General features: G+C 58.4%; 182 protein-coding genes, 1 tRNA gene and 5 pseudogenes (1 of these 188 only partly in view). 118 read left to right on the top strand and 70 right to left on the bottom strand.

The genetic code is table 11. The features are described 5' to 3' along the window. On the top strand, positions 1-2520 hold a 2520-nt coding region (locus JTJ32_RS14790), incomplete at its 5' end, for an RHS repeat-associated core domain-containing protein (protein WP_210042494.1). 102 nt (positions 2521-2622) lie between these two features. On the opposite strand, the gene JTJ32_RS14785 is transcribed toward JTJ32_RS14790, so the two are convergent. Beyond that, positions 2623-2877, bottom strand: coding sequence for a helix-turn-helix domain-containing protein (locus JTJ32_RS14785; protein WP_210042493.1), 255 nt, complete (start codon positions 2875-2877; stop codon positions 2623-2625). Positions 2878-3108: 231 nt separating this feature from the next. On the opposite strand from JTJ32_RS14785, the gene kdpF reads away from it, so the two are divergent. From kdpF to JTJ32_RS14755, 6 genes are all read left to right on the top strand, one after another. Next, positions 3109-3198 (top strand): K(+)-transporting ATPase subunit F, encoded by a 90-nt coding sequence (gene kdpF / locus JTJ32_RS14780; protein WP_004882540.1) that lies wholly within the window; start codon positions 3109-3111, stop codon positions 3196-3198. Positions 3199-3206: 8 nt separating this feature from the next. Then, entirely contained in the window at positions 3207-4901 is a 1695-nt protein-coding gene (gene kdpA / locus JTJ32_RS14775) for a potassium-transporting ATPase subunit KdpA (RefSeq protein ID WP_210042492.1), read from the top strand. A gap of 10 nt (positions 4902-4911) precedes the next feature. Beyond that, positions 4912-6978 (top strand): potassium-transporting ATPase subunit KdpB, encoded by a 2067-nt coding sequence (gene kdpB, locus JTJ32_RS14770; protein WP_099227321.1) that lies wholly within the window; start codon positions 4912-4914, stop codon positions 6976-6978. Between the two features lie 59 nt (positions 6979-7037). Beyond that, a complete protein-coding gene (gene kdpC, locus JTJ32_RS14765) occupies positions 7038-7610 on the top strand; it encodes a potassium-transporting ATPase subunit KdpC (protein ID WP_210042491.1) in 573 nt (190 codons plus the stop codon). 224 nt (positions 7611-7834) lie between these two features. Then, entirely contained in the window at positions 7835-10498 is a 2664-nt protein-coding gene (locus JTJ32_RS14760) for a DUF4118 domain-containing protein (RefSeq protein ID WP_210042490.1), read from the top strand. A 55-nt stretch (positions 10499-10553) separates the two neighbouring features. After that, positions 10554-11246 (top strand): response regulator, encoded by a 693-nt coding sequence (locus JTJ32_RS14755; protein WP_210042489.1) that lies wholly within the window; start codon positions 10554-10556, stop codon positions 11244-11246. An 8-nt stretch (positions 11247-11254) separates the two neighbouring features. Here JTJ32_RS14755 and JTJ32_RS14750 read toward each other — a convergent pair whose 3' ends face one another. Beyond that, a complete protein-coding gene (locus JTJ32_RS14750) occupies positions 11255-12307 on the bottom strand; it encodes a patatin-like phospholipase family protein (protein WP_184323145.1) in 1053 nt (350 codons plus the stop codon). Positions 12308-12465: 158 nt separating this feature from the next. Here JTJ32_RS14750 and JTJ32_RS14745 point away from each other — a divergent pair, with 158 nt between their 5' ends. From JTJ32_RS14745 to JTJ32_RS14710, 8 genes are all read left to right on the top strand, one after another. Then, positions 12466-12744, top strand: coding sequence for a hypothetical protein (locus tag JTJ32_RS14745; protein ID WP_024687857.1), 279 nt, complete (start codon positions 12466-12468; stop codon positions 12742-12744). A gap of 199 nt (positions 12745-12943) precedes the next feature. Then, positions 12944-13861: an AAA family ATPase gene (locus JTJ32_RS14740; RefSeq protein ID WP_210042488.1), complete on the top strand. Its 918-nt coding sequence runs from the start codon at positions 12944-12946 to the stop codon at positions 13859-13861. Further along, the gene (locus JTJ32_RS14735) at positions 13858-14814 is read left to right on the top strand and encodes a DUF58 domain-containing protein (RefSeq protein ID WP_210042487.1); all 957 of its coding nucleotides are present in this window, start codon (positions 13858-13860) and stop codon (positions 14812-14814) included. Before JTJ32_RS14740 ends, JTJ32_RS14735 begins: the two co-directional genes overlap by 4 nt. Next, a complete protein-coding gene (locus JTJ32_RS14730) occupies positions 14811-16814 on the top strand; it encodes a transglutaminase TgpA family protein (protein ID WP_210042486.1) in 2004 nt (667 codons plus the stop codon). The genes JTJ32_RS14735 and JTJ32_RS14730 overlap by 4 nt, the downstream gene beginning before the upstream one ends. Positions 16815-16834: 20 nt before the next feature. Beyond that, positions 16835-17596, top strand: coding sequence for a CHAD domain-containing protein (locus tag JTJ32_RS14725; RefSeq protein ID WP_210042485.1), 762 nt, complete (start codon positions 16835-16837; stop codon positions 17594-17596). Positions 17597-17731: 135 nt separating this feature from the next. Next, positions 17732-18529, top strand: a complete 798-nt coding sequence (locus tag JTJ32_RS14720) for an acyl-CoA thioesterase (protein WP_210042484.1) — start codon at positions 17732-17734, stop codon at positions 18527-18529. Between the two features lie 92 nt (positions 18530-18621). Continuing rightward, positions 18622-18831 carry a TIM-barrel domain-containing protein gene (locus JTJ32_RS26775; RefSeq protein ID WP_408004597.1) on the top strand — a complete coding sequence of 70 codons (210 nt, stop codon included), beginning with the start codon at positions 18622-18624 and terminating at the stop codon, positions 18829-18831. Continuing rightward, positions 18821-19243, top strand: a complete 423-nt coding sequence (locus JTJ32_RS14710; protein WP_210042482.1) for a glycoside hydrolase family 31 family protein — start codon at positions 18821-18823, stop codon at positions 19241-19243. The genes JTJ32_RS26775 and JTJ32_RS14710 overlap by 11 nt, the downstream gene beginning before the upstream one ends. A 41-nt stretch (positions 19244-19284) precedes the next feature. On the opposite strand, the gene JTJ32_RS14705 is transcribed toward JTJ32_RS14710, so the two are convergent. The 3 genes from JTJ32_RS14705 to JTJ32_RS14695 all read right to left on the bottom strand — a co-directional run bounded on the left by JTJ32_RS14705 (position 19285) and on the right by JTJ32_RS14695 (position 21855). Then, positions 19285-19512: a hypothetical protein gene (locus JTJ32_RS14705; RefSeq protein ID WP_210042481.1), complete on the bottom strand. Its 228-nt coding sequence runs from the start codon at positions 19510-19512 to the stop codon at positions 19285-19287. A 117-nt stretch (positions 19513-19629) separates the two neighbouring features. Further along, positions 19630-20934 (bottom strand): methyl-accepting chemotaxis protein, encoded by a 1305-nt coding sequence (locus JTJ32_RS14700; protein WP_210042479.1) that lies wholly within the window; start codon positions 20932-20934, stop codon positions 19630-19632. Between the two features lie 84 nt (positions 20935-21018). Continuing rightward, on the bottom strand, positions 21019-21855 hold the full coding sequence (locus JTJ32_RS14695) for a TatD family hydrolase (RefSeq protein WP_184323136.1): 837 nt from the start codon (positions 21853-21855) through the stop codon (positions 21019-21021). Between the two features lie 174 nt (positions 21856-22029). Here JTJ32_RS14695 and JTJ32_RS14690 point away from each other — a divergent pair, with 174 nt between their 5' ends. The 6 genes and pseudogenes from JTJ32_RS14690 (at position 22030) to JTJ32_RS26435 (ending at position 26485) form a co-directional block, all read left to right on the top strand. Continuing rightward, a complete protein-coding gene (locus tag JTJ32_RS14690) occupies positions 22030-23475 on the top strand; it encodes an MltF family protein (RefSeq protein ID WP_210042477.1) in 1446 nt (481 codons plus the stop codon). A 102-nt stretch (positions 23476-23577) separates the two neighbouring features. After that, entirely contained in the window at positions 23578-24012 is a 435-nt protein-coding gene (locus JTJ32_RS14685) for a DoxX family protein (protein ID WP_099227335.1), read from the top strand. 245 nt (positions 24013-24257) lie between these two features. Further along, positions 24258-24566: a hypothetical protein gene (locus tag JTJ32_RS14680; protein ID WP_099227336.1), complete on the top strand. Its 309-nt coding sequence runs from the start codon at positions 24258-24260 to the stop codon at positions 24564-24566. A gap of 80 nt (positions 24567-24646) precedes the next feature. Further along, positions 24647-24976 (top strand): hypothetical protein, encoded by a 330-nt coding sequence (locus JTJ32_RS14675; protein ID WP_099227337.1) that lies wholly within the window; start codon positions 24647-24649, stop codon positions 24974-24976. Between the two features lie 47 nt (positions 24977-25023). Continuing rightward, positions 25024-25230, top strand: a complete 207-nt coding sequence (locus JTJ32_RS14670) for a transcription elongation factor GreAB (RefSeq protein ID WP_210042476.1) — start codon at positions 25024-25026, stop codon at positions 25228-25230. Between the two features lie 619 nt (positions 25231-25849). Next, positions 25850-26485 (top strand): annotated as a pseudogene (locus tag JTJ32_RS26435) (TIGR04141 family sporadically distributed protein). A gap of 26 nt (positions 26486-26511) precedes the next feature. On the opposite strand, the gene ribH reads toward JTJ32_RS26435, so the two are convergent. From ribH to JTJ32_RS14600, 12 genes are all read right to left on the bottom strand, one after another. After that, the gene (gene ribH / locus JTJ32_RS14655; protein ID WP_210042473.1) at positions 26512-26985 is read right to left on the bottom strand and encodes a 6,7-dimethyl-8-ribityllumazine synthase; all 474 of its coding nucleotides are present in this window, start codon (positions 26983-26985) and stop codon (positions 26512-26514) included. A gap of 94 nt (positions 26986-27079) precedes the next feature. Continuing rightward, entirely contained in the window at positions 27080-28243 is a 1164-nt protein-coding gene (locus JTJ32_RS14650; RefSeq protein WP_210042472.1) for a mandelate racemase/muconate lactonizing enzyme family protein, read from the bottom strand. Between the two features lie 56 nt (positions 28244-28299). Then, on the bottom strand, positions 28300-29550 hold the full coding sequence (locus tag JTJ32_RS14645) for a serine hydroxymethyltransferase (RefSeq protein WP_210042471.1): 1251 nt from the start codon (positions 29548-29550) through the stop codon (positions 28300-28302). A 45-nt stretch (positions 29551-29595) separates the two neighbouring features. Further along, positions 29596-30090 (bottom strand): flavin reductase family protein, encoded by a 495-nt coding sequence (locus JTJ32_RS14640; protein WP_210042470.1) that lies wholly within the window; start codon positions 30088-30090, stop codon positions 29596-29598. A 58-nt stretch (positions 30091-30148) separates the two neighbouring features. Next, on the bottom strand, positions 30149-31585 hold the full coding sequence (locus JTJ32_RS14635; protein WP_210042469.1) for an NAD-dependent succinate-semialdehyde dehydrogenase: 1437 nt from the start codon (positions 31583-31585) through the stop codon (positions 30149-30151). A 159-nt stretch (positions 31586-31744) separates the two neighbouring features. Further along, a complete protein-coding gene (locus JTJ32_RS14630) occupies positions 31745-32911 on the bottom strand; it encodes an MFS transporter (RefSeq protein ID WP_210042468.1) in 1167 nt (388 codons plus the stop codon). Between the two features lie 32 nt (positions 32912-32943). After that, positions 32944-34371 (bottom strand): NAD(P)/FAD-dependent oxidoreductase, encoded by a 1428-nt coding sequence (locus tag JTJ32_RS14625; protein WP_210042467.1) that lies wholly within the window; start codon positions 34369-34371, stop codon positions 32944-32946. A gap of 1 nt (position 34372) precedes the next feature. Further along, positions 34373-36046 (bottom strand): GMC family oxidoreductase, encoded by a 1674-nt coding sequence (locus JTJ32_RS14620; RefSeq protein ID WP_210042466.1) that lies wholly within the window; start codon positions 36044-36046, stop codon positions 34373-34375. A gap of 61 nt (positions 36047-36107) precedes the next feature. After that, on the bottom strand, positions 36108-37187 hold the full coding sequence (locus JTJ32_RS14615; protein ID WP_210042465.1) for an ABC transporter ATP-binding protein: 1080 nt from the start codon (positions 37185-37187) through the stop codon (positions 36108-36110). Beyond that, complete coding sequence (locus JTJ32_RS14610; RefSeq protein WP_210042464.1) at positions 37120-37986, bottom strand: ABC transporter permease; 867 nt, start codon at positions 37984-37986, stop codon at positions 37120-37122. Before JTJ32_RS14610 ends, JTJ32_RS14615 begins: the two co-directional genes overlap by 68 nt. A gap of 16 nt (positions 37987-38002) precedes the next feature. Beyond that, positions 38003-38881 (bottom strand): ABC transporter permease, encoded by an 879-nt coding sequence (locus tag JTJ32_RS14605; protein ID WP_210042463.1) that lies wholly within the window; start codon positions 38879-38881, stop codon positions 38003-38005. A gap of 216 nt (positions 38882-39097) precedes the next feature. Further along, positions 39098-40204, bottom strand: a complete 1107-nt coding sequence (locus tag JTJ32_RS14600) for an LLM class flavin-dependent oxidoreductase (RefSeq protein ID WP_210042462.1) — start codon at positions 40202-40204, stop codon at positions 39098-39100. Between the two features lie 656 nt (positions 40205-40860). On the opposite strand from JTJ32_RS14600, the gene JTJ32_RS14595 reads away from it, so the two are divergent. The 12 genes from JTJ32_RS14595 to JTJ32_RS14540 all read left to right on the top strand — a co-directional run bounded on the left by JTJ32_RS14595 (position 40861) and on the right by JTJ32_RS14540 (position 57178). Beyond that, positions 40861-42903 (top strand): sigma-54-dependent Fis family transcriptional regulator, encoded by a 2043-nt coding sequence (locus JTJ32_RS14595; RefSeq protein WP_210042461.1) that lies wholly within the window; start codon positions 40861-40863, stop codon positions 42901-42903. A gap of 243 nt (positions 42904-43146) precedes the next feature. Beyond that, the gene (locus JTJ32_RS14590; protein ID WP_210042460.1) at positions 43147-44070 is read left to right on the top strand and encodes a D-2-hydroxyacid dehydrogenase; all 924 of its coding nucleotides are present in this window, start codon (positions 43147-43149) and stop codon (positions 44068-44070) included. A 102-nt stretch (positions 44071-44172) separates the two neighbouring features. Then, positions 44173-44859 carry a 3,4-dihydroxy-2-butanone-4-phosphate synthase gene (gene ribB / locus JTJ32_RS14585; RefSeq protein WP_210042459.1) on the top strand — a complete coding sequence of 229 codons (687 nt, stop codon included), beginning with the start codon at positions 44173-44175 and terminating at the stop codon, positions 44857-44859. A 453-nt stretch (positions 44860-45312) separates the two neighbouring features. After that, on the top strand, positions 45313-45690 hold the full coding sequence (gcvH, locus tag JTJ32_RS14580) for a glycine cleavage system protein GcvH (protein WP_210042514.1): 378 nt from the start codon (positions 45313-45315) through the stop codon (positions 45688-45690). A 9-nt stretch (positions 45691-45699) separates the two neighbouring features. Continuing rightward, positions 45700-48567, top strand: coding sequence for an aminomethyl-transferring glycine dehydrogenase (gene gcvP / locus JTJ32_RS14575; RefSeq protein WP_210042458.1), 2868 nt, complete (start codon positions 45700-45702; stop codon positions 48565-48567). 61 nt (positions 48568-48628) lie between these two features. Further along, positions 48629-49882 carry a serine hydroxymethyltransferase gene (glyA, locus tag JTJ32_RS14570; RefSeq protein WP_210042457.1) on the top strand — a complete coding sequence of 418 codons (1254 nt, stop codon included), beginning with the start codon at positions 48629-48631 and terminating at the stop codon, positions 49880-49882. A gap of 29 nt (positions 49883-49911) precedes the next feature. Then, the gene (locus tag JTJ32_RS14565) at positions 49912-51288 is read left to right on the top strand and encodes an L-serine ammonia-lyase (RefSeq protein WP_210042456.1); all 1377 of its coding nucleotides are present in this window, start codon (positions 49912-49914) and stop codon (positions 51286-51288) included. A gap of 34 nt (positions 51289-51322) precedes the next feature. Beyond that, entirely contained in the window at positions 51323-52444 is a 1122-nt protein-coding gene (gene gcvT, locus JTJ32_RS14560; RefSeq protein ID WP_210042455.1) for a glycine cleavage system aminomethyltransferase GcvT, read from the top strand. A 13-nt stretch (positions 52445-52457) separates the two neighbouring features. Further along, positions 52458-53426, top strand: coding sequence for a lipoyl synthase (lipA, locus tag JTJ32_RS14555; protein WP_210042454.1), 969 nt, complete (start codon positions 52458-52460; stop codon positions 53424-53426). A 443-nt stretch (positions 53427-53869) separates the two neighbouring features. Further along, entirely contained in the window at positions 53870-55030 is a 1161-nt protein-coding gene (locus JTJ32_RS14550) for an ABC transporter substrate-binding protein (RefSeq protein ID WP_236059299.1), read from the top strand. Between the two features lie 108 nt (positions 55031-55138). Continuing rightward, the gene (locus tag JTJ32_RS14545; protein ID WP_210042453.1) at positions 55139-55357 is read left to right on the top strand and encodes a twin-arginine translocase TatA/TatE family subunit; all 219 of its coding nucleotides are present in this window, start codon (positions 55139-55141) and stop codon (positions 55355-55357) included. Between the two features lie 225 nt (positions 55358-55582). Beyond that, positions 55583-57178, top strand: coding sequence for an APC family permease (locus tag JTJ32_RS14540; RefSeq protein ID WP_210042452.1), 1596 nt, complete (start codon positions 55583-55585; stop codon positions 57176-57178). Positions 57179-57462: 284 nt separating this feature from the next. On the opposite strand, the gene greB is transcribed toward JTJ32_RS14540, so the two are convergent. The 4 genes and pseudogenes from greB to JTJ32_RS14520 all read right to left on the bottom strand — a co-directional run bounded on the left by greB (position 57463) and on the right by JTJ32_RS14520 (position 63037). After that, positions 57463-57936: a transcription elongation factor GreB gene (gene greB, locus JTJ32_RS14535; protein WP_210042451.1), complete on the bottom strand. Its 474-nt coding sequence runs from the start codon at positions 57934-57936 to the stop codon at positions 57463-57465. Between the two features lie 401 nt (positions 57937-58337). After that, positions 58338-59498 (bottom strand): annotated as a pseudogene (locus JTJ32_RS14530) (IS3 family transposase). Between the two features lie 339 nt (positions 59499-59837). After that, positions 59838-62354, bottom strand: coding sequence for an ABC transporter permease (locus tag JTJ32_RS14525; RefSeq protein WP_210042449.1), 2517 nt, complete (start codon positions 62352-62354; stop codon positions 59838-59840). Continuing rightward, the gene (locus tag JTJ32_RS14520; RefSeq protein WP_004887741.1) at positions 62354-63037 is read right to left on the bottom strand and encodes an ABC transporter ATP-binding protein; all 684 of its coding nucleotides are present in this window, start codon (positions 63035-63037) and stop codon (positions 62354-62356) included. The genes JTJ32_RS14525 and JTJ32_RS14520 overlap by 1 nt, the downstream gene beginning before the upstream one ends. 10 nt (positions 63038-63047) lie before the next feature. Here JTJ32_RS14520 and JTJ32_RS14515 point away from each other — a divergent pair, with 10 nt between their 5' ends. The 3 genes from JTJ32_RS14515 to JTJ32_RS14505 all read left to right on the top strand — a co-directional run bounded on the left by JTJ32_RS14515 (position 63048) and on the right by JTJ32_RS14505 (position 65058). Beyond that, positions 63048-63653, top strand: a complete 606-nt coding sequence (locus JTJ32_RS14515; RefSeq protein ID WP_099227341.1) for an arylesterase — start codon at positions 63048-63050, stop codon at positions 63651-63653. 56 nt (positions 63654-63709) lie between these two features. Continuing rightward, positions 63710-63991, top strand: coding sequence for a hypothetical protein (locus JTJ32_RS14510; protein ID WP_099227342.1), 282 nt, complete (start codon positions 63710-63712; stop codon positions 63989-63991). 101 nt (positions 63992-64092) lie between these two features. Continuing rightward, positions 64093-65058, top strand: a complete 966-nt coding sequence (locus tag JTJ32_RS14505; protein ID WP_004887746.1) for a L,D-transpeptidase family protein — start codon at positions 64093-64095, stop codon at positions 65056-65058. A 156-nt stretch (positions 65059-65214) separates the two neighbouring features. Here JTJ32_RS14505 and oprI read toward each other — a convergent pair whose 3' ends face one another. Together oprI and JTJ32_RS14495 are read right to left on the bottom strand one after the other, a co-directional pair. Next, on the bottom strand, positions 65215-65466 hold the full coding sequence (oprI, locus tag JTJ32_RS14500) for an outer membrane lipoprotei OprI (RefSeq protein ID WP_002553018.1): 252 nt from the start codon (positions 65464-65466) through the stop codon (positions 65215-65217). A gap of 154 nt (positions 65467-65620) precedes the next feature. Then, positions 65621-65932 (bottom strand): hypothetical protein, encoded by a 312-nt coding sequence (locus tag JTJ32_RS14495; RefSeq protein WP_210042447.1) that lies wholly within the window; start codon positions 65930-65932, stop codon positions 65621-65623. Positions 65933-66080: 148 nt separating this feature from the next. On the opposite strand from JTJ32_RS14495, the gene JTJ32_RS14490 reads away from it, so the two are divergent. Then, the gene (locus JTJ32_RS14490) at positions 66081-66362 is read left to right on the top strand and encodes a GNAT family N-acetyltransferase (RefSeq protein WP_004887702.1); all 282 of its coding nucleotides are present in this window, start codon (positions 66081-66083) and stop codon (positions 66360-66362) included. Positions 66363-66433: 71 nt separating this feature from the next. Here the strand turns inward: JTJ32_RS14490 and JTJ32_RS14485 are convergent, their stop codons facing one another. Beyond that, on the bottom strand, positions 66434-67510 hold the full coding sequence (locus tag JTJ32_RS14485) for a 3-deoxy-7-phosphoheptulonate synthase (protein ID WP_180274283.1): 1077 nt from the start codon (positions 67508-67510) through the stop codon (positions 66434-66436). A gap of 233 nt (positions 67511-67743) precedes the next feature. On the opposite strand from JTJ32_RS14485, the gene JTJ32_RS14480 reads away from it, so the two are divergent. The 5 genes from JTJ32_RS14480 (at position 67744) to cysB (ending at position 71707) form a co-directional block, all read left to right on the top strand. Next, positions 67744-68079, top strand: a complete 336-nt coding sequence (locus JTJ32_RS14480; protein ID WP_210042512.1) for a YbbN family protein — start codon at positions 67744-67746, stop codon at positions 68077-68079. 26 nt (positions 68080-68105) lie between these two features. Then, a complete protein-coding gene (locus JTJ32_RS14475) occupies positions 68106-69062 on the top strand; it encodes a putative 2-dehydropantoate 2-reductase (protein WP_210042445.1) in 957 nt (318 codons plus the stop codon). Between the two features lie 18 nt (positions 69063-69080). After that, entirely contained in the window at positions 69081-69986 is a 906-nt protein-coding gene (locus JTJ32_RS14470) for a 5'-nucleotidase (protein WP_099227345.1), read from the top strand. 91 nt (positions 69987-70077) lie between these two features. Next, positions 70078-70572 carry a universal stress protein gene (locus tag JTJ32_RS14465; protein WP_099227346.1) on the top strand — a complete coding sequence of 165 codons (495 nt, stop codon included), beginning with the start codon at positions 70078-70080 and terminating at the stop codon, positions 70570-70572. A 160-nt stretch (positions 70573-70732) separates the two neighbouring features. After that, complete coding sequence (cysB, locus tag JTJ32_RS14460; RefSeq protein WP_004887691.1) at positions 70733-71707, top strand: HTH-type transcriptional regulator CysB; 975 nt, start codon at positions 70733-70735, stop codon at positions 71705-71707. A 69-nt stretch (positions 71708-71776) separates the two neighbouring features. Here cysB and JTJ32_RS14455 read toward each other — a convergent pair whose 3' ends face one another. Then, positions 71777-72511: a phosphoadenylyl-sulfate reductase gene (locus tag JTJ32_RS14455; protein WP_210042443.1), complete on the bottom strand. Its 735-nt coding sequence runs from the start codon at positions 72509-72511 to the stop codon at positions 71777-71779. Between the two features lie 143 nt (positions 72512-72654). Between JTJ32_RS14455 and thrH the strand changes: the two genes are divergently transcribed. Continuing rightward, on the top strand, positions 72655-73272 hold the full coding sequence (gene thrH / locus JTJ32_RS14450) for a bifunctional phosphoserine phosphatase/homoserine phosphotransferase ThrH (RefSeq protein WP_184323130.1): 618 nt from the start codon (positions 72655-72657) through the stop codon (positions 73270-73272). Positions 73273-73398: 126 nt separating this feature from the next. On the opposite strand, the gene pabB is transcribed toward thrH, so the two are convergent. The 4 genes from pabB to rloA all read right to left on the bottom strand — a co-directional run bounded on the left by pabB (position 73399) and on the right by rloA (position 77898). Beyond that, a complete protein-coding gene (gene pabB, locus JTJ32_RS14445) occupies positions 73399-74745 on the bottom strand; it encodes an aminodeoxychorismate synthase component I (protein WP_210042441.1) in 1347 nt (448 codons plus the stop codon). A 96-nt stretch (positions 74746-74841) separates the two neighbouring features. Further along, a complete protein-coding gene (locus JTJ32_RS14440; protein ID WP_210042511.1) occupies positions 74842-75819 on the bottom strand; it encodes an alpha-L-glutamate ligase-like protein in 978 nt (325 codons plus the stop codon). After that, positions 75819-77357 (bottom strand): osmotic stress tolerance membrane protein RloB, encoded by a 1539-nt coding sequence (rloB, locus tag JTJ32_RS14435; protein WP_099227351.1) that lies wholly within the window; start codon positions 77355-77357, stop codon positions 75819-75821. The genes JTJ32_RS14440 and rloB overlap by 1 nt, the downstream gene beginning before the upstream one ends. 4 nt (positions 77358-77361) lie before the next feature. After that, positions 77362-77898: a retropepsin-like aspartic peptidase RloA gene (gene rloA / locus JTJ32_RS14430; protein WP_210042439.1), complete on the bottom strand. Its 537-nt coding sequence runs from the start codon at positions 77896-77898 to the stop codon at positions 77362-77364. Between the two features lie 294 nt (positions 77899-78192). Between rloA and JTJ32_RS14425 the strand changes: the two genes are divergently transcribed. The 5 genes from JTJ32_RS14425 to prpF all read left to right on the top strand — a co-directional run bounded on the left by JTJ32_RS14425 (position 78193) and on the right by prpF (position 85066). Further along, a complete protein-coding gene (locus JTJ32_RS14425; protein WP_210042510.1) occupies positions 78193-78900 on the top strand; it encodes a GntR family transcriptional regulator in 708 nt (235 codons plus the stop codon). Then, positions 78897-79790, top strand: a complete 894-nt coding sequence (prpB, locus tag JTJ32_RS14420) for a methylisocitrate lyase (protein WP_210042438.1) — start codon at positions 78897-78899, stop codon at positions 79788-79790. Before JTJ32_RS14425 ends, prpB begins: the two co-directional genes overlap by 4 nt. 116 nt (positions 79791-79906) lie before the next feature. After that, positions 79907-81034 (top strand): bifunctional 2-methylcitrate synthase/citrate synthase, encoded by a 1128-nt coding sequence (gene prpC / locus JTJ32_RS14415; protein ID WP_210042437.1) that lies wholly within the window; start codon positions 79907-79909, stop codon positions 81032-81034. Positions 81035-81121: 87 nt separating this feature from the next. After that, positions 81122-83710: a Fe/S-dependent 2-methylisocitrate dehydratase AcnD gene (gene acnD / locus JTJ32_RS14410; RefSeq protein ID WP_210042436.1), complete on the top strand. Its 2589-nt coding sequence runs from the start codon at positions 81122-81124 to the stop codon at positions 83708-83710. A gap of 165 nt (positions 83711-83875) precedes the next feature. Beyond that, positions 83876-85066 carry a 2-methylaconitate cis-trans isomerase PrpF gene (gene prpF, locus JTJ32_RS14405; RefSeq protein WP_210042435.1) on the top strand — a complete coding sequence of 397 codons (1191 nt, stop codon included), beginning with the start codon at positions 83876-83878 and terminating at the stop codon, positions 85064-85066. Between the two features lie 213 nt (positions 85067-85279). On the opposite strand, the gene ppsR is transcribed toward prpF, so the two are convergent. Beyond that, positions 85280-86098 (bottom strand): posphoenolpyruvate synthetase regulatory kinase/phosphorylase PpsR, encoded by an 819-nt coding sequence (gene ppsR / locus JTJ32_RS14400; protein WP_099227358.1) that lies wholly within the window; start codon positions 86096-86098, stop codon positions 85280-85282. A gap of 192 nt (positions 86099-86290) precedes the next feature. Between ppsR and ppsA the strand changes: the two genes are divergently transcribed. The 8 genes from ppsA (at position 86291) to JTJ32_RS14360 (ending at position 94384) form a co-directional block, all read left to right on the top strand. Then, the gene (gene ppsA, locus JTJ32_RS14395) at positions 86291-88666 is read left to right on the top strand and encodes a phosphoenolpyruvate synthase (RefSeq protein ID WP_210042434.1); all 2376 of its coding nucleotides are present in this window, start codon (positions 86291-86293) and stop codon (positions 88664-88666) included. Positions 88667-88832: 166 nt separating this feature from the next. Further along, positions 88833-89819 (top strand): alpha/beta fold hydrolase, encoded by a 987-nt coding sequence (locus tag JTJ32_RS14390; protein ID WP_210042433.1) that lies wholly within the window; start codon positions 88833-88835, stop codon positions 89817-89819. Between the two features lie 91 nt (positions 89820-89910). Continuing rightward, positions 89911-90399 carry a ribonuclease E activity regulator RraA gene (rraA, locus tag JTJ32_RS14385; protein WP_210042431.1) on the top strand — a complete coding sequence of 163 codons (489 nt, stop codon included), beginning with the start codon at positions 89911-89913 and terminating at the stop codon, positions 90397-90399. A gap of 11 nt (positions 90400-90410) precedes the next feature. Further along, a complete protein-coding gene (locus tag JTJ32_RS14380) occupies positions 90411-91406 on the top strand; it encodes a divalent cation transporter CmaX (RefSeq protein WP_099227362.1) in 996 nt (331 codons plus the stop codon). A gap of 87 nt (positions 91407-91493) precedes the next feature. Further along, the gene (locus JTJ32_RS14375) at positions 91494-91742 is read left to right on the top strand and encodes a CrfX protein (RefSeq protein WP_099227363.1); all 249 of its coding nucleotides are present in this window, start codon (positions 91494-91496) and stop codon (positions 91740-91742) included. Positions 91743-91744: 2 nt separating this feature from the next. Then, on the top strand, positions 91745-92569 hold the full coding sequence (locus tag JTJ32_RS14370; RefSeq protein WP_004885692.1) for a mechanosensitive ion channel family protein: 825 nt from the start codon (positions 91745-91747) through the stop codon (positions 92567-92569). A gap of 82 nt (positions 92570-92651) precedes the next feature. Further along, on the top strand, positions 92652-93242 hold the full coding sequence (sigX, locus tag JTJ32_RS14365; RefSeq protein WP_004885689.1) for an RNA polymerase sigma factor SigX: 591 nt from the start codon (positions 92652-92654) through the stop codon (positions 93240-93242). 107 nt (positions 93243-93349) lie between these two features. Then, the gene (locus JTJ32_RS14360; protein WP_099227364.1) at positions 93350-94384 is read left to right on the top strand and encodes an OmpA family protein; all 1035 of its coding nucleotides are present in this window, start codon (positions 93350-93352) and stop codon (positions 94382-94384) included. Between the two features lie 100 nt (positions 94385-94484). Here JTJ32_RS14360 and cobA read toward each other — a convergent pair whose 3' ends face one another. The 5 genes and pseudogenes from cobA to JTJ32_RS14335 all read right to left on the bottom strand — a co-directional run bounded on the left by cobA (position 94485) and on the right by JTJ32_RS14335 (position 102382). Continuing rightward, positions 94485-95246 (bottom strand): uroporphyrinogen-III C-methyltransferase, encoded by a 762-nt coding sequence (cobA, locus tag JTJ32_RS14355; RefSeq protein WP_210042429.1) that lies wholly within the window; start codon positions 95244-95246, stop codon positions 94485-94487. A gap of 10 nt (positions 95247-95256) precedes the next feature. Continuing rightward, complete coding sequence (locus JTJ32_RS14350) at positions 95257-97977, bottom strand: nitrate reductase (RefSeq protein ID WP_210042428.1); 2721 nt, start codon at positions 97975-97977, stop codon at positions 95257-95259. Positions 97978-97997: 20 nt separating this feature from the next. Continuing rightward, positions 97998-99203, bottom strand: a pseudogene (locus JTJ32_RS14345) (NAD(P)/FAD-dependent oxidoreductase); the annotation flags it as partial. Positions 99204-99501: 298 nt separating this feature from the next. Then, a complete protein-coding gene (locus tag JTJ32_RS14340; RefSeq protein ID WP_210042426.1) occupies positions 99502-101163 on the bottom strand; it encodes a bifunctional protein-serine/threonine kinase/phosphatase in 1662 nt (553 codons plus the stop codon). 7 nt (positions 101164-101170) lie between these two features. Then, on the bottom strand, positions 101171-102382 hold the full coding sequence (locus JTJ32_RS14335) for a nitrate/nitrite transporter (RefSeq protein WP_099227369.1): 1212 nt from the start codon (positions 102380-102382) through the stop codon (positions 101171-101173). Between the two features lie 958 nt (positions 102383-103340). On the opposite strand from JTJ32_RS14335, the gene JTJ32_RS14330 reads away from it, so the two are divergent. Further along, positions 103341-104591, top strand: a complete 1251-nt coding sequence (locus JTJ32_RS14330; protein ID WP_099227370.1) for a glycoside hydrolase family 68 protein — start codon at positions 103341-103343, stop codon at positions 104589-104591. A 190-nt stretch (positions 104592-104781) separates the two neighbouring features. Here the strand turns inward: JTJ32_RS14330 and JTJ32_RS14325 are convergent, their stop codons facing one another. Both JTJ32_RS14325 and JTJ32_RS14320 read right to left on the bottom strand, forming a co-directional pair. Further along, the gene (locus tag JTJ32_RS14325) at positions 104782-105357 is read right to left on the bottom strand and encodes an ANTAR domain-containing response regulator (protein WP_184323116.1); all 576 of its coding nucleotides are present in this window, start codon (positions 105355-105357) and stop codon (positions 104782-104784) included. 14 nt (positions 105358-105371) lie between these two features. Then, complete coding sequence (locus JTJ32_RS14320) at positions 105372-106583, bottom strand: CmpA/NrtA family ABC transporter substrate-binding protein (protein WP_210042509.1); 1212 nt, start codon at positions 106581-106583, stop codon at positions 105372-105374. A 251-nt stretch (positions 106584-106834) separates the two neighbouring features. On the opposite strand from JTJ32_RS14320, the gene JTJ32_RS14315 reads away from it, so the two are divergent. Further along, positions 106835-107866: a quinone-dependent dihydroorotate dehydrogenase gene (locus JTJ32_RS14315; RefSeq protein WP_210042425.1), complete on the top strand. Its 1032-nt coding sequence runs from the start codon at positions 106835-106837 to the stop codon at positions 107864-107866. 141 nt (positions 107867-108007) lie between these two features. Here JTJ32_RS14315 and rmf read toward each other — a convergent pair whose 3' ends face one another. Further along, positions 108008-108223: a ribosome modulation factor gene (gene rmf / locus JTJ32_RS14310; protein ID WP_002553055.1), complete on the bottom strand. Its 216-nt coding sequence runs from the start codon at positions 108221-108223 to the stop codon at positions 108008-108010. A 589-nt stretch (positions 108224-108812) separates the two neighbouring features. On the opposite strand from rmf, the gene rlmKL reads away from it, so the two are divergent. Together rlmKL and JTJ32_RS14300 are read left to right on the top strand one after the other, a co-directional pair. Further along, a complete protein-coding gene (rlmKL, locus tag JTJ32_RS14305; protein ID WP_099227373.1) occupies positions 108813-111068 on the top strand; it encodes a bifunctional 23S rRNA (guanine(2069)-N(7))-methyltransferase RlmK/23S rRNA (guanine(2445)-N(2))-methyltransferase RlmL in 2256 nt (751 codons plus the stop codon). A gap of 138 nt (positions 111069-111206) precedes the next feature. Then, positions 111207-113579 carry a sensor domain-containing diguanylate cyclase gene (locus JTJ32_RS14300; RefSeq protein ID WP_210042424.1) on the top strand — a complete coding sequence of 791 codons (2373 nt, stop codon included), beginning with the start codon at positions 111207-111209 and terminating at the stop codon, positions 113577-113579. A 37-nt stretch (positions 113580-113616) separates the two neighbouring features. Here the strand turns inward: JTJ32_RS14300 and dacB are convergent, their stop codons facing one another. Beyond that, positions 113617-115086 carry a D-alanyl-D-alanine carboxypeptidase/D-alanyl-D-alanine endopeptidase gene (gene dacB, locus JTJ32_RS14295; protein ID WP_069143673.1) on the bottom strand — a complete coding sequence of 490 codons (1470 nt, stop codon included), beginning with the start codon at positions 115084-115086 and terminating at the stop codon, positions 113617-113619. Between the two features lie 359 nt (positions 115087-115445). Between dacB and JTJ32_RS14290 the strand changes: the two genes are divergently transcribed. Then, complete coding sequence (locus JTJ32_RS14290) at positions 115446-115790, top strand: YggL family protein (RefSeq protein WP_184323112.1); 345 nt, start codon at positions 115446-115448, stop codon at positions 115788-115790. Between the two features lie 94 nt (positions 115791-115884). On the opposite strand, the gene JTJ32_RS14285 is transcribed toward JTJ32_RS14290, so the two are convergent. The 8 genes from JTJ32_RS14285 to JTJ32_RS14250 all read right to left on the bottom strand — a co-directional run bounded on the left by JTJ32_RS14285 (position 115885) and on the right by JTJ32_RS14250 (position 124880). Further along, positions 115885-119523 (bottom strand): transporter substrate-binding domain-containing protein, encoded by a 3639-nt coding sequence (locus tag JTJ32_RS14285; protein ID WP_210042423.1) that lies wholly within the window; start codon positions 119521-119523, stop codon positions 115885-115887. Between the two features lie 8 nt (positions 119524-119531). Continuing rightward, positions 119532-120158, bottom strand: coding sequence for a response regulator transcription factor (locus JTJ32_RS14280; RefSeq protein ID WP_057411237.1), 627 nt, complete (start codon positions 120156-120158; stop codon positions 119532-119534). A gap of 327 nt (positions 120159-120485) precedes the next feature. Further along, complete coding sequence (locus tag JTJ32_RS14275) at positions 120486-120884, bottom strand: response regulator (RefSeq protein WP_099227498.1); 399 nt, start codon at positions 120882-120884, stop codon at positions 120486-120488. A 259-nt stretch (positions 120885-121143) separates the two neighbouring features. Beyond that, positions 121144-122475: a deoxyguanosinetriphosphate triphosphohydrolase gene (locus JTJ32_RS14270; RefSeq protein ID WP_099227497.1), complete on the bottom strand. Its 1332-nt coding sequence runs from the start codon at positions 122473-122475 to the stop codon at positions 121144-121146. Positions 122476-122538: 63 nt separating this feature from the next. Then, positions 122539-123702, bottom strand: a complete 1164-nt coding sequence (locus JTJ32_RS14265) for an EAL domain-containing protein (protein WP_210042421.1) — start codon at positions 123700-123702, stop codon at positions 122539-122541. A 128-nt stretch (positions 123703-123830) separates the two neighbouring features. After that, positions 123831-124172 carry a hypothetical protein gene (locus JTJ32_RS14260; protein ID WP_099227495.1) on the bottom strand — a complete coding sequence of 114 codons (342 nt, stop codon included), beginning with the start codon at positions 124170-124172 and terminating at the stop codon, positions 123831-123833. Further along, the gene (locus tag JTJ32_RS14255; RefSeq protein WP_004885620.1) at positions 124169-124561 is read right to left on the bottom strand and encodes a phage holin family protein; all 393 of its coding nucleotides are present in this window, start codon (positions 124559-124561) and stop codon (positions 124169-124171) included. The genes JTJ32_RS14260 and JTJ32_RS14255 overlap by 4 nt, the downstream gene beginning before the upstream one ends. A gap of 4 nt (positions 124562-124565) precedes the next feature. Beyond that, positions 124566-124880, bottom strand: a complete 315-nt coding sequence (locus tag JTJ32_RS14250; RefSeq protein ID WP_025994956.1) for an ElaB/YgaM/YqjD family protein — start codon at positions 124878-124880, stop codon at positions 124566-124568. 413 nt (positions 124881-125293) lie between these two features. Here JTJ32_RS14250 and JTJ32_RS14245 point away from each other — a divergent pair, with 413 nt between their 5' ends. From JTJ32_RS14245 to pcaC, 9 genes are all read left to right on the top strand, one after another. Continuing rightward, positions 125294-126379 (top strand): acyltransferase family protein, encoded by a 1086-nt coding sequence (locus tag JTJ32_RS14245; RefSeq protein ID WP_210042419.1) that lies wholly within the window; start codon positions 125294-125296, stop codon positions 126377-126379. An 80-nt stretch (positions 126380-126459) separates the two neighbouring features. Then, complete coding sequence (locus JTJ32_RS14240) at positions 126460-127080, top strand: hypothetical protein (protein WP_210042417.1); 621 nt, start codon at positions 126460-126462, stop codon at positions 127078-127080. A 90-nt stretch (positions 127081-127170) separates the two neighbouring features. After that, positions 127171-127413 (top strand): glutaredoxin family protein, encoded by a 243-nt coding sequence (locus JTJ32_RS14235; RefSeq protein ID WP_099227492.1) that lies wholly within the window; start codon positions 127171-127173, stop codon positions 127411-127413. Between the two features lie 33 nt (positions 127414-127446). Beyond that, a complete protein-coding gene (gene pcaQ, locus JTJ32_RS14230) occupies positions 127447-128376 on the top strand; it encodes a pca operon transcription factor PcaQ (RefSeq protein ID WP_210042415.1) in 930 nt (309 codons plus the stop codon). 135 nt (positions 128377-128511) lie between these two features. Continuing rightward, on the top strand, positions 128512-129231 hold the full coding sequence (gene pcaH / locus JTJ32_RS14225; protein WP_099227490.1) for a protocatechuate 3,4-dioxygenase subunit beta: 720 nt from the start codon (positions 128512-128514) through the stop codon (positions 129229-129231). 10 nt (positions 129232-129241) lie between these two features. Next, on the top strand, positions 129242-129844 hold the full coding sequence (gene pcaG / locus JTJ32_RS14220) for a protocatechuate 3,4-dioxygenase subunit alpha (RefSeq protein WP_210042413.1): 603 nt from the start codon (positions 129242-129244) through the stop codon (positions 129842-129844). A gap of 67 nt (positions 129845-129911) precedes the next feature. Then, positions 129912-131261 (top strand): 4-hydroxybenzoate transporter PcaK, encoded by a 1350-nt coding sequence (locus JTJ32_RS14215; RefSeq protein WP_099227488.1) that lies wholly within the window; start codon positions 129912-129914, stop codon positions 131259-131261. Between the two features lie 25 nt (positions 131262-131286). Beyond that, complete coding sequence (locus JTJ32_RS14210) at positions 131287-132648, top strand: 3-carboxy-cis,cis-muconate cycloisomerase (protein ID WP_210042411.1); 1362 nt, start codon at positions 131287-131289, stop codon at positions 132646-132648. Continuing rightward, the gene (gene pcaC, locus JTJ32_RS14205; RefSeq protein ID WP_210042409.1) at positions 132645-133043 is read left to right on the top strand and encodes a 4-carboxymuconolactone decarboxylase; all 399 of its coding nucleotides are present in this window, start codon (positions 132645-132647) and stop codon (positions 133041-133043) included. Before JTJ32_RS14210 ends, pcaC begins: the two co-directional genes overlap by 4 nt. 66 nt (positions 133044-133109) lie before the next feature. Here pcaC and JTJ32_RS14200 read toward each other — a convergent pair whose 3' ends face one another. After that, positions 133110-134366: an OprD family porin gene (locus JTJ32_RS14200; protein WP_210042408.1), complete on the bottom strand. Its 1257-nt coding sequence runs from the start codon at positions 134364-134366 to the stop codon at positions 133110-133112. 222 nt (positions 134367-134588) lie between these two features. On the opposite strand from JTJ32_RS14200, the gene JTJ32_RS14195 reads away from it, so the two are divergent. Continuing rightward, a complete protein-coding gene (locus tag JTJ32_RS14195) occupies positions 134589-135476 on the top strand; it encodes a DMT family transporter (RefSeq protein WP_099227484.1) in 888 nt (295 codons plus the stop codon). A gap of 227 nt (positions 135477-135703) precedes the next feature. Here the strand turns inward: JTJ32_RS14195 and JTJ32_RS14190 are convergent, their stop codons facing one another. After that, the gene (locus JTJ32_RS14190) at positions 135704-137032 is read right to left on the bottom strand and encodes an MFS transporter (protein WP_210042407.1); all 1329 of its coding nucleotides are present in this window, start codon (positions 137030-137032) and stop codon (positions 135704-135706) included. 594 nt (positions 137033-137626) lie between these two features. Between JTJ32_RS14190 and quiC the strand changes: the two genes are divergently transcribed. After that, positions 137627-139534 carry a 3-dehydroshikimate dehydratase QuiC gene (gene quiC / locus JTJ32_RS14185; RefSeq protein WP_184323103.1) on the top strand — a complete coding sequence of 636 codons (1908 nt, stop codon included), beginning with the start codon at positions 137627-137629 and terminating at the stop codon, positions 139532-139534. Between the two features lie 110 nt (positions 139535-139644). Then, the gene (locus JTJ32_RS14180) at positions 139645-140316 is read left to right on the top strand and encodes a TetR/AcrR family transcriptional regulator (RefSeq protein ID WP_099227481.1); all 672 of its coding nucleotides are present in this window, start codon (positions 139645-139647) and stop codon (positions 140314-140316) included. A 3-nt stretch (positions 140317-140319) separates the two neighbouring features. Here JTJ32_RS14180 and JTJ32_RS14175 read toward each other — a convergent pair whose 3' ends face one another. After that, entirely contained in the window at positions 140320-141174 is an 855-nt protein-coding gene (locus JTJ32_RS14175; RefSeq protein WP_099227480.1) for a shikimate dehydrogenase, read from the bottom strand. 190 nt (positions 141175-141364) lie between these two features. On the opposite strand from JTJ32_RS14175, the gene JTJ32_RS14170 reads away from it, so the two are divergent. Then, positions 141365-142255 carry a pseudouridine synthase gene (locus JTJ32_RS14170; protein ID WP_210042406.1) on the top strand — a complete coding sequence of 297 codons (891 nt, stop codon included), beginning with the start codon at positions 141365-141367 and terminating at the stop codon, positions 142253-142255. Between the two features lie 70 nt (positions 142256-142325). Here JTJ32_RS14170 and JTJ32_RS14165 read toward each other — a convergent pair whose 3' ends face one another. Both JTJ32_RS14165 and mobA read right to left on the bottom strand, forming a co-directional pair. Then, complete coding sequence (locus JTJ32_RS14165) at positions 142326-142550, bottom strand: YgdI/YgdR family lipoprotein (RefSeq protein WP_024687986.1); 225 nt, start codon at positions 142548-142550, stop codon at positions 142326-142328. A gap of 73 nt (positions 142551-142623) precedes the next feature. Further along, the gene (mobA, locus tag JTJ32_RS14160) at positions 142624-143229 is read right to left on the bottom strand and encodes a molybdenum cofactor guanylyltransferase MobA (protein WP_210042405.1); all 606 of its coding nucleotides are present in this window, start codon (positions 143227-143229) and stop codon (positions 142624-142626) included. A 76-nt stretch (positions 143230-143305) separates the two neighbouring features. On the opposite strand from mobA, the gene moaB reads away from it, so the two are divergent. The 6 genes from moaB to JTJ32_RS14130 all read left to right on the top strand — a co-directional run bounded on the left by moaB (position 143306) and on the right by JTJ32_RS14130 (position 150310). Further along, entirely contained in the window at positions 143306-143845 is a 540-nt protein-coding gene (gene moaB / locus JTJ32_RS14155; RefSeq protein WP_099227477.1) for a molybdenum cofactor biosynthesis protein B, read from the top strand. A 6-nt stretch (positions 143846-143851) separates the two neighbouring features. Then, a complete protein-coding gene (locus JTJ32_RS14150) occupies positions 143852-145063 on the top strand; it encodes a molybdopterin molybdotransferase MoeA (protein WP_210042404.1) in 1212 nt (403 codons plus the stop codon). Between the two features lie 83 nt (positions 145064-145146). Next, on the top strand, positions 145147-146073 hold the full coding sequence (locus tag JTJ32_RS14145) for a glycosyltransferase family 2 protein (protein ID WP_210042403.1): 927 nt from the start codon (positions 145147-145149) through the stop codon (positions 146071-146073). Positions 146074-146276: 203 nt separating this feature from the next. Beyond that, the gene (locus JTJ32_RS14140; protein WP_210042402.1) at positions 146277-147821 is read left to right on the top strand and encodes an MFS transporter; all 1545 of its coding nucleotides are present in this window, start codon (positions 146277-146279) and stop codon (positions 147819-147821) included. 21 nt (positions 147822-147842) lie between these two features. After that, entirely contained in the window at positions 147843-148898 is a 1056-nt protein-coding gene (locus tag JTJ32_RS14135; protein ID WP_184323095.1) for an HlyD family secretion protein, read from the top strand. Further along, complete coding sequence (locus JTJ32_RS14130; RefSeq protein ID WP_210042399.1) at positions 148895-150310, top strand: efflux transporter outer membrane subunit; 1416 nt, start codon at positions 148895-148897, stop codon at positions 150308-150310. The genes JTJ32_RS14135 and JTJ32_RS14130 overlap by 4 nt, the downstream gene beginning before the upstream one ends. Before the next feature lies 1 nt (position 150311). On the opposite strand, the gene JTJ32_RS14125 is transcribed toward JTJ32_RS14130, so the two are convergent. Beyond that, positions 150312-152123 (bottom strand): monovalent cation:proton antiporter-2 (CPA2) family protein, encoded by a 1812-nt coding sequence (locus tag JTJ32_RS14125; RefSeq protein WP_210042397.1) that lies wholly within the window; start codon positions 152121-152123, stop codon positions 150312-150314. A 255-nt stretch (positions 152124-152378) separates the two neighbouring features. Between JTJ32_RS14125 and JTJ32_RS14120 the strand changes: the two genes are divergently transcribed. Then, the gene (locus JTJ32_RS14120; RefSeq protein WP_004886913.1) at positions 152379-152567 is read left to right on the top strand and encodes a hypothetical protein; all 189 of its coding nucleotides are present in this window, start codon (positions 152379-152381) and stop codon (positions 152565-152567) included. A 17-nt stretch (positions 152568-152584) separates the two neighbouring features. Here JTJ32_RS14120 and JTJ32_RS14115 read toward each other — a convergent pair whose 3' ends face one another. Both JTJ32_RS14115 and JTJ32_RS14110 read right to left on the bottom strand, forming a co-directional pair. Continuing rightward, positions 152585-152965 carry a Fe2+/Zn2+ uptake regulation protein gene (locus tag JTJ32_RS14115; protein WP_210042396.1) on the bottom strand — a complete coding sequence of 127 codons (381 nt, stop codon included), beginning with the start codon at positions 152963-152965 and terminating at the stop codon, positions 152585-152587. 218 nt (positions 152966-153183) lie between these two features. Further along, positions 153184-154215: a FecR family protein gene (locus JTJ32_RS14110; RefSeq protein ID WP_210042395.1), complete on the bottom strand. Its 1032-nt coding sequence runs from the start codon at positions 154213-154215 to the stop codon at positions 153184-153186. A gap of 217 nt (positions 154216-154432) precedes the next feature. Here JTJ32_RS14110 and JTJ32_RS14105 point away from each other — a divergent pair, with 217 nt between their 5' ends. The 4 genes from JTJ32_RS14105 to map all read left to right on the top strand — a co-directional run bounded on the left by JTJ32_RS14105 (position 154433) and on the right by map (position 156864). After that, positions 154433-155494, top strand: coding sequence for an Ldh family oxidoreductase (locus JTJ32_RS14105; RefSeq protein WP_210042507.1), 1062 nt, complete (start codon positions 154433-154435; stop codon positions 155492-155494). Between the two features lie 67 nt (positions 155495-155561). Continuing rightward, positions 155562-155753 carry a hypothetical protein gene (locus tag JTJ32_RS14100; RefSeq protein ID WP_210042394.1) on the top strand — a complete coding sequence of 64 codons (192 nt, stop codon included), beginning with the start codon at positions 155562-155564 and terminating at the stop codon, positions 155751-155753. 80 nt (positions 155754-155833) lie between these two features. Then, positions 155834-156076 (top strand): ParD-like family protein, encoded by a 243-nt coding sequence (locus JTJ32_RS14095; protein ID WP_099227466.1) that lies wholly within the window; start codon positions 155834-155836, stop codon positions 156074-156076. Next, positions 156073-156864, top strand: a complete 792-nt coding sequence (gene map / locus JTJ32_RS14090; protein ID WP_184323090.1) for a type I methionyl aminopeptidase — start codon at positions 156073-156075, stop codon at positions 156862-156864. Before JTJ32_RS14095 ends, map begins: the two co-directional genes overlap by 4 nt. A gap of 75 nt (positions 156865-156939) precedes the next feature. Here map and JTJ32_RS14085 read toward each other — a convergent pair whose 3' ends face one another. The 3 genes from JTJ32_RS14085 to JTJ32_RS14075 form a co-directional block, all read right to left on the bottom strand. Further along, positions 156940-157179 (bottom strand): DUF6555 family protein, encoded by a 240-nt coding sequence (locus tag JTJ32_RS14085; RefSeq protein ID WP_184323089.1) that lies wholly within the window; start codon positions 157177-157179, stop codon positions 156940-156942. Between the two features lie 377 nt (positions 157180-157556). Continuing rightward, positions 157557-157835, bottom strand: coding sequence for a hypothetical protein (locus tag JTJ32_RS14080; protein ID WP_236059296.1), 279 nt, complete (start codon positions 157833-157835; stop codon positions 157557-157559). Positions 157836-157847: 12 nt separating this feature from the next. Continuing rightward, complete coding sequence (locus tag JTJ32_RS14075; RefSeq protein WP_180274290.1) at positions 157848-158048, bottom strand: DUF1654 domain-containing protein; 201 nt, start codon at positions 158046-158048, stop codon at positions 157848-157850. Positions 158049-158241: 193 nt separating this feature from the next. On the opposite strand from JTJ32_RS14075, the gene JTJ32_RS14070 reads away from it, so the two are divergent. The 8 genes from JTJ32_RS14070 (at position 158242) to JTJ32_RS14035 (ending at position 165624) form a co-directional block, all read left to right on the top strand. Beyond that, a complete protein-coding gene (locus JTJ32_RS14070) occupies positions 158242-158466 on the top strand; it encodes a YgdI/YgdR family lipoprotein (protein WP_184323088.1) in 225 nt (74 codons plus the stop codon). 204 nt (positions 158467-158670) lie between these two features. Beyond that, positions 158671-159591: a sugar ABC transporter substrate-binding protein gene (locus JTJ32_RS14065; protein ID WP_371321820.1), complete on the top strand. Its 921-nt coding sequence runs from the start codon at positions 158671-158673 to the stop codon at positions 159589-159591. 54 nt (positions 159592-159645) lie between these two features. After that, positions 159646-161199 carry a sugar ABC transporter ATP-binding protein gene (locus JTJ32_RS14060; protein WP_210042393.1) on the top strand — a complete coding sequence of 518 codons (1554 nt, stop codon included), beginning with the start codon at positions 159646-159648 and terminating at the stop codon, positions 161197-161199. Next, positions 161196-162188 carry an ABC transporter permease gene (locus JTJ32_RS14055; RefSeq protein WP_184323086.1) on the top strand — a complete coding sequence of 331 codons (993 nt, stop codon included), beginning with the start codon at positions 161196-161198 and terminating at the stop codon, positions 162186-162188. Before JTJ32_RS14060 ends, JTJ32_RS14055 begins: the two co-directional genes overlap by 4 nt. Before the next feature lies 1 nt (position 162189). Further along, positions 162190-163206, top strand: a complete 1017-nt coding sequence (locus tag JTJ32_RS14050; RefSeq protein WP_099227457.1) for a LacI family DNA-binding transcriptional regulator — start codon at positions 162190-162192, stop codon at positions 163204-163206. Between the two features lie 30 nt (positions 163207-163236). Next, positions 163237-164157, top strand: coding sequence for a ribokinase (rbsK, locus tag JTJ32_RS14045; protein ID WP_210042392.1), 921 nt, complete (start codon positions 163237-163239; stop codon positions 164155-164157). After that, positions 164154-164558, top strand: a complete 405-nt coding sequence (gene rbsD / locus JTJ32_RS14040) for a D-ribose pyranase (RefSeq protein ID WP_099227455.1) — start codon at positions 164154-164156, stop codon at positions 164556-164558. The genes rbsK and rbsD overlap by 4 nt, the downstream gene beginning before the upstream one ends. 40 nt (positions 164559-164598) lie before the next feature. Continuing rightward, positions 164599-165624, top strand: coding sequence for a nucleoside hydrolase (locus JTJ32_RS14035; protein WP_210042391.1), 1026 nt, complete (start codon positions 164599-164601; stop codon positions 165622-165624). Positions 165625-165646: 22 nt separating this feature from the next. On the opposite strand, the gene JTJ32_RS14030 is transcribed toward JTJ32_RS14035, so the two are convergent. Further along, the gene (locus JTJ32_RS14030) at positions 165647-165841 is read right to left on the bottom strand and encodes a hypothetical protein (RefSeq protein ID WP_184323083.1); all 195 of its coding nucleotides are present in this window, start codon (positions 165839-165841) and stop codon (positions 165647-165649) included. A gap of 311 nt (positions 165842-166152) precedes the next feature. Here JTJ32_RS14030 and JTJ32_RS14025 point away from each other — a divergent pair, with 311 nt between their 5' ends. Continuing rightward, positions 166153-166488, top strand: coding sequence for an I78 family peptidase inhibitor (locus JTJ32_RS14025; protein WP_099227453.1), 336 nt, complete (start codon positions 166153-166155; stop codon positions 166486-166488). 65 nt (positions 166489-166553) lie between these two features. Here the strand turns inward: JTJ32_RS14025 and JTJ32_RS14020 are convergent, their stop codons facing one another. Together JTJ32_RS14020 and JTJ32_RS14015 are read right to left on the bottom strand one after the other, a co-directional pair. Continuing rightward, positions 166554-166766 (bottom strand): cold-shock protein, encoded by a 213-nt coding sequence (locus JTJ32_RS14020; RefSeq protein WP_004886948.1) that lies wholly within the window; start codon positions 166764-166766, stop codon positions 166554-166556. A gap of 293 nt (positions 166767-167059) precedes the next feature. Next, positions 167060-167368, bottom strand: a complete 309-nt coding sequence (locus tag JTJ32_RS14015; protein ID WP_099227452.1) for a hypothetical protein — start codon at positions 167366-167368, stop codon at positions 167060-167062. A 344-nt stretch (positions 167369-167712) separates the two neighbouring features. Here JTJ32_RS14015 and thrS point away from each other — a divergent pair, with 344 nt between their 5' ends. The 9 genes from thrS to JTJ32_RS13970 all read left to right on the top strand — a co-directional run bounded on the left by thrS (position 167713) and on the right by JTJ32_RS13970 (position 175167). Continuing rightward, positions 167713-169635, top strand: coding sequence for a threonine--tRNA ligase (gene thrS, locus JTJ32_RS14010; protein WP_099227451.1), 1923 nt, complete (start codon positions 167713-167715; stop codon positions 169633-169635). Next, the gene (gene infC / locus JTJ32_RS14005) at positions 169635-170186 is read left to right on the top strand and encodes a translation initiation factor IF-3 (RefSeq protein ID WP_177429407.1); all 552 of its coding nucleotides are present in this window, start codon (positions 169635-169637) and stop codon (positions 170184-170186) included. The genes thrS and infC overlap by 1 nt, the downstream gene beginning before the upstream one ends. Before the next feature lie 60 nt (positions 170187-170246). Continuing rightward, entirely contained in the window at positions 170247-170441 is a 195-nt protein-coding gene (gene rpmI / locus JTJ32_RS14000) for a 50S ribosomal protein L35 (RefSeq protein WP_002553160.1), read from the top strand. A 29-nt stretch (positions 170442-170470) separates the two neighbouring features. Next, positions 170471-170827 carry a 50S ribosomal protein L20 gene (gene rplT, locus JTJ32_RS13995; RefSeq protein ID WP_002553161.1) on the top strand — a complete coding sequence of 119 codons (357 nt, stop codon included), beginning with the start codon at positions 170471-170473 and terminating at the stop codon, positions 170825-170827. Between the two features lie 104 nt (positions 170828-170931). Continuing rightward, positions 170932-171948 (top strand): phenylalanine--tRNA ligase subunit alpha, encoded by a 1017-nt coding sequence (gene pheS, locus JTJ32_RS13990; protein WP_024685429.1) that lies wholly within the window; start codon positions 170932-170934, stop codon positions 171946-171948. Positions 171949-171980: 32 nt separating this feature from the next. Further along, entirely contained in the window at positions 171981-174359 is a 2379-nt protein-coding gene (pheT, locus tag JTJ32_RS13985; protein WP_184323082.1) for a phenylalanine--tRNA ligase subunit beta, read from the top strand. Between the two features lie 3 nt (positions 174360-174362). Next, positions 174363-174665, top strand: a complete 303-nt coding sequence (gene ihfA / locus JTJ32_RS13980) for an integration host factor subunit alpha (RefSeq protein WP_002553164.1) — start codon at positions 174363-174365, stop codon at positions 174663-174665. Beyond that, positions 174646-175002, top strand: a complete 357-nt coding sequence (locus JTJ32_RS13975; RefSeq protein WP_099227449.1) for a MerR family transcriptional regulator — start codon at positions 174646-174648, stop codon at positions 175000-175002. Before ihfA ends, JTJ32_RS13975 begins: the two co-directional genes overlap by 20 nt. Positions 175003-175090: 88 nt before the next feature. Beyond that, positions 175091-175167 (top strand) — tRNA-Pro (locus tag JTJ32_RS13970). Between the two features lie 79 nt (positions 175168-175246). Here the strand turns inward: JTJ32_RS13970 and JTJ32_RS13965 are convergent. Next, positions 175247-176443 (bottom strand): annotated as a pseudogene (locus JTJ32_RS13965) (tyrosine-type recombinase/integrase). 467 nt (positions 176444-176910) lie between these two features. Between JTJ32_RS13965 and JTJ32_RS26770 the strand changes: the two are divergent. From JTJ32_RS26770 to JTJ32_RS13920, 10 genes and pseudogenes are all read left to right on the top strand, one after another. After that, positions 176911-177456, top strand: a pseudogene (locus JTJ32_RS26770) (MCP four helix bundle domain-containing protein); the annotation flags it as partial. Positions 177457-177525: 69 nt separating this feature from the next. Next, positions 177526-178539 carry a methyl-accepting chemotaxis protein gene (locus tag JTJ32_RS26765; RefSeq protein WP_371682144.1) on the top strand — a complete coding sequence of 338 codons (1014 nt, stop codon included), beginning with the start codon at positions 177526-177528 and terminating at the stop codon, positions 178537-178539. 66 nt (positions 178540-178605) lie between these two features. Beyond that, on the top strand, positions 178606-178758 hold the full coding sequence (locus JTJ32_RS13955) for a hypothetical protein (RefSeq protein ID WP_180274289.1): 153 nt from the start codon (positions 178606-178608) through the stop codon (positions 178756-178758). 146 nt (positions 178759-178904) lie between these two features. Then, positions 178905-179129: a hypothetical protein gene (locus JTJ32_RS13950; RefSeq protein ID WP_210042390.1), complete on the top strand. Its 225-nt coding sequence runs from the start codon at positions 178905-178907 to the stop codon at positions 179127-179129. Between the two features lie 529 nt (positions 179130-179658). Further along, positions 179659-180512, top strand: a protein-coding gene (locus JTJ32_RS13945; protein ID WP_210042389.1) for an IS5 family transposase whose coding sequence is annotated in 2 segments (ribosomal slippage) — positions 179659-180000 and positions 180003-180512 — 852 coding nt in all. Because the reading frame shifts where the segments join, the coding sequence is not laid out codon by codon here. 760 nt (positions 180513-181272) lie between these two features. After that, positions 181273-182796, top strand: a complete 1524-nt coding sequence (locus JTJ32_RS13940; RefSeq protein WP_210042388.1) for an AAA family ATPase — start codon at positions 181273-181275, stop codon at positions 182794-182796. Then, the gene (locus tag JTJ32_RS13935) at positions 182793-183779 is read left to right on the top strand and encodes a hypothetical protein (protein WP_210042387.1); all 987 of its coding nucleotides are present in this window, start codon (positions 182793-182795) and stop codon (positions 183777-183779) included. The genes JTJ32_RS13940 and JTJ32_RS13935 overlap by 4 nt, the downstream gene beginning before the upstream one ends. Before the next feature lie 183 nt (positions 183780-183962). Next, positions 183963-184751 carry a DUF6615 family protein gene (locus JTJ32_RS13930; RefSeq protein ID WP_210042386.1) on the top strand — a complete coding sequence of 263 codons (789 nt, stop codon included), beginning with the start codon at positions 183963-183965 and terminating at the stop codon, positions 184749-184751. A 556-nt stretch (positions 184752-185307) separates the two neighbouring features. Continuing rightward, a complete protein-coding gene (locus JTJ32_RS13925; protein ID WP_210042385.1) occupies positions 185308-186363 on the top strand; it encodes an AAA family ATPase in 1056 nt (351 codons plus the stop codon). Further along, a complete protein-coding gene (locus JTJ32_RS13920; RefSeq protein ID WP_210042384.1) occupies positions 186360-187703 on the top strand; it encodes a DUF58 domain-containing protein in 1344 nt (447 codons plus the stop codon). The genes JTJ32_RS13925 and JTJ32_RS13920 overlap by 4 nt, the downstream gene beginning before the upstream one ends. Before the next feature lie 24 nt (positions 187704-187727). On the opposite strand, the gene JTJ32_RS13915 is transcribed toward JTJ32_RS13920, so the two are convergent. Continuing rightward, a complete protein-coding gene (locus JTJ32_RS13915) occupies positions 187728-188087 on the bottom strand; it encodes a PilZ domain-containing protein (protein WP_184321066.1) in 360 nt (119 codons plus the stop codon). A 192-nt stretch (positions 188088-188279) separates the two neighbouring features. Next, positions 188280-188654, bottom strand: coding sequence for a tetratricopeptide repeat protein (locus tag JTJ32_RS13910; RefSeq protein WP_099226237.1), 375 nt, complete (start codon positions 188652-188654; stop codon positions 188280-188282). A 176-nt stretch (positions 188655-188830) separates the two neighbouring features. Between JTJ32_RS13910 and pyk the strand changes: the two genes are divergently transcribed. Further along, positions 188831-190282, top strand: coding sequence for a pyruvate kinase (gene pyk, locus JTJ32_RS13905; protein ID WP_099226238.1), 1452 nt, complete (start codon positions 188831-188833; stop codon positions 190280-190282). A gap of 146 nt (positions 190283-190428) precedes the next feature. Here the strand turns inward: pyk and JTJ32_RS13900 are convergent, their stop codons facing one another. After that, entirely contained in the window at positions 190429-191367 is a 939-nt protein-coding gene (locus JTJ32_RS13900; RefSeq protein WP_210042383.1) for an iron-sulfur-binding ferredoxin reductase, read from the bottom strand. Positions 191368-191546: 179 nt separating this feature from the next. On the opposite strand from JTJ32_RS13900, the gene JTJ32_RS13895 reads away from it, so the two are divergent. Beyond that, positions 191547-193070: a fumarate hydratase gene (locus JTJ32_RS13895; RefSeq protein WP_210042381.1), complete on the top strand. Its 1524-nt coding sequence runs from the start codon at positions 191547-191549 to the stop codon at positions 193068-193070. A 445-nt stretch (positions 193071-193515) separates the two neighbouring features. Here JTJ32_RS13895 and JTJ32_RS13890 read toward each other — a convergent pair whose 3' ends face one another. Further along, the gene (locus tag JTJ32_RS13890; protein WP_210042379.1) at positions 193516-194994 is read right to left on the bottom strand and encodes a calcium-binding protein; all 1479 of its coding nucleotides are present in this window, start codon (positions 194992-194994) and stop codon (positions 193516-193518) included. A gap of 129 nt (positions 194995-195123) precedes the next feature. Then, positions 195124-195996, bottom strand: a complete 873-nt coding sequence (locus tag JTJ32_RS13885) for a LysR family transcriptional regulator (protein ID WP_099226242.1) — start codon at positions 195994-195996, stop codon at positions 195124-195126. A 118-nt stretch (positions 195997-196114) separates the two neighbouring features. Here JTJ32_RS13885 and JTJ32_RS13880 point away from each other — a divergent pair, with 118 nt between their 5' ends. Continuing rightward, on the top strand, positions 196115-197212 hold the full coding sequence (locus JTJ32_RS13880) for an oxidoreductase (protein ID WP_210042378.1): 1098 nt from the start codon (positions 196115-196117) through the stop codon (positions 197210-197212). A gap of 317 nt (positions 197213-197529) precedes the next feature. Here the strand turns inward: JTJ32_RS13880 and JTJ32_RS13875 are convergent, their stop codons facing one another. Beyond that, entirely contained in the window at positions 197530-198507 is a 978-nt protein-coding gene (locus JTJ32_RS13875; RefSeq protein WP_210042377.1) for a LysR family transcriptional regulator, read from the bottom strand. Between the two features lie 117 nt (positions 198508-198624). On the opposite strand from JTJ32_RS13875, the gene JTJ32_RS13870 reads away from it, so the two are divergent. Together JTJ32_RS13870 and JTJ32_RS13865 are read left to right on the top strand one after the other, a co-directional pair. Further along, on the top strand, positions 198625-199377 hold the full coding sequence (locus JTJ32_RS13870; RefSeq protein WP_210042376.1) for an SDR family NAD(P)-dependent oxidoreductase: 753 nt from the start codon (positions 198625-198627) through the stop codon (positions 199375-199377). Positions 199378-199953: 576 nt separating this feature from the next. Continuing rightward, on the top strand, positions 199954-200196 hold the full coding sequence (locus JTJ32_RS13865) for a DUF6124 family protein (RefSeq protein WP_210042375.1): 243 nt from the start codon (positions 199954-199956) through the stop codon (positions 200194-200196). A gap of 33 nt (positions 200197-200229) precedes the next feature. Here JTJ32_RS13865 and JTJ32_RS13860 read toward each other — a convergent pair whose 3' ends face one another. Continuing rightward, the gene (locus JTJ32_RS13860; RefSeq protein WP_210042374.1) at positions 200230-201387 is read right to left on the bottom strand and encodes a phospholipase D-like domain-containing protein; all 1158 of its coding nucleotides are present in this window, start codon (positions 201385-201387) and stop codon (positions 200230-200232) included. 1 nt (position 201388) lies between these two features. Beyond that, positions 201389-201725, bottom strand: partial view of a YceI family protein gene (locus JTJ32_RS13855; protein ID WP_184321097.1) — the 3' portion only. The gene runs 245 nt beyond the window's last position; 337 of the gene's 582 nt are visible here — the last part of the coding sequence; its start codon lies beyond the right edge, outside the window; it ends in the stop codon at positions 201389-201391.

The raw sequence follows: 201725 nt of genomic DNA, 5'->3' as shown, positions 1-201725 counted from the left end.
CTGACGCGCCATTTCGGCTACGACGACTGGGGCCAGCAGATCAGTGAAACCGGACCGGATGGAGTGGTCAGTTTCAAGGAAACAGACCAGATTTTCAGCCCGGATGGGCCGGTGACACGTGAATGGCTGCAGCACTCAATTGACGCAACCGAAAAATACAACCTGACCGTGACACAGATGAACCTGTTCGGTGAGCCGGTCAGTGTTGAGCGATTTGACCACCTGGGACAGTCCGGTGGCATCCACGTCTCTCATTACGACGGATTGGGCCGTGTGGCCGAGGAAGTCGACGCACTGAATCACGTCACCGGTTACCAATACGACGCCTTTGACCGCCATGTGCAACACATCCTTCCCGACAAGGCCGTGGTCAAGCGGACCTATGCCCCGCACAGTATCGAAGACTTGCCCATCCTGATTTCCGTCAACGACAAGGTGCTCGGTGAGCAGGCGTTCGACAGTCTGGATCGTCGCCGGCGCACGGTAACCGGGGGGCGTGAACAGACCTACAGGTTCAAATCGAGCCAGTTCCGGCCCTGCTCTGTGAGAAACGCCAGAGATCAGACCATTGAATATGTTTACAACCCCGCACTGGGTGAGGAGCCGCTGCAACGCAATATCGTCGACAACCCCGCACTGGGTGAGGAGTCGCAGCAGCACGCTGGCGTCGAAGGCCCCATCCGCGCCATCAGCGCCACTTACCAGTACGACTTCAAGAACGCGCGATTGACAGAATGCGAGGAGCAGGACCAGAAGCTGGTCCGTGAGTATTTCAGCAATGGAGAACTCAAGAGCGAAACGCGCACTGGCGGAACCGACGTGCATACGATGCACTACCTGTACAGCCTGGAGGGACGCCTGCTTGAGTACAAGGATGTGCTTGGTCAGGTTCAGACATGCGAGTACGACCAATATGGGCGTATCGAAAAAACACAGCTCCAAGACGCCGTCAGCGCTACCTTTTCCTATGATCCATTGGGCCAGGTCAAGTGCATTGAAACGGTCAGTGGTGCGCAGAAGGTGAGCACCACTCTGGACTACGATGACTTCGGTCGCGAGACACAGCGCAGTTTCGATCTTGATGGCGTGCTTCAAGTCATGACTCAGGTCTGGGACAACACCGACCAGCTCAAGCAACGGACGCTCAAGCAGGGTGACACCCTCTTGCGTGATGAAGGGTATACCTACGACGCGCGCGGTCGGCTGACCGGCTACACCTGCACAGGCAGCCAACCTCCTGTGGATGCTTACGGCAAGGTCATCGAGTCGCAGTTGTTCCGATTCGACACCGTCGACAACATTACCCAAGTGCGTACGGTATTCGATGGCGGCAGCAATGTTGCCACCTACCATTTCGACAATGATAAGGACCCCACACAGTTAAGCGGAGTGACCAACACTCATGCAGATTATGGTGAGATCGAGTTGCTGTATGACGGCGATGGAAACCTGCTGCGGGACGAAGCAAAAAGGACGTTGACTTACGATGCGCTCAACCGTCTGACCTCTGTCAGCGCCCCTGACGGTGGACCTGTCGATACCGGAGACTATCGTTATGACCCGACGGATACACTCAGTGGCCACGGCGATGATCGGCGCTTTTATAACGCCGGACAACTGTCTACCCGACTGACAGGGGATACGCCCTGTTCTTACTTGCGGGGAGGCTCCCACTTATTGGCTGACACCGATAAGGGGATAGTGGCCAATGATCATAACAACACGGTGCTGTATGCGATGAACAACGACGCGGTTAAACCCTGCGCCTACACCGCATATGGTTATCGAACCGCCTCTGGATCGAAGCCGGGAGGCGCCGGTTTCAACGGCGAGTACGGTGAACCTGGCACCGACTGGCAACTGCTGGGCAATGGATATCGAGCTTATAACCCCGTGCTGATGAAGTTTCATAGCCCGGACAGCCTGAGTCCGTTCGAGGAAGGCGGTGTGAACGCTTACGCGTATTGCGAGGGGGATCCGGTCAACGGTGTCGATCCGTCCGGGCATGGTTTCTGGTCAGGTCTGGCGCGCGCCGTGGGCATCAAACCGACGCTCAAGGCAGGCAAGGCGGGTGTCCAGGGTATACCTGGTGTGTTTACTGCTATTGAGGAAGGAGCAGAACAAAGCCTTCTGAGAACCGTAAAATCAACGGATATCGATAACTTCAATGTGATTTATCAACACAGGAAAAAGATTGCGGAAGAGGCCGAAGCAGCGTTTTTCAACAGTGAAAAGTCCGGGAAGATACCGACCAAAAGGATGGGGGCCAAAGAGTTGGCCCAGTCTGATGCCTCGCAGGCAATGGACGATCTGAACGCGCTCAAGAGGCGCAAAGGCAGGCCTGGAATCACAAAACAATCAAGAATGAATATGATCAAAGAAATTCAGAGGATAAATACTGCTGAACCGACGAGTGCCACACGTAAACTCGCCAACCCTGGCGGAACTGCGCAAAATCTGAGGGACAGGAACGCTTACCTGGTCAAGAGTGAAAACAAAAGGGCCCGAAAGGATTCATGATTGAAGCACGTGCATAGAATGACTGATCTTCCGGTCGTTCGTTTCTGGAAAGGTGGCTTTCATGCCACCTTTCCAGGCGCTTGCGCGTTCCGTGTGGTGGCCTCAATCCAACTGCACAACCCCTTGCTCAATCGCTTTGACCACCGCCGCCCGCATATTGCAAACCCCGAACTTGCGGCGAATGTTGCATAAATGAAAGTTAATCGCTGCCTCGCTGCAATCCTGGATTCTTGAGGTCTCCCATGCGGTCTTGCCGAGCATGGACCAATGCAGGGCTTCCCGTTCCTTGGGGGTCAGGTGTACATGGGGTTCGCGGGTGGGTGAGATGAGAGGGGGGGCTTTGTCGCTGCGGTTCATTGCAGGTTCCTCGTCCATGAAAACCGTCCCCTACCTTAGCGCGCCGGCGCTCGCCTGAAACCTGTCAGAAATGACATCGCCTTACGTTCCACGTCGCCATAAAAGCGAATTTTACGGTTTCTTTATACCTCCCGCGCTGCCTCGCCCTCGTTCCTTTACGCCCTGGATCACGACAATGCCATTACGCGGCTATCGCGGTAATCGACGTGGCCTGATCATGGGGAAATTGCAATGAGCGTTATGGATGGTATCTCTCTGTTGATGGGAGTCGGGCTGTTCATCTATCTGTTGGTGGCGCTGCTGCGCGCCGACCAGAACTAGGAGCGGCCATGCACAGTTATGACTATCTGTTGATCCTGGCCTTTCTGGTGCTGCTGCTATTGCCTGCACCCTGGCTCGGGCGTTTCTATTATCGGGTGATGGAAGGCGAGCGAACCTGGCTCAGCCCGGTATTGGGGCCTGTGGAACGGGCCTGCTACCGGATATCCGGCGTCGATCCGCAGGTGGAACAGTCCTGGAAACAGTACGCCTGGGCCTTGCTGGCGTTCAATCTGGCAGGCTTTGTGGTGCTGTTCGCGATCCTGCTGTTGCAGGGCGTGCTGCCGCTCAACCCGCAGCAGTTGCCGGGCATGGAGTGGTCGCTGGCGTTCAACACCACCATGAGTTTTGTGACCAACACCAACTGGCAGGCCTACAGTGGCGAAGCATCGCTCAGCTACCTGAGCCAGATGGTCGGCCTGACCGTGCAGAACTTTGTCAGCGCCGCGACTGGCCTTGCCGTGCTGGTCGCGTTGTGCCGAGGCATCAGCCGTCGATCCTCCAACAGCCTGGGCAATTTCTGGGCCGACATGACCCGCGCAACGCTGTACGGCCTGCTGCCGGTCAGCATCGTGCTGGCCGTATTTCTGGTCTGGCAGGGCGTGCCGCAAAGCTTCGCGCATTACATCGACGCGCTCACGTTGCAAGGCACCGACCAGAGCTTGCCGATGGGGCCTGCCGCGAGTCAGATCGCAATCAAACAGCTGGGTACTAATGGCGGCGGCTTCTTTGGTGTCAACTCGGCGCACCCGTTCGAGAACCCGACGGCCTGGAGCAACCTGTTCGAACTGGTCTCGATCCTGCTGATCCCGGCGGCGCTGGTGTTCACCTTTGGTCATTACGTCAAGGACATGCGCCAGAGCCGCGCAATTCTCGGCTGCATGCTCGCGTTGTTGCTGATGGGCGGTGCGGTGTCGCTGTGGGCGGAGTACCAGCCCAACCCGATGTTGAATCTGGCGGGCGTCGAGCAGACCGCACCGCTGGAAGGCAAGGAAACCCGATTCGGCACCACCGGCACAGTGCTCTGGTCGGTGGCAACAACCGCGGCTTCCAACGGCTCGGTCAATGGCATGCATGACAGCCTCAATCCGCTGACGGGCATGGTGGCGCTGGTCAACATGATGGTCGGCGAAGTGATCTTCGGCGGCGTCGGTGTCGGCCTCAACGGCATGCTGCTGAACGTGCTGATCGCCGTGTTTCTGGCAGGCCTGATGATTGGTCGTACGCCGGAATACCTGGGCAAGAAGCTGCAGGCCCAGGAAGTCCGGTTGCTGGTTGCGACGCTGCTGGTGATGCCGGTCGGCGTGCTGGTGCTGGGCGCCATCGCGGCGAGCCTGCCGGGCCCGGCGGGTGCGATCAGCAACCCCGGCCCGCACGGCTTCAGTCAGTTGCTTTACGCCTACACCTCGGCCACGGCCAACAACGGCTCGGCGTTCGGTGGTTTCAGCGCTAACACCACGTTCCATAACCTGATGCTTAGCGTGGCGCTCTTTATCGGTCGGTTCGGCTACATCCTGCCGGTCCTTGCCCTGGCGGGCAGCCTGGCGATGAAGAAAAGCCTGCCGCAGGGTCAGGACAGTTTCCCGACCCACGGGCTGCTGTTTGTCACGTTGCTGACTGTGACCATTCTGCTGGTCGGCGGGCTGACCTTTTTGCCGACGCTGGCACTGGGTCCGATTGCCGAACACTTGAGCCTGGGTTTCTGAGGAGCCGACCATGAATATGCCTATTTCTTCTGTCAAACAGGCTGAATCCCAAGCCGCTCAGACCTCTGCCAGGACCGGTATGTCGGCCCTGTGGCGTCCGGCACTGGTGCAAGCCTTCGTCAAGCTGGACCCGCGTCTGCTCAAGCGTTCGCCGGTGATGCTGGTGGTGGAACTGACGGCCATCCTGACCACCGTGTTGTGTTTCATTCCCGATCCGCAGGTGTCGACCTCGGTAGCGTTGCAGATCGCGCTGTGGCTGTGGTTTACCGTGCTGTTCGCCAACTTCGCCGAAGCGCTGGCAGAAGGCCGTGGCAAGGCCCGGGCCGACAGCCTCAAGGCGGGCAGTGAAGGGCTTAAGGCCCGTATCCGTGACGAGAACGGCAGCCTGCGCACCGTCAACGCCAGCGAACTGCGCAAGGGCGATGTGGTGCGCGTCGAAGCCGGGGAGATGATTCCCGGCGACGGCGAGGTCATCGAAGGCATTGCGGCAGTCAACGAAGCTGCGATTACCGGTGAGTCCGCCCCCGTGATCCGCGAGTCCGGCGGCGACCGCTCGGCCGTGACCGGCAACACGCGACTGGTCTCCGACTGGTTGCTGGTGCGTATCAGTGCCAACCCCGGTGAGTCGACGCTGGACCGCATGATCGCGCTGGTAGAGGGCGCCAAGCGTCAGAAAACACCCAACGAAGTGGCGCTGGACATCCTGCTGATCGGTTTGACCCTGATCTTTTTGCTGGTGGTCATCACCCTGCAGCCGTTTGCCCACTTCGCCGGTGGCAGCCTGCCGCTGGTGTTTCTGGTCGCATTATTGGTAACGCTGATTCCGACCACGATTGGCGGCCTGCTGTCGGCCATCGGTATCGCCGGAATGGACCGGCTGGTGCGCCTCAACGTGATCGCCAAGTCCGGTCGCGCCGTGGAGGCTGCGGGTGACGTTCATGTGCTGCTACTCGACAAGACCGGCACCATCACTTTCGGCAATCGTCGTTGTGCTGCTGTTTACGCAGCACCCGGCGTAACGCCGAAAGAGTTGGGTGAGGGTGCCTTGCTCGCTTCGCTGGCCGATGAAACCGCTGAAGGCAAATCCATCGTCGAGTTTCTGCGCAACCTGCATCCCATGAATGAGCCGACACTGAGTTCGGTGACTGCGGTGCCGTTCAGCGCTGACACGCGGTTGTCCGGCGTGGATTATCAGGGCCATGTGTATCGCAAGGGCGCGGTGGATTCACTGCTGGCGTTCATCAACCTGCAACGTAGCGACCTGCCTGCACCGCTGGCACGTGAAGTCGACAAGATCGCCAAGACAGGCGGTACGCCACTGCTGGTGTGCGCCAACGGTCGTCTGTTGGGCGCGATTCACCTTAAAGACGTGGTGAAGCCGGGTATCCGCGAGCGCTTCGAAGAGTTGCGCAAGCTGGGCATCCGCACCGTGATGGTGACCGGCGACAACCCGCTGACCGCCGCGGCGATTGCGGCAGAAGCGGGGGTCGATGATGTGCTGGCCGAAGCCACTCCGGAGAAGAAGCTGGAACGGATTCGTCAGGAGCAGGGCGAAGGTCGTCTGGTCGCCATGTGCGGCGACGGCGCCAACGACGCTCCGGCGCTTGCGCAGGCTGACGTCGGCATGGCCATGAACGACGGCACGCAGGCGGCTCGTGAAGCGGCCAACATGGTCGATCTGGACAGCGACCCCACCAAGCTGCTGGACGTGGTGCACATCGGCAAGCAATTGCTGGTGACGCGCGGCGCGCTGACCACGTTCTCCATCGCCAACGACGTGGCCAAGTACTTCGCCGTGCTGCCCGCGCTGTTCGCTGCGATCTACCCGCAACTGGGCGTGCTCAACGTGATGCAACTGGCCAGCCCGCAGAGCGCGATTCTGTCGGCGATCATCTTCAACGCGTTGATCATCGTCGTGCTGATTCCCCTGGCCCTGCGTGGCGTGCGGGTTCAGGCCGCCAGCGCTGCGCACCTGCTGCGTCGAAACCTGCTGATCTACGGCGTGGGTGGCATCTTCGTGCCGTTCGTGGGGATCAAGCTGATCGACATGCTGCTGGTGGCACTGGGTCTGGTTTGAATGGTTGCCTTGGCTGCGCGCCGGTCGGTGTGCAGCTTCACCTGATTGAGGATGTAGAGATGGCGAGTGTAGTGCGTCCGGCCCTGAGCCTGATTGTATTGATGAGTCTGATGACCGGCGTGGCCTATCCGCTGGTGGTGACCGGCGTCGCGCAAGTGGCGTTCCCGGCGCAGGCCAATGGCAGCCTGCTTTATGACCAGGACGGCAAGGTGCGCGGTTCCGAGTTGATCGCCCAGGCGTTCACCGGCGATGAGTGGTTCCAGCCGCGTCCTTCGGCCGGTGCCTTCGCAACGGTCGCCAGCGGTGCCAGCAACTTTGCACCGAGCAACCCGGCACTGGCGACCCGTGTCACCGAAGACGCCGCCAAACTGGCTGTGCCCGGTCAGGGCCCGGTGCCGCTGGCCTTGCTGACCACATCCGGCAGCGGGCTTGATCCGCACCTGTCGCCAGAGGCCGCACGCTGGCAGGCCGAACGCGTGGCCAGCGCCCGGGAACTGCCTCTGGACAGGGTTCAGGCGTTGATTGAAGCCAACACCCGCCGCCCATTGATCGGCCCGCCAGTGGTCAACGTATTGACCTTGAATATGAGCCTGAATCAGATAACGTCTGCACAACGCAACGCGCAACTGTAACATTCGCTGACATAATGCGCGCCGCGTGCTGTGGGAGGCGGCTTGCCAGCGATGAACGATGACACGGTTCGTCTGACTCACCACGCCGGCTTTATCGCCGGCAGGCCGCCTCCCACGGTCAGGTGTCTACTGTCAGGCAGCGGTGTCAGAGAGAACGGCGTTTTTCCCGACAGTGCTGATATTCAACGGCTCCCTGGCCATACCGAAAGAGAGTGATACCCAACGTGAGTGATTCCGGTCGAGCAGACGCATTACTGGCTCAATTGCCCCGCGACGGCCGAGGGCGGCTGAAGGTTTTTCTGGGAGCAGCGCCGGGTGTGGGCAAGACCTACGCCATGCTGCAGGCCGCTCACAAACAGCTGCGTCAGGGCGTGAACGTCATGGCAGGCGTGGTGGAAACTCACGGACGGGCGGAAACCGAAGCCCTGCTCAATGGCCTTCCACAGCAGCCGCTATTGCGCAGCGAGTACCGCGGCATGACGCTGGAGGAAATGGACCTCGACGCGCTGCTCAAGGCCGCGCCGAATCTGGTGCTGGTCGATGAACTGGCGCACAGCAACGCGCCTGGCAGTCGTCACGCCAAGCGCTGGCAGGACATTCAGGAACTGCTGGCTGCGGGCATCGACGTGTACACCACCGTCAACGTTCAGCATCTGGAAAGCCTGAATGATCAGGTGCGTGGCATCACCGGTGTGCAGGTCCGAGAAACGCTGCCGGACTGGGTATTGCAGGAAGCCTTCGACCTGATCCTCATCGACCTGCCGCCCCGCGAGCTGCTGGAGCGGTTGCGCGAAGGGAAGGTCTATGTGCCGGAACAGGCGCGTGCCGCCATCGACGCCTTCTTCACTCCGACCAACCTCAGCGCCCTGCGCGAACTGGCCATGCAGACGGCCGCTACTCAGGTCGACAACGATCTGGCGCAGGGCTATCGGCAACTGGGTCAGGCCGCTCCGGCGGTACGCGGGCGTCTGCTGGTGGGGATTGACGGCGACGTGCAGGCCGAACGTCTGGTGCGGCATGCCAGCCGGGTCGCCCAGCGTCGTCATTTGCCGTGGAGTGCGGTGCATGTGGACGACGGACAGACGCTGGATGAACAGTCCCGGGCGCGTCTGCAGGGCGCCCAGCAACTGGCCGAGCGGCTGGGCGGCGAAGTGGTGTCCCTGCGCGCCGGAGAAGTCGCCAGAACCCTGATTCAGCATGCGGTGGAGCGTCGTGCCAATGTGGTGTTGGTCGGCCAGTCGCATCGACACTGGCACCGTCGTATTTTCGGCGGCGGTGTCGCTGCACGGCTGCTGCGCGAAGGGCACGGTCTGGAAGTCTGTGTGCTGGACGACAGCGAGCAGCAACCCGACCAGCCGCCACGTGCCCGACCGCTGCGCGATGTGGTGTGGTTCGACTATGGTCTGGCGCTGTTTGCGACGGTGTTGGCCAGTCTGGTGGCATGGGGCGTTGCGGGCGTGCTGGCACTGCCCAACATCTCGCTGATCTTTCTCGCAGCCGTGCTACTGGTGGCGGTGCGCAGCAGCATGGGGCCGGCACTGGCCTGTGCCGGACTGTCGTTTCTGGCTTACGACTTTCTGTTCATTCCGCCCAGTTTCTCGCTGAGCATTCAGCGCAATGAAGACGTGTTGACCCTGATGTTTTTTCTGCTGATGTCGGCACTGACCGGCAAACTGGCGGCACGTCAGCGTCGACAATTGCAGGCATTGCGCGATACGCAGGAACAGACCAGCGAGTTGCTGGACCTGTCACGCAAGATGACCGCCGCGGCCGACAGCAAGGCAGTGTTTCAGGCCGCCGAACAGCACTTCAGTGGCTGGAAGGAATTGAAGCTATGCCTGTTGGATCGTGACAGGCAGGGCGGCTGGACCGTCGAGAGTGGCGGACCGCTGACCTTCACCGAGGCCGAGCGCGCTGCCGCCGACTGGGCCTGGCAGCATGAACAGCCTGCCGGCAGCGGCACCGGCACCTTGCCCTCGGGGCAATGGTGGTGGTGGCCGATTACCGCCGAAGAGGGGCCGTTGGCACTGCTCGGCGTCACCGCTCGTAAAGGTCAGTCGTTCACGGCGCAGCATCGCCGTCTGCTGGCGGCGCTGACCCAACCCTTGGCTCAAGCCCTGGCGCGTGCGCAGTTGGCCGAAGAACTGGAAGCCGCGCGCTTGCACGGCGAAACCGAACAATTGCGCAGTGCGTTGCTGGCCTCGGTTTCCCATGACCTGCGCACACCGCTGACTTCAATGCGCGGCAGCATCGACAGCCTGCTGGCGTTGGGCGAGGCCATTGCGCTGGAGGATCGCCGCGAGCTGCTCGAAGGCACGCGCGATGAAGCCGAGCGCCTGGACCGCTATATCCAGAACCTGCTGGACATGACCCGGCTCGGCCACGGCGCATTGAAACTGGCCCGCGACTGGGTCTCGCCCGCTGATATTGTCGGCAGCGCGCTCAACCGGCTGCGTGCGGTCATGACGCCCTTGCAGGTCAGCACCGAGGTGGCCGACGCACTGCCACTGCTGTACGTGCATGCCGCGCTGATCGAGCAGGCGCTGGTGAACGTACTGGAAAACGCTGCACGCTTCTCACCGCCGCAAGGACGTCTGCACGTGGTGGCGGGCGTGGTGGACAGCGAACTGTTTTTCTCGGTCAGTGATGAGGGGCCGGGAATTCCCGAAGAGGAGCGCGCAAAGATCTTTGACATGTTCTACACCGCTGCACGCGGTGACCGGGGCGGGCAGGGTACGGGTCTGGGGCTTGCGATCTGCCAGGGCATGGTCGGCGCGCATGGCGGGCGCTTGAGCGTCGGCGAAGGCATCGATGGTCTGGGTACGCGCATCACCCTGTTTCTGCCATTGCAGGCTCAGCCCGACGCTGAAACGGAGGAGCCGGCTTGAGTGGATACCGGGTTAAGCTTGTGGGCCATCACCGTATTGCAACGGCCGCGCACTCATGAGTCAGACAGCAACCATTCTGGTGATCGACGATGAGCCGCAGATACGCAAATTCCTGCGTATCAGCCTCGTGTCCCAGGGTTACAAGGTTCTGGAAGCGGCCACCGGAGCGGAGGGGCTGACTCAGGCGGCGCTGAACAAACCTGATCTGTTGGTGCTCGATCTGGGGCTTCCGGACATGGATGGTCAGCAGGTGCTGAGCGAGTTTCGTGAATGGTCGACGGTGCCGGTTCTGGTGCTTTCGGTGCGTGCGAGCGAAGCGCAGAAGGTCCAGGCGCTGGACGCCGGTGCCAACGATTACGTGACCAAACCCTTCGGGATTCAGGAGTTTCTGGCCCGGATCAGGTCACTGTTGCGCCAGTCGTGCGGCAGTGAAAAGCCCGACGCCGCATTGACCTTCGGCCCGCTGACGGTGGACCTGGCGTACCGCCGCGTATCGCTGGACGGCAATGAAGTGGCATTGACCCGCAAGGAGTACGCGGTCCTCGCACAACTGGCGCGCCATCCCGGACGCGTCATCACCCAGCAGCAACTGCTCAAGGACATCTGGGGCCCGACCCACACTGAAGACAGCCACTACCTGCGTATTGTGGTGGGGCACCTGCGTCAGAAACTGGGCGATGACCCGACCGCGCCGAGGTTCATCCTGACTGAGGCAGGGGTGGGGTATCGGTTGCTGTCCAGAGATTGAACCGACGTCTAACGCTGACTCTCGTACCGATCCAGCGTATCGCGGGCAATTTCACGGCCCAGGGCGATGAGCTCCGGGGCCTTGTAGAACTCGAAGAACCGGCACACGCGTTTTGGCACGTTGATCAGGATGTCCGGCGGATACCCGGCGATCTTGTACTGCGCCAGCGACGTCTGCATCACCTCGAAGCTCTGGTTGATCAAGTCCAGCAGCGAAGCAGGCCCGACGTTGTCGACAATGACCGAGCCGCTTGCCGATTTCGGCGCGCCCTCAGCCTGTGGCGCGGCAGAGGGTTGCTGGCCCTGTGGATCGGCACTGACCTCGCCCAGCCAAGGGTTGGGTACACGGGCGGCGGCGGATTTCAGGCTGTTGGTCTCAGCCGTTAGTGATGCAACGCCCGTGGTTTCCAGCTTGCGGCGGAACGGCAGGCGCGAGCCAAGCGAGTTGATCAGCAGGTCGAAGCGTTTTTTTACCGCGGGCGGACGTTCGATGATCGGCAACTGATAGTGCTGCTGGTGGGTCGAGTTGAGGTTCACCGCAACGATCAGATCGCAATGGCTGGACACCACCGGCACGATGGGCAGGGGATTCAACAGACCGCCATCGACCAGCATCCGGCCTCCCTGCATGACCGGCGTGAACAGGCTCGGAATGGCGGCCGAGGCGCGCATCGCCTGATGCAGACAGCCTTCCTGAAACCAGATTTCCTGCTGATTGGTCAGGTCGGTCGCCACCGCTGTGTAAGGAATTCTCAGGTCTTCGATGTTGATCTCGCCGACGATGTCGCGGATCTGGCCGAACACTTTTTCGCCGCGTATTGCACCCAGCCGGAAACTCACATCCACCAGACGCAATACGTCCAGATAATCCAGGCTCTCGATCCACTCGCTGTACCGGTCGAGTTTGCCCGCTGCGTAGATCCCGCCTACCACAGCCCCCATCGAGCAGCCTGCGATGCAGGCAATCTCGTAACCTCGTCGTTCCAGTTCCTGAATCACGCCGATGTGCGCGTAACCGCGGGCGCCCCCGGAACCCAGAACCAGTGCGATGCGTTTTTTCATCCGTGCGCTCCTGAGCATTGACTTAACTTATCTGTCATGTACGACGCCCCCACGCAAGCTGACGAAAACAGTTACCCTTGGGCCCGCGCATGACGGCACTTTCAGCCAATATTGCCGTCAAAGCCGCACAATTCAATTTCTACTTGAGGTAACACCCCATGAAAGCCTGGATCTGTCTGCCATTGTTCATCGTGGTTCTTGCAGGTTGTGCTGGCAAGACCGGGTATCGGGACAGCTGTGCCACGCAACTCGATGCGGCCTGGCATGAGCTTGATCTGGCCAAGGCCGAAGGCTTTGCCGGAACCGTCAGTTACTCCAAGGCCCTCTCGCTGCTGACAGGTGCCAAGACCCAGCAGCAGTTCGAAGCGTTCGAAGGCTGCACCGAGAAGTCCGAAAAGGCCCGTTTCTACATTCGTGAGTCGCGCGCCGGTCGTTGATCGTTCTCTAGCGGGCAGGCGCATACCTTGTGCTTGCCCGTCGTCGTTTTAACGCTTTCTCAACAAATCCCTGATCCCGCTTCAGCAAATCCCTACTCCCTCTGGTGAAACGACCTACGCTAACCGTAAAGTGATCATACGTTTGGCATCCTTGGTCGTGCGTGACCAGTCATAAAGCAGTTGCCGGGGAGGCGTATCAATGGGCAAAAGACTCGAAGCATGCCTGAGCGCCATCAATGAGGTGGTGCTGGGCAAGGAAGCACAGGTGCGTCTGGCGATGACCTGCCTCATCGGTGGTGGACATCTGCTGATCGAAGACTTGCCCGGCATGGGCAAAACCACACTCAGTCACGCGCTGGCGAAGATTCTGGGCCTGAGCTATCAGCGCATCCAGTTCACCTCCGACCTGTTGCCGGGCGACATCCTCGGCACGTCGGTGTTTGATCGCGATACGGGGCAATTCACCTTTCATCCGGGGCCTATCTTTGCCGAACTGGTGCTGGCGGATGAAATCAATCGTGCCACGCCCAAGAGCCAGAGCGCGCTATTGGAGGCGATGGAGGAAGGGCAGGTGTCCATCGAGGGGGCGACCCGCCTGCTGCCGGATCCTTTTTTCGTGATCGCCACCCAGAACCCGTTCAGCTCTGGCGGCACTTTCGCCTTGCCCGAGTCGCAACTGGACCGGTTCCTAATGCGTATTTCCATGGGCTATCCGGCCCGGGCTGCCGAGAAAGCGCTGCTGCTGGGCGAGTCGCGCCGTGAGTTGTTGCCACGCCTGCAGCCGATTCTGGATCACGCCATACTCGGCCAGTTACAGGCCGAAGCGCGTCAGGTGCGGGCCAGCGATGCGCTGGTCGATTATGTGCTGCGTCTGGTGGATGCGACCCGCAGCCAGCCGCAATTCGCTTACGGACTGTCGCCGCGTGCCAGTCTGGCGATTCTGGCGGCGGCGCGAGCCTGGGCCATGCTGGCTGGCCGTGATTATGTGATCCCGGAAGACGTGCAGTCAGTGCTGCCGTCGGTGGTGGGACATCGTCTGCGCGAACGCACCGATCCGACCGGCCATGGCGGCGGGGCACTGGTGCAATGGCTGCTGCGTGAGGTGCCGGTGCTTTGATTCCGCCGCTCAAACCGTTCTGGCAACGCTGGCTGGCAAGACGCATCCCTGCGGCGTCGCGCATCGTGCTCGATCATCGACGCATCTTCATTCTGCCGACGCGCACGGGCGTGACCTTCATGGTCGTGCTGGTCCTGATGCTGCTGGTCGCGATCAACTATCAGAACAGCCTTGCCTATGGCCTGACCTTCCTGCTGTTGTCGGTCGGGGTGCTGGCGATTTTGCATACGTACCGCAACCTGAGCGGGCTGATCCTTAGTGCCGGACCGGCGCGCTCCGTTTTCGTCGGCGAGGCCGTGCAGTTGCGTCTGCGCCTTGAAAGCGCACGCCATGCACATCAGGCGCTCGGGCTGGGTTGGGAGGCGGGCAGCCTGCAGCATGGCGACGTCAGCGCCCAGGGACTGACCGAGGTCGAGCTGACGCTGCCGGCTGAGCGTCGAGGCTGGCTGCGCGCGCCTCGACTGCGTGTGGAGAGCGTGTTTCCGCTAGGCGTTTTTCGGGCCTGGACCTGGCTGGATCTCGAGCAGACTGCGCTGATCTATCCGCGGCCGTTGGTCGGTACGATGCCACTGCTCACCGGCGTGCAACCCCACGCCGAAGATGAAGGCCACGCCACTCAGGGCGCCGGTGTGGATGACTATCAGGGATTGCGTGTCTACCAGCCGGGGGACAACCGCGGGCGACTGCACTGGAAGGCCTATTCGCGGGGGCAGGGACTGCTGGTCAAGGCGTTCACTGATCTGAGCGGGCATGAGCTGTGTCTGGATTTTCTGGCGTTGGGCGGCACTATCGAAGAGCGCCTCTCGCGTCTGTGCTACTGGGTGCTGGAGCTGTCCGAGCGTCGCCAGCCATTTGCGTTGCGCTTGCCGGGCTTTCTGTCCAGCGTGGACGTCGGCGATGCGCATCGGGAAGCCTGCCTGCGCGCGTTGGCCTTGTATGGGCAGCGGCCATGACGACCAACGCTGCGGTAAGCCAGCCGATTCCCCGGGTCAGCCTGACCTGGCTGTTGCTGGCGCAGGCACTGGTGGTGGCGCCGTTTGCGTTACACGTACCGGCCTCGATCATGGCGCTCTGGCTGGGTTGCAGCCTGTGGCGTGTCCAGGCGTTTCGCATGCGTGTGCGTTTGCCCGGCACCTGGGTCAAGTCCGGATTGCTGGTCGGCACGGCCGCAGGGGTCTATCTGGCGCGAGGCAGTCTGGTGGGACTGGATGCAGGCGCGGCGCTGCTGGTGGCGGCATTTGTGCTGAAGATGCTGGAAATGAATACGCACCGCGATGCGCGGGTGCTGATCTTTCTCGGCTTTTTCTGCGTGGCGGTCGGCTATCTGTTCGAGGATAACCTGCTGTGGGCGCTGTTCAGCCTGCTGCCGATCGCGGCTCTGCTGGCGGCTTTGATCGGCCTGCAGCAGTCGGATCTGGCCAGCAAGCCTTCGGGAACCCTGAAGCTGGCGTTCAAACTGATGGCGCAAGCCGTGCCGCTGATGATTCTGCTGTTTCTGTTCTTTCCGCGTCTGGAGCCGCTCTGGTCGCTGCCCCAGCCCAGCAATAAAGGGGTAACCGGGCTTTCCGACAACATGGCACCCGGGGACATGGCCGAACTGAGCCGCTCGCCTGCGCTGGTGTTTCGTGCCAGTTTCGAAGGGCCTGTACCGGCGCGCAATCAACTGTACTGGCGCGGCCTGACGCTGGAGCAGTTTGACGGCCGGCGCTGGTCGCAGTCGGCACGCGCCCAGGCCGTGCAGGTGCCTCAATGGCTCAAGCGCGGTCAGCCGGTGGTCTACAGCATCGTCATGGAAGCCAGCGGCCGACCCTGGCTGCCGAGTCTGGACATTGGCGAAACCCCTTTGTCTGACGTGCGTCAGATGAGCGATTTTCGTTTGCAGCGCAGGCGTCCGGTCGAGCAGTCGTTGCTGTACAGCGTCACGTCGTGGCCTGACAGCGTGCGCGATTCGCAACTCAGCGAGCAGATTCAACGTCAGGACCTGCAACTGCCCGCCAAAGGTAACCCGCAGGCCAGGCAATGGGCCGATGAGCTGCGACGTCGTTACGCCCGGCCCGATGACTTGGCGCAAGCCATGCTGGATTACTTCGCCAGTCAGCCGTTTCATTACACGCTCAAGCCCGATTCGCTGGGCAACGACAGCATCGACGAATTCCTGTTTTCCAGCCGCCGAGGTTTTTGCGCCCATTACGCCGGGGCGATGACTTTCGTGCTGCGTTCAGCCGGGATTCCCGCACGCGTGGTGGCCGGATATCAGGGCGGGGAACTCAACCCCGAGGGTCAGTACCTCACCGTGCGCCAGTTCGATGCCCATGCCTGGGTCGAATACTGGCAGCCGGACGTTGGCTGGCGCAGTGTCGATCCGACCGCAGCCGTCGCGCCCCAGCGTATCGAGCAGGGGCTGGAGCAGGCATTGGCCGCAGATGAGGACTTTCTTCAGGACTCGCCCATGTCTGCCTTGCGCTATCGGCACGTGCCCTGGATCAACGCCATGCGCCTGAGCTGGGATAACCTCAATTACGGCTGGCAACGCTGGGTGCTGGGCTATCAGGGCCAGCAGCAATTACAGGTATTGAGCCGCTGGTTCTCGGGGTTTCAGGCGCCGGTGTTCGTCGCAGGGATCGCACTTTCTCTGGGGCTGGTTGCCTTGTGGCTGTTCAAGCCGTGGCAGCGGGAGAGCGATTCGCAGCTGCGATTGTTCAATGCCTTTGAACGCTTGCTGGCTCGCCATGGTCTGCGTCGTATGCCGGGCGAAGGTGCCGAAGCGTTTGGTGCTCGTGCGGTGCTGTTGCTGCCGCAGCATGCCGAAGCCATCCGCGCCTTCATCGATGAGTTTCAGGCGCAGCGTTATGCCGGACATCCGGGCTCTGTGAGTCTGTTGCGAACTCGTCTCAAAGCGCTGCGTCGTCGTTTGCCATGGCGGCTCTCGTCGTCCCGAAACAGTCATTCTTGAGTTTTTTAAGGGGGAATTGCATGTCTTCAATGGTGGATCATCTGGTCGCTGAAATCCTGGCGCTGGACGTCAAACTGCTTGCCTGTCAGGCACGCCTGGCCGTCTCGACCGACAGTGAAGCGCTGCATGATCTGCGCACCACCGTACGCCGTCTGCGTAGCGTACTGAGGCCGCTGCGCGAATTTTCCGGTGCCGCGCAACTGGAAGAAGCCGCCAAGGCAGTGGGTCAGCTGACCACGCCATTGCGTGACATGCAGGTATTGGCTGCGTTTCTCGACGAACAAGGCCTGACCGAAGCTGCTCGCAAACGTCATGACCACCTGAGCAGCGCCTGTCCTCGCGTGGCGAAGTCCAGCGAGCTGACCCGACTGCTGACGTTGATCGACCAGTTCCCGACGATGCTGCGCATGCAGCAGCGCCAGGGCTTGCTGCGTGGGTTGCGCAAGACGATCGAGAAGCGCATGGACAAACAGTGGCGCAAATTGCGCACCGCGATTGCCGAGCCCGGTCACGATCGCCATGACCTGCGCCTGTTGATCAAGCGTGTGCGTTACGCCGCCGAGGCTTATCCGGAACTGAGCCATCAGCCGAAGAACATGCAGGCTCGCCTCAAGTCGGCGCAGAGCGAACTGGGTGACTGGCATGACCACCTGCAATGGTTGGCGCAGGCCGGTGAACAACCTGATCTGGCGCCGTGCATTGCCGGTTGGCAGATCGGGATCGTGCGTGCCGAGCGCAAGGCCGAGGCCTCGTTGAAGCGGCTGGCGAAGGCCTGTTTCTGAACGCAGGCTCTATGAAGTCTCTTCCTACAACAAACAGGTCATTCAGGCCGCACTAATGGCCGATATGTAGCATGCCAGTAAGGGAAGGGATGAGTACCATCATCCCTATTCATATTGAACCTTGCAGGGATGCCCATGACCTTCTCCGAATTGATTGCCGCGGTACGTGACAACCCCGGCTCTGTCATCATTCCTGCCGAATGGTCTCAAGGTCGGGCCTGCTTTGGCGGGCTGATGGCGGCTTTGAACTACGAGGCCATGCGCGCCCAGGTGCCTGAAGGACGACCAGTGCGTTCACTGGCAATCACCTTTGTCGGGCCTGCAGAACCGGGTGTACCGATCTCGTTCGAAGTCGACATTCTGCGGCATGGCAAGGCGGTGAGCCAGGTGCTTGGCCGCGCTGTGCAGAACGGTCAGGTCATGACGCTGATGCAAGGCAGTTTCGGCGCCTCAAGGGAGTCGATGATCTCGGTCAAGGCAGACGCTGCACCCGCCCTCAAACCCGTCGACGCATGTCCCGAGTTGCCCTTCGTCAGCGGCATCATGCCGGAGTATCTGCGCTTCATGGAGATTCGCTGGGCGCTGGGTGGCCTGCCGTTCAGCAACACGCCGTCACCCGCCGTCGGCGGTTACGCCCGCTTCAGGGATACCTCGCAATCGCAGCCGATGACCGAGGCGCATATTCTGGCCCTGGTCGATACCTGGCCGCCCGCGGTGCTGCCGCACCTGAACAGACCTGCCCCCGGCAGTTCGCTGACCTGGACCATCGAGTTCGTGCAGCCACAGCCAGTGCTCGATACCCTGAAGTGGTGCAGTTATCGCGCGGTGATCGAGCATGCGCGTGACGGTTATGGACATACCGCTGCGGCGATGTGGACGCCTGAGGGGGAATTGATTGCGATCAGCCGTCAGACCGTGACGGTGTTTGGTTAAAAGCCGGTGACGCATTCCTAGAACGTGCGTATTTGACAACCTGAACCGGGCTGCTATACCCAGATGCGTGCCAATGGCACATAGCCACGCCGATGTTTCCACCCAGCGTTCGAGTCTCTGATTTCCGGGCACCAGTGTCATGTCTTGCCATGGCGGCAAAGGCACGCGGCGGCCATGCCGGACTGCAACGCTATTCGGTACTCTGGACGGGAGACTCTGCCTCAAGCTGGGATTTTCTGCGGATCAACCTGCCACAGGTGCTGAATCTCGGGTTGTCGCCCCCCTGTCAGGGTGCGACATAGGCGGCTTTGGACCTGGCGAAGGCAGCGTTGGATAGAGCATGGTGACAAACTACGAGTTGTCCACTCGCATCTGGATGATCAGTTTTTTGTAGGGCGGGATATTCTGGTCGCGCCGATTATGACTGCCCATGCCACGGCCAGTCCACCCACCACGCCCAGCCGGGACATCTACTTGCCCAATGGCTCGCAATGGTATGCATTTGTGGATGATGACGATGCCTCGGGCGCGCCTGTTGAAGGCGGGACTCTGGTGACGGGCTATTATGCCTATCTGGATCGGGTCCCCGTCACACCGGAGGCGTTGCAACAGTCGGGAGTCGATGCCCATTACTACAACAGCATCATAAAACAGGCGTTTGCCAAGCTGCTGGACACCCGTGCGGACGTCACTCTGCAGATGCTGTTCCCTTGATGGCCTGAAGGTAGCCATCGATGGGCGCGATGCAGATCCCGTCAGCTGGGCTTATTGCGGCGCTGGAATACCCGCGCCGCGACCAGTCCGATGACGCCTATGGCAAACGATGGGACGCTTGACGAAAAGAGTCCGTCAGCGATCAGCAGGGCCGCCAGAACGAACAGGGACAAGGCAATCAGCTGCAACGCCAGATTGGTCGGATGCCGATGATTGTCTGCGTAACCGCGCCACTGCCATGTGTGGGGATTGGGGATTCGCTTGTCCATACTGCTGTCCTCTTCAATGCATTCGACGCGTGTTTCAATGCTTGAAGAATAGGTCCAACCCGGACAGGCCGCGAGTCAAGCCTGACTATCGGTGTGATAGTGTTTACAGACAGCCGTTTACAGTTTGAGCTGGCCGATGGCGGTGTTCAGCTCGCCCGCCAGTACCGCGAGTTCGCCACTGGTCGTGGCCGAGTCCACGGTCTGGACCACGGTGCGTTCTGTCACATCGCGAATGCTCACCACAGCCCGGTTCATCTCTTCCGCGACCTGGCTCTGTTGTTGAGCGGCCACGGCGATCTGCGTATTGCTTTCACGCATCTGCGCCACGGCGCTGGCAATAGCCGCCAGGGCTTCGCCTGCTTCACGGGCCTGCTGCACGCATTCATCGGCCTTGTACGAGCTGTCCTGCATGAAATCCACGGCATCGCGTGTACCGCTCTGCAGGGCGGAAACCATGGTGGTGATTTCGTCAGTGGACGTCTGCACGCGCTTGGCAAGGTTGCGTACTTCGTCGGCGACGACGGCAAAGCCGCGTCCCATCTCGCCAGCCCGCGCCGCCTCGATAGCGGCATTGAGCGCCAGCAGATTGGTCTGTTCGGCAATGCTGTGAATCACGTTGACCACACCGTTGATCTTCTGGCTGTCGGCGGCCATGCGTTGAATCATCCCGGCCGTCTGCTGCACGCCGCTGGACAGTCCGGCAATGGACACCTGCACGCGGTCTACCACGGCCTTGCCGCTGCCTGCGAGCGCATCGGCGGTCTGTGACTGATCGCGTGTGGTGGTGGCGTGCTGGGCGATGTGGTGCACGGTGGCGGTCATCTCGTTGATAGCAGTGGCGACCTGATCGGTTTCGCTCTGCTGGCCGAGCATGCCATGTCGAACCTCGGTCATGCCGGACGCCAGGTGCGCGGCACCCTGATCAAGCCGGATGGCGGTCTGCGATACCGTCGCAACCACCCGCTGATACCCGGCCTGCAACGCATTGAACGCCTTGGCCATCTGCCCGACTTCATCGTCACTGCGGTTTGGCACACGGGCTGAAAGGTCACCGCTCCGTTCAACATGCAACATGACGTCCTTCAGCGTGTTGAGCTGGCTGAGCAGAAAGCGGATCAGCAATTGCGAAGCGCCGAGCATGACAATCATCAGGACAAAAACGGCCAGCGCGTAGTGGGCGAAATGCTGTTCGAGCACATCGGTGAAGGCTGGTGCCTGGATGAGCGCCGCGCTGTTGGCTGGCAGTGGCTGAGTGGTGGGCCATTGGGCGATCAGTTGTGCCACGCCGTGCGCCGATTCCTCACGCGACTGTTGCTCCAGATGAACGGCGTAGAGCACCAGCAGCAGGGTGGTGATGAACGCGACTGCATTCACCGCCCAGAATTTGTACTTGAGTGACAGGTTGCCAAGCCATGAGCGCATGAGGGGTCTTCTTCGGTAAACGGTGAAAATAGCAGCAAGGTGCCACTACTGTATGCCGGTCCTCGAAGCGACCTTTGACGCGGATCAAGAAAACCGTGGATTTTCCTGGACGGTCCGTTCCACGACAGGCAAGCCGAAAAACTCGCGGGCACACGCTGTGCTGTGGCGCGCCAGATCTTCCTGTGATTCGCCTCGATGCAGCGCCACCTCGCGCAGCACTTCGGGCAGATAGGCCGGTTCGTTGCGACCGTTCTTCGGCTTGGGCCGCAGGCTGCGTGGCAGCAGATAAGGCGCGTCGCTTTCCAGCATCAGTCGGCCGCGGGGAATGTTGCCGACCAGTGGGTGCAGATGCGTGCCACGGCGTTCGTCGCAGATCCAGCCGGTGATGCCGATGTGCAGGTCCAGGTCCAGATAGCTGAACAGCGCAGCCCGCTCGCCAGTGAAGCAATGCACCACTGCGGCAGGCAAGCGGTCGCGGTAATCGCGCAGGATTTCCATCATTCGCTGGTTGGCGTCGCGCTCGTGCAGGAACACAGGAAGTTGCAGTTCCACAGCCATGGCCAGGTGCGCTTCCAGCACTTTCTCCTGTTGTGGGCGAGGGGAGAAGTCGCGATTGAAATCCAGCCCGCATTCTCCGACGGCACGCACGCGATTTTCCTTGAGCAAAGCATGCAACTGTTTCTCGGTGTCGCCGGTCCAATCGCTCGCCGAGTGAGGGTGTATACCCGCCGTGCAGAACAGTCGCTGCGCGCTGTCGTCCAGTTCGTGACACAGCTGCAAGGCTTCTTCGCTGCCTTCTACGCTGGTGCCTGTGATGACGAGTTGATCGACGCCTGCGGCGTAGGCACGGTCGAGTACCGCCTGTCGCTGCGAAGCGAAGCTGGCGTTAGTCAGATTGACGCCAATGTCGATGAGTTGCATGGTGCTACCTCCAGCACAAGGCTGCCGAGCATATCAGAGCTTCGGTAAAAACAAGAAAACGCTGGCTATTCAAACGGTTGAGCTCAAGGACTCGATGCTTTTCTTCAATGTTGATGCTGCTGCGTGACTTCCAGAGTTCCTTTTTCCTGTAACGGCGATGCCACTGGGGAATGAATGATCCGATCCGCGCTCGTGTCCATTGTCTGTCTTGTGCCGCTTCTGACGACCTTTCCGGGTGAAGTATTCGCACGTCCGCTCACGTCTGCCGGACCTGTGGTCGCCACATCGCATTTGCCTCCCGTGCGTGATCTGGCCGCGATTCGCAGCAGCAAGGTGCTGCGCGTGCTGGTCAATCAGAGCCGCAACAGTTCCGGAGACGTCAAGGGGCAGGAAATCGGTGTCGAGTACCACCGTCTGGAAGCGTTCGAGCGCTACCTCAACAGTCATGCCCGCGACGGGCAGAAAGTCACGTTCAAGATCATTCCCAAGGCCAAGAACCAGCTGCTCAGCGCTCTGCAGCGCGGCGAAGGTGATCTGATCGCCCCCGGCGAGCTGCTTGATGTGAGCGACGCCAGGGGCGTTCAGGCCAGCAGTCCGATCATTCATGATGTGCCGCTGGTGCTGGTCGGTCTGCGCGGCGACCGTAGCCTGCGGCGCGTTGAGCAATTGTCCGGCAGGACCCTGAGTCTGGCCACCGGCAGTGCCGCACACGAAGCGCTGCATCAGGTCAATCGGCAGCTGGAGCTGCGCAAGCTGCCGCCGGTGAAGATCGAATGGGTTGATCCCAGCCTCGCCGTCGAAGACGTGCTGGAGATGGTCCAGGCCGGCATCTACCCGATGACGCTGGTCGAGCAACCTATTGCCGAGCGTTGGGCCGGCGTCATGCCGAAACTGCGTCTGGATCGCGGGCTTTCGCTGAAAACCCACGGCGATGTGAGCTGGTTCGTACGCGACAACGCCACCGTTCTGCGTGCCACCATCGATGATTTCCTCAAGGATTACAAACCGTCCAACCGCCAGGACGTGGCCTTCGAAAAGGCTTACAAAAACATGTACCGGGTCAACAATCCGCTGGTGCGCGGAAACATTCAGCGGCTGGAACAGTTGCGACCCATGCTGCAGCGCCATGCCGATGCGCAGGGCATGGACTGGCTCGACCTGGCAGCGCTGGCGTTCAAGGAATCCAAACTCGATCCTTCTGCGAAGGGCAGTGGTGGTGCGACAGGGCTGTTGCAGATCACGCCTTCGGCAGCCAGAAGCGTCGGTGTCTCGAATATCCAGAATGCCGATGACAATATCCGCGCCGGATCACGCTACATGGCGTCGATCAAGCGCAAATATTTCTCGAGTCCCAGCGTCAACGAGCGTGAGCGTATGGCGTTCACCATGGCGGCCTACAACATGGGGCCGGAACGCGTGCAAAGCATGCGTGACGAGGCGCGAAAGCGCGGGCTCAATCCCAATCAGTGGTTTTTTCAGACCGAGCGGATCGCGATGGAGCAGGGCGGGGCCAACGTTGTGACCTTCGTCAACAGCGTCAACAAGTACTACCTGGCCTTCGACCGTCAGCGTGACGCGCTCGAAAAAGCTGGCTCCGGAAAAACGACGGTTAAACGCTGATCAAACAATTCGATAGGTATGTGCCAATTATTGGTATTTTCACATGAGTCATTTTGATTATGATGGCGCCACTCCCACTTAATCGACCCTGGAACACACCGCATGAACAGCCTGATCAAATCCGTACTCACCACCCGCGCCGGTTATGGCCTGACCATCCTGCGCGTCATTGTCGGGATCGCCTTCATCGCCCACGGCAGTCAGAAGCTGTTTGGCGCCTTTGGCGGCTATGGTCTGGAAGGCACCGCGCAGTACATGGAAAGCCTCGGCCTGACGCCGGGCTACCTGATGGCGATGCTGTCCGGCGGTGCCGAGTTCTTTGGCGGTCTGGGTCTGCTGGTTGGGCTGCTGGCCCGTCCGGCTGCGGCATTGGTGACGGTGTTGCTGCTGGTGGCTATCTTTACCGTGCACATCGGCAACGGCTTCTTCATGGCCAACAATGGTTTTGAATACGCACTGGCCCTGCTGGGTGGTGCGCTCGCGGTCTTGATTGAAGGCGCGGGCAAGCTGTCGCTGGACCGCGTCATCGCGCGATAACCTCTGCTGCTCCCTGACTGAAGGCCCACGTGAATGTGGGCCTTTTGCGTTTTGGCAGGATTGTAGGGCAAGGTAATTGACAATGAAGTACGTGCTTCTCTAGGATGCGTGCTCAAGCGCCGATTTAACAACTACTTGCGGGGCGCCTGACAAGGCTCGAACCTTGTTGAAATACCGCTAAAACGTTGGTTCGGTGTTGCCTCTCACCGCTGCCCAGCGGAGCTTTTGAGGCAGAGACAAAACCCATGAACAATCTGCGCCCGCTTCTTCGTCTGTCCCCGATCAGCACCGTGCTGACGCGCAAGAATCCTAAAATCCTCCTCGCCGGTTCCCATCAGCCGACACTGTTGCGCTATCTGGACGGCTGGCCGCGTCGCCGTGGCGGCTCCTGCGCCTTCCTCATCCAGTTTGTCGACGCCCACCAGCCGCTCAGCCATTTCGCCAACGATCAGTTTGATCTGGCTGTGATCCAGTCACCTGGCGCTGAGCAGGTCGAGCAGGTGATTCGCGACCTCACGCGGGTGGCCCGGCAGGGTTTGATCACCTTCGGCTGAGAAGGCATTATGCTGGCCCCCGCCGCATCGCCTCACAGGCAGAATCGCCGCCTTATCAAAGGATTAGGTGTGGTGTCTGCATGCGATTGGTTTATTGTGCTCTGGCTTGCCTGACGCTGTCGGGCGTTGCACTGTCTGCCCAGGCCCGGAATGCTACTGAAAGTGAACGCTACCTTTGCCGCTGGGGCTCGACCATCGCGGGTAGCGCGCAAGCGTCGAAGCTTTCGGGTGTAACCCGCTATGGTGCGCGGCAAAAGCTTCAGGCGCGCAAGTTCACCAAGCAGTGGATGCGCCCGATGGCGCTGGGTATTACCGAACAGACCTACGACAGCGACTCGCGTCTCAAGCCCGACAGCGTCCGACAGATTTATTACGACGGCTGCATCCGCCACGAAGTGGCGCGTCGATAGCGGTTCGACCCCTGTCGAGTTGATGTTTGTGTTGATGGAGGAATGTCTTGAGTACAAGGATCATCACTAAACAGGGGCACGATGCCCTTAAAAAGGAACTCGACTACCTCTGGCGCGAGCATCGTCCGGACATCACCCAGAAGGTCGCCTGGGCGGCCTCTCTGGGGGATCGCAGCGAGAATGCGGATTACGCGCAGGCACCCCAAAGGAACTACTATTTCGAGCGCACTCCTTGCCCCAGTAGGCCCGCATAAATAGTAGGCCTACTATTTCAGGCCTACTCTTTCGAGTAGCAAATTGAGCTGATGGAGGGGCTTGTTCAGACGCCGAAGGCCCATTTCCCCGCAATCTTCCCAACATCCATGCCGGCACAACTGATAAGTCCACCCAAAATCCAACCCGATTCCCCCCCGTCCTACCCCCAAGCCTCACGCCCGACCAGCCTGGAATGGATTATGCACTCCCTCATTCACCCTGACGCCGATACCTACAAACGCCCACCCATCTCCCTGGAAACACCGAACGATCAGTAACCTCCGCATCGCCAATAAACCGTCAATCCCCGCACCACCCTGATACACGTCCATCACTCAACACCCCTCTAAGATGTCCACGCGAGCCAATTCCTCATTTGGGAAAAACACGTTTTCTGGCCCATAGTCATGCTGGCCAAATGCTGGTTGTGCCCGTGCCAAGCGAACAACCCAGGCCATGAAAAAAACCAAGCCAAACGAACAAACACACAGGGCCAAAACCCAAGCCCAGATCATCAGCATGTCTAGGGAGTGCTGCCTTGGCCAATCCGGAGAAAGTCAGGACGCTTTCCGTACGGTTACTGCGTAGTGACTACGAGGCTGACGAGGCCCTAGTAACATATCAGGGGCTCGTCGCAATCGACTCACGCGAACCGACTGGTCAAAGGGCGAAGGTGCGCCGTTATTGGTCGGCCAGATCTTCACCAGCAGGCCCGGCTGGATTTCCTTCGTCGAGGAGCAGGTGGGCGCACAGCCCGACAACCTGATTGCCAGCGTCGCCGGTGCCGCGATGTTCCTGCCCGTCGATGACCGGATTTTCGCGATCTGCTTTGGGCACATCCACAGGCGTTGGAGAAAGAGGCATTCGAACGCCAGTTCGGCCTGAAAGTCACGCTGAACTCGGTGCTACGTGATGAGTTGCGCACGCACGCGGGATCTGGCGACCCCAAACGCCGTGACGTTCCAGAAGCGTTTGCAGGCCAGCAAATACAGCGACGTCCAAGACTTCGGGGTCGACGCGCTGCGGGATCTTGCGCGCATCGCTGGCGGCACTGCGAGCGAAGCGAGTTTTGCAAAATTCGTTGCTGGTCGTGACAGCCTCTCCATCACCTGCAAGCTGGCGTCTGATGATCTGCTGGGCAAATGCGAGCAGATCATGCAGGTCTATCGCAGCAACACCTACAAGCAGCGCTTTCCCTGGATCGAGTTTGCAAGGTGTCTAGAGAATCCGGGGCGATTCAGAAGGCTGGTCTGATTTTATTATTGTGGTCACGCAAGCGATCAGTTGTTCAGGGCTCTAAGCAGACTCACCATCTCAATGGCACTCAGTGCAGCTTCAGCCCCTTTGTTACCCGCCTTGGTGCCGGAGCGCTCGATAGCCTGCTCGATTGAATCGACAGTCAGGACGCCAAAGGCAACGGGTAAGTCGTACTCCATACCAACCTGGGAAAGGCCTTTGGCACATTCCCCAGCGACGTACTCAAAATGCGGTGTACCTCCACGAATCACCGCACCCAGCGCGATGATTGCGTCATACGATCGGGTTCGGACTATTGCCTGTGCGATTAATGGCAACTCGAATGCTCCTGGCGCTCGGACGATGGTGATGTTCTGTTCACTTACACCGTGCCTTTTCAGCGTATCGATCGCGCCGCTCGCGAGGTGCTCAACGACAAAGCTGTTGAAACGGCCGACCAAAATGGCGTAATTGCCGTCGGCCGAATTGAAGCTACCTTCGATGACTCGAATACTCATGGACGATCCTGCAAAAAAGACCGCTGGCAGCGGTCTAAAGGGAGTGTGTTTGGTTGCGGGTTCAGCCCGGCGGAGCCGGGCTGTGGTAGCGCGATCAGTCGCCTTTGCATTCAGCCCAAAGAAACGGCGCAATGGCTTTCTGATCGAGCGTAACGCCCAAGCCTGCTTCATTGGTGACTGCTAATCGGCCATTGGTGATGCGGTCTTCCGGCGAGTTCTGCAGGATCTGAACATATTTCGGCGAGTCGCTGAAATATGGATAGATTTCCATCGTCATGAAGTTAGGCATGGTGACGCCAACCTGCATGGTCGCCGCTGTGCAAAGGGAGCTCGCACAGTTGTGTGGTGCAACCAGCATGTTATAGGCCTCGGCCATCGCGGCGATTTTCTTGGTTTCCGAAAGCCCCCCGGTGTTGCCAACGTCGGGTTGGACGATGTCGACGATCTGCTTCTCGATCAGGCGTCGGAAGCCCTGGCGGGTGTAGAGGCGTTCGCCAGCAGCCAGCGACGCATTGGTCGCCTTTGAAATTTTCTCCATGGCGCCTACATCGAACGCGTCGCACGGCTCTTCAATCCAGGTGACGCCCAAGTCTTCATAGCGCTTGCACAGGCGGATGGTTTCGGCTGTGGTCATGCCGCCACTGAGATCGATGTACACCTCTGTGCTGCTACCAGCGACATCCACCAGTTTTTTCACTCGCTGGTAAGCGAGCTCCATAAAATCGCGGTCATGTGCACGGCGTTGAACATGCTGAAGGCGGCCTTTCTCATCCTGGGTTGCGAGCGGGTAGCATTTCAGCGCCTTGAAACCATCGGCCATTGGGCGCTCTGCGGCGTGTGCCCAAGAGTCAGCGTCGTAGCAGTGGTAGTTCCAGCCGTTCGCGTAGACAGGGACATCGTCGAATACCTTGCCACCAAAGAATTCAAACACTGGCAGATTTGCGGCTTTGCCCTTGATGTCCCAGAGAGCAGTTTCAATTGCGCTGATCCCGGCGAAGACGATGGCACCACCGCCTTTGGCCCAGAAAGAATTGTCGTACATTTTGGTAAACAACGTTTCTACGCGGAACGGATCGGCACCGATGACCAAACGATCGCAGAAGTCCTTGATCATACCGGCCGCTGCCGTAGCCCCCAGGCCGTAAGCGATTGCGGCTTCGCCAATGCCGGTGATGCCTTCATCGGTGGTCAGTTCAACAATGATCGGTTTAACGTAACCGCTTTCTACCAGGAATACTTTGGCTGAAACGATCTTCATATAAGCTCCATTATTGCGTGGGAATGCGTAGCGATGCTTACGCGTTGGTCAGGACTTCAGAAAAGTGCGTGTCCGATGTAGTCCGGATACTTGGGGTAATCAGCACTCAAGGAACTGATCGATTTGGCAGCGTTGGATACCGTTTTCAGGTCGTTCGGCTGACGTAATACTGCGGCGATCACAGCCGCAAGCTCAGTACAAGAGTCCGCTGTGAATCCTCGATGAGTGATTGCGCTGGTCGCTATCTGAAGAAACGGGGATGCGAAAGGTGATTCGGGAGTACGGTGATGCTCACCGCTCTCCACTGCTATCCCGACCCTTAAAAGGGCATTACATGCTTCATGGGCATCTAGGTTCCGAGCGCCGAGGTCAAGCAACAGCATGTGGCTGTCAGTACCGCCGGTGACAACATCCATTCCTTGTCGCACCAGCTCCTGTGCCATGGCACGTGCGTTCGTCACCACCTGTTTCTGGTGGGCCTGAAAGCGCAACGAAGTGGCCGCCTGAAAACACTGAGCTTTTGCAGCAATCATTCGATTCAGGGGAGCGTGTCGGTGCAGTCGAGATACTGAAGCATCCAGAGCCGCCGCCAGGCCCAACTCCTCGAACAGAATTAGTCCGCCTTTCGGGCCTCTCAGAGATTTTTGGGTGGAGGAGGTGACGACGTGTGCAAACTCGATCGGACTTGGATAAAGCCCGGCGGCTACCAGACCGGCTACGTGCGACATGTCGACAAGGAGGCGAGCACCAACTGAGTCCGCGATTTCACGAAACTTTCTGAAATCGAGAAATCTTGAGTAGTTGGAAAACCCCGCCACGATGAGCTTGGGATTGTGTTCCTGCGCCAGCTGTTCCAAGTGTACGTAGTCAACCAAGCCGCTCGGTGTTAGCCCGTAGTGAACAGCGCGATAGGTGTGCGCGCCCATCTTGGGATGAGGTGTATTTGATAGATGCCCTCCCTGTGCAGTGCTCATGCCCAGAATTGTGTCCCCGGGCTTTAGCAACGCTTGATACACGGCGGCATTTGCCTGCGCCCCCGATTGGGGTTGAACGTTCGCGTAGCTGGCACGAAATAGGCATTTTGCGAGTTCGATTGCCTGCAGCTCAGCCTTGATCAAACTCGTGCGCACGATGTGATGGGAGCCATTTTCCTGACTCACTATGAAGCCGGATGCCAAACCTTGGCTTGTGCTGCGATCCTCAGAGGCTGTTAGCTCCAACAGACCGCCGTTGCCCTGCATGCCGCGAAATAGCGCTGACATGAAGTCGGCGCGATATCCTTTCATTCTCTCGCTGATGTTCAACATAACTAACTCCACCACGCGCCGAGTGCGCACTGCCTAAAGCTGTTCTCAATGAGCCGCGACGTACTCGACGGCTTGATGCAGGCCGCGCCCTTTCCAGAGCAAGCAGTGGTTATGTTCCGGATCACACAGAGTGATGGCTTCAATGACACCCACGAAAATCGTGTGCGAGAACCCGTCAAAGCAGTTGGCGACTTTGCAGACCATGCCAACAGGGGCATCGAGAAGAATTGGGGCCTTAGCGTTTTGCAGATCCCACTCGTCTTCGGCGAAGCGGTCGGAGCCCTTACGCTCAGTAAATCGAGAAACGATACCCGCCTGGGCAGGGGACAGAAGGCTCAGACCAAAGTAACCATGGTTGAGCATTGCATTGTGGGCCGAGGCTGATTTGTTCACGCACACGATGACGGACGGCGGCTCTGCCGAAAGGCTGCACACTGCAGTTGCAATCAGGCCGACAGGCATGTCGTCTTCAAAGGTGGTGATTGCGTTAACTGCCCCTGCAAATCGACCCATGGCTTCACGAAACTGTTTGTCTAACATGATCATTACCTCACGATTGTTGTAATGCGCCTGGCTTGAGAAAACCGGGCGTTCCGCCTTATGCGTTCAAGCACGACAGGAATTTTGTGTTCAGGTAGGCATCAAGCGCCTCGGTGCCGCCTTCCGATCCGTGACCGGAATCTTTGATACCACCGTAGGGCGTCTCTGGTAGCGCGAGGCCGAGATGGTTGATGGTCAACATGCCTGCCTGGACGCCGCGGTTGAGCGCTGCGATGTTCGACTGCTGACGAGTCCAGGCGTACGAAGCCAGACCAAATGGAAGACGGTTGGCTTCTGCGATCGCTTCGTCCAAGTGCTTGAACGACATGAACAGGGCGACGGGGCCGAACGGCTCTTCGTTCATGATTTCCATATCGGGAGTTACATCGCTCAGAACGGTTGGCTGGAAATAGCAGCCTTGCTTATCGATCCGGGAGCCCCCTGTGGCCAGGTTGGCGCCTTTGGACACAGCTTCATTCACCAGACGCTCGACTGCTTGAAGGCGCCGCTCGTTGATGAGGGGGCCCATTTGAGTGCCCTCTAACCCGCCGTCGCCAACCTTCAGAGCGCTAGCTGCCAGTGCGAACATTTCAACGAAACGGTCGTAAACGCCGTCCTGCACGATGAATCGCGTAGGGGAGATACAGACCTGGCCAGCGTTGCGATACTTGAACGAAACCAGCGCTGCGCATGTAGCCTCAAGATCTGCATCGTTGCAGATGATGACCGGGGCATGACCGCCGAGCTCCATCGTGGCGCGCTTCATGTGTTTGCCAGCCAACGCCGCAAGGTGCTTGCCCACGGGTACTGACCCGGTGAAGGACACTTTGCGGATGGATGGATGAGGAATGCAGTGTTCAGAGATGACCGCAGGAACGCCGTATACAAGCGCCAGCGTGCCGTCCGGGACGCCAGCATCCTGGAAGCAGCGAAACAAGGCAGCAGGTGCCGCAGGAGTTTCCTCAGGGCCTTTGATGATCATTGAGCAGCCAGCGGCAAGTGCTGGCCCCAGCTTGCGCAGGATTTGACTGACCGGGAAGTTCCATGGAGTGAAACCGATTGCTGGGCCCACAGCCTCTTTGACTGCGTGTTGGGTCACGTTGGGAAGCCTGGCTGGGATGATGCGGCCGTAAGTACGACGAGCTTCATCTGCGAACCAGTCAATCAGGTCGGCGCCGCCGTTGACCTCCATACGCGCTTCGGCGAGAGGCTTACCTTCCTCGATAGTGATGAGAGCAGCAATTTCCTCAACTCGCGAGCGCATCAGGGTAGCGGCGCCTCGCATGATCTTGCTGCGTTCAAACACCGAGATAGCCTGCCAAGCCTTGATGCCCGCCTCAGCGGCTCGGATAGCCTCGTCCAGATCTGCAGTGGTAGCGTGAGCGAAAGACCCGATCACCTCACCAGTTGCCGGGTTGATAACATTTTCCCTGATACCGTCGCTGCCTTCACGCCACTTGCCATTGATGAACAGGTTCACTGAGGGATAAGTCATGGAAACTCCTGAATGTCAGTTTCGCCGATTAATCCAAGCTAATCGGATCGGCCTATTCAAGAGTTAGCAAGCCCTATGCCAAAAATAAATACGTTATTAATCAGTTAGTTATACAATCAAGGATCAAGTTTCTCATTATTGAGAAGCCAGTCTCATGATTTATGCATCCTGATTCAGTGACTGATTACTTCTGGTGGCAACCGTTGCCGACAGCAGGACTACTCCAGGCAGAGCAGCCAGACCTATGAAAGCGGTTTTCAGGGAGGACGCGTGCGAAGCGAAACCAATCAGTGCAGGGCCAAGCAAAATGCCGAGGTAACCCAGGGTGGCAACTGCGGACAGTGCTTGCGCGCTTGGCACATCATCCTGGTTCAACGCTGCGCGGAACAGTATCGGGATCAGATTGGCCAGTCCCAGTCCGATCATCATGAAGCCCACCAGTGCAAAATTGAGACTGAGCACCAGCACCATGGCAAAGCCTGCGATCGCGAGCAGGACACCGTACTGCAACAACCTCCGATCCCCGAACCTGGCACTTGCCCAGTCCCCGCTCAGGCGTCCGATAGACATCGCTAAAGTGAATACTGAGTATCCGATGCCGCCTGCTGCTGGTGGAACGTTTTGCAATTCACCGAGCAGAAGTGCGCCCCAGTCGAGCATGGCTCCTTCCTGGAGGAGACAGATAAAGGTCAGCAAAGCCAACAAGCTGACGATGCCGCGAGGGCGAGCGAAGAAGTCCGAACCTGAGTCGGACATCGTTGGAATTAGCCTCGGTGAAAAGAGAAGGGTAAGTAACCCACAAAGAGCCGCGGCGGACAGCGTTACGGTGATGGGTGTAATACCAGCCGTAAGGAGTGCAGTACCACTGCTCACCCCTGCAAATGTTCCGATACTGAAGAAGCCATGAAAGCCCGACATCAATGGCATCTTCGCTGCGCGTTCCACTGCAGCCGCTTGGAAATTGATGCATATGTCCATTAGGCCAAGTGAGGCACCGAAAATGAGTAGCAGCACTGCCATGGCCGCAACATTCGAACAGATCGCAAGTCCTGGCAGGATCGAACAGAACACCAGGCTGCTGCCAATGATCATCCTTCTCAAACCTAATCGCTGTGCCAGACTGCCAGCCATTGGCATGCACACGAGTGATCCAATACCTACGCACAGCAGCAGAAGTCCCAAGGTTGCCTCATTGAGCCCCAGGCGGGTCTTCGCATAGGTGATCAGAGGCGCCCACGACGCCATGAGAAAGCCTGTGACAAAAAAGGCAATACGCGTCGCGAGTCGGTACGAAATCGTACCGACTGAAGGGGATGATGTGTTCATAGGATCCTTTGAACGCAGCACACAAAGGGGTGTCAGCGCACCCCGATACGCAAGCCTAGAAGTGAGGGGAGGGCGGCGAGTGCACGGGCTTGTGGCCAAGCGAAGCGTGAGGCTTGTTCGGCCTCTTCACACGACAGCACCCCCCAACGGACAGCATTGGCCCCGACGTATTTGAATGGCTCAGGGGGCAGTCGTGGCAGATTGCGTTGGCAGAAAGGTGAGGTAGACCACTCATCTTTGCTGTTCAAAACCAGCGATGCGAGGCACTGGCCACCGATCCATGTACCTTGAACCCCGTGACCTGAATAACCACCCCCGTAGTGAATGCGCTGCTTGAGTGTCTTAAAGAACGGCAGACGATCAGATGAAACATCGATTGGCCAGCCCCAGCTTTTGGCAAATCCCGCGCAAGATACAGCTGGGAGAAGATGAGCCATACCGCGGCGTGCTCTCTCGAAACTCTGCTCATCATTTCGCAACACCAAGCTTTGAATGTTGTTGCCCCAACCGATCGGGCCGGAACCCGATCCAATGAGGACGCGATGATCATTTGTGCGCCGGAAATAGTGAAGGAACATCCTCGCATCACTGACTCCAACGGGGGCTGACCACTTGGATTTGTGCAGTCCTTCTTCCGCAAGATTGGACATGGTCGCGTAGCTAGAAAAAATGCTAAATCGTGGCGCAAGCGATGGGATACCTGCCAATGCCACATTCGTCGCCAATACGACATCGGATGCGACCACCACTCCTTTGTCGCATCGAACGCGGTGAGGGAATCCCTGCTCGACCCGGGTCACGGGTGAGTTTTCAAATACCTGAACCCCCGCTGCAAGAACTGCTTTTTTGAGCTCGATGATCAGCTTGCCAGGATGCACATTTCCGGCCTCTGGAAAATAGATGCCTTTGCCAAACACCGGCGCGTCGATCAGCTCTCGTACCTGCTTCTGATCCAAAGGTTGAATGAACTTATCAACGCCAAGGCCACGAGTCTTCTCAAGGAACCTGTCGAGCACGCGCTCCTGAGCTCGACACGTCGCGACTCGCAGATTTCCTGCTTCTTGCCACCACACATCGCGCCCAGGCTGGGTCACGAAAGATCTGAAACCCTCTTGGGCCTTGCTTCCCAATAGGGCAATGTCCAAAGCGCTTTCAAGGCCCAGCGATTTGATATTCGCTGGCAGCGACGCCCAATATCCGTGAACCATCCCCCCATTTTTACTGCTAGCCCCATCGCCAAGGCGATTCGCTTCCACGATGGCCACACTCAAGTGAGGCGCTCGTTCGCGCAGAGCGAGTGCCGTCCACATCCCGGTGAAGCCTCCACCCACGATGACGACATCAACATTGATGCCGCCTCTGAGGGTATTAAGAGGTTGGCCATGCAGTGGCTGAATATCTTCCCGCCACCAAGACCAACTGTGACGTTCGATACCTGATAGCGCGGGAAGAAGATTCATCTCAGCTCTCAGTCAGTCGGTCGGCAGTGGCGGTCAACTTCAGATCGGCCAGGGGCATTGACGCCGGAGCGCTGAGAGACGAGGTCTCCTTCAGACTTCGCCCACGGATAAAGTCCGCCAGCCGCTCACCCATCATCATGGAAGGCGCGCTGGTGTTCCCGGATACCAATTTTGGCATAGCTGAGGTATCACAGACTCGCAGACCCTTCAGCCCATGCACGCGAAATTGAGGATCGACCACAGCCATTGGATCGGTGCCCATCTTGCAAGCACCTGACGGGTGCAATGCGCCTTGGGCTGTTTCCCGCACAAACTGCATGCGCTCATCTTTTGTCATCAAACGTTTCGATGGACGATGCGGATGCGCCACGTATTTGCTCAAAGCGGACTTCTCCATGATTTCCTGGCCAATACGAACGCCTTCGGCAAGTACCTCGACATCGTATGGGTCGGCCAGATAGTTCGGATCTACCAGTGGCTCGCTGTGAGGGTTGGCATCACGCAGCCGCACTGTGCCTCTGGAGCGTGGGCGGGTCTGATAGACGTTTACGGTGCAACCGTTACCGCTCGGGGTCGATTCCGCGCCTTCCTCCACTCCTGCACCTGGAAGGAAGTGGTACTGCAGGTTTGGCAGAGGATCTTTTTCATCGCCGTACCAGAACATCCCGCCTTCGCAGATGTTGGATGTGATTGGCCCGTTCCGGAACAACAGGTACTGGAGCCCGGCCCAAGCCTGCCAACGCAGCTTTTTGTACTTGTCGTAGCTATGCTGACCTGTGAGTTCGTAGATCAGAAACATGTCGACGTGATCCTGAAGGTTTTCACCTACACCAGGAAGATCATGGACGACCGGTACGCCAACAGAGCGCAGATGCTCGGCCGGCCCTATCCCGGAGCGAAGCAGTAGAGTAGGGGAGCCAATTGCGCCTGCGCTGACGATGACTTCCTTCTCCGCTCGCAGGGTTTTGACTTGGCCTCCTTCCTGATACTCCACGCCCACGGCACGGCCGTTTTCAACCAGTACGCGCAGCACTTTGCACTTCGTGCGAATTTTCAGGTTGGAGCGGCTACGGGCTGGATTTAGGTAGGCCACGGCGGCGCTGCAGCGCAGGCCATTGCGCATTTTGACCTGGAACAGGCCTACGCCGGCTTGCTTACCTGAGTTGAAGTCGGGGTTGTAGTTGACACCCGCCTGCTGCGCCGCCTTGATCCAGCTTTTGGTCAGGTAATGAGTATGGCGCTGGTCAGAAACGCCAAGAGGCCCACCCTGGCCATGAGCCTCACCAGCGAAGCGCTCATTGTCTTCACTACGTTTAAAATACGGCAGCACATCCTTGTATGACCAACCTTCGCAACCCAACGCCTCCCAGTTGTCGTAGTCCTCTGGGCAACCGCGCATATAGACCATCGCATTCACTGAGCTGCCACCGCCGAGAACGCGGCCCTGAACCATCACGGGTGTCTGGTCATTCTGATGCTTCTGTGGCTGAAGAGTGTAGCGGCTCAGCAGATTACCCTTTGCCGTTTTGAAGTAGGTAACCGGCATATGGATGTACGGGTTCCAGTCGCGGGAACCCTGTTCAAACAGGGTGACCGTGGTGTTTGAATCCTCGGTCAAACGAGAGGCAGCTGCACACGCGGCCGGGCCGCCACCTACAACAATATAATCGACCACTTTAACTCCTTAACGCTTTGGTTGCATTGAAGGGAAACGCCCTTCGAATTGTTCATTTGGATCAGTGTGTGAGCACCACGACAGCTTCATCAGGCCAGTTCAAGTTCACCTGCGAGCCGGGCGCGTATTGGATGCCTGCGACAGGCCGCGTTTCCTGACAACTGAGAAGACTGTCACCGTGCCTCACCTGGTAAACGACCCTGTTACCGATAAAGACGATATCTTCGACGGTACCGCTCAGCCTGTTCAGCCCAGCGAGGGTTGGGGCATCTGAGATACTCAATTTCATGGCTTCGGGGCGGATCGAGATCGAGATCGAATCTCCCTCCTGAGCCTTGCGAGCTGCGCCTTTCGCCGAGAACAATGATGTTGAAATCTCGGCCTGCCCACCGGCCACTTTCGTGACCTTGCCTTCGAGGATGTTGGTTTCGCCGAAAAACTTCGCGCAGAACAGCGACTCAGGCGCGGCGTACAGATCCTGGGGAGAACCCAGCTGCTCGATCTCACCCTTGTTCATCAGTACCACGCGATCCGACAGAATCATGGCTTCGTCTTGGTCGTGGGTGACGTAAACGAAAGTCGTGCCCGTTTCTTCGTGGATTCTCTTCAACTCGCGCAACATGTGATGCCGAATCTTTAGATCAAGCGCCGCCAGCGGCTCATCCAGCAGCAAGACGTCCGGTTGATTGACCAGTGCCCGGGCCAGCGCTACACGCTGACACTGACCCCCACTGAGCTCGTGGATCCATCGACTTGCGAAGCTGTCCAGCTGCACAAGATGAAGCATAGCCTTCACCTTCCTGTTGACCTCGTCCTTTGGCAGCTTGCGCAGTCGCAAGCCAAAAGCGACGTTGTCGAAAACGTCCAGGTGGGGAAACAGTGCATACCGTTGGAAAACCATGTTGACGCTGCGTTTCTCCGGTGGGAGAGAGGTAGCGTCTACCCCGCTGATCTTGAGGGAGCCACCCGTAGGCTCCTCGAATCCTGCAATGATCCTCATCAGCGTGGTTTTTCCGCAGCCGCTTGGGCCAAGCAGTGTGAGAATTTCACCTTTGCGGATTTCGAGGTTGATGTCATTCAAAGCTTTGAACGGGCCGAACGCTTTGTGGACGTTGCTGAGTTGCACTATCGACTTGCTCATTGGCTTCATCCTCAAAATCAGAAGTTCTGGACGATATGGATACGCGACGCTGGAGCCAGAAGATGGCACCGGCGATGGTGATGACAATCAGTGACAGGCCGAATGCGACCATGGATGCAGCGTTGATGGTCGGGTCAACGGTGCGCCTCATCATCGACCAGATCATCATGGGCAACGTCGACTCGTTGCCGCTCACAAATACGGTAATGATCAACTCATCGAACGACAGCGCGAACACGAGAATCGCAGCCCCTACAATGCTTGGGCGAAGGATGGGCAACGTGATCAGATGAAACGATTGCCAAGTCGTGGCGCCTAGATCACGTGCAGCTTCTTCAAGCGAGGTGTCGAAGTAATCGATGCGCGAGCGAAGAGTGGCCACGAAAAACGGTAGTGCGTAAAGCACGTGAGCGATGGTCACTGTAACCAGGGAGCGACTCATACCCACTTGGGCAAATCCGCTCACCAGTGCGATCCCGAGGAAAAGGCCGGGGAGGGCAATGGGTGCGGCGCAGATGGTTGCAATAATCTCCCTCGGACGACCTTTGATTCGGATCAGCGCCAGTGCGACTGTGGCGCCTAGCAGCGTGGTTGCAACTGCTGCACCGGTCGCAACGATGATGCTGTTCCAGAGAGCGTCCCGGAACGTCTGGCTGGCGAAGATCTGCTCGTACCAACGAAGGCTCCAGCCGTCGAACGGGAACACCAGTGAAGGGCTGCTATGGAAGCTGAACATGCCGATGATCACGATCGGTGCGTACAGGAACAGCACATAGAGCCAGAGGTACATTCTCAACATGTTAATGCCCTCTCAGTTAGTCGTGATAGCGACGGCCAGGTGATAAGCGAAAGGCTTTCATCAGCTGGGTGAGGGTCAGATACACAGCGACGAACAGCGCCAGCGTGATAAACGCCATGGCTGCACCAAGCGGCCAATTGCCGGCGCTGCGAAACTGGTTGGCGATCAACAATCCGTTTGTCACCCCATCACGTCCCCCCAACAGTTGCGGGGTGATGTAGTCACCGGCGGCGAGGATGAATGTGAACATGAAGGCGGAGACGATGCCCTTGTAGGACATCGGAATGATGACTTTGGTGAGCACCTGAAACTTCGATGCGCCCATGTCCCGAGCAGCTTCCAGATAGTCCGTTTTGACATCCCGCAACGCCGATACCAGCAGCAGTAAGGCGAAAGGGAACATGATGTGGACGAGCGTGATGACGGACGCGAAGGGGCTGAATAGCAAAAACTCCAGTGGTTCTTTGATCAGCCCGAACTGCATCAGCGTCGTGTTGATCAGCCCGTTGGTGCCCAGAATGGTTCGCCATGCATAAACTCGAACCAGGTAGCTTGAAAACCAGGAAAGCAAAATCAGGTAGAACGCATTGTTGTTGATGCTGCGATACACGATGTAGTACGCCGCTGGGAAGCTGAGCACCACCGAGGCGATGGCTGTCCAGATGCCATTTGAAAGTCCAGTGACTCCCGTTCTCCAGAAGCCTGCTGCGGACAACGTGCGAACGTAGTTGTCGACGTTGAACGTAGGATCGATCACAAACGACCGCGCTGACCAGAAGCTGTAAAGCAGGAGCAGTAGCGACGGCAAGATGAAGAAGAACAGCATGAACGACATTGAGGGTGCAGCGAGTGCACCGCTGAGCAACCTCTGTCGTTGATTTACGCTCAAACTCATGGCAATCCCCTTGGTGGTGGGTGATAGCAGTCGTCGGCCCCAGTAGGAGTCGAATTGATCGCAACCTCGTTTTTATTCGCCCAGTCGCTTTTGAATTGCCCTGGCTTTAAGCCAAGCTCGCGAACGAGCAGTTTTTTGTTCTCGGCAGTAAAGGTGAACTCGATCAGGCGGCTGCTCCGGTCGCCTTGAGTTGGGCCCTTGCGGGCCCAGCGCGTGTTAGGACGCCTTCTTCATTGCTTCACAGTAATTGCGCAGCTTTGGCATCACTTCTTGAGCGAGCAGTCGCAGCGATTTCTGGTGCAATGCAGGATTCTCCCAGTCTTTCTGAGTGGTCAGCAGAGTGCCGAAAGGCCCACCGACGTAGTCGACAAAGGCTACGAGTTTGTCCAGCACAGTCTTCGGCGAACCTGACATCACCATCCAGTCCAGGCAGTTCTGGCGGGTAACTTCACTGTCTGGAATGTCCGCGCTTGGTTTGAGAATGCGCTGCATATTGAACGCCTTCATGTCTTCGACGATGTAGTCGTAGTACCAGCCGTACGTGGAGTCAGGGCGTGCCAGATAGTCTGCGGCTTCCTGGTCAGTGTCAGTCACCAGGATCGAGCGGGCGATGCGCCAATTGTCGCGGTCAGCCGGCCGGCCGGCGTTGGCGCAGCCAATGGCATACTGCTCCCAGTGAGACTTGGCGTGAACAGGCGGGATAAAGTTGGCGCTGACGATGCTCCATCCTTTTTCACCAGCCTGGCGAGCACTGCTGGACGAAGGACTCATGACAGAGATCGCCAAAGGCGGGTGAGGCTGCTGAAAGGGTTTGAGCATCGGGCCGAAGCCAAGGGTCGGAATGATGTTCTTTTCGAGAACAACGTTCCAGTATTTACCCTGGATATTGTAAGGCGGGTTGGATGCCCAGATTTTGTGGATCATCTCAACCGACTCAACGGTCATCTCTGCACGGTTCAGCTCTTGGGTGCCAAACAGCTCCATGTCGCTCACCAGCCCGCCAGGGCCGACGCCCATGATGAAACGGCCACCGCTCAGATGGTCGAACTGCGCCACATCGCCTGCAACGGTCGCCGGATGATGCTGAGGCAGGTTCAAAACGCCAGTTGCGAACTTGATGTTCTTGGTGGCATCCAGAAGCGTTGCGAAAAACTGGAGCGGGTTTGCAACAGGTTCGGAGCTGCAGCTGTAATGCTCGCCTACCCAGACCTCGGAGTAGCCCAGCTGATCAGCAAGGATTGCAGCTTGGCGATCTTGCTGCAGCATTTCAGTGTAGTTACGCCGCGGATCGTGCAGCGGCATCATGAAAAGACCAAGTTCCATATGTACTCCTAGACTGTGCAGAGACTCTCGGGCGTCGATCGGTGATTGAGACGCCCGTTAATTGTGGACTTTGGGACGATGGCGAGCATTGCGTGGATGCCCGAAAAGTCCGTCAGTGCCTAGGAGAAAGCAACAACGGTGCCATGTGCATTTTGTTGTTGTATCTTATTGTTCTATATCATTTTTTATTTTTTAAATCTGCTATTTTGCAAGTGTCATCTTCGAGAAAACCGGCTGAGAAAAGAGTCATTTTTGAGAATGAGCCCTGTCCTAGGAGGACGCCTTCAAGGATTCGCCAAGATCGAAAGTGGTGGAGATCTGAAAGCTCATTTTGAGAAAGCCGTCATGCCGATGGTTGGTATCATTGCCGCACATACTGGGTATTCGACCAGTTGTATGAGCATCCACTGGTGTTTCCAAATGGTGCATTTCTCGGGCGTAACGTCTGACTTGGCTGCTGACTGTGGATGATCGTTGCAGTGCGTCAACCCTTATAACTTGATGAATTTAAAGGTTATTTATATTTCTTTATGAGGCCGCTGGCTATTTTGGTCTTCTTAGGCGCAGTCTTTGCAATATGGCAGTCTTTGCAATATGACGGTCATGGACAGGCGTCGCGTTTCCTGTCGTAACCTCTGCTTCACGAAGGTGCTGATATGAGTCCTCAACAACATCTATCTAGAATTCGTTCACTCTTGAATGTCGAGCTGCCCCATGGCGAAACGCTGGGTGATTCAAATTTCATTTTGCGTGATAGTTGTGAGGAGTCTTGGCGCAGGTGTTTCGATAGCGGGCTCAGTCCCGACAACAAGCCTGAAGTACCTCAGATAGAGGGCAGCCTGCTCACTCGTATGCAGGACGAGTTCGGACAGCAGGCTTTCAGCTATGCACTTACTGAACTCAACGGACTCATGAACATGGTCAGTGAGGTTGGCTACAGCGCGAGCTTGGCCAACGCTCAAGGAGTGATCATTGCTGAGAGCGTCAAGCCGCAGCAGGCATTCTACTGTGAGAGCGACAAGCTGGGGTCGGTGTGGAGCGAGGCGGTAGGAGGAACCAACGGCATCGGAACCTGCATTGTTGAACAGCGCCCCGTGGCAATTTTTCGAGATGATCACTTTTATTTCGATCTGTCTTCCCAGGCTTGCGTGGCGGCTCCGTTCTACAACCCACTCGGCGAGCTGCAGGGGGTCTTGAATCTGACCACGTGCAATCCCAGCGTCGATATCAACGCCCACCATATCGTATACAACCTAGCCACTAAGAGCTCCGTTCTGCTGGAAGAGCGTTTATTCATTGAGCACTTTCGGGACTATGCCATCTTGCAGCTTTGTGATTCGAGCCGAGCGGCTCAGGTTATAGCTGTTGATGAGCTCGGTATCGTACGAGGCGCGAGCCATGCCGCGCGCCGTCGGCTAGGTCTGTCTTCAACCCAGGTAGGCCGAATCAGGTTATGGGAGGTCATTGACTGCCCGCAGTCGACCATCTCGCTTGAATGCTTCAAAGCTCCAATGCGTGCGCGAACCTTGTTGCGAGATGAACAAGTAGACATGGTGCTGCTTCGTGCAAATCGCCAGGAAGCTTTGTCACCGCTCACCGAAGCACGTGCCCGCACTGTTCGATCCAATGTAAGGCCAAAAGAAGTGTCGAGTTCGCTCGCGCGTTGTGCTGGTCAGGATTCGACAATGCAGCAGAACGTGAAATTGATCCGCAAGGTCATGAACAAGAAACTGCCAATCCTGCTGTTGGGCGAGACAGGAGTGGGTAAAGATACATTGGCTAAGGCTATCCACGACGAAAGCGACCGTTGTAAGGGCCCCTACGTAGCTTTCAACTGCGCTGCCGTCCCTGAGTCGCTGATCGACAGCGAGCTATTCGGATACAGTAAGGGCGCCTTCACCGGGGCTAGCAAAGAAGGTAGTCAGGGCCGACTGCTTGAGGCAGACGGTGGAACGTTGTTTCTCGATGAGATAGGTGACATGCCTTTGAGCCTTCAAACGCGCTTGTTGCGGGTTTTGGAGTCAGGCGAGGTGTCGCCGCTGGGCGCTGGAAAGGCAGTGCAGGTCAACCTTCAAATCATCGCCGCAACCAACCAGCGACTCCATGAAAAGGTCACTGATGGCAGTTTTCGAGAAGACCTGTTTTTCAGGCTTGCCGGGATGATCGTCAATATCCCGCCCCTACGGGAACGAGATGATCGGGGTCAGCTAATCGAAACGGTTCTGGAAACGGTAGTGGGGGATGACCCTACTCCAACGATGAAACCAGCTGCATGGAAAAAACTGTTGGATTACTCCTGGCCTGGCAACGTCCGCGAACTCAAGCATGTCTTGCATCGAGCATCACTGTTCGCTGAGGAGGGGGTGATTTCCGCGTCCGACATCACATTGCCTTTTGAAAATCGCATCAAATCTATCGCTGAACGACTAGGAACGCCTCCGGCGTCATCCTTCGCATTACCCCCCGCGCCAGTGGTCATTTCCGGCCCATCTCAGAATGATGCGGACAGCAGCGAGATAGGAGTGGATGCCGTCCTTAACCTGGACGCACGGCAGGCCTTGGCCGAGCTTGAGGGCCAGACCATTCAAGCGGCAATGGCAGCTCATGGGAACAATGTCGATAAGGCCGCCAGATCGTTGGGCATGAGCAAGGCAACCCTGTACCGCAAAATCAAACGATATGGAATTCGCAACGAGTAGTCTTAGCGAGATCTGATCGCCAGACCCGAATGTGGTCTGGCTTTTTTTTTGTGTTGCAAAAATGATTTTGAAGTCTCAACCGTGAGTCTCAAGCTTCATAGCATTCCTATCTCCCTGATTTTAATGATTATTTTAGATGGCATGCCATTTGCCTTATTGTAATCAGGCTCTCGCACAACGCGGGGCTCCAATTCAGGGATTGCGACGATGGCGCGTGTCAATTCTCGGCTAGGCGGATCCAGCGTGCTGCTGTTGGACGATGATCCGGCATACGGCTATCTGTCGCTAATTGGCCGCAGGGCCCCTGAGCTAAAAATTGTTACGTTCAGCGAGTCTGACGCCGTTGCGCGAGGCGATTGCCCTATATGGCTTGGGGCCCCGGACAAGGCAGCGTCGTTGTTGATGGACGGCGAGAAGCCCGATTGGCTTCAGCTGACTTGGGCAGGTTTTGCTCCGCTGATGAGGCCGGCTCTTCCCAAAGACTATTTGCTTACCCGAGCGGTCGATGTGTTTGGCCAGCCGATGCTTGAATACGTTTTGGCTCACATCCTGGCGCACTCCAAGTCCAACGCGTCTTACCTTGAAAAGCAAAATAGGTTCATCTGGTCACCGGTTCAATCCAACAGCCTTTTAGGCCGCCGCGTGATGATAGTTGGAGCTGGGAATATCGGACAGTACATCGCGAAGCGACTCAAGTGTCTCGGGATGGATATCGTGGGTGTTCAGCGAGTTCCTACGCTGAGCGGGGAGATGCAGGCGACGTTTGATCTGTCGACGTTCGCGAGCCATCTGGGAAATGTGGATTATGTTGTTAATATCCTTCCGGATACACCCAAGACCCGGAATATTTTCAATCTTGAAACCTTCCGTAAAATGAAGCCCGGTGCAATGTTTATGAATATCGGTCGAGGTACGGCCGTGGTGGATGCCGACTTGGTTCAGGCCTTGGAAGAGGGGCACTTGTCCTCAGCCGTGCTCGATGTTTTTCGTCAAGAGCCTTTGCCGCCATCTCATCAGTTTTGGGTAACTCCCAACATAGTTATCACACCCCACATCGCGGGGCCGATCGACCCGGTGAGTATGGCCAATAGTTTTCTGGAGAATCTGGATCGATTTGAATCGAGACTGCCCCTCAACGGTGAAGTGGATTTGGGGCGAGGTTACTAACCAAGCCGCTTTCATATCATTTGCGCAGACGCTGTCCCAATAAGTGCGACTTGCCAGTCGCCTAGTGCCCGGCTATGAGGTCGGTTTGCCTGGAGAAAAATAATGTACGAATCCATTCTTGCAAAGTTTCCTAACGTGCTTTCGGCTGTTGAAGCGTATAAGCAAGGGCGTCCAGTAGTTCTGATGGATGACCATGATCGTGAAAACGAGGCAGACCTCGTTGTTGCCGCCGAAAATATGTCAGTCCAGAGCATGGCGATGATGATTCGCGATGGTAGCGGAATCGTCTGCCTTTGCCTGGATGAGCACACTGTCGAGACGCTTGGGCTGAAACCTATGGTACCTATGAATGAATCTAGATTCGCCACAGGGTTCACCGTCAGCATTGAGGCCGCTGAAGGTATCACCACGGGGGTCAGTGCTGTTGACCGCTTGACCACGGTGCGAGCTGCGTTGTCGTCGGACGCCTTCAATCGACGCATTGTAAGTCCCGGACATATGTTTCCCCTCCGAGCCCGTTCTGGAGGTGTCCTGGAGCGCCGCGGCCATACTGAAGGGAGCGTGGAAATCGCAGTCATCGCTGGCATGCGTCCAGCGGCTGTCCTGTGCGAGCTGATGAATCCCGACGGAACTATGACCCGGGGCGAGCAGATACGTATTTATGCCGAACATCATGGTTTGCCGATACTCACTATTGCCGAACTTGTCGATTTCAGGCTGGCGTGTGAAGAGCTGCGTCCTTCGATTTCAGCTAGGCATTCCGTTTATGGCAGTGCAGTTGCTGTTTAAGGTGGGCGACTCCGGCTTGGTGGTCGATCGATATGTATTGCCAGAGCCATAGGGCAGGCGCACAAAAAAACGGTCAAGGAATGATTGACAGATCACGGCTGTGCAAAGGTTTCACTGGAGTAGGCGAGTGGCAAGAAGTGGCCATAATTTGCATGCTCGTGCGGCGGCTGATTTTATTTCTCAATTATGAGAAAAACTTATCCGTTGTTGCTCTGGGATGTTCGCTGCGGGGCAAATGTCTTTAAGTAACGGCCATTCGACCTTCTTGGTTAGGCAGGTTGTTATCTTGAGAATCCCAGGGCGCGTTGCTACGAGGCTGCGTCCAAGGTTTAGTTTTAGTTTTAGTGTGGTGTACCTGATTGATTTTCGGAAATTTCTCAATTGGCACCTCGTTTGCTTTCAATTAATACATCTGGCCTAGCGGCCGGACTCCTTAACTAGTATCAAGGATTCATCATGAAACTGCGTTTCACCACTGATCACGAATGGCTGCGTTTGGAAGAATCTGGCGAGTTGACCGTCGGCATTACCAGCTTCGCCCAAGAAGCCTTGGGCGACGTTGTTTATGTGCAACTGCCCGACTTGGTTTCCTTTGATGCTGGCGCAGAAGTTGTTGTTCTTGAGTCCGTGAAGGCGGCAAGTAACATCACCATGCCGTTAGCGGGAGAAGTCGTAGCGGTCAATCCGGCCGTTGCTGAAGAACCAGAATTGGTGAACGCATCTCCGATGGATGCCGGATGGTTCTTCCGCATTCGGCCTGTCGATGGCTCCGCTTTTGATGGCCTGCTGGACGAAGCCGGTTATGAACAATATCTCGCAGATAACGCTTGAGGAGTTTTCATGACGACGTCAATTTCTCTCGATACGCGTGACGAGTTCGTCGCACGACACATCGGGCCGCGCGACAGCGACATTAGCGAAATGCTCAACACCATTGGCTACGACTCTCTTCAAAGTCTGATTGCAAGCGTAGTGCCTGACACGATCAAGGACAGCAACGTTCTTGAGCTCACAAACGGGCAAGGAGAGGCTCAAGCACTGGCTGATCTCAAGGTGATCGCGTCACACAACAAGCTCTTCCATTCCTACATTGGGCAGGGATATTACCCCTGCCATACGCCGGCACCGATCCTGCGCAACCTGCTGGAAAACCCAGCTTGGTACACCGCCTATACACCTTACCAGCCGGAAATCTCCCAAGGCCGTCTTGAAGCACTCCTGAACTTTCAGACCTTGGTAAGTGATCTGACTGGAATGGACATTGCGAACGCTTCGTTGCTTGACGAGGCGACGGCCGCTGCTGAAGCCATGACCTTCTGCAAGCGCCTAGGGAAAAGCAAGGCATCTGCTTTCTTTGCATCCAGGAATTGCCATCCGCAGACGCTGGAGGTTCTTCGAACTCGTGCTGAACCCCTCGGTATCGACGTTGTAGTAGGCGATGAGAATGAGTTGCTGGAGGAGGGCATGGATGGCTACTTCGGTTTGCTGCTCCAGTACCCTGCCAGCACGGGGGGCATCAATGATTATCGTGAATTGGTCGCCAAGGCTCATGAGCTAGGCACTATGGTCGCGGTATCGGCTGACCTGCTGGCACTGACGCTCTTGGTTCCGCCTGGTGAATTCGGAGCCGATGTCGTGATAGGCAGTGCTCAACGTTTCGGTGTGCCGCTCGGTTTTGGCGGGCCTCATGCGGCTTATTTTGCGACAAAGGATTCATTCAAGCGCGATATGCCGGGCCGCCTGGTCGGCATATCGATTGATCGACACAAGCAGCCTGCTCTGCGTTTAGCGATGCAGACTCGCGAGCAGCATATTCGTCGCGAGAAGGCCACCAGTAACATCTGCACCGCGCAGGTTTTGCTTGCAAACATTGCGAGCATGTACGCGGTCTACCATGGCCCCGTGGGTTTGAAGAACATTGCTCGCCGGGTTCACCGCCTGACTGCGATTCTTGGCAAGGGGTTAGAGGATCTTGGGCATCAGGTTGATCAACACTATTTCTTCGACACCCTGAGCATCGCGACCGCAGTGCCCGCATTTAACGTCGTGGAAGCTGCCAGAGCTGCAGGAATCAACCTGCGGCTGATCAGCGATGTGCGTGTCGGTATCTCGTTGGATGAAACCACCACTGCGGCGCATGTCTGTGCGCTCTGGTCTGTGTTCGCTTCAGCCAGCCAATCAGTGCCTGCCTTCGACGATATGGCCGATCTGGCCGGTGACCGGATTCCCGAAGCCATGCGTCGTGAATCCGGTTTCCTCACGCATGAGGTGTTCAATCGCTATCACTCAGAGACTGAGTTGATGCGTTATTTGCGCAGGCTCGCGGATAAGGATCTGGCCCTTGATCGCACGATGATCCCGTTAGGGTCGTGCACGATGAAGCTCAATGCTGCGAGTGAAATGATCCCGGTGACGTGGCCCGAGTTCGGGGCGCTTCATCCATTTGCGCCACTTGAGCAGACATTGGGGTACCAGGAGCTCACGCGTGAGCTTGAGGAAATGCTTTGCGCTGCTACTGGGTATGACGCAGTTTCTCTGCAACCTAACGCGGGCTCACAAGGCGAGTACGCCGGGTTGCTTGCCATCCGCGCGTATCACAAGAGCCGCGGTGAAGGGCGGCGTGATGTATGCCTGATCCCTTCTTCGGCTCATGGTACCAACCCGGCGACCGCGCAGATGGCGGGTATGCGTGTGGTTGTGGTCGGCTGCGACACACGCGGTAACGTCGACGTGGATGACTTGCGGACGAAAGCTGAACAGCATCGTGCCCAACTGGCAGCGTTGATGATCACCTATCCATCGACTCATGGTGTTTTCGAAAAACGCATCCGTGAAATCTGCGACATCGTTCACGAGAATGGTGGTCAGGTTTACATCGATGGCGCCAACATGAACGCGATGGTGGGGCTCTGTGCACCTGGGCAGTTTGGCGGGGATGTTTCTCATCTCAACCTGCACAAAACGTTCTGCATTCCTCACGGAGGCGGCGGCCCTGGCGTAGGCCCGATCGGTGTGAAATCTCACTTGGCTCCGTTTCTTCCTGGGCATAGCCATATGAAGAACTCCAAGGGTGCAGTCAGTGCAGCTCCGTTCGGCAGCGCGAGCATTTTGCCGATCACGTGGATGTACATCCGGATGATGGGCGGGGCAGGTCTCAAGCGTGCGTCCGAGCTGGCTATTCTAAGTGCCAACTACATCGCGCGACGCCTTGAAGAGCATTATCCAGTTCTCTACACCGGCGAGAACAGCTTGGTGGCGCATGAGTGCATTCTTGATGTTCGCCAGATCAAAGAGAGCAGTGGGATCAGTGTCGAGGACGTCGCCAAGCGGCTCATCGACTTTGGTTTCCATGCTCCTACGATGTCATTCCCGGTCGCTGGCACCCTCATGGTTGAGCCAACAGAAAGCGAATCCAAGGAGGAACTGGATCGATTCTGTGACGCGATGATTCGTATCCGCGAGGAGATTCGCGCGGTCGAGCGGGGTGAGCTTCATAAGGACGATAACCCACTAAAAAATGCGCCTCATACGGCATTTGAGCTCGTTGGCGAATGGAATCATTCCTACAGCCGTGAGCAGGCGGCATATCCAGACGATGCTTTGACGGACAGCAAGTATTGGCCGCCGGTTGGGCGAGTCGACAACGTCTATGGCGACCGGAACCTTACCTGCGCCTGCCCTCCAATTTCCGCCTACCAAGACGCCTGACCTTCAGGTTGAATCAGGGTGGCGTGAAGACCTCGCGCCACCTCGTTATCGAGGAATAGCCATGTTTCATAAAAGCTTGACGCTGTCAGATTTCGATCCTGCTCTGAGCGCCGCAATGACCGCTGAGGCGAGCCGTCAGGAAGATCATGTTGAGTTGATCGCGTCCGAAAACTATACCAGCCCTCAGGTGATGGAAGCGCAAGGCTCTGAGCTGACAAACAAGTACGCCGAGGGGTATCCGGGCAAGCGTTACTATGGGGGCTGTGAGTTTGTCGACGTGGTCGAGGGGCTGGCGATCGAGCGCGCCAAGCAGCTGTTTGGGGCCAGCTACGCCAACGTACAGCCTCACTCCGGTTCTCAGGCAAATGCCGCAGTTTATCTTGCGTTGTTGAATCCAGGAGACACTCTTCTGGGGATGAGTCTTGCGCATGGCGGGCACCTCACTCACGGCGCAAAAGTTAGCTCCTCTGGCAAGCTTTACAACGCGATCCAATACGGTATCGACACCAATGGCTTGATCAACTATGACGAGGTCGAGCGGCTGGCGCTGGAACACAAGCCCAAGATGATCGTCGCTGGGTTCTCTGCGTATTCCAAGACCCTGGACTTCGCAAGATTCCGCGAAATTGCGGACAAAGTTGGGGCTCTACTGTTTGTCGACATGGCGCACGTCGCAGGTTTGGTGGCGGCCGGGCTTTACCCGAATCCTCTCCCATATGCAGATGTCGTTACGACCACAACTCACAAGACGCTGAGGGGCCCGCGCGGCGGTTTGATCCTGGCCAATACAAGTCCGGAAATCGAGAAAAAACTCAATTCAGCGGTTTTCCCGGGCGGCCAAGGTGGCCCGTTGATGCACGTCATCGCCGCTAAGGCAGTCTGCTTCAAAGAAGCGCTTGATCCGTCTTTCAAGGAATATCAGGCGCAGGTTATCGGCAACGCTCAAGCGATGGCAGGTGTGTTTCTGGCGCGCGGTTACGATGTGATTTCCGGTGGTACGGATAACCATCTATTTCTGGTCAGCCTGATTCGCCAGGGCCTCACCGGCAAAGATGCAGATGCCGCCTTGGGGCGTGCTCGGATCACCGTTAACAAGAATGCCGTACCGAATGACCCACAGTCGCCCTTTGTCACTTCAGGGCTTCGCATCGGGACGCCTGCGGTCACTACGAGGGGTTTCCAGGTTCCTGAGTGCGAAGCGCTTGCAGACTGGATTTGCGACATCCTGGATCACCTGGGCGATGCCGATGTGGAAGCTCACGTTGCCAAGCAAGTCGCGTCCCTCTGTGAACGCTTCCCTGTCTACGGCAAATAAAGCTGTCCGCACGCTCTCTGGAGTCTTTCATGTCACTCAGCGTTTTTGACTTGTTCAAGGTGGGAATCGGCCCGTCGAGCTCCCACACGGTGGGGCCCATGCGTGCGGCAGCAACGTTTGTCGAGGGGTTGGAAAAAGATGGCCTTCTGAGCTCTGTGGATGCAATCAAAGTCGAGCTTTACGGGTCGCTTGGGGCAACAGGAAAGGGGCATGGCAGCGATAAGGCAGTTTTGCTCGGCCTGGAGGGGGACTACCCCGATACGGTTGATACTTCAACTGTCGACGGGCGCCTCATCGAAATCCGCGCTCAAGGCAGTCTGAACTTGCTGGGCAAGCGGCGAGTACGGTTCGCCGAGAAGGAGCACTTGGCAATGATCCGAAAGCCTTTGCCCTACCACCCCAACGGGATGATCTTTCGAGCGTTTGACTCGGCTGGGTTGCAACTTCGTGGGCGCGAATACTACTCGGTGGGAGGCGGCTTTGTGGTTGACGAGGACGCCGCTGGCCATGATCGCATCGTCGAAGACAAGACGCCGTTGCGCTACCCATTTCGAAGCGGCAACCAACTCCTGGCGCTCTGCGAGGAGCACGGCCTTTCGATCAGTCAGATCATGATCTGTAACGAGGAAGCTTGGCGCTCAGGTGAGGAAACGTCTCGTGGGCTGATGCACATATGGGGGGTCATGCAGGACTGCGTTCAGGCGGGCTGCAGCAACGAAGGCGTAATGCCGGGTGGGCTCAAGGTAAAGAGGCGTGCTGCAAACTTGTATCGCCAACTTCGCCTAAGTCCGGAGGCAGGACTACGGGACAATCTCTCGGTATTGGACTGGGTGAACCTCTATGCGCTGGCCGTTAACGAAGAAAATGCAAGCGGAGGAAGGGTGGTCACAGCACCTACAAATGGTGCGGCGGGCATCATCCCAGCTGTTCTGCACTACTACGTCAATTTCATCGGTAGCGCAAATGATGACGGCGTCCAAAGGTTCCTCCTTACGGCTGCCGCAATCGGGATCCTCTACAAGGAAAATGCCTCGATCTCTGGCGCAGAGGTCGGGTGCCAAGGCGAGGTCGGCGTGGCTTGCTCCATGGCTGCCGGCGCGCTCTGCGAGGTGCTGGGCGGAACCCCACGCCAGGTTGAGAACGCCGCAGAAATAGGTATGGAGCACAACCTTGGGCTCACATGCGATCCCATAGGAGGGTTGGTGCAGGTGCCTTGCATCGAACGCAACGCTATGGGGTCAGTGAAGGCCATCAACGCCGCCCGCATGGCTTTGCGAGGCGACGGAGATCACTACGTGTCTTTGGACAAAGTTATCCGCACCATGCGTCAGACCGGCGCAGACATGAAGACCAAATACAAAGAGACAGCACGCGGCGGATTGGCCGTGAACATTATTGAATGCTGAGGCTGAGTCTCCGGCCATTTTTTGAGGTTTACCCATGACTACAGAATCTTTGAAGCGTACGCCGTTACATGATCTTCATCTGGCACTCGGCGCCAGAATGGTGCCCTTTGCCGGCTACGAGATGCCAGTGCAGTATCCGCTGGGCGTGATGAAAGAACACCTGCATACCCGAGACCAGGCCGGATTGTTTGACGTAAGCCACATGGGTCAAATCCGACTGCACGGCAAGAACGCTGCCGCGGCACTCGAATCCCTGGTTCCGGTGGATATCGTGGATCTACCAATCGGCATGCAACGTTACGCGCTGTTCACGAACGAGACGGGGGGCATTCTCGATGACCTGATGGTGGCCAATGCGGGCGACTACCTTTTCGTGGTCGTCAATGCTGCGTGCAAGGAGCAAGATCTAGCCCACCTGAAAGCCCATCTGGAAGGCCAGTGTCAGGTTGAGGAGCTGTTCGATAGCCGGGCCTTGATCGCTTTGCAAGGCCCGCTTGCGGCTCAGGCACTTGGACGCATTGCACCACAGGTGAAGGATATGACCTTCATGCAGTTCCAGGCGTTGGATATCAACGGCGTGTCTTGTTACGTCAGCCGGTCAGGTTACACAGGAGAGGATGGTTACGAGATATCCGTGCCGGTCGAGAGTGCTGTAGAGCTTGCTCAGGCCATTCTGGCGCAACCTGAAGTCAAGGCGATCGGCCTGGGTGCAAGAGATTCGCTTCGACTGGAGGCTGGGTTATGCCTGTACGGACACGACATGGATGACACGCTCACGCCGGTTGAGGCGAGTCTCTCCTGGGCAATCTCCAAAGCTCGTCGAGCTGATGGTGCGCGCGCTGGCGGTTTCCCTGGGGCTTCACTCATTTTTACACAGCAAGCTCAAGGCGTAGGCAAAAAGCGCGTCGGGCTACTGCCCTTGGAGCGTGTGCCCGTGCGCGAGGGCGTAGTGATCCATTCGGAGGAGGGCGCTGTGATCGGGCAGGTCACCAGTGGCGGTTTTGGGCCGACGCTGGGCGCCCCACTCGCTATGGGTTATGTGGAGTCGGCGTACATTGGAGTAGACACAATCGTCTATGCCGAGGTGCGTGGGAAACGTGTGCCAATGCGTGTGACCAAGACCCCATTCGTGCCTCAACGCTACTACCGCGGTTGAAGGATTTGCTGCCATGAGCGAACTCTCATCCTTGTCGAATCGCCCTCCGCCGCTGCAGGCGGGAGTAAAGCTGCGCGGTGCTGAAAAGGTCGCGCGTATTCCGGTGAAAATTCTTCCGACAGAAGATTTTCCTCGCAAGCCAGACTGGATTCGCGTAGAGATCGCGGCCTCGCCGGAGGTGAGTCGCATCAAAGCACTGTTGCGAAAACATAAGCTGCATAGCGTCTGCGAAGAAGCGTCATGCCCGAACTTGGGTGAGTGTTTTTCCGGAGGTACGGCTACATTCATGATCATGGGCGACATCTGCACTCGACGTTGTCCTTTCTGCGATGTCGGCCATGGACGACCCAAACCTCTTGATCTTGATGAGCCTCGCAATCTTGCGACCGCTATCGCAGACCTGCGCCTAAAGTATGTAGTTATTACATCGGTTGATCGGGATGACCTGCGCGACGGTGGCGCCAGCCACTTCGTCGAATGCTTACGAGAAATACGCAGGATGTCGCCAGGGGTGAAATTGGAGACATTAGTCCCGGATTACCGTGGGCGAATGGACATTGCCCTCGCGATAACTGAACAGGAACCGCCAGACGTCTTCAACCACAACCTGGAAACGGTACCTCGGCTTTACCGCGCTGTTCGTCCAGGGTCTGATTTTGAATGGTCGTTGGATCTGTTGGAAGGCTTCAAACAGCGCATACCTCATGTGCCCACCAAGTCCGGGCTGATGCTTGGACTGGGTGAAACTGACGACGAAGTCATTGAGGTGATGAAGCGGATGAGAGAGCACCGAGTGGATATGCTAACGCTCGGTCAATATCTTCAGCCTTCACGCAACCATCTTCCGGTTCAACGATTCGTGCATCCCGACATTTTTGCCAAGCTCGCTGTATTGGGCGAGGAAATGGGATTTCTCAACGTCGCATCCGGCCCTTTGGTTCGCTCCTCCTACCACGCGGATCAGCAGGCAGCCAGGAAGTGATGGCTAGCCATTAACCTTGTTTGTGCACGCCATGGGAGGTCGCCCGTCGCCTCCCAATAAGGCGACCCTCCCCACGCACTCACTCCACACTCATTTGAATCGGCTCCAAAACGCGAGGCACTTTACGGCTGCCTTGTCCGTATTCTGAAATGAAATCCTTTCGCTTACCTCTGGTTGTCGCACCACGGCAAATCAGTTTCTCAGGGCTGCAAAACCGTAGATCTCACCGATGAGATTGTGCTTCTCCAGTATTAGCCTCTCGCTACAAAAATCATAGTTGTATCAGTTACTTAGATTGTTTAAATGGTTCTGGCATCACTCTTGCTCTACTAACAATGTCCGGGAGGCTCCCATAGAGGAATACCACCAGATGAAGCGCGAAGAGTTCCTAGTGTCATCCTGCCAATTTCAAAAACAATCGCCTCAGGATAGGAATGCATCACATGTCAGACGAAAAAGATCTACGTGGTGAAAATTCTCTAAGTCAGCTGCTCAATCCAAGCATCAGCCGACGGATGCTGATGCTGGGAACAGCGGCGGTAGCTGCCGGAGCGACTCTGGGTCGGTGGATTCCCAATGCTGAAGCCGCTGTCGGCGGCAATCTCGACATCATGACGTGGGAGGGGTACTCCCTTCAGACTGAAGCCGCCGAATGGATCAAGGCTCAGGGCATCCGCGTGAACGCGAGCATCATGGGCAACCAGGATGACGTGACCGCCAAGCTGATGGGCGGTGGCGTACGGCTTGATCTGGCCGAATACTCGAACGGTTACAACGAACTGTACAAGGGTCTTAATCAGCTCAAGCCGATTGATGTTTCCAAAATTCCTAACTACAACTCCTCTGACATCATTAGCAAGTTTCATGATGGCAGCATGTGGTTTTGGGATGGCAAACGATTCGGAATCCCTTGGACATGGGGGGTGGACACCATCGTTTACAACCCTAAAGGTCTCACAGCTCCGATCACCAGTTTTACCGACCTATTGCGTCCAGAGTTCAAAGGCAAGCTCACCTTCCTCGACAACCCTTTGACCGTCTGGCCATTGGCAGCTCGCGTCACCGGTTTCGATGACAAATTTCCAAATGTCACTAAGGAAGAACTCGGCCAAATCTGGGAAAAAATGCAACCGTATCGGGATCAGTGCCGTACGTTTGCTTCCAGTAACGGGGACGTGGTCTCGCTGTTTGTTGCTGGCGAGATTTCCGCCTGCTTCTGTACCTGGACGGCGGCCACTTTGGAGACGGCCAAGCAAGGTGTGAAAACTGAATACGTCTTCCCTAAAGAAGGGGGAGCAGTCTGGGCGGATGCTTGGTTCATTCCAGCGACAGCAGAAAATATCGACACTTCCCTCGCGTTCATCAATCAAGCGCTTGATCCTCGGACTCAAGCGGCGATGAGCAAATCAGTCAGTTCAGCCGTGGTGAATAAAAAGGCCGTCCAGTACATGGATGCCGCGACCAAGTCGCTGTTCGACTACGACAACATTGACCAATTCCTAGCGACTGCGCCTATCAAAGGGCAGCCTCCACGCCAATCAGATCAGTACGCAACTTACGACGATTGGCTACAGGCCTGGGCTTCTTTCAGAGCCGGGTTCTGATTCAAGCCCGCACTGGGCTGAAAAGTGATGCCTTCAAGTTCATTCGACTTCTTTGAGTTGACGAGATTGCTGTCGCTCGGGAGGTAGGCACCTCATGAGGTATTTCCGATGGGCGCTATGGATTGGAAACACTGGCTGGTGGTTTTACTCATCATGGTCTTGGTCTTCGGCTCCAGAAAACTCAGGGGCTTGGGTGAGGGTTTGGCGTCGTCCATCAAAGGCTTTCGCGACGTGATGCGTGATGAACCCGGTCGCGAACCCGGCTCCCCGCCACCGCCAATTTTAGTGGAGGACGAGCATGGAAAATTTCAAAGGGACAGCTACTGAAACGTTGCGTTGTCACTTAGCAAACCGGGGTGAAACACCGCCAGTCGTAGGCCTAAGTTTGTAAGTACGACGGATGAAAACCTGCCCGATACTGCTATTGAAAAATGGCACATGGGCGGGGCGGCCTTCGCTTCTGGCAGGGCTGCGCTTAGACGCACGCCGAACCAAATTTGGCGATTCTTGAAATACCTATAAGCAAGTTTATAAAGCTTCAAGGAGTATGCTGTGCCGAACGTGTCTGATCGCTCTGACTCCGAATTTCTGGAGTCACTTGGCTATGAACAAAAATTCGAACGTAGCATGTCGTTATGGGCGAACCTTGCTCTCGGTTTCCTATACCTATCACCCCTGGTCAGTGTCGTGGCCATCTTGGCGCAAGGACTTTCGACGGCTGGGCCACCCTCCATGTTCTGGATTCTGATTGTGGGTGCGGGCCAGCTGTTGGTGGCGCTGATTTTTGGCGAAATTGTTGCGCAATACCCCATCGCAGGTGGTTTGTATCAATGGGCACGACGGCTGTGGAATGGTCAGTATGCGTGGCTGCTGTCATGGATCTACCTGGCATGCGTCATTGTTGCGATCGCTACAACGGCTATGTTTGGCGCTAATTTTGTCGCCAACCTTTTCGTAGGTACCCGGGAACATCCAGTCGTGGCAATCACTCCTGGGATGACTGCAGGTATTGCAGCCGCGATGCTATTCGTAGGTGTCCTGCTTAACCTGACCGGCACCAAAACGCTGGCACGGATTGCTGGTGCGGGATTGGCCGCCGAGCTAGTGGGTGTCATCGGGGTAGGTCTCTACCTTCTCATTTTTGAGCGCAAGAACTCCTTCAGTGTTTTTTTCGACACGATGGGCTCGGGACATGACGGGGCTTACTTCAGCGCGTTTATTGGAGCTGCCCTGGTGGGTATCTTCATGGTCTATGGGTTTGAAGCTTGCGGAGAGGTTGCTGAAGAAGTCCCTAATCCAGGGAAACAAGTTCCCCGGGCGATGATCCTGACCGTCGTTGTAGGCTGCAGCTCCGCGATTCTCTCTTTCGCAGGATACGTGCTCGCAGCGCCTAATCTGGCTGACATCGTGGCAGGGAATGTTCTTGATCCTGTACCGGAGATTCTGAACGGTACCATCGGGTTTTGGGGCACCAAGGCATTTCTGGTTATTGCGTTGACGTCATTCTTGGCGTGTGTGATGGGTCAGCAAGCGTCCGCCAGTCGACTGATTTACTCCTTCGCTCGTGACAAGATGTTCCCAGGCGCAGCGATCTTCGCGAAGCTCACCAAAGTTCGTCACGCACCGTTGTGGGCGATCGTAGGGGTCAATCTTCTTTCTGGGGTGCTTCTGCTGTTCGTTTACTTGTTCCCAGGGGCGCTGTTCCGCATTGCTGGTATGCAAATGCTTGCTGGTTACATTGCATTCCAGATGGTGGTTTTCGCTGCGCTTCGCGCCAGGTTCAAAGGCTGGAAGCCTGCAGGCTCTTTCTCGCTCGGCGCATGGGGATGGCCGGTCAACCTTGCCGCTCTGGGATACGGCATCTTTGCTTGCGTAGCATTAGCCACGCCGTCAAGTGATATGAGTCTGTCTGTACTGGATCGCTGGATTGCCCTCGTGGGGGTATTGGTTGTGATTGCTGTGGGCTGGTTGTACATGGTTATCGCTAAGCCACACCGCAATTCGACTGCACCGGAAGGTGATGCGATAGAAATGGCGAACCTTATGCGCAAGAATGCCGCGCAGCGGCATATATCCAAGGCAGGTCGTATTGATTCAGTCTCTGTAGAACTGGTGAGAGGTGGACGGTCTGTAGCCTCTAAAGCCTGATTGGACTGATCAGCGCCGTCCTAACCGATGGCGCTGACAGGCAATCCGAATGCCATGGATGGTCTGCAGTTAGACTGCTAGAGCGTGAAAAACTGGCACATCCTTCCGCGTAACCTCACCAATTCTTCGGGATAACGTGGGTTGCTCATGGCACCTCCTGATTGGCCTCAGTTTAAGGCATGGAGGTGCCTACGAAACCCAGGGCGATTCATTCCGTAATAATATTGCGAGCCTCTGAGTAATTAGGGTATGTACCCGTCCGTATAGCGTTTACGATGATCAATCTACTGCTCATAAGAGATTTTATTCACGTACCAAGTTGCCTCCCCGTCGGGAATTCTCACTACGCACTCATCTCCTTCCTCCTTTTTTAAAAGTGCCCTCGCCATTGGGGAGTCGATCGAAATGTAATCGTTCCGCTCATATATCTCGTCGTACCCAACGATGCGAAATCTTTTCTGCTCGCCATCATCGCTTTCAACTTCCACCCATGCGCCGAAGTATACTTTCCCTTCTTGCTCGGGAGAGTAATCAACGACCTTGACGTCTTCGAGGCGTTTGCGCAAATACCTCACTCGACGATCTATCTCGCGCAGAAGTTTTTTATTGTATTGATAGTCTGCGTTCTCGCTCCTATCCCCCAATGACGCGGCCCAAGCAACCTTCTGGGTGATCTCCGGGCGGTAGACGCGCCATAGGTGATCCAGCTCGCTTTTGAGCTTCTCATGACCAGCTCGGGTGATGATGTTTGTGGCCAAACGATGGGGCTCCTGGATGACGGGCTTTCGGGGCACAGCACGCAATCCATGCGGCAGTGAGAGATGGAGATGCTCTAAGGATAACTGCTCAGTGATTGCATGTCTTGCCACTCAATACCGTTCGAGCCGCCTTATGGTGTCAGTCTTGGAGCATGGCTTGATAAGAGGGCGGCGCTTGCGTTCTCGGTCTGTGGTGAAGATTTGAGATCGACGAGGGCTGAGTGAGCGGTGGTAGTAGAAGACCAGAAGGTGAACCTGTTTCGAGAGAAGGGTCGCGAGATAGTAGGTATAGGGGGAGTAGGTCTACTATCGACCAAGGCCAGTAAAAACGGGATGCTTAGGTTAGATAGTAGGAATACCTCGGATCCTGCTCGTAGTCTGCGTTCTCGCTTCTGTAGTGGTCAACTAATCCCGGACACGACGTTAGTTTTTCCTCGGCCCGCGCTGGTGCCAACCCATCGTTGAATTGATGAGGCCGAATCCAGTTGTACCGATGCATCAAAAAATGGCTGATATCGCGCCGTGCTTCCTGCGCAGTTCGATAGCCCACGGTCGGTATCCATTCTGTTTTCAAGCTGCGAAATACGCGCTCCATCGGTGCGTTATCCCAGCAGTTTCCTCGTCGACTCATGCTTGGGCGCATGCGGTATCGCCATAACCGCTGGCGAAAGAGTCGGCTTGCATATTGCGAGCCCTGGTCAGAGTGGAATAGCAGATCCGAAGGCCTGCCACGCTGCTCGTAAGCCATATCCAGCGCTTTGATCACCAGTTCAGCGTCTGGCTTTTCCGACAGCGCCCAGCCCACGATCCGACGCGTACAAAGATCCAGGACGACAGCCAGGTAATGCCACTTTCCTTGCGCCCAAACGTAGGTGATATCGCCGCACCAGACTTGATTGGGCGCAGGCACGCCAAACTCGCGGTTCAATGTGTTCGGGATATCCAGTCTTTCTACTGTTGCTCGTTTGTAGGCATGGGAGCCGGGTTGTTTGCTGACTAAATCAAGCTCGCGCATCAAGCTACGCACTTTGAATCGACCGAGTTGCTCACCGTCTTCACGCATCAGTGACAGGATGTTGCGACTGCCCGCAGAGCTGCGACTTTGCGAGAACAGCTCACTGACGCGACTCCGCAATCGAAGCCGTTCAACATCCGGCGTGCGGCGCCGCAGGCGCTGGGCGTAGTAACACGAGCGAGTGACGTCAAACACTTTGCACAGCCAATCAACCGGCTCATATACCTTCAACTGGTCAATCAGCGCGAACGCTCGTGATCTTCCGACATCAAGAGCGCGGTAGCCTTTTTAGTATTGATTTCTCTCGCTCAAGCCGAGCAATCCGGGCTTCCAGCTCCTGAATTTTCTGCTGTTCCGGAGTCAGTGCCTTGCTCTGCGGGGTGACGCCTTTATGTTCTTTCTGAATCTGGTCAACCCAGCGGCGCAATGCCGACTCACCAATGCCGAGCGAACGGCTGGCTTCGATGTAGCTGTAGTTTTGTTTGAGCACAAGGTCGGCAGCCTCGCGCTTGAATTCAGGAGTAAAGGAGCGGCGTTGTTTGGTCATCTGACACCTCGATCTGGCGAGCATTCTCGCCTAAATGAGTGTCCGGTTTCATTAGACCTCTACAGGGTGACAAAGTGATCGTCAACACGCCCGAGGGCGAGAAGGTGTGGTTTGTGAAAAGCATTGTTTATGAGCAGTGATGGCGCTGAACCCGGTTCGTGAAGTTACCGCGTAGATCACTTCAAGCAACACATGTCTTTCTGAAGCACTGCGATCTGTTGGGAGGCTAGGCGGCTTGTCGGCGATTCGGTTGTCAGGCGCTATTTCAGCGACTGAATTGACGCCATCGCTTTCAAGCCGCTTCCTGCGGTTCGGTGTTTGTTGCGCTCAGGCTGGCAATCAGCCCTCCCTCAACACGGTCAACGGACTGGCATTCAACGCGCGGCGAGTGCCGAACACACCGGCACCCCCTACCAGCAATGCGCCAATCACCGGCAGCAGCAACAGCCACGGATGCGGGCTCCATTCCAGCGAGAAGGCGTAGCGGTACAGAACGAAGCTCACCAGCTCACAGCCCAATGCCGCCAGCAGGCCGCTCGCAGCGCCCAGCAGGCCGAACTCGATCCTGCGCGACTTGATCAGCAATGCCCGTTCCGCACCCAGCGCCCGCAACAGCGCGCCCTGACGGATGCGCTCATCCAGGGTCGCCTGCAAGCCCGAGAACAGCACGGCAACGCCCGCTGCCAGTACAAACAGCAAAACGAACTGCACGGCCAGCGTGACCTGATCGAGGATGCTGCGCACCTGCTCCAGCAGGGCTTCGACACCCAGAATGCTGATGGCCGGGAAAGCCCGTGACAGCTCGACGATTTGCTTGTCCTGACCCTTGGGCAGGTAAAAACTGGTCAGGTAAGTGGTCGGCAGATCGGCGAGCGTGCCGGGCTGGAAGATCATGAAAAAGTTGGGCTGGAAGGTGTCCCAGTTCACGTCTCGCAGGCTGGTGACGACTGCTTCGCGGGTCAGACCGCCGACGATGAAACTCAGGCGATCTCCCAGCTTGATCTGCAGGCTCTCGGCCAGTTTTGTTTCGATTGAAACGCCCGGCACGGCATCGGCCTGACCGGTCGCGGGCAGGTCTTTCCACCATTGCCCGGCGGTCAGCGTGTTGCCTTCGGGCAGGTCGGCAGCCCAGGTCAGGCTCAGATCACGCCGTGTGGCGTTTTCCCCGCGTGAATCTTTGGTGACGAAGTTGCCTACCGGTTCGCCATTGATGCTGGTCAAGCGTCCCGGCACCACCGGATACAGCGGCGCCGAGTGAGTCGACAGCTTGCTCATGGCCTGAGCGAAGTTCTCTTTCTCTGAAGGCAGCACATTAAGCACGAAATAGTTTGGCGCATCCTTGGGCAACTGATTTTGCCAGGTATCGAGCAACTCGCCGCGCAGCAGTGCGATCAAGCCCATCGACAACAGGATCAGGCCGAAGGCCAGCGATTGACCGGCAGCCGCCAGCGGGTAGCGCAGCAGCTGGCCAAGACCCAGACGCCACGGCAGCGATGCTCCGGACAACAGGCGTCGCAGGCTTTTGAGCCCCAGCAGCAACAGACTGCCGAGCACCAGCGCTGCAACGATGCCGCCTCCCAGCAGGGCGAAGGTCAGCACCAGATCCAGGCTCAGGCGCCACATGATCAGGCCCAGCGCCAGCAGTGCGGCGCCGTACACCAGCCATGAACTGGCGGGAATCGGCAGCATGTCCCGGCGCAACACACGCAATGGCGGAACGCGACCCAGCGCTGCCAGCGGAGGCAAGGCAAACCCGGCGAGAGCGACCAGACCCGTACCCATGCCAGCCAGCGCGGGCAGCAAGCCCCCCGGTGGTACCGTTGCAGGCAAGAGGTTTTGCAGCAGCGCGAACAGCCCCAGTTGCGCCAGCCAGCCGAGCAGGGCGCCGCTCAGGCTCGCCAGCAGGCCGATGATCGCCAGTTGCAGACTGAACAGCGCCATCGCTTCGCCTCTCGACAAGCCCAGGCAGCGCAGCAGCGCGCTGGCGTCGAAGCGTCGTGCGGCAAAACGTGATGCCGACAGTGCGACCGCCACACCTGCCAACAGCACGGCGACCAGACTGGCCATGTTCAGATAGCGTTCGGCCTTGCCCAGCGCGCCGCCAATCTGCTGGCTGCCATCACGGGCATCCTTGATCTCCTGATGCGGCTCCAGACCCGGCTCGATGGCCTTGCGATAGGCCGCGAGCGTTTCCGGCGGGCCGCTCCACATTTCCCGGTAGCTGACCCGGCTGCCGGGTTGCACCACGCCTGTGGCGGCGAGGTCCTGCAGGTTGATCATCACCCTTGGCGTCAGGCTGTAGAAATTACCGGCGCGGTCCGGCTCATAGGTCAGCACACGGGTCAGCTTCAAGGTCTTGGCACCGACGTCGATGTCGTCGCCAATTTTAAGATTTACGGCGGGAAACAGCCGCGCTTCGGCCCAGGCTTCGCCGGGTTTCGGGCCGCTGCCTGCCTGTTCGGCCTGATACAACTCGGGTGCGCTTTTCAGCTCGCCGCGCAGCGGATAAGCGTCATCGACCGCCTTGATGCTCGACAGCTGTATCCCGGCGTCCGTGGCAATGACGCTGGAGAAAATCACGATCTGCGCGTGCTTGAGTTGCAGCCGCTCACCCTCCTGAACCTGTTCGGGGCGGGCAGGACTTGAGCCTTCGAGAATCAGGTCGGCCCCCAGGAACTCGGTGGCGCGCAACAGCATCGCACCGTTCAGACGCGCACCGAAGTAACCGATGGCGGTGCTTGCCGCGACAGCCACAAGCAAGGCAAAAAACAGCACCCGCAACTCGCCTGCGCGGGCATCGCGCAACAGTTGGCGGGCCGCGAGGCTCAGCAGACGAACGAAAGGCAGGCGTGCCATCAAGGCTCCAGCGGGGCGACCAGGCGGCCCCCTTCAAGGCGGATCAGGCGTCGGCAGCGATGGGCCAGACGCTCATCGTGGGTGACCAGCACCAGTGTTGTATTGCGTTCCTTGTTCAGTTCGAACAACAGGTCGCTGATGCGCTCGCCCGTGTGACTGTCCAGGTTGCCGGTGGGTTCGTCGGCAAACAGCACGTCGGGATGGGCAGCGAAGGCGCGGGCGATGGCAACGCGCTGCTGTTCACCGCCGGACAACTGGCGTGGTGTGTGGGTCAGGCGCTGGCCCAGGCCTACGCGCTGCAGCAGATCACGGGCCTGCTCGCGGGCGTCGCGGCGGCCTTCCAGCTCCATGGGCAGCATGACGTTTTCCAGCGCATTGAGGCTGTCGAGCAACTGGAACGACTGGAAGACAAAACCGACGTGTTCGGCACGCACTCGGGCGCGCTGGTCTTCATCCAGCTCACTCAGGTTACGACCGGCGAGGATGACGGAACCGGCGCTGGGCAGGTCCAGTCCCGCAAGCAGGCCCAGCAGCGTGGATTTGCCCGAGCCCGATGAGCCGACGATGGCCAGTGTGTCGCCCTTGTTTAGTTCCAGGGAGAGTTCGTGCAGGATAGTCAGGTCACCTTCGGTGCTGGGGACCACTTTACTGAGGCTTTGGGCACTGAGAATACTTTCACTCATGGAGAATCCGATGCGTGCGTGGTTTTTAAGTGCTGGCCTGGGGTTGCTGCTGCTGTCACAGGGCGCAGTGGCGGGCACGGTGTTGATCGTTGGGGATAGTATCAGCGCGGCTTTCGGCCTGGATACCCGCGTCGGGTGGGTGACGCTGCTGGAACAGCGGCTCAAGGAGCAGGGTTTCGACGACAAGGTGGTCAATGCATCCATCAGTGGCGACACCAGTGCCGGAGGCCAGGCGCGGCTGCCTGCGCTGCTTGCAGAGCATAAGCCTGAGCTGGTTATTCTCGAACTGGGTGGCAACGACGGCCTGCGTGGCCAGTTGCCTGCTCAATTGCAACAAAACCTTTCGTCGATGATCGACAGCGCCCGTGCAGCCGGTGCGAAGGTCTTGTTGTTGGGTATGCGCATACCGCCCAACTACGGCCCGCGCTATACCAAGGCGTTCGAAGAGGTCTACAGCAACCTCGCCGAAGAAAAAAAGGTCCCGCTGGTGCCGTTCTTTCTGGAGGGTGTGGGAGGCGTTCCGCAGTTGATGCAGGCCGATGGTCTTCATCCCGCAGCCGCTGCGCAGGGAAAACTGCTGGAAAATGTCTGGCCGACGCTGAAACCGCTGCTTTGAGGCTTTTCCAGGCGGGAGCTTTCGGCTAATGTGGCGCCCCCGATCTGGAGCCCCCCATGCCGCGTCCCGCCTGGTCCCTGTACGCCTACCAAATGTTGGAGCCTGATGAACAGCTGGATCTGTTCGCCTGCCAGGAAGTGCGGGTGCATCTGATTGCTCGTCAACTGGAATTGGGCGGCTCGATCGATCGCACGCTGTGCGGCACCCTGTTACCGGCTCAGCCGCATATGACGGCTGTCGAAACCGAAGCCTTGCGTGACGAGCGCCTGTGTCCGCTGTGCAAGGCCATTCTCGATGCGCAGCGGCGCGGCATGAACCCGATCTGGCCTGAGCTGTAACCTTGTCGTCGCGTTCGCCACTGCGGATCTCCCGAATGGCAGGGCGCAGGTGTACACTTCGAATCTTTCCCATATCGCCGTTACTCGAAGGATCTTCCCGGATGTTGTCGCGCATTCCAGCCGTTGCCCGCTGTCTGTCACTTGCTGCTCTCTGCGCGGCGAGCTCCGTTCATGCCCTGGAGTTTCCGTTGCCGCCACCCGGCGAGGACATCGTGGGGCAGGTGCAGGTCATCAAGGCCAAATACGAAGACACCTTCGCTGACATCGGCACCCAGTACGACCTGGGCTACCTGGAAATGATTGCGGCCAACCCTGGCGTCGACCCCTGGTTGCCGGGCGCTGGCAAGGACATTGTGCTGCCGACCCGTTTCATCCTGCCGCCGGGTCCGCGTGAGGGGATCGTCATCAACCTGGCCGAGTACCGCATGTATTACTACCCGAAAGGGCAGAACGTGGTGCATACCTACCCGCTGGGTGTAGGCCGTGAGGGCTGGGGTTCGCCTATCGGCGTCACCAAGGTGACCGCCAAGACCCCGAACCCGACATGGACGCCACCGGCATCGATCAAGGCCGAACATGCTGCCGATGGTGATCCGCTGCCCAATGTCGTACCGGCAGGTCCGGACAACCCGCTGGGGCCGTTCAAGTTCGGTCTGGGCATGTCCGGTTACCTGATTCACGGTTCGAACAAGAAATTCGGTATTGGCATGCGCACCAGTCACGGCTGCTTCCGCATGTACAACAACAACGTGCTGGAACTGGCCGACATGGCACCCGTCGGCACCACCGTGCGTATTATCAGCGAGCCCTATAAATTCGGTCTGAGTGGCGGCAAGGTCTATCTGGAAGCGCACACGCCGGTCGATGATCTGGGCAATCCTTCGGTAGTCGACAAGCACACGGCGGTCATCAACGCCTTGCTCAAACGTGATGACCTGGCCAACAACCTGCGTATGAACTGGGATCTCGTGCGTGATGTGGTGGCTGCGGAAGACGGCATGCCGGTAGAGATCGCGGTGCCGGGTACGGCGCCTGCCGCGGCTGACGCGCCAGTGGTATTTCAGTAATCAGGTAACGGCCCGGCTCACTCAAGCCTCGGGTTGTACCATCTCCGCTGCGTTGATCGTGCCCATTGCGCTGCGTGGGCATGCAGCCTGAAACGCCAGCCAATAAAAAAGCCGACCCGTCGCCGGGTCGGCTCTTCAACAATCCCGAGGGGACTATTACTTGCGGCTAGCCTTGTCCAACATGCGCAGTGCGCGCTCGTTGGCTTCGTCAGCAGTCTGCTGAGCTTTTTGAGCTGCAGCCAGAGCTTCGTCAGCCTTGCGGTAGGCTTCGTCGGCACGTGCTTGCGAACGGGCTGCTGCGTCTTCGGTAGCTGTCAGACGAGCTTCGGTTTCTTTGGATACGCTGCTGCAACCGGTGGCCAGAACTGCTGCCAGAGCCAGAGCAGAGAATTTCAGAACGTTGTTCATCGTGTTCCCCTTCAAGGACTTATTTCAAATTAGTCATCTCTCGAAAGTGAGAAAATGACCGGCGTACATAGTACCCATTGTTTGTAGTAAGTAAACGGAGGAAGCGCAAGAAGCGCATAAAATTCTTGGCTTTGAAAGTGTTCCGCGTTACTTCTCATGCAAACTGTCCAAAAACTATCCACTTTGCTGTGGTTGTCCATGGCGGTAAAGATGACAGCATCCGGGGCGAAACGGTTCCGGTATGAACGTGCAGCCAGTCAGGATCGTTGGCTTCATAGGCGCCATCCTGTGCCTGTTGTAGCGTTTTTTCATGCGGCGGATCCAATGTGTTCGATGAGTACCAGGCAAGTACCTGAATCGCTGATGTTGAACTGCCGGTCAAGTTGAAGGGCAGGGTCGAGGGATGGCGATGCCCGGCTGTGGTTTTATGCTTTTTATATGCCTCGCACTTGAGCATCTGCGGCAATGACGCCTACTATTTACAGGTGCTCTTTGTTGAGATCGGCCAGGCGCTTCCCGGTGTCGAAAACAGGCACAGGGTGGCGTAGATGTTCCTTCGCCGGAAAAAGATCGGTAAGGTATGGGTCAAATTCCAAGACCCGCGAGGAGTAGCGATGAGCGAGGCGTTGTCCATCCACCATGATCAGACCGGCCATCAGTTCGAAATCAACATCGATGGCCATCGGGCCTACCTGACCTATATGGACCTGGGAAAGCAGACCCTGGATTTCTATCGGACCTTCGTCCCGGATGCATTGCGCGGCAGAGGCATCGCTGCCGCCCTGACCGAGAAGGCGCTCGATTACGCCGACAGCATGGGCTACACCGTGATCCCGTCCTGCTCTTATGTGGAGCGATATATGGAACGCCATCAGCGACAGGCTGCGAAGATCTGATCGTTATCACGCTGTAATCGACACCTGCAAAAACGCCGAGCATTGCTCGGCGTTTTCGTGTGCGCAATGGATTACTTGCGTTTGCGCGCAGGCAGTACGTTCTTGAGCTTGGCGTGCATGCCGCGCAGGGTTTTCTCGGTGCTTTCCCAGTCGATGCAGGCATCGGTGATGGACACACCGTATTGCAGTTCCGACAGGTCCTTGGGAATGGACTGACAACCCCAGTTCAGATGGCTCTCGACCATCAGACCGATGATCGACTCGTTGCCTTCCAGGATCTGGTTGGCGACGTTTTCCATGACCAGCGGCTGAAGGGCCGGGTCCTTGTTGGAGTTGGCGTGGCTGCAGTCGACCATGATGTTCGGGCGAATGCCGGCCTTGTTCAGGGCCTGCTCGCAGAGCGCCACGCTCACCGAGTCATAGTTGGGCTTGCCGTTGCCGCCGCGAAGTACCACGTGACCGTAGGCATTGCCTTTGGTGGTCACGATGGACACGCCGCCTTCCTGATTGATACCCAGGAAACGATGCGGGCTGGAAACCGACTGCAGCGCGTTGATGGCGACGGTCAGGCCGCCGTCGGTGCCGTTCTTGAAACCGACCGCCGACGACAGGCCGGAAGCCATTTCGCGGTGTGTCTGGGATTCGGTGGTGCGGGCGCCGATGGCCGACCAACTGATCAGGTCCTGCAGGTACTGCGGGGAGATCGGGTCCAGCGCTTCGGTTGCGGTGGGCAGGCCCATTTCGGCCAGATCCAGCAGCAACTGGCGACCGATGTGCAGACCGTCCTGAATCTTGAACGAGTCGTCCAGGTACGGATCGTTGATCAGGCCTTTCCAGCCTACGGTGGTGCGCGGTTTCTCGAAATAGACGCGCATGACCAGATACAGGGTGTCCGACAGTTCTGCCGCCAGCGCCTTGAGGCGCTCGGCATATTCCTTGGCCGCTTTCAGGTCATGTATCGAGCACGGGCCGATCACGATGAACAGGCGGTGATCATTGCCGTCGAGAATATTGCGGATCACTTCGCGACCCTGGCTGACCGTGTGCAGGGCAGCGTCGGTCAGAGGGATTTCGCGCTTGAGCTGATCCGGTGTGATCAGAGTCTCGTTGGATGCAACGTTGAGGTCGTCAATCGGTAAATCAGCCATCGTGTTACTCATCAGGTCGCGGGTACTGGCCGCCTGCGATCCCCTGTGCGGCGGTGCCCAGCAGGTTGAGCGCAGTGGGGAGCGGAACCTTAGCGCGTTATCGCGCTGTTCGACAATGGGCAAAGCAGGGCGTCGGGCCGGTTTACCGCCACCTGAGGGCCTTGAAGCATCTGTCATTTGCAACCGTCGGCGCTGCAACGGATAGTGTACGGCCAGAGGTGAGGGCTATTTCGTTGATTGAACTGCAACTGAGCGACTTTGACATCGATCACCAATTGCTCGAACTGCCTGGCACCTCGCTGGTGATTTTTACCAGTGCGGGCTGCTCCGCCTGCCGTTGGGCCAGGCAGCAACTGCCTGAAATGGGGCTTGCGGTCGATCGACTTTGCTGGATCGACGCGCAGGACAATGGTGGCGCCGTGCAGCGCTATGAAGTGTTTCACCTACCGGCCCTGTTCCTGGTACGCGACGGAGCCTTTTATGGCGCAGTTCGCGCGCCGCTGAGGGTCGATGGCCTGCTGTCGGCCCTGGATCGCGCACTTGGCAGCCCACCCGACGAATTACCCTGATAAAGACAGACAGCCAGAGAGACGTTATGAGCAGTGAAATCAGACGCCCGAGAATCGGTATCGTGGGCACTGGGGCCATCGGCGGTTTTTATGGCCTGATGCTGGCGCGCGCCGGGTTCGACGTGCATTTTCTGCTGCGCAGCGAGTTTGACGCGGTCGTGCAGAACGGCCTTCAGGTCAACAGTGCGGTGCATGGCGATCTGCAACTCAAACCGGTACAGGCCTATTGCTCGGCTGCGGATATTCCGCCATGCGACTGGTTGCTGGTCGGCACCAAAAGTACGGGCAATGCCGAATTGGGACCGGTCATCGTTGCGATGGCTGCCGAGGGCACGAAGGTTCTGTTGCTGCAGAACGGACTGGCGGTCGAAGACCAGCTGCGAGCGGTCCTGCCGGACAGTATCCACATACTGGGCGGGCTGTGTTTCATCTGCGTCCATCGGACTGCTCCCGGCGTCGTTGCACATCAGGCGTTCGGAGCCGTGAGCATCGGCTATCACAGCGGTCCGGCAGCCGATCAAGCGGAGCGCTTGTCCATTGTCGAGGCCTGCACGGAGCTGTTCCGGCAGGCCGGTGTTGAATCGCACGCCATGCCCAGCCTGCAACAGGCACGCTGGCAGAAACTGGTGTGGAATGTCCCGTTCAACGGGCTTTCAGCGCTGTTACGGACCAGTACGGCGCGCCTGATGAGCGACCCTGCCAGTCGCGAGCTGGTACTGACCTTGATGGACGAGGTGGTGCAGGGCGCGAAGGCCTGTGGCCACACCTTGCCCGAAGGTATTGCGCGGCATCTGTTCAGCGTGACCGAAAGCATGCCCGACTATAAGCCCAGCATGCACCACGACCTGATCGAAAAGCGCCCGCTGGAACTGGACGCCATCTATGCCCGGCCGCTGGCCGCTGCGCTCGACGCCGGTGTTGACATGCCGTGCGTGCGAACGCTGTATCAGGCGCTGGCCTTTACTGATCGCGACAATCGCTGAAGAAGCGAGGAAACAGACATGACGAACGCTGAAGACCACAAGCTGGTACTGGCCATTTCATCCAGGGCGTTGTTCGATTTGAGCGACAGTCACGCGGTTTACATGGCGGAGGGCGTCGAGGCGTACCGCAAGTATCAGATCGAACACGAAGACGAGATTCTCGAGCAGGGCGATGCTTATCTGCTGGTCGAAAAGCTGCTGAGCCTCAATGCCAGCCTGAGCAAGGCGCGCGTCGAAGTGGTTCTGGTGTCGCGCAACAGTGCCGATACCGGGTTGCGCGTGTTCAACTCCATTCAGCATTACGGGCTGGACATCAGTCGGGCGGCGTTCGTCGGCGGGCGCAGCCCTTATCCGTATCTGGCCGCGTTCGGCTGTCATCTGTTCCTCTCGACCCATGCCGAGGATGTGCGCAGTGCGCTGGATGCCGGTTTTGCGGCAGCCACCATCCTGTCGGGCGGCGCACGGCGGGCGGCTACTCCCGAATTGCGCATCGCGTTCGATGGCGATGCCGTGTTGTTTTCCGATGAGTCGGAGCGGGTCTACCAGTCTGACGGGCTGCTGGCCTTTCAGGCCAGCGAGCGAGAGTCGGCCCGCGAGCCGTTGCGTGGCGGTCCGTTCAAGCCGTTTCTGGCAGCGCTCAATCTGCTGCAGCGCGAGTTTCCCGAAGCCAGTTGCCCGATCCGCACCGCACTGGTAACCGCCCGTTCAGCGCCTGCCCACGAGCGCGTGATCCGCACCTTGCGTGAATGGGACATCCGGCTCGATGAATCATTGTTTCTCGGCGGTCTGCAAAAGTCGGCATTTCTCGAGGCATTTGCCGCGGATGTGTTCTTCGACGATCAGCCCGGACACTGTGAAAAGGCGCGTGAGGTGGTGGCTACCGGCCACGTTCCCCATGGGATCACCAATGAAATCAAGCCTTGAACGGACAGACCGCCAATTGTCCGCCGTCGCGGTCTTTGACGCACTGCTAAGCTGAATCAATCTCCGCCAATGTGGCTGTCCGGGAGGTTGTATGGTTCGTTCGATGCTGTATGCCACAGACCTCGGTCTGTATGCGCCCTATGTGACACAGCATGCGCTGGCACTGGCCCGGACGTTCGATGCCGAACTTTACGTTATCCATGTCGTTGAACCCATGGGGCTGTTCGCCGAGTCGGTGCTGCAGAGCTACCTGGGCGAGGATGCGTTGAGGGAGCTTCACAGCAGGGGCGTGAGTGCGTTCATGGAGGGAATACAGCAAAGGATGCTCGACGGGTTTCGTGAGGAACTGGGTGAAGGTCACAAAGACCTGTCTTTCATCCGCACAGTGCGGGTCGTTCAGGGAGAACCTTCCAGCGTGATTCTTGAACAGACCCGGAAACTGGATGTGGATTTGCTTGTGGTGGGCAGTCACAGCCACAGGGCGAAAGAGGGCGCGTCCATAGGTCGTACGGCCGCCAGGGTTTTACAGCTTTCCGAAGTACCGGTTTACATGGTGCCCATGATGCAGAACAGAGGGCGAGGGTAGAGCGACGGTTCCAGAAGGTCTAATTGACGGTTCAAGTGAAATCGAGCGTGCCATCGCCTCACAAAGGTGATAAAAAGTTCTAGAATTATTCTCCTGACCATTAATCCAGTTATATACCGTCGCTGATGCCCCTAGGGTTTATCTGCTTTGAGGGATACATATGAAGCTCCAACAACTGCGCTACATTTGGGAAGTGGCGCACCACGACCTCAACGTTTCCGCGACGGCACAGAGCCTTTACACTTCACAGCCCGGCATCAGCAAGCAGATTCGCCTGCTTGAGGACGAACTGGGGGTCGAGGTGTTTGCGCGCAGCGGCAAGCACTTGACGCGTGTCACTCCGGCAGGCGAGCGCATCATCACCACGGCAGGTGAGATTTTGCGCAAGGTCGAAAGTATCAAACAGATCGCTCAGGAATTCTCCAACGAGAAAAAGGGCACGCTGTCGATTGCGACCACTCACACTCAGGCGCGTTATGCCTTACCGCCTGTCATCAGCAATTTCATCCGGCAGTACCCGGACGTTGCACTGCATATGCATCAGGGGTCTCCCACCCAGATCGCCGAAATGGCCGCTGACGGGACCGTTGACTTCGCCATCGCCACCGAAGCGCTGGAGCAGTTCAGTGACCTGGTGATGATGCCGTGCTATCGCTGGAACCGATGCGTCGTGGTGCCTCAGGGTCATCCTCTGACCAAGGTGCCGAAGTTGACGCTGGAACTGCTGGCCGAATACCCGATTGTGACGTATGTCTTCGGTTTCACTGGTCGTTCCAAGCTGGACGAAGCCTTCAGCCATCGCGGCCTGGTGCCCAAGGTGGTGTTCACCGCGGCAGACGCCGACGTGATCAAGACCTATGTGCGGCTGAATCTGGGGGTGGGTATCGTCGCCAGAATGGCAGTGGACGAAGAGCTGGACAGCGATCTGGTGATTCTGGATGCCAGCGACCTGTTCGAGTCCAGCGTTACCAAGATTGCTTTCCGTCGCGGCACGTTCCTGCGTGGCTTCATGTGCGACTTCATCGAGAAATTCGCCCCGCACCTGACTCGCGAAGTCATGGCCAAGGCGATTACCTGCCATAACAAACAGGAGATGGAAGAGCTGTTCGCCAATGTCGAACTGCCCGTGCATTGATCCGGCGCAGCTGACACAGCGTCATTGCGGGCAGACGTCAATGCCCGCAATGAATGGGTCCCTGGTCGGTCAGACCTTGGCGATCAGGTTCCCCGAGTGCAGGCCGCACTCTTTCTGAGTGGCTTCTTCCCACCACCAGCGACCTTCACGCTCATGCTGGTTTGGCAACACGGGACGCGTGCAGGGCTCGCAGCCAATGCTGATGAAGCCGCGCTCGTGCAGGCTGTTGTAAGGCAGTTCCAGCATCCGGATATACCCCCAGATTTCCTCACTGCTCATCTGCGCCAGCGGGTTGAACTTGTACAGCGTGCGCTCGGGTGTCGAGAAAGCGGTATCGATTTCCATGACGGCCACTGCGCTGCGAGTGCCGGGGCTCTGGTCGCGACGCTGGCCGGTGGCCCACGCCTTGACGCCCGCGAGCTTGCGGCGCAGCGGTTCGATTTTGCGGATGCCGCAGCACTCGCCATGGCCGTCACGATAGAAGCTGAACAGCCCCTTTTCCTTGACGAAAGGCTCGAGCTTGCTCTGATCCGGCGAGATGATCTCGATATCGATCTTGTAGTGCTCGCGCACCAGCTCGATGAAGCGGTAGGTTTCCGGGTGCAGGCGGCCGGTGTCCAGGCTGAACACCTTGACGTTCTTGTTCAGCTTCCAGGCCATGTCCACCAGCACTACGTCTTCGGCGCCGCTGAAGGAGATCCACAGCTCGTCACCAAAATGTTCGAAGGCCAGTTTCAGAATGTCCTGCGCAGATTTGTTCGCATAAGTCGTCGCCAGCTCGGCGACGTCGAAGGGTTGGCTCATCAGGCGGCTTCCTGGGTAAAGGGTGGCGCTTAAGCGCTCGTGATGGCGGCAATGGTAACAAAATCCATCGTTGCGTGGCCGCTTGGCGAGCGGCTAGAGTGCCGCTTCCCCTTTGTCTTGAAGTGTCTCTTGAGGAGCGTTCTGTGGAAATTGCCTGTCTCGACCTGGAAGGTGTGCTGATCCCCGAAATCTGGATCGCCTTTGCCGAAAAAACAGGTATTGAATCGCTGCGCGCCACCACCCGGGACATTCCCGACTACGACGTACTGATGAAGCAGCGCCTGCGCATTCTTGACGAGCATGGCCTGAAGCTTTCAGACATCCAGGAGGTGATCGGCACCCTTAAGCCGCTGGACGGCGCGGTGGAGTTCGTCAATTGGCTGCGCGAGCGGTTTCAGGTGGTGATCCTGTCGGACACGTTTTACGAGTTCTCCCAGCCGCTGATGCGCCAACTGGGTTTTCCGACCTTGCTGTGCCATCGCCTGATCACTGACGAGACCGACCGCGTCATCAGCTATCAGTTGCGCCAGAAAGACCCCAAGCGCCAATCGGTGCTGGCCTTCAAGAGTCTGTATTACCGCATCATCGCAGCAGGTGATTCCTACAACGACACCACGATGCTGGGGGAGGCTGACGCCGGCATTCTGTTCCACGCCCCTGAAAACGTGATCCGCGAGTTCCCTCAGTTTCCGGCGGTGCACACGTTCGAAGCGTTGAAAAAGGAATTCATCAAGGCATCGAATCGGGAGTTGGCGCTCTGAAAGTGTCTGACTGATTGCCTGCCTCGTGGGGGCGGCTTGCCGGCGATGGCGGCCGTTCAGTGACTGATATGTCGCCTGAGGAAACGTATCGCCAGCCAGCGGTCTCCCGCAGCCCAATGGGCAGGATCAGGTCAGCGCGTTCAACGTCTCAAGCAGCACCCGCACCTTGGTGAAGGTCTCCTGGTATTCCGCTTCGCAGTCGGAGTCCGCAACGATACCGCCGCCGCCCCAGCAGGATACCTTTCCGTCCTTGACCAGCAGGCTGCGGATGGCGATCGAGCTGTCCATCTGTCCACGCACGTCCAGGTACATCAGCGAACCGCAATAGATGCTTCGCTGTGTGGGCTCCAGCTCGTCGATGATCTGCATGGCGCGGATCTTCGGTGCGCCGGTGATCGAGCCGCCGGGGAAACTGCCTGCAATCAGATCCAGTGCGTCATGGTCTGGTGCCAGTTCGCCGGTCACGCTGCTCACCAGATGGTGCACGTTGGGGTAGCTTTCGAGACTGAACAGTTCCGGGACTTTCACCGAGCCGATTCGGCAACTGCGCCCCAGGTCATTGCGCAACAGGTCGACGATCATCAGGTTCTCGGCGCGATCCTTTTCGCTGCGCAGCAGTTGCTCGGCAAACTCGGCGTCTTTTGCCGGATCGCTGCCACGTGGTCGGGTGCCTTTGATCGGGCGGGTTTCGACCTGCCTGTCGCTGATTTTCACGAAGCGTTCGGGTGACAGGCTCAGGATCGCGTTGTCATCCGGCAACGCCATGAAACCTGAAAATGGCGTCGGGCAGGCTGAGCGGAGTGCCCGGTAGGCCTGCCACGCATCGCCTGTACACGGCGCCTGAAATCGCTGCGTGAGGTTGACCTGATAACAGTCGCCTGCCTGGATATAGTCCTGAATCCGCCTGAACGCTTGCTGGTAATCGCTGGCGCTGATGCTGGCGGCAAAAGGCTGTTGCAGCGAGAACGTTGTGACCTCGGGTGCCGATTTGCCTTCGAAGAGCGAGATCAGGCGTTCGCGCTCGACCTCGGTCATGGCCGGATGAAACATCAACTGGCTGGTCTGTGCCTCATGGTCACTGATCAAGGCCCAGGCATATAGCCCGAGGCGTGCATCGGGCAGTCGCAGATCGTCAAGGGACGCGTCTGGCAGCGGCTCGAGACGGCGTCCGAAATCGTAACTCAGGTACCCGATCAGGCCGCCCGCGAAAGGCAGATTGACGCCTTCCGGCAGTCGGGCATCACCCAGCCAGGCCAGGCCTTTGCGCAAGCGGTCGATGTAAGCGCCGCCGGTTTCCTCTGCCTGGACCGTCAAGTCCTGCCATGGCCAGGCGCTGAGCAGGTCAAAGCGTCCACGGTCGGCGACCGGTCTTCCGCTGTCGAGCAGTATCGCGCCCGGTGCCTGGCGGACGCGTGAGAAGTACACGGCCGGGTCGGCACTGTAGGGCAGGGGATGAATCAGGCAGGTGGGCATATCGAAACGTCAGTAGGGAGGCGCGGCCGGGGATTGTAGTCCTGTGGCTTGTCGCCTCCTAGGGGTATGTCGGGATTGGGCAGAAGCTGATCGTTCTCAGGCGCTGGGCACATGGCCGAACAGCGCCTGTACGAACTCGACCCGTTCCTGAGGCGTTTCCTGTCGGCCTTCCAGTGCAAGTTGCTCGATGCGCGCCTCCACTGCCTGGGTACGGTGCGTCAGGCCGCTGTCGTTGGCAATCTGGATATTCAGGCCGGGACGGGCGTTGAGCTCCAGAATAAGCGGGCCTTTGTCCTGATCAAGCACCATGTCGACGCCGATGTAGCCCAGTCCGCACAGCTCGTGGCATTCGGCAGACAGCTTCATGAAACCGTCCCAATTGGGCAGTTGCACGCCATCCACCGAGTTGGTGGTGTCCGGGTGCTTGCTGATGATGCTGTTCAGCCAGGTGCCTTGCAGGGTGATGCCGGTTGCCAGATCCACGCCGACGCCGATGGCACCCTGGTGCAGGTTGGCCTTGCCGCCTGACTGGCGAGTGGGCAGGCGCAACATGGCCATCACCGGATAGCCCATCAGTACGATGATGCGAATGTCGGGTACGCCTTCATAGCTGATGCTCTTGAAGATCGGGTCCGGCGTGACGCGGTACTCGACCAGTGCCCGGTCGCGGTGTCCGCCCAGCGAGTACAGACCGGTCAGAATGCTGGACACCTGATGTTCGATTTCCGACTTGCTGATGATGCGCCCGGATACGGTGCGATAACGGTCTTCAAAGCGGTCGGCGATTACCAGAATGCCGTCGCCACCTGCGCCCTGTGCCGGTTTGATCACGAAATCGCTCCGCCCGCCGATGATCTCGTCGAGCTGTTCGATTTCCTTTTCAGTGGAAATAACTCCATACATTTCCGGCACATGGATGCCGGCCGCGATGGCGCGTTCCTTGGTGATGATCTTGTCATCGACGATCGGGTAGAGGCTGCGCTTGTTGTACTTGAGCACGTAATCAGCGTTTCGCCGATTGATGCCCATGATCCCGCGCGCTTCCAGCGCCTTCCAGGTTTTCCACCAGCCGATCACTTGGCCTGCTCCTCTTTCAGGAAGGCCTTGAAGCGCATCAGTTCGGTCAGGCGATAGCCACGGTATCTGCCCATTGCCAGCATGAAGCCGACCAGCACCAGCAACACAGCCGGAAAGGTAAACACGAAGTAGGTCAGTTCCGGCACGCTCATGATCAGGTGCGCCAGCGAGGCCGCGAACAACGTGCCAATGGCGACTTTCATGGCATGGCTGGCGCCGCGCTCTTCCCAGGTGATCGACAGCCGCTCGATGGTCATGGTCAGAATCACCATCGGGAACAATGCTACCGACAGGCCGCGTTCCAGCCCCAGTTTATGGCTGAACAGGCTGATGGCGGCGATCAGCACCACCACGAAGGTCAGCACCACCGACAGGCGCGGCAGCATCTGCAACTTCAAGTGCTCAAGGTAGGAGCGCAATGACAGCCCCAGCGCGGTGATCACCGTAAACAGCGCGATGCCGAAGCCCAGCTGGGTTTCGCGGAAGGCTAGGGCGATCAGCACCGGCGTGAACGTGCCCAGCGTTTGCAGGCCGATCAGATTGCGCAGGATCAGGATGACCAGCACGCCAATCGGAATCATGACCATGATCATGAACGTCTGCTGGGTCTGCAGCGGCAGGCCATAAAGCGAATAGGCGAGGAAGTCGGAGTCAGTGCTGGCGTCGGTCAGTTTGGCCAGGCGCATGGCGTTCATTTCGCTGTTGTTCAGGCTGAAGGTGACCTGCACCTTCTTGCCGCCTTCGACAGTGACCAGATTCTCGTCACCGGTCCACCACAGCAGGCGATCATCCGGCAAACCCGCTTCACCGGTGTCCGGGTTGAAATACAGCCATTCCTTGCCATTGAAACTGCGCAGCCACAGCTCCGGCGTTTGCGGCTGACCGGCTTCAAGCCGAATGGTGTGGGCCTTTTCCATCGGTACGTGGGCAATGGACAGCAGCAGTTCGGTGACCTGGGCCTTCTTGCCGGTCGATGTATCGCCGGCCAGCAGCAGCTTGACGTTGTCGTCGTTCAGGTTGTTGACGCGCTTGATGGCTTCAGTAATGAAGGTTTCGACGTCCGCCGAGTGCTGGCGAATCGGAGCGAGCAGGGCTTCGGCCGCGATTTTCTCAGGGCCTTCCACAGGCAGGCTGTCGCGGAAAATCGGGCCTTTGAGCTTGGGTTTCTCGCCGCTGTAGCGTTTGGTCAGCACCAGACGGTAATACAGGGTCTGGTTGCCGGTGGCACGCCGGGTCGACCAGGTGACCCGGCGATTGCCGTCGCCACGGTTGACGCTGACGCCGTAGTTGTTGGAGATAAAACTTTCATTGAGGCTGATGTAGTCGTGCGCCAGAGGCGGCACGAACATCTGGATCTTGACCGAGTCCTTTGGGTTGGCGACGAACTCGACCTTGGCATCGATATTCCACAGGTCGTCGGTTTCGTCTTCGGTCACCGGAATGCCGAGCGCCAGTATCTGATAGGCCGTGATCGCAATGCCCAGTGTGACCAGAGCCGTGATCAGGATTTTCAGATGGAGCGTGAGAGAGCGCATGTATTTACTCTGCGTTTTGAGCGACGGAAGCGCAGCCGGGCTTCCCTGCCGCATATTTAAGACTTGGATCGACCAGCGCATCGAAGTGTTTCAGGGCTTCGGAGCCGATCAAAAGCGGATATTGGAAAGCACTTCGGTCGGTCAAGTTCACTTCTATGGTGCGCAAAACTTCACCCATGCAGACCGACAGGCTGATGACCGGACGTGCAGTGTATTTTTTTTCGTCATCCGGGTCGCGATCATCCGCGCGGCGCTTGATCTTGCTGACCCGCGCCAGTGGCCGTTCGATGGGGTGCGCATGGCGGTCGTCGATGGCCAGGTAGAAGCGTACCCAGCTCTCGCCGTTGCGTTTGAAGTGTTTGATATCGCGTGCACTCAACGAGGCCGTCTTGGCGCCAGTATCCAGCTTTGCGGCGACTTCCAGGTCAATCTCGGCGAGCCGTGCATATTCGTTCAGCCCATAGACAGTCTTGTTGGCGGCCAGGCTGAAAGCAGGCATAAGCAAAAGGCAGAGCAGTGTGGTGAAGGTATCGAGTCTCATAAATCCTGGCGCACCAAGCGCAATACTTCAGGGTCAGGGCGCAAAGGTATGGGCCTGATGACGAAAGAATCGGGGTTGCAGGCTGATATCCGGGACCGGGCAGCACTGAGTAAATGTGGCGCGCAGTCTAGCATGAAGCCTTGCTGCTGCCAGTTTCGTGGCGGTGTCCGGCGGCCCATTCGGCAGTTGAACAAACGTCGCGTATTAGACGATTGTCGACAATCACCGGTTTTTCTTTGACTGTTACGCTGCTCGGGGCTAGATTCAGGTCAATTGAAATGCAAGGTGTTGACAATATTGGGTGCGCTTGAAGAGGTCGCGGGTGTGTCGGACGATTCGGAAACTCTTTCCGAGAACGTCTTCCGGCGTATTCAGGCGGCCATTGTCAAAGGCGAGATCGCTCCCGGCAGCAAGATTTCCGAGCCGGAACTCGCCCGTACCTATGGCATCAGCCGTGGGCCGTTGCGCGAGGCGATCCATCGTCTTGAAGGACAGCGTCTGGTGGTTCGCGTGCCGCATGTCGGCGCCCGTGTCGTTTCCCTGAGTCATGCCGAGCTGATTGAACTGTACGAAATTCGTGAGTCCCTCGAAGGCATGGCCTGTCGGCTGGCGGCCGAACGCATGACGGGCGAAGAGATCGACGAGTTGCGCCGGGTACTGGATACCCACGAGCGCGACGCCGCGTTTCAGGCCGGTGTCGGTTACTACCAGCAGGAAGGCGATTTCGACTTTCATTACCGGATCATTCAGGGCAGCGGCAACCGTACCCTCAGCCAGATGCTCTGTGGCGAGCTTTATCAGCTCGTCCGCATGTACCGCATCCAGTTTTCCACCACGCCGAACCGGCCCCGTCAGGCCTTTGCCGAGCATCACCGCATCCTCGATGCGATTGCCGAACGCGATGGCGAGCTGGCCGAATTATTGATGCGCCGCCATATCGGTGCGTCCAGACGCAATATCGAGCGCCATTATCAGGCGACTACCGAACGAGGTGAATCATGAGTCGCGACACCACAACTCCCGGGCAGCGTTTTCGTGACGCCGTCGCCAGCGAGCAGCCATTGCAAGTGGTGGGTGCAATCAATGCCAATCATGCGCTGCTGGCCAGACGTGCCGGGTTCAAGGCGATCTATCTGTCCGGTGGCGGTGTTGCCGCGGGCTCGCTGGGTATTCCGGACCTCGGCATTACCGGGCTTGAAGATGTTCTGATTGATGTGCGGCGCATCACCGATGTGTGTGATCTGCCGCTGCTGGTCGATGTCGATACCGGTTTTGGTTCGTCGGCATTCAACGTGGCGCGCACCGTGCGTTCGATGATCAAGGCCGGTGCGGCCGCGATTCATATCGAAGATCAGGTCGGCGCCAAGCGCTGCGGGCATCGTCCTAATAAGGAAATCGTGTCCCGGCAAGAGATGGTCGACCGCATCAAGGCCGCCGTCGATGCGCGTACCGACGACAGTTTCGTGATCATGGCGCGCACCGATGCGCTTGCCGTCGAGGGCCTTGAGTCCGCACTCGAACGGGCGGCGGCCTGCATCGAGGCCGGTGCGGACATGATTTTCCCGGAAGCCATCACCGAGCTTGCGATGTACAAGCAGTTCGCCAACCGCGCCGGCGTGCCAATCCTGGCCAACATCACCGAGTTCGGCGCCACGCCACTGTTTACCGTGGACGAGCTGCGCGACGCTGATGTATCGCTGGTGCTCTATCCCTTGTCGGCATTCCGCGCCATGAACAAGGCGGCGGAAAATGTCTACGGCGCGATTCGCCGGGACGGCACCCAGCAAAACGTCATCGACACCATGCAGACCCGAATGGAACTGTACGACGCCATCGATTACCACACCTTCGAGCAGAAGCTCGATGCATTGTTTGCGCAGAAGAGGGGCTGAACAAAGCCCACTGATCATTGCCTTGCCCACGGGAGCAATGGGCACATCAGTGTCGAGGCGCACGAGCGGGGTATTGACGTGATCATTCCCGACAATTTCAAGAACTGGAGAATGCAATGGCTGAAGCAAAAGTATTGAGCGGCGCAGGTCTGCGGGGCCAGGTCGCCGGACAGACTGCCCTGTCCACCGTCGGCATGGCGGGCGCTGGCCTGACCTATCGCGGCTATGACGTTCGCGAACTGGCCGCCGACGCACGCTTCGAAGAAGTCGCCTATCTGCTGCTCTACGGCGAGCTGCCGACCCGGACGCAACTGACGGCCTACCTGCAACGCCTCAAGGAAATGCGCGAGCTGCCGCAAGCCCTGAAAGAAGTCCTTGAGCGCATACCGGCCGACACTCACCCGATGGATGTGATGCGTACCGGCGCCTCGATGCTCGGTACCCTGGAGCCCGAGCGCAGCTTCGAGCAGCAGCGCGATTCAACCGACCGCCTGCTGGCCGCCTTTCCGGCGATCATGTGTTACTGGTACCGCTTCAGCCACGAAGGCAAGCGCATCGACTGCACCACCAACGAAGACTCCATTGGCGGGCATTTCCTGCATCTGTTGCTGGACAAGACGCCCAGCGAACTGCATCGCAAGGTCATGGACGTGTCGCTGATCCTGTACGCCGAGCACGAATTCAACGCGTCGACCTTCACCGCACGGGTCTGCGCATCGACCCTTTCCGATCTGTATTCCTGCATTACCGCAGCGATCGGCACGTTGCGCGGTCCGTTGCACGGCGGCGCCAACGAAGCGGCCATGGAAATGATCCAGCGCTTCGGCTCGGCCGAAGAGGCGACCCAGGGCACGCTGGGCATGCTGGAGCGCAAGGAAAAGATCATGGGCTTTGGCCATGCGATCTACAAGGAATCCGACCCACGCAACGAGGTGATCAAAGGCTGGTCGAAACAGCTCGCCGATGAGGTGGGAGATACCGTGCTGTTCCCGGTCTCCGAAGCCATCGACAAGGTCATGTGGGAGCAGAAGAAGCTGTTTCCCAATGCCGACTTCTACCACGCCTCGGCGTATCACTTCATGGGCATTCCAACCAAGCTGTTCACGCCGATCTTCGTCTGCTCGCGCCTCACCGGCTGGGCGGCCCATGTGTTCGAACAACGCAGCAACAACCGCATCATTCGTCCGAGCGCCGAGTACACAGGCGTCGAGCAGCGCAGCTTCGTGCCTATCGAGCAGCGCTGAGCCGGATGGGCAGGGGAGCCGCTGATGAGCTTCCCGCCCGTCATTCGAAACCCTGCTGATTCAGCCCAGTAATGAACCGAGCCTGCAATGAACAGAGAATTTCGCAAACCGCTTCCCGGCACCCCGCTTGATTATTTCGATGCGCGCGCAGCCGTCGAAGCCCTCAAGCCCGGCGCTTACGCCACGTTGCCTTACACCTCGCGTGTTCTGGCCGAAAACCTGGTGCGCCGCTGTGATCCGACGACCCTGAATGCCTCGCTGAGCCAATTGATCGAGCGTCGCCGCGATCTGGATTTTCCCTGGTTTCCGGCGCGAGTGGTGTGTCACGACATTCTCGGCCAGACCGCACTGGTTGACCTCGCAGGCTTGCGCGATGCCATCGCGTCCCAAGGCGGCGACCCTGCGCTGGTCAACCCGGTGGTACCGGTGCAGTTGATCGTCGACCACTCGCTGGCCGTGGAATGCGGCGGCAACGATCCCCAGGCATTCGAGAAGAACCGCGCCATCGAGGATCGCCGCAACGAAGACCGTTTTCACTTCATCGACTGGACCAGGCAGGCGTTCAAGAACGTCGAAGTGATTCCGCCCGGCAACGGCATCATGCACCAGATCAATCTGGAGAAAATGTCGCCGGTGGTGCAGGTACTGGACGGTGTGGCGTTTCCCGACACCCTGGTCGGCACCGACAGCCACACCCCGCACGTCGATGCGCTGGGCGTGATCGCGATCGGTGTGGGCGGTCTTGAAGCAGAAAACGTGATGCTGGGTCGTGCGTCCTGGATGCGTTTGCCGGACATCATCGGTGTCGAACTGACCGGTCGCCGACAGCCCGGCATTACCGCAACCGACGTGGTATTGGCTCTGACCGAATACCTGCGCCAGCAAAAAGTGGTGGGCGCGTACCTGGAGTTCTATGGCGACGGCGCGGCCAGCCTGACGCTGGGCGACCGGGCGACGATTTCCAACATGGCGCCTGAGTATGGCGCTACGGCTGCGATGTTTTCCATCGATTCGCAGACCATCGATTACCTGCGCCTGACCGGGCGCGAGGATGAGCAGGTCAAGCTGGTCGAGCTGTACGCTAGGCACACCGGATTGTGGTCCGACAGCCTCGAACAGGTTGAGTACGAGCGAGTACTGAGCTTCGACCTGTCCGGCGTGGTGCGTAATATGGCCGGCCCGTCGAATCCGCATGCGCGTGTGGCCACGTCCGATCTGGCCGCCAGAGGTATCGCCGGGCAATGGGACGACGTGCCGGGGCAGATGCCCGATGGCGCGGTGATCATCGCTGCGATCACCAGTTGCACCAACACCAGCAACCCGCGCAACGTGATCGCCGCGGGCCTGCTGGCGCGTAACGCCAATCGCCTGGGGCTGACTCGCAAGCCCTGGGTGAAGTCCTCGCTGGCACCTGGCTCGAAAACCGTGGCCTTGTATCTGGACGCTGCCGGGCTGACCACTGAGCTCGAGCAACTGGGTTTCGGCGTGGTGGCGTTTGCCTGCACCACCTGCAACGGCATGTCGGGTGCGCTGGATCCGGCCATCCAGCAGGAAATCATCGACCGTGACCTGTATGCCACGGCAGTGCTGTCCGGTAACCGCAACTTCGACGGGCGGATTCATCCTTACGCCAAGCAGGCGTTTCTCGCCTCGCCGCCACTGGTAGTCGCTTACGCGATCGCAGGTACGATCCGGTTCGATATCGAGAAGGATGTGCTGGGCGTCGTCGATGGCAGGGAGATTCGCCTCATGGACCTGTGGCCAACGGACGAAGAGATCGATGCGGTGGTGCAGGCATCGGTCAAGCCGGAGCAGTTCCGCCAGGTCTACATTCCGATGTTCGCCATCGAAGAACACACAGGGCCCAAGGTCGAGCCACTGTATGACTGGCGTGCCATGAGCACCTACATCCGCCGTCCGCCTTACTGGGAGGGGGCGCTGGCCGGAGAGCGCACGCTCAAGGGGATGCGTCCGCTGGCGGTGCTGCCGGATAACATCACGACTGATCACCTTTCGCCGTCGAACGCCATCATGCTCAACAGCGCAGCCGGTGAGTATCTGGCGAAAATGGGCGTGCCGGAAGAGGATTTCAACTCCTATGCCACCCACCGTGGCGATCACCTGACCGCCCAGCGCGCCACGTTCGCCAATCCGCAACTGGTCAACGAGATGGCGGTGGTAGAGGGCAAGGTCAAGAAGGGCTCGCTGACCCGTATCGAGCCGGAAGGCCAGGTGACGCGCATGTGGGAAGCCATCGAAACCTATATGGCGCGCAAACAGCCGTTGATCATTATTGCCGGTGCCGATTACGGTCAGGGCTCGTCCCGCGACTGGGCGGCCAAAGGTGTACGTCTGGCGGGGGTCGAGGCCATCGCGGCCGAAGGCTTCGAACGTATCCATCGCACCAATCTGGTCGGTATGGGCGTCTTGCCTCTGGAATTCAAGCCGGGCACCAGTCGTCTGACACTGGGCATCGACGGCAGTGAGACCTATGACGTGATCGGTCAGCGTACGCCGCGTGCAACCCTGACGCTGGTGATCAATCGCAAAACCGGAGAACGCCTCGAGGTGCCGGTGACCTGTCGTCTGGATACCGCCGAAGAACTCTCCATCTACGAGGCGGGCGGCGTGCTGCAACGCTTTGCTCAGGATTTCCTGGAAGCGACGGTGTCTTGAAACAGAGCAGCACTGATCGTGCTCACGCACAGCATGGGCACGATCAAAACGAAAGTGTCTGAATAAATGCATGCCGCCTCCCACAGTTCGCTGGTTGCCGCGAGACGTGTCTATGACGATGAGCGCGGAGCATGGCAACGATCAATGACCGGTACAGGAACAGACATGACTCACTTACCACAAATCCGAATCCCCGCTACCTACATGCGTGGCGGTACCAGCAAAGGTGTGTTCTTCAACCTGCTTGACCTGCCCGAAGCGGCGCAGGTTCCAGGTCCGGTCAGGGATGCACTCTTGCTGCGCGTGATCGGCAGTCCGGACCCTTACGAAAAACAGATCGATGGCATGGGGGGCGCGACATCCAGCACCAGCAAGGCGGTGATCCTGTCGCGCTCCAGCAAGGCCGGTCACGATGTCGATTACCTCTTTGGTCAGGTATCCATCGACAAGCCGTTCGTGGACTGGAGCGGCAACTGCGGCAATCTCTCGGCGGCGGTCGGTTCGTTCGCGATTCTCAGCGGTCTGGTGGAGGCCAGCCGCATTCCGCAGGACGGCATTGCCACGGTCCGGATCTGGCAGGCCAACATCGGCAAGACCATCATCGCTCACGTGCCGATCAGCAAGGGGCAGGTGCAGGAAACCGGTGACTTTGAACTCGATGGCGTGACCTTTCCAGCGGCCGAGGTGCAACTGGAGTTTCTCGATCCTGCAGCGGACGAAGAGGGCGCTGGTGGTGCGATGTTTCCCACTGGCCATCTGATCGATGATCTGGACGTGCCGGGCGTGGGTGCGCTGAAGGCAACCCTGATCAATGCGGGCATACCGACTATTTTCATCAACGCCGCCGATATTGGTTACACCGGCACCGAGCTGCAGGGCGACATCAATGGCAGCCCTGAAGCGCTGGCGAAACTGGAGACCATCCGGGCCTACGGTGCCGTGCGTATGGGGTTGATCGGGCACGTGGACGAAGCCGCACGTCGGCAGCACACGCCGAAGGTTGCCTTCGTGGCGCCCCCGTCCGGTTACGTGTCGTCCAGCGGCAAGCCGGTCGCGACGCAGGATATCGATCTGCTGGTGCGTGCCGTGTCCATGGGCAAGCTGCACCATGCCATGATGGGCACTGCCGCTGTGGCGATTGGTACGGCGGCTGCCATTCCGGGCACGCTGGTGAATCTGGCGGCCGGTGGTGAAACCCGCAGTTCAGTCCGTTTCGGCCATCCCTCCGGCACTTTGCGGGTGGGCGCCGAGGCACATCAGCAGGATGGCGAGTGGACAGTGACCAAAGCCATCATGAGCCGCAGTGCCCGGGTGCTGATGGAGGGCTGGGTGCGAGTGCCGCAATCTGAAGCATGAAAGCACGTGGATTGATCGTGCCAATGCGCTGCGTTGGCATGAATCCTCCTGAAGGCACGCAATCTCTGTGGGAGGCGGCTTGCCGGCGATGGCGTGACTCTCGTTCCTGAGGCATAGACTGACAAAACGCCTCGCCGGCGAGCCTCCTCCCACGATAAGTCCGTGGTTGGATGAGGCTGGCGTGCTCTGTTCGGCAATCCAGGGAAATGACCCTTACTTGAACCGCCGCTCAACCCCTTTCTCCACCAACACCTTGGCGGAGATTTCCTCCACCGAGAAATGGGTGGAATTGATGTTCGGGATGTTCTCACGGCGAAACAGATTCTCGACCTCCCGCACTTCGAATTCGCACTGCGCAAAGCTCGAGTAGCGGCTATTGGGTTTGCGCTCGTGGCGAATGGCGGTCAGGCGGTCCGGGTCGATGGTCAGACCGAACAGTTTCTCGCGATGCTGCTTGAGCGCGGCGGGCAGTTGCAGGCGTTCCATGTCGTCCTCGGTCAGCGGATAGTTGGCCGCCCGGATGCCGAACTGCATGGCCATGTACAGGCAGGTCGGGGTTTTTCCGCAACGTGAGACGCCGACCAGGATGATGTCGGCCTTGTCGTAGTAGTGCGTGCGCGCACCGTCATCGTTATCCAGCGCGAAATTGACCGCTTCGATACGCTCCATGTAGTTGGAGTTGTGACCGATGGAGTGCGATTTGCCCACCGAATACGAAGAGTGTGAACTAAGCTCCAGTTCCAGCGGCGCCAGAAAGGTCGAGAAAATATCGATCATGAAGCCGTTCGACGTCGCCAGGATTTCCCGAATGTCCTGATTGACGATGGTGTCGAAGATGATCGGCCGCACCTCGTCCTTGTCGGCGGCCTTGTTGATTTGCTGTACCATCGCCCGCGCCTTCTCGACACTGTCGATATAGGGCCTGGTGAACTTGTTGAACGTGATGTTTTCAAATTGCGCTAACAGGCTTTGCCCCAGGGTCTCGGCCGTGATGCCGGTCCCGTCGGAGATGAAGAAAGCGGATCGTTTCATTTGCGCCCCTGGCCTTAAGCAGTTGACGATTTCTGGATATCATAGGCGCGCTGGCGGGCCCTGAGGGTCTGCATTCTCGCCTATTTTGCAGGTTCAGGTTCGCACCTGTTCCGAAACGCCTGCGGTCACGTTGCCGTGACGTCGGTGAATGAGCTTTTCCCAACAATAAACACAGTTAGTGGAGAGATCACCTTGGTAGAGTACGTAGTTTCCCTCGATAAGCTCGGCGTCCATGATGTGGAGCATGTGGGAGGCAAGAACGCATCCCTCGGCGAAATGATCAGTAACCTCGCAGGCGCTGGTGTATCAGTGCCCGGTGGTTTCGCGACTACGGCCCAGGCCTACCGTGATTTTCTCGAGCTCAGCGGTCTGAACGATCAGATCCATGCAGCTCTGGATGCTCTTGATGTCGACGACGTCAACGCCCTGGCCAGAACAGGCGCGCAGATTCGTCAGTGGATCATGGAAGCCGAATTCCCCGAGAAGCTCAACGCCGAGATTCGCACTGCATTTGCCGCGTTGTCGGCAGGCAATCCGAATCTGGCCGTTGCCGTGCGTTCTTCCGCCACCGCCGAAGACCTGCCTGATGCCTCCTTCGCAGGCCAGCAGGAAACCTTCCTGAATATTCGCGGCGTCGAGAACGTTATCCGCGCGGCCAAGGAAGTGTTCGCCTCGCTGTTCAACGACCGCGCCATTTCCTACCGCGTGCATCAAGGCTTCGATCACAAGCTGGTGGCGCTTTCCGCTGGCGTGCAGCGCATGGTGCGTTCCGAAACCGGTACTGCGGGTGTGATGTTTACCCTGGACACCGAATCCGGCTTTCGCGATGTGGTGTTCATCACCGGCGCCTACGGCCTGGGTGAAACGGTTGTGCAGGGCGCCGTCAACCCTGACGAATTCTATGTACACAAAGATACCCTGGCCGCTGGCCGTCCTGCGATCCTGCGTCGCAATCTGGGCAGCAAGGCCATCAAGATGATTTACGGCGAGGAGGCCAAGGCTGGTCGTTCGGTCAAGGTCATTGATGTCGAGCCCGCCGACCGTGCGCGTTTCTGCCTGACCGATGCCGAAGTGTCCGAGCTGGCCAAACAGGCGATGATCATCGAGAAGCACTACAAGTGCCCGATGGACATCGAATGGGCCAAGGACGGTGACGACGGCAAGCTCTACATCGTTCAGGCGCGTCCTGAAACCGTGAAAAGCCGGGCGTCGGCCAACGTCATGGAGCGCTATCTGCTCAAGGAGACCGGCAAGGTGCTGGTCGAAGGTCGTGCCATTGGTCAGCGCATCGGCGCGGGCAAGGTGCGGATCATCAAGGACGTGTCCGAGATGGACAAGGTCCAGGCCGGTGACGTGCTGGTCTCCGACATGACCGACCCGGACTGGGAACCGGTCATGAAGCGCGCCAGCGCCATCGTCACCAACCGTGGCGGCCGGACCTGCCACGCGGCAATCATCGCCCGCGAACTGGGCATCCCCGCCGTTGTAGGTTGCGGCAATGCCACCCAGTTGTTGCAGGACGGGCAAGGCGTGACGGTTTCCTGCGCTGAAGGCGACACCGGTTACATCTTCGAGGGCGAATTGGGTTTCGACATCAAGACCAACTCGGTCGATGCCATGCCCGAGCTGCCGTTCAAGATCATGATGAACGTCGGTAACCCCGACCGGGCGTTCGATTTCGCCCAGTTGCCCAACGCCGGTGTCGGCCTGGCGCGTCTGGAGTTCATCATCAACCGAATGATCGGCGTGCACCCCAAGGCGCTGCTGAATTACTCGCTGTTACCGCCGGAAATCAAGGACAGCGTCGACAAGCGCATCGCCGGCTACGATGATCCGGTCGGTTTCTATGTCGAGAAGCTGGTCGAGGGCATCAGCACCCTGGCCGCCGCGTTTACGCCGAAGAAGGTCATCGTGCGTCTGTCGGACTTCAAGTCCAACGAATACGCCAACCTGATCGGCGGCAAACTGTACGAACCGGAAGAAGAAAACCCGATGCTGGGCTTCCGTGGTGCATCGCGCTACATCAGCGAGAACTTCCGCGACTGTTTCGAACTGGAATGCCGCGCCCTCAAGCGTGTGCGTGAGGACATGGGCCTGACCAACGTCGAGATCATGGTGCCGTTCGTGCGCACCCTGGGCGAAGCGAGTCAGGTCATCGAGCTGCTGGCGGCCAACGGCCTGAAGCGCGGTGAGAACGGTCTGCGCATCATCATGATGTGCGAGCTGCCTTCCAACGCGATTCTGGCTGAAGAGTTCCTCGAGTACTTCGACGGCTTCTCCATCGGCTCCAACGACCTGACTCAGCTGACGCTGGGCCTGGATCGTGATTCCGGCGTCATCGCTCACCTGTTCGACGAGCGCAACCCTGCGGTCAAGAAGCTGCTGTCCAACGCCATCCAGGCCTGCAACAAGGCTGGCAAGTACATCGGCATCTGCGGTCAGGGACCTTCCGATCACCCGGATCTGGCGCGCTGGCTGATGGATCAGGGCATCGAGAGTGTCTCGCTCAACCCCGATTCGGTGCTGGAGACCTGGTTCTTCCTGGCCGAGGCGCAAGCGCCGGTCTGATGTGACGCGAAAAAGTCCTGAGCCGTCTTGTGGTTCAGGATTTCATCAAAAAGAGGCGGTTTTTTCGGAGACCGCCTTTTTTATTCGCCGCAGGGCGCACCTACATGCAGTTTCATACAGTCTGTCAGAGGCGACCCGATGCCTTTGAATTTCCGAAAAGAGCAATATGCAAAGCAGCAGCCATCTATTTCCCGTTGCCTTGATCAGTGCCGAGCGTCGTGGCGATCTGGTCGAGGACGTCTACCGTCTCAAACCTGCCAACAGTCCTGACGCGAGCGTCGAACTGGCCGTGACCCGCCTGGGCCTGGTCGATCAGGCTCGTGGACGGGGTATTCCGGTTATCCTGGTACACGGCAGTTTTTCCAATCGCAGATTCTGGTATTCGCCCAAGGGTATCGGTCTGGGACCGTTTCTGGCGCGTGCCGGTTATGACGTCTGGATTCCCGAAATGCGTGGGCATGGCCTGTCGGCACGTAATCAGAACTATCGCGCCAATTGCGTAGCCGATTACGCCCGCTATGACGTGCCTGCAATTGCTGCCTTTGTGCAGGAGCAAAGCGGGCAGGTACCCCACTGGATCGGTCATTCGCTGGGCGGCACCACCTTGGCCGCCGCGTTGGGGGGCGAATACCTCGGCGTCGAGAGCGCAGCGTCGGTGGCGTTGTTCGGCAGCCAGATCAGTCGTACCTACTGGCCGTTGAAGATTCCGCCGTTGCAATGGTCCAGTCGCCTTCTGCTCAAACGCTTCGAGCACGTGTCCGGTCCGCGTTTCAAGCGCGGGCCGGAGGACGAGCCCATGGGCATATTGCTGGAAAGCATGCGCTGGCACGGTCTGTTCGGTCGCTTCGGTGATCGTCACGGCGACTGGTGGGCGGGCTTGAAAGCCGTTCAGGTTCCGTTACTGGCGGTGGCCGCAGTGGGTGATCACCAGGATCCGGTGTGGGCCTGTCGGATGCTGTTCGATCAGGTGGGCAGTGAACTCAAGCAGTTTCTCTGCCTGGGTCGCGAGCATGGGTTCAACGAAGATTTCGGCCATGTGCAGATGCTGGTCAGCAAGGGTGCGCAGCAACAGGTGTGGCCCCGAGTGATCGATTGGCTGCGTGTGCGGTCTGCTGAACAGACAGCCGAGCTTCAGGTGGCAGTAGGCAGTTAGTGGTTAAAGTCGCTATAAAGACATTGCACTGCGCAGCACGCTGAATCTGCACCATTCTTGAGCCCATGCCTCAATGACAGGAGTTGACCTCATGCACTACCTCACCCCCGATCTGTGTGACGCTTATCCGGACCTGATACAGGTTGTCGAACCGATGTTCAGCAATTTCGGTGGACGCGACTCGTTTGGCGGCAAGATCGTCACCCTCAAGTGTTTCGAAGACAACTCGCTGGTCAAGAAGCAGATTGCGCTGGACGGTAAGGGCAAGGTGCTGGTGGTCGACGGTGGCGGCTCGCTGCGTTGCGCAATGCTGGGTGACATGGTCGCCGAGCAGGCTTCGAAAAATGGCTGGGAAGGTGTTTTGATCTACGGCTGCGTCCGCGACGTGGACATGCTGGCTCAGACAGATCTGGGCGTGCAGGCGCTGGCCAGCCATCCGAAGAAAAGCGAGAAGCGTGGCGTCGGTGAGCTGAATGTGCCGGTGACCTTCGGCGGTGTGACCTTCAAGCCGGGCGATTACCTTTATGCCGACAACAACGGCGTGATCATTTCTCCTTCTCCCCTGACCATGCCGGAATAAGCGACGTCTCAATGTTCGATGAAGCAAACGCGCAGTGGGGGCTGGTTCATGCCCTCGTATTGGATGGTAAGGGTGGGGCGCGTTTCATCGCTCGTACCGAGCTTCAGGACCTTGAGTTGCAGCCGCAGGAAAGCCTGTGGCTGCATTGGGATCGCAGTCATCCGCAGACACAGACATGGTTACGCACCGCCAGCGGCCTGAGCGAGTTCGCCTGCGATCTGCTGCTTGAAGAAAATACCCGGCCGCGTCTGCTGGCGCTGCCCGATGAGGAACTGCTGCTGTTTTTGCGTGGCGTGAACCTCAATCCCGGTGCCGAGCCTGAAGACATGGTTTCGGTGCGGATTTTCGCGGCAGCGCAGCGGGTGATCTCGTTGCGACTGCGGCCCCTTCGTGCCACCGAAGAGCTGATCGAGCTGCTCGGCCAGTCCAAAGGCCCCAAAACGGCGTCGGAACTGATTCTTTATCTGGCTCAATACCTGACTGACAAGGTTCAGGATCTGGTCGGCGAGCTGACTGAATCGGTTGATGAGGAAGAAGAAAAGACCGATGCCGACGAACGGTACAGCCCCGAGCATGGCAAGTTGCTGCACATCCGCCGTCGTGCGGCAGGTCTCAGGCGTTTTCTGGGGCCTCAACGCGATATCTATGGCCAGCTTTCACGTATCAAGCTGACCTGGTTCGACAATGAAGACGCCGACTACTGGAACGAGTTGAACAACAGCCTGACTCGTTACCTGGAAGAGCTTGAACTGACGCGAGAGCGAGTCGGGCTGCTGCTTGAGTCCGAAGACCGGCGTCTGCGCGAGCACATGAATCGCACCATGTACCGCTTCGGCATCATCACCGGTATCTTCCTGCCCATGAGTTTCCTGACCGGTCTGCTGGGCATCAACGTCGGGGGCATTCCCGGCGCGGAAAATCCCTACGGTTTTCTGGTCGCGTGCAGCCTGATTGTCGCGGTGGCGGCAGGGCAGTGGTGGCTCTTCAGAAGGTTGCGTTGGGTATAAGGCTTATACTTATATGTTTTTTCATGAAGCGTTTGTGACTCACCTGCAAAGCGTCACGTCTTTGACTTACATTGCGTGAGGTGCCTGATGCACGATCCGTTTGAAGAATCTTTACGTGACATGCTTAATTCGTCATCCTCCAGCCGGGACGACGATGCATGTCTGGGGCGAGTCCTGAAAACCGCCAACCGCCAGGTCGGTGCCGGTGTGTTGTTCGGGCTGCTGGGCCGTTGGTCCGAGGCGATGATGATCGCGCTCAATAATGGTTCCGCCCATGTCGCTCCCGTTTCCCGTCGCACCAGAGCTGGTGCGCGTTCTATCGATAAGGCTGATTGAGCATGGAATTGAACCTCTGGACGCAGAGTCTTCTTGCTGCAATGACTGCATTGTGGACCAAAGTTGCAAACTTCATCCCTAACCTGTTTGGCGCGCTCGTCGTGGTGGTGCTCGGTTTTGCCGTAGCCAAGCTGCTTGATGCGCTGCTGTCCAAACTGCTTGCCAAGCTTGGGCTGGATCGCCTGGTCGGCGGCACAGGACTGACCAAGATCATGGGGCGTGCCGGCGTCAAGGTGCCGATCTCCACATTGATCGGCAGGATCGTTTACTGGTTCGTGTTGTTGATTTTCCTGGTGTCCGCTGCCGAGTCGCTGGGCCTGCAACGGGTATCTGCCACGCTCGACATGCTGGCGCTGTACCTGCCGAAGGTGTTCGGCGCGGCGCTGGTGCTGCTGGTCGGCGTATTGCTGGCGCAACTGGTCAATGGCCTGGTGCGCGGTGCGGCCGAAGGTGTCGGCATCGATTACTCTGCCGGTCTTGGAAGAATTGCCCAGGGCCTGGTCATTATCATCAGTATTTCTGTCGCGATCAGCCAGTTGGAGGTCAAAACCGACCTGCTGAATCACGTGATCGTGATTGCCTTGCTGACCGTTGGTCTGGCAGTGGCCCTGGCGTTGGGCCTGGGAAGTCGCGAAATTGCGGGTCAGATCATTGCCGGAATTTATGTGCGTGAGCTCTATCAGGTAGGCCAGCAGGTGCAGATAGGCGATACTGAGGGTCAGATAGAGGAAATCGGTACGGTCAAGACGACCCTGCTGACAGATGAAGGGGAGCTGGTTTCTTTTTCCAACCGGATCCTCCTCGATCAGAGAGTAAGCAGCCGTTAAGCGGCTAACCTGCTAATCTATGCCGCCAAGTTGCCGGAAAGGGCTGTGGCGGACATTGACCTGACTGTCGGCAAGATTCGTTTTGAATAAACCTCAACCGCTTTCAACGCGCTACGATCCACACGAGCTCTCGGATGAGGAGCTGGTTGCACGCGCCCATGTCGAGCTGTTCAATGTGACTCGGGCGTATGAAGAATTGATGCGTCGCTATCAGCGAACACTTTTTAACGTCTGTGCACGTTATTTGGGGAACGATCGCGACGCTGACGATGTCTGTCAGGAGGTGATGCTTAAGGTGTTGTATGGCTTGAAGAATTTCGAGGGTAAATCGAAATTCAAGACCTGGCTCTACAGCATCACGTACAACGAGTGCATCACTCAATACAGAAAGGAACGGCGTAAGCGTCGCTTGATGGACGCTTTGAGTCTGGATCCGCTTGAGGAAGCGTCAGAAGAAAAGACGCCAAAACCTGAAGAGCGGGGCGGTCTCGATCGCTGGCTTGTGCATGTGAACCCGATTGATCGGGAGATTCTGGTGCTGCGATTCGTCGCAGAACTCGAGTTCCAGGAGATCGCAGACATCATGCACATGGGCTTGAGCGCAACGAAAATGCGTTACAAGCGGGCGCTTGATAAATTACGTGAGAAATTTGCAGGTATCGTCGAAACTTAACGACGAGCAAATATCTCTAACGAACTGGCAAGGTCTGGTAGACTTGCCGACGAGTTGTCCCCAGTTATGCGGGACTGCTTTACAATCATCAGATGGGGATTTAACGGATGAAACTGAAAAACACCTTGGGCTTGGCCATTGGTACTATTGTTGCCGCAACTTCTTTCGGCGCTCTGGCACAAGGCCAAGGCGCGGTCGAAATCGAAGGCTTCGCCAAGAAAGAATATTACGATAGCGATCGTAACTTCAAAAACGACGGCAACCTGTTCGGCGGCTCCGTTGGCTACTTCCTGACCGATGACGTTGAACTGCGTCTGGGCTACGACGAAGTTCACAACGTCCGTAGCGACAGCGGCAAGAACATCAAGGGCTCCAACACCGCCCTGGACGCTCTATACCACTTCAACAACCCGGGCGACATGCTGCGTCCATACCTGTCTGCCGGTTTCTCTGACCAGAGCATTGGCCAGGACGCTCGTGGCGGCCGTGACGGCTCCACCTTCGCCAACATCGGCGGCGGCGCCAAGCTGTACTTCACTGACAACTTCTATGCCCGTGCAGGCGTTGAAGCTCAGTACAACATCGACCAAGGCAACACCGAGTGGGCGCCAAGCGTCGGTATCGGCGTTAACTTCGGTGGCGGCAGCAAGAAAGTTGAAGCAGCACCAGCTCCAGTAGCTGAAGTGTGCTCCGACAGCGACAACGATGGCGTTTGCGACAACGTTGACAAGTGCCCAGACACCCCTGCAAACGTAACTGTTGACGCTGATGGCTGCCCAGCCGTTGCTGAAGTGGTTCGTGTTGAGCTGGACGTGAAGTTCGATTTCGACAAATCCGTAGTCAAGCCTAGCAGCTACGGCGACATCAAGAACCTCGCTGACTTCATGCAGCAGTACCCACAGACCACCACCACTGTTGAAGGTCACACTGACTCCGTCGGTCCTGACGCTTACAACCAGAAGCTGTCCGAGCGTCGTGCAAACGCCGTTAAGCAGGTCCTGGTCAACCAGTATGGCGTTGGTGCTAGCCGCGTAAACTCGGTTGGTTACGGCGAATCCCGTCCAGTTGCTGACAACGCAACTGAGTCTGGCCGCGCAGTTAACCGTCGCGTAGAAGCAGAAGTAGAAGCTCAAGCTAAGTAATTAGCCGCTTATACTGAAAAGCCCGGCTCAGGCCGGGCTTTTCTTTGTCTACGATTTGAGCGTGCATGGCATGCTCGCGCGTAGGCAATAAATGTGAACGTCAGCCAGCCTGTTGGTGAAGCGGGTTCAGCGATGTTCGATTCAGCACTTCCTGACTTCCCGCCGCGACTGCGCCGATCACCAGAATGGCAGGACTCTTCAATTCGAACGTCTGTGCATCCTGTTGCATGTTCGCAAGTGTGCTGCGGCATTCACGCTGCGTTGGCAGGGACGCGTTCTCGATCATTGCCACCGGCATGTCCGGACTCATTCCCCCGGCCAGCAGGTTCTCATGAATCTGCGGCAGCTTCGCCACTCCCATGTACACCACCAGTGTCGTGCCGCTTTGTGCCAGTGCCTGCCAGTCGAGACTGCTGTCGTCCTGCGTGTGGGCGGTGACCAGTGTCACACCACGGCTGATTCCACGCAGTGTCAATGAGATACCGCATTGCGTTGCGCCCGCCAGACCTGCGGTGATGCCATTGACCAGCTCGACAGTCACGCCGCGTTCCTGCAACCAATCCGCTTCCTCGCCGCCGCGACCGAAGATGCAAGGGTCTCCGCCTTTGAGACGGACCACGCATTTGCCCTGTCGTACATAGCGCAGCATCAGGCGATGGATGAAGGCCTGGGGAGTCGAGCGACAGCCGCCGCGCTTGCCGACAGGGATGACCCGTGCAGCGGGGCAGTGTTCAAGCACGGCAGGGTTGACCAGATCATCGATCAGCACCACATCCGCTTCACGCAAGGCCCGCACGGCCTTGAGCGTCAGCAATTCAGGATCACCCGGGCCTGCGCCCACCAGCCAGACTTTCGCGTTCATGCTGTGTTCCTCATTCAGTGACCATCACGGTGTTGATCAGTCTTTTTATTTCCGGTACGCAGGAACCGCACATCGTCCCGCAGCCCAATTGTTTTTTGAGTTGGTTCAGGTCGAGGCCATCCTCGATGCCTTTCAACACAGCGCTCTGCCTGACGTTCATGCAGTTGCACAACGTCTTGTCGCGTGGCTCGGCGCCGTCTTTGCCGGGTTCGCTGCTCAGCGGCGCTAGCAGCCAGCGGCGCAAAGGTGGATCAATGCGTTCTTCAAGCCACAGCGTCTGTAACCAATGCTGGGCCAGGGTTTCGCCGGCCAGGCGGATGGCGGTAATACGACCGTTGTCGATCCTTACCCGCTTGCCGATGGAGCGCTTGGGGTCGTCGTAAGCCAGTACCGGACCTTCATCGACAGTGAGCAGCACGTCGATCTCGTGCAGCAGGCTGGCGTCCGGCGCAACAGTGTGCGCGGCACGAAGCACCAGCGCCGGGCGCTCGCGACCGACGAGGCCCAGACTCAAGTAAGTGAACGCCTCGCACAGTCTGCGCAGACGCTCCCATTGCTGCTGCACATTGCCTTCGACCAGTGCAAAGAACTGCCACGGCAGATCGGCCTTTTCAATTCTGACGCCGGAATGCTTGAGTTCCGGCTGTTTCGAAATCGGATCGACTGCTGGCTGAGTCAGGGCGTTCACGCCACCCTTGAGGAAGCGATCTCCCCAGTGCATGGGCAGGAATGCCTGTCCGGGACGCACACTGTCATCGCTGCTCACGGGCAAATACAGTTCGCCGCGACGGCTGACCAGTTTGATCAGGTCGCCGGCCTGTACTGCATGCAGTTGCAGGTCTTGGGGATGCAGGCTCAGGACCGCCTCGCTGACGTGACCGAACAGGCGGGCGGCGGTCCCGGTGCGGCTCATGCCGTGCCATTGGTCTCGCAGGCGGCCGGTGTTGAGCGTCAGCGGGAATTCAGTATCGCGCAGCTCCCTGGCGGCCACATACGGCTCGCTCAGGAACTGCGCGCGGCCGGATGGGGAAGCAAAGACGCCATCGGTGTAAAGACGCGGCGTACCGACATTGGCGCCCGCGGGGAATGGCCATTGCTGTGGGCCCAGACGGTCGATCAGCGCCCGGTCGATGCCGGACATGTCCAGGTCGCGCCCGGCGGTCAGGCCCTTGAATTCATCGAATAATGCGGTTGGATTCTCGAAGTCGAACAGGGCGGGCGATTCGGGCTGCAGCCGATGTTGCAGGCGCCGGGCGAAGTCCACCGTGATTGCCCAATCGGGACGCGCCTGGCCGGGTGCCTGAATGGCCTTTCGCACATTGGAAACGCGGCGTTCGGAGTTGGTCACTGTGCCTTCCTTTTCGCCCCAACTGGCGGCGGGCAACAGCAGGTCGGCAAAGTGCGCTGTTTCAGTGGTCTTGAACGCTTCTTGCAACACCACGAACGGACACATCTCGAGCGCGGCCTTGATCCGGTTCTGGTCCGGCAATGACTGCGCAGGGTTGGTACAGGCAATCCACAGTGCCTTGATCTTGCCGCTCTGCATCTGTTCGAACAGCTCGATGGCGGACAGGCCGGGGCTGGCGGGCAATTGATCGACGCCCCAGTATTCGGCCACTTCAGCACGATGTTCCGGGTTGCCGGCTTCGCGGTGGCCTGGCAGCAGGTTGGACAGGCTGCCGGTTTCACGGCCCCCCATGGCATTTGGCTGGCCAGTGAGCGAGAACGGCCCGGCACCGACGCGGCCGATCTGACCGGTCGCAAGGTGAATATTGATCAGCGCGCTGTTCTTGGCGCTGCCCGCTGTGGACTGGTTCAGCCCCATGCACCACAACGACAGGAAGCTGGGTGTCTCGCCGATCCATCGGGCGCAGGTCAGCAACTGTTCGACCTCGATGCCGCACAACGAGGCCACGTGCTCTGGCGGGTAATCGCGTGCCAGTATTTCGAGGTCATCGTAGCCCTGAGTGTGTGCAGCGATGAAGGCCTGATCGACAAGACCTTGAGAGATCAGCACATGGAGGATGCCGTGAAACAACGCCACATCGGTGCCGGGCTGAATGGCCAGATGCATGTCGGCCAGCTCACAGGTATCGGTGCGTCGGGGATCGATGACGATGAGCTTCATCGCGGGTCGTCGGCTTTTTGCTTCTTCCAGACGACGAAACAGAATCGGGTGGGCGTAGGCCATGTTGCTGCCGACGATCATCACGCAATCGCTCAGCTCAAGGTCTTCGTAACTGCAGGGCGGGGCGTCTGCACCGAGGCTGCGTTTGTAGCCTGCCACGGCCGATGACATGCACAGCCGCGAGTTGCTGTCGATGTTGTTGGTGCCTATCAGGGCGCGGGCCAGTTTGTTGAAAGCGTAGTAGTCCTCGGTCAGCAACTGGCCGGAAATGTAGAACGCCACGCTGTCCGAGCCATGCTCGCGGATGCTGTCGGCGAATACATTGGCAGCATGTTCCAGTGCCGTGTCCCAATCGGTGACACTGCGGGCCAGGCCTTTTCTCAGGCGCAGTTCCGGGAAAAGTGCGCGCGCGTCGATGTCACCGGTCAGGTGCAGGCTCGAGCCTTTGCTGCACAGTTTGCCGAAGTTGGCCGGGTGTTGCGGGTCGCCGCTGACGCCCAGAATGTTATGCCCGTCGTGCTCGATCAGCACGCCGCAACCTACGCCGCAGTAGCAGCATGTGGATGCCGTGATTTGAGTGGTCGGGATCGCCAGGCGGGTCATGCGCACGCCGCCTCGGTCCGGGCGGGCTCGCCGAACATCAGGTGGTTGCGAATGGCATCGATGCCCTGACCCTCGCGAATCTGTTTCAAGTACCAGCTGCCATCGGCCGTGTCGCCATATAGGCAAGCGCCCACCAGCACGTCATTCTTGATGACCAGTTTTTTATAGATGCCGCTGATGGGGTCGGACAGGGTGATGCTTTCCGTACCTTCGCCACCCAGAAAGTCGCCAGCGGAAAAGAGGTCGATGCCTGTCACCTTTAGTTTGGTCGACGTCACGGAGCCCGGATAGCGCGCGAAGCCCAGCTGCGCGAGATGATTGGCGCAGACCCTGGCCTGTTCGAACAGTGGCGCCACCAGCCCGTAGGCGATGCCTCGATGGCTGACGCACTCGCCGATAGCGTAGATGCGTGGGTCGTAGGTCTGCAGCGTGTCGTTGACCAGAATGCCTCGGCTGCAAGGCAGACCCGCCTGTTCGGCCAGTTCGGTGTTGGGACGAATGCCGGCCGCCATGACCACCAGGTCGGCAGCGATGACGTCGCCGTTCTTGAAACGCACCGCTTGCACGCGCCCTTGATCGTCGCCCAGCAACGCCTCCGTCTGCTCGTTGAGGCGAAAGCTCAGAGCGCGCCGTTCAAGCGCAGCCTGAAGCATCAGGCCGCTGGTCTTGTCCAGTTGACGTTCCAGCAGCGTCTGCCCGTTGTGGACCACCGTGACCTGCATACCGCGCATGCTCAGACCATTTGCCGCTTCCAGGCCCAGCAGCCCGCCACCGATGACCACTGCGCGTTTGTGCGTGGCGGCGGTGTCGATCATTTCTTGGGTATGGCCGATGTCGCGGTAGCCGATCACGCCATCCAGCGTGTTGCCGGGAATCGGCAGAATGAACGGGCTCGAACCGGTAGCGATCAGCAGACGGTCGTAATGGGCCTGGGTGCCATCGTCCGCAATCACCAGGCGCTTGATGCGATCGATCCTGACCACGCGCCGGTTCAGCAGCAACCGGATGCCGTTGTTTTCGTACCAGGCCAAGTCGTTGAGTACGATCTCTTCGAACGTCTGCTCGCCCGCCAGTACCGGCGAGAGCAGGATGCGGTTGTAGTTGGGGTGTGGTTCAGCGCCGAAAACCGTGATGTCGTACAGGTCTTCGCTCAATTTGAGCAACTCTTCGAGTGTGCGTACGCCGGCCATTCCATTGCCGATCATCACCAGTTTGAGTTTTTTCATCTTGCCTCCGAGTCACCGTCAGGGTGCGCTCGACAAATTGCGCGCAAACAAAAAAAGGCGTCCCGTCAGTTGCCTGACGAGGACGCCTTTGTCCGGTCCCGTTCTCTCGGGAAGCACTGCCTTCATCGTTGAGGGCGGCGCGTTATGAAATTTCTGAAAGAGACCATGCAGTGCTTGTGCCAACTTCTGTTGAGCCCTGAATGCAGGGTTTCAGATCCACGACGGGGAAGTCCTTGCACTGCGTTGAGGCGGGCTGCACAGAAGCGGGGCGATGGGTGACCCATGTGACACCGAAGACTCAGTGGCGGCTTATCAGCCAGATCAGACCGACCAGATTGATCAATAACGAAACCAGCGCCAGCGTGCGCCATACTTTCAGCGGTTCGCGTTCCAGCAATGGCCTGGGTCTGGCCACTACCGGGCGTTGTTCGGCCTGTTCAAGTTCCAGTTGCCACTGCTCGGCGGTTTCATAGCGCTGGGCGGGATTGGCCTGCACGGCCTTGTCCAGGCTCTGGCTCAGCCAGAGCGGCAGGTCAGGACGGTAGCGGCTGGCGGGAATCGGCGTGCCGAAGCGGCGGTGTTGAAAGGCCTCGATTTCGCCGTGCGGATAGTGGCCGGTCAGCAGGTAATAAAGCGTGATACCGACGGCGTACAGATCCTGTTGCGGATCGGGCTCGGCACCGTTGAAGGCCTCGGGCGCAATGAAGCTCGGCGTGCCCGGCAAGTCCTCGGCGTTGACCGCAGACAGGCCGGGACAGAACGCCAGGCCGAAATCCAGCAGGCGCAATTCGCCGTCGTCGCCCAACAGGAGGTTTTCGGGCTTGATGTCGCGATGGATGATATTGCGTCGATGCAGCAAGCCCGTGGCCCGTAGCAGACGAATGGCCAGATCCTGCCACTGCGCCAGCGGCAGCGGTCCGCTCAGGGAGAAGAGATGGGCGAGTGTGCGGCCTGAATATTCGCGCATGGCGTAATACAGATGCTGACGCTCGGGCAGCGGATGGATTTCCGGAAAGAAGCGCCCGGCGACCCTGCGCAGAAACCATTCTTCCAACAGCAGGCCCTGACCTGCGCCCGGCTCATCATGCCGGGCAGACGGCAGGGTCTTGATCAGCCACGGCAGCCCGTGAGCGTCGTGCGCGCGGTACAGAATGGATTGCCGCGACTGGGCAAGTACATTGCCGACGGTCCAGCTTTCAAACACCTGGCCGGGTTTGAGTGCTGGTGGTAACGGCCATTGCTGTAATTGCAGAAGCGCATCCCCGAGATCATCCTCACCCAGGCCGTCGACCTGGATGAGCAGGGCGCTGGCATTGTCCTGACTACCCGCCAGATGCGCCGCGCTGACCAGGGTTCTGACCGCCGAGTCGAGGTCTTCCTGCTCGGTCAGGATCGAGCGAATGCTGGCATCGCCCAGTGTCGCCCAGATACCGTCGCTGACCAGCAGCAGGCGCTCGCCTTCACAGAGTTCGCCCTCCAGATAGTCCATGACCACGTACTGATCCAGCCCCAGCGCACGCTTGAGCACGTGCTGCATGTCGGCCTGTTCCCAGACATGGTCTTCACTGATGCGTTTGAGCTTGCCGCTTTGCCAGCGATAGGCGCGACAATCTCCCACGTGGGCGAGGGTGAAACGTCTGCCGCGCAGGACCAGCGCACTCAGCGTGGTAAGCAGGCCGTTGGCCAGCAGCCAGCGGTTCTGAGCCAGTAACAGACGATCCAGAGACTGGGCCACGCCCCAGGTCTCCGGTGTCGAGTAATAGTCCAGCGCCAACGCCTGCAAGGTCGACTGCGCAGCCAGCGCGCCATCGGCACACTGGCTGACCCCGTCGGCCAGGGCGAACAGATAACCCTTGCTGGCAGCCAGTGCTGCGACCGGTGTTACCAGACGCAGGGCGTCCTGATTCTCTGGTCGCGGGCCGCTGGCGCTGAACTCGGCGAAGCGCAGTTGCAGCGTCATCGACCGATCATACCCGTGCTGCGGTCACTGCCGCCGAACCCCAAGTGGTCCTCCAGCGGCGCTTGACGTTCATCAGGCCGAACCAGGCGAGCACGGCCAGGCTTGCGAACAGCCACAGGCCCAACTGATAGTCGCCGGTGTTCTGCTTGATGCTGCCAAGACCTGCGGCCAGCAGGAAACCGCCGATGCCGCCCGCCATGCCGATCAGGCCTGTCATGACGCCGATTTCCTTGCGAAAGCGCTGCGGTACCAGTTGGAAGACTGCGCCGTTGCCAGCGCCGAGGCCCAGCATGGCGGCGACGAACAATGCCAGTGCAGCCCACGAGCTTGGCAGGTTGAAGCCCACCGCAGCGATGCCGATAGCCGCCACTGCGTACATGGCAGTCAGCGTGCGGATGCCGCCGAAGCGGTCCGCCAGTGCGCCGCCCAATGGACGCATCAGGCTGCCACCGAATACGCAGGCCGCAGTGTAGTAGCCTGCGGTAATCGGGCTCAGACCGTACTGGTCGTTGAAGTAGCCGGGCAGTGCGCTGGCCAGGCCGATGAAGCCGCCGAAGGTCACGCTGTAGAAAAACATGAACCACCAGCTATCCCGGTCGCCCAGCGCCTTGAGATAGTCGGCTGTGGATTTGGGCTTGCTGCGCTCAGGTGCGTTGCGCGCCATCAGCGTGAAGGCAATCAGGGTCAGCACCAGCGGAATCAGCGCCAGGCCGAACACATTGCCCCAGCCGAAGCTGGCAGCAAGAACCGGCGCGATCAGCGCGGCGAGTACGGTGCCCGAGTTGCCGGCACCGGCGATGCCCATGGCCTTGCCTTGATGCTGTGGCGGATACCATTGCGACGCCAGTGGCAATGCGACGGCGAACGATGCGCCCGCCATCCCCAGGAACACGCCCAGCAGCAGAACCTGTTCATAGCTGTGGATGCCCAGTTGCCAGGCGGTCAGCAGGGCGCCGATCACAATCGCCTGGCCGATGATGCCTGCGGTCTTGGGCGACAGTTGATCGGCCAGCAGACCCATGAAAAAGCGCAGGATCGCCCCGGCCAGAATCGGCGTGGCGACCATCAGGCCGCGTTGCTGAGTGGTCAGGTGCAGGTCGGTGGCGATCTGTACGGCCATCGGGCCCAGCAGATACCAGACCATGAAGCTCAGGTCGAAGTAGAGAAAGGCTGCGAACAGGGTCGGTCTGTGACCGGCCTTCCAGAAGCTTGTATCCATTGGCACACCTCATCATCTGCTAGTAGGTCAGTCGGGGTTGGTGCCCTCGACGTGGAGAATTTCAGACGCTGTGGCGGAGTGTTCCGAATGCCGGCGACTCCACCGGCCCCATCGCCGGGGCCAAACGCAAAAAACGCCGCCTCTCTGTCCGCGTGAGCGAAAGAGATGAGCGACGTCTTTGTCGTGAGTGGTGGTAACCGCCGTTGGCTACCTGCAGGGTGCTGAAGCAAGAGGCGGGCCAGATGCGGATTTCGTCATAAGCGTTTGGCCGCGAGCCTGAGACAGCGTGCTGTAACGTCAAATGCCGGGTAGATCCGGTGTGCGGCTGCTGAGTCCCGATGACCTTGAACCGGGCACTGATGGCACTCGACGCCGCAAAAAAGTGCGGGGCACTTTTCCCGAAACCGCCCCGGGTTGACGCGGACTTGTTTACAGCGATGAGCGCAGAGCGCGGATCTTGCAATTTTGCAGTCGTAGCGTTGTGAAATATCAACCCTTTTTCCAATAACAAGGGCCATTATCAAGACGGTTTAATTAAAGCAGGGTGACAGTGTTTTGATATCTTTATCGGTTGAACTCAAAGCTGAACGAAACCCACTATTAATAATGCTTCATGTTTGTTTTGAAAAACAGGCGGTTGCTTAACAGTAGGGAATATTTAATTTACTTTCAAATCTGTCTCTGAGAGGATCCGTTCCGTCGTGCATGACACGGCGCCTCTCGAGAGGGCAATCCATGTGCAATAGGCCAGCTTTCAACAAGACAGTGGCTTATTGAAATCAATCGGTGAGTGCCCAAGTGCCTCCCGTCATTTTCTCTGCTGTTTCGGTTTTTCATAATCAATGAATGCCGTAATCGCAGGGTTCAAAAAACGCACTTCAGCGATGTAATAAGTTTGCATGCTGCCTTGTCTTCATCTACGCGCCGGCCCTGTCTGGCGTCAATAAAGGACATCAACATGAGTAACGTTACTTACAAGCCTACCGTGTGGACCCGGGCCGATGCGCTCAAGGTCAACGAAAACGACCCTACCACCACTCAGCCGCTGGTCAGTCCCGACTTTCCGGTGATGAGTGACACGGTCTTCATCTGGGACACCATGCCGCTGCGCGAGCTCGATGGCACTGTAGTGTCCGTCAACGGCTGGTCGGTAATCCTGACGCTCACGGCCGACCGGCACCCGACCGATCCCCAGTATCTGGGCGCCAACGGCCGTTATGACATCAAGCGTGACTGGGAAGACCGCCATGGTCGTGCCCGCATGTGCTACTGGTATTCACGTACCGGCAAGGACTGGATCTTCGGTGGCCGTGTCATGGCCGAAGGTGTTTCTCCGACGACTCGCGAATGGGCCGGCACGCCGATCCTGCTCAATGACAAGGGCGACATCGATCTTTATTACACCTGTGTGACGCCGGGCGCCGCCATTGCCAAAGTGCGTGGTCGAGTGGTGACGTCTGACAGTGGTGTCATCCTGACGGACTTCACGGAAGTCAAAACATTGTTCGAGGCCGACGGTACTTATTATCAGACCGAAGCCCAGAATTCCACATGGAACTTTCGTGATCCCAGTCCGTTCATTGATCCCCATGATGGCAAGTTGTATATGGTGTTCGAAGGTAATGTGGCCGGCGAGCGGGGTTCACATACAGTAGGGCCGACAGAACTAGGGCCTGTACCGCCGGGCCATGAGGATGTAGGCGGTGCCAGATTTCAAGTGGGCTGTATTGGCCTGGCCGTTGCAAAGGATCTCAATGGCGATGAATGGGAAATTCTTCCCCCGCTGGTGACTGCGGTCGGTGTAAATGATCAGACTGAACGTCCACACTATGTATTTCAGGACAATAAATATTACTTGTTCACGATCAGCCACAAGTTTACCTATGCCGATGGTATAACCGGCCCTGATGGCGTTTACGGTTTTGTCAGTGAACAGTTGTTCGGCCCATACCGACCCATGAATGCCTCAGGCCTGGTGCTGGGGAATCCGCCTTCGCAGCCGTTCCAGACTTATTCGCACTGCGTGATGCCCAACGGTCTGGTGACGTCGTTCATCGACAGCGTGCCGACCACCGGGCAGGACTTTCGCATCGGTGGCACTGAGGCGCCTACCGTGAAGATCCTGTTGCAGGGTGATCGCTCGTTCGTACAGGAGTCATACGATTATGGCTATATACCGCCGATGAAGAATGTGGTGCTGACTCAGTAATCCGGAGGCATGCAGGCGTGAACGGCAAGCGTTTGCGCAAGGCGGCCTGCCGACAGGTACTGTAACTCTGGGAGGCGGCTTGTCGGCGATGGCGTCGGCGCGGTTTAACAGTCAGACAGCGTCACCGTTCATCGCCGGCAAGCCGCCTCCCACGATTAGCGTTTCACCCGTATGTTCTCAATCGATATGTTCAACCCAGCATCTCACTCATCGAGATGATCTGCTCGGCCACCTGAATCAGCTTCTGCTGGCGGCTCATTGCCTGACGCCGCATCAGGGTATAGGCCTCTTCCTCGTTACAGTCTTTCATTTTCATCAACAGTCCTTTCGCCAGTTCGATGCGCTTGCGCTCGGCCAATTGCTGGTCGCGGGCATGCAGTTGCGCGCGCAGGGCCTGGTCGCTCTCGAAACGGGCCATGGCCACATCAAGGATGGGCTGCAGGCGTTGGGCCTGAATGCCTTCGACGATGTAGGCGCTGACGCCGGACTTGATCGCCTGACGCATCACGCCGGGGTCGTGCTCATCGGTAAACATCACGATCGGACGGGGCTGGTCGCGGCTGACCAGAACCACCTGTTCCATGACGTCCCGACCGGGCGACTCGGTGTCGATGAGGATCACGTCGGGGCGCACGGCATCGACCCGTGCCGGCAGGTCGATGATGAAGCCGGACTCGTCTATCACGTCGAAGCCGGCCTCGATCAGAGCGGTTCTCAAGCGACCGACTTTCTTGGCAGTGTCATTGATCAGCAGGATACGCAGCATGGTCACGTTCTCCTTCAACGACGCGCAGCGACGGGCGTGGTATCGGCCCAGGCGTTGATCTTGAAGCTGCGCGCATAGGAGGCCGGATCAGTGCCGTCCCAGACCTTGCCGTCGATCAGTTGACTGCTGCGCAAGGTAGCGTCAGGCACGTCAATGCCTAGCGCCTCGGCGGCCTGTCGATACAGTTCCAGCTGCTGGACGCGTTCGGCAACAGCCAGGTAATCAGGGTCTTCACGTAACAGGCCCCAGCGGCGGAACTGGGTCATGAACCACATCCCGTCCGACAGCCAGGGGTAATTGACCTGACCCTGACCATGAAAGCTGACGGCGTGGTGGTCTTCCCAGTGGTTGCCGAGGCCGTCACTGTACTTGCCCAGCAAACGCGGCTCGATGCAGTCCAGTGGTGTGTCCAGATACTCCGCACCGCTGAGCAGTTGTGCCGTGCTGCGTCGATTGTGCTCGCTCTGCTCGATGAAGCGGCTCGCCTCCAGCACGGCCATGACCAGCGCTCTCGCGGTATTGGGGTTCTGCTCGACGAACTCGCGGGTGCACCCCAGAACCTTGCCCGGATGGTCGGGCCAGATGGTCTGGCTGGTGGCCATACTGAAGCCCAGTTCCTGACGGACTGCGCTGGCGGCCCAGGGCTCGCCGACGCAGAACCCGTCGATACGGCCGGCCTGCAGGTGTTGAACCATCTGCGGTGGCGGCACCACGACGCTGTTCACGTCGTCCAGCGGATGAATGCCTTGGCTCGCGAGCCAGTAATAAAGCCACATGGCATGGTTGCCGGTGGGGAAGGTCTGGGCGAAGGTCAGTTTCGGACCGCTTTGGTGCACGCGTTTGTCCAGTGCTTCAGGAGTGATCACACCACTGTCCTGCAGGCCGCGCGACAGGTTGATGCACTGGCCGTTCTGGTTCAGGCCCATCAGGATCGCCAAATCTCTGGTGGGGCCGCCGCCGATACCCAGCTCGACGGCGTAGATCAGCCCGTAAAGGCTGTGCGCTGCCTGCAACTGGCCGCTGACCAGCTTGTCACGCAATCCGGCCCAGGAGGTCTGGCGTCTGAGGTTCAGGGTCAGGCCGTAAGGCTGGGCAAAACCCTGGGTCGCCGCGACCACCAGTGAAGCGCAGTCGGTCAGGGCCATGAAACCCACATCCAGACTGTTCATCTCGGGCGCATCGCTGCCGTTTACCCAGTCCAGCGCATTGCTTGTTCGTTCGCTCATGGCAGGTGCTTCATCAAGGACATCCAGAAAAAAGGCGCCGCCCGGCCCTTGCGAGGTGCAAGTGCCGGAGCGACGCCGTTGTCCGGGCAGCGCTCCTTCGTTGGAGCGCGTGCCGATAATGGATTCAAGCAAGGCATATGCCAGCGCTCGGCGGTTCAGCGTAACAAGTTTTTCGCATGCCTCGCGTGCAATGCATTCACGCGGCTATAATCGCGCCCCTGAATTCAGCTTCTCACGAGCCTCGCCCGCCCATGTATAACCTGGCCCGCCAGTTACTGTTCAAGCTTTCCCCGGAAACCTCCCATGACCTGTCGCTGGACCTGATCGGTGCCGGTGGGCGTCTGGGCCTCAATGGCCTGTTGAGCAAGGCTCCGGCCAAGGTGCCGGTCACCGTCATGGGGCTGGAGTTTCCCAATCCCGTGGGCCTGGCGGCCGGTCTGGACAAGAACGGCGCGGCCATCGACGGCTTCGCGCAACTGGGCTTTGGCTTCGTGGAAATCGGCACGGTCACGCCGCGTCCGCAGCCGGGCAACCCCAAGCCACGCATTTTTCGTCTGCCCCACGCAGAAGCCATCATCAACCGCATGGGCTTCAACAACCTGGGTGTCGACAATCTGGTCAGCCGTGTGCAGGGAGCCAGGTACACCGGCATTCTGGGCATCAATATCGGCAAGAATTTCGACACGCCGGTCGAGCGCGCAGTGGACGACTACCTGATCTGTCTGGACAAGGTCTATGCCCACGCCAGCTATGTGACTGTCAACGTCAGCTCGCCGAACACGCCGGGACTGCGCAGCCTGCAATTCGGTGATTCGCTCAAGCAATTGCTCGAGGCCCTGAGTCTGCGTCAGCAGGAACTCACGCAGCGTCATGGCAAGCGCGTGCCTCTGGCTATCAAGATTGCCCCGGACATGACCGATGAAGAAACCGTACTGGTCGCAGCGGCCCTTATCGAGTCTGGTATGGATGCGGTCATTGCCACCAACACCACCCTTGGTCGCGAAGGCGTCGAAGGCTTGCCGCATGCGGACGAGGCGGGTGGTCTGTCGGGCGCACCGGTTCGTGAGAAGAGTACTCATACCGTGAAGATACTGGCGGGCGAGTTGGCAGGGCGTATGCCTATTATCGCTGCCGGCGGTATCACTGAAGGGCGTCACGCTGCCGAAAAAATCGCGGCGGGTGCGAGTCTGGTGCAGATCTACTCAGGCTTTATCTACAAGGGGCCTGCACTGATTCGCGAATCGGTGGATGCGATTGCGGCAATGCCGCGTCAGCAGGTCTGAATCACGGGCAAAAAAAGGGGCTCCTGGGGAGCCCCTGGGCTTTTGGCCCGCCGCCCGGATAGGGCGTGCATGGTATGGGTGTCGAAGGTCAGTCAATAAAACTTTGATGAACTGGTTGGGGCCTGTGTCTCCAAAGGCGCGTTATCCAACCGCGTGAAGTTCGTTGAGTCTGTGGATTCCCGCAGTGCCGGTCATACCGTCCCAGTTGTCGCCGCGTCCTTCTCGCCATCCATTGATCCATGCCTGGCGTACTGACGGTAGAGTAAAAGGGCAAAGCTCACGGGATTTACCATGAACGCCGTACTGATATCCGCGTAAAAATGCTCTTTCCAACGGATCACGCTTAAGTCTTCTCATAGGGTATTGCCCTCGTCTGTTGACTGTTATATCCCTGAGACCTCATGGTGAGGTCGGGCAGAAAGGTCTGCCGTTGGTACCCGCTGCCGGCGTCGCGGGCCTTGATGTCATAACCATTGCGGTCATGACTTGAGGTGATTTCTAACCAAAGCGTCGCACCCTGTGAATGACCGTTTTGTCATAAGCACGTCACATTTAGGTCTGTCGGGTGATAAGGGTAGTCGGGTTTCAACACCGTTTTTTGGCGCAAGCCTTTTGACGCGGGCGTTTCAGACCGGATTGAGACCGCGTCTCAAGTGCGGATAGTGGCTGAATGCTTTAAGCGTCTATTCGACGAAGGGTCGAGATGTGACTTTTTGTTGCCCACTTCGTCGGGTTGAATAGTCGTTCTTCATATAGGAAAGCTATGTGCAGAGCGTGATGGATTGAAAACTACCGCCTTAACGCTGCCTTGGTCTCAAGGCAGGTTTCGTGCGGCGGACCGGCACATTCAACGTGCCACGCAGGCGTTCTCCAAGAAAGGCGCCTGTTTAAAATCTGGTCGGGCAATGCGTTGCCCGCCGCTGACGGCTCAGGCCCTGGAATACACATGTCGGATCGCTACGAACTTTTCCTCACTTGCCCCAAAGGCCTCGAAGGACTGCTGGCCGAGGAGGCCACGGCTCTCGGACTCGAGGATACCCGCGAACACACCTCAGCCATTCGCGGTTCGGCCGACATGGAAACCGCCTACCGGCTGTGCCTGTGGTCCCGCCTGGCCAACCGCGTGCTGCTGGTGCTCAAGCGCTTCCCGATGAAGGACGCCGAAGACCTGTACCACGGTGTGCTCGACGTCGAATGGCACGACCATCTCGAATCGGATGGCACCATCGCCGTTGAATTCAGTGGTCACGGGTCGGGCATCGACAACACCCACTTTGGTGCGTTGAAGGTCAAGGACGCGATTGTCGACAAATTACGCACGCCGGACGGCGAGCGTCCTTCGGTAGACAAGATCAACCCCGATCTGCGCGTGCATCTGCGCCTGGACCGTGGCGAAGCGATCCTGTCCCTGGACCTGTCCGGCCACAGTCTGCACCAGCGCGGCTATCGCCTGCAGCAGGGTGCTGCTCCCCTCAAGGAAAATCTCGCTGCCGCCATTCTGGTGCGTGCCGGCTGGCCACGGATCGCCGCCGAAGGTGGCGCGCTGGCTGACCCGATGTGTGGTGTGGGGACGTTTCTGGTCGAAGCCGGCCTGATTGCCGCCGACATTGCACCTAACATCAAGCGCGAGCGCTGGGGCTTTTCTGCCTGGCTGGGTCATGTTCCGGCCCTGTGGCGCAAGCTGCACGACGAAGCGCTGGCGCGTGCCGAGGCAGGCCTCGCCAAACCGCCGTTGTGGATCCGCGGCTATGAAGCTGACCCTCGTCTGATTCAGCCTGCCCGCAATAACATCGAGCGCGCAGGGCTGAGCGACTGGATCAAGGTCTACCAGGGCGAAGTCGCGACGTTCGAGCCACGTCCGGATCAGAATCAAAAGGGTCTGGTCATCTGCAACCCGCCGTACGGCGAGCGTCTGGGTGACGAGGCCAGCCTGCTGTATCTCTACCAGAACCTGGGCGAGCGCCTGCGTCAGTCGTGCCTGAACTGGGAGGCTGCGGTGTTCACTGGCGCGCCGGATCTGGGCAAGCGCATGGGCATCCGCAGTCACAAGCAGTACTCGTTCTGGAACGGCGCGCTGCCGTGTAAGCTGTTGCTGATCAAGGTGTTGCCGGATCAGTTCGTGACCGGCGAGCGTCGCACCCCGGAGCAGCGTCAGATCGAGCGCGAAACGCCGTTCGAGGCCGAAGTCGACGTTGAAAGAAAATTCAACAAGAACGGCAACCCGATCAAGCCGGCTCCCGTGGTTGTCGAACAGCCACGCCTGAGCGAAGGCGGGCAGATGTTCGCCAACCGGCTGCAAAAGAATCTCAAGCTGATGGGCAAATGGGTACGACGTGAAGGCATTGATTGCTATCGCGTGTACGACGCCGACATGCCCGAATATTCGATGGCCATCGACCTTTACCACGACTGGGTTCACGTGCAGGAATACGCCGCGCCGAAATCCATCGACCCGGAAAAGGCCTCGGCCCGTCTGTTCGACGCGTTGGCTGCGATTCCCCAGGCGTTGAACATCGACAAGAGCCGCGTGGTGATCAAGCGTCGTGAGCGTCAGAGCGGCACCCGTCAGTACGAGCGCCAGAGCGCGCAGGGTCAGTTTCTGGAAGTCAGCGAAGGCGGCGTCAAGCTGCTGGTCAACCTGACCGATTACCTGGACACCGGTCTGTTCCTCGATCACCGCCCGATGCGCATGCGTATCCAGCGCGAGGCTGCAGGCAAGCGCTTCCTCAACCTGTTCGCGTACACCGCAACCGCCAGCGTTCATGCTGCCAAGGGTGGCGCTCGCAGCACCACCAGCGTGGATCTGTCGCGCACCTATCTGGACTGGGCACGCCGCAACCTGTCGCTGAACGGCTTCTCCGACAAGAACCGTCTGGAGCAGAGCGATGTCACGGTCTGGCTGCAGGCCTGCCGCGAAGAATACGACCTGATCTTCATCGATCCGCCGACCTTCTCCAACTCCAAGCGCATGGAAGGGGTGTTCGACGTGCAGCGTGATCAGGTCGAATTGATCGATCTGGCCATGGCACGTCTGGCACCGGGCGGCGTGCTGTATTTCTCCAACAACTTCCGCAAGTTCGTGCTCGATGAAAACCTCGGGCAGCGCTACGCGGTAGAGGAAATCACTGCGCAGACCATCGACCAGGATTTTGCCCGCAACAGCAAGATCCACAGGGCCTGGAAGATCACCGCACGCGCCTGACGCAGGGGCTGATGAACGAACCTGTGCGTTGCTTGCGCAGGTTCGCTCATCTTCCGCTGGGCAAATTACTGGCGAATAGCTATAACCAATGGACAGCCAGCGTGGCGCAACACACTGTTGGCGTCATGAGTTGTGTCTATGGCGGCGAAACGGTACAGGCTCAGGGTGCTGGGCTTCATCAGTGAACAGGTTTCAGCGTGGCTGGTGGCGGTGCTGACGATGCTGGTCGGTGCCGCGCTGACGGTCATGCTGGCGCTGGCTGACCACGACGCTTATCAGCATCAGTTGCGCCAGCGTTTCGACATTCTGGCCAGCGAGCGTTTCAGCCGCATTCAGGAGCGCCTGGACCGTCAGGTCAGCAGGCTGGACACGGTCCGCCGCTTCTTTCTGTTTTCCCGTGAGGTGACTCGCGAAGAATACGACGGTTTCGTAGGCCCGCTGCTGCTCGGCACCCAGGCCTACGGCTGGAACCCGAGGGTGACCCGTGCCGGGCGGGCTGCGTTCGAGGCGGCAGTGCGCAAGGATGGGGTGGCGGATTTTGTGATCCGTGAACTCGATGAGCACGGCAAGCTGAGCGTGGCGGGCGTGCGCGATGAATATTTTCCTGTCCTCTATCTGGATTCGATCAGTGCATTGCCGGTGCCGCTGGGCTTCGATATCTATTCCGAGCCGGTCCGTCATCTGGCTCTGGATCGTGCTCGACTGCTGGGCCGTATCACAGCGACGCCCCGTATAAAACTATTGGGGCTCGATCCCGCCAACACACGAGGCGTGCTGTTGATGGCGCCTGTATTTTTAAGGGCCAGTGCGCCGGGCGAAACGCCTGAGCTGAAAGGTGTACTGACGGCCGTCATCGGTCTTTCGCAACTGATGACGGTGGGAACGGCAGAACGCGACACCCTGGCAGTCACGCTCACCGACCTGAACGCACAACCTGAGCCTGAGCGCGTGTACCTGTCTCCCGCCAAAGCCGCCACGAATGAGCTGTACCAAAGCACGCTGTTGGGTCTGGGGGATCGGGATTACCTGCTTGAGGTTCGTCCCACTGAGTTGTTCCAGGCAAATAATCGGGAAACGTCCGGCAATGTCCTGTGGTTCGGTGGGTTGTTGAGCCTGATGCTCAGTGCCTTGCTCTACAGCCTGATCAGCCAGCGCCAACGTGCCCTTGCGCGGGTCGAGCAGCGTACCCGGGAACTGCGCGTGCGCGAACGAGAGTTGAGCGTTGCCAATGGTCAGTTGCGCAACATCCTGAATTCGGCCACCGAAGTCGCAATCATCGCGACCGACCTCAATGGTGTCATCAACACGTTCAACGTCGGTGCGCAGCGTATGCTCGGCTATCGCGATGAAGAGGTGCTGGGTCGCTTTGGGCTCAAGGATTTCCAGCATGCTGTGCCGGCCGACGACAGTGGCACCAGCGAAGCGCAGGTGCTGCAGGACATGCTGAGTGCGGCCATTCATGAAGGCAGCCATCCGGCCCGCGAGTTGACCTTCCAGCGACGCGACGGCAGCAGGCTGGTCGTCAATATGCTGGTCACGGCCGTACGCGACGATCAGGGGCAGTGGATCGGCTGTCTGGCGGTGTGTACCGACATGACCGAGCACCGGCGCGTGCATGATGCGCTTGAAGCTCAGGGGCAATTGCTCAGGAAGCTGGGCTCTCAGGTGCCGGGGGGCATCTATCAGTATCAGCTCGACAGGGATGGCAGCTCGCGGTTCAGATACGTCAGCGTCGGTATGTGCGAGTTGTTCGAACTCGATGAGGCCCGATTGCTGATCGATGCCGAGGTGCTGCTGCAACGCATTCATCCCATGGACCTGGTCCGGATCAGAAACTCGATCGTTCCCAGTGCTCAGCAACTGACGCCGTGGCGTGAGGAGTACCGGGTTCAATTACCGGACAAAGGCCTGCGGTGGTTACGCGCCGCCTCAACGCCCGAGCAACTGGCTGACGGTGCCGTGTTGTGGCATGGGTTTGTGTCGGATATCACGGATCTGAAGCGGGTCGAGCAGGAGCTGCGAGAGATGTCTGTCACCGATGTGCTGACGGGCGCCTACAACCGTCGGTACTTTCAGGATCGGCTGCAGGCCGAACTCAAGCGTATCGACCGGCATGGTGGCCATCTGTCGATCATCATGCTCGACATTGATCACTTCAAACGCATCAATGACCGGTTCGGGCACGGCGTCGGAGATCAGGTGCTCAAGGCCCTCTCGCAACGCATCACGCATCGTTTGCGCACGGATGACGTGTTCTGTCGGCTGGGTGGGGAGGAATTCATGGTGCTGTGCCCCGGCACTCAGGGTGCCCAGGCGTATCAGTTGGCGCTGAGCCTTCGCGAAGAGCTGAACAGGGCGGGCATCGAGGGCGTGGGCCGGGTGACAGCCAGCTTCGGAATAGCCAGCTGGCGAGAAGGCGAGGGCGTCGATGCGATGCTGCTGCGTGCCGACTCCGGGGTCTACGCCGCCAAGCAGGCGGGCAGGGACAAGGTGGAGCCAGAGCAGGCCTGATCCGTTTCAGCGCCTGCTCGTTCTGGTCGGGCGTGGCTCAGGGCTGCTGGATCGACACCGTGGTATTGCTCAGCTTGGGCTGGCGGTAAAGGTCGACCAGCACTTCGTCGAGTACCGACGAGGCACCGAACGGACGTGGATCGTTGAGGATCGCCACGACTGCCCAGGTGTTGCCGTTGCTGTCGCGGCTGAAGCCTGCAATGGCGCGCACGGTATTGAGCGTACCGGTCTTGATGTGCGCCTCGCCGAGCAGCGGCGTGCGTTTCAACCGTTTACGCATGGTGCCATCCATGCCGGCGAGCGGCATGGAGCTCATGAACTCAGCGGCGTACGGGCTGCGCCACGCGGCTTGAAGGATGACCGCCATTTCACGGGCGCTGACCCGTTCGGCCCGCGACAGGCCTGAACCGTTTTCCATCACCAGATGCGGTGCGGTGATGCCTTTTTTGGCCAGCCAGCCTCGAATCACCCGTTGCGCGGCCTTGGCATCATCGCCGTCGGCGTCACTGCGGAATTCTTCGCCAAGGCTGAGAAACAACTGTTGAGCCATGGTGTTGTTGCTGTATTTGTTGATGTCACGGATGACTTCGACCAGGTCGGGGGAAAATGCCTTGGCCAGCAGCTTGGCGCTGGAAGGCACTACGTCGACGCGGTTTTTGCCCAGAATGGTGCCGCCCAGTTCCTGCCAGATGGCGCGCACGGCACCGGCAGCGTAGGTCGGGTGATCAAGCAGCGACAGGTAGGTCTGGGAGTTGCAGCCATTGCCCAGTTGTCCGGTCACCGTCACATTGACGCTGCCATCAGGCTGGGTTACCGGGTTGTAACGCACATCACCTGTGCATTGTTTCGATGCGACAGCCTTGACCTGATTGTCGATCCGGATGGTGGCGATGGGCGGCTCCACCGAGACCAGAATACGGCCATCATCGTTGCGGGTGACAAAGCGCAGCGCCTTGAGGTTGACCATCAGCGAATCAGGCTTGACCAGGAATGGCTTGTTGTCGTCATTGCCATCATCGTTGAAGACGGGCAGTTGCGGCTGCACGAAGTGGCTGCGATCCAGCACCAGATCACCGGTCACCTGCTGGACGCCATTGGCGCGCAGGTCGCGCATCAACAGCCAGAGCTTTTCCATATTCAGCTTGGGGTCGCCGCCGCCCTTGAGGTACAGGTTGCCGCGCAGCACGCCGTTGCTCAGAGTGCCGTCGGTGAAGAACTCGGTTTTCCATTGATGGGTAGGCCCGAGAATTTCCAGCGCTGCATAGGTTGTGATCAGTTTCATGGTCGAGGCCGGGTTCACCGACACATCGGCGTTGAACACCGTCGGTGTGCCAGGGCCGTTAAGCGGCAACATGACCAGCGACAATGCATCATCGCCAAGTTTGCTGGCCTTGAGTGCCTGCTGGACCTTGGGGGAAAGTGTGGTGTTGATGACGGCCGCGTTCGCGGAGAGGGCCAGTGGCAGGAGCAATGAAGCGATCAGAAAAGGGCGGAACGACTTGATCATGAATAAACCCTACTGCAAGAGGGGAAACAAAAAAGAGGGCATGGATGAATTCCCTCGGTAATTCTGAATATTGGAATAACAACGCCAACTGCGAACAACTATAGCGAACAGGCGAAGATTGACGATTGAATGTGCAGGGTTTTCGTGATGCCAAGGGTCAACGCCTGCAACCGGCGGCATTATGCCCCAAGCAGGGGGCGCATGTGATGGGGCAGCCGTCCTGAAACCGCTATTTTTTTTCCAGCATGCCCCATCTGCCAGACAACGCATCGAACATTGCTTCCAGCCTTCATTTATCGGGCTTTTACCTGCTCGAACTGGTAAAGTGCCGCCCGATATTTACTGATGAGGATTGTCCCATGGCTACGAACCGTTCCCGCCGTCTGCGCAAAAAACTCTGCGTCGATGAATTTCAGGAGCTGGGTTTTGAGCTGAACCTGGACTTCAAGCAAGAGCTGGATGACCAGGCAATCGACGCCTTCCTCGACGCTTTCCTGAAAGAAGCAATGGAAGCCAACGGTCTTGGCTATGTTGGCGGCGATGACTTCGGTCTGGTTTGCCTGAGCAAGCGTGGCTCGGTCAGCGAAGAGCAGCGCGCTGCCGTTGAAGCCTGGCTCAAGGGCCGCAGCGAACTGACAGAAGTGACTGTCAGCCCGCTGATCGACGTCTGGTACCCGGAAAAAGAAATCAACCCGGTTGCCTGATGTTTCAGGAAGCAGGCTCAGGCCTGCTTCCTTGTTCTTCCCCCGTTTATCCTCCCTTCCTGCGTCGCACTTTCCTGTCCATTCTGCTTGCCGCTCAACAATCTGCCTTTCCTGGCATGCCGGATTCTTCCTGCTGCGCGCTCAACGCTCTTTCAAGCTCGAGCATGGCGCTGTCCACTGCCTGATGACAGGCGCGAAGTTGTGCTTCACTGGTGCCGGGCTCGCACGCCTGTTCAAGCGTATTGCAGGCGTCCACCACGCGAGAAGCGCTGATGATGCGTGCAGCGCCCTTGATCCGGTGGGCGATGTCACGAATCTCGTCCATGTGCCCTTCAAGCATACGGGTCGCGAGCGACTGGCGATCCTCCCGGTTGCTGCGCAACAGTTCGGTCAGCAGGCGCCTGACCATTTCGGGACGGTTACCGGTGAGTTGGCTGACGCTGCCCGGACTGAACGCAAGTGTGGGGCGCGTCAGCGGTGAAAGCAGTGCCAGCCTGTCGCTGAGCAGACTGAGGCTGATGGGTTTGAACAGGCAGTCATCCATGCCCGCTTCCCGGCAGCGCTGAATTTCCTCCTGCTGGGCGTTGGCCGTGAATCCCCATATCGTGCAGGGCTGAAGATCGCGAGAGTGTTCCTGCGTCCTGATGGCCCGCGTCAGGTCGTAACCGTTCATGACCGGCATGTTGCAATCGGCAACCACCAGGTCAAAGCGATTCTGCAACCAGCACTCAAGCCCCAGCGCACCGTTTTCGGCGACTTCGCAGTGATGGCCCAGAAACCCGAGCTGCTCACAGAGCAGCAGCCTGTTGGCGGGATGATCATCGACAATCAGGATATGCAGGATATGGTGAGGCGTCGGTGCAGGAGGCTGTTGAACCGGCACATGGGCTGCCGGATCGAGTGAAGTCAGCACCAGGTGCATGTTGATCTGCGTGCCTTGCCCCGGCTCGCTGTCCAGCGTCAGAGTGCCGCCCATCATCTCGCACAGGCTGCGGCAGATCACCAGTCCCAGACCTGCTCCCGTGCGTGCCATCTGACCGTTGCTGTCCACCTGGGCGAAAGGTTCGAACAGGCGCTCCTGGTCAGGCAGGCTGATACCGATGCCGCTGTCCTGCACGGTCAGGTGCAGTTGCAGGTGCTGTGAGTCGGTCAGGTCCTCCGTTTGCAGGCTGATTCTGACCTGGCCCTTTTGCGTGAACTTGATGGCGTTGCTGACCAGATTGGAAAGGATCTGCTTGAAGCGCAGCGGATCCACGAGCACGTCGGTGTTGATGCGGCTGTCCAGTTCCAGCGCCAGTGTCAGGTTCTTCTGTCGGGCGAGCCCGTCGAATACCCTGACCACCGACTCCACCAGTTGACGCAGGTTGGCGCGTTCGGGATTCAGGGTCAGTCGGCCGGACTCGATCCGGGCGATGTCGAGAATATCGCCGATAAGGTCCAGCAGCTCCTTCGCCGAACCGTAGGCGACTTCAATGGCCGAACGGTCCAGTTCCCCCTGGTCGGCGCGTTTGAGTGCCAGTTCGAGCATGCCGATAACGGCGTTCATGGGGGTCCTGATTTCGTGGCTCATGGTGGCCAGGAAGGTGCTCTTGGCCCGGTTGGCCGCATCGGCCTGCTCCTTGGCAGTCTGCAGATCTTCTATGAGCTGTCGCCGTTCGCTGATATCGATCCAGCCGCCAATGATGCCCTGTACCTCGCCCAGTGAATCCCGGAACGGCAGGATCCAGTGGTAGATGGTCAGCTTCCGTTCGCCGATATGCAGCGTGCGATCCTGAACCAGAGCGGTATTGGTAGCCATGACCCGCTGATAATCGGCAGCGTATTCCCTTGCCTCGAATTCGTTGCCCAGCACACCTTCGGTGGCGCTCTTGTCGATGATGTCCTCGCGTTGCGCTGAAAATGAAGTGAGGTAGCTGTCGTTGCACATGCGCAGCAGGCCCTCACGGTCACGCACATAGATCGGATGGGGGGTGCCGTCGACCAGCGCTCTCATGAATTCGAACTGGTCACCCAGCGCTCGCTCGGCAGCCTCGCGCTGTTTGATCTGGCGTCGCATGTAGGCATTCCAGACCAGCAAACCGATCAGTAAAAGGCCGGCACCGGTAATGATCTGGTAGATCAGGCGTCGATAATCATGCCAGTTGGCACCTGCAGGTGCGTAGGAACGCCATCGGTTGTTGATCACGGCCAGCTCCTGGGGCGCGATGCTGGCCAGCGCCTTGTCCAGAATCGAGCTCAGTTCTGTCGCGTTGCGTGAGGTGGCCATGGAGATCAGTGCCGGATCTTCTCCGGTGGTGGCAGTGATCTGCAGGCGCTCGCCGAAGATGCCGGAAGACAGAAAATAATTGGCACTGAGCAGTGATGTCGCAGCAGCCTCGGTTCTGCCGATTGCCAGCATGTCCAGCGCCTGGAAAGGGTTGTCGACTTCGACTGTCACGATCTCGGGATGCTCACGTTGCATCCAGCTCAGCAATGCGCTGCCCTGAGTGACCGCGAGGCGTTTTTTGCCGAGGTTTTCAAGGTGCGACGGCGAGCCCGCTTCCTTGCGCGTCACCAGCACAAACGAATTGTCGATGTAAGGACGGCTGAAGCTCAGACGGTCCTCACGCTCGTCGCTGGCGTCCAGCGCCCCGATCATGTCCGCCTGACCCTGGCTGACCTGATTGATCATGTCGGCAAGGCTTGCAGAGCGGATGACTTCGAAGTTGATTCCAGTGCGCAGCCGCACCAGTTCCAGAAGCTCGGCCGTGATCCCTCGAAACGTGCCATTGGCATCGAAGAAGGTCAGAGGCGCGTAGGCTTCGTTGACCAGAACCCGCACAGTCGGGTTCTGGGCGATCCAGCGCTCTTCCCGTTGTGTGAGTTGCAGCTTCTGGTCGGTCAGCAGCAGATCGCTGCCAGCGCTCCAGCGCTTGGAGATATCGATGCGCTCATCGACCGGAATGGCCTTGAGCGTCTGGTTGATGACGTCCAGCAGTTGCGGGTTTTCATTGCTGATGGCAAAGCTGAATCCGTTGGCTTCGTGCTTGCCGAAATTGGCCATTTGTACATTGTTCAGGTAACCCCTGTTGATGATGTACTGGGTGGAAATGGTATCGCCGAGAAACACATCGGCCTGGTTGAAGGCCACGGCGTTGATCGCGTTTTGAAAGGACGGGTAGGTGTCGATGGTCGCGTCAGGATAGGTCGCCCTGACCTCGTCCAGCGGCAGGTAGTGATAGACCATGCTCAGACGCAGCCCCTTCAGGCCTTCGGTCAGCGGGCGTGTTTCACCAATGCGTGTGACCAGCACCGGCTGATCCACCGAGTAGGGATGGGTCAGCTTGATGTTGCGTTCCCTGGCTTCGAAACCGTTGGCGGTCCCCAGCATGTCTATCTGTCCGCTCACGAGCGCTTTCATTGCCGCGTCGCGGGTTTCGAAGCGCTGAACCCTGACAGGCAGGTCCAGCGTCCGGGAAATGATGCCGGCGTAATCGGCGGTTATGCCTTCGTAATCATTGCCGGAAATGGTGATGTCGAAAGGTGGGTAGTCGGGTGCAGAGGTGCCGAGGATCAGCTCGCGTTTGCTGCGAACCCACTGCCATTGTTTGCCGTCCAGCTTCACATCCATGTGCGCCGGGCTCGAGCGGCCGAGCAGGGTGTATTGGTCGGCGGCCTCCAGGCGGGCGAGTAGACCCCAGCTCAGGCAAAGGCTTGTGGCCAGTATCAGAAGTTGTTTGAAGCGCTTGGACATCCGGTCTCTCACACTAGCGCGTTGCGTTTCGCCATCTCGATAAGATCTACCAAGGTCCTGGTTTTCAGTTTTTGCATCAGTCGTGTCTTGTAAGTGCTGACCGTCTTGTTACTGAGAAACATGCCCTTGGCGATCTCCTTGTTGGAGCGACCCTGGGCAAACAGTTGCAAGACCATCAGTTCGCGATCGTTGACCAGTTTGAACAACTCGATTTCACTCGGCTGACCATCTTCGCGAACAGCAGGCGTCAATGCCTGGCTGGGGAAGTAATTGTAGCCGGATAATACCGCTTTCACCGAACTGAGCAATTCACTCAGGTCTTCCTGTTTGCAGACGTAACCCGCCGCACCCGATTGCATGCAGCGAATGGCGAACAGCTTTGGGGTCTGTGAAGTGAGGACCAGAATTTTCGAAGGCAGACCCATGGTGTTGAAGCGGGCCAGTACCTCCAGGCCGTCGAGCTTGGGAATGCTGATGTCCAGGATGATCAGGTCGGGCATGCATTCGCGAACCATCTGCATGGCGTCAACGCCATTATCGGTTTCACCGACGACCTCGTAGTTCTCGTTCTCCAGCAGCATTCTCACGGCCAGTCGAACAACAGGGTGGTCGTCGATGATAAAAACTGAGTTCATATTTAAATCCATACAAGCAGCGAAGAAAGCGCGCACCTTAGCTCAGATGTTCGGGCAGGCCCATGAAGAGACGTGGTCGGCAAGTATATATAGGAAAGTTCCTACAGTAATTAGAGTCTCGGAGTACGTAAATGCCTACTTTGAACGCTGTGTGTTTAAAAAGATTTCGCGCTTTATTCTGGGTGTTAGTTAGGGTTTTATACCGTGTTTATTGCGTTTGGGAATTAGCCGTCGTGTTTGCCGTATTATTCCTACGACGTTGGGTGTGTAATGAGTCATCACGAGGCGGTTCGTGCGTGGGGCAGTGCGACGGCTTGGTGTGATGTGTCAGCGCGAACCGGGTGCATCGTTCAGCAGGTTGACGAGATCAGGGCCGTCAAGAGGCTTGCTCAGGCAGCCCAGCATCGGCAGACCACGCTGGATGGCACGCTGTTCGAGGTCCAGCAGCTGCTGTGCAGGCAGCCCGCTGAGCAGTACGGCGTGGCGGATCAGTCCGCGCTGCCAGGCCTGTTCGACAAGATCGAAACCTTCCAGGTCGGGCAGCCCCTGGTCACACAGGATGAGGTCGTAGGGCTCGGGACTGCGTTCCATCGCGGCCATGGCTTCGGCTGCCGTGAGGACGGGGGTCAATAGAAAATACCCCTGGTTGTTGAGCAGGATCTGGGTGGCGATCAACTGAAAGGGGTGATCCTCCACCAGCAGAATTCGCAGGCTGTGCTTGGACATGAGGTTTCCGGCTGAGACGACGCTGGGATGGTTCGAGCCGGGTCGACAGGTATCATGCGGTTCCCGAAGGTGCCGCAGGCAGCTGGATGGCTTACCGGTTCGGCCATGAAGTGCCGGGATTATTGGGGGGTGTCGAAATCGCTGCGATAAGACGCTTCTGGCAAGCGTGTAGGGCATTTCTGAAGTTGAAGTGCGGAGTAGGCCGTGGCCAAGCGAGCAAGCACCGGTTTCAGGTGGCTTTGCTCGCCCGGACTCCTCCTCAGAACTGTCCGGATCGGCCTGTCATTTCTCTGGCCATCTCGGTGGCGTAGCTGTCGGTCATGCCGGCGATGAAGTCGATCATGCGCAGAAAGGACGCGTGCAGCGGTGCCTTTGGATCGGGTGCACTGTTGCCCAGCAGATCGAGAATGCGCCGGTGCTTGAACGACGGCGTGCGTCCACCGAATTGTTCGACTGCGGCGCCGCAGAAGGCATTGAGAAGAATTTCCAGCGTGGTGTAGGCACCGATCTCGTGCAATGTCTTGCGCTTGTCCTGAAAGATCTTTTTGCGGGCCATGTCCTTGGCGCTCAGCACGCAGCGCTTGGCCGGTCCGTGCATGTGCTCCACCAGATCACCCTGCAGCGTACCGGCCAGCAGGGCGTCCTGCTGTTCGACGAACGCGCGGGCTGCGGCGTTGGTCAGGTGTTCGATGGCCTTGCCGCGCAGGATGGCCAGCTTGCGTCGTCGTGAGTCCGACGGGCCCAGTTGACGGTAAGTTTCCGGCAGGTCATCACCGACCAGCCCCAGCAGCAGGGCTTCCACCTCGGCGTAGTCAAGAAGGTCCATTTCCAGACCGTCCTCAAGGTCGATCAGGGCATAGCAAATGTCATCCGCGGCTTCCATCAGGTAGACGAGCGGGTGACGTGCCCAGCGCTGTTCCTCAAGCTGTGGCAGACCGAGCTTGTTGGCAATCTGTTCAAGAATTGGCAGTTCGCTCTGATAGCAACCGAACTTGTGCTTCTTGTAGCCCAGCGAATCGGCATGCCGTGCGGTCCACGGGTACTTCAGGTAGGTACCCAGCGTGGCGTAGGTCAGTCGGGTGCCTCCGTCGAACTGGTGATACTCCAGCTGGGTGAGGACGCGGAAACCCTGGGCATTGCCTTCGAAGTTAAGGAAGTCGTTGCGCTCGGTTTCGCTCATCGCATCCAGCCAGCCGCGGCCAGCCGCCTGGTTGAACCAGTTGCGGATCGCGTCTTCGCCCGAATGCCCAAAGGGAGGATTGCCGATGTCGTGGGCCAGGCATGCCGACTGAATCACCATGCCCAGATCGCTGGGGTCGCACCACTCGGGCAGGGCGCTGCGCAGAGTTTCACCGACCCGCATGCCCAGCGATCGGCCCACGCAACTGACTTCCAGCGAGTGGGTCAGGCGGGTATGGATATGATCGTTGCTTGAGACCGGGTGGACCTGAGTCTTGCGCCCCAGACGCCGGAAGGCACCTGAGAAGATGATGCGGTCATGGTCCTTGTGAAATGGGCTGCGCCCCAGTTCCTCGGGGCTGTGCAGGGTCTTGCCGAGTCGTTCGCGGTTAAGCAGGGTTTGCCAATCCAAGGCGGTCACTCCGTCAGTCGTATTGGCCTAGCTTCCCGGTTCGATGCTTTGGCCGCAAGGCCTTCACATCCCGGCGGCATCGATATCGATCAGAAGCAGGCGCGAGCCGTTGTCAAAGAACTGGCCAGCCGTCAGGCAATACTGGTTAGTGGTGGCGTCGCGGTAGGTGTTCGACAGGGTCAGACGTCGTTCGTGCCAGCCCTCGGCAAGAAGGTGGTAGAAGTACGGGCGCCATGACCAATTGTGGCCCAGATAGCGTGCGTCGGCTTGCCAGGCACCGTCTCGCCATTCCAGATTGGGCGTCAACTGCGTGCCGTGGCGGTCGCACTGATAGAAGCGCAGCAGCCAGGGGTAATCGTGCAATTGCGGCAGCGCGCTGATCGGCGCTTGTGCCTGCGCCCAGCGTTGCAGAGTGTCCATCAGAATGGCGAGACGCTGTCGCAGGTCCATCAGATGCGCGCGTTCGGCCACCTTGCGCAACACGTAGCGATCGCGCAGCTCGGCGAACCGGGCCACGAAGGCGTCGGCAGCGAAGAATGCCAGCTCGCCTTTCGCGAACAGGTAGCCCTGGACGTATCGCGCGCCGCACTCCAGGGCGAAGTGCAATTCGGCTTCGGTCTCGACGCCTTCGGCAATGATCCAGCAGCCGGTTTTTTCCGCCATCAACGCGAGCGCCTTGACCACATCGCTGCTCGGGCCGCCCTTGGCTGCGGCCTGAAACAGGCGCATGTCGAGTTTGAGGATGTCAGGCTGCAACGCCAGAACCCTGTCCAGTTGCGAATAGCCGGCACCGAAATCATCGATCGCGATGCGCGCGCCCGCCTGCCGATAGCGCTCCACGACCTCGCTCAAACGCTGAATATCGCCACCCAGTTCGGTAATTTCGAACACCACGCGTTCAGCAGGGACATGATGCTGCACCAACTGCGCAAGGCTTGGCAGCGCTTGGCCGGGACGCAGTCGGCTGATCCAGCGTGGGGAGATATTCAGGCTCAGGAACCAGTCTTCAGGCGCCTGATGCAGACGGCTCAGGGCGTGGTCACGAATCAGGCGGTCTAGCCGACGCAGTTCGGCGGCCGGAACCTGCGGGTCGTTGAACAGCGGCCCGACCGAATGCAGTCGTCCTTCGCTGTCACGTAGCCTCCCGAGGGCCTCCACGCCGGCTATGCGGCCGGTAGCGGTATCAATGAACGGCTGAAAGCAGGCAAGGGGTTGCCCTGAAATCACGTGGCCTTCCTTAGTGAGGGTGGAATGAGCGTTATGAGGGAGGTAAACGCAAGCCGCCCGCTGCAAGTGTTCACAGCGGGCGAAATGTCATGGGGCAGGAGTTAGCAAGAATGCAGCCAACAGGCGTCTCAGCGTTTGCGCGCGCGACTCTGCAGAGCGACCTTGATCAGCGGTGTGAGCGTGATCCCCAGTTTAAGCAGTTTGCCCAGAAAGCTGGTCCGTCCGGTCTTGGCCTTTTTGCCACTGAGAAAACCCAGCAGCGCGACCGAACCCACCCCCCACAGTGGCGCATGGCGAATGCCCAGCGCACTTTTCCAGTCATGACGCAGACCCCGAAAGCGTTGCAGGGGCTGCAGCAATGTGGTGGATTCGTGACGTATTTCCTGGCGATGCATTTCCATGCGCAGGCGGATCAGCGCCTTGCGCAGCTCGCGACGTGTGTTGCCCTGATGGGATTTGGGTTCGCTCATGGCATCAGTCGCTCACGGTCGTTGGCCAGCTCTTCGAGCGTGGCATGGAACGGCGAGGATTCGTCGAAAATAGCAGCTTTGAGACGAAGTCCGCAGAACACCGCAGCCAGGAAGTAGAACGTGCAAAGGCCGATGATCCCCGCCAGCCTGTAACTGTCCCACAACACGATCAGCAGCAGTGCCGAAAGCCCGGTGAGCAGCAGCAGGCCGAAAACCAGTGCCAGCCCCGCGAACAGCAACAGACTGACGGTACGAGCCTTCTGCTCCTGCAGTTCGATGCCGAACAGCTCGACATGGCTGTGCAGCAAGCCCAGAAAAGCGGCACCCAGGCGCCGCGGTGAAGAGCCGTGGTCCGCGTGGGGCGGACCTGATTCCGTTCCCAAAGTCATGGTATTAGCGCCTTGTGGCCAGCAGGCCGATCAGGAAACCGGCACCGGCGGCCAGGCCGACCGATTGCCATGGGTTGTTCTGTACGTATTCTTCGGTTGCGACGATTGCCGCTTCGCCACGCTCGCGCAGGGATTCTTCAGTCTGCTTGAGCGTCTCTTTGGCACGCAGCAGGCTTTCCTGAATCTGGGCACGCAGTTCGTCTGCCTGATCACCGGCGAGTGTTGCGGTGTGCGCCAGCAGCTTCTCGGTGTCGGCGACCAGGACCTGAAAGTCTGCCATCAAGATTTCCTGAGCATTCTGTGCGGTTTGGCGAGGCATGGTTTTCTCCGTTTGGTGGCGTATGGATGGTTCGAGTACAGGGAATTGGCGAAGGTTCATTTCAATTGCCGCGTCGATGCAAGTCGGGTGGCGACACTGCTTTCGCCTTGTGCTGGTGCAGGGTGTGCAGGCATTTGCGCCAGATCGGCGCATCGGCGGTTGGCCGGGAGACAACCTTACTCCATAAGCGCCAGGCACGAGAAAAAAACCGGGAGGCTGGCTTGCCTGTTTCATAATGGCTGCGGTTGGCTATGCTCGTGCAGGCGAGTGGCAGGATTGCACTGCGCGGGCTCGCGGCACACAGCCAACGGTGGGAAGCGGCTTGCCCGCGCCGCGTTTGAACCGGGCGTTGTACTCGCCTGAGGTCGTTCTGGAAGTACCGGCGCAGCGTCGGTCAGTGATTGGAGAGGGGCATGGAGCGGTTGTACTCGCTGCAAGGATTGAGGGGCCTGGCCGTTCTGGGTGTGGTGCTGTTTCACATGATGCCGATCGAGGCGCGATTTTCCGGTGGCGATACCGTGCTGCCGCCTTCGCTGGATTTCTTTCAGTTGGGTGTGGACCTGTTTTTCGTCATCAGCGGGTTCGTGATGGTCATCGTCAGTCGTGGCCGGTTCCAGAAGGGTGTTGAGGCTCAGCGCTTTCTGTTCAACCGCGTGTCGCGAATCTATCCGACCTACTGGCTGTATTTCTTCATCACGCTCGGGGTCTTTCTGGTGCAGCCGGGGCTGGTCAACAGCGGTCATGGCTCGTCCAACCTGCTGATGTCGTTCCTGTTGCTGCCCAACGACAAGGTGTTGCTGGTGATGGTCGCCTGGTCGCTGCTGTTCGAGCTCTGGTTCTATCTGGTATTTACTGCGTTGTTGCTGTTCAAGGAGCGTCATCTACCGTGGCTGATGGCGGGCTGGGCGTTGATCATCGTAGCGTTCAATGTGTTGCTGGACTGGCAGGATCAGTCGTCGGCGTTGAAGATCATCCTGCATCCCTATTCTCTGGAATTCATCATCGGTGTGGCGCTGGCACTGTTCTTCTACAGTCGGCATAGCGCGCGCCTGTCAACGGCCGCTGTCTGGGGCTTGCTGGCCGTGGCCTTGCTGGCGGGTATTCCACTGATCGCGACCTTTCGGCTCTATGACAGCCAGGGCTTGCTGCGCATGCTGGCGGTTGGAAGCACGTTCGGCCTGCTGGTGCTGACCCTGGCGTTGCTGGAGCGACGGCAGAAGGTCGCCATTCCGACGCCGCTGGTGGTCGTGGGCGACATGTCTTACACCATCTACCTGTCTCATCTGCTGGTGCTGGGAGTGATCGGGCGTATCTGGAGTCTGGTGGGCGCATGGCCCGAGAGCTATCTGGACAACCTGTTCTTCGCAGCCCTGATGGTGGCGGCCACTCTGTGTTACGGCTGGGTGGGTTATCGCTGTTTCGAGAAGCCGGTGCTGGATCGCGCCAATGCGTTCGGTAAACGGCGCTTTAGAACTGGCGCGGCGAAGGTGGGTGCATAGAAAAAATTACGTGGCGCCCGCAGGCAGGGCTCTGCTGAGATGCGTCGCCGAGAGAACAACCGGATCGAGGAGACGGGCGGATGGGGCCACACTTGTTTACCCCCTATGGCGGGATCACGGTCATGCTGCCCGCAGCACTGGTGATCGCTGCGTGGCTATGGACGGCTCGCTCGAAACGATCGGCCTTGTTGTGGGCAGCAACGCTCTTCGCAACCTATTCGACGGTGGTGATCAGCAAAGTGCTGTTCAAGGGCTGGGGTGTGGCGATCGAGAGTCTGGGGATCTACGTGCTCAGCGGGCATGCCATGAATACCTGCCTGATACTGACCGTCGGCCTGAGTCTTCTGGCTCGGCAGCGCGATCAGCGTCTTCGCTGGCCCGGTGCCCTGACCGGACTGCTGCTGGGCTGGCTGTACAGTGTCTTTTGTGTCGCGCCATTCATTCATCCACTGGCCGAGGCGGTGGCGGGGGCGTTGCTGGGCTCTGCGGCTGCCTGCCTGTTTCTTCTTGGTCTGGAGCAGCATGCCGCCAGACGGATTCCTTCGTCAGCCGTCCTTGCCGGTCTGTTGTTCATTGCCATCAGCAGCACGGCCACCCAGTACAACGCGGAGCGACTGCTGGATCGTATTTCGGTCAAGATATCCGGCTCCGAGCGCGCCTTCAAACAGCCTGACTGGCGGGCAACCGCTGAACCGCTGTAGTGCCGATACGGCTTGTCGGTTACCTCGACGCGGTCAATGACCGGGCCTAGAATATTTCCAGCAGGTCACGCTCTGTACGAGGATGGTTCGATGCTTCCTGAATGCCAACTGTTCGGCACCCTGGGCTGTCATTTGTGCGACATTGCCCAAGCCGTGTTGCTGCCGTTCGTGGACGAGTGCGGTCTGCTGGTTGAGCGACGCGACATCTGCGAGGATGAGTGGCTGTTCGAACGTTATGAACTGAGGATACCGGTGCTGCGTCGTGTGGACACCGGCGAAGAGCTGGACTGGCCTTTCGACGCGCCTCAGGTGATGTCCTTTCTGAGCAAGTAACGGACCTTCTTCTCCCTCAAGGCAATACGCGCATTGAATATCGATACCCGAATCAAGTTTCGCCATCTGGTGTGCTTTCTCGAAGTGGCGCGCCAGGGCAGTCTGGCGCGGGCCTGCGATGTGTTGTCGATCAGCCAGCCAGCGCTTTCCAAGACGCTCAAGGAGCTGGAAACCCTGCTGCAGACGACGCTGTTCGTGCGCAGTAAAACCGGCGCAGCGCTGACCGAAGCCGGTGTGGCGTTCATGCGTTATGCCGGGCCCAGTGTTCAGGCCTTGCGCGAGGGCGTGAACAGCCTGCGCTCCGGTGAGCACGAAACGGTCACGGCGCGTCTGGGCGTGCTGTCGACGGCCGAGAGTCTGCTGGTTCCCGAAGTCGTCGGGCGTCTGCACGAACAACACCCCGCCTTGATCATCAGTGTCATGACCGGCCCCAGCGCTTACCTTTTGTCGCAACTGCGTGTTGGAGAGCTGGATCTGGTGGTCGGGCGCATGACCGACAGCCCGCAGATTCTGGGACTGACGTTCGAGCATCTTTACAACGAATCCATGACGCTGGTGGTGCGTACCGGTCACCCGTTGCTGGCGGCGCCGCTCAAGCCCGAGCGTCTCGCGGATTTCCCGCTGGTATTGCCGCTGGCGGGCACCACCATCCGCAAGTTCGCCGACAGCCTGTTCGTGCAGTGCGGCGTACAACCGCCGCGCCAGCGCCTTGAGACGTTGTCGCTGACGCTGAGTCGGCGCTATGTCGAGCGCAGCGATGCGATCTGGATCGCGCCACTGGACGCCGTTTTGCAGGAATTGCACAACGGCACGCTGGTCGAGCTGGACATGGGAGTGCGCGAACCGGGCGGTTCGGTGGGGTTGTGCAGCAACCCGGCCGTTCCGCTAAGCCGCGCTGCCCAGTGGTGCGTGGATGAGTTTCGCGTGGTTGGCGAGACCTACCGACAGATGGTTTATGCATAACCATTTGGTTATGGATGGCAGGCAATTTTTCAGTGTTGGTTGACACCTGAAGCGCGCGACACTTCGCCACAGCCTGTAGCGCAAGTGCCAGACGCTCGTGCGCTCATAAGAAAATCAACAATCAAGGAGAACGCCATGTCTGTCGCGGACAACAGCCGCTTCGTCATTCGTGATCGCAACTGGCACCCCAAAGCTCTGACGCCTGATTACAAGACCTCGATCCTGCGCTCGCCGCGTCAGGCGCTGGTGAGTATCCCTCAGTCCATTTCCGAAGCCTCCGGACCGGATTTCTCGCACCTGAAGTTCGGTCAGCACGACAACGACCTGTTGCTGAATTTCAACAATGGCGGGCTGCCTATCGGTGAGCGCATTCTGCTTGCCGGTCGGGTCTGTGATCAGTACGGCAAGCCGATTCCGCACACGCTGGTGGAAATCTGGCAGGCCAACGCGGGCGGTCGCTACCGTCACAAGCGCGACGCGTACCTCGCTCCCATGGATCCCAATTTCGGTGGCGTGGGCCGGACACTGACCGACAGCGAGGGGAATTACAGCTTTCGTACCGTCAAGCCCGGTCCTTACCCGTGGCGCAACGGTCCCAACGACTGGCGTCCGGCGCATATTCATGTGTCGATCAGTGGCCCGTCGATTGCCACACGCTTGATCACCCAACTGTATTTCGAAGGCGATCCGCTGATTCCGATCTGCCCGATCGTGAAATCCATCGCCAATCCCGATGCGGTTCAGAGCCTGATCGCCCGGCTCGATCTGGCCATGGGCAACCCGATGGATTGCCTGGCATACCGCTTTGATATTGTTCTGCGCGGCCAGCGCAAGACTCACTTCGAAAACTGCTGAGGAGGCCGACATGCCCGTTCAATTACTGCAGGAAACCCCTTCGCAGACCGCAGGTCCCTACGTGCACATCGGCCTGGCCCCACAGGTGGCCGGCAATCCGACCCGCGAACTGGAAATCTGGAACGAGATGGTCAGGCCCGATGCGCCAGGTGAGCACATCGTGTTGCTGGGCAACGTATTCGACGGCAATGGCCACCTGATCCGCGACGCCTATCTGGAGTTCTGGCAGGCCGACCACGAAGGCGCCTATCACAGCGAATACGATTCGGCGAACCCGTTCAACGGCTTCGGTCGCACCGCCACCTCGGACGATGGGCAGTGGGTTCTCAAGACCGTCAAGCCCGGCTCGGTGCGCAACGCTGCCGGTGTGCCGATGGCCTCGCACATCAACGTTTCGCTGTTCGCTCGCGGCATCAATATTCACTTGCAGACCCGACTGTATTTCGACGACGAAGCAGAGGCCAATCTCGTCGATCCGGTGCTCAACCTGATCGAGCAGCCACAACGCCGCGAAACGCTGATCGCAAGGCGTTGCGAGCTGGACGGAAAAACCGCCTATCGTTTCGATATCCGAGTGCAGGGGGAAGGCGAAACGGTGTTTTTCGATTTCTAAGTGATGTGCGTGCGCTGATCGGCATCTGCAGGCGCAGGTGACCTTATAAAAATAAAAGGAAATGTTCATGACACTATCAGCTCGCGGGCCTGCGACAGGCCCGTTCGACGTTCAGGCTTTCATCAATGCCCAGCCGTTATCGGGTTACCAGTGGCGCGTGGTTGCGCTGTGCTTTCTGATTGTTTTTCTCGACGGATTGGACACGGCGGCGATGGGCTTTATCGCGCCTGCGCTGAGCCAGGATTGGGGCATCGACCGCGCCAGCCTCGGGCCGGTCATGAGCGCTGCGTTGATCGGCATGGTCTTCGGCGCGCTGGGTTCCGGTCCGCTGGCGGACCGCTTCGGCCGCAAGGTGGTGCTGGTGGTGGCGGTGTTTCTGTTCGGGCTGTTCAGCCTGGCGTCTGCCTACAGCACCAACATCGATCAGTTGCTGGTGTTGCGTCTGCTGACCGGTCTGGGGCTGGGGGCGGCGATGCCCAACGCGACTACGCTGCTCTCCGAATATACGCCTGAGCGTCTGAAGTCGTTGCTGGTCACCAGCATGTTCTGCGGCTTCAATCTGGGCATGGCCTGCGGCGGTTTCGTGTCCGCCAAGATGATTCCCAGCCTGGGCTGGCACAGTCTGTTGATGCTCGGCGGGATTCTGCCGCTGGTGCTGGCGGTGGTGCTGATGGTCTGGCTGCCGGAGTCGGCGCGGTTTCTGGTGGTGCGCAACCGGGGTGTGGAGCGGATTCGCAAGGTGCTGGCACCGATTGCTCCGAAGGAAGTGGCGGGCGTGACCGCGTTCAGCGTTCCTGAGCAGAAGACCGTCAGCAGCCGCAATGTCTTTAAAGTGATTTTCTCCGGCACGTACAGTGCGGGGACTTTGTTGTTGTGGCTGACCTATTTCATGGGGCTGGTGATCGTTTACCTGCTGACCAGCTGGCTGCCGACATTGATGCGCGACAGCGGCGCGAGCATGGAGCAGTCGGCTTTCATTGGTGCGCTGTTCCAGTTCGGTGGTGTGCTCAGTGCCGTGGGCGTCGGCTGGGCGATGGATCGCTACAACCCGCACAAGGTCATAGGCGTTGCCTACGCACTGGCTGGCGTGTTCGCCTGGCTGGTCGGGCAGAGCCTCGGCAATGTGGCCGTCCTGGGAACGCTGGTGCTGGTCGCCGGCATGTGCATCAACGGCGCGCAGTCGGCGATGCCTTCGCTGGCAGCGCGCTTCTATCCGACTCAGGGCCGCGCCACGGGCGTGTCATGGATGCTGGGTATCGGCCGGTTCGGTGCGATTCTTGGCGCATGGGCCGGTGCCACTCTGCTCGGCCTTGGCTGGACGTTCGAGCAGGTGCTGACGGCGCTGGTGGTGCCTGCTGCACTGGCCGCGCTGGCCATCCTGATCAAGGGCTGGGTCAGCCATTCGGACGCCACTTGAAACCTTTTTACTCTGGAGCGCTGACGTGAACCGACCGGGCAATCAACTTTTCGACGCGTACTTCACACAGCCTGACATGCGCCGGATTTTTTCGGATGAGGGGCGGGTGCAGGGCATGCTCGATTTCGAGGCTGCGCTGGCGCGGGCCGAGGCTCGGGTTGGTCTGATTCCGCAAGGCGTGGTGACCGACATCACGCAAAGCTGCCGCGCCGAGCTGTTCGATTTCGATGAGCTGGCCACGGCCATCGGCAACGCAGGCAACTCGGCAATTCCACTGGTCAAGGCGCTGGGCAAGCGCATTGCTGCACAAAGCCCCGAGGCCGAACGCTACGTACACATGGGGGCCACCAGTCAGGACGTGATGGACAGCGGCCTGATTCTGCAGGTTCGTGACGCCATCGATGTGCTGGAACGCGGCCTTGGGCAATTGGGCGACGCCTTGGCGCAACAGGCGCAGGTTCACGCGGCGACGCCGCTGGCCGGCCGCACCTGGCTGCAACAGGCCACGCCCGTCACGCTGGGTATGAAGATCGCAGGCTGGCTGGGGGCGATTACGCGTCATCGCCAGCGCCTGGCCGAAATCAAGCCTCGCGTGCTGTGTCTGCAGTTCGGCGGCGCTTCCGGCAGTCTGGCGGCGCTGGGTCATCAGGCGTTCGAGGTGGCCGAAGCGCTGGCTGCAGAACTGCAATTGCACTTGCCGGAGCAGCCCTGGCACACGCAGCGGGATCGACTGGTAGAGTTCGCTTCGCTGCTGGGTCTGATCGCGGGCAGCCTCGGCAAGCTGGGCCGCGATGTCAGCCTGCTGATGCAGACCGAGGTGGGCGAAGTCTTCGAGCCGTCTGCGCCGGGCAAAGGCGGCTCATCGACCATGCCGCACAAGCGCAACCCGGTGGGTGCCGCGGTCATGATCGGCGCGGCTACACGTGCGCCGGGCCTGGTCGCGACCATGCTTTCGGCCATGCCTCAGGAGCACGAGCGTAGTCTGGGGCTTTGGCATGCGGAGTGGGAAACCATGCCTGAACTGTGCTGCCTGGTGTCCGGTTCGTTGCAGCAGGCGTTGCAGGTGGTGCCGGGCTTGCAGGTCGATGCCGAACGCATGCGCGTCAATCTGGAATCCACTCAAGGCCTGGTGCTGGCCGAAGCGGTCAGCATCGCTCTGGCGCAACGTATCGGCCGGGATGCCGCGCACCACCTGATCGAGCAGAGCTGTCGTCAGGCGGTGGAGCAGGGCGTGCACCTGCGTCAGGTACTGGGGGGAAATTCTCAGGTGACTGCACAACTTTCTTCCGACGAGCTGGATCGCCTGCTCGATCCGGCCCATTACCTTGGCCAGGCCCGACGTTGGGTCGAACGCGCCGTGGCCGAACACACAAGGATCACGCAATGACCGAAGACGAACGTTATCAGGCCGGCATGCAGGTGCGCCGCGCGGTACTCGGCGATACGCATGTCGATAACAGCCTGAAGAAGTTGACCCCGTTCAACGAGGAATTCCAGGAAATGATCACCCGGCATGCCTGGGGTGACATCTGGACGCGTCCGGGTCTGCCGCGTCATACCCGAAGCCTGATCACCATCGCCATGCTGATCGGCATGAACCGCGAAGGCGAGCTGCGCCTGCACCTCAAGGCCGCCAAAAACAATGGCGTGACCCGCGAAGAGATCAAGGAAGTACTGATGCAGAGCGCGATCTACTGCGGCATTCCAGCGGCCAACGCGACCTTCCATCTGGCCGAAGAAGTGTGGGATGAAATGGGTGTGGAGTCGCTGAAAGAGGATTGACCCCATGAAGTGAAAACGCCGCCGCAGTGTTGAGCTGCGGCGGCGTTTTCCGTAGTGTCAGCGCTGTCAGAGCAGCGAGAGTGGATAGCTGACGATCACGCGGTTTTCGTCGAACTGGTTGGTGCTGTAGTCGCGCCGCATGGTCGAGTTGCGCCATTTGAGTGACAGACTTTTGAATGCGCCACTCTGGAAAACGTAGGCCAGTTCGGTTTCCCGTGCCCATTCCTCGCCGTCGGTGATTGCGCCGGTGTGCACGTTCTCGCCGCTGATATAGCGATTCATCAGGGTCAGACCGGGCACGCCCAGGCCTGCGAAATCGTAGTCATGGCGCAGCTGCCAGGATTTTTCCCGGGCGTTGTCGAAGCTCGAGTTGTAGCTGTCGTTGGCCAGCGTGCCGCCGCTGGTGCCGTTGACCCGCATCCATGCGCTGTCGCCGCTGACCTTCTGCAAGCCGACATAGAACGTATTGCTGCCGTGGCGTGCAGAGAGCAGGGCAGACCAGGTCTTGTTGTCCAGATCTCCTGCCAGCGATTGACCGTCGTCCTTCCCCTGGAAGTAGCCAAGGTTCGCCCCCAGCGTCCACCTGCCCAGCGGCTGGCTGTGCAGCAGATTGAGGTATTGCTGGTGGTAGATGTCTTCCAGTTCTGCGTACCACAGGCCGACCTGCGTGCGTTTTTCGTTGAAGACGTATTCACCGCCACCAAAGTTGAAACGGTCCGAAGTGAAGGCCGCGCGGCCGTTCATGGACATGTCCTCCATGCTGGCGTCATTGCGCGGGCTGTTGCCACGGAACTGGCCGCCATACAGCGTCAGGCCGTCGATTTCCTTGGAAGTGATCTGACCGCCCTGGAAAGTCTGCGGCAGAGATCGGCCATCATCGGAGCGCAGAATCGGCAGTACGGGCATCCATTCGCCGACTTTCAATTCTGTCTTGGAAAAGCGCGCCTTGCCTGCCACGGCCAGACGGCCGAAATCGTCGGCGGGGCGTCCATCGCTGTGAATCGGCAGCAGTTGTGTGCCGCCGGTGCCTTTGCCGCCGTCCAGTTTGAGCGAGTAAAGGCCCAGCACGTCGACGCCGAACCCCACAGTGCCCTGGGTAAAACCCGAGCGGGCATCAAGTATGAAGTTCTGGGTCCACTCTTCGGCGTAGTTCTGAGCGTTGGCCGGGTCGACGAAGTTGCGGTTGATGTAGAAGTTGCGTAGGTTCAGATTCACCTTGGCATCCTCAACGAAACCGCCGGCCTGAGTGGCGACGGGTATCAGACTGGTGGCGATGGCCGCAGAGAGGCCGCAAACGACTTTGCAGGGGAGAGTTGAGCGCATGGAAGACCTTTTTTGTAATTATTCAGTCGGTGAAGCTGGTCCTGATAGTGAAAGGCCGGAGTCAGGTCCGCAATTGTGAAACCGTTGTTTTGGGCGATTACCGAACGTTAATGAACCGGTTCGAACATTTTATGCGGGACGATATGAATACGGGCTGCGATGCTCGCTACCGTGCACCTTTCACGCGCGTCAAGCTTCGACAATATTGAGTAAGGAAGCCCAATGAGCACTGCGAGTACGCCACTCTCCGGCGTCAACAAACCCCTCAAGGGGATCGGTTTCATCCTGCTGGCTACCTTTCTGTTTGCCAGTCACGACACGCTTTCCAAGTACCTTTCCGGCTTCTATCCGATCATTCTGGTGGTGTGGGCGCGCTATCTGGTACACACGCTGCTGATGGCCTGCATCTTCATGCCGTCGTCCGGTCTGCGTGTGCTGCGCACCAAACGACCCGGTTTGCAGGCGTTGCGTGCGCTGGCCTTGCTGGGCACCAGTCTATTGTTCACCAGCAGCCTGATGTTCATTCCGCAGGCCGAGGCCACGGCGGTCAACTTCCTCGCGCCGTTGCTGGTCACTGCGCTGTCGGTGCCGCTGTTGCATGAGCGGGTGACGCGCGGACAATGGATTGCCGTGATCGTCGGCTTCATGGGGGTGATGATCATCATTCATCCGGGCGGTGAATTGTTCACGCCTGCGATCCTGCTGCCGCTGTCTTCGGCGTTCTGCTTTGCGCTGTATCAATTGCTGACGCGGCTGGTCAGCCCGTTCGACAGCCCGACCACCAGCAACTTCTTTGCCGGGTTGTTCAACACACTGTTGATGAGCGCATTGGTGCCATTTTTCTGGGCCGTGCCCGAGCTCAAACACCTGCCGTTCCTGCTGGCACTGGGTGCCTGCGGCATGGCCGCGCACCTGCTGCTGACCCAGGCCTTCCGCTTCGCCGCACCCGCGATGCTGGCGCCCTTCAGTTACTGCCAGATCGTGTTTGCCGGTCTACTGGGATTCATCGTGTTCGATCACATGCCATCGCCGACGGCGCAGGCCGGTATCGCGATCATCTGCCTGAGCGGACTGGCGGCTGCGTGGCAGCAGCGGCGTCAAGGCGGGTAGTTGTCGCGGTCCTGCAACAGTCACTGGACGCTCGGAGGCGGCTTGCCAGCGATGAATGATGACGCGATTCTGCTGAAAAGACCGCGCCAACCTCATTGCGGGCAAGCCTCTTCCCACGTCAGGTTCCATTGAGTCAGGACATTCAGGGTTGCCTGATGACGAATACAGCGCGATAAAAAAGGCCCGTTCACTCATGTGAACGGGCCTTTCTCATGTGTACCGCGCCGTCATTGGTTGAGGTCAGGCACCTTGCGCGGAGCCATGAAGTACATCCAGATCAGCGCAATGAAGTACATCGCCGGGATCATGGTGAACAGCACGTTGTAGTTGTTATTGGTGGCGGTCAGCACTGCCCCGACGATTTGGGTCATGAACATGCCGCCGATTGCCGCACACATGCCGCCGAAGCCGAAGACCGTGCTCATCATGTGCTTGGGGGTGTAGTCCATCACCAGGCTCCAGATGTTGGCGGTCCAGGCCTGATGCGCACCGACGGCCAGCGAGATGGCCAGAACCGCTATCCACAGACCGCTGGCGTTGGCGGCGAAGACCACGCTGCAGATGGTGATGGCGAAGATCAGCATTGAGACCAGACGCGCGGTGGTGGCCCGTACACCTCGCCCGATCAGCCACGAGGACAGGATGCCGCCGCCAATGCTGCCGAAGTCTGCGGTCAGCCAAATCAGGATCAACGGGATACCCATCTGGGTGACGCTGATACCAAGGTTGTACTGCTGATTGAGGAACGGCGGCAGCCAGTAAAGATAGAACCAGAATACCGGCGCCGTGATCGCATAGGCCAGGGCGAAGGCCCAGGTGCCGCGCATTTTCAGAATGGCCGAGAACGGCATTTTGACCGGCTCGGGTTCGACTTCCTGGTTGATGTAGTCCAGTTCGCTCTTGCTGACGGTGGGGTGTTCTTCAGGGTTGTAGTATTTCAGGCGCCACATGATGACCCAGATCAGGCCAAGCGAACCCATCGCCACGAACGCCGCCTGCCAGCCCCACACGGTGAGAATCAGCGGCAGCAGGGCCGGAGTCAGCATGGCGCCGACGTTGGTTCCGGCGTTGAAGATGCCGGTGGCCACCGCACGTTCGCCAGCCGGGAACCACAGGCGTGTGGTCTTGACGCACGCCGGGTAGTTGGCAGCCTCGGTCAGGCCCAGGATGAAGCGACAGACCATGAAGCCGACCGCCGAAGTGGCCAGACCGTGGGCACCGGTTGCCAGGCTCCACAGCAGCACGGCCAGGAAGAAGGCTCGTTTGACGCCGACCCGGTCGATGAACCGGCCCTGAAGCACGAAGCCCACGGCGTAACCGACCTGAAACCAGAAGTTGATGTTGGCGTAGTCCATCGCCGTCCAGCTCATTTCCTTGGCAAGAATCGGCTGCATGACCCCGAGAGCGGCGCGGTCGATGTAATTCAGCGTGGTGGCGAAGAACACCAGAGCGAGCATGCCCCAGCGAGTCTTGCCTACGGCGAGTGCGCCGCGAATCTTTTCGCCCATGCCCGCATGGGCAGCCTGGGCGACAGGGTTGGTCTGGGTATTGAGCATGATGTTCTAACCATCCGTTCCAAGACTGCGCTGCTGGCGACAGTCGGACTGAGAAGTCCACTCGATTCAGGCGTTATGCGTGTGCAGTGAAGCCGCTGAGGTTCGAAAGCCGATGGTGCATGGCTTTACGATATGTTTTCAGGGCCGACAATTTACAGGCTGTTGCTGACGAGTGCGCTGGATTGTTTCAGGAAACGAGGTGCCGGATCGAATTCGTGACCGGAAGTGTTCTTCGATCCTGCAACCGTGGACGGCGAATGGAACTGACAAGCGGGGCGTGGAAGGTGCACATGAGCAATGTTCCTGTTGTTTGAATTGTTATGGTTTGCTACGGGTAACGGGAGTTCGCAACGTTCTGCGGCGCTGCAAGGTGAGGCTGATGGTGAGCATTGCTTCATGCAGCGTCAATCAAGTAACTCGGCTTCTGTTCGATAATCGAACGTAAAACTAACCAGTTCGTACACTTTGTGTTGCTGTAGTATTTTGACAGGCAAATACTTTACTCGCACCTCTGAATAAGGCCGGGAAAGGCCAGGAATGCGGTGCTGTCCAGTCACGATTCGCCAGGGTCGTGTTCATTCAGGAGCTAGAAGCATGCAGCGTTCAATTGCCACCGTATCCTTGAGCGGTACTCTGCCCGAAAAGCTCGAGGCCATCGCCGCAGCCGGCTTTGATGGCGTCGAGATTTTCGAAAACGATCTTTTGTACTACGACGGCAGCCCTCGCAACGTGCGGCAGATGTGTGCCGATCTGGGCATCGCCATTACCCTGTTTCAGCCATTCCGCGACTTCGAAGGCTGTCGCCGTGACCGCCTGCAGCGCAACGTTGACCGCGCCGAGCGCAAATTCGACCTGATGCAGGAATTGGGCACCGATCTGGTGCTGGTCTGCAGTAACGCCTCCGCCGACTCGGTGGGCGACGAAAACATCCTGCTCGATGACCTGAGTCTGCTGGCCGAGCATGCCGGTGCGCGGGGTCTGCGGGTTGGTTACGAAGCCCTCGCCTGGGGGCGTCACGTGAACACCTGGCAGCAGGTCTGGAATCTGGTGCGTCAGGTGGATCACCCGGCGCTGGGTGTCCTGCTCGACAGCTTCCACACCTTGTCGCTCAAAGGTGATCCGAGCGCGATTGCGCAGATTCCGGGCGACAAGATTTTCTTCGTGCAGATGGCGGACGCGCCGATTCTGGCCATGGACGTGCTGGAGTGGAGCCGCCATTTCCGCTGCTTCCCCGGCCAGGGTGAGTTCGATCTGGCAGGCTTTCTTGCGCCCATCCTGCGCAGTGGCTACACCGGCCCGCTGTCGCTGGAAGTGTTCAACGACGGTTTTCGCGCGGCACCGACGCGCGCCAATGCGGCTGACGGTTTGCGCTCGCTGCTGTATCTGGAAGAAAAGACTCGCCAGTTGCTGGCCAGCGAAGCCGAGGCAACCATTCCGGACATCCTGTTCAGCCCGCCCCCGGCCAGTTCCTACAACGGCGTCGAGTTTCTTGAATTTGCCGTCGATGAAAGCCACGGTGCACGCTTGTCGGGCTGGCTGGAACGACTGGGCTTCGCAAAACTGGGCCAGCATCGATCCAAGGCCGTCAGCCTGTTGGGGCAGGGCGATATCAAGATCGTGCTTAACGCCGAACCCTATTCGTTCGCCCACAGCTTTTTCGAGGCCCACGGTCCGTCGCTGTGCGCGACCGCGTTGCGGGTGGATGACGGTCATCAGGCGCTGGAGCGTGCGCGGGCCTTCAAGGGGCAGCCTTATCGCGGGCTGGTCGGACCCAACGAGCGCGAAATTCCATCGGTTCGTGCCCCTGATGGCAGCCTGATCTATCTGGTCGACAACGCTGCACCGGGGGATTCGATCTACGACAGCGACTTTGTCATCAACTCACAGGTGTCTGGCAAAGGGGGGCTGCAACGCATCGATCATATGGCCATGGCGCTGCCAGCCGACAGCCTCGACAGTTGGGTGCTGTTCTACAAGAGCATTCTGGATTTCGAAGCCGACGACGAAGTCGTGCTGCCGGACCCTTACGGGCTGGTCAAGAGTCGTGCACTGCGCAGCCGTTGCAGTACCGTGCGTCTGCCGCTGAATATCTCCGAGAACCGCAACACGGCCATTTCGCATGCACTGTCGAGCTATCGCGGTTCGGGCGTGCATCACATCGCCTTTTCCTGCGAAGACATCTTCGCCGAAGTCAGCCGCGCCAAGGAAGCCGGTGTGCCGCTGCTGGATATCCCGCTCAACTATTACGATGATCTGGCAGCCCGCTTCGATTTCGATGACGAGTTCCTCAGTGAGCTGGCGTACTACAACGTGTTGTACGACCGCGATGCGGACGGCGGCGAGCTGTTTCACGTCTACACCGATGCGTTCGACGGACGCTTCTTCTTCGAGATTCTGCAGCGCAAGAACGGCTACGTCGGGTATGGCGCAGCCAACGTTGCGGTACGCCTGGCCGCAATGGCCAAGGCGCGCAGTGTGGCGATACGCCAGGCGCGGCTGTGAGCTTTTGATCTGATCCAGCCGGTCGCTGCGGGCACTCAGGTGTCTCGCAGCTTCCCTGCCTCGACGCTCGGCGGCATACTCCACGCACAACCCGTGGTCATGAGCCAACAATGAAAACAACCGACGACTCCGTTGCCCTCGAACCTGTCATGTCGCGGCCCTTGGGTCGCAAGAACAACCCGGAAAAGACCCGCGAAGACATCCTTCAGGCTGCCGTGGCCGAATTTGTCGCTCACGGCCTGTCGGGTGCGCGCGTCGATGCGATAGCCGAACGCACCAGGACGTCCAAGCGGATGATCTATTACTACTTCGGCAGCAAGGAACAGCTCTACGTCGAGGTTCTGGAAAAGCTTTACGGCGATATCCGCAACACCGAAAGTGAGTTGAAGCTGGGCGAGCTGGAGCCTGTCGAGGCGATCCATCGCGTGGTGGAGTTCACTTTCGATCACCACGACAACAACGTGGATTTCGTGCGCATCGTCTGCATCGAAAACATTCACAACGGCGAAAACGTCAAGCAGTCCGATACTATTCAGGCCAAGAGCCAGAACATTATCCGGGCGCTGGAAGACATTCTGCGTCGAGGCGAGGAAAGTGGCGAGTTTCGAGCAGGCGTGCACCCGATCGACCTGCACTTGATGATCAGCTCGTTCTGTTTCTATCGCATTTCCAACCGCCACACCTTCAGCGAGATCTTCCAGATCGAGCTGTGGAGCGATGAGGTCAGGCAGCGTCACAAGGCGATGATCTGTGACGCTGTGTTGCGTTACCTGAAAGCCTGAAGACTAAAGGCTGTGGAAGTGCTGCATCATGCGTTCGGCATCCGCTGACCGGCCGCTGAACAGCTCGAAGGCTTTCACGGCCTGAAACACCGCCATGGTCGTGCCATCCAGCGTGCGGCACCCCAGTGTGCGAGCATGCTTGAGCAGTTCGGTTTCGAGCGGGAAGTAGATGATTTCCGCGACCCACTGCGCAGCACGCAACAGCTCGACCGGCAATGGCGTGCCGGGCAACTTGGCCATGCCGACCGGTGTGGTGTTGACCACGCCATCGGCTTCGGCCATTGCTGCGGGCAAATCCAGACCGACCTGCGCCCGGCCTGCGCCGAAATGGGCGTTGAGGTTGTCCACCAGGGCCTGAGAGCGTTGCGGTTCGACCTCGAACACGCTCAGGCGCTCCACGCCTGCGCTTAACAGCGCGTAAGCCACCGCAGCCCCCGCGCCGCCTGCACCCATTTGCACGACATGCTGGCGTGGCGCCTTGTCCAGGCCACGCTTGAAGCCTTCCGCGAAGCCCAGGCAGTCGGTGTTATGGCCGGTGCTTTTACCGTCCTTGAACACCACGGTATTGACTGCGCCGATGCCGCGCGCTTCCTCGGACAGCTCGTCCAGCAGCGGGATGACGGCCTGCTTGCAGGGAAAGGTGATATTCAGGCCGGTGAAGCCGCAGTCACGCGCACCTTCGACCAGGCGGGGCAGGGCGCTGATGTCCAGCTTGAGCGCGTCAATGTCGATCAGGCGATACAGATAGCGAATGCCCTGCGCATCGCCTTCGTGTTCGTGCAGCGCCGGGGTGCGTGATGCCTGAATGCCTGAGCCGATCAGGCCGGCGAGTACGGAGGTTGATTCAACGTGGCTCATGACGGTATGTCTCTTGTTTTTGTCGTGCCGCCCGATGGCGGGAAGGTTTCAAAAAAATGTACCAGATGGTTAATAGTGACGCAGTGGCGGATCAATTGCCATGCGTTGATTCTGTGCGGTGATCGCCCCGATCAGGGATAATGCGCGGCCATAGCCGTTCAAGCCTTTTCAAGAGATGACGAGTCCACGCATGTCCGAATCCGTTTTTCGCGCCGCTCACCAGCAAGCCAGTACGCTGTACCTGCCTGCAGGCCCATGGACGACGGTATTGGATTGCCTGTGCGCAAAGTTTCCCGCCATCAGTCGCGAAGAGTGGCTGGACCGTATGGCCCGGTCGCGGGTGCTGGACGCCAGCGGCAAAGCCATCACGGCTGACCTGGCTTACCGCGAAGGCCTGAAGATTCACTATTTTCGCGAAGTGCCGAACGAGGCGCCGATTCCTGTCGTCGAGACCATCCTGTATGCCGACGAACATCTGGTGGTCGCCGACAAACCACACTTTCTGCCGGTCACGCCTGCGGGCGAATACGTCGAGCAGACCCTGCTGCGTCGTCTGATTCATCGTCTGGACAATCCGGATCTGGTGCCCTTGCACCGCATCGACCGTCACACCGCCGGGCTGGTGCTGTTTTCGGCCAACAGGCAGACCCGTTCCGCGTATCAGGCACTGTTTCCCACGCGGCGTATCGACAAGTTCTACGAGGCGATTGCGCCTGCGCTGCCTTCGATCGAGTTTCCACGATTGCACGAGAGCCGTCTGGTCGATGGCGAACCGTTCTTCCGCATGCAGGAAGCAGCGGGGCCTGCAAATACGCAGACCCGCATCGAAGTGCTCGAACGCAATGAATCGCTCTGGCGCTATGGGCTGTACCCGGTGACGGGCAAGAAACATCAGTTGCGCGTACATATGGCCGCGCTGGGTGCTGCGATCTGCAACGACCCGTTCTACCCGGAGGTGATCAGGGATGCGGTCGATGACTATCAACAGCCGCTCAAGCTGCTGGCCAAGGCGCTGCGTTTCGACGACCCGCTCAGTGGCAAGCCCCGCGAGTTTCACAGCCGCCTGACACTCGATTGGTAGTCACGAAGCGAGCAGGCAAAAAAAACCCGCACTCGGCGGGTTTTTTCACATCAGGGACGCTACGCGAGGATCACAGATCCTTGACGGTACGTACCTGATCCTTGTTGATGCGGGTCTGCTTGCCATCAAGCTGCTTGAACTCGTAGAAGCCCGAGTCCTCATCATACTTCGGAGTGTCGACAGACTGGATTTCACGACCATCATTCAGAGTGATCACAGTGGGCGAAGCGCAGCCAGCCAAAGAGGCGATGCCCAGTGCAAGCAGAAAGGCAGCGGGAAGGGTCCGTTGTTTCATTACTGTGTCTCCAGATGGATTCTTGATTAACTGACCGTAAGACGTATACACCCGCAGCAAGTTCAATGAACAGTCACTTGTGTCGGTTGTCATCTGATCCGGCCAGCAGACAGGGTGTGTTCAGGTTGGCCAGTCTCGGGTCTCCCGCCTCCAGTTGCAGGGCCACAGGATGCAGGGGTGCCAACGCCCGCCGTGGGCTGCGCTCGCCTGTCTGCCATGCGGCTTCCAGCGTCGCAGCGTGGGCGGTCGGGATGATACATAAAAGCGGCTGCCAATGTTCACCTTCACGCACCATGACCGGGTTGTCCGGGTGCCTTTCCGCAAGCTGGCGCAGTGCGTCCAGCAGCGATTTATCGATCAGCGGCGCGTCGCAGGGCAGCACCAAAAGCGTGTCATGCCGGGCCAGCGGTAGCGCGGCGAGGATTCCGGCCAGCGGACCGTTGAACTCAGTGTCACTGTCCTGAACCAGTCGGTCAGCGAACGCGGCGTAGCTTTCAAGGTTTCGATTGCAGGAAATGATCAGGTCATCGGTCAGCGGCCGCGCCAGACGATGCAGATGCTGGATCATCGGTTCGCCCTGCCACGCGATTAGCCCTTTGTCGCGACCGCCCATGCGCTGGCCGCGACCTCCTGCGAGCAGCAGAATCGAGCAGGGCGGCAATGGGGCAGAGGCGATCATCGGAGACTCGGCAGGCAGTCAAAAGGAGTGCTGTGATATAACACCGGCCTGTTTCCTTAACAACCGGATCGAGGCCATGAAAGCAAAGGCTGACACACCTTTTGTACCCCTGAACATCGCTGTACTGACCGTCAGCGACACCCGCACCCGCGAAACCGATACCTCGGGCCAGATGTTTGTCGATCGCCTGACCGAAGCCGGTCACGGCCTGATCGAGCGCGTCCTGCTCAAGGACGACCTGTATAAAATCCGCGCCCAGGTGGCGACCTGGATCGCCGATGAGCAGGTTCAGGTCGTATTGATCACCGGCGGCACCGGCTTCACCGGACGTGACAGTACGCCTGAAGCCGTGGCCTGCCTGCTGGACAAGCAGGTCGATGGATTCGGCGAGCTGTTCCGACAGATTTCGGTGCCGGACATCGGCACCTCGACCATTCAGTCGCGTGCGCTGGCCGGGCTGTCCAACGCAACGCTGGTCTGCTGCCTGCCGGGTTCCACCAACGCTGTGCGTACCGCCTGGGACGGCATCCTGGCTCAGCAACTGGATTCACGTTTCCGCCCGTGCAATTTCGTTCCTCATCTCAAGCAGGCCGAGCCCTGCGCGACCCGTGGTTGAACGGCCATGAGCGCTGAGCCCAAGGCCTTGATGCCTGTCGAAGACGCCATCGCGCGTCTGCTGGAAATGGCTGAGGCCGCGCCGATCACACAGCATGAGCGTGTCAGGCTGCTCGATGCCGAAGGCCGCGTGCTGGCGACCGATCTGGTATCGACGCTGGACCTGCCGCCCTGGCCCAACAGCGCCATGGACGGCTACGCCCTGCGCGTGGCTGACTGGCGCGGAGAGCCGCTGCCCGTCAGTCAGCGTATCTTCGCTGGCCAGGCTCCCGAGCCTCTGGCGCCCGGTACCTGTGCACGCATCTTCACCGGTGCGCCGGTGCCTGAGGGCGCTGATTGCGTCGAAATGCAGGAAAACGCCGAGGTGCTGGATGACCAGCGCGTGCGTTTCACCGAATCACTGAAGGTGGAGCAGAACATCCGTCCTCAGGGACAGGAAACCCGGATTGGCGATACGGTCCTGGCGGCTGGTACACGCCTGGGGCCCATCGAATTGGGACTGGCTGCTTCGCTGGGGCTGGCAGAGCTGGATGTGGTTCGGCGGGTACGCGTGGCGGTGCTGTCGACGGGCGACGAATTGATCGAGCCGGGCCAGCCGCTCGGGCCGGGGCAGATCTACAACAGCAACCGCGTGCTGTTGTGCAGCTGGCTGAAGCGTTTGCAGTGCGAAGTCGTGGATGCCGGAATCCTGCCGGACGATCTGGCGAAGACCCGCGCCGCGCTGGCGAGTCTGCACGAGGTCGACCTGATTCTGTCCACCGGCGGCGTGTCGGTGGGCGAGGCGGATTTTCTGGGTCATGCGTTGCGCGAAGAAGGCGAGCTGTCACTCTGGAAGCTTGCCATCAAACCAGGCAAACCACTGACATTCGGGCATTTTCGCGGCGTACCGGTCATCGGCTTGCCGGGGAATCCGGCTTCCACCCTGGTGACCTTTGCGTTGCTGGCCCGCGCCTATCTGTTGCGCCGCCAGGGCGTGCTCGACGTCGCGCCATTGAAGTTTGCGGTGCCTGCCGGGTTCGCCTGGACGCGTCCGGGCAATCGTCGCGAATACCTGCGCGGGCGTCTCGAGCAGGGCAAGGCGGTTCCCTATCGTAACCAGAGCTCCGGTGTGCTGCGTAGCGCGGCCTGGGCCGACGGGCTGATAGAGGTGCGTGAGGGGGCAACGGTGACTGAAGGTGACTGGGTCAACTTTATCGCCTTGAGCGAGGTCATGGGCTGACGTCATGGCTGGCTGAGCGGGCATGAGCTACCCTCAACAACGCTGACAAGTAGGGCATCCTGTTTTCGCCCCGGAGTATTGTTATGGCGTCATTGAGAGTGGCTTGTGTCATCCCGACCTACAACGGACGTAAGGAACTGGAGCGCCTGCTGGACTCTCTGGCCATGCAGACGGCGACGTTCGACACGCTGATCGTCGATTCCAGTTCATCGGACGGCACGCTTGAGCTGGCTCGGGCCCGTTGCGCAAACGTATTGCGCATCGACGGCAAGGACTTCAACCATGGCGGCACCCGGCAGATGATGGTCGATCTGCATCCCGAGTATGACGTTTACGTCTATATGACTCAGGACGCCTACGTCGAAGACGTCGATGCAATTGCCAACATCCTGCTGCCATTCGCCGATCCCGGGGTCGGTGCCGTGTGCGGGCGGCAATTGCCGCACAAGAACGCCAACCTGCTGGCCCAGCACGCGCGGCTGTTCAATTATCCGCCGACGTCTCAGATCAAGACCCTGGCCGACGCGCCGGTGCTGGGCATCAAGACGCCATTCATGTCCAATTCCTTTGCGGCCTATCGCGGAGAAGCCTTGCTGTCCATTGGCGGATTTCCCCGGCATGTGATTCTCTCCGAGGACATGTACGTGACGGCGAAGATGTTGATCGACGGCTGGAAAGTGGCCTACGAGGGCTCGGCGGTCTGTCGGCATTCGCACAATTACAGTCTGCGTGAGGAGTTTCGGCGCTACTTCGACATTGGCGTGTTCCAGTCCCGTGAAGCGTGGATCTACGAAACCTTCGGCGGCATCGCGGGCGAAGGTATGCGCTACGTGAAGTCCGAACTCGCGTTTCTCGGCCCAAGACGCTTTCTCTGGTGGCCTATGTCCTTCGTCCGCAACGCCGTCAAGCTGCTGGCCTACAAGCTCAGCAGGCAGGAAAAACGCCTGCCTCGAGGCGTGAAGAAAAGACTCGGGATGTACAAGCGTTATTGGGACAGCCCGTATGCATGAGCCTGCCGTCTCGTCACGTTCCCGAGTTCATCTCTCTTTTCCGAGTGACGCTTGAGCTGCGATCAGCCATCCATAAACGTAGAGACATGTATGCATCTGCATTCGTGCGTCCCGTGCACTTATACCCTGTGCAAATGTAAATTTTCCTGAGCGACGCCGTTTTCTAAAATGCCAGCGCTTCCCTCGCTCTGGATCCATCGCCCATGTCTTCCCTCGTCGCTATCGACGCTGTCACTCCTGCTGCGCAGCCCGTGAGACCTGCACCTGCGGTATTCGGGCTGCAGACGATCATCGGGCTTCTGGGCGTGCTGCTGGCGGTGCTGGTCGCCGGGATCAACGAGGGCGTGACGCGCATCGCCATGGCCGACATTCGTGGCGCGATGTTCATCGGTGCGGATGAGGCAACCTGGCTGGTGGCGGCCTATTCGGCAACCTCGGTTGCGGCGATGGCGTTTGCGCCATGGTTCGCGGTCAGCCTGTCGTTGCGACGGTTCACTCTCGGCGCGATCGCGGCCTTCGTCGTGCTGGGCCTGTTGTGTCCGTTCGCGCCGAATTACGCCAGCCTGCTGGTCCTGCGCATCCTGCAAGGTCTGGCGGCGGGTTGTCTGCCACCGATGCTGATGACCGTTGCGCTGCGCTTTTTGCCGCCTCATATCAAGCTCTATGGACTGGCCGGTTACGCACTGACCGCAACCTTCGGCCCGAGTCTGGGCACGCCGCTCGCCGCCTTGTGGACCGAGCACTTCAACTGGCAGTGGACGTTCTGGCAGGTGATCCCTCCGTGCCTGGTCGCGATGATCGCCATCGCCCACGGCATTCCCCAGGACCCGTTGCGTCTGGAGCGCTTCAAGGCGTTCAACTGGCGTGGCGTGCTGCTCGGTCTGCCTGCCATTGCTGCGCTGGTGATCGGCATCCTGCAAGGCAATCGTCTGGACTGGTTCGAATCTCGGCTGATCTGCTGGCTGTTGGGTGGCGGCGTGGTGCTGATAGTGGCGTTCATGATCAATGAGTGGTTCACCCCGGTGCCGTTCTTCAAGCTGCAGTTGCTGGCAAGCCGAAACCTGTCGCACGCCTTGCTGACGCTGGGAGGCGTGCTGATCGTTCTGACGGCAGTCGCCTCGATTCCGTCTTCCTATCTGGCCCAGGTGCACGGTTACCGGCCGTTGCAGACTGCTCCGCTGATGCTGATCGTTGCTTTGCCCCAACTGTTTGCACTGCCTCTGGTGGCAGCGTTGTGCAATGTGCGCTGGATCGATTGCCGCTGGGTATTGGCGATCGGCCTCGGCCTGCTCGCGCTGTATTGCGGGTTGGCGACGCAAATGACGTCGGAGTGGATTCGCGACAACTTCTACGGTTTGCAGCTACTGCAGATCGTTGCCCAGCCAATGGCGGTCTTGCCGTTGCTGATGCAGGCAACTGGCGGAATCGCGCCGCCCGATGGCCCGTTCGCGTCTTCGTGGTTCAACACCGTGCGCGGGTTGTCGGCGGTTATCGCCACCGGCGTACTGGAAGCCTTGACCACCTCGCGCCAGCATTTTCACTCCAATGTGCTGGTTGACCGTCTGGGCAATTCCCCCTGGCTGGCTGCGGACGATTCGGTGGCCTCCCTGACCCATCGTCTGCATGAGCAGGCCGTGGTGCTGACCAGTGCCGATCTGTACTTCTGCATGGGCTGGCTGGCCGCAGGGCTGGTGCTGCTGATTCCTCTGATGCCGACGCGGGTCTATCCGCCTCGTGCACCGAACTGATTTCCTGTCGAGACCTTTTTCATGAGCATGACTTCAAAACAGACCCTGGCCCTGTGTGGCGCGGCAATCGTGCTCGCTGGTCTGGGGATCTACACACTGACCGGCGACAGCACCCGTCAGGCCACCAACGATGCGTTCATCACGGCCGATTATTCGGTGGTCGCGCCCAAGGTGTCGGGCTTCATCAGCCAGGTGCTGGTGGAGGACAATCAGCCGGTCAAGGCAGGGCAATTGCTGGCCATGATTGATGATCGCGATGTGCAGGCTGCGCTGGCTTCGGCAGAGGCGGGTGTGGCGAGCGCAGCGGCGGAGCTGGAGCAGGTCACCGCCTTGCTGCAGCGTCAGACGGCGATCATTGATCAGGCCAGGGCCGCGTTGACGGCCAGCACGGCCGCGGTGCGCTTTGCCGAGCAGGAGCGCGACCGTTACGAGCATCTGGCAGGTGCCGGTGCAGGCACCGTGCAGAACGCGCAGCAGGCGCGTAACCGGATCGACACGGCCAATGCCAACCACGCCAGTGCCAGTGCGTCACTGGTGGCCGAGCGCAAGCAGGTCGACATCCTGACGGCTCGCCAGCACAGTGCCGAGGCAGGTCTCAGGCACGCACAGGCCGCGCGTGATCAAGCGCAGTTGCAGGTCTCCTACACGCGCATCGTTGCGCCCATCGATGGTGTGGTGGGCGAGCGGGCAGTGCGCGTCGGTAACTATGTGAATCCGGGCAGCAGGTTGCTGTCGGTGGTGCCGCTCGCCGAGGCCTACGTGGTGGGCAATTTTCAGGAAACCCAACTGACCCATGTGAGCGTTGGGCAAGCGGTTGAGGTGCGTGTCGACACCTATCCTGACGAAGTCTTCAAGGCTCACGTGCAAAGCATTGCCCCGGCTACCGGCGTGACCTTCGCAGCCGTGCGGCCCGACAACGCCACGGGGAACTTCACCAAGGTCGTGCAGCGTATTCCGGTGAAAATCGTTCTTGATCCGGGGCAGCCGTTTGCCGCCCGGTTGAGGGTCGGGATGTCGGTGGATGCCAGCATCGACACACAATCCTCACCCACTGAACAGCAAGCAGGTGCCTTGTGAGCCGCGTCGTTGCAGCGAGCAGCCTGGTGCTGCTGGCGAGTCTGTCGGGCTGCCAGGTCGGACGGGATTTCCAGCGTCCGCAAACCAGCGACGTGCAATGGTTGCCCATTCAGGGAGAACAGGCAGTCAGTCAAATTAATACCACCCCTTATAAGGCTCAATGGTGGGAGATATTCCGTGACGCCCAATTGTCATCACTGATTGATCGGGCGGCTGCTTCCAACCTTGATCTGAAAATGGCAGAGGCGCGGCTGGCGCAAAGCCGGGCGGCACGTCAGGTGGTGGCCGGTGAGCAAGCACCGAGCGTGGAGGGCAGGCTGGGTTACCAGCGCAAACGAAACAGTGCCGAGGGGTTGAACGATCCGTCGGGCAACGAGGGCAGGGCGGCATTCGGTCAGTGGGACGGCGGCATCAATGCCAGTTGGGAGGTCGATCTGTGGGGGCGGGTCAGGCGTGAGGTCGAGGCTGCCGATGCCAGCGTTGAGGTTGCAGACAATGACCGGCGCGCGGCGTTGCTGTCGCTCCAGGCCGAAGTGGCCAGGGACTATCTGCAGTTGCGTGGCACCCAGTCAGTCCTCGCCGTGACCCGGCAAAATCTGCAGTTGTCCCGTAGCAGCCTGGAGCTTTCGAAGGTCAGGCAGGGCAGTGGAGTGGCGACCAACCTGGATGTAGCTGAAGCCGCTGCGCAGGTATCGGCCGTCGAGTCCCGTCTTCCGGTGCTTGAGCAGCGACAGGCCAGGCTGATCAATGCACTGAGCCTGTTGCTGGCGCAGTCGCCGAGAGCGCTGCAGAGCGAGTTGGAAAAGCCCGTGGAAATGGTTGCCGTGCCCACCACTGTTCCCGTGGGCCTGCCTTCCGAACTGGCGCAGCGCCGTCCGGACATTCGCCGCGCCGAAGCGCGACTGCATGCGGCAACCGCGAGCATCGGTGTCGCGCAAGGCGATTTCTATCCGCGCATCGTGCTGTCAGGCAATGTCGGCTTTCAAGCCTTGCAGCTGTCTGATCTCGGCAGTTGGGGCTCACGCCAGTTCGGTATCGGTCCGCAACTGAGCCTGCCGATTTTCGAAGGCGGCCGGCTGCGTGGCATGTTGCGTTTGCGCCAGGCACAGGAACAGGAAACCGCGCTGGCCTATCAACAGACCGTTCTGCGTGCCTGGCAGGAAATCGATGACAGCATGAGTCTCTACAACGCCAGCCAGCTTCAGCAGCGCAAACTGGATGAAGCCGTGCGCCAGAACCGAATCGCGCTGGACACCGCCAAGAGGCAATACGCAGAAGGCGTGGTGGACTTCCTCAACGTCCTGACGGTGCAGCGCACCCTGTTGGATATCGAGGAGCAATGGGTCCAGAGTTCGACCACTCAGGCCCAGGCGCTGGTCGGGCTGTACAGCGCGCTGGGCGGTGGCTGGTAGGTCAGGCCTTGGCGGCCTCTTCTTCGTCGAGCCGGTCGGCCTCGAACAACTGGGCCAGCTCGACCCTGGCCTCGCGCGCGGTTTGCAGCACTTTTGCTTCGTCGTCGTAGATCTCGTGTTGCGCGGCGAGCACCTGTTCGTCGTGGCGCTTGAAGCGGCTGATGCGTGCATTGGCCTGTGCCTCGCTCAGGCCCAGCCCCAGCAGGGTCTGTCGTGACATTTCAAGGCTTGAGTAGAACGTCTCACGCACCGCATGTGCACCCGCATCCATCAGCTTGTGAACGTGCTGGCGGTTGCGTGCGCGCGCGATGATCTTCATGTGCGGGTACAGCTTGTTGATCAGCTCGGCAGTCTTGATATTGATGTCCGGGTCATCGGTGGCAATGATGAAGAACTCGGCATCCTGCACCTTGGCCGCTCTGAGGATTTCCGGACGCAACGGGTCGCCATAGAACACCGGGACGTTGCCGAAACTGCGTGAGAATTCGATGGATTCCACGGCAGTGTCCAGTGCAATGAACGGGATCTTCTGCGCCCGCAGGATCCGCGCAACGATCTGGCCCATCCGGCCCATGCCGGCGATGACCACGCGTGGCTTGTCGGTCTGGATATCGCGGTACTCTTCGGGCACTTCCACCACTTTGGCCTTGGGCTTGATCCAGCGCGCCAGCGCGATGAACAGCAGCGGGGTGATCGCCATCGAAAGGGTGATGGTCAGCACCAACATGTCATAGAGGCCTGCGTCGAACAGACCCTGGGCGCTGCCGATCTTGAATACCACAAACGCGAACTCACCCCCCGCTGCCAGCACCAGACCCAGGCGCAATGCGCTTCGCTTGCTCAGACCGCCTGCCGTGCGGCCGATGATGAACAGCAGCGGCAGTTTGATTGCGACCAGCAACACCGTGAGGCCAAGCACCACCAGCGGCGCGCTGAACAGCAGGCCGATGTTCGCGCCCATGCCGACACTGATGAAGAACAGCCCCAGCAGCAGGCCCTTGAACGGTTCGATCTGGGCTTCCAGTTCGTGCCGGTATTCAGAGTCGGCAAGCAGCAGACCCGCCAGGAAAGCGCCCAGCGCCATGGACACACCGACCAGCTCCATCAGCCATGCCGTACCCATCACCACCAGCAGTGCAGTAGCGGTCGACACTTCCTGGATACGGGTCTTGGCCACGATGCGAAACACCGGACGCAGCAAGTAACGTCCGCCCACGACCACTATGGCAATGCTGCCCAGGACGCGCAGACCATGATTGATGCTTTCCTGAGTGCTGGTCGCATGATCCCCGCCCGCCAGAAACGGCACCAGCGCGATCAGCGGAATGGCCGCAATGTCCTGAAACAGCAGAATGGCGAACGCCGTGCGCCCGTGCGGGCTGTTCAGTTCCTTGCGCTCCGCCAGGCTCTGCAGACCGAACGCAGTGGATGACAACGCCAGCCCAAGGCCCAGCACAATCGCAGTATTCATCGATTGCCCGAACGCAACCAGGGCGACTGCACCGATGACCAGACCGGTCAGCAAAACCTGGGCCGTTCCCACGCCAAACACCGCCTTGCGCATCACCCATAAACGCTTGGGCGACAGTTCAAGACCGATAATGAACAGCAGTAATACCACCCCAAGTTCAGAAATGTGACTGACACTCTCCGTATCTCCTATCAGCCCCAGCACCGAGGGGCCGATCACGACGCCGGCGGCCAGGTAACCGATCACGGCACCCAGCTTCAGGCGTTTGGCCAACGGGACGGCGATGACGGCGGCGATTAGAAACACCACTGCGGCCTGCAGCAGGCTGCCTTCATGGGGCATGTGAAACTCCTTGGCAATGACAGGAAACGATTTGAAACAGGTCCGCATTAAACCACGTGAGTTTTTCACGGCAACATTGAATCCGGCATGACGACCATCAAGCGCATTGATGATTGTCTGCGTTTGGCAGGCGAGGGGGGAGGTGGTGAATGAGTGCGACGTATTCCACCCATGCCATCGTGCGAGCATCAGCGTAAGATGTCGGCGCATTTGCGCAGCGCCAATGCCGTTCATGACGTACTCAGGAAAACCGAAATGACCAACAAGCAGCGTTTGATTTACTCGATTCTGATCGCTTTGGGTGTACTGGCGATCATGCTGGGCCTCTCGCACTTGCAGAACAGCGGTGTGATCAGCGAGAAGACTTTCCAGTACATCGCCATCGGCGTTGCTGTGCTGGTCGTGGTGCTCAACGGGATCATGCGCCGCAAGGTCAGGCGCTGAGATCACGGATCGTCAGATTACTTGGCCGATTCGCCCAGCCATTCCATTGCACGAGGATGCAGACTGTAGGTCTTGTCCTCGTTGAGATGGATCACGCCCTCATCGCACAGACGCTTGAGCACCTCACGCACGCTGAGGAATGACAGCGGCACATCCAGTCTGAGCAATTGACTGTGCACACCGCGCACGCCAAGCGACTGACCGCTTTCGTTCGATACCAGCAGTGCGTCGAGCACTTTGAGTCTCACCAGGCTGGTGCGCAGACCGAAGCTCTTGAGCAGCAGGCGGATGTGGTCGTTGCCAGGTCGCTCGACCTCTGCCGCAGGCGCCTGGGCCTGCGCAGAAATGGCCGTCTGCCTGAGCATCGTACGGGTCGTTGTTCCTTGGCGATTGAACATGCGCAAATTCCTTTTCAGGCTTTTAAACAAAATCTCATCTATAAGACGAACGAGCGGCGTAAAACCTCAGGTGCGAACGCAAAAAAAATAGCAGAGAGTTGGCTGTCGAGCCGCGATACTGCGCATGGAGTTGCAGGAACAGCAGCATCAGGCGGAGAACGCTTCAGGCGAAAGGGATGTTTCAGGATGTAAGAACAGCACCTGTTTCCAGCCGCAAGTCAGCCTTTGGGTGAGTTTGGACCGCGCTTGTTCAGGACCGGATTACCGTTCTGGTTCTGCGTCACGTAAACCGGTAATACCTTGGGCAGTGACGTGAGCAGACTCGAGATGTCGCGGGTGTTGTAAGTCCCGCCAAGACGAACTGCACCGGTGGCATTGTCCGCCAGCAGGATCGGCGTCTGCAGATAACGATTGATCATTGGCAGCGCCTGGCTCAAGGGCAGGTCATTGAAGATCAGCTTGCCGTTACGCCATGCCAGGCTTGTGTCGTCTGCGGCAACGTGGCTGATGCCGGGGCGGTTATCACCGGCCTTGTAGACCGCCTGCATGCCGGGGTCCAGGTGATCGCTGAACTCAGGTTGCGAGCGATCGCTGCTGACCTGTACCGAACCCTCGACCAGCATCACCCGAACCTGATCCTGATACGTCCACACATTGAAGCGTGTGCCGGTCACCTTGATGCGCCCGGCGCCGGCGTCCACTACGAAAGGGTGGGTGAGGTCGTGGCTGACTTCAAAGAACGCCTCGCCTTTTTTCACGGTAACGCTGCGGCGGTCCTTGTAATTGGCATAGGTCAGTTCTGTGCCCAGATCCATTTCCACACGGCTGCCGTCGTCCATGGTCACCAGGCGAGTGGTGTTGGTTGTGGTGTAGGTTTCATAGACGTTGGGGATTATCCCCTGACGCCAGCCGATGTAGCCAGCCAGCGGTACAGCCAGTGCGGCAACGGTCGCAGCCACAGCGAGATGACGCCACGTGCGCCTGCGTCCTGGGGAGATATCCGGCGTTGCAACTGCGTTCGATACAACGTGCGCGGGCGGCGGATTGACCGGTTCCAGCTGTCCGGACATCTCCCAGATATCCCGCATTGCCTCGAATTCGGTCGCATGCAGCGGATGAGCCTTGAGCCACTGATCGAACAATTTTCGCTCGGCAGGCGAACAGTCGTCAGCGTGCAGTCGCATGCACCAGTGCGCGGCGGCATCGGTGATCTGCTCGTGTTTTGCTTCGCTGAGGCTGGGTTCGTTCATGGACTCTCCGTTACTGACCGCTGGCGCATTCTACCCTCGGATGGCAGAGGGAGAGAACATTGGACCGTTACGATGTATCAATCCCGGCTTAATTCTTCGTGAATGTGATCGGCTCTCATTGATGTATCGGACTGCGGGAGTATTTCTGGAACGCGCGCGGCGTTACTCTTGGTGCAATCCATTGCCCGCCCTGATCGTCACGATCCCGGAGTTCCAGATGCACGCGGCTCACCCTGATGAATCGACCCGAACACTCTCCGTTGCGCAATTGACCGAGCTGTTGCAACGAATCTTTCTGGCCCATGGCACGTCGCTGGATGTGGCAAGTGTCCTTGCTGAAAACTGTGCCAGTGCCCAGCGGGACGGTTCGCACAGTCACGGCGTCTTTCGTATTCCGGGGTATCTTTCTTCATTGGCCAGCGGTTGGGTGGACGGCAAGGCTGTGCCGGTCGTGGAGGATGTCGCACCTGCGTTCGTGAGGGTCGACGCGGCCAACGGGTTTGCCCAGCCCGCGCTCGCGGCCGCGCGGCCGTTGCTCATCGACAAGGCACGCAGCGCAGGCATTGCGATTCTTGCCATCCGAAACTCTCATCATTTCGCTGCGTTGTGGCCGGACGTGGAGCCGTTCGCCGAGCAGGGGCTGGTGGCCCTGAGCATGGTCAATAGCATGACCTGCGTCGTGCCGCATGGAGCACAGAAGCCTTTGTTCGGAACCAATCCCATCGCATTCGCGGCGCCTCGCCATGAGTCGTCGCCATTGGTTTTCGATCTGGCGACCAGCGCCATGGCCCATGGTGACGTGCAGATCGCTGCCCGTGAAGGCCGTCTTCTGCCGGAGGGAATGGGCGTGGATCGTCAAGGGCAGGCGACCTGTGACCCCAAGGCGATTCTGGACGGCGGGGCGCTGCTGCCATTTGGCGGGCACAAGGGGTCGGCATTGTCGATGATGGTCGAGTTGCTGGCGGCAGGTCTGACCGGCGGAAATTTCTCGTTCGAGTTCGACTGGTCAAAGCATCCTGGCGCGCAGACGCCCTGGACCGGTCAGCTGCTGATCGTCATCGATCCCGATAAAGGCAGCGGCCATTCCTTCGCGCAACGCAGTGAGGTGCTTGTGCAGCAGCTTCACGGTGTGGGCCAGACGCGTATGCCTGGTGATCGTCGCCATGCCGAGCGGGCCAGATCGATGGCGCATGGCATTGAGATGAGCGTTGCCGATGTAACACGCCTGCAGGCGCTGGCCGATAATCAGCCCCTGAATATCGACGACCATTCGTCGTAACCGGACTTGTATTAGCCTCTGGATCTAAATACTGTATGCATAACCAGTAAAGAGAAAGAGGTGTTCCATGTCCCTGAAGTCAGCGCACAGCCCGGTCGCTCATCAGCTTCGCACCGGTGCGTCAGTCAACGAGATGCAGCGTGAAGATTTTCTGGCCCTTGCCGCTGCACTGCGCCAGTTCAATGCATACGAGGCGCAAGTGTCCATGGTCGTCGCGGCTGCTCAGCCAGCGGGTGCTGTCGCTGTTCAAGCGTCTTGACCGATCTCCTGAAAAACCACGCCTGTTGCTTGTGAATATACGAAACGTATATGCTTCGTATATTCAAAGTGAGGTGAACCATGGGCCTGGTCAAAATTTCCGAACACATGCATGCGGACCTGCGTTGCGCCAGTGTCGCACTGAGTCGTTCCATCAATGCTCAGGCGGAGCACTGGATGCGTATCGGCATGCTCGCAGAGCTGCATCCCACGTTGGACTACAGCGAAATCTGCCAGATGCTGATTCGTCTCGAAGACGCTGACGGCACTGTGCTGGCGACTCAATCCGTCAAGCTGACTGAACTGTCGAAGGCGGCCTCATGAGCGGCGGCATCAGTCTCAAGACCGAGCAGGATCTCGTTCAGTTGCGCATTGCCGGCAGGCTCGCCGCGGATGTGCTCGCGATGATCACGCCTTACGTCAAGGCAGGCGTGAGCACCGAAGCGCTGGACGACATCTGCAACGAATACATCGTCAAGGAGCTCAAGGTGATTCCCGCCAATGTCGGGTATCACGGGTTTACCAAAACGACCTGCATCTCCCCGAATGCAGTGGTGTGCCATGGTATTCCTTCGGCATCGGACATCCTCAAGGATGGCGACATCGTTAATATCGACGTGGCCGTCATCAAGGATGGCTGGTACGGCGATACCAGTCGTATGTATCTGGTGGGTGAGGTCAGTCCGCTGGCGCGGCGTCTGGTTGAAACGACTTACGAAGCCACTCGTGCCGGCATCCACGCCGTACGTCCGGGCGCAACGTTGGGCGATATTGGTTACGCGATCCAGAGCGTCGCCCATCGCGAAGGTTTCAGTGTGGTACGCGAGTATTGCGGGCACGGCATCGGACGCAAATACCATGAAGAGCCGCAGGTGCTGCACTACGGTACGCAGGGCAAGGGCCTGAAACTCAAGGAAGGCATGGTCTTCACCATCGAGCCGATGATCAACGCAGGCAAGGCGGGCACCCGTACATTGCCGGATGGCTGGACGGTGCTCACCAGCGACATGTCGTTGTCCGCACAATGGGAGCACATGGTTGCAGTCACTTCGACAGGCTTCGAGTTGCTGACGCCATGGCCTGAAGGCACAGGTGCTTATCCTGCGATTTAGGTTGTGTAGCTGGTGTCCCAAAAAAACGACCTCCATGCGAGGTCGTTTTTTATTGCGCATTTTACGGATGCGGAGTCAGGTCTGTTCCGGCTGCGTACACCGCTTCCAGAGCACCTCGGTCACACCAAAACCTTGAGCCTGCAAGGTCGCCAGCCGCACAGGTCCGACAGCGACATGATCGCTGACCGTACCGACACCTGCGTGCAGCGTTGCGCAATGCAGCGCATCGCTCTGGCTGAACTGCGGGGCCTGGTGAAGGAATGAGCGGGTTTCGCCCTTGAAACGATAGTGAATTTCAAATTCCGATTGATTCATCGTGATCTGCCTGTAGGGCGTAGAGATACGCCATCTTAAAATGAGTACGGTAGGTACTGAGCAGTTCGAAGCGGGGCTGCTTCGACACTGCAACATCATTTCGAGATCGATACAGGCGTGTACGCTTGCACGTCGCCTTGATCGGACTGCTGTCTCAGAAGGGGTGGACTGAGAATTACACCGTTTTGATTATAGGTGAACAGTCGTCCGACAAGTGGCACTAGGCCATATCCATTCGCGTGTGAAAATTTCGCATGACTGCTCAAATGAGGGTGTCAGGGGAAAAGTGTAAAAGCCGCTCCCTGAGTCGATTTGGCAACGGAAAACTGGATTTACAGGGTCGGCTATCGAGGAATGAAAAGGATCTTGCAGGGTGCTTAACTGGCTGATCTGCTGACAATCAGCCAGGTGATGAATGCTACGAGGGGGGCGATCAGTGCCACGCTCCCGACGACCAGCGCCCAGCCCCATGCGAACCCACGCTCGCCTTTGAATCTCCCACCACTCAATGCTTTGAGTATGCGTACGCCGATACTGTGCGCCAGCAGGTTGAAGAAGGCGTCAGGAATCCCATCCAGCATAATCACGGTCACACTCCATGCGTTATTCAGGCCAGGCGTAGCGGGATTCAAATCAGAGGCTGCGTTGAAGAACAAAAAACCGCCTCCTCAATCCTCCCTGGGCACTGTCCAGAACAACTGTACGCCGCCATCATCGCGCCAGGCGAGGGTGACGTTGTCATTCTCGGCTATTTCTTCAAGCAACTGAGCCCAATCATTTTCCGATTCATCCTGCAGGCGAAAGAGCAGGGCGGCTCTGGATTTCTGCGCGGTCGGCGAGTTGATGATCTTCTGTACACGAATGCCCATGCGCTGATAGGAGTCTGGGCCGGACGTCGCTGAGGATTGATTTGCCACGGAAAAAGTCCCTGAATAAGCTGTATGTGCGTACAGTATTTCAGTGTCGAATCTTTAGCAACACTTACGCAGGATAATGTTTCCGACGCCTTGCGATGCCTGTATCGTTTTGCGACCACCGTCCCATCTGGTCTCAGGAGTAAACATGAAACTCAAATTGCTGGTGTTGCCTGCCGTGGTTGCCGCCTCTTTCATGCTGTCCGGGTGCTCCACCCCCTCGGTCGTTACGTTGCAGGACGGAACGCAGTACATTACCAAGGACGCGCCGAAGACCAAGAGTCGTGATGGCTTCTATGAATTCGAAGACATTTCCGGCAAAACCATCCGAATCAAGGCTGATGAAGTGGCCACAGTACGCCCCGAAGAGTAAGACAGCGCTGCCCGGAGCAATCCTTCGGGCAGACTTCATTTCGTCGATTGACAAACCCCGCGACATTTTTCATAGTTCGTTTCTCGCAAACGTTTGCGCATCAATTCCCAGGATTGATTCTGCGCCGTTCGCCCGAACAATAATCACAAGATCGGAGATGAACCCATGAAGCTGCCATTCGCTGGACGCCTTCTCGCTGTCGCCATGTTTTCTGCCCTTGCGGCAATCGTTCCCCTCTCGGCCGTACATGCCCAGACCCCTGAAAAGCCCAAAGTCGCGCTCGTCATGAAATCCCTTGCCAACGAATTCTTCCGGACCATGGAAGACGGTGCCAAGGCTTATCAGAAAGAACACGCCAGTGAGTTCGATCTTGTCTCCAACGGCATCAAGGATGAATCCGATACTGCCAGCCAGATTCGTATCGTCGAGCAGATGATCGTGTCCAAAGTCGACGCGCTGGTCATCGCGCCTGCCGATTCGAAAGCGCTGGTGTCGGTTTTGAAGAAGGCGAGCGATGCGGGTATCAAGGTCGTCAACATCGATAACCAGCTCGATGCCGACGTACTCAAAAGCAAGAACCTGCAGATTCCGTTCGTAGGCCCGGACAACCGCAAGGGCGCTGCTCAGGTGGGTGATTACCTGGCGACCAGACTGAAGGCAGGCGATGAAGTCGGCATCATCGAAGGTGTGCCGACCACCACCAACGCTCAGCAGCGTACGGCCGGGTTCAAGGACGCCATGGACAAGGCGCAGATGAAGGTCGTGTCGGTACAGTCCGGCAACTGGGAAATCGACAAGGGCAACGCCGTTGCGTCCGCCATGCTGAACGAATACCCGAACCTCAAGGCATTGCTGGCCGGCAACGACAGCATGGCACTGGGCGCTGTTTCTGCCGTGCGTGCAGCAGGCAAGGCAGGCAAGGTGATGGTGGTGGGTTACGACAACATCAACGCCATCAAGCCGATGCTCAAGGACGGTCGCGTCCTCGCCACCGCCGATCAGTACGCTGCCAGACAGGCCGTGTTCGGGATCGAAGCGGCGCTCAAGGCCGTGAAGGGCGAGAAGGTCGATACCAATGAGAAGGGCGTTATCGAAACGCCGGTCGAACTCGTCACCCAACCTTGATCCACACCGAGTGAAAGGCGTCTGCCCGAACAGGGCAGGCGCTGGGAGAAACGTATGTCAGCGTCTGCTCAGACGACTGTTCTTTCGGTCAGTGGCATTGGTAAAACCTACGCTCAACCCGTGCTTGGCGATGTCGACCTGACGTTGATGCGCGGTGAAGTGCTGGCCCTGACCGGGGAAAACGGTGCCGGAAAAAGCACCTTGTCAAAGATCATCGGCGGGCTGGTCACGCCCACCACCGGCAGCATGCAGTTTCAGGGGCAGCCCTACCAGCCTGCCAATCGTACTCAGGCCGAAAAGCTTGGCGTGCGTATGGTCATGCAGGAGCTGAACCTGCTGCCGACCCTGACCGTTGCCGAAAACCTGTTTCTTGACGATCTGCCGCGTCGCGCGGGCTGGATTGATCGCAAGCGTCTGCGTGAAAACGCCATCAAGGCCATGGCCCAGGTTGGCCTGGAAGCGATTGATCCGGACACGCTGGTCGGCGACCTGGGAATCGGCCATCAGCAGATGGTGGAGATCGCTCGTAACCTCGCTGGCGACTGCCACGTGCTGATTCTCGATGAGCCGACGGCGATGCTGACGTCGCGTGAAGTCGAGATGCTCTTCGAACAGATCACGCGGCTGCAGGCGCGTGGTGTCTCGATCATTTACATTTCCCATCGCCTCGAAGAATTGGCCAGAGTATCGCAGCGCATCGCCGTGTTGCGTGACGGCAAACTGGTCTGCGTCGAGCCTATTTCCCGTTACAACAGCGAGCAACTGGTCACACTGATGGTGGGGCGCGAACTGGGTGAGCACATGGACATGGGTGCCCGGCAGATTGGCGAAGTCGCACTGTCGGTCAAATCGCTCAATCGCAAAGGCAAGGTTCAGGATGTCTCGTTCGATGTCCGTCGTGGCGAGATCTTCGGTATCTCCGGCCTGATCGGCGCGGGACGAACCGAGCTTCTGCGTCTGATCTACGGCGCTGATATCGCCGACAGTGGCACGATTGAAGTAGGGCAGCCATTGCAGGCCGTCACCATTCGTTCGCCTGCCGATGCCGTCGAGCATGGCATTGCCCTGATCACTGAAGACCGCAAGAGCGAAGGCTTGCTGATGTCGCAATCGATCAGTGCGAATATCGCGCTGGGCAACATGAAGGCCATTTCCAGCGCAGGCATCGTCAATGCCGCTGATGAACTCAAGCTCGCACAGCGTCAGGTGGACGCCATGCGCATCCGCAGTTCCAGTCCTACTCAACTGGTGTCGGAGCTGTCCGGCGGCAATCAGCAGAAGGTCGTGATCGGCCGCTGGCTGGAGCGCGACTGTCCGGTCATGTTGTTCGATGAGCCCACACGAGGCATCGACGTCGGCGCAAAATTCGATATTTACGCGCTACTGGGCGAACTGACCCGTCAGGGCAGGGCGCTGGTGGTGGTGTCCAGTGATCTGCGTGAATTGATGTTGATCTGTGACCGCATCGGCGTGCTGTCGGCCGGTCGACTGATCGAAACGTTCGAGCGCGACAGCTGGACTCAGGACCAATTGCTGGCCGCAGCCTTTGCCGGTTATCAGAAACGTGATGCGCTGCTCAATGATGCAGCGCCCAGGAACGAGCCATGAAAAACGACACATCCCCGACACTGACATTGCCGGCCCGTCGCGGCGGCAATTATTTCGGCCTGGGCACTTATCTGGGGCTGGCGGGCGCCTTGCTGGCGATGATTGTCCTGTTCTCGATGCTCAGTGACCATTTCCTGTCGTACCAGACCTTCAGCACCCTGGCTAACCAGATTCCCGATCTGATGGTGTTGTCTGTCGGCATGACCCTGATCCTGATCATCGGCGGCATCGATCTGTCGGTAGGTTCGGTACTGGCGTTGGCCGCCGCCGCTGTCAGCGTGGCTGTTCTGGGCTGGGGCTGGAGTGTGTTTCCGGCCGCGTTGCTGGGGATTGCCTGTGCAACGCTGGCGGGTACCATCACTGGCTCGATTACCGTCGCCTGGCGCATTCCGTCATTCATCGTCTCGCTGGGCGTGCTGGAGATGGCCCGTGGCGTGGCGTACCAGATGACCGACTCGCGTACGGCCTACATCGGTGATTCGTTCGCCTGGCTGTCCAACCCGGTGGCATTCGGTATTTCCCCGTCCTTCATTATTGCGTTGCTGGTGATCGTCGTCGCTCAGGCGGTGCTGACACGAACGGTCTTCGGCCGCTACCTGATCGGTATCGGCACCAACGAAGAGGCCGTGCGTCTGGCAGGCATCAATCCCAAGCCCTACAAGATTCTGGTGTTCTCGCTGATGGGTCTGCTGGCCGGTGTGGCCGCGTTGTTTCAGATATCGCGTCTGGAAGCTGCTGATCCGAATGCCGGTGCCGGGCTTGAACTACAGGTGATCGCAGCCGTGGTCATTGGCGGCACCAGCCTGATGGGTGGGCGCGGTTCGATCATCAGCACGTTCTTCGGCGTGCTGATCATTTCGGTCCTGGCCGCAGGCCTGGCTCAGATCGGCGCCACCGAGCCTACCAAGCGCATCATCACCGGCGCTGTGATCGTGATTGCCGTGGTGCTGGACACCTACCGCAGTCACCGGGCGCGGCGACAGGGCTGACATGGCGACCATCAAGGACGTAGCAGCACTTGCCGGGATTTCCTACACAACGGTTTCCCATGTGCTGAACAAGACCCGGCCGGTGAGCGAGCCGGTCCGGCTCAAGGTCGAGGCGGCCATCGCGCAACTGGACTATGTGCCCAGCGCGGTGGCCCGCTCGCTGAAGGCCAAGAGTACGTCGACTATCGGCCTGCTGATTCCCAATGGCATGAACCCGTATTTCGCCGAATTGGCGAGGGGCATCGAGGACTACTGCGAGCGCAATGGTTTCTGCGTCATCCTGTGCAACTCGGATGACAATCCCGAGAAACAGCGCAGTTACCTGCGGGTCTTGCTGGAGAAGCGCGTCGACGGCCTGATCGTCTCATCGGTGGGCGGAGACGCGAGTGTTGCAGGCGGTCTTGCGGACGTTCGCACGCCCTTGGTCATCGTCGATCGCGAGCTGGACAGCATCGAAGCCGACACGGTGCGTATCGATCACGAGCAGGGTGCCTATCTGGCAACGCGGCATCTGCTCGATCTGGGGCACAAGCGCATTGCCTGTATCGGAGGACCTCGCAACAGCACGGTTGCCGAAATGCGGCTGGCAGGGTATCGACGCGCGATGCAGCAGGCGTCTGTCGAAATCAGTCCGGAGTGGGCCGTACATAGCGAGTTCACCAGTTCGGCCGGGTACGAAACGGCATGCGACCTGCTGGCCAGGCATCGGCCCACCGCGATTTTCGCGGGTAACGACGTTATTGCCATCGGTGTGCTGAGGGCCGCTGCCGAACGCACTATCTCAGTCCCGCAACATCTGTCGGTCATCGGTTTCGATGACATCGACATGAGCCGCTATGTCTATCCCGCACTCACGACCGTGGGGCAGTCGATCATGCAACTGGGTGAAACGGCGGCCGAGATGCTGCTGTGCAGAATCGCCGCCCCTGATGCGTCGCCTGTCGAAAAAAGGCTCGTGACGCCTGTCGTCGTGGTGCGTGAGTCCACGGCCGCCCCCTACAACGCTCCTGATCAATGACGAGCACGCACAGCAACGAGTGAATGAGCCATGCAAGCAAAAATAGTGATAGTGGGCAGCCTCAACATGGATCTGGTGATCCGCGCCCAGCGTCTCCCGCGCCCTGGCGAAACACTGACCGGAGAGAGTTTCGACACCGTTCCCGGCGGCAAGGGCGCCAACCAGGCAGTCGCCGCTGCACGCCTGGGCGCCGATGTAGCCATGATCGGTTGCGTGGGCGCCGATGCGTACGGAGAGCAGTTGCGTGCTGCGCTGCTCGCCGAGCAGATTGATTGCCAGGCGGTGACAGTGGTCGATGGCGTGCCCACCGGCATTGCCTCGATCGTGGTCGACGCCAACAGTCAGAATGCAATCGTCATCGTCGCGGGCGGCAATGGTCAGTTGACGCCGTCACTGATCGAGCGCTTCGATCCGCTGCTCGCGGGGTCGGAAATTGTCATCTGCCAGCTCGAAGTACCGACCGAGACGGTCTTCCATACCTTGTCGCGGGCTCATGCACTGGGCAAGACCGTCATTCTGAACCCTGCGCCAGCCAGCGAGCCGCTTCCCGCTCACTGGTATAGCCTGATCGATTACCTGATTCCCAATGAAAGCGAAGCCCAGGCCCTGTCCGGGATCAGCGTCGACTCGCCAGCCTCTGCGCAAAAGGCAGCCCTGGCGTTGCTGGCAGCCGGTGCACGCAACGTAATCATTACGCTCGGCGAGCAGGGTACGTTGTTCGCCAGTGCCGCTGGCGTCGAACATATTCCAACGCGTCGCGTACAGGCCGTGGACACCACCGCTGCAGGTGATACCTTTGTCGGCGGTTTTGCAGCGGCGCTCGCCAGAGGGCAGAGCGAATCGCAGGCCATCCGCTTTGGTCAGGCTGCCGCCGCACTGTCGGTTACCCGCGCAGGTGCGCAGCCGTCCATTCCGACGTTCGAGGAAGTACAAGGATTCAACCCGACATGAAAAAAACACCACTACTCAATATCGCACTGTCGCGCGTCATCGCATCGCTGGGGCATGGCGATATTCTGATGATCGTTGATGCCGGCATGCCCGTGCCGCCAGGCGTTGAGCTGATCGATCTGGCCCTGACCCGCGGCGTGCCGGATTTCGTAAGCGTGCTGGATGTGGTGTTGAGCGAGATGCAGGTCGAGAGCCATGTGCTGGCAAATGAAATGGCTGAAATCAAGCCACCTGCGTTGCAGGTTATCGAGAGTCTGAACCTTGATGATCAACTGGGTCATCAGCGCTGGGTCAGCCACGACGATCTGAAAATTCTGAGCCGCAAGGCCAAGGCCATTATCCGCACTGGCGAGTGCCAGCCTTACAGCAACGTGGCGCTGGTATCCGGAGTTGTGTTCTAGGCATTCAGCCTGAACACGTATTCATGACAGGGAGTTACACATGACGTTGACACAGTTTTCCAGACAACTCATCCGGGGGGCGCTGCTCTTGTCCATTCTCAGTGCGACAGCCGTCCAGGCCGTTGAAAAGCGTGACGTGATCATTGACACCGACCCGGGTGCCGACGATGTGGTCGCCCTGCTGCTGGCACTGGCTTCGCCTGAAGAACTCAATGTGATGGCAATCACCACGGTTGCTGGCAATGTGCGCCTGGACAAGACATCACGTAATGCAAGACTCGCTCGCGAGTGGGCTGGCCGTGAAGACGTGCCAGTGTATGCCGGTGCGCCCAAGCCGCTGGTGCGTACGCCAATCTACGCGGAAAACGTGCATGGCAAGGAAGGTCTGCCCGGCGTGCCGGTACACGAGCCTGCCAAAGGCCTGGCCCAGGGCAGCGCCGTCGATTATCTGATTCAGACACTGAGCAAGGCCAAGCCTCATAGCATCACCGTTGCAATGCTCGGTCCACAGACCAATCTTGCACTTGCATTGGTGCAGGCGCCGGAGATCACCCAGGGCATCAAGGAAGTGATCGTCATGGGCGGCGCGCATTTCAATGGCGGCAATATCACACCGGTTGCCGAGTTCAATATCTTCGCCGACCCTCATGCGGCGCATATCGTTCTGGCCAGCGGCGTGAAGCTGACCTACGTGCCGCTGGACGTGACTCACAAGATTCTGACCAGCGAAAAGCGTCTCCAGCAGATCGCTGCGCTGAACAATCAGGCTGGCAAGCTGGTGGAAGGTATTCTCAACGAGTACGTCAAGCTGGATATGGAGCACTACGGTTTGCCGGGCGGCCCGATTCACGATGCCAGCGTTATTGCCTGGATGCTCAAGCCCGAGCTGTTTTCGGGGAGGCAGATCAACGTAGCGATCGACAGTCGTGAAGGCATCGGTTTCGGCCAGACCGTCGCCGACTGGAACGGTACGCTCAAACAGCCGCAAAACGTCTTCTGGGTCAAGGATGGCGACGCCCAGGGGTTCTTCGATCTGCTGACCGAGCGTCTGGCGCGGTTGAAGTAACCGTGTCGGGGGCTGATCGTCGTCAGGCGGGCAATCCGGTTGTCGCGTATCGGCTCCAGACCTGAGCGATAAAGGCTCGGGCACCCTCGGTGCCCAGTTCCTTGATCAACAGATCGACAGCGATGATCATCAGCTCCTCCGGTGTCCCCGGGCTGTGCGAGCAATGGCCCTGGGGCCACTTGGCCTTGATGTCCGCATCGATTGAAATCACTGTCATGTCCGTCTCGCCTTCCAGAAAGCACCGCATTGCTCAGGCAGCCGTGCATCGCCCGTTATCCCTATGGTCAGTTGCAGTAAACCATTGTGCGAGTCGTTTGACACTTCTACTTACGCATCATGAGCACGATCTGACCTCTGCTGAAAACATGCTGTGACGATTTGTCAGCGCGCCTGAAAACGGGGCGAGGCAGACTACACGCGCCTTGCAGACATCTTCGCTTACGAGTAACCGCGATGACTGCAGTGCAACCAATGCAGCGAGCTGCGGTCGCACAAGGTCTGGAAATGTTCATTGGCAAAGGAGGGTGTATGCCCTGGAAATTCGCAACATTGGGTTTTGTGGTCGTGACGTCGGTTCTGGCAGGGTGCAGCAGCACGCCAGATTCGGCGCCCGAGGCCACCAGCAAGACCGAGGCGCCCGCCGCCAGTAATACCGTGCCGGGCCGCTGTGATGCGGAGCCTGCACAGTTCGCCATCGGCAAGCAGGCATCCATCGATTTGCTGACCCAGGTACGCAGTCGCTCCGGTTCCATGGATGCACGTATTCTTGGTCCCAACGACATGGTCACGCTTGAGTACCGGTCCGAGCGCGTCAACGTCAACACCGACGCCTCCGGCAAGGTGATCCGCATCAACTGCGGCTGAGCCTTGCTCATTCCACAGGCATAAAAAAACCCCGTCAATGACGGGGTTTTTTCAAATCAAGTGGATCAGTCCACTTTGACTTCTTCTGCCTGCATGCCTTTCTGGCCTTTAGCAGCAACGAAAGAAACGGTCTGGCCTTCTTTCAGGCTTTTGAAACCGTCGCTCTGGATTGCTTTGAAGTGTACGAACAGGTCGTCACCGCCACCTTGTGGAGTGATAAAGCCGAAGCCTTTTTCATCGTTGAACCATTTTACGGTGCCGGTTTGGCGATTAGACATGGTGTATCTCCAAGAACATAATTTTCAATAGCGTGCTGCTCAGGCCAACTGGGCACACCGGCCTATCATAGTCGAAATGTACGAAAAGACAGCTATTTAGGTGGGAGCTTTGGGCGCTGTACGTAAGTATGCAGCCCATCATATTCAGAAATGGCTGAATCGGCCTGCTGGCTGGCCTAGTTGGTGGTGAGGTTCAAATACGCTAAAGGCCCCGTTGCATGGGGCCTTTAGGGGGTTTGCGGCTCATAGCGTGGCGCGCAAAGACAGGGCGTTTTTACGTGCTCGGCCAGATATTAATTTTTTGCTTTAGTGCAGTTTTCAGTGACCAATTTCTGCAGTTTCGAGGTCAATTCCGGGCTTGGCGCAGTGCCAGTATTGTTCAGCGCTGCGATTTCCTTATCGGAGAAATGGCTGTCCACCTGTTTGGCGCCGCAGTCGCAATGCGCCTTGGCCGTCTTGTCATCCAGTTTCTGCGCCTTCGCGGCACTGATGCACTCTTGAGTGAAAGTGCTGCGGGTTGCTCCATCCATCGCGGCCTGGGCGCCCAGGGGAGCCAGAATTGCGGCGCAAGCGAGGAGTGCTGATAGACGTGGAAGCTTCATGGTGTTCTCCGTTGCTGGGGGAATTCTTGCAGGTTGACGAATAGTTCTGACGACCTGAGGGCGTACCAGTTCAGATGCGGTGCCGATTTCATCTTCATTCACCGTGAGGTGCGACTCGACGACTGCACTGTGATAGGATGCGCGTCCTGTAAATTTCCAGCACTGTCATTGGCTTTGTTTTCAGTCAGGTGCGACAGGTTTTGTACACTCCAGTCATCTGGTCCGTTTCAAGGTTGGCCGCAAGGCTCCTGCCACTGTGAGGCAGGCGTACCACCGGATCACGTACTGGCTCATCCCAACCCACGTGACCTTTGGTAGGGGTCACCACTAGGAGAGGAGGCGCCATGCCAACTATTACTCTTCCCGACGGCAGTCAACGTTCATTCGATCATGCGGTTTCCGTAGCCGATGTCGCGCTTTCAATTGGCGCGGGTCTGGCCAAGGCCACTGTGGCCGGCAAAGTCGACGGCAAGCTTGTCGATGCCAGCGACCTGATCGAAAATGATGCCAGCCTGCAGATCATTACCCCGAAAGATCAGGAAGGACTGGAAATCATCCGTCACTCTTGTGCTCACCTGGTAGGCCATGCCGTCAAGCAGTTGTATCCGACTGCCAAGATGGTCATAGGCCCGGTGATCGATGACGGCTTCTATTACGATATCGCTTACGAGCGCCCGTTCACGCCAGATGACATGGCGGCGATCGAGCAGCGCATGCAGCAGCTGATCGAAAAAGATTACGACGTCATCAAGAAAGTGACTCCGCGCGCCGAAGTGATCGAGGTGTTCACCGCCCGTCACGAAGACTACAAGCTGCGCCTGGTCGAAGACATGCCGAACGAGCAGGCCATGGGTCTGTACTATCACGAAGAATATGTCGACATGTGCCGCGGTCCGCACGTGCCGAATACCCGCTTCCTGAAATCCTTCAAGCTGACCAAGTTGTCCGGTGCCTACTGGCGCGGCGATGCCAAGAACGAGCAGTTGCAGCGCGTCTACGGCACCGCATGGGCAGACAAGAAGCAGCTGGCAGCTTATATCCAGCGTATCGAAGAGGCCGAAAAGCGCGACCATCGCAAGATCGGCAAGCGTCTGGGCCTGTTCCATACTCAGGAAGAAGCGCCGGGCATGGTGTTCTGGCACCCTCAGGGCTGGACCCTGTATCAGGTGCTCGAGCAGTACATGCGCAAGGTTCAGCAGGAAAACGGCTATCTTGAAATCAAGACGCCACAGGTGGTTGATCGTTCGTTGTGGGAAAAGTCCGGCCACTGGGCCAACTATGCCGACAACATGTTCACCACTGAGTCCGAGAGCCGCGACTACGCCATCAAGCCCATGAACTGCCCTTGCCACGTGCAGGTGTTCAATCAGGGGCTGAAGAGCTACCGCGAACTGCCGATGCGTCTGGCCGAATTCGGTGCCTGCCACCGCAACGAACCGTCCGGCGCCTTGCACGGGATCATGCGTGTACGTGGTTTTACCCAGGACGACGCGCACATCTTCTGCACTGAAGAGCAGATGCAGTCCGAGTCTGCAGCCTTCATCAAGCTGACGCTGGATGTCTACGCCGATTTCGGCTTCAAGGACATTGAGCTCAAGCTGTCCACTCGCCCTGAAAAGCGCGTTGGCTCCGATGAGTTGTGGGATCGCGCTGAATCGGCACTGGCGGCGGCGCTAGACAGCGCGGGTCTGCCTTATGATCTGCAGCCGGGCGAGGGTGCGTTCTACGGTCCGAAGATCGAGTTCTCCCTGAAAGACTGCCTCGGTCGTGTCTGGCAGTGCGGCACCTTGCAGCTGGACTTCAATCTGCCGATCCGTTTGAGCGCTGAGTACGTTTCGGAAGATAACAGCCGCAAGAGTCCGGTCATGCTGCACCGGGCAATCCTGGGTTCGTTCGAGCGTTTCATCGGTATTCTGATCGAGCATTACGAAGGGGCGTTTCCAGCCTGGCTGGCGCCGACTCAGGCAGTGATCATGAATATCACTGACAAACAGGCCGATTTTGCCCTCGAAGTCGAAAAAACCTTGGCCCAAAGCGGGTTTCGTGCCAAGTCCGACTTGAGAAATGAAAAGATCGGCTTTAAAATCCGTGAGCATACTTTGCTCAAGGTTCCTTATCTCCTTGTAATAGGGGATCGGGAAGTTGAAATGCAAACTGTCGCTGTGCGGACACGCGAAGGCGCTGACCTCGGCTCGATGCCGGTCGCCCAATTCGCTGAATTCCTCGCACAAGCGGTTTCCCGGCGTGGTCGCCAAGATTCGGAGTAATTATTATTAAGCGTGAAATGAGACAAGATAAACGAGCTGCACCCAAGGCCCCGATCAATGAGAATATCTCGGCCCGCGAGGTTCGGTTAATTGGCGCTGACGGCGAGCAGATTGGCATCGTCTCGATTGATGAAGCGCTTCGTATAGCCGAAGAGTCGAAGCTGGATCTGGTAGAGATTTCTGCCGACGCAGTACCTCCTGTCTGCCGTGTGATGGATTACGGCAAGTCGATCTTCGAGAAGAAGAAGCAGGTCGCTGCAGCGAAGAAAAACCAGAAGCAGATCCAGGTTAAAGAAATCAAGTTTCGTCCAGGGACGGAGGAAGGGGATTACCAGGTAAAACTGCGCAACCTGGTACGTTTCCTGAGTGACGGGGACAGGGCCAAGGTATCGTTGAGATTCCGCGGTCGTGAGATGGCCCACCAGGAGCTGGGTATGGAATTGTTGAAGCGGGTTGAAGCTGACCTTCTCGAATACGGTTCCGTCGAACAGCATCCTAAGATGGAAGGACGCCAGCTGATCATGGTCATCGCCCCGAAAAAGAAGAAGTAACCACCAGGGCACGGCAGGCCTTGCGGTTATGTTTATCAACTGAATGCGGAGTATCCGAACATGCCAAAGATGAAGACTAAAAGTGGTGCAGCTAAGCGGTTTCTGAAAACTGCTAACGGCATCAAGCACAAACACGCTTTCAAGAGCCACATCCTGACCAAAATGTCGACAAAGCGTAAGCGTCAACTGCGCGGAAGCAGCCTGCTGCATCCGTCCGACGTGGCAAAAGTCGAGCGCATGCTGCGCCTTCGTTAATTTTGATCAAGATATAGAGGAAGTAACTCATGGCTCGTGTTAAGCGTGGCGTCATTGCCCGTAAGCGTCACAAGAAAATTCTGAAACTTGCAAAAGGCTACTACGGCGCGCGTTCACGCGTATTCCGTGTTGCCAAGCAAGCGGTAATCAAGGCAGGCCAATACGCCTACCGTGACCGTCGTCAGAAAAAACGTCAGTTCCGCGCTCTGTGGATCGCTCGTATCAACGCTGGTGCTCGTGTTAACGGTCTGTCCTACAGCCGTTTCATTGCCGGCCTGAAAAAAGCGTCCATCGAGATCGACCGTAAGGTTCTGGCTGATCTGGCAGTGAACGAAAAAGCGGCGTTTGCTGCGATTGTCGAGAAAGCTAAAGCCACTTTGGCCTAAGTCCCCGACAATCACTGACCCCGGTTTTCCGGGGTTGGTGTTGAACGTCATAAATAGGGGAAGAGCCTTAAGCTCTTCCCCTATTTCGTATCTGGAGTCTGTACATGGAAAACCTGGACGCGCTGGTCTCTCAAGCTCTTGAGGCTGTGCAAAGCGCCGAAGATATCAATGCCCTGGAGCAAATCCGGGTTCACTACCTCGGCAAGAAAGGCGAGTTGACTCAGGTGATGAAGACCCTGGGGAATCTGCCTGCTGAAGAGCGTCCGCAAGTCGGTGCGCTGATCAACGTTGCCAAGGAACGTGTCACAGAGGTCCTCAATGCACGCAAGGCATCGTTTGAGCAGGCAGAACTGACTGCCAGACTCGCGGCCGAATGCATCGACGTGACCCTGCCGGGCCGCGGTCAGACCTCTGGCGGTCTGCACCCGATTACCCGCACTCTGGAGCGTATCGAACAATTCTTCACTCACATTGGCTACGGCATTGCCGAAGGCCCTGAGGTTGAAGACGATTACCACAACTTCGAGGCGCTCAACATCCCTGGCCACCACCCGGCGCGGGCGATGCATGACACCTTCTATTTCAATGCGAACATGCTGTTGCGTACCCACACCTCCCCGGTGCAGGTGCGGACCATGGAATCGCAGCAGCCGCCGATCCGGATCGTTTGTCCGGGCCGGGTCTACCGTTGCGACTCGGATATCACCCACTCGCCGATGTTTCACCAGATCGAAGGCTTGCTGGTCGACCGTGATATCAACTTCGCGGACTTGAAAGGCACCATCGAAGAATTCCTGCGTGTGTTCTTCGAGAAAGAGCTGGCCGTTCGCTTCCGTCCTTCGTTCTTCCCGTTCACCGAGCCATCGGCGGAAGTCGACATGGAATGCGTGATGTGCAGCGGCAAGGGCTGCCGTGTCTGCAAGCAGACCGGCTGGCTGGAAGTCATGGGCTGCGGCATGGTCCACCCGAACGTGCTGCGCATGTCCGGTATCGATCCTGAAGAGTTTCAGGGCTTTGCATTCGGCATGGGCGTAGAGCGTCTGGCCATGCTGCGTTACGGCGTCAATGATTTGCGCCTGTTCTTCGACAACGACTTGCGGTTCCTCGCGCAATTTCGCTAGGTCGCACGTAACGAATCTTTCAGGAGAGCAGGATGAAATTCAGTGAACAATGGCTGCGCGGCTGGGTAAGCCCGCAGGTTTCCCGTGACGAGCTGGTTGCTCGTCTGTCGATGGCCGGTCTTGAGGTTGACAGCGTTACGCTGGCCGCCGGCGTCTTCACCGGTGTCGTAGTTGGCGAGGTGCTGAGCACCGAGCAACACCCTGATGCCGACAAGCTGCGTGTTTGTCAGGTCAGCAATGGCACCGAAACGTTCCAGGTCGTCTGCGGTGCACCTAATGTGCGTCCGGGCCTGAAGATCCCTTTCGCCATGATCGGTGCCGAGCTGCCGGGTGATTTCAAGATCAAGAAAGCCAAGCTGCGTGGCGTCGAGTCCAACGGCATGTTGTGCTCTGCTGCCGAATTGCAGGCTGGCGAGGGCAACGATGGCTTGATGGAACTGGCTGCGGATGCGCCGGTGGGTCAGGACATTCGTGTCTATCTGGGCCTGGACGATGCCAGCATCGAGGTCGACCTGACCCCTAACCGTGGCGACTGCCTGTCGGTTGCCGGTCTGGCCCGTGAAGTCGGTGCGCTGTATGCCGCTGAAGTCACGCGTCCGCAAGTGGCAACCGTTGCTGCCGTGCACGAAGAAGTACGCCCTGTGGAAGTGCTGGCTCCTGCAGCCTGCCCACGTTATCTGGGCCGCGTCATTCGCAACGTCGACCTGTCGCGTCCGACCCCGTTGTGGATGGTCGAGCGGCTGCGTCGTTCTGACGTGCGCAGCATCGACGCCGCTGTCGATATCACCAACTACGTGATGCTGGAGCTGGGTCAGCCGCTGCATGCATTCGATCTGGCCGAAATCAACGGCGGGATCCGTGTACGCATGGCCGAGGAGGGCGAGAAGCTCGTTCTGCTCGATGGTCAGGAAGTAAGCCTGCGTGCCGACACCCTGGTCATTGCCGACCACCAGCGTGCGCTGGCAATTGCCGGTGTCATGGGTGGCGAACACAGCGGTGTCACCGCTGGCACACGTGACATTTTCCTGGAAAGTGCCTTCTTCGACACCATTTCGGTGGCTGGCAAGGCGCGCTCCTATGGTCTGCACACTGACGCATCCCACCGCTACGAGCGGGGTGTCGACTGGCAACTGGCTCGAGAGGCCATGGAGCGGGCAACCGGTCTGCTGCTGGAAATCACGGGTGGCGAAGCGGGTCCTGTGACCGAAGTGGTCAGCGAGCAGCATTTGCCGTCCGTGGCTCCAGTGACGTTGCGCGCAAGCCGTGTCGAGCAGATGCTGGGTCTGGTGATCGAGAACGCTGAAATCGAGCGCCTACTCAAGGCGCTGGGTCTGGGCGTATCGGCTGAAGCGAATGGCCAGTGGCATGTCACCGTACCAAGTCATCGTTTCGACATCAGCCTCGAAGTCGATCTGATCGAAGAACTGGCGCGTCTGTATGGTTACAACCGCCTGCCGGTTCGTTATCCGCAGGCCCGTCTGGCGCCGCAGGCCAAGGCCGAAGCCCAGGGTGATCTGCCTGAGCTGCGCCGCCTGTTGGTTGCGCGGGGCTATCAGGAAGCGATCACCTACAGCTTCATCGATCCCAAGTGGTTCGAACTGTTCACGCCGGGCGTCAAGCCGCTGTTGCTCGCCAACCCGATCTCCAATGACATGGCGGCCATGCGCGCCTCGCTCTGGCCGGGTCTGGTCAAGGCATTGCAACACAACCTCAACCGTCAGCAGGATCGTGTGCGGATGTTCGAAAGTGGCCTGCGTTTCGTCGGGCAACTGGAAGGTCTGAAGCAAGAGCCGATGCTGGCGGGTGTGGTGTGCGGCAGCCGCCTGCCGGAAGGCTGGGCGCAGGGTCGTGACGCTGTCGATTTCTTCGACGTGAAAGCCGATGTGGAAGCTGTATTGGGCTTCGCCGGTGCGCTGGGCGATTTCAGCTTCACGCCGGGCGAGCATCCTGCGCTTCATCCAGGCCAGACCGCACGTATTCTGCGCGATGGTCGTGAAGTCGGTTTCCTGGGTGCGATTCATCCTGAGCTGTCGAAGAACCTGGGGCTGGATCGTCCAGTGTTCGTTTTCGAGCTGGTTCTGGGTGAAGTCGCCAAAGGCCGCCTGCCGAAATTCCACGAGCTGTCGCGCTTCCCTGAAGTCCGTCGCGACCTGGCGCTTCTGGCCGACCGGGATATTTCTTCCAGTGCAGTAATGGACGTTATTCGTGAAAATGCAGGCGAATGGCTCACAGACCTCAGGCTATTTGATGTTTATCAGGGTAAAGGCATTGATCCGCATAGAAAAAGCCTTGCGGTCGGCTTGACCTGGCAGCATCCATCGCGCACTCTTAATGACGATGAGGTCAACGCAACGACACTTGCCATCCTCACCTCACTTGAGGAGAGGTTAAACGCCACATTAAGGAAGTAGCGTATGGGGGCTCTGACGAAAGCTGAAATGGCCGAACGTCTGTACGAAGAGCTGGGCCTGAATAAACGAGAAGCCAAGGAATTGGTGGAGCTGTTCTTTGAGGAAATCAGGCACGCTCTGGAAGACAACGAGCAGGTAAAACTGTCCGGTTTCGGCAATTTCGACCTGAGAGACAAACGCCAGCGGCCTGGGAGAAATCCCAAGACCGGCGAAGAAATTCCGATCACGGCACGCCGTGTGGTCACCTTTCGTCCAGGGCAGAAGTTGAAGGCCCGAGTTGAGGCATATGCTGGAACCAAGTCATAACGACGAGCTGCCGCCGATCCCCGGCAAACGCTACTTCACCATCGGTGAGGTGAGTGAGCTCTGCGCGGTGAAACCGCACGTTCTGCGCTATTGGGAACAGGAATTTCCTCAGCTCAACCCCGTAAAACGCCGTGGAAACCGTCGGTATTATCAGCGCCAGGATGTGCTGATGATTCGTCAGATCCGCGGCTTGCTATACGACCAGGGCTTCACCATCGGCGGCGCGCGTCTGCGATTGACCAACGGTGAAGTCAAGGACGATGCCCAGCAGTACAAGCAGATGATCCGGCAGATGATTGTCGAGCTGGAAGATGTACTGGTCATGCTCAAGTCGTAACCGAGCCAACCAGATACTTCCATAATTCAAACGCTTAGGGTATATTCCTCGAAGTTTTCGCAGCATGCGAAACAGTTTCACGCCTAGTCGGGGCGTAGCGCAGTCCGGTAGCGCACTAGCATGGGGTGCTAGGGGTCGAGTGTTCGAATCACTCCGTCCCGACCATATTTTTCAGTAACTTAGGCCAATGCTCGCACCATTGGCCTTTTTTACGTGCGTGACTTTTGCGTGACTTGTGTTTTTGTCATGCCTTTCTCCTTTGCAATATGGTCAGCACAGGACCGCGTGAATCCGTAGCTGAAACCTTGTTTGCAGCCTCCACCAACTGCCTTATCTCGGCACCCGAGTAATGGCTGGTAATACTCCCGTTCTTGTGGCCCAACAGAGACTTTCTATCCTCCTGGGTCACCCCTGCAGCTTTTAGCCTGCGCCCGTATGTGTGTTTCAGGTCGTGAATCCTCACCGATAGGTAACGGGCATGGGCGGGTCTCAGGTATTTTTGCTGCCACACCTCAACTGCCCTTATTCGAGCCTTGCGCCAGGCTGAGTTGTTCATTCTCAGCATGCAGGCTTCCTTTCTGGATTTTCCTACTCCTCCGTATGGAAAGACGTAGGTCTTGCCAAGTCCGCGCTGCCCCTCAATGATGGATTTGGCCACGTCATTCAGCACCACTAGCCGGTCATCACCATTCTTTACCCCGGCCCGGTCATGCCTTCCGCCGAAGTCTTCTGGTATCAGAAAGACGCTCGCGCCAATCTCTGGAACAAAAATCTCCCAGTCCCATCGCAATCGACAAACCTCCTGCTCGCGGCAACCGGTATTCACTTTGAATAGCGTCATCACCTTGAAGTGTTCCGACAGTTGCTTGATCAGAATCGATTGCTCTTCCCATGACATAGAATATGGCCTGCGCGCGCTTTTTTCCCTTCCAGCTCCGTCAACATCGGTACCGAATCCAGCCAGGACCGTCGTTCATCATCGCGCTACTTTCGAGCGCACAGGGTCAAGACCCGGATGACTCTCTATCGTGATGTTGATTGTACGGTTTGACTGACCCGGCCGAAGCTTTCCATCATTGGTGCGACTGCTCTTCAACTAGTCCTTGATGTAAGGTGCCAGCGCCTCATCGTCGATGTGGGTGATGGGCACGTTGCCAAAGTATGGGTGAAGTCTCTTCAATTGGTGAGCTGTCAGCTCGATGGACGGCTGATCCTTGAACTCAATCGAGTATCTTACCGGCGCCTCTTCCCAAAGCCTTGACTGCCTGACACTGTAAACTTTTTCCTGCCGGTGCTTTTCGAGTCGGTGAATTAAGTAGCGTCCCGCCTCCGCGCGGTCACCTGTGCCAGTGCTTTCATAAATTCGTTCTCCGTCGACCTTTTTGTCGATGTGCCAGAGGCCGCTCCTTTTGGATAGGCCGGTAAGAGTTTTTCGCGCCATCGTATTACTCCATTACGGAGCATCTCGCTGCGAGAAGATTGTTGCGCCGATGTGACTTTCTTTTCAATTGCCATCGCTGAAACGTAGGCGATGGCCCAGTCGTCGAGCTGCTGCCGGTCGACCCCGACACCTCGCTCGCCTATTGGAAATTCATGAACAAACGGCCGGACCGTCTTGTTTAATTCTTCGCGACACATGCCCAGTGAAGTTGTTGAAGTAGGTTTAGGGAGGTATTCGATCTGCTGCCCCTCGGGCCAATCCACATTGGCTCAATTCGCAAGTCACCGCAGCATCTGGGCCTAAACGTCGTATTTAGGGCTTTTTTAATTGCGGGAAACAAACGGTTACAACAGTTCTGATTGTTTAAACCCAGTGTTTACGGGGAAAACTGCCTGCACCCGACGAACGGCGGTCGTGGAAAACAGAGAGCTTGACGATACATAGGAACATGACTTGGAGTTCTCGATATGATGCTTCGCAAACTTAATCTTGCCCCTCGATCCGCCGTTTGCTTCGGGTTGTTCTGCGTCATGATTCTTGCATTGGGGCTTATCGCCCTCAAGCAGGCTTCAAGTTTGAACGACTCAGAAAAGTTCGTTGAAACGAACGTGGTACCAAGCATATCGTTCTTAGGGCTAATAGATCGTGAGTTTGTGAGTATTAGGGGCAGCAATTCCAGATTGCGCAATCCTATTGAGCCCGCCGATCGTAAAGTCGCGGCGTTGGAAGACGTTAAAAAATCCAAAGTCGCAGTGCAGGATCTAATTTCGAAATTGCAACCCCTGATAGTGACACCGAAGGGCAAACAGCTTTTCGGCGAACTGTCGAAAGTCTATCCGGAATATCTCATCCATCAAGATCAATACTTGAACCTGATTGCGACAGCAAACATTGACGAAGCTGTAAAGCTGTCTAGCGGGGCCATGAAGCAGGCCGCTGATGCGGTAGAAAACGTTATAAAGAATCTCGTGGAGTTGAACAACGCCAAGGCAAGAAAGGCCGGTGAGGAAGCGACGGCTCTTTATGAGGACACAAAGCTGATTGTTGGAGGGTTTATAGCGGCGAGCACGATCGCAGCTATAATGCTTGCGCTGATGTACACCCGTAGCATCACATATCCTGTTAGCCAGTCTTTGCTCATTGCCGAGCGTATTGCCAAAAACGATTTGACCGAAATCATAGAGCCTCAAGGACACGATGAGGTGGCCCGACTGATGATGGCCTTGAAGCTTATGCAAAGCGGATTGCGTACGACACTTTCGTCAATCTCCGATTCCTCAAATCAGCTCGCTTCGACGGCTGAGGAAATGCATGCGGTCACCGAGGATGCAAGCAAAGGCATGCTGCGCCAGAACAACGAAGTCGAAATGGCAGCGACGGCGGTTACTGAAATGAGCGCCGCAGTAGAGGAAGTCGCCAGGAATGCTTCGGCAGCATCCGAGGCTGCGACCCGTTCAAATTCTGCAGCAGTTTCTGGTCGTGCACGAGTAGATCAAACAGTCGAGGCGATTAGTCTGATGGTTGGGAGCGTCGAAGACGCAACCCAGGAGGTTCAAGGGCTCGCCGTGATGGCTACAGACATCAGCAAGGTGCTTGATGTCATTCGTGCTATCGCTGAGCAGACCAACCTTCTCGCATTAAACGCTGCAATCGAAGCCGCTCGAGCAGGTGAGGCTGGTCGTGGATTTGCAGTGGTCGCGGATGAGGTTCGGGCTTTGGCCCATCGCACCCAACAGTCCACTAGCGAGATTGAGCAAATGATCAGCTCGATCCAGAAGGGCACCGGAGCTGCTGTCTCCGCAATGAGCCACACGAATGCCCAAGCGCAAAAAACGCTTGATACCGCTCATGGTGCTGGATCTGCCCTAGTCGAAATCACCGAGTCTATCGACAACATCACAGAGAGAAATGTGCTGATTGCAACGGCGTCGGAAGAGCAGGCCCAAGTTGCCAGAGAGGTGGATCGCAGCTTGGTGAGCATTCGAGACCTGTCGAATCAGTCTTCTGAAGGGTCTACTCAAACGGCCATCGCGACAGCGGAATTGACCAAGTTAGCTGTTGAACTGAATCGACTTGTCGCCCAGTTCCGCATGTAGTTTTGGTTAGAACAAGCGCCTCAGCTTCGCTCGTTCGGGACGAGGCTGAATGCCGGGGGGGCAGGTGTGCTGCGTTCATCTGGCAGCGTGCGCATCATGTCGATGCAGTCGCCTACCCGTATCTGGTGGAGCTGGCTCATATCGAATTCCATGCATGCGCCTGCCGAGGCGTTCAGCGCAGTAGGTGAGGGTGGGGTTATCCGCAATGCCGCACGCTGAGCGACGCTGTGGCTTCAGTTTTTTCGGAACCGAATGCCTTGCAAGGCCCACACATGCCGTAAGGAACGCAAAACCGCCATGGACGCCCTCAACCCTTCTGTACGGCGAACAGTTAAGCGCCGTACACAACCGATAAGGTGCCCAAGATGAAAAAAATCAAACTGCTCAATCGCGCTATCTGCATTGCCGTTTTTCCGCTGGCAGCATTGGCTGGCAACGCATTCGCGGACTCGGATTCGGGCTCGACCGCGGCCTCAGCAGAATCTGGCAGTGCACAGAGTGCAGCAGATCAGCGTGCAGCCATGGAGGCTGCTCAAGAGGCCGCTGAGCGATGCGGATTCGTTTTCGGAAGAGGTCATGTCTGCGATTGAATCAGTTGACTGGCACGTCATACAGGCCTGATGCGTCACTTCCATGCCTGGATGACCAAATGGATTGCGTTGCGACAGGTCTACACCTATCGAAACGCTAACAAACGGTCATCAAAGCTTTAGTAATATGCAGCTCACATTCAAACAGCGATAAGCCAGCTCCAACTTCCGCGCCACAACTGGCGACACTGTCATTTCATGGCGCGGAACCTCAAGCATCAGGCAGATAAGCTGCCCAGCGCCAGTTGAGCTGCATCGCCCATCTTCGCTTCAAGCACCGATTTGATCTCCTGCGCAATCTCTTCGCGCTGCATGTCCCCGCTCAGCGCAGTTGCGTACCTTTGGATGTATCAATGGAGGTGTTCAGCGCAATAGGTGCGGGTGGGTGAGTCAGAAACCTTTGTCGTACTCCTTTCGGCTTCAGCGAGGCATTGCCTTAGACTCTGTACGAAATCATCTGAAACTCATTTGAACCCAGCAAGCGTCGGGAGTCAGTAAAGTCCGCGTCCATCAACGGCAGGAGCCCACGATGGCCAAACGGTACGAACTCCCCGACGCAGCTTGGGATTTGGTTGCAGACATCTTCAGTGAACCCCGCCGTAACGGACGCCCACGGGCAGATGATCGGCTGATGCTTAACGGTGTGCTCTGGGTGCTCTGCTCGGGTGCTGCCTGGCGCGACATGCCCGAACGCTTCGGCCCATGGTCAACGGTTTATCAACGCTTTCGTGACTGGCGCAATCGCGGGACGTTCGACCAGATGCTCAAGCGGCTCCACATCAAGCTGAACGAGCAAGGGTTAATTGATCTGGAGACCTGGATGATTGACTCCACGGCGGTACGCGCAACCCGGGCCTCTTCTGGTGCTGGGAAAAAAGGGGGCCTGAAGAACCGCAAGACCACGCCCTCGGTCGAAGCCGGGGCGGCCTGACAACGAAGATCCATATGCTGTGCGACGCCAATGGCGTACCGCTAAACTTTCTACTGTCAGGTGGGCAAGCCAGCGACATCAGCTATGCGCAACCGCTGCTGGATAACGCTTACATCCCGAGTTTGCGCGGTCGTCCCCGCAAGCGCCGTCGCTGGTTGCTGGCTGATAAGGGCTATGACGCCGAAGCGTTGCGTCGCTACTGCGACCGTTACCGGATGCAGCCGGTAATCCCGCTACGCACGATGAAGCGCAAACCTAAACCGGGATTACCGAGACTTTTTGATCGCCCCAAGTACCGGCAGCGCAATATCATCGAGCGCATGTTCGGCTGGTTGAAGGAGAACCGTCGCATCGTTACGCGCTTCGACAAACTCGCAAAAAGTTATGCGGCAATGGTCTCACTGGCTTGTGCCATGCGGTGTTTGAGACAGTACTTTTCGTACAGAGCCTAGAGCAACTGCGCCTCTCACCAGCTCCGATGCACGTCTCAATTGCTGACGAGTAAATTCGTCGCGGGCATCAGGAGGTTCTCCAGCTTCCATCTCTGACGCCTGGATCAGCAACCCAGCCTGCACCTTCAACGACTCTACAAGTTCACTGATATTTGGGGTTGGACTACTCATGCGGTTCCAGCACCTTGCTCGATATCGACGCAGGACAATATTCAATTGAAACAGCTTTTTCCACCGATCCCTATTGATGAACGCCGAACCCTATTCCTACGGCGTAGGCTTCACCGATCATGTCGGCATATGCCTCCCCCCACACGAACCACCGACTGGCATACTTCAGCTACGCCGGTCTGGATACTCAATCACGCCGCTTCAACCTAGTGAAACGGTCTCTTGACCTCATATGCGCGATGCTCATCTGATCACTCCTTCGCGGTCTGCGTAATAGCACAACCTCGTCACGCTTGGTGGCCAAAAGCTACGTTCGCCCTGCTTGCGAGCGTCTGTTGTCGGTCGCAAGCCGTCGGTGACAACCGGCGCGTTCGGGCAAGAGCAATAGTTCAATCAGAAGGCTAATGGACTACGGTGTGGCAATTTGCTACCTTTGGAGCGTAGTTTTTTCCGTGAGAACGCAATTGGCAGGGCCAAGTCTCAGACCGTGCAGATGGTTCGGTGAAAAATTTTGGGACGCACAGAGTTTTTGGCTTCAGTGTTTTGAGCGCTATATCTCATAGTAATGTTTTTGCTGTCAGGGATGAATATGTTAGAAACCTTATCAATTGCAAACTTCAAAGCATTTTCAAGCAACCAGAAAATCAAGCTGGCTCCAATAACTTTGATTTACGGACCTAATTCTTCAGGAAAAAGCTCGATCATTCATTCGATTATGCTGCTGAAGCAATCGCTGACGCGGCCGAATGTGCAAGGCGGACTAGTTTCTAATGGAGAGTTTGTGGATTTGGGCGATTATTCGTCCATGGTTCACGGCCATGAGTTAAAGCGCGCAATTTCATTCAGTTTTTCGTACCTCCCTAATAAAAAACAATCAATAGCCGAATATGGTTTTGACGTTTTTGGAAAAAACAGAAGAAAAGAATATAAATTAGTTTACAACTATACAGATGGAAAGATTGACTACAAGGGGTTTTCATACCTTGATTCAATGTCTGTGAAGGTGAGTAACGAGTCAAACTCATCTGTAGTTTTTGCAAGCACAGTAAAATCTACGCTCCTGCGTGCTATGGAAATTGAGATGGCAGAGATTGCTAAGCTTGAAAAGCCATCGGATGTAATGAACTCGAAGGACAAGGCTGCGGCAGCAGATAAAGCTGAAGTTTTAAGAAAGCGGCTTCCAGCAAAAAGATTAGCTGCCTCAAGGACTTTTATTTTTGGTGATGATGGTTATTCCGCAGCCTATGAGTATTTGATTAATCGTCCAAATGCAAACTCAAAAGAAGCTGACCCAAGAAAAGTCTTAGATGTTGTAAACTTCAGAAGTGACTTGAACTACGCTACGCCTTCGATGGCAGTGATGGAAGGGCGAGCCAACTCAAATTTCTCAGTTGATAACTTTGTTCAATTAAATTTTGCCTTTGGCAGCCTGGCTTCTGACCTTAAAAACAAGTTTGGCGCCATTACATATCTCGGCCCTCTTAGAAGCCATCCGAGTAGATTCTATGCCCCTAAAGCAGATCAGGACGAATCAGTAGGCAAACAAGGTGAAAATGTTGCCAAGTTCATTTATGAACGACCTGAAATGCAAGATGACATCAACTCATGGTTCACTCAATTCGAGGTTCCCTATGAGCTTTCATCAGAAAGTATTGGTACGGATGTAACCGGGCCAGTCATCTGTCTTCAACTCAAAGACAAAAGAACCGGAGTTAAAGTAGGGCCCTCGGATGTTGGCTTTGGTATCGGCCAAATGCTTCCTATTTTAGTGGAGGGATTGGTCCGAGACGATAGTATTATCTGTGTTGAACAACCGGAGATCCACCTGCATCCTAGGTTACAAGCGCATCTGGCAAATTTTTTCGTAGCTACATGTGATAGCAATCAATGGATTGTAGAGACTCACAGCGAGTCGCTTATACTTAGACTCCAAGGGATGATGTCTGAAGGTTTGGTAACACCAGAACAAGTCACTGTTCTTTATGTGGAACCTACATCTTCTGGCGGTGAGGTAACACAAATCCGAATGGATAGTGAAGGTGACTTCATTGATCCATGGCCTGAAGGTTTTTTTGAAGAGAGGCTGACGGAAAAATTCAGGAGCAGAAAATGATCTCAGAATTCTCTCTAGATCACGACTTCTTCAGTGCTAGGACATTGAATGACGATGCTAATAGCGCTGCGCACGATTTCATCACTCGTTCTTGGCTAGATGCAGGCGTACTCATTCTTCCGCGCGGAGGCATTTCTGACGTATTAAAGTTAATTGACACATTTCCTCCGAAATTTCGTCAAAGATGGCTCGAAGCTATAGAGTATGGCAAAAAATATGAGGTTGATCGTGAGTGGTGGGATTTTTCTGATTACACAGACTTTTCGAAACTTTGTGAGCTAAGCTCTATTTTCAAAACTGCTTTTTCTGAAGAAACTGCGGGCCTGCAGCTGGGCGTCGAGGATAGTTATAAACAATTCTGTACCGAAACCAGCTTTGAATTACTTGCGGCGGGAGTGTGCAGCGAGTCAATAAATATCACGAAATCCTTAGGGTTAAGTGAATCGGAAATACTAGAGTCGGATACACCGAAACAGGTGTGGGATGCGCGATTTGAGGCGCTAGCACGGCACTCAAAGAAGATAACTATTGTAGATCGCTATTTTTTTGAAAACATACGAAAGGCAGCGTCTCGTGACTCAACAGATGAGGCCATGAAGAATTTTTTCAGTTTTTTATCTAAGATTGATAAGAAATTTAATATTCGGATTATTTCTCACGGTGGCGAGAAGGATAGCGACTTCCATAATGGAGTCTATGACGCTTTCTATAAGGGGGTCTACAAGGTCCCAATTTATTGGAAGGCAATAGGGAGTTTGACACTTGTTTCAGCAAAAGAGGAATTTTTTGTAAAGAAATCGCATGATAGATTCTTGGGTTTTGATCAGCATATTTGTCAGGTAGGAAATGGCATGAGAGTTTTAGGCTCGGTGCCAATCCCAAGCAGTACATTTTTGGCGAAATTTGATCGAGAGGGGCATTTATCTCGACGCGAAAGTTTGGCAAGTAGTCGTGATTACAAACTTTGGCACGAGAACTTTTAGATTTACTAGAAGCGCCCAAGGAGCATGCCCTGACCTCCTGCACTAGGTCGACGTCCTCCTTTTATGGGCTTCGCAGAAGGCCATAAAACTCAGAGGTAGCTGCCATCAATTTCCACGTGCATTCAAGATGCAACGCTTTTGGATGCGGTGAGATTATTCATTAGAATTTTTTGAGACCTCCATATGAATATCTGCAAAGAAAATTACGCTCTCTCAGTCGAGATCCGAAAGTTCATTGAACATGTAGGCGATGCTAAGGAGGAATCCATAACTGACTATTTAGTCTGGAAGTGGAGAGAACTCGACAAGCGTTTCAACTATCTGCGAGTGACGCCTTTCAACCACGACGAGGAGAGTGCAATAACCGGGGCCGACTTCGATCTTGAGCTATGGCTCGTGGGCAAGAGCTTTCAGGTTTCGCTTTCTGTACAAGCTAAGAAATTCATCAAACGCAGCGACTCGTATGTCACACGCTTGAGGTACCCGAAAGGCAGCAAAGCGCAGATGGACAAATTGCTTTCCTATGCTAAGTTCAGAGGCAGCTTACCCTTTTACTTCATTTACACGCTGCCAGAGGTAACAACCATTCCGATGTGCAGCGGCAGAAACGGACTAATACCGCACGCTGAAGACGGCGCTGTTTTCATGGCGGACGCACATGTTATGGAAGATTACGCAAATGGAAAGCATGGGAAACGCATTTCCCGCGACCAGTTGCTAAGTGTCGCAAATCCGTTTCATTGCATGTTTTGCTGCCCACTCGCTGGCTCCAATGCCTATTTCGACCATTATTTCCCGAGCGTCTTGGGCCGGACGCCTAGGCGCGGAGTCGAATTGCCCTCATACGTTCGGCGACTATTGGACTCAACTAAGGACTCTAATCCGCAACATGTTACGTTGGAACCCGCCGAGCGCGAGGGGCTTCGAGCGTTCCGAGTCGTTGGCGTTTATGACATGCGTAATGATTCCTAACTGGTTGCTCAAGCGGACGTCAATAAGGCCGACTGCTGGTTAGCGGACCCAACTCGTTGTGCTTCCACCGATGCGATTCAACTTAGCGCTAGGGCTGTTTGGAATCGAAGCTGATTTCGCGAAAACCTTATGCCTAGTATGCTGGGCATATCGGATATCCCGGCGCCGTTCGCGGTTTAGTACTAGCTTTCTGAATCAGGAGCTGACGATTGGATATCGCCTAAGCCTCAGGTGCGGTCCTGTACGAGGGTGAGATGCGGCTCAATCAATCAGCCTGAGTTCACTCCAGCCATTTTGCGAAACTAAGAAGGCCCGAGCGCCAGAAATCGAAACCGCAGGGAGATTGCGTTAGAAGGCCCCAAGTCTCCAGTAAGGAAGCTTGGCCTAAAGCTTACAAAACGATGAGTTCCAGTACATTTGCGTCGGCCTGACCTTCGGAGCTGCATTTTCGCCTATAGGTCTGAGACCTTCAGCATCCAAAAAATCGTTAGATTAGGTAACTACTTGAATTATGGACGATAAATCAAATGTAACGGTTAGCAAGGCTCCGGAACTTATGAGCGATCAAGCGCCCGAACAGTCAGGCAGCATCGAACCCGTCGTTGCGGCGAGCCCCGAACCCGCCGCCAGCACCGCAGCCAGCACGCAGGCCCAGCAGCGCCAGCGCGCCAGTCATCTGGCGCAGGTTTTGCGCACCGAACTGCGCAAGGCGGTGATTGGCCAGGACGCCGTCATCGATGATGTGCTGACGGCGCTGATAGGCGGCGGTCATGTGCTGCTTGAAGGTGTTCCAGGACTGGGCAAGACGCTGCTGGTACGTGCCTTGGCCAGTTGCCTGGGTTGCGAGTTCGCCCGCATTCAGTTCACCCCCGACCTGATGCCCAGCGACGTGACCGGCCATGCGGTCTACGACCTGCCGACCGAACAGTTCAAGCTGCGCAAAGGTCCGATTTTCACCAATCTGCTGCTGGCCGATGAAATAAACCGCGCGCCGGCCAAGACCCAGGCTGCGCTGCTCGAAGCGATGCAGGAGCGGCAGGTCACGCTGGAAGGCCGCGCATTGCCCATTGCCCAGCCGTTCATGGTGCTGGCCACCCAAAACCCTATCGAACAGGAAGGCACTTACCCACTGCCCGAGGCCGAGCTGGACCGCTTTATGCTCAAGCTGCGCATGGATTACCCGCAGGCGCAGGAGGAGCTGGACATGGTGCGTCAGGTCACGCGCTCGACCCGGGCCGACATGCTCGACGTCCGCCCGCTCAAGGTGATCATGCAGGCCCGCGAAGTCCAGGCGCTGCAACGCATTGCCAGCGATCTGCCGCTGGACGAACAGGTGCTGGATTACGCCGTGCGACTGGCCCGCAGTACGCGCACCTGGCCGGGGCTGAGCCTGGGCGCAGGTCCAAGGGCCTCCATTGCGCTGGTGCGTGGCGGTCGTGCAAGGGCATTGTTGCGCGGCGGCGAGTTCGTCATCCCGGATGACATAAAAGGCTGTGCGCTGGCGGTGCTGCGTCATCGTGTGAGGCTGTCGCCGGAGCTGGACATCGAAGGGCTTTCGGTGGATCAGGTGCTCCGGCAGATCCTCGATCAGGTTCCGGCGCCGCGCCTTTGAAACAGGTATTGAGGCCGTCGACCCTGCTGCTGGGCTGGCTGGGTGTGCTTGCAGGCGCAGCCGTGCTGCTCGGCATACTCCACGCGCTTGGGATCGATTATCCGAAGCAGCTCGACACCCTTTATTGGGGCGCATTGCTGGCGCTTGCGGGCGTGAGCGTTTTCGACGGATTTCGCCTGACACACCAGCCCTCCCCACGCCTGCACCGTCATCTGCCGGGCAGCCTGGCATTGAACCGCTGGAACGAGATAAGACTGGACATCGAACACGCTGGCGGTGCTGTACTGACACTACGCGTCATCGATCACCTGCCCCCCGGAATGGAGTCCGAGGACCTGCCGCAGTCCATCGAAGTGGCTCGACACGCAAAGGCTACGCTTGGCTATCGGATACGGCCCATCAAGCGAGGCCATTTCACCTTTGAACGTTGCGAACTGGCGTTGCGCAGCGGCTTGCGTCTGTGGTCCGCCCGACGTCGCCTCGCACTGCCGGGCAGTACTCGCGTTTACCCGGACTTTGCCCGTCTTTACGACGGTCAACTGCTCGCAGTGGACAACTGGCTCAGCCAGATCGGTGTGCGTCAGTCGCAGCGCCGTGGCCTGGGGCTGGAATTCAACCAACTGCGCGAATTTCGCGAAGGCGACAGCCTGCGGCAGATCGACTGGAAAGCCACGGCCCGCCAGCGCTCACCGATTGCGCGGGAGTACCAGGACGAGCGAGACCAGCAGATCGTGTTCATGCTCGACTGCGGACGACGCATGCGCAGCCAGGACGGCGACCTGTCCCATTTCGATCACGCACTCAATGCCTGCCTGCTGCTCGGTTACGTGGCGTTGCGTCAGGGCGACGCCGTCGGCCTGATGACCTTTGCCGGCGACAAGGATCGCTATCTGTCGCCGGTCAAAGGCCACGGTCAATTGAATCTGTTGCTCAATACCGTCTATGACCTGCAGACCACACAGCGACCCGCCGATTACAGCGCCGCCGCTCGCCATTTGCTGGCCCGACAGAAGCGGCGCTCTCTGGTGGTCGTGATCACCAATCTGCGCGATGAAGACGACGATGAACTGCTGGCGGCGGTCAATCAGCTGGCGCGCAGGCATCGTGTGCTGGTTGCAAGCCTGCGGGAAGAGGTGCTCGACAGCCTGCGTCACGCTCCGGTGCAGACCCACGATGAGGCGCTGAGCTACTGCGGAGCGGTCAGCTTTCTGAACGCGCGTACGACGCTGCACGACCGGATGGTCGCGCATGGCATCAATGTGGTGGACGTACGCCCAGGAGAACTGGGCGCACAATTGGTGACTCGCTATCTTGGCTGGAAGAAAGCGGGAACGCTCTGACCCGCTTTTCCGACTGTTGGCCTGTCAGGCCGAAGCCTCAAGGGGCGGGTAGAAACAGAAATACTGCCGCAGGATATGAACCAACTCGAGATAATCCGTGGATATCTCGAAGAGCTCGAAACCGGAGTCGTAGCAGCCGGGTGTCTCATCTTCATGACACCACAAGCACGTCGCGCTGACGTCAATGGTCTTCATCCCCTCACCACGGGGCATCTTCACACGCAAATCAAACCTGGCACCAACCAGCAGAGGAATACTGCTGATCAGCATCAGCCCCTCTTCCGAGACGTTACCCAGACAACCGAGTGGTCGGTCGGTGTGCCTATTGAAAACCTGAAGATATTCCTGCAATTGGTGTCGTTCGATTTTTCGCTCTTTTAACATGGCAGGCCGCCTTCAGAGACCAGTGAGCATGGTCACGTAGAACTTTGATCCTGCGGCGTTCAACAATGGCAGTGCCGCAGGAACTCCTTAAGACCAGAGCCTTCAGGCTCTTTCATTCCCTTGACAGTCAGCCTAGCGCAAATCTTTCCAACATCCACCCGTAAACGACACCAATCATCCAATCGGGTGTAATTATTTTGAGGCAGGGATCGCTCTCGCGGGCTGGGCCGGCGGGTAGTGACCCAATTGTGCCAGGGTGTCGAGCCGGGCCTTCGCACGGTACGCGTATTCACTGGCCGGATACTGATTCATCAGAAACTGGTAAGTCTGTGCCGCATCGACGTAGAGCTTCTGTCGCTCCAGGCACTGCCCGCGCAACATCGAGACCTCAGGCTGGACATAACGCCGCTCGCGACTCTGACGTTCAACCTTGGATAGGTCGAGCATCACGCGGTCGCAATCGCCTTCCTGATAAGCACGATAGGCATGATCCAGATTGGAGTTCATTGCCCAACGGGTGCAACCGCTGACCGCAGCCAGTAATACAACAATCGTTACAATACGCATGGGACTCTCCTGTTCTCTGCCATTTATCGGCTCGACATCCAATTTCTTCAGGCCGATCGAGCACCGGCCGTCAGCCGATTGCCCTGCCTGCCAGCAGCAAGGTAGTGCAAAGGAACAATGACTAAAGACCCAGACAGGAGTAGCCTCTCGCTGCGCTTCAATTAAGGAGTTTGTGCATGACCGTTCGCCGCACCAAAATCGTCGCCACACTTGGCCCTGCCAGCAACTCGCCGGAAGTCATCGAACAACTGATCCTCTCGGGTCTTGATGTTGCTCGTCTGAACTTCTCCCACGGCACCCCGGATGAGCATAAGGCTCGCGCCAAACTGATCCGTGACATCGCCGCCAGACACGGGCGCTTCGTCGCTCTGCTGGGCGACCTGCAAGGTCCCAAGATCCGTATCGCCAAGTTCACCGACAAGCGGATAGAGCTGAAAGTGGGTGACAAGTTCACCTTCTCCACCGCTCACCCGTTGACCGGTGGCAACCAGCAGATCGTGGGTATCGACTACCCGGATCTGGTCAAGGATTGCGGCGTGGGCGACGAGCTGTTGCTCGACGACGGTCGCGTGGTCATGCGCGTCGACACTCAGACCGCTGACGAACTGCACTGCACCGTCCTGATCGGTGGCCCGCTGTCGGACCACAAAGGCATCAACCGTCGCGGCGGTGGCCTGACAGCGCCTGCGCTGACTGAAAAAGACAAGCAGGACATCAAACTCGCTGCGGAAATGGACCTGGACTATCTGGCCGTTTCTTTCCCGCGCGACGCTGCCGACATGGAATACGCCCGCAAGCTGCGTGACGAATCCGGCGGCACTGCCTGGCTGGTCGCCAAGATCGAACGCGCCGAAGCGGTTGCCAACGACGAAGTGCTCGACGAACTGATCCGCGCCAGTGACGCCGTCATGGTTGCCCGTGGCGACCTGGGTGTGGAAATCGGCGATGCCGAACTGGTCGGCGTTCAGAAACGCATCATTCTGCACGCCCGTCGCCACAACAAAGCGGTGATCGTTGCGACGCAGATGATGGAGTCGATGATCTCCAGCCCCATGCCGACCCGCGCCGAAGTGTCCGACGTGGCCAACGCCGTGCTCGACTACACCGACGCCGTCATGCTGTCGGCTGAAAGTGCGGCAGGCTCCTATCCGATCGAGGCGGTTCAGGCCATGGCGCGCATCTGCGTCGGCGCTGAAAAGCACCCGACCGGCAAGACCTCCAGCCACCGCATCGGCCACTCGTTCACCCGTTGTGACGAAAGCATCGCGCTGGCAGCCATGTACACCGCCAACCACTTCCCCGGCGTGAAAGCGATCATCGCATTGACTGAAAGCGGCTACACCCCGCTGATCATGTCGCGCATTCGCTCTTCGGTACCGATCTATGCGTTCTCACCGCACCGTGGCACTCAGGCCCGCGCGGCGATGTTCCGTGGCGTCTACACCGTACCGTTCGACCCGGCAGCCCTGCCACCAGGTCAGGTCAGTCAGGCAGCCGTTGACGAGCTGCTCAAGCGCGGTCTGGTCGAGCAAGGTGACTGGGTCATCCTGACCAAAGGCGACAGCTACCACACCATCGGTGGCACCAACGGCATGAAGATCCTGCACGTCGGCGATCCATTGGTCTGACGTACAGCGCAACATGCAAAAGCCCCGACTCGCGAGAGCCGGGGCTTTTTCATGGACCTTGAGAGCGGATGCAGAGCGTCCCGAGAGGCGTTACCCCGCTGGACTGGAAGGATCAGGGCACTCAGCCCGTGATGCTCCGCGTCACGTCACTCCCGCCCGACAAACACATCCGCCAGCAACTGATTGCGCGGCAGCCCGGCCAGGTAAAGCCGCTTGGCAAACACCTCGACACTCTCGGGACTGCCGCACACCAGCGCCATGGCATGCCGCGACAGCATGCGCAGCCCGGCCAGCGCGTCTTGAAGCGTTTCTTGAGTGATCAACTGAACCTGCACGTTCGGACACCGGACAGCCAACGCCTGCAACTCGGCCTTCAGATAATGCGCCTGTTCGTCATGCGCCAGATGGATCAACCGAATCGCGCCCTGATGCTCCTGACGCAACGCCTCGCGCAGGATTCCCCACAACGGCCCAAGCCCGGTGCCCGCCGCCAACAGCAGCAAGGGCTTGTCCTGCCAGTCCGGGTCGTAACGCAACGCCCCGCCACGCAGTTCGCCGAGTCTCAGCTCATCGCCGACCTGCAGCTGACGCGCATGGTCACAGAAGGCGCCGGGTTGTCGACAATCCAGATGAAACTCCAGAAAGGTATCTTCACCCGGCAGGCTCGCCAGCGAGTACGGCCGCGCCACGCCCTTCTCGGTCCACAGCACCTGGTGCTGCCCTGCGCGATAACGCAGCGGCTTGCCCGGTTCCAGTCGCAAACGCATCACCGTCGGGCTGAGCCAGTCGCAGCCCTGGACCGTTGCTGGCATACCGTCCAGCAACGGGTCGAACACTTCGACCGTGAGGTCTTGGACCACCTTGCACTGGCACGCCAGACGCCAGCCTTGCTGACGCTTTTCGGCAGGCAACGCCTCAGGCAATGCGTCGAGCGGATCACCCTTCACGCAGCGCACCAGACACGCGTGGCAACTGCCAGCCCGACAACTGTAAGGCACAGACACACCGGCCTGATTCAGGGCATCGAGCAGATTACTGGCTTCGCTGACCGCCCAGCTGCGGTCACCGACGTGCAAATGCGGCATCAAGGCGCCCCGTGCAGAAAATAACGGCGATTGTACAGACTGGCCTGTCGGGCAGGTTATACTGCCGCGCCTTTTTGCGCCCGCTACGGCTACCCTGACAGCTCTGGTTCAAGCCGCAGTCCCCGACTGTCGCCGATAGCGTAATTGAATGTTCCCGTCCTTACAGAGGAGCGCGCCGCATGACCGTGATCAAGCAAGACGACCTGATTCAGAGCGTTGCAGACGCCCTGCAATTCATTTCCTACTACCACCCCGTGGATTTCATCCAGGCCATGCACGAGGCGTATCTGCGTGAAGAATCGCCCGCCGCCCGCGACTCCATCGCCCAGATTCTGATCAACTCGCGCATGTGCGCGACCGGTCATCGCCCTATCTGCCAGGACACCGGCATCGTCACCGTGTTCGTACGTGTCGGCATGGACGTACGCTGGGACGGCGCCACCATGGGCCTGGACGACATGATCAACGAAGGCGTGCGTCGCGCCTACAACCTGCCTGAAAACGTGCTGCGCGCTTCGATCCTGGCCGACCCGGCCGGTGCTCGCAAGAACACCAAGGACAATACCCCTGCGGTCATTCACTACTCCATCGTTCCGGGCAACACCGTGGAAGTGGACGTGGCGGCCAAGGGCGGCGGTTCGGAAAACAAATCGAAGATGGCGATGCTCAACCCGTCCGACTCGATCGTCGACTGGGTGCTGAAAACCGTACCGACCATGGGCGCGGGCTGGTGCCCACCGGGCATGCTTGGCATCGGCATTGGCGGCACCGCCGAGAAGGCAGCGGTCATGGCCAAGGAAGTGTTGATGGAATCCATCGACATTCACGAGCTCAAGGCCCGCGGCCCGCAGAACCGTATCGAAGAGATGCGTCTGGAGCTGTTCGAGAAGGTCAACCAGCTGGGCATCGGCGCTCAGGGTCTGGGCGGTCTGACCACCGTGCTTGACGTCAAGATCATGGACTACCCGACCCACGCCGCCTCGCTGCCGGTGTGCATGATCCCCAACTGCGCCGCCACTCGCCACGCTCACTTCGTGCTCGACGGCACAGGTCCGGCCTCGCTCGAAGCGCCATCGCTGGACGCCTACCCGGAAATCGTCTGGGAAGCCGGCCCATCGGCCCGCCGCGTCAACCTCGACACCCTGACCCCGGAAGAAGTGCAGAGCTGGAAGCCGGGCGAAACCGTCCTGCTCAACGGCAAGATGCTCACCGGCCGCGACGCCGCGCACAAGCGCATGGTCGAGATGCTCAACAAGGGCGAGACTCTGCCGGTCGACCTCAAGGGTCGCTTCATCTACTACGTCGGCCCGGTTGATCCGGTGCGCGAAGAAGTCGTTGGCCCGGCTGGCCCGACCACCGCCACGCGCATGGACAAATTCACCCGTCAGATCCTCGACCAGACCGGCCTGCTGGGCATGATCGGCAAATCCGAGCGCGGCCCGACTGCCATCGAAGCCATTCGTGACCACAAAGCCGTCTACCTGATGGCCGTCGGCGGCGCCGCCTACCTCGTCGCCCAGGCGATCAAGAAATCCAAGATCGTTGCCTTTGCCGAACTGGGCATGGAAGCCATCTACGAGTTCGAGGTCAAGGACATGCCGGTGACCGTTGCCGTCGACAGCAACGGCGAGTCCGTCCACATCACCGGCCCCGCGATCTGGCAGAAGAAGATCAGCGACAGTCTGGCGGTGGAAGTGCAGTAAGTCATACCGTGCACAGCAAGACATGAAAAACCCGGCGAGCGCCGGGTTTTTCATTTCATCTTCAAACGCCCTGTTGGAACGATCTATTTCTTCTCATCAAACCGAACCGACCGAATGATCGAGTCAATCGTGGCAAAGTCTTGGTAGTGGCCCACCGTTTCGAACAGCAACCGAGTGCTCGCGTTATAAACAACTGCCATCAGACAAGTACCGCTTCTGGAATCGAAACGCAGCCAGAGGACGCGCAACAGCCGATGCGAGACTTCAGGCATTACGAGAGTAAGGTGTGTTCAAGCATTCAAAGCGGCGTCTATCAAGGTCTGTAAGGCTGATTTCAGGACATCACGTCCAGTTAAGCGTGATCGCCCTGCTACCAACCTGTACTCACCAACGATCAATACGCTCTTTCCCGCCACCTGATCGTTGCTAAAACAGGGGCTCCAATTCAGCCAAACACATCCAGAGGCTTCGTCGGATCGACCCCGATGATATGAATGGGCGACTCATCCAGGTACAGCCCGTCGAACAGGAAAGGGATGTTCTGATGATTGCCACTGAGCGCCACCTGGAACTGCTGGCCCTTGGCGTTGCTTTCGAAGGAACGCAGGTAAGTACGATCCTGCTCCTCGTTGTATTCAACCTTCAGCGTACCGTTGTAACCATTGCCGTCACGCTCCAAACCTATATCGAGGATATAAAAGGCGTCGCCATCTTCGAAGTCGGTAATCAGGTCTGAATAACTGCCATCTGCCGTCCGGTAACTGTCCTCGACGTTGTAGTAGAGGAAAATATCCCGACCTGCCCCACCACTGATGGTGTCCTTTCCATAACCGCCCACTATCACGTCGTCGCCAGCACCGACGTTGATCCGGTCGTTGCCTTGAAACCCGACCAGTTGATCATCGTAGTCACCGCCATTGAGCGTGTCGTTCCCGGCGGTTCCGACGACATCCAGATTGTCCTGCGTCAGGCTGTTGACCACTTTCTGCCCGGTGGGATTACCGAAGTCGAAGGCATTGCGGTTCAGATCCAAGGTAAGGTCACCGTTGAACAACACTTCGAATCGATTGCCAGCGGCATCGGTTTCCATTGATTTCAGAATCGTCTGAGTGCCAGCGGCATTGAGTTCGACTTTCAAGGTGCCGTTGTAACCGTTACCCAGCCCCGTGAAGTTCAGACCGGCCAGGTCGATGATGTCACCCTGAGCCGCACTGAAATCAGTGATCAGGTCTCGCGTCTGGATGCCTGAAGTAGCGTGAACGCTGTCCGTGATCGCGCTGAAAACAAAATCATCAGCCCCGTCCCCGCCCGTCAATGTGTCGCCACCCGCACCGCCCACCAGACGGTCGTCTCCAGCCAGGCCCGACAGCGTGTCCCTGCCTGCATAGCCCATCAGCGTCTCGGCGCCTGCCAATGTTCCAGAAACCGTGTCAGCCGCCTCGCTGCCGCCGATCAGACGCTGGAAGTTAGCGGCGTTGAAGTCCACAGAATCAAAGAACTCCAGCACAAACGTATTGCCGTCTGCATCGGCCTCGTAGCTTCTCAGGAACGTGTGATCATAATCACCCTCGGTGCTGACCTTGAGCGTGCCGTTTGTGCCGTCACCCAACCCCGTGAAACCCAGCGCAGTGAGATCAAGCCGGTCCCTGTTCGAATTGAAGCCCGAGATCCAGTCGACATTTTCATCGCTGCCAGCAGCACTCAGGTAACTGTCCTTCAGCGAAAGATACCGGAAGACGGCAGTGCCGTTGGCGACCAGATCATCGCGCCCGGCTCCGCCAATAATCACATTGTTGCCACCCCGATCCGGGGCAATGTAGTCATAGCCCGCCCCACCGTAGATGACGTCATTGCCGCCGGAAAAGCTCTCGATAACGTTATCGCCCGCCGTGCCGTACCAGAAAATCTTTCGCTTATCAGCCATGGGAATTGCTCCAGAAAAGTCGTGCCCGTCAGTACCTGACTCTTCTGTGATGGCCCACAAGGAGGTTGGTTCGAAGGCCATCACTGGCCAGCATCCGGCCTTTGCAATCAGCGAGGACCGTCATGCAGGTTAAATCAACGTTGCCTTAAGGCAGTCCAGAAAGACCTGGACGCGGTGCGGAATCTGGTGGCGTGAGGGTAATACGGCGGTGATCACCAACTGCTCCGGCAACACGTCTTCAAGCTCCACGACACACAGTCTGCCTTGTGCGACGTCTTCGCGGACGTCCCAGTAGGTGAGCAGCGCCAGTCCCAGTCCTTGCTGGCAGGCGGTGCGCACGGCCTCGACACTATTGGCCGAAAACATGCCCTCCCCTTTGAACGCCACCGGTTCGCGACCCCGTACAAAGGGCCAGTGCGGCATGCCATGCAGCCCAATGCACCGATGGTGGTGAAGATCGTGAAGGACGCCGGGCAGTCCATGTTCAGCCAAGTAGCCCGGACTTGCGCACAGGACGCGTGGATTGGCGGCCAAGGGACGAGCGACCAGGGTCGAATCGCGCAGCGTCGCAATACGAATCGCCACGTCGATACCGAGCCCCACGATATCGACAATGCTGTCGGAAAGATTCAAATCGATGCGCAGCGCCGGGTGGTCGCTCAGGAGTGTCGGGATCAGGGGCATGATGACGCTTTGTCCGAAGACCGTCGGCGCAGTCACCTTCAAGACGCCACTGACCGACCCTGCGCCTGTCCTCAGCGTTGTTTTGGCGGCCGCGCTGGCGTCGAGCAGCGTATGGGCGAATGGCAGAAATGTCTCGCCCTCCGGTGTCAGCGAAATCGAACGCGTGGTCCGATGCACCAGCCGGACGGACAACGCCTGTTCGAGCGCGGCCAGCCTGCGCGAAATGGCCATGGGTGATACCCCCAAACGGCGTGCGGCGCCGGACAGGCTGCCACTGTCGACAATGACCGCAAAAGCCTCAACGTCCGAGATCTGCATGGTTTATATCCATTTGCGTTAAGGCGCCTTATCGAGTTGGCAGGGTGTTGCGCCGCTGATTGAAGGCCTAATCTACCTCGACCCGCCGTAAAGGCTATCCGAAAAGAGGACAACCCACGTGCTGCCGCCAAAGATTCTAACGCCTTACGATATTGCAGCCTGCTCCTTGAAGAACCGTTTCGCAGTCGCGCCCATGACACGTGTCAGCGCGACGGAACACGGACACGCGACGCCGGAGATGGTCCGCTATTACGAACGCTTTGCCCGCGGCGGCTTTGGACTGGTCATTACCGAAGGCATCTACACCGACCAGCAGCACTCGCAGGGTTACGCGTTCCAGCCCGGCCTTACCGATGACGCACAGGCTCACGCGTGGCGAGCCATCACGGACGGCATTCACCAGCATCAGGGCAAGGTCTTCGCCCAGATCATGCACGCCGGCGCGCTTAGTCAGGGCAACCGTTTTGTCGACACTCCAGCCGCCCCTTCGGCGTTGCGTCCCAAGGGAGAGCAGATGGCGTTCTATCGCGGTGAAGGGCCTTATCAAGTGCCCCGTGCGATGACCGAAAACGACATTGCCGATGCTATCGACGGCTTTGCTCGAGCAGCAGCGCTGGCGGTCAATACGGCGGGCTTTGACGGGATCGAAATCCACGGCGCCAACGGCTACCTGCTCGATCAATTTCTGACTGACTACACCAACCAGCGTAACGATCGCTGGGGCGGCGGCCTGGCGCAGCGGATCAATCTGATCCTGGAAGTGGTCAAGGCCGTGAAGGCTGCGGCAGGAAAAGTGCCGACAGGCGTGCGAATTTCTCAAGGCAAGGTCAATGACTTTGAACACAAGTGGGCTGAACAGGAACGCGCCGCAGAGATGATTTTCGGCTCACTCCGCGAGGCAGGCGTCGACTTTATTCATGTCACCGAACATGACGCCTGCAAGCCTGCGTTTTCCGAAGGGGGCGCCAGCCTGGTTGAACTGGCGCGTCGCTATGCACCCGCGACGACGCTGATCGCCAATGGCGGTCTGCATACACCCGAGCAACTGTCCCGCAGCCTGGACGACGGCGCCGATGTCATCGCAATCGGGAAAGCCGCACTGGCCAATCCCGACCTGCCAAAACGACTGGCCAGCGGAACACCTCTGGCTGATTTCGATGGTTCGCTTCTGGGCCCAATCGCCAACATCAAACAGGTTGAGCTGACAGCGTCCTGATCACGGTGCAGAAGCGGACAGCGATGTCCGCCTCTACCTGAAACGCCGAAAGCGCGCGGTTTGGAGACACGCGATGATCACCGCCAAGGTACGAGTTGATGCTGTCAGGCGCATCCTTGGATCAGCGCTGCAGACCGTGACTGGCCGCTTCTGTTGGCCAACAGCAGCCATTCGTGAACGACTGCGTTCAGCCAAAAGGCGGACGTTCAGCAGCCACCCACCAAACGCATAATGACCCTGCATTCTTGCCATTTTTGATCGGTTTTAACGTAGCGCGGGCCATGAACGCAGCTGCCGCCGAAACCTGCCGCATGCGCTCAACCGTGATGAGTAATCCTGGCAGTTTGAGGGCGAGGTTTGCGTTTTGTCGGCGAATCGTCTGGTGACCATTGCCACACAGGGTCTGACAGATGCTCGGCAAAGAAGTCGGACAATGCCCTGATCTTCGCCGGGCGGCTTCGGGCTGACGGCGTTACAAAATACAGCCCGCCCTTGGCCATGCTCCAGTCTGGTAACAGCACTTCCAGCCTGCCATCGGCGAGGTACTCGCTGGCAATGAATTCCGGCAACTCGGCAATGGCCAGTCCTTCCAGCAGGAAGGGTAACAGCGCATCCGAGTTGGTAACTCGCAGAGGTCCGCTTGGCATGACGTCTTCTTCCGTGCCGTCTTGGTGAGTAAAACGCCAGACTTGGGTACGGGCGCGATAGGCGTAACGCATACAGATGCGATTTGCCAGCTCACGCGGATGGGATGGACGCCCATGGGTTTCGATGTACGCAGGCGAGGCCACCGCAAATTGCGTGACAGCGCAGAGTCGGCGTGCGACCAGTGACGAATCGGGCATGACGGCGATGCGCAGCGCTGCATCGAAACCTTCGGCGATCAGATCGACCGAGGCATCGGACAGGTGCAGGTCAATGGAGAGTTCAGGGTATTGGCGTATCAGTTTGGGCAACAGCGGCGCGACCCAGCGCAAACCGAATGACATCGGCACGGCGAGTCGCACCTGGCCCCGTGGTTGCACCGACAGGTCTTGGGCTTCGCTTTCGACTTCTTCCGCTTGTCGGTAAATCTCACCTGCTTTGGCGGCCATGCTTGACCCGAACTCCGTCAACGCCAATTGACGTGACGTTCGATTGAACAGGCGACCGCCCAAGCGCTCTTCCAGACGGGCGACCGCGCGCGACACCGTCGGCACCGACACACCCATCAGCCTTGCCGCCGCGGCGAACGATCCTTCTTCAGCCACTTTGGCGAACATGGCCAGACCTTCGAAGTCAGGAAAATTGCTCATTTCATTTCTGCAATGATGGCTTGCAGGCAATTCTATTTTGAAAGGACACAGGCGTCGATATGCTTCTTCCACACCGAAGTTCATCTCTCACTTGATGACAACATTCTGGAGAACACCATGACTCGCAAACTTGAAGGCAAAATCGCACTGGTGACTGGCGGCACGACCGGTATCGGTCTGGCCACCGCCAAACGCTTCGCTGAAGAGGGCGCATACGTCTACATCACTGGCCGTCGTCAGGCTGAACTGGACAACGCCGTCTCACGGGTTGGTAACGCCACCGGCGTCAAGGTTGACTCAACCAGGCTTGAGCAACTCGATGCGTTGTACCAGCAGATCGGTGAAGAAAAAGGTCGCATCGATGTGCTCTTCGCCAACGCCGGGGGCGGTTCGATGTTGCCATTGGGCGACATCACCGAAGCGCACTACTACGACACCTTCGACCGCAACGTCAAGGGCGTGCTGTTCACCGTTCAAAAAGCCTTGCCGCTGCTCGCCAAAGGCGCCTCGGTCATCCTCACGGGCTCGACGGCGGGCAGTTCGGGCACTGCGGCGTTCAGTGTGTACTCCGCCTCGAAGGCGGCCGTCAGGGCGTTCGCCCGTAGCTGGATTCTGGACTTGAAGGACCGCAACGTGCGTGTCAACACCCTTAGCCCCGGTGCGACCAAAACACCCGGTCTGGTAGAGCTGGCCGGTCAGGACGCTGCCCAGCAGCAAGGGCTGCTCGACTACCTGGCGTCGCAAGTGCCGATGGGCCGTGTCGGCGAGCCGGATGAGATTGCTGCAGCCGCCCTGTTTCTGGCTTCTGACGACGCCAGTTTCGTCAACGGCATTGAGCTGTTCGTCGACGGCGGTCAGGCGCAGATCTGACCGGGCGCGGGGACGGCGGCGCCCTCCGTCCCTGCCCCCCCCTCCAGCACACCCCCTCTGAAAGCATCAATTTCGTCGCCTTCGTACTGGCCGGGCGCAATCCGTTGTGCGGTGATGGGATGAGGCGGCATCGGAAACACGCGGCTGATCGTTGATCGCCCGAAACAACATTCGATACTTACCGGACGGCGTCTTGCCAACGCTGGAGACAAGCGCCTGACAGCTCCAAAGACAGGCCCTTCAACGTCATCCCTCTGCCCAATAGCAGGATGCCTCTCTATCCGTTGAGTGAAATTTCCGAGAGAATCCCAACCCCTTGCGCCTGCTTATTCCGGTCTCTAGGCTTCCCCGGTCGCTGCAAAATCAGCGATCGGGTTTGGTAGACCTGTCTTTGCTGGCGCAACGCGTCACCTCTGCGAGGGGAGTTTTTTCGTCTCGCTATTATGGTGGCCGTGCGCATGGCATCTTCGGATGCACCGGGTGCCAGCAGCCGGTCTACCAACTTGCACACGGCCGCCACCTTATCGTTTGGTAGCGATAACTGACGGCTCCTTCATCATCTGCTGGAGTTAATACATGCTACAAAAACTCATCCCCGATCCACCAAACGCCCTGTACACCATCAACCAATCCGTCACCCAGGAAGAAGCGCTCAACTACGCCTCGGACCTGTTGCGCTGCATCATCACCACCGCTTACGAGTCGGGCGACAATGCCGAGGGCACGAGCCGGGATCTGGTGTTTGCGGTGTTGCACATGGCGGAACTGGCCAAGGCCATGGTGGATCGCTCGCTCGACAGTATTGTCCAGCTGGCTTGATACGCACTCGGGGCCGTTGCTGGCCCCTTCCCTTCAGTTGCGCTGATCCAGCAGGTTGACCACCAGCCGGTCGATCCAGCCCCAGAGGCGCTGCTTGACGCGTCGCCACAGTGGCCGGGCTTTCCAGTCGGCCAGGGTGATTTCGGCACTCAGAGCGAAGTCTTTTTCGAAGCTGGCGACCACGTCTCTTGTCAGGGTTGGATCGAGGGCTTCGACGTTGGCTTCCAGGTTGAAGCGCAGGTTCCAGTGGTCGAAGTTGCACGAGCCGATGCTGACCCAGTCGTCGATCAAAACCATTTTCAAGTGCAGGAAGCACGGCTGGTATTCGAAGATTTTCACGCCAGCGCGCAACAGGCGCGGGTAATAACGATGGCCTGCGTAGCGCACGGACGGGTGATCAGTGCGTGGTCCGGTGAGCAGCAAACGCACATCGACGCCACGCGCTGCGGCTCTGCGCAGCGAGCGGCGGACTTTCCAAGTGGGCAGGAAGTACGGCGTCGCCAGCCAGATGCGTTTCTGGCCGGTGTTCAGGGCGCGCACCAGTGATTGCAGGATGTCGCGGTGCTGACGTGAGTCGGCGTAGGCCACGCGGCCCAGCCCTTCTCCGGAAACCGGAACGCTGGGCAGGTGCGTCAGGCCGAAGTTCTCTTTCGGTCGCCATGCGGTGCGGCGCGGGTTGACGTGAAACTGTCGGTTGAACAGCGCCTGCCAATCCATCACCAGCGGACCGGTGATTTCCACCATCACCTCGTGCCACTGGCTGACTTCCTTGTCCGGCTCCCAGAACTCATCGGTCACGCCGGTGCCGCCGACCACGGCCAAGGCCTTGTCCACCACCAGAATTTTGCGGTGGTCACGATAGAAATTACGCAGGCCGCGCCGCCAATGGATCGCGTTGTAGAAACGCAGGATCACACCGGCATCGGTCAGTTGTTTGCGCAGGCCTGCGTCGAAGGCTTTGGAGCCGAAGTCGTCGAACAGACAGCGCACGATGACACCGCGTCGGGCTGCGTCTACCAGTGCCCGCACCATCGCATCGGCACAGGCGCCCGCCTCGACCAGATACAGTTCCAGATCGACCTGCTGCTCGGCGCGGTCGATGGTAGCAATCATGCGCGGGAAGAACGCCGGACCGTCGATGAGCAGTTTGAACTGGTTGTTTTCACGCCACGGAAAGATCGCACTGCTCATATCAGCGCGCCGTGAAGATCAGGACGGCGCCGACGGGCACCGACAGGCTGATCGCCGACAGACTTGCGTGAGTGCGCAATGCGTTGAAATCCGGCACGAGATCGAAGTCCTGAGCGTGAACCACCAAAGGCTCAAGCGTCACGACCTGAAAGCGTCGATCATCCAGACGCGTGGCCAGTAATTCGGCGTTGTAGGTATGGGTCTTGCCACGCAGGCTGACTGACAGCGGCAGGCGCAACTCCAGCTGTGCGCCGGGCGCCAGGGCGTTGATGGGGCGCATGTCGAGCCGGGCGTTGATTCTGGCAGCGGGAAACTGGCGTGTCTGAAATACCTGATCA

The organism is Pseudomonas alliivorans, assembly GCF_017826695.1.
In the GTDB taxonomy this organism is placed as follows: domain Bacteria; phylum Pseudomonadota; class Gammaproteobacteria; order Pseudomonadales; family Pseudomonadaceae; genus Aquipseudomonas; species Aquipseudomonas alliivorans.
The sequence above is the reverse complement of the archived record's forward strand: the minus strand, read 5'-3'. Positions and strand labels throughout refer to the sequence as shown.

Coding starts and splice junctions, on each gene's coding strand:
- JTJ32_RS14730 (WP_210042486.1), top strand. CDS start 14,811: ATGACGACCAACGCTGCGGTAAGCCAGCCGATTCCCCGGGTCAGCCTG.
- pabB (WP_210042441.1), bottom strand. CDS start 74,745: ATGCCCACCTGCCTGATTCATCCCCTGCCCTACAGTGCCGACCCGGCC.
- JTJ32_RS14300 (WP_210042424.1), top strand. CDS start 111,207: ATGGCGGCGAAACGGTACAGGCTCAGGGTGCTGGGCTTCATCAGTGAA.
- JTJ32_RS14315 (WP_210042425.1), top strand. CDS start 106,835: ATGTATAACCTGGCCCGCCAGTTACTGTTCAAGCTTTCCCCGGAAACC.
- ppsR (WP_099227358.1), bottom strand. CDS start 86,098: ATGAAACGATCCGCTTTCTTCATCTCCGACGGGACCGGCATCACGGCC.
- JTJ32_RS13895 (WP_210042381.1), top strand. CDS start 191,547: ATGACCGTGATCAAGCAAGACGACCTGATTCAGAGCGTTGCAGACGCC.
- pheS (WP_024685429.1), top strand. CDS start 170,932: ATGGAAAACCTGGACGCGCTGGTCTCTCAAGCTCTTGAGGCTGTGCAA.
- dacB (WP_069143673.1), bottom strand. CDS start 115,086: ATGATCAAGTCGTTCCGCCCTTTTCTGATCGCTTCATTGCTCCTGCCA.
- JTJ32_RS14085 (WP_184323089.1), bottom strand. CDS start 157,179: ATGAATCAATCGGAATTTGAAATTCACTATCGTTTCAAGGGCGAAACC.
- pcaH (WP_099227490.1), top strand. CDS start 128,512: ATGTCTGTCGCGGACAACAGCCGCTTCGTCATTCGTGATCGCAACTGG.
- JTJ32_RS13865 (WP_210042375.1), top strand. CDS start 199,954: ATGCTACAAAAACTCATCCCCGATCCACCAAACGCCCTGTACACCATC.
- JTJ32_RS14645 (WP_210042471.1), bottom strand. CDS start 29,550: ATGTTGAACATCAGCGAGAGAATGAAAGGATATCGCGCCGACTTCATG.
- pheT (WP_184323082.1), top strand. CDS start 171,981: ATGAAATTCAGTGAACAATGGCTGCGCGGCTGGGTAAGCCCGCAGGTT.
- JTJ32_RS14070 (WP_184323088.1), top strand. CDS start 158,242: ATGAAACTCAAATTGCTGGTGTTGCCTGCCGTGGTTGCCGCCTCTTTC.
- JTJ32_RS14785 (WP_210042493.1), bottom strand. CDS start 2,877: ATGAACCGCAGCGACAAAGCCCCCCCTCTCATCTCACCCACCCGCGAA.
- JTJ32_RS13910 (WP_099226237.1), bottom strand. CDS start 188,654: ATGCGTATTGTAACGATTGTTGTATTACTGGCTGCGGTCAGCGGTTGC.
- JTJ32_RS14565 (WP_210042456.1), top strand. CDS start 49,912: ATGTCACTCAGCGTTTTTGACTTGTTCAAGGTGGGAATCGGCCCGTCG.
- map (WP_184323090.1), top strand. CDS start 156,073: ATGAGCGGCGGCATCAGTCTCAAGACCGAGCAGGATCTCGTTCAGTTG.
- JTJ32_RS14020 (WP_004886948.1), bottom strand. CDS start 166,766: ATGTCTAATCGCCAAACCGGCACCGTAAAATGGTTCAACGATGAAAAA.
- JTJ32_RS14375 (WP_099227363.1), top strand. CDS start 91,494: ATGCACGATCCGTTTGAAGAATCTTTACGTGACATGCTTAATTCGTCA.
- JTJ32_RS14260 (WP_099227495.1), bottom strand. CDS start 124,172: ATGAGCGAACCCAAATCCCATCAGGGCAACACACGTCGCGAGCTGCGC.
- kdpF (WP_004882540.1), top strand. CDS start 3,109: ATGAGCGTTATGGATGGTATCTCTCTGTTGATGGGAGTCGGGCTGTTC.
- JTJ32_RS14050 (WP_099227457.1), top strand. CDS start 162,190: ATGGCGACCATCAAGGACGTAGCAGCACTTGCCGGGATTTCCTACACA.
- JTJ32_RS14135 (WP_184323095.1), top strand. CDS start 147,843: ATGAGCATGACTTCAAAACAGACCCTGGCCCTGTGTGGCGCGGCAATC.
- JTJ32_RS14025 (WP_099227453.1), top strand. CDS start 166,153: ATGCCCTGGAAATTCGCAACATTGGGTTTTGTGGTCGTGACGTCGGTT.
- cysB (WP_004887691.1), top strand. CDS start 70,733: ATGAAGCTCCAACAACTGCGCTACATTTGGGAAGTGGCGCACCACGAC.
- thrS (WP_099227451.1), top strand. CDS start 167,713: ATGCCAACTATTACTCTTCCCGACGGCAGTCAACGTTCATTCGATCAT.
- prpB (WP_210042438.1), top strand. CDS start 78,897: ATGAGTCGCGACACCACAACTCCCGGGCAGCGTTTTCGTGACGCCGTC.
- JTJ32_RS13885 (WP_099226242.1), bottom strand. CDS start 195,996: ATGCAGATCTCGGACGTTGAGGCTTTTGCGGTCATTGTCGACAGTGGC.
- gcvP (WP_210042458.1), top strand. CDS start 45,700: ATGACGACGTCAATTTCTCTCGATACGCGTGACGAGTTCGTCGCACGA.
- acnD (WP_210042436.1), top strand. CDS start 81,122: ATGAACAGAGAATTTCGCAAACCGCTTCCCGGCACCCCGCTTGATTAT.
- JTJ32_RS14465 (WP_099227346.1), top strand. CDS start 70,078: ATGGTTCGTTCGATGCTGTATGCCACAGACCTCGGTCTGTATGCGCCC.
- pcaG (WP_210042413.1), top strand. CDS start 129,242: ATGCCCGTTCAATTACTGCAGGAAACCCCTTCGCAGACCGCAGGTCCC.
- JTJ32_RS14110 (WP_210042395.1), bottom strand. CDS start 154,215: ATGAACGAACCCAGCCTCAGCGAAGCAAAACACGAGCAGATCACCGAT.
- quiC (WP_184323103.1), top strand. CDS start 137,627: ATGCAGCGTTCAATTGCCACCGTATCCTTGAGCGGTACTCTGCCCGAA.
- JTJ32_RS13875 (WP_210042377.1), bottom strand. CDS start 198,507: ATGAGCAATTTTCCTGACTTCGAAGGTCTGGCCATGTTCGCCAAAGTG.
- JTJ32_RS14745 (WP_024687857.1), top strand. CDS start 12,466: ATGAAAGCCTGGATCTGTCTGCCATTGTTCATCGTGGTTCTTGCAGGT.
- JTJ32_RS14180 (WP_099227481.1), top strand. CDS start 139,645: ATGAAAACAACCGACGACTCCGTTGCCCTCGAACCTGTCATGTCGCGG.
- JTJ32_RS14015 (WP_099227452.1), bottom strand. CDS start 167,368: ATGAAGCTTCCACGTCTATCAGCACTCCTCGCTTGCGCCGCAATTCTG.
- gcvT (WP_210042455.1), top strand. CDS start 51,323: ATGACTACAGAATCTTTGAAGCGTACGCCGTTACATGATCTTCATCTG.
- JTJ32_RS14125 (WP_210042397.1), bottom strand. CDS start 152,123: ATGCCCCATGAAGGCAGCCTGCTGCAGGCCGCAGTGGTGTTTCTAATC.
- rloB (WP_099227351.1), bottom strand. CDS start 77,357: ATGCGCTCTCTCACGCTCCATCTGAAAATCCTGATCACGGCTCTGGTC.
- JTJ32_RS14740 (WP_210042488.1), top strand. CDS start 12,944: ATGGGCAAAAGACTCGAAGCATGCCTGAGCGCCATCAATGAGGTGGTG.
- JTJ32_RS14485 (WP_180274283.1), bottom strand. CDS start 67,510: ATGGCTGATTTACCGATTGACGACCTCAACGTTGCATCCAACGAGACT.
- JTJ32_RS14235 (WP_099227492.1), top strand. CDS start 127,171: ATGCTTCCTGAATGCCAACTGTTCGGCACCCTGGGCTGTCATTTGTGC.
- JTJ32_RS14115 (WP_210042396.1), bottom strand. CDS start 152,965: ATGTTCAATCGCCAAGGAACAACGACCCGTACGATGCTCAGGCAGACG.
- JTJ32_RS14055 (WP_184323086.1), top strand. CDS start 161,196: ATGAAAAACGACACATCCCCGACACTGACATTGCCGGCCCGTCGCGGC.
- glyA (WP_210042457.1), top strand. CDS start 48,629: ATGTTTCATAAAAGCTTGACGCTGTCAGATTTCGATCCTGCTCTGAGC.
- JTJ32_RS14320 (WP_210042509.1), bottom strand. CDS start 106,583: ATGAGCGAACGAACAAGCAATGCGCTGGACTGGGTAAACGGCAGCGAT.
- JTJ32_RS14245 (WP_210042419.1), top strand. CDS start 125,294: ATGGAGCGGTTGTACTCGCTGCAAGGATTGAGGGGCCTGGCCGTTCTG.
- JTJ32_RS14685 (WP_099227335.1), top strand. CDS start 23,578: ATGAACAGCCTGATCAAATCCGTACTCACCACCCGCGCCGGTTATGGC.
- JTJ32_RS14195 (WP_099227484.1), top strand. CDS start 134,589: ATGAGCACTGCGAGTACGCCACTCTCCGGCGTCAACAAACCCCTCAAG.
- JTJ32_RS26775 (WP_408004597.1), top strand. CDS start 18,622: ATGTTTCCACCCAGCGTTCGAGTCTCTGATTTCCGGGCACCAGTGTCA.
- JTJ32_RS14690 (WP_210042477.1), top strand. CDS start 22,030: ATGATCCGATCCGCGCTCGTGTCCATTGTCTGTCTTGTGCCGCTTCTG.
- ribH (WP_210042473.1), bottom strand. CDS start 26,985: ATGAGTATTCGAGTCATCGAAGGTAGCTTCAATTCGGCCGACGGCAAT.
- moaB (WP_099227477.1), top strand. CDS start 143,306: ATGAAAGCAAAGGCTGACACACCTTTTGTACCCCTGAACATCGCTGTA.
- JTJ32_RS14240 (WP_210042417.1), top strand. CDS start 126,460: ATGGGGCCACACTTGTTTACCCCCTATGGCGGGATCACGGTCATGCTG.
- JTJ32_RS14140 (WP_210042402.1), top strand. CDS start 146,277: ATGTCTTCCCTCGTCGCTATCGACGCTGTCACTCCTGCTGCGCAGCCC.
- rlmKL (WP_099227373.1), top strand. CDS start 108,813: ATGTCGGATCGCTACGAACTTTTCCTCACTTGCCCCAAAGGCCTCGAA.
- JTJ32_RS14360 (WP_099227364.1), top strand. CDS start 93,350: ATGAAACTGAAAAACACCTTGGGCTTGGCCATTGGTACTATTGTTGCC.
- JTJ32_RS14605 (WP_210042463.1), bottom strand. CDS start 38,881: ATGAGTTTGAGCGTAAATCAACGACAGAGGTTGCTCAGCGGTGCACTC.
- JTJ32_RS14720 (WP_210042484.1), top strand. CDS start 17,732: ATGACCTTCTCCGAATTGATTGCCGCGGTACGTGACAACCCCGGCTCT.
- rbsK (WP_210042392.1), top strand. CDS start 163,237: ATGCAAGCAAAAATAGTGATAGTGGGCAGCCTCAACATGGATCTGGTG.
- JTJ32_RS14630 (WP_210042468.1), bottom strand. CDS start 32,911: ATGAACACATCATCCCCTTCAGTCGGTACGATTTCGTACCGACTCGCG.
- JTJ32_RS14505 (WP_004887746.1), top strand. CDS start 64,093: ATGTTGTCGCGCATTCCAGCCGTTGCCCGCTGTCTGTCACTTGCTGCT.
- JTJ32_RS13975 (WP_099227449.1), top strand. CDS start 174,646: ATGCTGGAACCAAGTCATAACGACGAGCTGCCGCCGATCCCCGGCAAA.
- JTJ32_RS14200 (WP_210042408.1), bottom strand. CDS start 134,366: ATGCGCTCAACTCTCCCCTGCAAAGTCGTTTGCGGCCTCTCTGCGGCC.
- JTJ32_RS14750 (WP_184323145.1), bottom strand. CDS start 12,307: ATGAAAAAACGCATCGCACTGGTTCTGGGTTCCGGGGGCGCCCGCGGT.
- rloA (WP_210042439.1), bottom strand. CDS start 77,898: ATGAGACTCGATACCTTCACCACACTGCTCTGCCTTTTGCTTATGCCT.
- JTJ32_RS26765 (WP_371682144.1), top strand. CDS start 177,526: ATGCTTGCGCTGATGTACACCCGTAGCATCACATATCCTGTTAGCCAG.
- JTJ32_RS14525 (WP_210042449.1), bottom strand. CDS start 62,354: ATGGCACGCCTGCCTTTCGTTCGTCTGCTGAGCCTCGCGGCCCGCCAA.
- JTJ32_RS14615 (WP_210042465.1), bottom strand. CDS start 37,187: ATGAGCAAGTCGATAGTGCAACTCAGCAACGTCCACAAAGCGTTCGGC.
- JTJ32_RS14170 (WP_210042406.1), top strand. CDS start 141,365: ATGTCCGAATCCGTTTTTCGCGCCGCTCACCAGCAAGCCAGTACGCTG.
- rraA (WP_210042431.1), top strand. CDS start 89,911: ATGCACTACCTCACCCCCGATCTGTGTGACGCTTATCCGGACCTGATA.
- JTJ32_RS13915 (WP_184321066.1), bottom strand. CDS start 188,087: ATGTTAAAAGAGCGAAAAATCGAACGACACCAATTGCAGGAATATCTT.
- JTJ32_RS14650 (WP_210042472.1), bottom strand. CDS start 28,243: ATGAAGATCGTTTCAGCCAAAGTATTCCTGGTAGAAAGCGGTTACGTT.
- JTJ32_RS14510 (WP_099227342.1), top strand. CDS start 63,710: ATGCCGCGTCCCGCCTGGTCCCTGTACGCCTACCAAATGTTGGAGCCT.
- JTJ32_RS14370 (WP_004885692.1), top strand. CDS start 91,745: ATGGAATTGAACCTCTGGACGCAGAGTCTTCTTGCTGCAATGACTGCA.
- JTJ32_RS13950 (WP_210042390.1), top strand. CDS start 178,905: ATGAAAAAAATCAAACTGCTCAATCGCGCTATCTGCATTGCCGTTTTT.
- JTJ32_RS14035 (WP_210042391.1), top strand. CDS start 164,599: ATGACGTTGACACAGTTTTCCAGACAACTCATCCGGGGGGCGCTGCTC.
- JTJ32_RS14695 (WP_184323136.1), bottom strand. CDS start 21,855: ATGCAACTCATCGACATTGGCGTCAATCTGACTAACGCCAGCTTCGCT.
- JTJ32_RS14290 (WP_184323112.1), top strand. CDS start 115,446: ATGGCTACGAACCGTTCCCGCCGTCTGCGCAAAAAACTCTGCGTCGAT.
- JTJ32_RS14190 (WP_210042407.1), bottom strand. CDS start 137,032: ATGCTCAATACCCAGACCAACCCTGTCGCCCAGGCTGCCCATGCGGGC.
- rplT (WP_002553161.1), top strand. CDS start 170,471: ATGGCTCGTGTTAAGCGTGGCGTCATTGCCCGTAAGCGTCACAAGAAA.
- JTJ32_RS13890 (WP_210042379.1), bottom strand. CDS start 194,994: ATGGCTGATAAGCGAAAGATTTTCTGGTACGGCACGGCGGGCGATAAC.
- JTJ32_RS14250 (WP_025994956.1), bottom strand. CDS start 124,880: ATGCCTCGCCAAACCGCACAGAATGCTCAGGAAATCTTGATGGCAGAC.
- JTJ32_RS14705 (WP_210042481.1), bottom strand. CDS start 19,512: ATGGACAAGCGAATCCCCAATCCCCACACATGGCAGTGGCGCGGTTAC.
- JTJ32_RS14475 (WP_210042445.1), top strand. CDS start 68,106: ATGAGCAGTGAAATCAGACGCCCGAGAATCGGTATCGTGGGCACTGGG.
- JTJ32_RS14635 (WP_210042469.1), bottom strand. CDS start 31,585: ATGACTTATCCCTCAGTGAACCTGTTCATCAATGGCAAGTGGCGTGAA.
- JTJ32_RS14455 (WP_210042443.1), bottom strand. CDS start 72,511: ATGAGCCAACCCTTCGACGTCGCCGAGCTGGCGACGACTTATGCGAAC.
- JTJ32_RS14520 (WP_004887741.1), bottom strand. CDS start 63,037: ATGAGTGAAAGTATTCTCAGTGCCCAAAGCCTCAGTAAAGTGGTCCCC.
- JTJ32_RS13925 (WP_210042385.1), top strand. CDS start 185,308: ATGAGCGATCAAGCGCCCGAACAGTCAGGCAGCATCGAACCCGTCGTT.
- JTJ32_RS14595 (WP_210042461.1), top strand. CDS start 40,861: ATGAGTCCTCAACAACATCTATCTAGAATTCGTTCACTCTTGAATGTC.
- JTJ32_RS14600 (WP_210042462.1), bottom strand. CDS start 40,204: ATGGAACTTGGTCTTTTCATGATGCCGCTGCACGATCCGCGGCGTAAC.
- JTJ32_RS14390 (WP_210042433.1), top strand. CDS start 88,833: ATGCAAAGCAGCAGCCATCTATTTCCCGTTGCCTTGATCAGTGCCGAG.
- JTJ32_RS14285 (WP_210042423.1), bottom strand. CDS start 119,523: ATGTCCAAGCGCTTCAAACAACTTCTGATACTGGCCACAAGCCTTTGC.
- JTJ32_RS14100 (WP_210042394.1), top strand. CDS start 155,562: ATGTCCCTGAAGTCAGCGCACAGCCCGGTCGCTCATCAGCTTCGCACC.
- JTJ32_RS14120 (WP_004886913.1), top strand. CDS start 152,379: ATGACCAACAAGCAGCGTTTGATTTACTCGATTCTGATCGCTTTGGGT.
- JTJ32_RS14700 (WP_210042479.1), bottom strand. CDS start 20,934: ATGCGCTCATGGCTTGGCAACCTGTCACTCAAGTACAAATTCTGGGCG.
- JTJ32_RS14340 (WP_210042426.1), bottom strand. CDS start 101,163: ATGACGCTGCAACTGCGCTTCGCCGAGTTCAGCGCCAGCGGCCCGCGA.
- JTJ32_RS14105 (WP_210042507.1), top strand. CDS start 154,433: ATGCACGCGGCTCACCCTGATGAATCGACCCGAACACTCTCCGTTGCG.
- JTJ32_RS14625 (WP_210042467.1), bottom strand. CDS start 34,371: ATGAATCTTCTTCCCGCGCTATCAGGTATCGAACGTCACAGTTGGTCT.
- prpF (WP_210042435.1), top strand. CDS start 83,876: ATGACTCACTTACCACAAATCCGAATCCCCGCTACCTACATGCGTGGC.
- kdpA (WP_210042492.1), top strand. CDS start 3,207: ATGCACAGTTATGACTATCTGTTGATCCTGGCCTTTCTGGTGCTGCTG.
- pyk (WP_099226238.1), top strand. CDS start 188,831: ATGACCGTTCGCCGCACCAAAATCGTCGCCACACTTGGCCCTGCCAGC.
- JTJ32_RS14380 (WP_099227362.1), top strand. CDS start 90,411: ATGTTCGATGAAGCAAACGCGCAGTGGGGGCTGGTTCATGCCCTCGTA.
- JTJ32_RS14215 (WP_099227488.1), top strand. CDS start 129,912: ATGACACTATCAGCTCGCGGGCCTGCGACAGGCCCGTTCGACGTTCAG.
- cobA (WP_210042429.1), bottom strand. CDS start 95,246: ATGAACGCGAAAGTCTGGCTGGTGGGCGCAGGCCCGGGTGATCCTGAA.
- JTJ32_RS14255 (WP_004885620.1), bottom strand. CDS start 124,561: ATGACTTTGGGAACGGAATCAGGTCCGCCCCACGCGGACCACGGCTCT.
- pcaC (WP_210042409.1), top strand. CDS start 132,645: ATGACCGAAGACGAACGTTATCAGGCCGGCATGCAGGTGCGCCGCGCG.
- JTJ32_RS14280 (WP_057411237.1), bottom strand. CDS start 120,158: ATGAACTCAGTTTTTATCATCGACGACCACCCTGTTGTTCGACTGGCC.
- JTJ32_RS13930 (WP_210042386.1), top strand. CDS start 183,963: ATGAATATCTGCAAAGAAAATTACGCTCTCTCAGTCGAGATCCGAAAG.
- JTJ32_RS14150 (WP_210042404.1), top strand. CDS start 143,852: ATGAGCGCTGAGCCCAAGGCCTTGATGCCTGTCGAAGACGCCATCGCG.
- JTJ32_RS13935 (WP_210042387.1), top strand. CDS start 182,793: ATGATCTCAGAATTCTCTCTAGATCACGACTTCTTCAGTGCTAGGACA.
- JTJ32_RS14075 (WP_180274290.1), bottom strand. CDS start 158,048: ATGGGCATTCGTGTACAGAAGATCATCAACTCGCCGACCGCGCAGAAA.
- JTJ32_RS14175 (WP_099227480.1), bottom strand. CDS start 141,174: ATGAGCCACGTTGAATCAACCTCCGTACTCGCCGGCCTGATCGGCTCA.
- JTJ32_RS14275 (WP_099227498.1), bottom strand. CDS start 120,884: ATGTCCAAGCACAGCCTGCGAATTCTGCTGGTGGAGGATCACCCCTTT.
- kdpC (WP_210042491.1), top strand. CDS start 7,038: ATGGCGAGTGTAGTGCGTCCGGCCCTGAGCCTGATTGTATTGATGAGT.
- JTJ32_RS14095 (WP_099227466.1), top strand. CDS start 155,834: ATGGGCCTGGTCAAAATTTCCGAACACATGCATGCGGACCTGCGTTGC.
- JTJ32_RS14725 (WP_210042485.1), top strand. CDS start 16,835: ATGTCTTCAATGGTGGATCATCTGGTCGCTGAAATCCTGGCGCTGGAC.
- JTJ32_RS14470 (WP_099227345.1), top strand. CDS start 69,081: ATGACGAACGCTGAAGACCACAAGCTGGTACTGGCCATTTCATCCAGG.
- prpC (WP_210042437.1), top strand. CDS start 79,907: ATGGCTGAAGCAAAAGTATTGAGCGGCGCAGGTCTGCGGGGCCAGGTC.
- JTJ32_RS14545 (WP_210042453.1), top strand. CDS start 55,139: ATGGGCGCTATGGATTGGAAACACTGGCTGGTGGTTTTACTCATCATG.
- JTJ32_RS14755 (WP_210042489.1), top strand. CDS start 10,554: ATGAGTCAGACAGCAACCATTCTGGTGATCGACGATGAGCCGCAGATA.
- JTJ32_RS14335 (WP_099227369.1), bottom strand. CDS start 102,382: ATGGATACAAGCTTCTGGAAGGCCGGTCACAGACCGACCCTGTTCGCA.
- rmf (WP_002553055.1), bottom strand. CDS start 108,223: ATGAGAAGACTTAAGCGTGATCCGTTGGAAAGAGCATTTTTACGCGGA.
- JTJ32_RS14515 (WP_099227341.1), top strand. CDS start 63,048: ATGCGTGCGTGGTTTTTAAGTGCTGGCCTGGGGTTGCTGCTGCTGTCA.
- JTJ32_RS14675 (WP_099227337.1), top strand. CDS start 24,647: ATGCGATTGGTTTATTGTGCTCTGGCTTGCCTGACGCTGTCGGGCGTT.
- ribB (WP_210042459.1), top strand. CDS start 44,173: ATGTACGAATCCATTCTTGCAAAGTTTCCTAACGTGCTTTCGGCTGTT.
- ihfA (WP_002553164.1), top strand. CDS start 174,363: ATGGGGGCTCTGACGAAAGCTGAAATGGCCGAACGTCTGTACGAAGAG.
- oprI (WP_002553018.1), bottom strand. CDS start 65,466: ATGAACAACGTTCTGAAATTCTCTGCTCTGGCTCTGGCAGCAGTTCTG.
- JTJ32_RS13900 (WP_210042383.1), bottom strand. CDS start 191,367: ATGCCGCATTTGCACGTCGGTGACCGCAGCTGGGCGGTCAGCGAAGCC.
- JTJ32_RS14640 (WP_210042470.1), bottom strand. CDS start 30,090: ATGTTAGACAAACAGTTTCGTGAAGCCATGGGTCGATTTGCAGGGGCA.
- rbsD (WP_099227455.1), top strand. CDS start 164,154: ATGAAAAAAACACCACTACTCAATATCGCACTGTCGCGCGTCATCGCA.
- JTJ32_RS14065 (WP_371321820.1), top strand. CDS start 158,671: ATGTTTTCTGCCCTTGCGGCAATCGTTCCCCTCTCGGCCGTACATGCC.
- JTJ32_RS14490 (WP_004887702.1), top strand. CDS start 66,081: ATGAGCGAGGCGTTGTCCATCCACCATGATCAGACCGGCCATCAGTTC.
- kdpB (WP_099227321.1), top strand. CDS start 4,912: ATGAATATGCCTATTTCTTCTGTCAAACAGGCTGAATCCCAAGCCGCT.
- JTJ32_RS13940 (WP_210042388.1), top strand. CDS start 181,273: ATGTTAGAAACCTTATCAATTGCAAACTTCAAAGCATTTTCAAGCAAC.
- JTJ32_RS14325 (WP_184323116.1), bottom strand. CDS start 105,357: ATGCTGCGTATCCTGCTGATCAATGACACTGCCAAGAAAGTCGGTCGC.
- JTJ32_RS14610 (WP_210042464.1), bottom strand. CDS start 37,986: ATGTTGAGAATGTACCTCTGGCTCTATGTGCTGTTCCTGTACGCACCG.
- JTJ32_RS14165 (WP_024687986.1), bottom strand. CDS start 142,550: ATGAAACAACGGACCCTTCCCGCTGCCTTTCTGCTTGCACTGGGCATC.
- JTJ32_RS14145 (WP_210042403.1), top strand. CDS start 145,147: ATGGCGTCATTGAGAGTGGCTTGTGTCATCCCGACCTACAACGGACGT.
- JTJ32_RS14680 (WP_099227336.1), top strand. CDS start 24,258: ATGAACAATCTGCGCCCGCTTCTTCGTCTGTCCCCGATCAGCACCGTG.
- rpmI (WP_002553160.1), top strand. CDS start 170,247: ATGCCAAAGATGAAGACTAAAAGTGGTGCAGCTAAGCGGTTTCTGAAA.
- JTJ32_RS14060 (WP_210042393.1), top strand. CDS start 159,646: ATGTCAGCGTCTGCTCAGACGACTGTTCTTTCGGTCAGTGGCATTGGT.
- mobA (WP_210042405.1), bottom strand. CDS start 143,229: ATGATCGCCTCTGCCCCATTGCCGCCCTGCTCGATTCTGCTGCTCGCA.
- JTJ32_RS14350 (WP_210042428.1), bottom strand. CDS start 97,977: ATGACCCGCCTGGCGATCCCGACCACTCAAATCACGGCATCCACATGC.
- JTJ32_RS14330 (WP_099227370.1), top strand. CDS start 103,341: ATGAGTAACGTTACTTACAAGCCTACCGTGTGGACCCGGGCCGATGCG.
- JTJ32_RS14550 (WP_236059299.1), top strand. CDS start 53,870: ATGTCAGACGAAAAAGATCTACGTGGTGAAAATTCTCTAAGTCAGCTG.
- JTJ32_RS14030 (WP_184323083.1), bottom strand. CDS start 165,841: ATGACAGTGATTTCAATCGATGCGGACATCAAGGCCAAGTGGCCCCAG.
- JTJ32_RS13860 (WP_210042374.1), bottom strand. CDS start 201,387: ATGAGCAGTGCGATCTTTCCGTGGCGTGAAAACAACCAGTTCAAACTG.
- JTJ32_RS13870 (WP_210042376.1), top strand. CDS start 198,625: ATGACTCGCAAACTTGAAGGCAAAATCGCACTGGTGACTGGCGGCACG.
- lipA (WP_210042454.1), top strand. CDS start 52,458: ATGAGCGAACTCTCATCCTTGTCGAATCGCCCTCCGCCGCTGCAGGCG.